The 230,686-nt window shown below is 42.8% G+C and carries 219 protein-coding genes, 7 tRNA genes, 1 other RNA gene and 1 riboswitch (1 of these 228 running past the window's edge); of the genes, 193 read left to right on the forward strand and 34 right to left on the reverse strand.

Annotated features, from left to right (window positions below; all coding sequences use genetic code 11):
* Positions 1 to 205 precede the first annotated feature (205 nt).
* Both WC676_02405 and WC676_02410 read right to left on the reverse strand, forming a co-directional pair.
* Positions 206 to 2,779 carry a hypothetical protein gene (locus WC676_02405; GenBank protein ID MFA5059459.1) on the reverse strand — a complete coding sequence of 858 codons (2,574 nt, stop codon included), beginning with the start codon at positions 2,777 to 2,779 and terminating at the stop codon, positions 206 to 208.
* 33 nt (positions 2,780 to 2,812) lie between these two features.
* Positions 2,813 to 4,801 carry a hypothetical protein gene (locus WC676_02410; GenBank protein ID MFA5059460.1) on the reverse strand — a complete coding sequence of 663 codons (1,989 nt, stop codon included), beginning with the start codon at positions 4,799 to 4,801 and terminating at the stop codon, positions 2,813 to 2,815.
* A gap of 105 nt (positions 4,802 to 4,906) precedes the next feature.
* A riboswitch (cyclic di-GMP riboswitch) is annotated at positions 4,907 to 4,985 on the reverse strand.
* Positions 4,986 to 5,177: 192 nt separating this feature from the next.
* Between WC676_02410 and WC676_02415 the strand changes: the two genes are divergently transcribed.
* From WC676_02415 to mnmE, 10 genes are all read left to right on the forward strand, one after another.
* A complete protein-coding gene (locus tag WC676_02415; GenBank protein MFA5059461.1) occupies positions 5,178 to 6,191 on the forward strand; it encodes a PAC2 family protein in 1,014 nt (337 codons plus the stop codon).
* A complete protein-coding gene (locus tag WC676_02420) occupies positions 6,181 to 6,861 on the forward strand; it encodes an NAD(P)H-hydrate epimerase (GenBank protein ID MFA5059462.1) in 681 nt (226 codons plus the stop codon). The genes WC676_02415 and WC676_02420 overlap by 11 nt, the downstream gene beginning before the upstream one ends.
* A 12-nt stretch (positions 6,862 to 6,873) precedes the next feature.
* Complete coding sequence (nth, locus tag WC676_02425) at positions 6,874 to 7,533, forward strand: endonuclease III (protein MFA5059463.1); 660 nt, start codon at positions 6,874 to 6,876, stop codon at positions 7,531 to 7,533.
* Positions 7,534 to 7,782: 249 nt separating this feature from the next.
* Positions 7,783 to 8,808, forward strand: a complete 1,026-nt coding sequence (locus tag WC676_02430) for an ATP-grasp domain-containing protein (protein MFA5059464.1) — start codon at positions 7,783 to 7,785, stop codon at positions 8,806 to 8,808.
* Positions 8,805 to 10,025 (forward strand): KamA family radical SAM protein, encoded by a 1,221-nt coding sequence (locus tag WC676_02435; GenBank protein ID MFA5059465.1) that lies wholly within the window; start codon positions 8,805 to 8,807, stop codon positions 10,023 to 10,025. The genes WC676_02430 and WC676_02435 overlap by 4 nt, the downstream gene beginning before the upstream one ends.
* Positions 10,026 to 10,192: 167 nt before the next feature.
* On the forward strand, positions 10,193 to 10,357 hold the full coding sequence (rpsU, locus tag WC676_02440; GenBank protein ID MFA5059466.1) for a 30S ribosomal protein S21: 165 nt from the start codon (positions 10,193 to 10,195) through the stop codon (positions 10,355 to 10,357).
* Between the two features lie 107 nt (positions 10,358 to 10,464).
* Complete coding sequence (locus WC676_02445; GenBank protein MFA5059467.1) at positions 10,465 to 10,995, forward strand: type 1 glutamine amidotransferase domain-containing protein; 531 nt, start codon at positions 10,465 to 10,467, stop codon at positions 10,993 to 10,995.
* A gap of 24 nt (positions 10,996 to 11,019) precedes the next feature.
* The gene (purH, locus tag WC676_02450) at positions 11,020 to 12,576 is read left to right on the forward strand and encodes a bifunctional phosphoribosylaminoimidazolecarboxamide formyltransferase/IMP cyclohydrolase (GenBank protein MFA5059468.1); all 1,557 of its coding nucleotides are present in this window, start codon (positions 11,020 to 11,022) and stop codon (positions 12,574 to 12,576) included.
* Between the two features lie 3 nt (positions 12,577 to 12,579).
* Complete coding sequence (locus WC676_02455) at positions 12,580 to 13,935, forward strand: folylpolyglutamate synthase/dihydrofolate synthase family protein (GenBank protein MFA5059469.1); 1,356 nt, start codon at positions 12,580 to 12,582, stop codon at positions 13,933 to 13,935.
* The gene (gene mnmE / locus WC676_02460) at positions 13,917 to 15,362 is read left to right on the forward strand and encodes a tRNA uridine-5-carboxymethylaminomethyl(34) synthesis GTPase MnmE (GenBank protein ID MFA5059470.1); all 1,446 of its coding nucleotides are present in this window, start codon (positions 13,917 to 13,919) and stop codon (positions 15,360 to 15,362) included. The genes WC676_02455 and mnmE overlap by 19 nt, the downstream gene beginning before the upstream one ends.
* Before the next feature lie 3 nt (positions 15,363 to 15,365).
* On the opposite strand, the gene WC676_02465 is transcribed toward mnmE, so the two are convergent.
* Genes WC676_02465 through WC676_02475 form a run of 3 tightly spaced genes read right to left on the reverse strand, consistent with a single transcriptional unit; the run spans position 15,366 to position 18,238 of the window.
* Positions 15,366 to 16,130: a CvpA family protein gene (locus WC676_02465; GenBank protein ID MFA5059471.1), complete on the reverse strand. Its 765-nt coding sequence runs from the start codon at positions 16,128 to 16,130 to the stop codon at positions 15,366 to 15,368.
* Between the two features lie 24 nt (positions 16,131 to 16,154).
* The gene (locus WC676_02470; protein ID MFA5059472.1) at positions 16,155 to 16,499 is read right to left on the reverse strand and encodes a PilZ domain-containing protein; all 345 of its coding nucleotides are present in this window, start codon (positions 16,497 to 16,499) and stop codon (positions 16,155 to 16,157) included.
* 56 nt (positions 16,500 to 16,555) lie between these two features.
* Positions 16,556 to 18,238 carry a glycosyltransferase family 39 protein gene (locus WC676_02475; protein ID MFA5059473.1) on the reverse strand — a complete coding sequence of 561 codons (1,683 nt, stop codon included), beginning with the start codon at positions 18,236 to 18,238 and terminating at the stop codon, positions 16,556 to 16,558.
* A gap of 197 nt (positions 18,239 to 18,435) precedes the next feature.
* Here WC676_02475 and WC676_02480 point away from each other — a divergent pair, with 197 nt between their 5' ends.
* Positions 18,436 to 18,747 (forward strand): tetratricopeptide repeat protein, encoded by a 312-nt coding sequence (locus WC676_02480; GenBank protein MFA5059474.1) that lies wholly within the window; start codon positions 18,436 to 18,438, stop codon positions 18,745 to 18,747.
* A gap of 171 nt (positions 18,748 to 18,918) precedes the next feature.
* Here the strand turns inward: WC676_02480 and WC676_02485 are convergent, their stop codons facing one another.
* Entirely contained in the window at positions 18,919 to 19,149 is a 231-nt protein-coding gene (locus tag WC676_02485) for a hypothetical protein (GenBank protein MFA5059475.1), read from the reverse strand.
* Positions 19,150 to 19,342: 193 nt separating this feature from the next.
* Between WC676_02485 and WC676_02490 the strand changes: the two genes are divergently transcribed.
* The 8 genes from WC676_02490 to WC676_02525 all read left to right on the forward strand — a co-directional run bounded on the left by WC676_02490 (position 19,343) and on the right by WC676_02525 (position 27,009).
* On the forward strand, positions 19,343 to 19,906 hold the full coding sequence (locus WC676_02490; GenBank protein ID MFA5059476.1) for a PsbP-related protein: 564 nt from the start codon (positions 19,343 to 19,345) through the stop codon (positions 19,904 to 19,906).
* 27 nt (positions 19,907 to 19,933) lie between these two features.
* Entirely contained in the window at positions 19,934 to 21,517 is a 1,584-nt protein-coding gene (locus WC676_02495) for a hypothetical protein (GenBank protein ID MFA5059477.1), read from the forward strand.
* Between the two features lie 205 nt (positions 21,518 to 21,722).
* A complete protein-coding gene (gene rfbF, locus WC676_02500; protein ID MFA5059478.1) occupies positions 21,723 to 22,508 on the forward strand; it encodes a glucose-1-phosphate cytidylyltransferase in 786 nt (261 codons plus the stop codon).
* A gap of 11 nt (positions 22,509 to 22,519) precedes the next feature.
* The gene (locus WC676_02505) at positions 22,520 to 23,494 is read left to right on the forward strand and encodes a GDP-mannose 4,6-dehydratase (GenBank protein ID MFA5059479.1); all 975 of its coding nucleotides are present in this window, start codon (positions 22,520 to 22,522) and stop codon (positions 23,492 to 23,494) included.
* Entirely contained in the window at positions 23,487 to 24,842 is a 1,356-nt protein-coding gene (gene rfbH / locus WC676_02510; GenBank protein MFA5059480.1) for a lipopolysaccharide biosynthesis protein RfbH, read from the forward strand. The genes WC676_02505 and rfbH overlap by 8 nt, the downstream gene beginning before the upstream one ends.
* Positions 24,843 to 24,845: 3 nt before the next feature.
* Entirely contained in the window at positions 24,846 to 25,757 is a 912-nt protein-coding gene (locus WC676_02515) for an NAD(P)-dependent oxidoreductase (protein MFA5059481.1), read from the forward strand.
* Positions 25,757 to 26,206 carry a dTDP-4-dehydrorhamnose 3,5-epimerase family protein gene (locus tag WC676_02520; GenBank protein MFA5059482.1) on the forward strand — a complete coding sequence of 150 codons (450 nt, stop codon included), beginning with the start codon at positions 25,757 to 25,759 and terminating at the stop codon, positions 26,204 to 26,206. The genes WC676_02515 and WC676_02520 overlap by 1 nt, the downstream gene beginning before the upstream one ends.
* Before the next feature lie 2 nt (positions 26,207 to 26,208).
* Positions 26,209 to 27,009, forward strand: a complete 801-nt coding sequence (locus WC676_02525) for a glycosyltransferase family 2 protein (GenBank protein ID MFA5059483.1) — start codon at positions 26,209 to 26,211, stop codon at positions 27,007 to 27,009.
* Between the two features lie 4 nt (positions 27,010 to 27,013).
* Here the strand turns inward: WC676_02525 and WC676_02530 are convergent, their stop codons facing one another.
* Positions 27,014 to 28,546, reverse strand: a complete 1,533-nt coding sequence (locus tag WC676_02530) for a YifB family Mg chelatase-like AAA ATPase (protein ID MFA5059484.1) — start codon at positions 28,544 to 28,546, stop codon at positions 27,014 to 27,016.
* Between the two features lie 139 nt (positions 28,547 to 28,685).
* Here WC676_02530 and WC676_02535 point away from each other — a divergent pair, with 139 nt between their 5' ends.
* Genes WC676_02535 through WC676_02560 form a run of 6 tightly spaced genes read left to right on the forward strand, consistent with a single transcriptional unit; the run spans position 28,686 to position 33,140 of the window.
* Positions 28,686 to 29,138 (forward strand): divergent PAP2 family protein, encoded by a 453-nt coding sequence (locus WC676_02535; protein ID MFA5059485.1) that lies wholly within the window; start codon positions 28,686 to 28,688, stop codon positions 29,136 to 29,138.
* Positions 29,139 to 29,161: 23 nt separating this feature from the next.
* Entirely contained in the window at positions 29,162 to 29,962 is an 801-nt protein-coding gene (locus WC676_02540) for a L,D-transpeptidase family protein (protein MFA5059486.1), read from the forward strand.
* Positions 29,963 to 29,986: 24 nt separating this feature from the next.
* Positions 29,987 to 30,940, forward strand: coding sequence for an acetyl-CoA carboxylase carboxyltransferase subunit alpha (locus tag WC676_02545; protein ID MFA5059487.1), 954 nt, complete (start codon positions 29,987 to 29,989; stop codon positions 30,938 to 30,940).
* Between the two features lie 34 nt (positions 30,941 to 30,974).
* The gene (locus WC676_02550) at positions 30,975 to 31,409 is read left to right on the forward strand and encodes a VOC family protein (GenBank protein ID MFA5059488.1); all 435 of its coding nucleotides are present in this window, start codon (positions 30,975 to 30,977) and stop codon (positions 31,407 to 31,409) included.
* Positions 31,375 to 32,415 carry a 23S rRNA (adenine(2503)-C(2))-methyltransferase RlmN gene (gene rlmN, locus WC676_02555; protein ID MFA5059489.1) on the forward strand — a complete coding sequence of 347 codons (1,041 nt, stop codon included), beginning with the start codon at positions 31,375 to 31,377 and terminating at the stop codon, positions 32,413 to 32,415. Before WC676_02550 ends, rlmN begins: the two co-directional genes overlap by 35 nt.
* Positions 32,416 to 32,465: 50 nt before the next feature.
* On the forward strand, positions 32,466 to 33,140 hold the full coding sequence (locus WC676_02560) for an isochorismatase family protein (protein MFA5059490.1): 675 nt from the start codon (positions 32,466 to 32,468) through the stop codon (positions 33,138 to 33,140).
* Between the two features lie 73 nt (positions 33,141 to 33,213).
* Here the strand turns inward: WC676_02560 and WC676_02565 are convergent, their stop codons facing one another.
* From WC676_02565 to WC676_02580, 4 genes are all read right to left on the reverse strand, one after another.
* Positions 33,214 to 33,576: an exosortase system-associated protein, TIGR04073 family gene (locus WC676_02565; GenBank protein MFA5059491.1), complete on the reverse strand. Its 363-nt coding sequence runs from the start codon at positions 33,574 to 33,576 to the stop codon at positions 33,214 to 33,216.
* Positions 33,577 to 33,679: 103 nt separating this feature from the next.
* Positions 33,680 to 33,762: transfer RNA gene (locus tag WC676_02570), tRNA-Leu, on the reverse strand.
* 129 nt (positions 33,763 to 33,891) lie between these two features.
* A complete protein-coding gene (locus WC676_02575) occupies positions 33,892 to 34,281 on the reverse strand; it encodes a hypothetical protein (GenBank protein MFA5059492.1) in 390 nt (129 codons plus the stop codon).
* 37 nt (positions 34,282 to 34,318) lie between these two features.
* Positions 34,319 to 34,394 (reverse strand) — tRNA-Ala (locus tag WC676_02580).
* Between the two features lie 323 nt (positions 34,395 to 34,717).
* On the opposite strand from WC676_02580, the gene leuS reads away from it, so the two are divergent.
* Genes leuS through WC676_02610 form a run of 6 tightly spaced genes read left to right on the forward strand, consistent with a single transcriptional unit; the run spans position 34,718 to position 42,075 of the window.
* Positions 34,718 to 37,198 carry a leucine--tRNA ligase gene (leuS, locus tag WC676_02585; GenBank protein ID MFA5059493.1) on the forward strand — a complete coding sequence of 827 codons (2,481 nt, stop codon included), beginning with the start codon at positions 34,718 to 34,720 and terminating at the stop codon, positions 37,196 to 37,198.
* A gap of 4 nt (positions 37,199 to 37,202) precedes the next feature.
* Complete coding sequence (locus WC676_02590) at positions 37,203 to 38,021, forward strand: HD-GYP domain-containing protein (GenBank protein ID MFA5059494.1); 819 nt, start codon at positions 37,203 to 37,205, stop codon at positions 38,019 to 38,021.
* Positions 38,014 to 38,355, forward strand: a complete 342-nt coding sequence (locus tag WC676_02595) for a helix-hairpin-helix domain-containing protein (protein ID MFA5059495.1) — start codon at positions 38,014 to 38,016, stop codon at positions 38,353 to 38,355. The genes WC676_02590 and WC676_02595 overlap by 8 nt, the downstream gene beginning before the upstream one ends.
* Before the next feature lie 20 nt (positions 38,356 to 38,375).
* Positions 38,376 to 40,892 (forward strand): ComEC/Rec2 family competence protein, encoded by a 2,517-nt coding sequence (locus tag WC676_02600; GenBank protein ID MFA5059496.1) that lies wholly within the window; start codon positions 38,376 to 38,378, stop codon positions 40,890 to 40,892.
* 4 nt (positions 40,893 to 40,896) lie between these two features.
* Positions 40,897 to 41,427 carry an LptE family protein gene (locus tag WC676_02605; protein MFA5059497.1) on the forward strand — a complete coding sequence of 177 codons (531 nt, stop codon included), beginning with the start codon at positions 40,897 to 40,899 and terminating at the stop codon, positions 41,425 to 41,427.
* Between the two features lie 6 nt (positions 41,428 to 41,433).
* Positions 41,434 to 42,075, forward strand: a complete 642-nt coding sequence (locus tag WC676_02610) for a hypothetical protein (GenBank protein MFA5059498.1) — start codon at positions 41,434 to 41,436, stop codon at positions 42,073 to 42,075.
* On the opposite strand, the gene rpsT is transcribed toward WC676_02610, so the two are convergent.
* On the reverse strand, positions 42,059 to 42,322 hold the full coding sequence (rpsT, locus tag WC676_02615; protein MFA5059499.1) for a 30S ribosomal protein S20: 264 nt from the start codon (positions 42,320 to 42,322) through the stop codon (positions 42,059 to 42,061). The genes WC676_02610 and rpsT overlap by 17 nt on opposite strands.
* A 57-nt stretch (positions 42,323 to 42,379) precedes the next feature.
* Between rpsT and murJ the strand changes: the two genes are divergently transcribed.
* The 20 genes from murJ (at position 42,380) to purN (ending at position 63,443) form a co-directional block, all read left to right on the forward strand.
* Entirely contained in the window at positions 42,380 to 43,951 is a 1,572-nt protein-coding gene (gene murJ / locus WC676_02620) for a murein biosynthesis integral membrane protein MurJ (GenBank protein ID MFA5059500.1), read from the forward strand.
* A gap of 32 nt (positions 43,952 to 43,983) precedes the next feature.
* On the forward strand, positions 43,984 to 45,201 hold the full coding sequence (locus tag WC676_02625; protein ID MFA5059501.1) for an excinuclease ABC subunit UvrC: 1,218 nt from the start codon (positions 43,984 to 43,986) through the stop codon (positions 45,199 to 45,201).
* The gene (locus WC676_02630) at positions 45,188 to 45,478 is read left to right on the forward strand and encodes an MGMT family protein (GenBank protein ID MFA5059502.1); all 291 of its coding nucleotides are present in this window, start codon (positions 45,188 to 45,190) and stop codon (positions 45,476 to 45,478) included. Before WC676_02625 ends, WC676_02630 begins: the two co-directional genes overlap by 14 nt.
* Positions 45,479 to 45,568: 90 nt before the next feature.
* Positions 45,569 to 46,657, forward strand: a complete 1,089-nt coding sequence (locus tag WC676_02635) for a PilT/PilU family type 4a pilus ATPase (GenBank protein MFA5059503.1) — start codon at positions 45,569 to 45,571, stop codon at positions 46,655 to 46,657.
* A 131-nt stretch (positions 46,658 to 46,788) separates the two neighbouring features.
* Positions 46,789 to 47,887, forward strand: a protein-coding gene (gene prfB, locus WC676_02640) for a peptide chain release factor 2 (GenBank protein MFA5059504.1) whose coding sequence is annotated in 2 segments (ribosomal slippage) — positions 46,789 to 46,845 and positions 46,847 to 47,887 — 1,098 coding nt in all. Because the reading frame shifts where the segments join, the coding sequence is not laid out codon by codon here.
* 1 nt (position 47,888) lies between these two features.
* Entirely contained in the window at positions 47,889 to 50,867 is a 2,979-nt protein-coding gene (secA, locus tag WC676_02645) for a preprotein translocase subunit SecA (GenBank protein ID MFA5059505.1), read from the forward strand.
* 30 nt (positions 50,868 to 50,897) lie between these two features.
* Complete coding sequence (gene lnt / locus WC676_02650) at positions 50,898 to 52,460, forward strand: apolipoprotein N-acyltransferase (protein MFA5059506.1); 1,563 nt, start codon at positions 50,898 to 50,900, stop codon at positions 52,458 to 52,460.
* Positions 52,461 to 52,473: 13 nt separating this feature from the next.
* Positions 52,474 to 53,193 (forward strand): response regulator, encoded by a 720-nt coding sequence (locus WC676_02655; protein MFA5059507.1) that lies wholly within the window; start codon positions 52,474 to 52,476, stop codon positions 53,191 to 53,193.
* Positions 53,194 to 53,212: 19 nt separating this feature from the next.
* Entirely contained in the window at positions 53,213 to 53,695 is a 483-nt protein-coding gene (locus WC676_02660) for an adenosine-specific kinase (GenBank protein ID MFA5059508.1), read from the forward strand.
* A 45-nt stretch (positions 53,696 to 53,740) separates the two neighbouring features.
* On the forward strand, positions 53,741 to 54,697 hold the full coding sequence (locus WC676_02665; GenBank protein MFA5059509.1) for a lysophospholipid acyltransferase family protein: 957 nt from the start codon (positions 53,741 to 53,743) through the stop codon (positions 54,695 to 54,697).
* Positions 54,698 to 54,868 (forward strand): hypothetical protein, encoded by a 171-nt coding sequence (locus WC676_02670; GenBank protein MFA5059510.1) that lies wholly within the window; start codon positions 54,698 to 54,700, stop codon positions 54,866 to 54,868.
* Positions 54,869 to 54,891: 23 nt separating this feature from the next.
* Positions 54,892 to 55,488, forward strand: coding sequence for a DUF502 domain-containing protein (locus WC676_02675; GenBank protein MFA5059511.1), 597 nt, complete (start codon positions 54,892 to 54,894; stop codon positions 55,486 to 55,488).
* A 4-nt stretch (positions 55,489 to 55,492) separates the two neighbouring features.
* Positions 55,493 to 56,149 carry an HAD family hydrolase gene (locus WC676_02680; protein MFA5059512.1) on the forward strand — a complete coding sequence of 219 codons (657 nt, stop codon included), beginning with the start codon at positions 55,493 to 55,495 and terminating at the stop codon, positions 56,147 to 56,149.
* Positions 56,150 to 56,337: 188 nt separating this feature from the next.
* Positions 56,338 to 58,749, forward strand: a complete 2,412-nt coding sequence (locus WC676_02685; protein MFA5059513.1) for a sodium-translocating pyrophosphatase — start codon at positions 56,338 to 56,340, stop codon at positions 58,747 to 58,749.
* A 107-nt stretch (positions 58,750 to 58,856) separates the two neighbouring features.
* Positions 58,857 to 59,282, forward strand: coding sequence for a DUF3568 family protein (locus tag WC676_02690; GenBank protein MFA5059514.1), 426 nt, complete (start codon positions 58,857 to 58,859; stop codon positions 59,280 to 59,282).
* A gap of 90 nt (positions 59,283 to 59,372) precedes the next feature.
* Positions 59,373 to 59,445, forward strand: a tRNA-Phe gene (locus WC676_02695).
* A gap of 48 nt (positions 59,446 to 59,493) precedes the next feature.
* Positions 59,494 to 59,566: transfer RNA gene (locus tag WC676_02700), tRNA-Thr, on the forward strand.
* A gap of 37 nt (positions 59,567 to 59,603) precedes the next feature.
* Positions 59,604 to 61,514, forward strand: a complete 1,911-nt coding sequence (locus tag WC676_02705; GenBank protein ID MFA5059515.1) for a tetratricopeptide repeat protein — start codon at positions 59,604 to 59,606, stop codon at positions 61,512 to 61,514.
* A gap of 51 nt (positions 61,515 to 61,565) precedes the next feature.
* Positions 61,566 to 62,837 (forward strand): MFS transporter, encoded by a 1,272-nt coding sequence (locus WC676_02710; protein ID MFA5059516.1) that lies wholly within the window; start codon positions 61,566 to 61,568, stop codon positions 62,835 to 62,837.
* Positions 62,838 to 63,443, forward strand: coding sequence for a phosphoribosylglycinamide formyltransferase (gene purN / locus WC676_02715; protein MFA5059517.1), 606 nt, complete (start codon positions 62,838 to 62,840; stop codon positions 63,441 to 63,443). It begins immediately after the preceding gene.
* 4 nt (positions 63,444 to 63,447) lie between these two features.
* Here the strand turns inward: purN and WC676_02720 are convergent, their stop codons facing one another.
* Together WC676_02720 and WC676_02725 are read right to left on the reverse strand one after the other, a co-directional pair.
* Positions 63,448 to 64,326 (reverse strand): hypothetical protein, encoded by an 879-nt coding sequence (locus tag WC676_02720; GenBank protein ID MFA5059518.1) that lies wholly within the window; start codon positions 64,324 to 64,326, stop codon positions 63,448 to 63,450.
* A gap of 3 nt (positions 64,327 to 64,329) precedes the next feature.
* Positions 64,330 to 66,003 (reverse strand): AAA family ATPase, encoded by a 1,674-nt coding sequence (locus WC676_02725; protein MFA5059519.1) that lies wholly within the window; start codon positions 66,001 to 66,003, stop codon positions 64,330 to 64,332.
* A gap of 250 nt (positions 66,004 to 66,253) precedes the next feature.
* Here WC676_02725 and eno point away from each other — a divergent pair, with 250 nt between their 5' ends.
* The 37 genes from eno to WC676_02910 all read left to right on the forward strand — a co-directional run bounded on the left by eno (position 66,254) and on the right by WC676_02910 (position 105,266).
* Positions 66,254 to 67,525: a phosphopyruvate hydratase gene (gene eno, locus WC676_02730; protein ID MFA5059520.1), complete on the forward strand. Its 1,272-nt coding sequence runs from the start codon at positions 66,254 to 66,256 to the stop codon at positions 67,523 to 67,525.
* 69 nt (positions 67,526 to 67,594) lie between these two features.
* Positions 67,595 to 67,891, forward strand: coding sequence for a septum formation initiator family protein (locus tag WC676_02735; protein MFA5059521.1), 297 nt, complete (start codon positions 67,595 to 67,597; stop codon positions 67,889 to 67,891).
* 20 nt (positions 67,892 to 67,911) lie between these two features.
* Positions 67,912 to 67,988: transfer RNA gene (locus tag WC676_02740), tRNA-Met, on the forward strand.
* Between the two features lie 206 nt (positions 67,989 to 68,194).
* Complete coding sequence (locus WC676_02745; GenBank protein ID MFA5059522.1) at positions 68,195 to 68,887, forward strand: hypothetical protein; 693 nt, start codon at positions 68,195 to 68,197, stop codon at positions 68,885 to 68,887.
* Between the two features lie 96 nt (positions 68,888 to 68,983).
* Positions 68,984 to 69,301: a hypothetical protein gene (locus tag WC676_02750; GenBank protein ID MFA5059523.1), complete on the forward strand. Its 318-nt coding sequence runs from the start codon at positions 68,984 to 68,986 to the stop codon at positions 69,299 to 69,301.
* Complete coding sequence (locus WC676_02755; protein MFA5059524.1) at positions 69,276 to 71,651, forward strand: hypothetical protein; 2,376 nt, start codon at positions 69,276 to 69,278, stop codon at positions 71,649 to 71,651. Before WC676_02750 ends, WC676_02755 begins: the two co-directional genes overlap by 26 nt.
* Positions 71,652 to 72,045: 394 nt before the next feature.
* Positions 72,046 to 72,282, forward strand: a complete 237-nt coding sequence (locus WC676_02760) for a helix-turn-helix domain-containing protein (protein ID MFA5059525.1) — start codon at positions 72,046 to 72,048, stop codon at positions 72,280 to 72,282.
* Positions 72,283 to 72,371: 89 nt separating this feature from the next.
* The gene (locus WC676_02765) at positions 72,372 to 73,562 is read left to right on the forward strand and encodes a site-specific integrase (GenBank protein ID MFA5059526.1); all 1,191 of its coding nucleotides are present in this window, start codon (positions 72,372 to 72,374) and stop codon (positions 73,560 to 73,562) included.
* A gap of 135 nt (positions 73,563 to 73,697) precedes the next feature.
* Positions 73,698 to 73,883, forward strand: coding sequence for a helix-turn-helix transcriptional regulator (locus tag WC676_02770; protein MFA5059527.1), 186 nt, complete (start codon positions 73,698 to 73,700; stop codon positions 73,881 to 73,883).
* Positions 73,884 to 74,040: 157 nt separating this feature from the next.
* Positions 74,041 to 74,742 (forward strand): DNA repair protein RadC, encoded by a 702-nt coding sequence (gene radC, locus WC676_02775; protein MFA5059528.1) that lies wholly within the window; start codon positions 74,041 to 74,043, stop codon positions 74,740 to 74,742.
* Positions 74,736 to 77,618, forward strand: coding sequence for an SNF2-related protein (locus WC676_02780; GenBank protein MFA5059529.1), 2,883 nt, complete (start codon positions 74,736 to 74,738; stop codon positions 77,616 to 77,618). The genes radC and WC676_02780 overlap by 7 nt, the downstream gene beginning before the upstream one ends.
* A gap of 18 nt (positions 77,619 to 77,636) precedes the next feature.
* Positions 77,637 to 79,640, forward strand: a complete 2,004-nt coding sequence (locus WC676_02785; GenBank protein ID MFA5059530.1) for a site-specific DNA-methyltransferase — start codon at positions 77,637 to 77,639, stop codon at positions 79,638 to 79,640.
* Positions 79,641 to 79,642: 2 nt separating this feature from the next.
* The gene (locus tag WC676_02790; protein MFA5059531.1) at positions 79,643 to 82,543 is read left to right on the forward strand and encodes a DEAD/DEAH box helicase family protein; all 2,901 of its coding nucleotides are present in this window, start codon (positions 79,643 to 79,645) and stop codon (positions 82,541 to 82,543) included.
* A gap of 362 nt (positions 82,544 to 82,905) precedes the next feature.
* Positions 82,906 to 83,280, forward strand: coding sequence for a hypothetical protein (locus WC676_02795; protein ID MFA5059532.1), 375 nt, complete (start codon positions 82,906 to 82,908; stop codon positions 83,278 to 83,280).
* A 190-nt stretch (positions 83,281 to 83,470) separates the two neighbouring features.
* Positions 83,471 to 83,956, forward strand: coding sequence for a hypothetical protein (locus WC676_02800; GenBank protein ID MFA5059533.1), 486 nt, complete (start codon positions 83,471 to 83,473; stop codon positions 83,954 to 83,956).
* A gap of 20 nt (positions 83,957 to 83,976) precedes the next feature.
* On the forward strand, positions 83,977 to 85,059 hold the full coding sequence (locus WC676_02805) for an MBL fold metallo-hydrolase (GenBank protein ID MFA5059534.1): 1,083 nt from the start codon (positions 83,977 to 83,979) through the stop codon (positions 85,057 to 85,059).
* 4 nt (positions 85,060 to 85,063) lie between these two features.
* On the forward strand, positions 85,064 to 86,770 hold the full coding sequence (locus WC676_02810) for a ThiF family adenylyltransferase (GenBank protein ID MFA5059535.1): 1,707 nt from the start codon (positions 85,064 to 85,066) through the stop codon (positions 86,768 to 86,770).
* The gene (locus tag WC676_02815) at positions 86,767 to 87,273 is read left to right on the forward strand and encodes a Mov34/MPN/PAD-1 family protein (protein MFA5059536.1); all 507 of its coding nucleotides are present in this window, start codon (positions 86,767 to 86,769) and stop codon (positions 87,271 to 87,273) included. The genes WC676_02810 and WC676_02815 overlap by 4 nt, the downstream gene beginning before the upstream one ends.
* 16 nt (positions 87,274 to 87,289) lie before the next feature.
* Positions 87,290 to 87,718 (forward strand): hypothetical protein, encoded by a 429-nt coding sequence (locus WC676_02820; GenBank protein MFA5059537.1) that lies wholly within the window; start codon positions 87,290 to 87,292, stop codon positions 87,716 to 87,718.
* A 201-nt stretch (positions 87,719 to 87,919) separates the two neighbouring features.
* On the forward strand, positions 87,920 to 89,065 hold the full coding sequence (locus tag WC676_02825; protein ID MFA5059538.1) for a Fic family protein: 1,146 nt from the start codon (positions 87,920 to 87,922) through the stop codon (positions 89,063 to 89,065).
* Positions 89,066 to 89,419: 354 nt separating this feature from the next.
* Complete coding sequence (locus WC676_02830; GenBank protein ID MFA5059539.1) at positions 89,420 to 89,857, forward strand: nucleoside deaminase; 438 nt, start codon at positions 89,420 to 89,422, stop codon at positions 89,855 to 89,857.
* Between the two features lie 105 nt (positions 89,858 to 89,962).
* Entirely contained in the window at positions 89,963 to 91,585 is a 1,623-nt protein-coding gene (locus tag WC676_02835; GenBank protein ID MFA5059540.1) for a hypothetical protein, read from the forward strand.
* 269 nt (positions 91,586 to 91,854) lie between these two features.
* A complete protein-coding gene (locus WC676_02840; protein ID MFA5059541.1) occupies positions 91,855 to 92,385 on the forward strand; it encodes a lipocalin family protein in 531 nt (176 codons plus the stop codon).
* Positions 92,386 to 92,686: 301 nt separating this feature from the next.
* Positions 92,687 to 93,046 (forward strand): NADH-quinone oxidoreductase subunit A, encoded by a 360-nt coding sequence (gene ndhC, locus WC676_02845; protein ID MFA5059542.1) that lies wholly within the window; start codon positions 92,687 to 92,689, stop codon positions 93,044 to 93,046.
* A gap of 35 nt (positions 93,047 to 93,081) precedes the next feature.
* Positions 93,082 to 93,648 (forward strand): NADH-quinone oxidoreductase subunit B family protein, encoded by a 567-nt coding sequence (locus tag WC676_02850; GenBank protein ID MFA5059543.1) that lies wholly within the window; start codon positions 93,082 to 93,084, stop codon positions 93,646 to 93,648.
* A 3-nt stretch (positions 93,649 to 93,651) separates the two neighbouring features.
* Positions 93,652 to 94,119: an NADH-quinone oxidoreductase subunit C gene (locus WC676_02855; GenBank protein MFA5059544.1), complete on the forward strand. Its 468-nt coding sequence runs from the start codon at positions 93,652 to 93,654 to the stop codon at positions 94,117 to 94,119.
* Between the two features lie 17 nt (positions 94,120 to 94,136).
* Complete coding sequence (locus tag WC676_02860; protein MFA5059545.1) at positions 94,137 to 95,264, forward strand: NADH-quinone oxidoreductase subunit D; 1,128 nt, start codon at positions 94,137 to 94,139, stop codon at positions 95,262 to 95,264.
* Complete coding sequence (nuoH, locus tag WC676_02865; GenBank protein MFA5059546.1) at positions 95,261 to 96,226, forward strand: NADH-quinone oxidoreductase subunit NuoH; 966 nt, start codon at positions 95,261 to 95,263, stop codon at positions 96,224 to 96,226. The genes WC676_02860 and nuoH overlap by 4 nt, the downstream gene beginning before the upstream one ends.
* A 21-nt stretch (positions 96,227 to 96,247) precedes the next feature.
* The gene (locus WC676_02870) at positions 96,248 to 96,721 is read left to right on the forward strand and encodes a 4Fe-4S binding protein (GenBank protein ID MFA5059547.1); all 474 of its coding nucleotides are present in this window, start codon (positions 96,248 to 96,250) and stop codon (positions 96,719 to 96,721) included.
* Between the two features lie 8 nt (positions 96,722 to 96,729).
* Positions 96,730 to 97,218 (forward strand): NADH-quinone oxidoreductase subunit J, encoded by a 489-nt coding sequence (locus WC676_02875; protein MFA5059548.1) that lies wholly within the window; start codon positions 96,730 to 96,732, stop codon positions 97,216 to 97,218.
* A gap of 9 nt (positions 97,219 to 97,227) precedes the next feature.
* A complete protein-coding gene (gene nuoK, locus WC676_02880) occupies positions 97,228 to 97,548 on the forward strand; it encodes an NADH-quinone oxidoreductase subunit NuoK (protein MFA5059549.1) in 321 nt (106 codons plus the stop codon).
* A complete protein-coding gene (nuoL, locus tag WC676_02885; GenBank protein ID MFA5059550.1) occupies positions 97,548 to 99,389 on the forward strand; it encodes an NADH-quinone oxidoreductase subunit L in 1,842 nt (613 codons plus the stop codon). The genes nuoK and nuoL overlap by 1 nt, the downstream gene beginning before the upstream one ends.
* A 41-nt stretch (positions 99,390 to 99,430) precedes the next feature.
* On the forward strand, positions 99,431 to 100,987 hold the full coding sequence (locus WC676_02890; GenBank protein MFA5059551.1) for an NADH-quinone oxidoreductase subunit M: 1,557 nt from the start codon (positions 99,431 to 99,433) through the stop codon (positions 100,985 to 100,987).
* Positions 100,984 to 102,417: an NADH-quinone oxidoreductase subunit N gene (locus WC676_02895; GenBank protein MFA5059552.1), complete on the forward strand. Its 1,434-nt coding sequence runs from the start codon at positions 100,984 to 100,986 to the stop codon at positions 102,415 to 102,417. The genes WC676_02890 and WC676_02895 overlap by 4 nt, the downstream gene beginning before the upstream one ends.
* A gap of 43 nt (positions 102,418 to 102,460) precedes the next feature.
* Positions 102,461 to 103,402, forward strand: coding sequence for a lysophospholipid acyltransferase family protein (locus WC676_02900; protein ID MFA5059553.1), 942 nt, complete (start codon positions 102,461 to 102,463; stop codon positions 103,400 to 103,402).
* A gap of 121 nt (positions 103,403 to 103,523) precedes the next feature.
* The gene (locus WC676_02905; protein ID MFA5059554.1) at positions 103,524 to 104,996 is read left to right on the forward strand and encodes an RNB domain-containing ribonuclease; all 1,473 of its coding nucleotides are present in this window, start codon (positions 103,524 to 103,526) and stop codon (positions 104,994 to 104,996) included.
* A 9-nt stretch (positions 104,997 to 105,005) separates the two neighbouring features.
* Entirely contained in the window at positions 105,006 to 105,266 is a 261-nt protein-coding gene (locus WC676_02910; protein MFA5059555.1) for a PCP reductase family protein, read from the forward strand.
* Between the two features lie 10 nt (positions 105,267 to 105,276).
* Here the strand turns inward: WC676_02910 and WC676_02915 are convergent, their stop codons facing one another.
* Positions 105,277 to 106,530: an MFS transporter gene (locus WC676_02915; GenBank protein ID MFA5059556.1), complete on the reverse strand. Its 1,254-nt coding sequence runs from the start codon at positions 106,528 to 106,530 to the stop codon at positions 105,277 to 105,279.
* A 175-nt stretch (positions 106,531 to 106,705) separates the two neighbouring features.
* On the opposite strand from WC676_02915, the gene WC676_02920 reads away from it, so the two are divergent.
* Complete coding sequence (locus WC676_02920) at positions 106,706 to 107,962, forward strand: TolC family protein (protein ID MFA5059557.1); 1,257 nt, start codon at positions 106,706 to 106,708, stop codon at positions 107,960 to 107,962.
* Entirely contained in the window at positions 107,949 to 111,056 is a 3,108-nt protein-coding gene (locus WC676_02925) for an efflux RND transporter permease subunit (protein MFA5059558.1), read from the forward strand. The genes WC676_02920 and WC676_02925 overlap by 14 nt, the downstream gene beginning before the upstream one ends.
* A 21-nt stretch (positions 111,057 to 111,077) precedes the next feature.
* On the opposite strand, the gene WC676_02930 is transcribed toward WC676_02925, so the two are convergent.
* The gene (locus tag WC676_02930; protein MFA5059559.1) at positions 111,078 to 111,314 is read right to left on the reverse strand and encodes a hypothetical protein; all 237 of its coding nucleotides are present in this window, start codon (positions 111,312 to 111,314) and stop codon (positions 111,078 to 111,080) included.
* A gap of 215 nt (positions 111,315 to 111,529) precedes the next feature.
* On the opposite strand from WC676_02930, the gene WC676_02935 reads away from it, so the two are divergent.
* Together WC676_02935 and WC676_02940 are read left to right on the forward strand one after the other, a co-directional pair.
* On the forward strand, positions 111,530 to 112,861 hold the full coding sequence (locus WC676_02935) for an NADH-ubiquinone oxidoreductase-F iron-sulfur binding region domain-containing protein (GenBank protein ID MFA5059560.1): 1,332 nt from the start codon (positions 111,530 to 111,532) through the stop codon (positions 112,859 to 112,861).
* A gap of 204 nt (positions 112,862 to 113,065) precedes the next feature.
* Positions 113,066 to 113,434 carry a response regulator gene (locus WC676_02940; GenBank protein MFA5059561.1) on the forward strand — a complete coding sequence of 123 codons (369 nt, stop codon included), beginning with the start codon at positions 113,066 to 113,068 and terminating at the stop codon, positions 113,432 to 113,434.
* Between the two features lie 88 nt (positions 113,435 to 113,522).
* Here WC676_02940 and WC676_02945 read toward each other — a convergent pair whose 3' ends face one another.
* On the reverse strand, positions 113,523 to 113,945 hold the full coding sequence (locus tag WC676_02945) for a nuclear transport factor 2 family protein (protein MFA5059562.1): 423 nt from the start codon (positions 113,943 to 113,945) through the stop codon (positions 113,523 to 113,525).
* Between the two features lie 121 nt (positions 113,946 to 114,066).
* On the opposite strand from WC676_02945, the gene WC676_02950 reads away from it, so the two are divergent.
* The 4 genes from WC676_02950 (at position 114,067) to WC676_02965 (ending at position 116,404) form a co-directional block, all read left to right on the forward strand.
* On the forward strand, positions 114,067 to 115,020 hold the full coding sequence (locus WC676_02950) for an RsmB/NOP family class I SAM-dependent RNA methyltransferase (protein MFA5059563.1): 954 nt from the start codon (positions 114,067 to 114,069) through the stop codon (positions 115,018 to 115,020).
* A 124-nt stretch (positions 115,021 to 115,144) separates the two neighbouring features.
* Positions 115,145 to 115,336, forward strand: coding sequence for a twin-arginine translocase TatA/TatE family subunit (tatA, locus tag WC676_02955; GenBank protein MFA5059564.1), 192 nt, complete (start codon positions 115,145 to 115,147; stop codon positions 115,334 to 115,336).
* Positions 115,311 to 116,057 carry a twin-arginine translocase subunit TatC gene (gene tatC / locus WC676_02960; GenBank protein ID MFA5059565.1) on the forward strand — a complete coding sequence of 249 codons (747 nt, stop codon included), beginning with the start codon at positions 115,311 to 115,313 and terminating at the stop codon, positions 116,055 to 116,057. The genes tatA and tatC overlap by 26 nt, the downstream gene beginning before the upstream one ends.
* A 140-nt stretch (positions 116,058 to 116,197) precedes the next feature.
* Complete coding sequence (locus WC676_02965; protein ID MFA5059566.1) at positions 116,198 to 116,404, forward strand: hypothetical protein; 207 nt, start codon at positions 116,198 to 116,200, stop codon at positions 116,402 to 116,404.
* A gap of 74 nt (positions 116,405 to 116,478) precedes the next feature.
* Here WC676_02965 and WC676_02970 read toward each other — a convergent pair whose 3' ends face one another.
* The 3 genes from WC676_02970 to WC676_02980 are packed head-to-tail and all read right to left on the reverse strand — an operon-like array spanning position 116,479 to position 120,627.
* Positions 116,479 to 118,854, reverse strand: coding sequence for a YfhO family protein (locus tag WC676_02970; protein ID MFA5059567.1), 2,376 nt, complete (start codon positions 118,852 to 118,854; stop codon positions 116,479 to 116,481).
* A complete protein-coding gene (locus WC676_02975) occupies positions 118,841 to 120,205 on the reverse strand; it encodes a glycosyltransferase family 39 protein (protein ID MFA5059568.1) in 1,365 nt (454 codons plus the stop codon). Before WC676_02975 ends, WC676_02970 begins: the two co-directional genes overlap by 14 nt.
* Complete coding sequence (locus WC676_02980; protein MFA5059569.1) at positions 120,202 to 120,627, reverse strand: hypothetical protein; 426 nt, start codon at positions 120,625 to 120,627, stop codon at positions 120,202 to 120,204. The genes WC676_02975 and WC676_02980 overlap by 4 nt, the downstream gene beginning before the upstream one ends.
* Positions 120,628 to 120,704: 77 nt before the next feature.
* Between WC676_02980 and hemW the strand changes: the two genes are divergently transcribed.
* Entirely contained in the window at positions 120,705 to 121,808 is a 1,104-nt protein-coding gene (gene hemW, locus WC676_02985; protein MFA5059570.1) for a radical SAM family heme chaperone HemW, read from the forward strand.
* A 12-nt stretch (positions 121,809 to 121,820) separates the two neighbouring features.
* On the opposite strand, the gene WC676_02990 is transcribed toward hemW, so the two are convergent.
* Positions 121,821 to 122,300 (reverse strand): hypothetical protein, encoded by a 480-nt coding sequence (locus tag WC676_02990; protein MFA5059571.1) that lies wholly within the window; start codon positions 122,298 to 122,300, stop codon positions 121,821 to 121,823.
* A 17-nt stretch (positions 122,301 to 122,317) separates the two neighbouring features.
* A complete protein-coding gene (locus WC676_02995; protein MFA5059572.1) occupies positions 122,318 to 123,412 on the reverse strand; it encodes a polyprenyl synthetase family protein in 1,095 nt (364 codons plus the stop codon).
* A gap of 175 nt (positions 123,413 to 123,587) precedes the next feature.
* Here WC676_02995 and WC676_03000 point away from each other — a divergent pair, with 175 nt between their 5' ends.
* The 27 genes from WC676_03000 (at position 123,588) to WC676_03130 (ending at position 151,660) form a co-directional block, all read left to right on the forward strand.
* A complete protein-coding gene (locus tag WC676_03000; GenBank protein ID MFA5059573.1) occupies positions 123,588 to 124,169 on the forward strand; it encodes a DUF2059 domain-containing protein in 582 nt (193 codons plus the stop codon).
* Positions 124,170 to 124,197: 28 nt separating this feature from the next.
* Entirely contained in the window at positions 124,198 to 125,430 is a 1,233-nt protein-coding gene (locus WC676_03005) for a diguanylate cyclase (protein ID MFA5059574.1), read from the forward strand.
* Between the two features lie 154 nt (positions 125,431 to 125,584).
* A complete protein-coding gene (gene purB / locus WC676_03010; protein MFA5059575.1) occupies positions 125,585 to 126,877 on the forward strand; it encodes an adenylosuccinate lyase in 1,293 nt (430 codons plus the stop codon).
* Positions 126,878 to 126,907: 30 nt separating this feature from the next.
* Positions 126,908 to 127,612, forward strand: a complete 705-nt coding sequence (purC, locus tag WC676_03015) for a phosphoribosylaminoimidazolesuccinocarboxamide synthase (GenBank protein MFA5059576.1) — start codon at positions 126,908 to 126,910, stop codon at positions 127,610 to 127,612.
* Between the two features lie 57 nt (positions 127,613 to 127,669).
* The gene (purL, locus tag WC676_03020; GenBank protein MFA5059577.1) at positions 127,670 to 130,603 is read left to right on the forward strand and encodes a phosphoribosylformylglycinamidine synthase subunit PurL; all 2,934 of its coding nucleotides are present in this window, start codon (positions 127,670 to 127,672) and stop codon (positions 130,601 to 130,603) included.
* 12 nt (positions 130,604 to 130,615) lie between these two features.
* Positions 130,616 to 131,299 (forward strand): TIGR00730 family Rossman fold protein, encoded by a 684-nt coding sequence (locus WC676_03025; GenBank protein ID MFA5059578.1) that lies wholly within the window; start codon positions 130,616 to 130,618, stop codon positions 131,297 to 131,299.
* Positions 131,277 to 132,071: a phosphoribosylformylglycinamidine synthase I gene (gene purQ / locus WC676_03030; protein ID MFA5059579.1), complete on the forward strand. Its 795-nt coding sequence runs from the start codon at positions 131,277 to 131,279 to the stop codon at positions 132,069 to 132,071. The genes WC676_03025 and purQ overlap by 23 nt, the downstream gene beginning before the upstream one ends.
* A 10-nt stretch (positions 132,072 to 132,081) precedes the next feature.
* Positions 132,082 to 133,083, forward strand: a complete 1,002-nt coding sequence (purM, locus tag WC676_03035; GenBank protein MFA5059580.1) for a phosphoribosylformylglycinamidine cyclo-ligase — start codon at positions 132,082 to 132,084, stop codon at positions 133,081 to 133,083.
* Complete coding sequence (purD, locus tag WC676_03040) at positions 133,080 to 134,336, forward strand: phosphoribosylamine--glycine ligase (GenBank protein MFA5059581.1); 1,257 nt, start codon at positions 133,080 to 133,082, stop codon at positions 134,334 to 134,336. The genes purM and purD overlap by 4 nt, the downstream gene beginning before the upstream one ends.
* A 71-nt stretch (positions 134,337 to 134,407) precedes the next feature.
* Positions 134,408 to 134,896 carry a 5-(carboxyamino)imidazole ribonucleotide mutase gene (purE, locus tag WC676_03045; GenBank protein ID MFA5059582.1) on the forward strand — a complete coding sequence of 163 codons (489 nt, stop codon included), beginning with the start codon at positions 134,408 to 134,410 and terminating at the stop codon, positions 134,894 to 134,896.
* Positions 134,893 to 135,954: an L-threonylcarbamoyladenylate synthase gene (locus tag WC676_03050; GenBank protein MFA5059583.1), complete on the forward strand. Its 1,062-nt coding sequence runs from the start codon at positions 134,893 to 134,895 to the stop codon at positions 135,952 to 135,954. Before purE ends, WC676_03050 begins: the two co-directional genes overlap by 4 nt.
* Positions 135,951 to 136,400 carry a ribose 5-phosphate isomerase B gene (gene rpiB / locus WC676_03055; protein MFA5059584.1) on the forward strand — a complete coding sequence of 150 codons (450 nt, stop codon included), beginning with the start codon at positions 135,951 to 135,953 and terminating at the stop codon, positions 136,398 to 136,400. Before WC676_03050 ends, rpiB begins: the two co-directional genes overlap by 4 nt.
* A gap of 27 nt (positions 136,401 to 136,427) precedes the next feature.
* Positions 136,428 to 137,681, forward strand: a complete 1,254-nt coding sequence (gene glyA / locus WC676_03060) for a serine hydroxymethyltransferase (protein MFA5059585.1) — start codon at positions 136,428 to 136,430, stop codon at positions 137,679 to 137,681.
* Positions 137,678 to 138,151, forward strand: coding sequence for a transcriptional regulator NrdR (gene nrdR, locus WC676_03065; GenBank protein ID MFA5059586.1), 474 nt, complete (start codon positions 137,678 to 137,680; stop codon positions 138,149 to 138,151). Before glyA ends, nrdR begins: the two co-directional genes overlap by 4 nt.
* A 4-nt stretch (positions 138,152 to 138,155) precedes the next feature.
* Positions 138,156 to 138,560 (forward strand): bifunctional nuclease family protein, encoded by a 405-nt coding sequence (locus WC676_03070; protein MFA5059587.1) that lies wholly within the window; start codon positions 138,156 to 138,158, stop codon positions 138,558 to 138,560.
* A gap of 19 nt (positions 138,561 to 138,579) precedes the next feature.
* A complete protein-coding gene (locus WC676_03075; GenBank protein MFA5059588.1) occupies positions 138,580 to 140,040 on the forward strand; it encodes an HD domain-containing protein in 1,461 nt (486 codons plus the stop codon).
* A complete protein-coding gene (locus tag WC676_03080) occupies positions 140,040 to 140,996 on the forward strand; it encodes a macro domain-containing protein (GenBank protein MFA5059589.1) in 957 nt (318 codons plus the stop codon). Before WC676_03075 ends, WC676_03080 begins: the two co-directional genes overlap by 1 nt.
* 5 nt (positions 140,997 to 141,001) lie before the next feature.
* On the forward strand, positions 141,002 to 141,673 hold the full coding sequence (locus WC676_03085; GenBank protein MFA5059590.1) for a hypothetical protein: 672 nt from the start codon (positions 141,002 to 141,004) through the stop codon (positions 141,671 to 141,673).
* The gene (locus WC676_03090; GenBank protein ID MFA5059591.1) at positions 141,673 to 142,092 is read left to right on the forward strand and encodes a response regulator; all 420 of its coding nucleotides are present in this window, start codon (positions 141,673 to 141,675) and stop codon (positions 142,090 to 142,092) included. Before WC676_03085 ends, WC676_03090 begins: the two co-directional genes overlap by 1 nt.
* Before the next feature lie 6 nt (positions 142,093 to 142,098).
* Positions 142,099 to 142,908 carry an alpha/beta hydrolase gene (locus WC676_03095; GenBank protein ID MFA5059592.1) on the forward strand — a complete coding sequence of 270 codons (810 nt, stop codon included), beginning with the start codon at positions 142,099 to 142,101 and terminating at the stop codon, positions 142,906 to 142,908.
* Positions 142,909 to 142,912: 4 nt separating this feature from the next.
* Positions 142,913 to 144,115: a glycoside hydrolase family 5 protein gene (locus WC676_03100; GenBank protein MFA5059593.1), complete on the forward strand. Its 1,203-nt coding sequence runs from the start codon at positions 142,913 to 142,915 to the stop codon at positions 144,113 to 144,115.
* Positions 144,105 to 144,920, forward strand: a complete 816-nt coding sequence (locus WC676_03105; protein MFA5059594.1) for an RNA methyltransferase — start codon at positions 144,105 to 144,107, stop codon at positions 144,918 to 144,920. Before WC676_03100 ends, WC676_03105 begins: the two co-directional genes overlap by 11 nt.
* Positions 144,889 to 145,620 (forward strand): pseudouridine synthase, encoded by a 732-nt coding sequence (locus WC676_03110; GenBank protein ID MFA5059595.1) that lies wholly within the window; start codon positions 144,889 to 144,891, stop codon positions 145,618 to 145,620. Before WC676_03105 ends, WC676_03110 begins: the two co-directional genes overlap by 32 nt.
* 3 nt (positions 145,621 to 145,623) lie before the next feature.
* Complete coding sequence (locus WC676_03115; GenBank protein ID MFA5059596.1) at positions 145,624 to 147,567, forward strand: ABC-F family ATP-binding cassette domain-containing protein; 1,944 nt, start codon at positions 145,624 to 145,626, stop codon at positions 147,565 to 147,567.
* 35 nt (positions 147,568 to 147,602) lie between these two features.
* The gene (locus WC676_03120) at positions 147,603 to 147,998 is read left to right on the forward strand and encodes a hypothetical protein (protein MFA5059597.1); all 396 of its coding nucleotides are present in this window, start codon (positions 147,603 to 147,605) and stop codon (positions 147,996 to 147,998) included.
* 21 nt (positions 147,999 to 148,019) lie between these two features.
* Positions 148,020 to 148,952, forward strand: coding sequence for a hypothetical protein (locus WC676_03125; protein ID MFA5059598.1), 933 nt, complete (start codon positions 148,020 to 148,022; stop codon positions 148,950 to 148,952).
* A 14-nt stretch (positions 148,953 to 148,966) separates the two neighbouring features.
* Positions 148,967 to 151,660, forward strand: coding sequence for an AMP-binding protein (locus WC676_03130; protein ID MFA5059599.1), 2,694 nt, complete (start codon positions 148,967 to 148,969; stop codon positions 151,658 to 151,660).
* On the opposite strand, the gene WC676_03135 is transcribed toward WC676_03130, so the two are convergent.
* Positions 151,657 to 152,193: a PilZ domain-containing protein gene (locus tag WC676_03135; GenBank protein ID MFA5059600.1), complete on the reverse strand. Its 537-nt coding sequence runs from the start codon at positions 152,191 to 152,193 to the stop codon at positions 151,657 to 151,659. The genes WC676_03130 and WC676_03135 overlap by 4 nt on opposite strands.
* Positions 152,194 to 152,462: 269 nt before the next feature.
* Here WC676_03135 and WC676_03140 point away from each other — a divergent pair, with 269 nt between their 5' ends.
* Entirely contained in the window at positions 152,463 to 152,630 is a 168-nt protein-coding gene (locus WC676_03140) for a hypothetical protein (protein MFA5059601.1), read from the forward strand.
* A 95-nt stretch (positions 152,631 to 152,725) separates the two neighbouring features.
* Positions 152,726 to 153,889, forward strand: a complete 1,164-nt coding sequence (locus WC676_03145) for a DNA polymerase IV (GenBank protein ID MFA5059602.1) — start codon at positions 152,726 to 152,728, stop codon at positions 153,887 to 153,889.
* 119 nt (positions 153,890 to 154,008) lie between these two features.
* Here the strand turns inward: WC676_03145 and WC676_03150 are convergent, their stop codons facing one another.
* Positions 154,009 to 155,571: a sodium-dependent transporter gene (locus WC676_03150; GenBank protein ID MFA5059603.1), complete on the reverse strand. Its 1,563-nt coding sequence runs from the start codon at positions 155,569 to 155,571 to the stop codon at positions 154,009 to 154,011.
* A 170-nt stretch (positions 155,572 to 155,741) separates the two neighbouring features.
* Between WC676_03150 and WC676_03155 the strand changes: the two genes are divergently transcribed.
* The 6 genes from WC676_03155 to WC676_03180 all read left to right on the forward strand — a co-directional run bounded on the left by WC676_03155 (position 155,742) and on the right by WC676_03180 (position 159,614).
* Positions 155,742 to 156,122, forward strand: a complete 381-nt coding sequence (locus tag WC676_03155) for a cyclophilin-like fold protein (GenBank protein MFA5059604.1) — start codon at positions 155,742 to 155,744, stop codon at positions 156,120 to 156,122.
* An 18-nt stretch (positions 156,123 to 156,140) separates the two neighbouring features.
* A complete protein-coding gene (locus WC676_03160; GenBank protein MFA5059605.1) occupies positions 156,141 to 157,307 on the forward strand; it encodes a DNA recombination protein RmuC in 1,167 nt (388 codons plus the stop codon).
* 17 nt (positions 157,308 to 157,324) lie between these two features.
* Positions 157,325 to 158,068 (forward strand): peptidoglycan editing factor PgeF, encoded by a 744-nt coding sequence (gene pgeF, locus WC676_03165; GenBank protein MFA5059606.1) that lies wholly within the window; start codon positions 157,325 to 157,327, stop codon positions 158,066 to 158,068.
* A 58-nt stretch (positions 158,069 to 158,126) separates the two neighbouring features.
* Entirely contained in the window at positions 158,127 to 158,438 is a 312-nt protein-coding gene (gene cutA, locus WC676_03170; protein ID MFA5059607.1) for a divalent-cation tolerance protein CutA, read from the forward strand.
* Positions 158,422 to 159,096 carry a cytochrome c biogenesis protein CcdA gene (locus WC676_03175; protein MFA5059608.1) on the forward strand — a complete coding sequence of 225 codons (675 nt, stop codon included), beginning with the start codon at positions 158,422 to 158,424 and terminating at the stop codon, positions 159,094 to 159,096. The genes cutA and WC676_03175 overlap by 17 nt, the downstream gene beginning before the upstream one ends.
* An 83-nt stretch (positions 159,097 to 159,179) precedes the next feature.
* Positions 159,180 to 159,614, forward strand: a complete 435-nt coding sequence (locus tag WC676_03180) for a TlpA disulfide reductase family protein (GenBank protein ID MFA5059609.1) — start codon at positions 159,180 to 159,182, stop codon at positions 159,612 to 159,614.
* Positions 159,615 to 159,711: 97 nt separating this feature from the next.
* On the opposite strand, the gene WC676_03185 is transcribed toward WC676_03180, so the two are convergent.
* Positions 159,712 to 161,205: a SurA N-terminal domain-containing protein gene (locus tag WC676_03185; GenBank protein ID MFA5059610.1), complete on the reverse strand. Its 1,494-nt coding sequence runs from the start codon at positions 161,203 to 161,205 to the stop codon at positions 159,712 to 159,714.
* Between the two features lie 74 nt (positions 161,206 to 161,279).
* On the opposite strand from WC676_03185, the gene WC676_03190 reads away from it, so the two are divergent.
* The 48 genes from WC676_03190 (at position 161,280) to alr (ending at position 205,444) form a co-directional block, all read left to right on the forward strand.
* Positions 161,280 to 162,179: a DUF3473 domain-containing protein gene (locus tag WC676_03190; GenBank protein MFA5059611.1), complete on the forward strand. Its 900-nt coding sequence runs from the start codon at positions 161,280 to 161,282 to the stop codon at positions 162,177 to 162,179.
* 166 nt (positions 162,180 to 162,345) lie between these two features.
* Positions 162,346 to 163,221 (forward strand): ATP phosphoribosyltransferase, encoded by an 876-nt coding sequence (gene hisG, locus WC676_03195; GenBank protein ID MFA5059612.1) that lies wholly within the window; start codon positions 162,346 to 162,348, stop codon positions 163,219 to 163,221.
* 135 nt (positions 163,222 to 163,356) lie between these two features.
* The gene (locus WC676_03200; protein MFA5059613.1) at positions 163,357 to 164,358 is read left to right on the forward strand and encodes a tetratricopeptide repeat protein; all 1,002 of its coding nucleotides are present in this window, start codon (positions 163,357 to 163,359) and stop codon (positions 164,356 to 164,358) included.
* 68 nt (positions 164,359 to 164,426) lie between these two features.
* The gene (ispE, locus tag WC676_03205; protein MFA5059614.1) at positions 164,427 to 165,296 is read left to right on the forward strand and encodes a 4-(cytidine 5'-diphospho)-2-C-methyl-D-erythritol kinase; all 870 of its coding nucleotides are present in this window, start codon (positions 164,427 to 164,429) and stop codon (positions 165,294 to 165,296) included.
* An 18-nt stretch (positions 165,297 to 165,314) separates the two neighbouring features.
* Positions 165,315 to 165,740, forward strand: coding sequence for a septation protein SpoVG family protein (locus WC676_03210; GenBank protein ID MFA5059615.1), 426 nt, complete (start codon positions 165,315 to 165,317; stop codon positions 165,738 to 165,740).
* 8 nt (positions 165,741 to 165,748) lie between these two features.
* Positions 165,749 to 165,819, forward strand: a tRNA-Gln gene (locus WC676_03215).
* Between the two features lie 17 nt (positions 165,820 to 165,836).
* Positions 165,837 to 167,096: an NTP transferase domain-containing protein gene (locus WC676_03220; GenBank protein MFA5059616.1), complete on the forward strand. Its 1,260-nt coding sequence runs from the start codon at positions 165,837 to 165,839 to the stop codon at positions 167,094 to 167,096.
* Between the two features lie 12 nt (positions 167,097 to 167,108).
* The gene (locus WC676_03225; protein ID MFA5059617.1) at positions 167,109 to 168,059 is read left to right on the forward strand and encodes a ribose-phosphate pyrophosphokinase; all 951 of its coding nucleotides are present in this window, start codon (positions 167,109 to 167,111) and stop codon (positions 168,057 to 168,059) included.
* A gap of 9 nt (positions 168,060 to 168,068) precedes the next feature.
* Positions 168,069 to 168,803 (forward strand): 50S ribosomal protein L25, encoded by a 735-nt coding sequence (locus WC676_03230; protein MFA5059618.1) that lies wholly within the window; start codon positions 168,069 to 168,071, stop codon positions 168,801 to 168,803.
* Positions 168,804 to 168,808: 5 nt separating this feature from the next.
* Positions 168,809 to 169,390, forward strand: a complete 582-nt coding sequence (gene pth / locus WC676_03235) for an aminoacyl-tRNA hydrolase (GenBank protein ID MFA5059619.1) — start codon at positions 168,809 to 168,811, stop codon at positions 169,388 to 169,390.
* Positions 169,387 to 169,671: a 30S ribosomal protein S6 gene (gene rpsF / locus WC676_03240; GenBank protein MFA5059620.1), complete on the forward strand. Its 285-nt coding sequence runs from the start codon at positions 169,387 to 169,389 to the stop codon at positions 169,669 to 169,671. The genes pth and rpsF overlap by 4 nt, the downstream gene beginning before the upstream one ends.
* 21 nt (positions 169,672 to 169,692) lie before the next feature.
* Positions 169,693 to 170,136, forward strand: coding sequence for a single-stranded DNA-binding protein (locus WC676_03245; GenBank protein ID MFA5059621.1), 444 nt, complete (start codon positions 169,693 to 169,695; stop codon positions 170,134 to 170,136).
* A 67-nt stretch (positions 170,137 to 170,203) separates the two neighbouring features.
* Positions 170,204 to 170,518, forward strand: a complete 315-nt coding sequence (rpsR, locus tag WC676_03250) for a 30S ribosomal protein S18 (GenBank protein ID MFA5059622.1) — start codon at positions 170,204 to 170,206, stop codon at positions 170,516 to 170,518.
* Positions 170,515 to 170,958 carry a 50S ribosomal protein L9 gene (rplI, locus tag WC676_03255; protein ID MFA5059623.1) on the forward strand — a complete coding sequence of 148 codons (444 nt, stop codon included), beginning with the start codon at positions 170,515 to 170,517 and terminating at the stop codon, positions 170,956 to 170,958. Before rpsR ends, rplI begins: the two co-directional genes overlap by 4 nt.
* Before the next feature lie 22 nt (positions 170,959 to 170,980).
* Positions 170,981 to 172,315, forward strand: coding sequence for a replicative DNA helicase (dnaB, locus tag WC676_03260; protein ID MFA5059624.1), 1,335 nt, complete (start codon positions 170,981 to 170,983; stop codon positions 172,313 to 172,315).
* Positions 172,316 to 172,377: 62 nt separating this feature from the next.
* Positions 172,378 to 174,813, forward strand: a complete 2,436-nt coding sequence (gene bamA, locus WC676_03265; protein MFA5059625.1) for an outer membrane protein assembly factor BamA — start codon at positions 172,378 to 172,380, stop codon at positions 174,811 to 174,813.
* Positions 174,814 to 174,843: 30 nt separating this feature from the next.
* Complete coding sequence (locus WC676_03270; protein ID MFA5059626.1) at positions 174,844 to 175,365, forward strand: OmpH family outer membrane protein; 522 nt, start codon at positions 174,844 to 174,846, stop codon at positions 175,363 to 175,365.
* A 19-nt stretch (positions 175,366 to 175,384) separates the two neighbouring features.
* Entirely contained in the window at positions 175,385 to 176,428 is a 1,044-nt protein-coding gene (gene lpxD, locus WC676_03275) for a UDP-3-O-(3-hydroxymyristoyl)glucosamine N-acyltransferase (GenBank protein MFA5059627.1), read from the forward strand.
* An 18-nt stretch (positions 176,429 to 176,446) separates the two neighbouring features.
* The gene (locus WC676_03280) at positions 176,447 to 177,784 is read left to right on the forward strand and encodes a bifunctional UDP-3-O-[3-hydroxymyristoyl] N-acetylglucosamine deacetylase/3-hydroxyacyl-ACP dehydratase (GenBank protein MFA5059628.1); all 1,338 of its coding nucleotides are present in this window, start codon (positions 176,447 to 176,449) and stop codon (positions 177,782 to 177,784) included.
* A gap of 5 nt (positions 177,785 to 177,789) precedes the next feature.
* Positions 177,790 to 178,563: an acyl-ACP--UDP-N-acetylglucosamine O-acyltransferase gene (gene lpxA, locus WC676_03285; GenBank protein MFA5059629.1), complete on the forward strand. Its 774-nt coding sequence runs from the start codon at positions 177,790 to 177,792 to the stop codon at positions 178,561 to 178,563.
* Between the two features lie 30 nt (positions 178,564 to 178,593).
* On the forward strand, positions 178,594 to 179,406 hold the full coding sequence (lpxI, locus tag WC676_03290) for a UDP-2,3-diacylglucosamine diphosphatase LpxI (GenBank protein MFA5059630.1): 813 nt from the start codon (positions 178,594 to 178,596) through the stop codon (positions 179,404 to 179,406).
* Positions 179,407 to 179,412: 6 nt separating this feature from the next.
* The gene (locus tag WC676_03295) at positions 179,413 to 179,826 is read left to right on the forward strand and encodes an OsmC family protein (protein MFA5059631.1); all 414 of its coding nucleotides are present in this window, start codon (positions 179,413 to 179,415) and stop codon (positions 179,824 to 179,826) included.
* 146 nt (positions 179,827 to 179,972) lie between these two features.
* Positions 179,973 to 181,421 carry a lysine--tRNA ligase gene (lysS, locus tag WC676_03300; GenBank protein MFA5059632.1) on the forward strand — a complete coding sequence of 483 codons (1,449 nt, stop codon included), beginning with the start codon at positions 179,973 to 179,975 and terminating at the stop codon, positions 181,419 to 181,421.
* A 7-nt stretch (positions 181,422 to 181,428) separates the two neighbouring features.
* Positions 181,429 to 182,628, forward strand: a complete 1,200-nt coding sequence (locus WC676_03305) for an ABC transporter permease (GenBank protein ID MFA5059633.1) — start codon at positions 181,429 to 181,431, stop codon at positions 182,626 to 182,628.
* Positions 182,628 to 183,299 (forward strand): ABC transporter ATP-binding protein, encoded by a 672-nt coding sequence (locus WC676_03310; GenBank protein MFA5059634.1) that lies wholly within the window; start codon positions 182,628 to 182,630, stop codon positions 183,297 to 183,299. Before WC676_03305 ends, WC676_03310 begins: the two co-directional genes overlap by 1 nt.
* 28 nt (positions 183,300 to 183,327) lie before the next feature.
* Positions 183,328 to 184,191 (forward strand): branched-chain-amino-acid transaminase, encoded by an 864-nt coding sequence (gene ilvE, locus WC676_03315; GenBank protein ID MFA5059635.1) that lies wholly within the window; start codon positions 183,328 to 183,330, stop codon positions 184,189 to 184,191.
* Between the two features lie 89 nt (positions 184,192 to 184,280).
* Positions 184,281 to 184,796: a UvrB/UvrC motif-containing protein gene (locus WC676_03320; protein MFA5059636.1), complete on the forward strand. Its 516-nt coding sequence runs from the start codon at positions 184,281 to 184,283 to the stop codon at positions 184,794 to 184,796.
* Positions 184,793 to 185,845 (forward strand): protein arginine kinase, encoded by a 1,053-nt coding sequence (locus WC676_03325; GenBank protein ID MFA5059637.1) that lies wholly within the window; start codon positions 184,793 to 184,795, stop codon positions 185,843 to 185,845. Before WC676_03320 ends, WC676_03325 begins: the two co-directional genes overlap by 4 nt.
* Positions 185,846 to 185,847: 2 nt before the next feature.
* Positions 185,848 to 188,265 carry an ATP-dependent Clp protease ATP-binding subunit gene (locus WC676_03330; GenBank protein ID MFA5059638.1) on the forward strand — a complete coding sequence of 806 codons (2,418 nt, stop codon included), beginning with the start codon at positions 185,848 to 185,850 and terminating at the stop codon, positions 188,263 to 188,265.
* 16 nt (positions 188,266 to 188,281) lie between these two features.
* Positions 188,282 to 189,253 (forward strand): hypothetical protein, encoded by a 972-nt coding sequence (locus WC676_03335; protein MFA5059639.1) that lies wholly within the window; start codon positions 188,282 to 188,284, stop codon positions 189,251 to 189,253.
* Between the two features lie 31 nt (positions 189,254 to 189,284).
* Positions 189,285 to 190,646 carry a DNA repair protein RadA gene (gene radA / locus WC676_03340; GenBank protein ID MFA5059640.1) on the forward strand — a complete coding sequence of 454 codons (1,362 nt, stop codon included), beginning with the start codon at positions 189,285 to 189,287 and terminating at the stop codon, positions 190,644 to 190,646.
* Positions 190,647 to 190,715: 69 nt separating this feature from the next.
* Positions 190,716 to 191,693 (forward strand): PIN domain-containing protein, encoded by a 978-nt coding sequence (locus tag WC676_03345; protein MFA5059641.1) that lies wholly within the window; start codon positions 190,716 to 190,718, stop codon positions 191,691 to 191,693.
* Positions 191,694 to 191,697: 4 nt separating this feature from the next.
* A complete protein-coding gene (gene ispD / locus WC676_03350; protein ID MFA5059642.1) occupies positions 191,698 to 192,384 on the forward strand; it encodes a 2-C-methyl-D-erythritol 4-phosphate cytidylyltransferase in 687 nt (228 codons plus the stop codon).
* Between the two features lies 1 nt (position 192,385).
* Positions 192,386 to 192,859 carry a 2-C-methyl-D-erythritol 2,4-cyclodiphosphate synthase gene (gene ispF, locus WC676_03355; GenBank protein MFA5059643.1) on the forward strand — a complete coding sequence of 158 codons (474 nt, stop codon included), beginning with the start codon at positions 192,386 to 192,388 and terminating at the stop codon, positions 192,857 to 192,859.
* A gap of 100 nt (positions 192,860 to 192,959) precedes the next feature.
* Positions 192,960 to 193,574: a serine O-acetyltransferase EpsC gene (epsC, locus tag WC676_03360; protein ID MFA5059644.1), complete on the forward strand. Its 615-nt coding sequence runs from the start codon at positions 192,960 to 192,962 to the stop codon at positions 193,572 to 193,574.
* A 20-nt stretch (positions 193,575 to 193,594) separates the two neighbouring features.
* Positions 193,595 to 195,001 carry a cysteine--tRNA ligase gene (cysS, locus tag WC676_03365; GenBank protein MFA5059645.1) on the forward strand — a complete coding sequence of 469 codons (1,407 nt, stop codon included), beginning with the start codon at positions 193,595 to 193,597 and terminating at the stop codon, positions 194,999 to 195,001.
* The gene (tmk, locus tag WC676_03370) at positions 194,992 to 195,618 is read left to right on the forward strand and encodes a dTMP kinase (GenBank protein ID MFA5059646.1); all 627 of its coding nucleotides are present in this window, start codon (positions 194,992 to 194,994) and stop codon (positions 195,616 to 195,618) included. The genes cysS and tmk overlap by 10 nt, the downstream gene beginning before the upstream one ends.
* Positions 195,615 to 196,586 (forward strand): DNA polymerase III subunit delta', encoded by a 972-nt coding sequence (gene holB, locus WC676_03375; GenBank protein MFA5059647.1) that lies wholly within the window; start codon positions 195,615 to 195,617, stop codon positions 196,584 to 196,586. The genes tmk and holB overlap by 4 nt, the downstream gene beginning before the upstream one ends.
* Positions 196,571 to 197,368 carry a regulatory iron-sulfur-containing complex subunit RicT gene (ricT, locus tag WC676_03380; protein ID MFA5059648.1) on the forward strand — a complete coding sequence of 266 codons (798 nt, stop codon included), beginning with the start codon at positions 196,571 to 196,573 and terminating at the stop codon, positions 197,366 to 197,368. Before holB ends, ricT begins: the two co-directional genes overlap by 16 nt.
* Entirely contained in the window at positions 197,358 to 198,881 is a 1,524-nt protein-coding gene (gene metG, locus WC676_03385; protein ID MFA5059649.1) for a methionine--tRNA ligase, read from the forward strand. The genes ricT and metG overlap by 11 nt, the downstream gene beginning before the upstream one ends.
* Positions 198,882 to 199,036: 155 nt before the next feature.
* Positions 199,037 to 199,600, forward strand: a complete 564-nt coding sequence (locus WC676_03390; protein MFA5059650.1) for a CxxC-x17-CxxC domain-containing protein — start codon at positions 199,037 to 199,039, stop codon at positions 199,598 to 199,600.
* A gap of 36 nt (positions 199,601 to 199,636) precedes the next feature.
* Positions 199,637 to 199,966 (forward strand): hypothetical protein, encoded by a 330-nt coding sequence (locus WC676_03395; GenBank protein ID MFA5059651.1) that lies wholly within the window; start codon positions 199,637 to 199,639, stop codon positions 199,964 to 199,966.
* Between the two features lie 108 nt (positions 199,967 to 200,074).
* On the forward strand, positions 200,075 to 200,890 hold the full coding sequence (locus tag WC676_03400) for a hypothetical protein (protein MFA5059652.1): 816 nt from the start codon (positions 200,075 to 200,077) through the stop codon (positions 200,888 to 200,890).
* A 309-nt stretch (positions 200,891 to 201,199) separates the two neighbouring features.
* Positions 201,200 to 202,234 (forward strand): S-methyl-5-thioribose-1-phosphate isomerase, encoded by a 1,035-nt coding sequence (gene mtnA, locus WC676_03405; protein ID MFA5059653.1) that lies wholly within the window; start codon positions 201,200 to 201,202, stop codon positions 202,232 to 202,234.
* 1 nt (position 202,235) lies between these two features.
* Entirely contained in the window at positions 202,236 to 203,159 is a 924-nt protein-coding gene (thiL, locus tag WC676_03410) for a thiamine-phosphate kinase (GenBank protein MFA5059654.1), read from the forward strand.
* A gap of 1 nt (position 203,160) precedes the next feature.
* Complete coding sequence (gene tsaE, locus WC676_03415) at positions 203,161 to 203,625, forward strand: tRNA (adenosine(37)-N6)-threonylcarbamoyltransferase complex ATPase subunit type 1 TsaE (GenBank protein MFA5059655.1); 465 nt, start codon at positions 203,161 to 203,163, stop codon at positions 203,623 to 203,625.
* Positions 203,622 to 204,302: a tRNA (adenosine(37)-N6)-threonylcarbamoyltransferase complex dimerization subunit type 1 TsaB gene (tsaB, locus tag WC676_03420; GenBank protein MFA5059656.1), complete on the forward strand. Its 681-nt coding sequence runs from the start codon at positions 203,622 to 203,624 to the stop codon at positions 204,300 to 204,302. The genes tsaE and tsaB overlap by 4 nt, the downstream gene beginning before the upstream one ends.
* Complete coding sequence (alr, locus tag WC676_03425; GenBank protein MFA5059657.1) at positions 204,299 to 205,444, forward strand: alanine racemase; 1,146 nt, start codon at positions 204,299 to 204,301, stop codon at positions 205,442 to 205,444. Before tsaB ends, alr begins: the two co-directional genes overlap by 4 nt.
* A 5-nt stretch (positions 205,445 to 205,449) precedes the next feature.
* On the opposite strand, the gene WC676_03430 is transcribed toward alr, so the two are convergent.
* Genes WC676_03430 through WC676_03440 form a run of 3 tightly spaced genes read right to left on the reverse strand, consistent with a single transcriptional unit; the run spans position 205,450 to position 208,413 of the window.
* A complete protein-coding gene (locus WC676_03430; GenBank protein ID MFA5059658.1) occupies positions 205,450 to 206,556 on the reverse strand; it encodes an LptF/LptG family permease in 1,107 nt (368 codons plus the stop codon).
* The gene (locus WC676_03435) at positions 206,544 to 207,635 is read right to left on the reverse strand and encodes an LptF/LptG family permease (GenBank protein MFA5059659.1); all 1,092 of its coding nucleotides are present in this window, start codon (positions 207,633 to 207,635) and stop codon (positions 206,544 to 206,546) included. Before WC676_03435 ends, WC676_03430 begins: the two co-directional genes overlap by 13 nt.
* A gap of 13 nt (positions 207,636 to 207,648) precedes the next feature.
* The gene (locus WC676_03440; GenBank protein ID MFA5059660.1) at positions 207,649 to 208,413 is read right to left on the reverse strand and encodes a ComF family protein; all 765 of its coding nucleotides are present in this window, start codon (positions 208,411 to 208,413) and stop codon (positions 207,649 to 207,651) included.
* 154 nt (positions 208,414 to 208,567) lie between these two features.
* Between WC676_03440 and WC676_03445 the strand changes: the two genes are divergently transcribed.
* The 6 genes from WC676_03445 to WC676_03470 all read left to right on the forward strand — a co-directional run bounded on the left by WC676_03445 (position 208,568) and on the right by WC676_03470 (position 213,264).
* Positions 208,568 to 208,861, forward strand: coding sequence for a hypothetical protein (locus WC676_03445; protein ID MFA5059661.1), 294 nt, complete (start codon positions 208,568 to 208,570; stop codon positions 208,859 to 208,861).
* Between the two features lie 16 nt (positions 208,862 to 208,877).
* Positions 208,878 to 209,432 (forward strand): orotate phosphoribosyltransferase, encoded by a 555-nt coding sequence (gene pyrE / locus WC676_03450; protein MFA5059662.1) that lies wholly within the window; start codon positions 208,878 to 208,880, stop codon positions 209,430 to 209,432.
* A gap of 31 nt (positions 209,433 to 209,463) precedes the next feature.
* Positions 209,464 to 210,801, forward strand: a complete 1,338-nt coding sequence (locus tag WC676_03455; GenBank protein MFA5059663.1) for a Maf family nucleotide pyrophosphatase — start codon at positions 209,464 to 209,466, stop codon at positions 210,799 to 210,801.
* Positions 210,802 to 210,841: 40 nt separating this feature from the next.
* A complete protein-coding gene (locus WC676_03460; GenBank protein MFA5059664.1) occupies positions 210,842 to 211,267 on the forward strand; it encodes a DUF192 domain-containing protein in 426 nt (141 codons plus the stop codon).
* A 55-nt stretch (positions 211,268 to 211,322) separates the two neighbouring features.
* A complete protein-coding gene (locus WC676_03465; protein MFA5059665.1) occupies positions 211,323 to 212,816 on the forward strand; it encodes an ATP-binding protein in 1,494 nt (497 codons plus the stop codon).
* A 73-nt stretch (positions 212,817 to 212,889) separates the two neighbouring features.
* Complete coding sequence (locus WC676_03470; GenBank protein MFA5059666.1) at positions 212,890 to 213,264, forward strand: response regulator; 375 nt, start codon at positions 212,890 to 212,892, stop codon at positions 213,262 to 213,264.
* A 66-nt stretch (positions 213,265 to 213,330) separates the two neighbouring features.
* On the opposite strand, the gene lpdA is transcribed toward WC676_03470, so the two are convergent.
* Genes lpdA through aceE form a run of 3 tightly spaced genes read right to left on the reverse strand, consistent with a single transcriptional unit; the run spans position 213,331 to position 218,768 of the window.
* Positions 213,331 to 214,758 (reverse strand): dihydrolipoyl dehydrogenase, encoded by a 1,428-nt coding sequence (gene lpdA, locus WC676_03475; GenBank protein MFA5059667.1) that lies wholly within the window; start codon positions 214,756 to 214,758, stop codon positions 213,331 to 213,333.
* A gap of 5 nt (positions 214,759 to 214,763) precedes the next feature.
* On the reverse strand, positions 214,764 to 216,068 hold the full coding sequence (locus WC676_03480) for a 2-oxo acid dehydrogenase subunit E2 (GenBank protein MFA5059668.1): 1,305 nt from the start codon (positions 216,066 to 216,068) through the stop codon (positions 214,764 to 214,766).
* Positions 216,069 to 216,083: 15 nt separating this feature from the next.
* Positions 216,084 to 218,768 (reverse strand): pyruvate dehydrogenase (acetyl-transferring), homodimeric type, encoded by a 2,685-nt coding sequence (aceE, locus tag WC676_03485; protein MFA5059669.1) that lies wholly within the window; start codon positions 218,766 to 218,768, stop codon positions 216,084 to 216,086.
* A gap of 339 nt (positions 218,769 to 219,107) precedes the next feature.
* Between aceE and WC676_03490 the strand changes: the two genes are divergently transcribed.
* The 5 genes from WC676_03490 (at position 219,108) to smpB (ending at position 223,343) form a co-directional block, all read left to right on the forward strand.
* Positions 219,108 to 219,818: a polyprenol monophosphomannose synthase gene (locus WC676_03490; protein ID MFA5059670.1), complete on the forward strand. Its 711-nt coding sequence runs from the start codon at positions 219,108 to 219,110 to the stop codon at positions 219,816 to 219,818.
* Positions 219,803 to 221,572: a tetratricopeptide repeat protein gene (locus tag WC676_03495; GenBank protein ID MFA5059671.1), complete on the forward strand. Its 1,770-nt coding sequence runs from the start codon at positions 219,803 to 219,805 to the stop codon at positions 221,570 to 221,572. The genes WC676_03490 and WC676_03495 overlap by 16 nt, the downstream gene beginning before the upstream one ends.
* Before the next feature lie 249 nt (positions 221,573 to 221,821).
* A tRNA-Leu gene (locus WC676_03500) sits at positions 221,822 to 221,906 on the forward strand.
* Between the two features lie 20 nt (positions 221,907 to 221,926).
* A complete protein-coding gene (locus WC676_03505; GenBank protein MFA5059672.1) occupies positions 221,927 to 222,886 on the forward strand; it encodes an AEC family transporter in 960 nt (319 codons plus the stop codon).
* A gap of 1 nt (position 222,887) precedes the next feature.
* Positions 222,888 to 223,343: an SsrA-binding protein SmpB gene (smpB, locus tag WC676_03510; GenBank protein ID MFA5059673.1), complete on the forward strand. Its 456-nt coding sequence runs from the start codon at positions 222,888 to 222,890 to the stop codon at positions 223,341 to 223,343.
* 7 nt (positions 223,344 to 223,350) lie between these two features.
* On the opposite strand, the gene WC676_03515 is transcribed toward smpB, so the two are convergent.
* The 3 genes from WC676_03515 to WC676_03525 all read right to left on the reverse strand — a co-directional run bounded on the left by WC676_03515 (position 223,351) and on the right by WC676_03525 (position 227,924).
* Positions 223,351 to 225,300 carry an FAD-binding protein gene (locus tag WC676_03515; protein ID MFA5059674.1) on the reverse strand — a complete coding sequence of 650 codons (1,950 nt, stop codon included), beginning with the start codon at positions 225,298 to 225,300 and terminating at the stop codon, positions 223,351 to 223,353.
* Between the two features lie 7 nt (positions 225,301 to 225,307).
* Positions 225,308 to 227,005: an electron-transfer flavoprotein:ubiquinone oxidoreductase gene (locus WC676_03520; GenBank protein MFA5059675.1), complete on the reverse strand. Its 1,698-nt coding sequence runs from the start codon at positions 227,003 to 227,005 to the stop codon at positions 225,308 to 225,310.
* A 112-nt stretch (positions 227,006 to 227,117) separates the two neighbouring features.
* On the reverse strand, positions 227,118 to 227,924 hold the full coding sequence (locus WC676_03525; protein MFA5059676.1) for a hypothetical protein: 807 nt from the start codon (positions 227,922 to 227,924) through the stop codon (positions 227,118 to 227,120).
* Between the two features lie 193 nt (positions 227,925 to 228,117).
* Here WC676_03525 and ssrA point away from each other — a divergent pair.
* Both ssrA and WC676_03535 read left to right on the forward strand, forming a co-directional pair.
* Positions 228,118 to 228,510: a transfer-messenger RNA gene (gene ssrA / locus WC676_03530) on the forward strand.
* 431 nt (positions 228,511 to 228,941) lie between these two features.
* On the forward strand, positions 228,942 to 230,686 hold the 5' portion of the coding sequence (locus WC676_03535; protein ID MFA5059677.1) for a diguanylate cyclase. Its footprint extends 571 nt past the window's final position; only the first 1,745 of its 2,316 coding nucleotides appear in the window; it begins with the start codon at positions 228,942 to 228,944; the stop codon falls past the right edge of the window.

Here is a 230,686-nt window from a genome sequence, read left to right on the forward strand (position 1 = left end):
GTATAGCAGGTAAAAAACAAAATTCAATTGATGATGGGTGAAAAACAAGAAATGAGGATAGCGTTTTCTTTGCTTTTCAAAGGCAGTATATATATTTTCCTTAACATGCTATTGTGAAACGGGTTATAAAGAATTAAATCGAGAAAGGTTGGGAGCGGAAAAATAGAAACGCCACATCTTTTTAAATCTTTTTAGATTTTTTCGCTTAACTCAATCCTTGGTAGTGGTGAGTCCAATTTTGCTCTGTGAAGGGTATTTCCAAAAGCGCCGCCTGGTAAAGCCCCATATAATCTCCGGGAGGACGAATGGTATCGGTGCGGTAGCGTTCTTGGTAAATCCTTGTTGGTGAGCTTGCCCAGCTCAATGAATCCGATTGAGGGTAAGTGCTACGGCAATACGAGGGCGGTGTAATTCTTTGGCTAGCTGAGTATCCTGATTGATCACATTCTCGCCAATTGGTACCGTCCACTGGGCCGCTTGCCGGGAATTCATTGCTTAGCTCGATATTAGCGCCGATAATGGTTGCGTAAACGCGCGACCACTGGCTTGGTGCCGTATTAATATCTCCAACATTAGCATGAAAGCCCCATTGTTCGAGATGGTCAATACTTCGAACATATTTTCCAACTAATGAAATGTCATAATAGATCGTCTCACCGTTTACCATGGGCTGCAGCTCTCCGTTGACAAGTTTTTTAACACGGTTAGGCATTCGTTGGGCCGCCGGGACAGAGCTGTTTCCGTCGAAATCATGGTCATAAACCCAGTTATATTGTCCCGCAACAAAACCGATGTTATTAGCTGGGACCGTAACACTGCCATATGTGCGTGAATAAGGATATTCCGGATGCCTTTGTGGATAGGGCAAGCTTGTGGGATAGTTAAATCCATCGGAAGCGAGATAAATCTTATTGGAAACAATAGACGCGCTTGGCGCCCAATCGGCCTCATCATCAGGGTGATTATAAGTTCCTTTTAAAATAAGGTTTCCTTCGACGATGGAAGTAAGCCCTCCAACAGGAATTTTCTTGGCATTGGCCAAGGCGATACTTTCCTCGGAGTAAAGAAGTCCATTGCTGGGAAGCCACTTCCCGATATTACCCGCAATTTGTTCACAGCGCATAAGATTGCCAATATCAATTTCAACAGCGGTATTCATCTTCCCACTCTTGTGGTTTACGAACATTTTGGGCGTGAAAATAGTAAAGTTTCCGTCGTCTTCGCAAGCGGCTGTGGTTCCTCCTGGGTTTTCCGGATCTTCAAGGTACGACAAAGTAGCGCGCTGAACGCCGTTCACGGTAACAATGATCTGTCCCAGATCATTGGACTCGATGGACATTCCTTCGTTAGAATCTTTAGCAATAGCAATGAGAGCGTCTGTATCAATGTTCGGAGGAGTGATCATGGGAGATTCAAACTGAACGATAGGACGGCTGGAATCTTCATCATAAAGTCCGGTGATCACGCCTTCTTCTAGGTTGATATCAGCGGGAAAAGATTCGATATAGTTGTTCCAAGCGTCAGTTTGTTCTTTAGCATTCGTAAGATCGATAGCCATTTTAGTATCGCCCTCATTGTACTTACGGTAATACCTAAATTCATCGTAGGTGTGGCCTACAAAACGAGGCGGAATTTTTATCCCATTAATTTTAATGGCTGAGTCATAAAAAGATGCTTGATTATCCGGATTTAAATGTGAGGCGCAATTGGAACCCACCAAACAATTAACATTTTTTTGCATATAAACATAACTTTGGTCTCCGTCATCAATGTTCCATGGACCGGCTTGCGGAGCAGTCGCAGGATTTCCCCACGGATAAATAGGTTCGCGAGTTCCGTCAGGGTCTAAAGGTGTCGCGTCCCAAGGAACAAATTTACATGACGATGAACCGGCCGTAGGAGTGTTGCAAGTCGGCGAGGAACCGTCATAATTTCCTCCGTCTTCCACAAGATTGGACATCAAAAGCCCAGCACGAGCACCTTCGTAATAGCCGTGAATACCGTTACGATAGTCTTTTGCAATGGCGGAATATGCGGGGTCTTCAGGATTGTACGGACTTGGAAAATTATTGGGCCTTTTAAACGGCCAGAACATCCAAGGGTAGCGCCCCACAATGGCTAGATCGTTGGGATGGATCTCGCGCCATTCATAGTTCATTCTGACATTGCCGGAAGCGCTAAGTTCGTTAACGTTGTTCATGACCGCGCTGGCGCGAAATTCGATATTGCCATTAGCATGGATCTTTCCCCCTCGAGCATCCCAGAGGGTTCCGCTAAAAAGAACATTGCCCGGATAGAATCCAAGATAATTATAAAGCGAAGTTCCGGCGATCTTATTGATAAATAATTTTGTTTGGCTTCCCAAAGTGCCTTGTGACAGCATATAAACTTCGTCACCGTAACGGTACACTTTAACTTGGAAACCGTCAGAAGCATTCCCTAGGACATAATTGCCGTTCTCAATGCGCGCGCCGGTAACTTGCGCTTCAGGCGGTGTCGCCAACGTACTTAAAGCGAAACTGCCGTCGTTTGCGACAGCGTGAGTGAGGAAAGATTGAGTTGTTCCCCAATTTTGTTTTTTGATCTCCAGTGACGCGTATTCAATACCTTTGATGGCATTATATTCGGCACGAGTTTCATTGTATAAAGCGCGGGCTTGGCTACTGGAATTAGTTGAGCGAATGAAGACAGCAACGCTTAATCCCACCAAAAGAGTAAAGACAGGGTAGGCGATAAGCGATAGAAAAATGCCTTTTTGTGATCGAAGTCTTTTAAGCATAACGAACTCTCCTAAAGCAAAACCCTGGAAATTCTATTTCGGGCATGCTCCGCAGTCAGCAGAACAGCTGTGACAATCTTCTGTTTTGCTGTCGCATGTTTTATCGCCGCAATTTGCGGGAGGACATACTCCGCAATCCGCGGGACAGCTGGTACAATCTTCTCCCGCAGCGCCTTTGCATACTCCGTCGCCGCATGGATCAGGCGGTGCGCAACAATCATTGGCACAGTTAGCGCAAGTTTCGCCTTCTTCACAGCTTCCATTGTTATTACACGCTGGCGGCGGCGCGTCGCAATCCGCCGGACAAGAAACATAGGTTTCATTGGCGTCACAGGTTTCGTCACCGCAACAAGGAGAACAATCGGCGCATCCGCAAGCCTCATTGCCGTTACATTCTCCGTCGCCACATTGACATTGGCCGCAATCACCGGAACAATCCGTGCAGGTTTCTCCGGCATCACATGTTCCGTTGCCGCAAACAGCCGGCTCCAAACAATCTTGAGGACAATTATTTTGATCTTCACTGCCTCCGCAAAGATAATCTCCGCAGGCATCAATCGTGGTGTAATTATAGCCCGGGTTTTTGAGTGAGACTTTTGTTTTTAGCTTATATGTCCGTCCTCTTTGAATGCCGGCCTGAGGTTGGGATGAGGTCAGGTCAATAGCTACCGTGCGGCTTCCCTTATTGAGGGTAAAATCAAGGCTGCCCATTTTTTCCGCGATGACTGTTTCGCCGGCTGAAGCGATGGACGGTGTTTCTTGCGCGAAAACTAAACCAGAATTTTGTGAAAATAAGGAATCCCACACATCCATTAGAACTTGTTCCTCTGGAACTTGTTCCTCTTCGTCAGCTTGGATCTCATCTTCGGGTGTCGTCGGATTATCCTCTCCTCCTAAACATTTTCCGCAGTCGGCTTCGCATTCTTCGGAATTTGGGTCCACAGGAGGAACTTCGGGCGGAGTTTCCTCCAAGTCTGCTTTGCATCGATCAGCATCTTGATAGCAAGCCGTTAGGTCGTCCAAACAGTCCATGGTGTAAGGACAATTTTGTTCAAAGCCGTCATAGCATTTTTCAACTTGCAATTCGCAATTGGTAGGATCTCCTTTACAAGTCTCTAAATGTGCCTTGCATTCTTCCGGAACGGTTTTGGCAAGTTCTCCGCAATTAGCAGGGTCGCCGTAGCATTGTTCAAGATATTCCAAGCAGGGCATGGGATAGGAACAACCCTCGACAGAAGTACATTTATTCTCAATATTCGATTTACATTGATTAAGATTAACAATGCAAGAAAGTAGGAAATTGCGGCAGGCGGTCGTTCCTGAAGTGTTGCCAGGCGAGTCTCCGGTAAGATCGTCGCCCTTACCATCTCCATCGACATCAGGAGGCGGCACTTCTACTGTGTCAATCATGCAACGCTCTGTGCTACTGCAGACAGCATCGCCGCAGTAATTGCAATCATCAAAGCAATTATCTAAAGTTTCTCCCCAACTGCATTGCCCATCGAAAAATGGCGTTGCTTGGAGGCAGGATGAGCAATCTTTTCCGCAATTAACGACTGTGTCGGTTCCGTTACATTCGCCGTCGCCGCAGTCATTAGCAGGGTTACGCAGAACATTTTTAACGAGTTGTCCTTGAGGATTGACTTTAATTTCATAAATAGCGTCCTGTCTGTGCGCGTTGCCGACTAAAGCGCCGAATTTTAATTTTCCATCCGGATCGTAATAACTATTGGCTTTTGGAGTTAAGCCTGCTACAGGAACTTTGTAAAGGATTTTTTCTCCCTGACATTCACTTTCGGCGCAAGGAGAGACGACCGCGATAAGATTTTCATTGGACAGAGAAATTTCCTGGGAAAGTCGTGTGAGGGCGTTGCGGCTGCTGGCAACGATCTCCGCGCCGCTACTGCCGGACAAAGCCGCGTCGATACCGGCGTGATTAGCAATAGCGATTGCGCCAAAAACAGCCGTTGCTAAGGCTACGGTGACTAAAAGTTCAGTAAGGGATAAGCCTTTGATCTTCATCGCTATTTCTCCTTTTAGGATTATTCTAGTACGTTTTTTCGTTTTCACAAAAAAAATCTCATCTGTTTTAAGAGATGAGACGGCCAAACAAAAATAGCTTGTCTTGTTGGCGGCTAGGCTGTCCTAAATGCTGGACCCTATAGCTTTGCGTCCCATCCTTACGGCCTCTTTGCTCATCACACGAGGTTCCCTGGGAAAACTTTCAGCAGGAAAATGGTTTGCCTTTTTCAACGTTTTACTGTTCTTCTTTGTACTTGCGTAAAGTATAACATACAAAAACAGTTTTTCAATTGACAGAAGGCTTAAAATTGCACAGAATAATAGCGTTTTCTTTATTGTTTTTTAACCGATTAGAAAATATTGTAGATAGATGGCGATGAAAAAGTGCAATCAACATAAAACCTCCATGATCACCGTCGAGAAGAAGGTCAGGCTCAATAATCCTGTCTTCATCGCGGCGTGGCCTGGCATGGGCAATGTGGCCGTGAAAGCCGCTGTTTACTTAAAAAATCAACTTAAGGCGCAATGCTTTGCCAAGTTTTCCAGTGAAAAGATTTTCTATCAGACTGATGTGGTGGTTGAAAAAGGAGTTATTGAATTAGAACAGCTCACAGAAGGAAAATTTTTCTATTGGAAAAACCCTGATGGCGGCCGTGACCTGATCATTTTTATCAGCGACCTTCAACCTTCGCCAGAAAAAGCACTAGCCTATGGCGCCAAGATCCTGGATTTTGCCCGCGGTTTTAAGATCGACACATTTTTAACATTCGCGGCGATGATCACCCCTTTTGATTATACGGCAACCCCAAAGGTCTGGTGCGCCGCTACCCATGAAAAATTGATCACGCAATTTGAACAGTTCGGCATTAAGCCCATTGCCTCTGGAAATATCAGCGGGCTTAACGGGCTTTTTCTAGGATTAGCAAAGAAAAGAAAACTTTCCGGCGCATGCCTTTTGGGAGAGATCCCATTTTACTCGACCCAGATCGAAAATCCTTATGCGTCTTTGGCTATTCTGGAAACTTTAGCCAAGTTCCTTAAGTTTCGGATAGATTTAAATGAATTACGTATAGCCGGCAAAGCTTTAGAAGAAGAAATGGAACGCTTGATGGATCTGGTCAAAAGGCCTTTTCCCGACGAGGAGAACGAACTTCCTATTAGCTCGGAAGACATTGATATGATCAAAAATGTTTTAGATATGCGCAGTCACTTACCGTCTTCTGCCAAAGCTCAGATCGAAGAACTTTTTGTAAAATCCCAAAAGGATATTTCTTACGCCTTGGAGCTCAAAAAGAAACTAGATGAATGGCATATTTACAAAGACTATGAAGACAGATTCTTAGAGCTCTTTAAGCGTTCCGACCAAGAGCAAAGTTTTCATGAGAAGTAAGCAATTCTTAACATCCGCCCAAGCCCAACGCATCGACCGTATCGCCATCACAAAAATAGGAATTCCGTCCATTGTTTTAATGGAGAACGCGGGGCGTGCCGCCGCCAAAGAAATCATCCGAACGCTTAAAAGCAAAAGGTCTTCTTTAAAGAAAAATCTTGTTTTAGTATTTTGTGGTTTAGGCAATAATGGCGGTGATGGATTTGTCATCGCGCGTTATTTAAGCGGCGCCGGAATTAAAGTCAAAGTTTTTATTCTTGGCTCGCCGCATCGATTAAAAGAAGACGCCGTCCTAAATTATCGAATTTTGCGCCTTTTGAAAATCCCTGTTGTCAGATCAACAGCTACTCCATCTTTGGTTCGACGTGATATCTTGCGGTCGCAACTGATCGTTGATGCTATTTTTGGTGTTGGGCTAAATCGAGCTATTAACGAACCATTTTTTAATATGATAAAAACGATCAATCAATATGCTCAATGTGTCTTCGCTATAGATATCCCGTCCGGACTGGACGCAACAACCGGGAAAATTCACGGAATTTGCGTAAATGCTTCTCGGACAATAACTTTCAATCTTCCTAAAAAGGGATTTTTCTATAACGACGGCCCGAAATATACGGGCCAGATAAAAACTTTAAGCATAGGCATTCCAAAACGATTGTTCAAGTGAAAGTTTGATGGTATGGCTCATAATCCCAATATTGAAAAAATTATTCGAACACTGCGCCGGGAAGTCAAAAATTTAAAAACACCTTCCGTCACCATGGTTGGAAGAAAATGGAAAAGCCCGTTTTTAGTTTTAATATCCTGCCTTTTAAGCTTGCGCACAAAAGACGAAGTGACCTTGCCGGCTTCTGAGCGATTGTTTGCTTTGGCGGCCAGTCCTCAAGGGATGTTCAGGCTCAGTATTCCCACTATCGAAAAGACGATTTACCCGGTCGGTTTTTACAAAACGAAAGCACGCAATATAAAGTTAATTTGTCAGACTTTGATCAAAAAATTTGCGAGCCAAGTTCCAGCTGATATTGATACATTATTAACATTGCGCGGGGTGGGGCGTAAAACAGCCAACCTGGTGATGACAGAAGGGTTTGGAAAGTTAGGAATATGCGTTGATACTCATGTTCATCGCATCTCAAATCGTTTTGGCTATATTGCAACAAAAACACCGGAAGAAACAGAGTGGGCCTTGCGCGCCAAATTGCCTAAAAAATTTTGGATCGAATATAATGCTTTATTGGTCATGTGGGGACAGAATATTTGTAAACCCGTATCACCGTTTTGCTCTCGCTGTGCTGTTAAGGATCTTTGTCAACGAAAAGAAGTCGAATTAAGCCGTTAATGATAAAAAAATATTGACAATCAACAGTGTGTATGTTAAAAATTTAGTATTGTTAAAATTTATTGATGTGAATTTTATTTCAAAAAAAATTGTTAGTTTTTCCGTCGGAGAAAATAAAAAGTATTTTTAGAAATCAACAGCAGAAAAAAATAGCAACATCTCTAAGGAGCATACTTCAAACATACCAAGAATTTTGTTAAGGGACTCGCCGTTAGCGGTCCCTTCTTTTTTTGAAACAAATTGAAAACAATGAAAAAGATAATCGGCCTTACCTATGATCTAAAGCAAGATTGGACACCTGATGCAGGCGATCCGCCGGATGCGAATGCGGAACACGATTCATCCGCGACTGTCGATAGCATTACTCAGGCGTTTGAATCGGCAGGGCATACGGTTAGAAAAATCGGAAATATCTTTAATCTTTTAAAAACGATCGATCAGTTGAACGTTGACATTGTTTTTAATATTGCAGAAGGCCGTTTTGGACGTAACCGCGAATCACAAGTTCCGGTTCTTTTAGAAACAAAACGAATTCCTTTTGTCGGGTCTGATGGATTAGCCCTAGGGATCACCTTAGACAAAGTGATGGCGAAACGCGTTTTTATCGCTGAGGGAATTCCGACGCCGAAATTTTTTGAAGCGCGCAATTGTGAAAATCTGAAGAAACAAAACAGGATCGGTTTTCCCTTGATCGTGAAACCTTCTTGCGAAGGAACATCAAAAGGATTAACCGAGAATGCGAAAGTCCATGATTTTAAAGGGCTTAAACGCCAGGTAGAACTAGTTACAACGCAATACAAACAACCGGCCTTGGTTGAAGAATTTATCCGTGGTTCGGAATATACCGTGGCGGTTTTGGGCAATGAACATCCTCAGGCGATGCCGGTCGTTCAGATCAATATTGACGGAAAAAAAGATCTGGGAGATGTGTTTTTTACCTCCGATCGTGTTTCACTGCGCAAAGATACGGTGGAGTATATTTGTCCGGCTCAAATTTCAAAGAAGCTAAGTTCGCAAATGCAGGAATTAGCCGTTAGGGCTTTTAAAGCTTTAGGATGTTATGATTTTGCCAGGATCGATTTTCGCGTCGACAAAAAAGGAAAACCTTTTATGCTGGAAGTTAATCCTTTGCCGTCTTTATCTCAAGAAGATGCTTTCTTTTTTATCGCGCAGGCACGCGGGATCACTTACAATGATATTGTCAATGAGATACTTGGTTTTGGGTTAAGCCGTCACGGTTTAACCAATGGCAAATACAAGGAGGCCAAACGATGAACGAAATCAATCCGTCGACAGCCGTAGAAATACAGCACGATGGTATTATAGTTGATCAAGCACCGGCAACATCTGTCTCGGATAAGCCGAAGATCCCTTTGACGGCCGCGGAAAACCGCATCTTAAGTTTTTTTAAAGGAGCGACGCCGGTTGATTGGGAAGATTGGCGTTGGCAGATCAGAAATAGAATTCGCACCAAAGACGTTTTATCTAAGATCATCAAAATGACTCCCGAAGAGGAAAAGGGCGTTGATGGGTGCAAGGATAAACTGACGATGTCTATTCCTCCTTATTTTGCCAGCCTTATCGATCCGGAAGATCCTAGCTGTCCTATTCGTTTACAATCAGTTCCTTTGGCCGCCGAAATGAAAAAATCAGCGCACGAGTTAACCGATCCTTGCGGAGAAGATAAAAATTCTCCCGTCCATGGATTAGTCCACCGCTATCCGGACAGAGTTTTATTTTTAGTCAATGAAATGTGCGCGATGTATTGCCGTTATTGTACGCGTTCACGCATGGTGGGCGACGGGCAAAGAACATTGAATCCAGCGACGTATGAAGCGGCCTATGATTATATCCGTTCCAATAAAAAGATCCGCGATGTTCTTATTTCCGGCGGAGATCCTTTGACGTTGGGAGACGGGATGCTGGAAAGTATTATTCAAAACATTAAAGCTATTCCGCATGTTGAATTTGTGCGTATTGGGACAAGGATTCCGGTGACATTGCCACAACGCGTTACGCCGGAATTAGTCGCGATGCTTAAAAAATACAGTCCGATTTGGATGAGTGTTCATTTTAACCATCCTCGGGAAGTGACAAAACGAGTCAAGCAGGCTTGCGATATGTTGGCGGATAGCGGAATTCCGATGGGCAGTCAGACAGTTCTTTTAAAAGGCATTAATGACCGTCCGCATATTATGCGCAAATTGTTCCATGAACTTTTAAAGATCAGGGTGAGGCCGTATTATATTTATCAATGCGACCCGATCTTAGGATCCGATCATTTTAGAACACCGGTTTCGGTGGGAATTAATATTATCGAGAAGCTGCGCGGGCATACCACCGGTTATTCGATCCCGACATTTGTTATTGACGGGCCCGGCGGCGGGGGCAAGATCCCCGTTGGCCCGAATTACGTTATTTCCTATAATAAAGGCAAATGTGTTTTAAGGAATTTTGCCGGTAAGAAGTTTACATACTACGATCCGCAGTAAACGAAAGTTTGGAAAGCGGGCCCATAACAGCTGCTTGCAAGCAACTGTCATGGGCCCGCTTCTTTTTCCGCTTTCCGCAGACTTTCTTTTTATTGACGGTTAATAGACTCTATGTTATTATAGCGCCGAATGTTAGGGGAAAAATTATAAAAAGGTGAGTGGAATCAATGGTTGAAGTCAAAGTTACCGATAAAGATGGTTTTGAAAAAGCCATGAAGATCTTCAAAAAGCAATGTCAAAAAGAAGGTTTTCTTATGGAGGCCAAAGAACGGCGCTATTATTCAAAACCTTCAGAACGAAAAAGACGTAAGGGCAGCGGTCAACGAAGATAGTTTTGGAGGAATTCTAGCGTATAAGTTTTATCCTGCTGGTATTCTGCCGTTCGTTATTTCTGCTTAAAGTAATCAATATCTCCGGATCGTTTTCAAAAATAAAAACAATGGCTGATCGTCAGAAAAAAATTGCCATCCTTGCCGAAGACCTTTATCAGGTTTTAGAGATTTGGTACCCTTTGCTTCGCCTTAAAGAAGAAGGCGTGGATGTCGTTGTCATTGGGACCGGCACCAAGGAAACCTATGGAAGTAAAGAAGGTTATCCGGTCAAAGTTCATTGTTCTGTTGACCAGGCCGATGCGAATGATTTTGACGGTGTCATTATTCCCGGCGGTTACGCGCCGGATATGTTACGCCGTTTTCCGAAAGTTATTGATTTTATAAAACATCTTCATGTCAAGAATCGCATTGTAGCGGCTATTTGTCACGGTGGATGGCTTTTGGTTTCAGCAGATATTTTAAAGAAACGAAAAGTAACTTGTTTCTTTGCGATCAAAGATGATCTGATCGCCGCTGGCGCTCAATATATAGACAAAGAAGTTGTGGTAGACGGAAATTTGATCACGTCACGAAAGCCGGAAGATCTTCCGGCGTTTACTAAAGAGATCATTAACGCCTTAAACAAGAAAACATCGTAAGTATCTTTATTTTTAGGAACATCTATGATTAAAGTTAAGCGTGCCCTGATCAGCGTTTCGGATAAAACGGGTTTAAACGAATTTGCTAAAGGGCTTCATGCAAAAGGCATTGAGATCATTTCCACCGGAGGAACGGCGCGCACACTTAAAGACTTTGGCATTCCGGTTATCGAAGTTTCGGATTATACCGGGTTTCCCGAAATGCTCGACGGAAGAGTAAAAACGCTACATCCTTCTATTCACGGCGGGCTTTTAGCGGTCCGTGATAATCCCGAACATATGAAGCAGCTTAAAGAGCATCATATCGGCCTTATCGATATGGTTGTTATTAATCTTTATCCGTTCGAGCGCGTCATCCAAAAAAAGAATGTTGCCTTAGAAGAGGTCATCGAAAATATTGATATTGGTGGGCCCTCCATGCTTCGCTCGGCGGCTAAGAATTTTAAAAGTGTTGCCGTTGTTTGCAATCCTTCCCGCTACAAAGAAATTTTAAAAGAATTAGACACTAATACCGGCATTCTTTCCGATGCTGTTTTGATCAATTTAGCTTTAGAGGCATTTCAAACCACGTCACGCTATGATAGTATTATTTACGACTATCTAACCAATCGTTTACGCAGCGGAGATTTTTCCGGGCTTCCCAAAGAATTATCCTTACGATTTTCTAAAGTTCAGGATCTACGTTACGGAGAAAATCCGCATCAAGCGGCCGCGTTTTATCGTGATAGTGATAGTCAAACTGGTTTAGCCAAAATCAAACAACTGCACGGCAAAGAACTTTCTTTCAATAATATTTTGGACCTTAACGCGACCGTTGCCATTATCCGGGAATTTGACGGGCCGGCGGCAACGATCATTAAACATAATAATCCGACCGGTGTCTGCGAGGGTAAATCATTAGCAAAGGCTTATCAAAATGCGCACGCGTGCGATCCTTTGTCAGCATTTGGTGGGATCATAGGCCTTAACCGCGATGTGGATACGGCGACGGCAAAACTGATCGCTAAAAGCGGTTTTATGGAATGTATTATTGCGCCGGGATTTGATAAAGAGGCTTTAGCGATCTTAACTCAAAAGAAAAACGTCCGCATCATCGAAGTGGATCTGAAAAATTTTAAACCCAAGGAATTTGATTTTAAGAAAGTATCCGGCGGACTTTTACTGCAGGATCAAGACAGCAGAAAGCTTAATATTTCCGAATTAAAAGTTGTCAGTAAATTAAAGCCTACGGCGGATCAGTTGGAATCAATGCATTTTGCTTGGAAAGTTGTTAAGAATGTCAAATCCAACGCGATCGTTCTCGCCAAAGGAAAAAATATCGTCGGTGTTGGTTGCGGCCAGACCAGTCGCGTGGAAAGCGCGGCAACAGCGATAAAGAAGGCCGGAAAAAATGTGCGTGGTGCTGTTTTAGCCTCTGATGCTTTTATCCCTAAGGTTGACACGGTAACGCTTGCCAAAAAAGCCGGGATCAAGGCGATCATCCAAACCGGCGGTTCTATCGAAGATGCCAATGTCATCAAAGCGGCGGATAAGTCAAAGATCATTATGGTTGTAACCGGCGTTCGGCATTTTAAGCATTGAGCCATGACCTCATCTGAGGCAAGAACATATCTCGATTCTTTTGCTAATTACGAATTAAAATCCCTTCCTGATGCGCAACATTTTGATCTGCGCCGTGTTCATCAACTTCTTAGCTTTCTCGGAAATCCTCAAAAAAAAATAAAATTTCTTCACATCGCCGGAACAAAAGGCAAAGGGTCCACCTGTGTTTTTGTGGCCTATATTTTGCGCGCGGCCGGTTATCGCGTCGGATTATATACATCGCCGCATTTTTATAATTTTGCGGAAAGAATTCGTATTCTCAATCCCTGGAAAAAATTCCCTATTCAAAATTATTTTTCCGGAACAATCAGCGAAACACATTTATTGCACGTGGTCAAAGACATAAAAAGCGCAGTTGAGAAGGTTAAGAAGAATAAAAAATGGGGGACATTGACCTTCTTTGAAGTTTATACGGTTTTAGCGATCTATTATTTTGCGAAGCAAAGAGTTGATTTTGCGGTTCTGGAAACCGGTTTAGGCGGCAGGCTTGACGCGACGAATTGCGTGGACGCGATCGTCTGCGCTATTACGTCGATTAGCCTGGAGCATACGGATTTTTTGGGAACAACCATCAAGAGCATCGCTCGGGAAAAATCAGGAATTATAAAAAAGAAAGATCAAATTGTTATTATTGCTCCTCAAAAAAAAGATGCTTTAACGGTTATCAAAAATTTTTCCGGCAAGATTGGTTCTAGAAATTATTTTCTTGGGAAAGATATACGATTTCAAAGAGAGAAACAAGATCTTAGAGAACAAGTTTTTCATCTTAAGGGATTGAGAAATTCTTACCGGGATTTAAAAACAAGTCTTTTAGGGCGTCATCAAATTGTTAATGCCGCGACGGCCATTGGCATGGTAGAATCGCTTTCTAGTAAAGGGTTTTTTATTGATGCATCAAGTATTCGCCAGGGAATTAGGGAAGCGTTGTGGCCTGGACGATTTGAGATCATTAAAAAAAATCCGTACATTGTTTTAGACGGAGCTCATAACAAGGCTTCTGCTGCTATTTTAGCGCGAACTGTCAAAGAGATTTTCAAAACAAGAAAAGTTATTCTTATTTTGGGAATTTCTAATGATAAAGATATTTCCGGGATCTGTCGGGAACTCGGTAAAATAGCAAAGAAGATTATTTTGACGAAAGCCGCTCATCCTCGGGCGTTTGAATTTTCGGACAAGGATAAAAAAAGATTCCCTCGTAAAGAAGTGATCATGGCAAACGATGTAAAACAGGCTATGGATGAAGCATTAGCTTCGTCGGAGAGAAATGATATCATCTTAGTTGCGGGTTCGCTTTTTATCGCCGCAGAGGCAAGGAAATTATGCGTTCAATTCCAATAGACGATACGATCGTTGCTATTTCAACAGCCGCCGGACAAGGCGGTATTGGGATCATCCGTTTAAGCGGTAAAGGATCTTTGAAGATCGCTGATCAGATATTTATATCAAAGAATAAAATGAAACCATCTGATTTTAAAAGTTACACAGTTCATTACGGATGGATCATTAATAAGATCAAAAACCAGAAATCCAAAATCAAAAATAAGGGCAATCTATCGGCGGATACGGACGCAGACACAATCGATGAAGTTCTTTTGACCGTTATGCGCGCGCCCAAAAGTTACACCAGAGAAGATATCGTTGAAATCAGCTGTCATGGCAGCAGCGTTTCTTTAAAAGCTATTTTAAGCGTGATTGTTTCTTGCGGCGCTAGATTAGCCGAACCGGGTGAGTTTACTAAACGCGCCTTTCTTAACGGGCGTATTGATCTGGCACAAGCGGAAGCCGTTTTAGATATTATCCAAGCAAAAACGGATGCCTTTCTGAAGGTAAGCCTTCATCAATTAAAAGGGGAATTGACCGTTGAGCTTGAAGCGATCAGGGAAATCCTGATGGATATTTATACGGAAATAGAAGCCATTGTTAATTTTCCGGAAGATGATATTGATGCTTCCAATGTAAAGGGTATTTCCAAGAAAATTGACGCAGCTTGCAGGCGGGTTGAGGAACTTCTTAAAACCAGTGAACACGGAAAAGTTTTAAAAGACGGGATCAAGGTGGTTTTGTGCGGTAAGCCTAATGTCGGGAAATCTTCACTGCTCAATGTTTTCTTAAAGCAGTCGCGCGCTATTGTGACGGATATCGCCGGAACAACCCGCGACACCATTGAAGAAACGGCGCAGATCAAAGGAATTCCGCTCCAGCTCATTGATACAGCCGGGATCTTGGTTCCGCGTGACCTCATAGAAGAAGAAGCGGTCAAGCGAAGCCGGATGTCCATCGAAAGCGCGGATTTGGTGCTTTTGATCCTAGACGGAAATCGGACATTGGATGAAGAAGACGTAAAGCTTTTCACGCAAGTAAAAGACCGCAATGTTTTTTTGGTCGTCAACAAATGTGATCTGCCTCAGAAATTAGAAAAAGAAGAAATGGCAAGTAAGATGAACCATAAAAAGATCTTTTTTGTTTCCGCGCTTGAGAAAAAAGGAATTTCTGAACTAGAAAATGAGATCGTTAAAAATGTTTGGCATGAAGAAGCCGTTAATACCAGAGGCATTCTTATCAGCAATGTCCGCCATATTCATTCTCTTCAAGAATGTGTGGCGGGTTTAAAAAAAGCAAGAAAATCATTAACAGAACGTATATCGCTGGAGTTTATATCAGAAGAAATAAGATCAGCCGTGAATTGCTTAGATCAAATTACCGGGCGAGATATTGATTCAGATCTTCTGGATAAGATCTTCTCTAGTTTTTGTATCGGAAAATAGCTCTTAAGGATTTTCCGGTTGGCTTGACGGTTGCGAGGTTTGTGTTTCAGTGAGGCTGGGCGTCTGCGTTAAAATAGCCGCATTTAAATCCATGATCTTTTTAACCACATCTTTATCCTGCATTAATTGGGCAATCTTTGGATTCGACAATAGTTTTGTCAGGTCTTTTTTCTCAATTTGCTGAACTATCTCCGGGTCGGCTAAGACTTCTTTCACTTTTTCATTTTGAGAAAATTCCTGGAACTGCGGCAACTGCCGGACAGCTTCTAGTTGTTCGGGATGCTGAGTAATGGTGGCAACGTTTTTCATCTGATCGGCAAACCCAACGCGTCCTTGTGTTAATTGATTTAAGCACTGGTAACTTTTCGACGCAAGGACAGTATCTTGGATCCCAAAAATATTTCCGATCATAGGTGGTAAAGTAGCAATGCAGGTGAAAAGGATGAACACAACCGCAATGCTCCAGCCAAAGTTAAAAAACCCTCCTAATAGCCGGCTTAAAAGTGTTGGCGGCATTCCACCATCTACGGACCTGTTCCACCAATTGACCAATAATGTTAGGAAAATATTCAAAACGATGGGCCCGAGGCAGATCAAAAGAAATGATTTGAAGATATCGGATGTTTGATGGAAGTAATAATATCCTGCTCCGACGCCAATGGCAAGTGACAAAGGGCCGATCAGGATGCGGACAATGCCTTTCGAATAACCGTTCAAGACAAAAAAAGCCAAGATGCCCAGAACAATGATATCAATAATGAACGACAATGGTTAACCTTTAAGTTTTGGAAGTTATGGTGTTTTAGACTGCCTGGAGAGATGATCGATGGAGTTTTTAGCTCCGGCGCTCAAATCAAAAAATGCCGCGCGTGTTTTAAAATTTCCATCCTCAGCTCTTATTGACTCGATGACTCGGCCAAACAGTTCCGCCTTTTCTTTAAAATCCGGAGGTACGCGTAATGTAATACGGATGACATCATCTTTGGCGATTTCACGATCGGCGAGAAAACAAATGCCAACGTGGCTAATGTCTAAGACTTTAGACGGGTTTCCTTCCGCGGAGACCTTGCGGTAAACCTGACAGAGGATGCTGAAATCTTCTTTGATCCGGGGATCTTTGCGGCGTTCTTCGCTCATAGGAATATCCTTATAATAACTGCTTTCATTGTAGCCGATTTACTTTCTTATGACCATTATTTTAAGAGATTTTTCTTAGAAAACCATTCGTCATGAAGTTTTTTCCCATCCAATATCCAGGCAAAACCTTTTTGACGGTCCGCGTCACGTATGTCCTTAACAATAAGATCGCGATAAGTGCAGATCTCTTCTTCTTGAGTCCACATAGGACTGGATGATAAAGACGGAAATGTGGCAACAACATAATCATAAAAATGCCCCGATTCAAAAAGTTCTGTCAAATAGGGATCGGCTTTAAAATCTTCTTCTCGGCATTCACACCAGATCGTTTTTCCGGTGATCGGGGGGATCAGGATATAACCTTTGGTGACCTGGGCGATCGTGTCTATCCACTGAAAATAGACCTTATTTTCATGTTTAGGATTATTAAGATACATGACGATATTTTTGTAACGGGGATGAGCCAAATATGTGTAGACTTCATTGGTGCGTTTATTCATCAGCCAATCATAAATGCGGGTTGTGACCATGCGAGAAGGAAAGACATCGGATAAAAATACCCGCGCGTTAAAAATAATATGGCTTGCTAGAAGCAAGAAAACAACGCTCGTAAAAATTATTTTATATTTTCTTGAAAGAGCCCAGATCTGCGTTCTTATTTCGTGAAAAACGAGGCTTAAGGTGAAAATAATTCCCGCAAACCAAGAGAAGTAATTTCGTCCGAATTGAGCCACCTGAATGATCTCAACTAAGATCGGCGTGGAAAGGCTTAAAAGGACGATCCAAATCAAGCGGCGATTCTTAAAACAGGCGATCGTTATGAGCGCCAGAGAGACAAGATATGCCCAAAACATAATGGGCATGACAAGAAAGAAATATCTGAAGATCCATTCCCATCCGTCTCCGCGCATGGATAAGGGAACCGGGAAAAACTGAGCCAAGTAATTTTTATAGATGATGAAATTATTGCTGTGTTGGCTCATGCGGATAAATTTGAAAAAGTATTCCATATTTTGAATGGGGCGAGGAATGGTGAACAACAGAAAGATGCTCAATGCTCCGGTGAAGATCAAGGCGGCGGGGATAAAGGCTTTGTAAAGATTTTCCTTGGATAAATTTGGTTTTATGATCGCGTAATAGATAAAGACAGCCAGACAGTAAGGGAAATAGACAGAAGATGTTGGTGACGAAAAGAACATCAGCCCTAGGAATATTCCGGATAAAAAATAAGCGCCCTTATATTTTTCTGATCGCTGGATGAAAAAGACAGCCGCCAGAAAATTCATCAGCACTAAAGGCGGATGCGCTCCTTGCAAAATATACAAATAAGGCCAAAAAGAGGCGGTAAAAAGCGTGCACGCGAATAAACCGGCATGCTCATCGAAGAATTCTTTAATGATAAAGTAGATCAGTAAAGAAGAAATAGCGACGGCTAAGATAAGAAGCAAAACATTGGGATAAAGGCTATCGTAGTCGTTCAAGAGTTTTTGCATGATGGCGATGCCTAGAATAAGAGTTTCCTTGGCGCGCATCGTTAATTTGAAAGAACTGAAGCTAAAAAGGTCATGGATCTGGGATATGTAGGGAAGTTCAAAAAGTTTTCGAGCGGCAGGAAGGTAAGGATTTTCGGAATCCGTCGGCCAATAATTGATGTGATAAGTTGCTATCGATAAAGCGATAGCGATCAAAACGACCACAAGGACAATAAAACGTAAATAATGTTTATTCCATGAGCTCATAGAATATCTTTTAAATCCGGGGATTTGCTTTCCTAAAAGTTGTTGATCTTCGAATATGCCATGGCCGTGAGGCTGTGGAATTTCACTATATCCTAAAATTTTTAGATAATCAAGGCGGGAGGTATTTGTTATTTATTCGTATTATGTTGGTTACTTTATTCGTCTTCGGTAGTAAAATAAAATACGAGGTGAAAACCATGAGAAAGTATTCCCGGATCATTTTTGTCGTTGTTGCGTGTTTTTTTCTTTGTTCGTGCGAAAGAATAAAGACATCCATGATGTATCTGGAGGCGAGCACAGCCTATAATCAGGGCAATATGGGCAAAGCCATTGACATATACAAAAAACTGCTCGAAGTAAAGCCCGATGATCCTCAGTTGCATTGGAGTTTGGGGGCGGCCTACTTTACCAAAGGAGATCTGTATAATACCCGTAAACAAATTGTTGTTTTAAGAAAGCTTAATCGTCAAGATCTGGCGGAAGATTTAGAACAATTGCTTGAGGAGTAATGGATCGTAAGTGTAGGCGGCGTTTCCTTTTTCCTGCTTTTCTTTTTTCTCTCCTTTGAAAGCATCATCCTCCCTGAACCAAGCGTCTGAATTCAAAGACTATTCAGCCATCGCCGAGCGTATCTATCGGTATATGGCTGTGTTTTGCGAGAGGCCAGTGATAAAAAATTATTATTTCTTACCGGTATCGCTTTGGGAAGACATCGCTCCGGAAATAGCCAGATAAGGAATGTAGAGGATGGCAAAAAGAGCGAGGATAAAAAATGGTATCAAAAGGATTATTTTGACCACTTTAGGGATCTTGATCTTGAAACGGTTAGCTTCTTTTTCTTGTAAAGCGCGGTATTCTTTGACGGTCAGTTGTTTTTTTGAAGGATCAATTTTCTTATTTGTTTCTGCCATGAGATTCTCCTTTGGGTTTGTGAACAACCATCTTGCCTTGTATGCTATCAGAAAAACAAAAAACACGCCTCTATTTTCTTGCTAAAGAAAATCAGCCGTGATACAGTAAAAAGCAATAAAGATGAAATGAGGTTATTTCTTAAAAGCGCTAACGATCCTTAAGTTGGCGTATAATTTCCCAAAAAGGATATCTATGAACAAGAACTTAAAGCTATTTCTTGCATTGGCCGTATGCCTTATTCTGTCCGGGGCCATGATCTTAGGCGGGTGTTCCAAGTTTTCCAGCCTTTTCCCGGAAAAAATGCGCCGGTATTACAATGCAGATCAGAAATTCTCTATTCAATTGCCGGATAGCTGGGAAAAGCAAGACGGGGCGGAGGGAATTGTCTTTGTCGGGGTAAGCCCTGTTGAGGACAGTTCGGATGTTTTCCAGGAAAATATCAATGTTGTTTCTCAAATGTTGCCGCAGAAAATTGAACTCGAGAAACTTTTTACAGATAATATTGAACAGTTGCGTTCTATTGCCAAGAATTTCTTCGAAGAAGAGCGGGGACAGACGTCGATCGCCGGATCGGATGCGCGTTGGATCATCTTTTCTAGCGGGGAAGGCCAGATCCAAGTTAGGATCTTGATGTATATGTTTTTGCAGGAAAACAGGGCTTTTGCGATCAACTGCGTTGCCATTTCTGACAAATTCCCTAAATATAAATATACTTTTCAACGCATTGCCAAAAGTTTAAGATTTGAAAAGTTTTAACTCTTAAACCTCTTGCCTTCGGTTCTCATGAACGTAATAAAAATTTATTTTCTAAAAACAAAAAGTTATCTTTCTAAAAGAAAAATACCCGTCCTGCTTTTATTGTCTTATCTCGCCGTCATTACTCTTTTATCTTGCAACCATATTGTTTGGAGAGATGAGGTTCGCGCACTCAGTCTTGGCATAGAGAGCCGTTCCCTATCGGAATTATCTCAAAAACTACACAATGAAGGAACTCCCATTGTGTGGTATGCCATTCTTTATGCAGGATTTTTCTTAACACAGAGCACGCTCATTTTGAAGATAGCCAGCATTGCCATCGCGGCTTGTTTTGCCTACGTCTTTTTTTTTAAAGCACCTTTTTCTTGGCCGCAAAAAGCCTTGTTTCTTTTTGGGTTCTATCCGGTTTATCAATATTCCGTTATTTGCCGGAATTATGGCATCGGCGTATTATTGCTTTTTTTATTTTGCGCTCTTTATCCTAAGCGATTTGAAAAAATAATTTTGACAAGCATTGTGCTTGCCTTGTTCGCTAATACCAGCGCCCATTCTTTGATTATTGCTTTTGCTATTTTTTTGTCTATGCTTGCCGAATGGATTTTCTTAAAAGAAGAAAAATACAAACAAGTTAAAGTTTTTATCGGTTTTTTGATCATAGCGGTAGGAATCGCGTTTTCCGCTTTCCAAATTTATCCGGACAAAACAACCGTTGCCTCGCAAGTATTTCAGTTAACACCGCTGTTAGTTGCAAAAGCCGGATTTAATGCTTTGGTTTTTCCTGGAGAATATTTCTTCGCGGCTTTAGGGTTTCAAAACATTTTCTTTGGCAATAACGTGCTTAGCGCGCTTCTTACCTCAATTGTTATTTGGCTGATGTATGTTTTATTATTTCGTAAGCCTTTTGTTCTTAGCTTCTTTTTTATGAGTATAACGGCTTTGGGAATGTTTTCCCAGTTAGTGTACAAATTTCATATGCATCATCAGGGGTTTTTATTGATCTTACTCGTTGCTGTCCTTTGGCTGGATCATCCGCGGGGTAAGGAAGTAAACGCGCCTACAAATACGAAATGGCTGGGTCTTTTTATTGAATTTCTTTCTAAATATAAAAGTATTTTACTTTATATCCTGCTTATCTTGCAAGTCGTGATGGCCGGTCAAGCCGTGTACAGCGAATATCAATCGCCGTTTTCATCCAGCAAAAAACTATCCGAATTGTTGCGGCAAGACCTGAGCCTTAAAGATGCCATTGTTATCGGTGAGCCGGACTATGCGATGGATTCGCTGCCGTATTATGTTAATAACCAAATTTTTATTCCCAGGGAAAGGCGGTTTGGAAAGGCAGTTCAATTCACCAAGGAAAATGAGCAGGCGTTTTCTTTGGGCGGACTGCTAGAAACGGCTCAGGAAATAAAGAATAAGCTCCAAAGGCCGGTGATCATTGCCTTGGGGCATGATTTAAAGAAAGATACGCCGTATCGATTCTTCGGCTATAACAAAGTTTTTGTTTATTCTCCGGAGCAATTGCGGCGGCTTAGTGAACAAACAAGGCAAATTGCTAGTTTTCGCGGCGCGCTAACCGATGAAAATTACGATATTTTTATCGTCAAATAAATTAAAAGCCTTTCAAGTCAGTAAAGAACCTGAAGCAGAATTGTCATTTTTGTCATAAGCGATTGACTGCCAATGCCTTTAATCCTTGACAAAAATAGGGTCTTTTGTATACTGACTTTCACTGCGCAAATAAGTAGAGTAAAGCCTCAAACAATAATGCGCGTATATGAGATTCCTTCCTCAAAATCAAATCTAAGGAGAAACGATGAAAGTTGTAATTCTCTGCGGTGGTCAAGGTTCCAGGATCAAAGATGTTTCTGACATTATCCCTAAGCCGATGCTCCCCATCGGAGACAAGCCGATGCTTTGGCATATTATGAAAATGTATGCGCATTATGGACTTAAAGATTTTATTCTTTGCCTAGGTTACAAAGGATGGATTATTAAAGAATTTTTTCTGAATTATTACGCCAAAACATCCGATCTTAGCCTGACATTGGGAACCCAAAATTCTCTTATCTATCACAGTAAAAACGAAGAAACCGATTGGCATGTGACCTTAGCCGAAACAGGAGAAGAAGCCAATACCGGCCAGCGGGTTTGGGCTATTCGCAATTATCTCAAAGACTGTGAACACTTTTGTTTTACTTATGGCGATGGCGTGGCCAACGTTGATATCAATGATCTGGTCAAAGCGCACAAAAGATCCGGCCTTTTGATGACGGTTACGGGTGTTCATCCGTCTGGGCGCTTTGGAGAGATCAAAATGAAGGGAAATCGTATTTGTGGATTTAATGAAAAACCTAATGTCAGCGCTGGTTTGATCAACGGCGGTTTTATGGTGATCAGCCGCAAGGCCATTGAAAAGTATTTTGGCAACGGAAAACAAGACCTCATCTTGGAAAGCGAGATCATCCCAAGAATCGTCAAAGACGGACAGGTGGGAATTTATAAACATGGCGGATTTTGGCAATGTGTGGATACAGCCCGAGAGTATCATCAGCTTAATCAGCTTTGGGCAAAACAAAAAGCACCTTGGAAGATCTGGTAGAGTGAAAACGAATGTCATTCTGGAGAAATAAAAAAGTCCTTATTACCGGCCATGAAGGTTTTTTGGGGTCTTGGCTTACGAAGACTTTGATAGAAAGAAAAGCGAATATCGTCGGGCTTGATCAAGCTATTGGTCGGCCCGTTTCTGTTTTAAACGGTTTTCGAGACCGCTTAACGGCTATTAAAGGTGATGTATCCGACTATGAACTTGTTCACCGGATCATTAAACAGCATAAGCCTCAGGTGATCTTTCATTTGGCGGCACAGGCAACAGTTGAATCTTCTTTAAAAAATCCACGTAGGGCTTTAAAAACGAATATTGAAGGAGCTTGGAACATCTTAGAGGCTTGTCGCGCGCAGAGATCGGTTAAGGCTGTTGTTTTTTCTTCCAGCGACAAAGCCTATGGTTCTCAGAAAAAACTTCCCTATACCGAAGATATGCCTTTACAGGGAAAACATCCGTATGATGTTTCGAAAAGTTGCGCGGACCTTATTTGTCAAACCTATGCACACACATTTCAAGTTCCTGTGTGCATAACACGTTGCGGAAATATTTACGGGCCGGGAGATTTTCATGATTCTCGCATTGTTCCCGACGCGGTAAAAAGCGTGCTTAAAGGAAAACGTCTTATTATTCGCAGCAACGGGCGTTATACACGCGATTATATTTATGTCGAGGATATTGTTCGCGGGTATATTGTTTTGGCGGAAAAAATCCAATCGTTAAAACTCTTAGGACAAGCGTTTAATTTTAGCAATGAAAAACCATTAAGCGTCTTAAGCCTCTTCTCTGAGATCGTTTCTTCGGCGAAAAAGATAACCAAACTTAAGAAAATAGAACCAAAAATATTAAATCGAGCGCAATTTGAAATTCAACATCAATATCTTTCTTCACGAAAAGCGAACCGTGTTTTAGGATGGAAAGCCCATTACGATCTAAAGCAAGGTTTAGATAAAACTATTCGCTGGTACCAATTACATGGATAAAGCACAAAAAATAAAACAGCTGATCAGTGAGCAGGTCAAAGAATTTTATCAAGCCCGCCATATGGTTAAGAAATTTATTCCCGGCGAGACGTGGATTTCCTATGCCGGCAGGGTTTTTGATGAAAAAGAAATTCAAGCGCTGGTCGATAGTTCTTTAGATTTTTGGTTAACACTAGGGCCTCATGGAAAAGAATTTGAACAAAGACTAGCGCAATATATCAAAGCGCGTTTTTGTATCCTAGCAAATTCCGGCTCATCGGCTAATCTTTTGGCCTTAACGGGTTTGACGTCGCATTTGATAGAAAAACCTATTTTACCTGGAAGCGAAATTATTACACTGGCGGCTGGTTTTCCGACGACAGTTGCGCCAATTTTCCAATGCAATTGTATCCCGGTTTTTGTCGACATTCTAGGCAATACAAAAAATATCGATCCGTCAAAGCTAGAAGAAGCCTTAAGTCCTAAAACGCGCGCGGTCATGATCGCGCACACGCTTGGAAATCCTTTTGATATTGACGCGGTCAGCGCTTTTTGCAAAAAACATGATCTGTATTTAATTGAAGACAATTGCGATGCCTTAGGAAGCGAATATCGCGGAAAGAAAACCGGGAATTTTGGCCATGTGGCAACCCAAAGTTTTTATCCGGCCCATCATATTACGCTTGGTGAAGGCGGTGCCGTTTTAACCAATGATGCGAAACTTAAAAGAGCTATCTTAAGTTTTCGAGATTGGGGCAGGGATTGTTGGTGCGATCCCGGGAAAGATAATACCTGCGGGACAAGGTTCGCAGGAATGCATGGCGAACTTCCAACTGGCTATGATCATAAATATGTTTACGCGCATTTAGGATATAACCTTAAACCATTGGATCTTCAAGCGGCTATCGGATGCGCGCAGTTAGAAAAACTTCCTCAATTCACCCAGGCACGCCGGAAGAATTTTGAAACATTTCATAATGCGTTTAAGAAATACGAAGACTATTTTATCCTGCCCGAGGCGACACAAAACTCAAGCCCTAGCTGGTTCGGGTTTATGCTGACGGTTCGAGACGGCGCTGATTTCACCAGAAAAGAGATTATCGATCATCTTGAATCGAGAAAAATACAAACCCGAATGCTTTTTGGCGGAAACTTAATAAAACAGCCGGCTTTGATCGAAGCAAAAAAACGCGGATTTTCTTATCGTATTTCCGGGGATTTGATACATACTGATAAAGTGGCTCAAGACGCATTTTGGTTCGGTGTTTATCCGGGGTTAACTCAAGAAGAGATCGAATATATGATCAACACTATAGATGATTTTATGGCAACCAAACATTCAAAGAAGGTTTTAATAAAACAAAAATAATCTATGCGTATTCTCATGACCGGAAGCACAGGATTTATCGGATCGCATTTGGCCAAAGCCTTGTATTTTTCCGGGCAACATGACCTTGTTTTAGTCAAGAGAGCTCATTCCGATCTTTCCTTGATCAAACAGCTGAATAGCAAAGTCCGCATGTATTCCTTAAGCGAGTCCGCCGATAATATTTACGATATTATGGAAAAAGAAAAACCGGATATCGTTATCCATTTAGCGTCTCTTTTCTTAAGCAAACATAACCCTTCGCAGATCGACGGACTGATCCAATCGAACATCACCTTTCCGGTGAAGCTCTTAGACGCCATGGCATCTGCCGGCGTTAAGAAAATCATCAATACCGGAACTTCTTGGGAGCATTTTAACGGCAGTAAAGATTACGATCCCGTTTGCCTTTATGCGGCGACAAAAAAAGCCTTGGAAGATATCCTACTTTATTATGTGAACGCAAAGAAATTTTCGGCGTTAACTTTAAAATTGTTTGATACTTATGGGCCAGGCGACCCTCGTCCGAAATTATTTGCACTGCTTAAAAAACACCTTCGGGAGAGCTCAACTTTTGTTCTTTCACCGGGAAAACAGCTTCTAGATCTTCTCTATATTGAAGATGTGGTCGGCGCTTATCTTAGCGCGGTTAATTATCTGAGCAAAAAAAAGACCGTGATGCATGAAGCTTTCTCGATCGGCTCAGGCCGCCCTAGAACTTTAAAAGAAGTTGTTTCTACATTTGAGAAAGTTGTTGGGAAAAAGATGAACATTGAATGGGGCGGACAACCATATCGGGAACGCGAAGTGATGTTCTCAAAAGCAGACATTGCGAAAGCAAAAGAAAAATTAAGGTGGAAACCGAAATATTCCCTGGAACAAGGTATCGCAAAAATGATCTCTGAGGAGGTAATTTAATGATCGAAGGTGTTGAAGTCATAGCGTTAAAGCAGATTTCCGATGAGCGTGGCAAGATCATGCATATGCTCAAATCGACCGATAAGCATTTTAAGAAATTCGGTGAGATCTATTTTTCCTGTGTTCATCCCGGCGCTATTAAGGGATGGCACCGGCACAAAAAGATGACTTTAAATTATGCCGTGCCGTTTGGAAAGATCAAGCTTGTTTTGTTTGATGACAGAGCGAAATCAAAGACAAAAGGTGAACTAACAGAGATGTTTTTAAGCCCCGAGCATTATCAGCTTGTTATTATCCCGCCTTTGGTTTGGAACGGATTCAAAGGATTAGGTGTTGAGACGTCCATTGTCACTAATTGCGCGACATTAGCTCATGACCCCCAAGAGATCGAACGGTTAAGCCCGTTTGACCCCAGCATTCCCTATGATTGGTCTTGCAAACACGGATAAATATGATACAGCTTAGCAAAAGAATTCTCATCTATATTCCGTGTTATAACTGCGAGCAGAAAATCGTTCAAGTTCTTAAAGAAATTCCTGTCGAATTTTACGGTCAAAGTGAATGTTTGGTGATCGACAATCAAAGTACCGACAAAACCGCGCAAGTTGTTTTAGATGAAATAAAACGATCCGCAATTCCTCTAAAGATCCATCTGATCCGCACAAACGAAAATTTAGGTTATGCCGGCTCGCAAAAATTGGCCTATCAAATTGCCGTTGACGCGCCATCGGTCGAATATATTCTAATGCTGCACGGTGACGGACAATATCCTCCGGAACAAACGAAACAATTCTTGCCGTATATCGGCCAAGACTATGCTTTAGTGAATGGTTTTCGCGATAAGAAAACATATCCTTCTCTAGAAGAAACTCCCTTCCTGACATATATCATTATTAAATTCTTAAGCTGGCTGGAAAGTCTTTTGACGGGACTTAAACACAAAGAATGGCATACCGGCTTTGTGATGTATCGCAAGGATTTTTTAGCGGCGGTGGCGTTTGCGCGTTTTTCTGCGTATCGCCATATCGACGGGGAATTCTTGATGTGCGCTGGGATTTTAAGGAAGAAAACGGCTTCCGTTCCTATTTATAAAAAATATAAAGATTGTGATTATTTTCGTGGAGCGGAGCGGGTGAAATATATCAGCCATGTTTTTAAGATCATTCTAAGATTCTTGTCCGGTTACTATCACAGGATCTTAAGCGAAAAACCTTTTCCAAAAGTTGCCAGCACTTTCGATCTTCTCACTTAAAAGCCTACGCCCATAAGTTCCTATCCAAACTTCGATATTGAATAGCTTCGGCAATATGTTCGGGCAAAATTTGCTCTGCGCCTGCCAAGTCGCCGATCGTCCGGGATATCTTCAAGATTTTGTCGTAAGCCCTGGCGGAAAGCCCCAGTTCTTCTAAGGCCATCTTTAAAAGATTTCGCCCTTCCTCATCAATGGGGCAATGTTTCTTAATATCCGCATGGCTCATCTGTGCATTACAAAAAACACCGGGTTCTTTGAATCTCTCTTTTTGGATCTTTCGCGCGTTAAGGGTTCTGGATTTGATCTGTTGAGAAGTTTCGTTAGAAATATTGGAAATAAGGTCGCGGTATTTGACGGAAGGCACGTCTAAATGAATATCGATCCTGTCTAAAAGAGGGCCGGAGATCTTAGATAAATATTTCTGAATTTTTTGCGGAGTACAGTAACATTCTTTTTTTAGATCCGTATGCCAGCCGCACGGACAAGGGTTCATGGCGGCTACTAGCATAAATTTTGATGGAAATCGGGATGATTTACTGGCCCTGGATACGGTTACGCAATGGTCTTCTAAAGGCTGGCGCAAAGATTCTAAGACGTCTCGATGAAATTCCGGAAGCTCATCAAGAAAAAGGATCCCGTTATGCGCTAAGCTCACCTCGCCAGGTTTTGGGATGGAGCCTCCGCCGACCAAGGCCACATCGGAGGTTGTGTGGTGCGGCGAGCGAAACGGCCTGGTTGTGATAATACCGAGTTCCGGCCTGATCATGCCGACGACAGAGTGAATGCGGGTTGTTTCTAAAGCTTCTTCCAAAGTGATATCGGGTAAAATAGTAGGAAGCCGTTTGGCAAGCATGGTTTTCCCGCTACCGGGCGGCCCGATCAAAAGGCAATTATGTCCTCCGGCCGCGGCTACTTCCAGCCCTCTTTTGACATGAGTTTGGCCTTTTACGTCAGCGAAATCTATTTCATAATGGTTGGCGTTTTTAAAAAGATCCGGGATATTTATTTTGAACGGGTCAACAGAACTGGGTTCTTTGAGAAGCTGAATAACTTGTGTTAATGTTTTAACCGGATAAACAGGGATTTTTTTAGCCATCGCGGCTTCGGCGGCGTTGCGGTAAGGCAGGATCAATCCGCGGAATTTATTGGAGAAAGCAGACATGGCAACTGATAAAGCCCCTGTTACCGGACGTATCTGCCCGTCTAAGGCAAGTTCGCCTAAGATGATGTATTCGCCAAGTGATGAGCTGTCGATTTGATTGGTCGCGGCCAGTATTCCCAGAGAAATAGCCAGGTCGAAAGAAGGGCCTTCCTTTTTGATATCAGCTGGGGCCAGGTTGACGGTAATGCGTTCAGCGGGAAATTTGTATCCGCTATTTTTGATAGCTGAGCGGACGCGTTCCTTGCTTTCTTTGACGGCATTATCCGGAAGTCCGACAACAGTTACGCTGGGAAGTCCATGAGCGACATCAACTTCGATCGTTAATGGATAAGCGTCAAGGCCGCAAACACCAAAACTCTGTATTTTTGATAACATAACCTGTGAAAAATTTTGGAATTTTTGAGGCGGGCGGGGAGAAAAGGGAAAATGCCTTGCTTTTTTAATAGTGCCTACTTATAATGTACACTAACATAATTCGAAGTTTACGTCAAGTAAGTCAAAAGAGGCTAAATTAATGGTAGCGCAGGATTTTCTAAGCGATATTGTTCGCAATAAGATACTGATCATTACCTTTGCGGCATGGATTTTCGCGCAATGTATTAAGGTTTTTCTGGGCGTTATTAGAGAAAAAAGGTTTAATTTTCGCTGGTTCATCGGAACCGGCGGCATGCCGTCTAGCCATGCGGCCGGGGCAACAGCCTTAGCAACAACCTGTGGATTAACGCTGGGATTTGCTTCTCCCGTATTTGCCCTAGCAACAGTCTTTGCGTTGGTTACCATGTTTGATGCTCAAGGCGTTCGCCGGGAAACCGGACAACAAGCGACCATCCTTAATAAAATCCTGGAAGATATTTACTGGAAGGGAAAAATCGAGTCTGATCGGCTGAAGGAGCTGATCGGGCATACGCCGGTTCAGGTTTTTGTCGGGTCTTTATTCGGGCTTTTTGTCGCGCTTATTATGTATTGAACAATAAATAGGGAGGCAATGCAGTGAAAAAAAATTTGATCCTTGTTATTGTGGTCGTTCTTGTTATCGGAGCCTTAGGGTTCTTTCTAGCTTCTGGAAAAGGCGGATCAAGCTCTGACCGTCCGACACCCGCCAATCAGCTGTATCAAAAAGCCTGCGAACTTGAATCTCAAAATGAAATATTAGAAGCTATCGATATCTGCAAGAATATCATTGCTGACTTCCCTAATTTTTCCGATATCAACACTGTCCAAAAGAAATTAGAAGATCTTAACTTAAGGCTCATCCTTTCCGCGACCGAAACTCCTAAAACAGCCTCCTATGAAGTAAAACCCGGAGATTCTTTAGCTAAAATCTCTAAAGAGTTCAACGTGACCGTAGACCTGATCAAAAAAAGTAATAATTTGACTAGCGATACGATTCGAATTGGGCAAAAACTGCGTATTTGGAAAGGTGTTTTTAGCGTTTTTGTTGATAAGTCTCAAAATATCCTTATGCTTAAAAGCGATGATGATGTTGTGAAGGTCTATACGGTTTCAACCGGAAAAAACAATAATACGCCGGTGGGAACATTTACCATTGTCAGCAAGCTGGTCAATCCTGTGTGGTATAAAAGCGGGGCGGTTATTCCTCCTCAAAGCCCGGAAAATGCTTTGGGAAGCCGCTGGATGGGATTTGACATTGCCGGTTATGGTATTCACGGAACGATCGAACCTCAAACTCTCGGCCAGATCACGGCCGGATGTGTCCGCATGCTCAACGCAGAAGTTGAAGAGCTCTATAGCCTTCTTCCTAACGGAACAAAAGTTACCGTTGTCGATTAAACATTTTAACCCAAAGAAAATCCTATGGCCGCATTAGATTTTGAAAAACCGATTATTGAACTTGAAGCTAAGATCGCTGAATTAGGAAAATTCAGCACAGAAAAAAAGATCAATTTGTCTTCCGAGATCGAAAAACTCGAAAGCAAATTAGAAAAGATGAAAAAGGATATTTATAGCAATCTGACTTCTTGGCAAAGGGTCCAGATCGCTCGACATCCGGAACGGCCATACACTTTAGATTATATCCGTATGATCACAACTGATTTCCTAGAGCTGCACGGCGATAGGCTTTTTGCCGATGATCTTGCGATGATCGCCGGTTTTGCTAAGATCGATGACAGAAAAGTCCTGGTGATAGGCCATCAAAAGGGGCGAAATACCAAAGAAAATGTGATGCGAAATTTTGGTTGCGCTCATCCGGAAGGATATCGAAAGGCCATACGGTTGATGTTATTGGCTGAAAAACTTAAGATTCCCGTTGTTATTTTTATTGATACGCCCGGAGCTTATCCTGGTGTTGGCGCCGAAGAGCGCGGGCAAGCGCAAGCGATCGCGTGCAATTTACGCGATATGGTCAAGATCTCCACGCCGATCGTGGCTACTGTTATCGGTGAAGGGGGAAGCGGCGGTGCTTTGGGAATAGGTATTGCCGATAGAGTTTGTATTTTACAAAATGCTTATTATTCGGTTATCTCGCCGGAAGGCTGTGCGTCCATTCTTTGGCGTAGCAGCACCAAGGCTGCGGAGGCGGCCGAAGCGCTTCGCTTAACGGGAGAAAATTTAGTTAAATTTGGCGTTGCTGATGAAATTATTCCGGAACCTCCCGGCGGTGCCCACCGCGATCCACAATTAGTGGCAGCTATAGTGAAAAAAGTTATTATAAAATATTTAAAGCAACTTTCCGGCTTGTCCAAAGAAGAGCTCTTAGACGCTCGCTACGAAAAATTCCGTAAATTAGGCGAATTTACGACGGTATAATCTTGCCCTAAAAATCATTTTAAGAATTTCAAACATGACGAGAGAGCGTTGTCATCATATCGGCCTTTTTGTTCGCGACCTTAAGAAAATGGACCGGTTTTATACGCGGCATCTTGGTTTCAAATTAGAACGAAGCCGGATGATCGATCAAAAAAATATCCGGGAAATCTTTGGGATCAATTCATCTTGCGAGATGCGTTATTATGCCTTAGACGATTTGCGGGTGGAGATCTTTTGTTTTTATGATATTAAACTGCGTAAATATCATCCTGAAACACAAGGCTATAATCATTGGACGCTTTTGGTAGATGATAAAGATAAATTTTGTAACCGTCTTCGCAGGAAAAGAATAAAAGTCCTTAAGCTCATTCGGCCGCAAGGTTTCACGTATTTTATTAAAGATCCGGAAGACAATTTAATTGAGATCAAAGAATATGCCGACACCGTCCCTTTCCAAAAGAAACATTAAAGGGTTTTCGTATGAAGAGCTGGTAGATTATTTTGGATCTATCAAAGAAAAGCCTTTTCGCGCAACGCAGGTGTTTGAATGGATCTATCAAAAAGGCGCGTCTGGTTTTGAAGCGATGAGCAGTCTTCCCATTTCTTTGCGCAACAGACTGCAGGAAGATCTTGTGTTCAATTCCATTGTTTTAGAAAAACAAAACGGCTCAGCGGACCAAACCAATAAATTTTTATTTTCTTTAAACGATAAAGAGAAAATTGAAACTGTTTTGATCCCCGCGCAAGAACGGACTACGGTTTGCGTGTCTACTCAAGCGGGATGTAAATTTAAGTGCGGGTTTTGCGCCAGCGGTTTGGGAGGGTTGCGGAGAAATTTAGATTGCGGCGAGATCATCGATCAGATCTTATACGTGAAGCAGCATTCTGAAAATCGTCCCTTATCTCACGTTGTTTTTATGGGAGTAGGCGAGCCGCTGGATAATTATGATAATGTCGTTAAAGCCATTCGCATCATTAATTCTCCGCAAGGTGATCCTATCGCTGCCCGACGGATCACGATCTCAACGTGTGGGTTGATCCCTCAGATCCAAAAACTTTCCCAAGAAAAGATCCAGGTTGAATTAGCCGTTTCTTTGCACGGCTCCAATAATGATATTCGCGGGCAACTGATGCCGGTCAATCGAAAGTATCCGTTAGCGGATCTTGTCGCGGCTTGCAGAAGCTATATTCAAAAAACCAACCGACAGGTGACCTTTGAATATATCTTGATCAAGAATTTGACATGCACAGAAAAATCTGCCGAAGAGCTGGGAAAACTTTTCAAGGGGATGATCTGTAAAATAAATTTAATTCCGTATAACAAAGTGGAAGAATTTCCTCATGAACCGCCTACAAAGATGGAAATGCTTCTTTTTAAGCAAAGGCTAGCGCAGCTGGGCGTTCACGCCACGATCCGTATGCCGCGCGGTAAAGATGTCAACGCGGCCTGCGGGCAGTTGAGGCATTCATCGTGAATGCAAGAAGTATCAATCATTATTCAGCAAAAAAGAAACGAGAAAATAGCATGAAAATTCTTCCTACTGTCTTCTTCTTGCTGTTCGTGTCTTCTCAACATGTTTTTGCTGACGCTTCTAATCTAGCGGTGGTCAAGCTGCGTATGAGAGAAGAAGTTTATAATGCTGAGCGAGATATGCAGGCCAGTCATCTCGTGTATTTTCTTCATGTCCTCGATCTTTCGAAGACGGCATTGGTTTTAATCGATGTATGGGAACACAACCCGCTCAATGTCGAAATTCAAGTAAAACCGGCCCGTGATAATATTGTCCGGCTTTTGCAATTTGCCCGCGCAAATCATATACGCATTATCCATGCGGCCTCGGGAAAATCTATTCATCCTGACTGCAGGCCGTTGCCGGGGGAATTGATTGTCCAAAAGGGAAAAAATTCTGTTATGGAGAAAAATTTTCTCAAATATCTAAGGGGGATCGATACGGTAATTTATACCGGATTTCAGCTCAATTATTGTGTTATGTTCAATTCTTCCGGCATTTTAACGGCATGGCATAATAACAAAAATGTTATTATTGTGCGCGATGCCACCTCAGCTTTGGAAACAGTGGAAACACTATCCAATAGATGGTGTTTTTTTGCTACCCTTAGTATGATTGAGGGTCAATTTGGCAGCTCTATGGCAACAGACGACCTGCTTTATGCTTCTTTTGAGCCGAAAGAAAATTAATATAAAATATATCGAGAAATAAGGGAGCCACGCTGCTGATATCAGCAGCGTGGCCTGCCTATTTAAAATAAATTTATTTTTCTGTCTTTTGTGCTGAGTCTTTATCGAGAACAAAATCCGGCTTCATCAGCGGCTCATAGTTGCCGGGAGTTTTAAGCGGACATGTCACAACATCCCAAATGCCTGATCCTGTCCGCCCGATCGTGTAAGCAACGCCCTTCCAGAAACCATTAAAAACTCCGACGCTTTTGTTTTCTTTAGCTTCGGCGCTTTTTTTCCACTGAGCATCAACTTGTTTGGCGATCTCAAGAGGAGCGGTCACGATATTGACAATACCGCGGTTAAATTTTTGAAGAGGATTATCGGCGGCAAAGGCAGGTTGAGCAAGAAATGTCAGGAAGAGAACACTGATGAAGAGAAGCATTCGTTTTCGCATAAAAAATCTTTCTATCAGTTTGAGTAAAATTTTTTTCTAAAAAAATATTAACACCGGAATTTTAGGAAGTCAACGGCTTATTTCCTAAAATAAAAAAAGTTAATGCCGAAGGTGGGAGTTGAACCCACACGCCCGTGAAGGCAACGGTTTTTGAGACCGCCGCGTATGCCATTCCGCCACTTCGGCAATATTTCTTACCGTGGAAGCCACGTTGTTAATTCGGTTTTTCCCTCGCGTGACCGCTCGGGACTACGCGCGCTAAAGCTCGCTTCGTGAGACCGCCGCGTATGCCATTCCGCCACTTCGGCAAGAAAACTATTTTATAAAAATCTTTTGGACGCGATTATTGGCCAGATAAATGACAATAAACCCGTGATAAAGAACAGAGATGATATTTTTAAAATGCACCGGAACGGTTGTTTCTAGTGTTCCGTTCAGATAAATAATCCCAAAAAAGAGTAAGAGTTTTGTCAGCAAAACAACGGATGAAAAATAGATCAGCAATCGGTAAGCTGTAATATTAAGACGTAAAATCCCAATTCCTAAAGAAAACGACAACAGAGAAGTGATAATAACGAAGACAAGAACGTTGAGCGTTTTTGTGTTTGTCGCAAGGGCCAGAGAAGCCATAACGGCACAAAATGTTATAGCCCCTATCAAAATTTCAATGAACGCGATACCTAAAAGTATTTTGGGGCGTGTCATGACCCGTCGTGCTGCATAACTTTAAATTTTTTGAAAATGGTGGAGCTGGAGGGGATCGAACCCTCGACCTCTTGCATGCCATGCAAGCACTCTCCCAGCTGAGCTACAGCCCCGCACCAATCACTTTTCAAAGGACATAAACACAGCACTCTCTCCCGACTTTTCTAATAAATTTTTTGTTGTCGGGACTCCGACTTCTCCTAAAACAATGAAAAGGAAACGTCGGAGCCAGCTGAGCTACAGCCCCAATCCCTCGAGAAATAAAAAACACGGCATTTAACTTGCGTCAATATAGCATTTCGGAATATCTTTGTCAACGCTATATAAAAGTGAAACAGCCTCTTTTTTCCTCAAAAGCAGGTGTTGACGCTCGATTTACGGTTGTGTTAGAATGAGCTCTCTTTATTCTTAAAACTCATCAGGAAAATATCAATATATGCCCTATACGGTTGAAGAAATACGAAAAATTGAAGAATATTGGCAAAAGGCCTGGGATGATCAAAAGGCCTTTCAGGCTGTTTTTGACCCCAAGAAGCCAAAGTATTACGTTCTTGAAATGTTCCCGTATCCGTCGGGGAAGATCCATATGGGGCATGTGCGCAATTATACCATTGCGGATGTACTGGCACGTTTTAAGCTGATGCAAGGACACAACGTCTTACATCCTATCGGCTACGATGCTTTTGGCCAGCCCGCGGAAAATGCCGCTATCAAAAACAAGATTGATCCTGCCCAGTGGACTCGCCGATGCATCAGCCAAATGCACGATGAATTAAAACGTATGGGATTTTCTTACGATTGGGAAAGAGAATTGTCCACCTGTGACGCTGAATACTATCGGTGGAACCAGTGGATCTTTCTAAAGATGCTGGAAAAAGGTTTAGCATACAAAAAAGCTTCCGCGGTCAATTGGTGTCCGAGCTGTGAAACAACATTAGCTAACGAAGAAGTTATTAATGAAGCTTGCTGGCGTTGCAAAACTCCGGTCATTCAAAAAGATTTGGAACAGTGGTATCTAAAGATCACTCAATACTGTGAACCGCTTTTGGAAGATCTTAAAAAACTGCACGATTGGCCTGCCAGAGTTGTGGCGATGCAAAGCAATTGGATCGGAAAAAGCTTCGGCGTTGAGATCTATTTCAAAATCTCCGCCCTCGACGGAAAAACACAAGAAACATTACCGGTTTTTACTACTCGTCCTGATACGATTTTTGGGGCAACTTATGTTGTCTTGGCCCCGGAACATCCTCTTGTTAAGAAATTGATCAGCGGTTCTTCTCAGGAAAAGAAAATCTTAGCGTTCATCGATAAAGTTACTAAAGAAAGCAAAACCGACCGCGTTGCCGCCGGGCTTAAAAAGCAAGGAATTTTTACCGGCGCCTATGCGGTTAATCCAGTGAACAATGAAGAAATCCCTATTTGGATCGCCGATTATGTTTTGATGGAATACGGCACGGGCGCGATCATGGCGGTGCCTACTCACGACCAACGTGATTTTCTTTTTGCCAAAGAAAATAAATTACCGATGCGTATTGTTATTCAAGATCCTAAAAATCCGGATCAAAAGGCGGAAGAATTAAAAGAAGCTTATGAGGGCGAGGGGGCTCAGGTTAATTCCGCGCAATTTGATGGTTTACCTAATGAAGAAGCAAAAAAGAAGATCGCCGAATGGATGACAAAAGCAAATATCGGAAAAATCACCACTCATTGGCGTTTGCGCGATTGGCTTATTTCCCGCCAGCGTTATTGGGGAACACCTATCCCGATCATCTATTGTAAGCATTGTGGTGTTGTCCCTGTTCCCCAAAAAGATCTTCCTGTCAAACTGCCCGAAAATATTAAGATCACCGGCCAAGGCGGAAGCCCTCTTTCTCATGTTAAAGAATTTGTGGATGTTAAATGTCCCACCTGCGGGCATCTGGCTCGTCGGGAAACCGACACGATGGCCACATTCTTTGATTCTTCCTGGTATTTCTTGCGCTTTTGCTCGGCGCGCGATCAAGAGGAAGTTTTCAAAAAAGAAGAAGCCGCTTACTGGATGCCGGTGGATCAATATATCGGCGGCATTGAACATGCCATTTTGCATCTTTTGTATTCGAGATTTTTTACAAAATTCTTTAAGGATTTAGGATTAATCAAGTTTGATGAGCCGTTCATTCGTCTTTTAACACAAGGGATGGTTTTAAAAGACGGAGAAGTGATGTCGAAGTCCAAAGGCAATACCGTTGATCCTGATTCGGTGATTACTAAGTATGGAGCCGACACGTTAAGGCTTTTTATTTTGTTCGCCGCGCCGCCCGAAGATCAGTTGGAATGGAATGACAGCGCCATGGAAGGGTCTTTTCGATTTTTATCCAGGGTTTGGAGATTGGTCGAAGATCGATACGGCGAAGACAAAGGGAAAATCGACAGTTTAGAATGGGACGAAGAAGATAAAGAACTTGAGCGAGAAAGAAATATTGCCATCAAAAAGGTCACGGAAGATTTTCAAAATTATAAGTTTAATACGGCCATCAGCAGTTTGATGACTTTGTGCAATAAAATAGAGAAATATAAATGCACGAATCCAAATAAGGCGATCATTCAATCCGCTTTAAAAACTTTAGCTTTGCTTTTAACGCCGCTCGTTCCGCATATTTGTGAAGAATTATGGAAAAAAATGGGCGGAAAAAAAATAGTTGCTCATAGCGATTGGCCACGCTATGATGAAAAAGGTATTCAGCAAGATACAGTTTGGATCATTGCCCAGGTAAACGGAAAATTGCGCGGGAAATTTAGTGTTGCTCTAAATACGGCAGAAGAGGAATTAAAGAGCGTGATTTTATCGGATGCGAAGATTAAAGAGCATCTCCTAGGAAAAACGATCAAGCGGTTTATTGTTGTGCCCAATAAGTTAGTTAATATCGCGGTGGAATAAACGTATGCCTCAAGGCGACCTCAAGGAATTTCTCTTCAAGCAAAGAAACTTCTTTAAGCTTAGCACGCTTATCATTCTATTTCTCTTGATTATTATTCAATTTTTTGGCCTTATTCTCCAATCTCGAATTTTTCCCGAAGCTTTGTCGGTGGTCATTGCGTTTATTTGCATTATCTATCTTTGGTTGGCCGAACAAAAAGATATTGAGCGGTTGCAGCGTTCTAATATCGGGCTTCTTGCCGCCCAAGAAGAATTAAAAACAAGCCATATTGATACAGTGATGGCACTTGTCTTAAGCCAGGAAGCTAAGGACCATTATACGTATGGCCATTCGGAAAGAGTTCGCCAGTATTCAGTGATCATCGCTCAGGAATTAAAGCTGCCGGAACATCAGGTCATGACGATTGCTCGGGGAGCAAAGTTGCATGATATCGGAAAGATCGGTATCAAAGACGAGATTCTATTTTCTGATGGGAAATTAACTTCCGAACAATATGATGTTATCAAAACACACCCTTTAAAAGGCGTGGCCATTCTTGAGCCGCTTAAATTTTTAGAGCGGGAAAAACTGATCGTTCGCCATCATCATGAGCGTTATGACGGCGCCGGTTATCCGGACAAGCTAAAGGGTGAAGAAATTCCCCTAGAGGCTCGTATTGTTGGCGTTGCTGATGCGTTTGATGCGATGCGTTCTCGCCGCCGTTACCGCAGCGATCTCTCCAAGGAAGAAATTATTATGCAACTGGTGAGTAATTCCGGTACGCAGTTTGATCCCAAAGTTGTGGATGTTTTTGTACGCAATATCGACCGTTTTTATGTGTGATCTGACCAAGCAAGAACGCCTTGTTCTTGTTCTTTTTATTTTTATCCTCCTTTTAGGAAGCCTCCTAAGTTATCTTTTTAAAACCAATCCTCGCTTTGCTTGTGCGGTTGAGATCTTAGATACGGATCGTATCTATTACAAAACGGATATCAATCAAGCGGCGCATGATGAACTGATTGCCATTCCTGGTATTGGGCCGGCAACGGCTAAACGCATCCTGTCTTATCGTCAAGAACACGGGCCTTTCCGATCGCTGGAAGAATTAAGATCGATCAAAGGTATCAGCCTCCAGAACTATCAAAAAATAGTTCAATTCCTAAAAGTTAAAAATTAATTTCTAAAACATCATCATCCGTGAGAACACATCGGCCTCTTATCGGCGTAACTTTGTGCTTTGCCGCTGGAATTGCTTTAAACTCTTGGCTAGCTTATTTTTTTATTGTTGCGTGGATTGCGGCATTTTTGTCAGGGTTGGCGAGCTTGATCTTGATCCGACGAAAAATCCTTTCAGAAATCCTTCTTCTGATCTCTTTTGTTTTCCTTGGTTCCTTATTTTCTCATCTCCAGCAAAAACTCCCCAATCATCATATTTATCTTGTAAGCCGGTATACCCGTAATATTCCGGTAGAGATCAAGGGAATTATTTGTTCGGATGTCCAGGACCGCGCTTTTTCCAGGACCAAGAAGCTAATGTTTACACTGGACACCAAATTGATTAAAACGGACGGCAAATGGAAAAAGACGACCGGGAAAATACTTGTCCATAGTTTTAGCCGGACCGAAGTTTCTTACGGAGATTATGTGCGCCTTGAGGGAAAACTTTTTAAGCCTTTTAATTTTAAGACGGAACACGGGAGCGAGTTTTCTTACCGTGATTATCTTTCTCGCCGGGGCATAAAGTTATTATTCAGTGTTAAAAAAACCGCTTTGGTCGATGTTATTCAAAAAGGGATGGGGAGCTCTGTCGGGGCCGCCTCGGTGCAATTAAAGAATAATTTTAAGAAACTATTTCGAGAACATCTTTCGTTTTCCGAGGCGGCCCTGATGGAAGGAATTATCCTGGGGGACCGCTATCATATTCCTCGCCCCGTAACGGATCTGTTCGCGCAAACCGGGACAGCTCATATTTTAGCGATCAGCGGACAAAATATCGTGATTGTCGCGTTCTTTCTCTATCTAGTGCTTCTGACGGTTCCGATCCATAGAAAATGGCGGTATATCCTTATTATTGTTCTGCTTGCATTTTATGCGTTTTTGACTGGTTCACAGCCGTCCGTTGTGCGGGCGACTATCATGGTCTCGGTTTTTATCGCTAGTTTTTTAACAGAACGGGAAACAGACGGCATTAATTCTCTTTGCCTGGCAGCATTAACGATCCTTCTTATCAATCCCTCCAATCTTTTTGATATTGGGTTTCAATTGTCGTTTATCAGTGTTTTTGCGATCTTCGACTTTTTTCCTAAGATTATGCGGTTTTTTTCGAACCATTTTCCATGCTTTACCCGTCCGCCGCTTTTCTTCGTTGCAGAAGCTTTTGCTGTTTCTTTGGCGGCGTGGATGGGGGTAGCGGGGCTTATTGCCTACTATTTCCACATTATTACGCCGATCACAATTCTAGCCAATTTACCGATCGTTCCTTGCATGACGGCCATTATTCCTTTGGGTTTGGGGCTTTTATTAGTTGGATGGATGTCTCCTTGGTTCATGTCAGCCTTTGCCGCCTGCTTAAAAATGATCCTTAACGCGATGGTTTTTTGTGTTTATTTTTTTAGCCAATGTCCGGGATCTTATTTCTACATAAAAAACGTATCTCTTTGGCAGGTGATGATTTACTATTGTTTGATTTTCTTATTTTTCCATTTTCCGCAGGCTGTCAAGTTGACAAAGTTAGGGAAGTGTGATAAAGTGAGCGCCATGAAAAATAAATTTATTTTGTGTTTGTGTGCGGCTTTTCTCTTGGCTTTTACAACACCTTGCCTGGCTTTCTGGATCTGGACACCGGAAACCAATAAATGGGTCAATCCTAAATATTCCGTAAAAGAAACACCCGCCGAACAGCTTGAGTACGCCAAGGGCATTCAAGCGGCTAAAGATTATAAAGTCGCCGTTAATGAATTTGAGAAACTCATTAAATATTATCCGCGTTCCCGCGAAGCCGCCGAGGCTCAGTATTTTATCGGGCTATGCTGGGAAGAGCAAGGCAGAGCCTTTGATGCCTATAAGGCCTATCAAAAAACAATCGAAAAATACCCTTTTAATGACCGTTCCGCGGAGATCATTGAGCGCCAGTACAAAATCGGTGAGCAAGTGCTGGAAGGTGACGTTAAGAAATCAGGGATCTTAAACGCTGTTGTCGGCGGAGATTATAATGTGGTCGATGTCTTTCGCACTGTTATTAAAAACGCGCCTTATGGAGTTTATGCCGCTGTATCTCAATATAAGATCGGCCTATATCTTCAAGAAAAAGGGTTGTATCAGGAAGCCAGAGATGAATTCGAGAAAGTGGTCAACGATTATCCGGAAAGCGAATGGGTCAAAGCCGCAAAATATCAGATTGCTTTGGTAGATGCCAAACGTTCTACCCAAGCGCAGTATGATCAGCGTGTTACTCAAGCGGCTGTTAAAGAATTCGAAGAATTTACCGCGGCTTATCCGGATGCGGAATTATCCGAAAAGGCTAAGAAAGAGATCCAGAAATTGCGCTCCAAAGAGGCTGAAAATAATTTTCTCATCGGACGTTTTTATGAAAAACAAAAACAGGATGATGCGGCGCGTATTTATTATGAGGTTATTATCAATGATTATCATGAGACAACCTGGGCCGTAAAAGCACAAGAACGGCTGCGCTTAATAGACCTTAGGAAAAAATAGCCTGATGAAGACTTTTGTTCGGTCGTTTACACTTTTTTTGATGTTATCCATCTTAGCCGGTTGCGGATATTCAACGCGCTCGAATCTTGCCGGCAATTTCCGCAGTATCAGTATAGAACCATTTAAGAACACGGTCTCTTACAGCGCTGAGCAGGCCACAAAAAACCTGTATATCCCTCTCTTGGAAGTTAAAATTACCAATGCCGTTACCGATCGATTTCTCTTTGACGGAAATTTAAAAATCGCGGATAAGGGAAAAGCTGACCTTGCCCTGGAAGGAAGTTTGCTTAATTACGAACGCAATGCCTTGCGCTATACGGATGATGAAGATGTTCAGGAATATCGCATTAGCATCGTGGTTTCTATGACACTGTTTGACAAGTCGGGGGAAGTTGTTTGGTCAGAGCCTAGTTTTGCCGGTGAAGCGACTTATTTTGTGACGGGGCCTTTGGCAAGATCTGAGAATGCGGCTATTGAAGACGCGTTAACCGACTTGGCCCGCCGTATTGTGGAAAGAACAGTAGAAAATTGGTAATGAAAAATGACCTACCTGTTTTTAGGGGAGGATACCGCTGCTAAAGATGTTAAGCTCCGCGAAATAAAGCAAAAAGCTTTCCCTAATTCTGATGCCCTGCAGTTTGACTTCGAAGTTTTACACGCCTATAAATTAGAACCTGAAATTCTCAAAAAAAGTTTAATGGCCTTGCCGGCTGTTGCGCCTCAAAGACTGGTGATGATCCGGGAAGGCCAGAAACTAACGGCCCATCATAAGGAAATTCTTCTAGAATTTATTCAAGGCTCTAGCCAGCATTGCATTTTGGTCATTGATGTGGAGACCTCCAAGGAAGAGGACGCGTTCGTTAAGAAGATCTCAACAACCGCTCAGGTTATTCGTTTTCAACAACAGGTTTCCTCCAATGCTTTTGATCTGGCGCGGGCTGTGACTAGCGGGCAAACAACACAAGCTTTAGAAATTCTTTCGCAGATCTTGACAAGCGGAGATCACCCACTGCAGATCATGGGCGCCTTGGTATGGCAGTGGCAAAAATCACGACGGCAAATTCCCACGGAAAGATTTAAAAAAGGCCTCTTAGCGTTGCAAGAGGCCGATTTTAATATTAAGCGCAGTCGCTTAAAAGCGGAACATGCGATGGAAATATTGATCGTTAAGCTATCGACTTAAGAAGCTGGCTGAAATGAGATTTACGACGGGCAGCGGTATTTTTATGGAGGAGATTACGTTTCGCGGCCTTATCGATCTTTTTGAAAACAACTTTTAAGGCAGCTTTGGCTTCTTCGAGCTTTTTCTCGCTGACTAAAGCCTGAAATTTCTTCAAAGTTTTCTTAAGTTCGGTTTTTATCGTTAAGTTACGCGTATGTCTTTTTTTGTTGATGCGTAAGGCTTTAACACCTGATCTACGTTGTGGCAAGAGAACCGCTCCTTTCAATTTTTAAGTTGCGGGTCAATATAGCAAAGACAAATTGTTATGTCAACTAATAAATATATGCCGTCTGATTCTAACCGCGGGATCATCAAATCCACATCCATTATTTCTTTGGGGACGCTTTTTTCTCGTCTTTTAGGATTTATCCGGGATATTATCTTAGCGAAGCTATTCGGGACCGGGCAAAGCGCCGATGCTTTCTTTGTGGCGTTTAGGATCCCCAATATGTTTCGCGATGTTTTAGGGGAAGGGGCTACTAATTCTACGGTCGTTCCTGTTTTTGCCGAATATGTTGTTCAAAAAGATAAGGTTCGGATATGGAATTTCTTCAGCGTTATCCTCACTTTACTGCTTATGGTGCTTAGTGTTGTAACGATCTTAGGGATTGTTTTTTCTCCTTGGATCGTACGGGTGATCGCTCCCGGATTTGGCGCTCAGACGCCGAAATTATTACTAACGATCCAGCTAACACAGCTTATGTTCCCGTATCTTGTGTTTATCGGGCTGACGGCGTATTTTATGGGGATCCTTTTTACGCTAAGGTCTTTTGCTTCATCGGCTTTTGGCCCGTGTTTACTAAATATTGCCATGATTGTTAGCGCCTTGATCGCGTCGCGCACGATGGCAGAACCGGTTTTTGGTTTGGCGATCGGAGTTCTTGTCGGAGGCGTTCTGCAGTTATTGGTTCAGGTCAGATCACTATCGAAAAATGATATCCGTTTTCAGAAACCAAAAACATTAGCGCATCCCGGAGCTCAAAAAGTTGGCCGGCTTCTTTTTCCGCGCTTATTAGGGACGGCTGTTTATCAACTCAATGTTTTTGTGGATACGTTTTGTGCTTCCTTATCGTCGATAGTAGGATTAGGAGGTGTTTCGGCTCTTTATTATGCGACGCGAATTATCCAATTTCCCTTGGGAGTGGTAAGTGTTGCTTTGGCCTCGGCTATTTTGCCGGTGATGGCAGGGTTTGCCAGCCAACAGAATATGGATGACTTCAAGCGAACACTGGTTTTCTCTTTGAAGAATATCTTTCTGGTCATGGTACCGACCAGTGTTTTCTTGGTTTTGTTCTCGATCCCGATTATTAAAATCCTTTTTGAACGCGGAGAATTTGGCCAATATTCGACGGCCATTACTTCTTCGGCGCTTTTGTTTTCCGCGATCGGCTTAGTAAGTTTTGCCGGAGCCCGCATTATGGTAACGGCCTTTCATTCTCTGCAGGATACAAAAACTCCGGTTAAAGTAGCCGGGATATGCCTGATGGTCAATCTCGTTTTGAATTTTGCTTTGATGCATCCGCTAAAGATCGGCGGCATCGCTTTGGCAAGTTCCATATCGGGGACGATCAATTTTCTAGCGCTATTTTCGATCATGGATAAAAGGATCAAAGGCCTCAGCGAACAGCTGGGAGAATATCTGTTAAGAATTATTCTCATTTCGGTAGTGATGGGCTTGGCGGCCGTTCTCATCTGGCCTTGGCTTATCGTTTTTGATCTGACAACGCGTTTTGTGATGATCGGCATCCTTTCTTTTATCATCTTCGCGGCCATGAGCCTCGCGCTAAGAATAGAACAAGTGGTCACCATATTCCGATGGATCTTAAATCAAAAATAGACAAACTTCCCTTAACAAGCGGAGTTTATTTGATGAAGGGAGCCGACAACGCTGTTATTTATGTCGGAAAGGCTGTTTCTCTGCGTAAGCGCGTCCAATCGTATTTTCATTTATCCAAAAAGGAATTGTCTAAAACGAGCCGATTAGTAAAAGAAATTTGCGATATCGACTATTTGCCTACGGCCAGCGAAGCGGAAGCCCTTATTTTAGAAGCAAGCCTCATCAAAGAGTATCAGCCAAAGTACAATGTGGATCTGCGTGATGATAAGAGCTATCCCTTTATTGAGATCACAAAAGAAAAATTTCCTAAAATATCCGTTGTTCGCCCGAATACCAAGAAAAAAGCTTTAGAAAGTTTTGGCCCCCGAAAACCGGGTCGTTATTTTGGCCCGTACGTGGATGCGAGTTTGATCCGTCAGGCCTTAACGATCATCCGCAGGATCTTTCATTTTCGCACCTGTGAACCTTTTCCCAAAAAAGCATGCCTGGATTACCATATCGGGCTTTGCGATGCTCCGTGTATCAAGAATATCAGCGAGCAAGATTATGCGAAAAATATCCATAAGGTTTCTCTTGTTTTAGAAGGAAAGAAAGATGAATTATCCCGCCAGCTGCGCGCGGAGATGGAGGCGTTAGCGAAAGAAAAAGAATTTGAAGCGGCGGCGGTTGTGCGCGACCAGATCCGTTCCATTGGCGCGCTTTATTCGGGGACTAAAGACGTTAATTATTATAAGGAAATTGATCAGCTTCAGCGGGTACTTCAGTTGTCACGACGGCCGGAACGTATTGAGGCGTTTGATATTTCTAATACCATGGGGCGTCAAGCCGTCGGCAGCATGGTGTCGTTTCTAGACGGAAAACCAGACAAGAGGAACTATCGGCGTTTTAAGATCCGCGAGGTCAAAGGCATTGATGATTTTAAAATGATAGCCGAGATCGTCCGTCGACGGTATCGTCGGTTAAAAGAAGAACGGCTTAAATTTCCGGATCTCATTTTGATCGATGGGGGAAAAGGTCAGCTTTTTGCCGCTCTAGAAGAGTTGCATAAGTTGAGTATCAATATTCCGCTTGCATCCATCGCCAAGCGCGAAGAAGAACTTTTTCTTCCGGGGAAAAGAGAATCTATTAAGCTTCCCAAAGATTCTTTGGCACTTCAACTCATACAACGCATCCGCGATGAAGCTCATCGCTTTGCGATCAATTATCATCGCCTGTTGCGGGCGAGAAAGGCGTTAAATGAAGAACGCTAAATTAACAAAGTTTGAGTGGGCTGTTTTGAAAGCCACCACCCAAATTCCTATTGGCCAAACACGTTCTTACGCTTGGGTGGCAAAGAAAATCGGCAAGCCTAAAGCCATGCGCGCCGTCGGGCAAGCCCTCAATAAGAATCCTTTTCCGCTCATTATTCCTTGTCATCGGGTTATTCGAAAGAATGGTTTGACCGGCGGTTTCGCGAAGGGAAGTGCTACGAAAGTAGATCTTTTGAATATGGAAAAAAATATCGTGAAGGCTTTTTCATCAAAATAGTAAAAACGCGGGATATCCCGTGAACTTTTCTGAATTCTGATGTAGAATAGATCAAAGTTTCAATCTCTCCAAAGAAACGAAAGGTATTTTATGAGACTCGATAAAGTCTTGCGAATGATGGTCGACAAGGAAGCTTCAGATCTATTTTTGCGGGTCAATGCCCCCGTGCGGGCTCGAATTCACGGGAAAATTCAAGTATTAGATGCTCAAGTTCTCTCTAAAGAAGAGATGATGACTTTAACAGATTTCATTTTAGCCAATGATGAACGGCGGGCGACATTCGCGCGAAATTTAGATATTGATTTTATCCATCATACTCCGGATATTGGACGGTTTCGTATCAATGTTTTTACGCAGCGCGGAACGCCTTCTATTGTGGCGCGTTATGTTACGGATAAAGTACAATCCTTTGAAGACTTGAATTTGCCTGTTGAACTGTGCCGGCAATTCTGTAATGAACCTCGCGGCTTGATCTTGGTTTGCGGTCCGGCGGGAAGCGGAAAATCAACGGCCATTGCCAGCATGATCGAAAATATCAATGCTACCGATGAACGGCATATCATTACCATCGAAGACCCGATCGAATTTCTTTTCAAAGATAAAAAAAGTACTATTAACCAAAGAGAATTAGGCATTGATGTCCATTCCTATCCGCTGGCCCTACGTTTTATTACTCAGCAAAGCCCTGACCTTATTTTTATCGGAACGATCCGTGATACCGAAACAATGGCAGCAGCCATATCGGCGGCGGAACTTGGCGCTTTAGTGATGTCGACATTCCACACGATCAACGCCATTCAAACTATTGAACGAATTATTAATTTCTTCCCGCCTTACTTGCACGCTGAAGTCAGGATGCAACTGTCTTTGCTTTTGAAGGGGATTGTTTCTTTGCGCCTTATTCCGCGTAAAGACGGCAAGGGAAGAATTCCTGCTTATGAAACGATGGTGGTGACTCCGACGATCGCCCGTTTGATCAGAGAAGGAAATATTACACAAATCCAGTCTTTCATCGACGAAGGCCAGTTGCTTGGGATGCAGTCGTTCAAACAATCCTTGGTGCGCTTGGTGAGGGAAGGCTTTGTGGAGGAAGAAGATGCCCGCAGGCTCGCCGATAGTAAAGATGAATTTAATCTGGAATTACGCGGAATAAAAAGGTTTTCTTCGAATAATCTTTGAGGGAATCAGGGAAGTTTAAAGCGGGCCCCGACGCTATTCGTCGGGGCCCGCTTAATTAATTGTGTTTCTTTAAAGCTGTGTTATAATACCGCGTTATTTTTTCTAAGAAAGTACTCTACAGTGATATTGTTATGATTGACGACATTCGAAAAAAAATAGAATCTCTGGAATCCAAGCTGTCTTACCTTCGGGGGTTTCTTTGACCTGCCGCGTAAAATAGAGACGATGTCCGCTATTCAGGCCAAGATGTCCGAACCTGCCTTTTGGGATGACAATTCAAAAGCAAATAAATTGATGCGCGAATTAAAGGTTCTTAAATCTGAAGTTGAACCGTTCCAGGATCAGGTCAAAAAAATAGGGGATTTAAAGGAATTTCTGGAGATCTCCAAAAATGATCAGGATTTTCTCCTTCAGATCAAATCCGACGTTGATACAATAGAAAAAGATATTAATGCGACGGAATTGCGTGCTTTTTTATCAGGAGAATTTGACCATAATAATGCTATTCTAAGCATCAATGCCGGGGCCGGCGGGACCGAATCCTGCGATTGGGCCAATATGCTTCTTCGTATGTATTTGCGCTGGGCGGATAATAAGAATTATAAAGTAAAAACTTTGGATATTTTGCCCGGGGAAGAAGCCGGCATAAAAAACGTGACTATTTCGATAGAAGGTGAAGCGGCGTACGGATTTTTGAAAGCGGAAAAAGGCGTTCATCGTTTGGTCCGAATTTCTCCTTTTGATTCTAATAAACGCCGTCACACCTCGTTTGCTTCTGTTGATGTTATTCCGGAGATCGAGGATGACATTGAAATTGAGATCGATACAGATGATCTGCGTATTGATATTTTCCGTTCCTCCGGGCCCGGCGGGCAAAGCGTTAATACCACCGATTCAGCGGTGCGCTTAACACATCTTCCGACGGGTGTTGTGGTCCAGTGCCAAAACGAACGCTCGCAGCTGCAGAACCGGCAAACAGCCATGAAGATCTTACGCGCGCGGCTTTATGAAATCAGACAAAAAGAAAAAGATGATAAAATGTCTGTTGAGTACGGCGAGAAACAAAAGATCGAATGGGGAAGCCAGATCCGTTCTTACGTCATGCAGCCGTATACTTTAGTTAAAGATCATCGCAGTGATGTCGAAACCGGCAATGTCCTGAAAGTCTTAGACGGGGATATTGACTTTTTCATTGAATCCTTTTTAAAAATAAAATCAAAGAAAAGCTAATATGTTCGATTTTTTTATCCGTAGTTCTATCGTCAATTCCGCTCAACGGTTTATTGACCGCTTAACCCCTGAGGTTAATGTCCATATCCCTAAGGATCTGCCTTTGCCTTCCATCGGTATTATTAAAAGAATGAGCGCTGTCGTTTCTCAAGTAAATGGGTTGGAAGAAAAGGTGCGAAAATTATCCGACGAACAATTGAGACTAGCCACCGAACAATTCAAACAAAAGATAAGAGAATCTATCAAATCTAACGAAGAAGAAGTTAAGAAAATAAATTCTCTTTATATCGCTTCTTTTTCGCAGGATGAAAAAGAATCATTAAGCTTAGATCTTAATCGCGCCAAAGAAGACCTGCGCCGTGTGAGAGAAAATACCTTGCGAGAGATTCTGCCGGAAGCCTTTGCCGTTGTCCGTGAAGCCGGGCGGCGTAAATTAAATATGCGCCATTTCGACATTCAACTTATCGGTGGTATGGTTTTACACGAGGGAAAAATTACCGAAATGGCGACCGGTGAAGGAAAAACATTAGTAGCAACCTTAGCGGCATATCTTAATGCCTTAGCCGGAAAAGGTGTTCATGTGGTGACCGTTAACGATTATTTAGCCAAGCGCGACCGGGAATGGATGGGGCCTCTTTATGAAATGTTGGGTCTTACCGTTGGCGTCATTCAACATGATATGGACAGCCGTCAACGTCAACAAGCTTACGGTTGTGACATTACGTACGGAACGAACAATGAATTTGGTTTTGATTATCTGCGCGACAATATGGTCAATTACAAAGAAGAGATGGTCCAGCCCGGCCATCACTTCGCTATTGTTGACGAAGTGGACAGTATTTTAGTTGATGAAGCCAGAACGCCTTTGATCATTTCCGGCCCGGCGGAAGAATCGACCGATAAATACTATCGCGCCAATGAGATCATTCAAAAACTCAAAGGGCGCCGTGTTACCGAAAAAGAAGAAATCGACGCCAAGCACCGCGGTGAAGATCTTTCTAAGGGATTTGATTATGTGGCCGAGGAAAAAGCAAAATCAATTTCTTTGACCGAAGACGGCGAATTAAAATCAGCCAAGCTTTTTGGTGTTGCGACATTGCATGATATTGAAACGACCGAATACCGCCACCATATTTTACAGGCCTTAAGAGCCAGAGAATTTTTCCGCCTGGACGTTGATTATGTTGTGCGCGACGGAAAAGTCGTGATCGTCGATGAATTTACCGGGCGTATGATGCCGGGACGCCGCTGGTCGGACGGCCTTCATCAAGCGGTTGAAGCGAAAGAAGGCATTAAGATCGAGCGGGAAAATCAAACATTGGCCACCATCACGTTCCAAAATTATTTCCGTATGTATGAAAAACTTTCAGGGATGACCGGTACGGCTTATACGGAAGCCAATGAATTTAAGCAGATCTATAAACTTGATTGTATCGTGATGCCGACCAACCGAGTTTTAAGCCGGACAAATCATCCGGATTCGATTTATAAGACCGAGCAGGAAAAATTTAATGCTGTTGTTGAGGAGATCAATACATTGCATATCAAAGGTCGTCCGGTTTTAGTCGGGACGATCTCCATTGAAAGATCCGAATATTTATCTAGCCTCTTAAAGCGCCGCGGCATCGCGCATCAAGTTCTTAACGCGAAGTATCATGAGTTAGAAGCGCATATCGTTGCGCAAGCCGGACGCTATAAAGCGGTCACTATCGCCACCAACATGGCCGGACGCGGAACAGATATTGTTTTGGGCGGAAACGCGGAATATCTCGCCAGGAGTTTAGCCGAAGAAAAAAGCAAAGAAGCCGCAGAGCAGCCTGCTCAGGAAGATTCGTATCAAAAATTTCTTGTACAATTTAAAACACAAACCAAAGAAGAGCATGAAAAGGTCATTGTGGCCGGCGGCCTACATGTTTTAGGGACCGAGCGCCATGAATCGCGGCGCATTGATAATCAGTTGCGCGGGCGTTCCGGACGTCAGGGCGATCCGGGCTCATCAAGATTTTATGTTTCTTTGGAAGATGATCTGATGCGCCTTTTTGGTTCTGACCGGATCATGAATATCATGAATACTTTAGGGATGGAAGAAGGCCAAGTGATCGAGCACCCCTTAGTGACGCGCGCCATTGAGATCGCTCAAAAGAGAGTGGAAACGCATAACTTTGAAATTCGTAAGCAGCTTTTGGAATATGACAATGTGATGAATAAACAGCGTGAGGTTATTTATCGCATGCGCCGTTCTATTCTCGATGGAGAAAATATCAAAGAACGTATCCTGCAGGCCATCGACGATGCCGGGTATAATTTGACACTGCAATATTTATCCAATGAGCCGCAAGATATTGAAGGCATGATATCAGCGCTTAAATCACAATTTGGTTTTAATCTGCAAGCTTCCTTGGACGAATTATCAACAATGACCAAAGAGCAACTGACAGATTTTATCATTGAACAATTAAAAAACGCCTATCACGAGAAAGAAAAAGAAGTTGCGCCGGAACATCTGCGCGGCCTCGAGCGGATCATTTTGCTTCAGACGATCGATTCTAAGTGGAAAGATCATCTTTACGCGATGGATCAATTAAAAGAGGGAATTCATTACCGCGCGTTTGCCCAGCGTGATCCATTGGTGGAATATCAGCGGGAAGGTTTCTTGATGTTTGAACAGATGTATGCTTCCATCAGTGAAGAAGTCGCGCAGACGATGTTTAAGGTGCAAGCCGTTGCGCCTAAAGAACAGTTCAAGGGTGTTTTTAGCTCCCTGCCGCAACAATTTGTGCATAGCGATTTTTCAAGTCTTTCGCAACAAGCCGGGCAACGTAAAGCTCAGCAGCAACCAGATCAGCCACAACCACAAGAACGCCAAAAACCTGCAGCGCCTCAAACATATCATAGAGCCGGTCCCGACGTGGGGCGTAACGATCCGTGCCCTTGCGGCAGCGGGAAAAAATATAAAAAATGTTGTGGCCGCAATTCCTAATATCATGACACAAAAATATCTTCGATACGCATGACAAATTCACGATCTGTATTCTCCTACGATTTTTTTAAACATCCTCTTTTTTTGTGCCTTTTAAGCGCCAGCTTTCTTGTTTTATCTTTTCCTCAATTTGATATCTGGATTTTTGCTTGGGTTGCTCTTATTCCGCTCATGGCGGCTTTAGACGGAAAAAAGATCCTCGCGTCATTTTTCTTAAGTTATTTCACGGGTGTATTATTTTTTGCCGGAACCCTTTTCTGGTTTATTCATGTGACTCTTTTAGGGATGATCTTGCTTATTTTATACTTTGCCGTTTATTTTGGATTATTTGGGCTCGGGTATTATTTCTTCTCTAAACAAGCGGTTCTTTCCAAAATCTTTGTTTTGCCGTCGCTTTGGGTTATTTTAGAATTAGCAAGGTCGCGTTTATTAAGCGGTTTTGGCTGGGTGAGCATGGGGCATTCTCAATATAAAAATCTGCCGCTCATTCAAGTTGCCGATATCGCGGGGATGTTCGTTATTTCTTTTGTTGTGGTGATGGCTAATGTTCTTTTCAAGGAAGTGATGACAAAAAAACTTAGCCGCGCGTATATCAAGAAAGAAATCTTAATTCCGGCTGTTTTAGTTATTTTTGTTTTAACGTCTTTTTTGGTTTACGGATCTTATCGGTTGAACCAGCCAAGAACGCCGGCGCAATTTAACATAGCGGTCATCCAGGCCAATATCGCGCAGGAGATGAAATGGAATGAGGAATTCTGGCCGGCGATCTTAAAGAAACATTTAGACTTAACGCAAGAAGCGGCTCAGCAAAAACCGGATCTGATCATCTGGCCGGAAACAGCTTTTCCGGGATTTGTGTGGGAGTCGCCGGAACTTTTCTCTAGCTTAAGAGAAGTCGTGGCGAAAAATAAGATCCCTCTTCTTTTAGGCCTGGTGATACAAAATGACGGCGCGTATTATAATTCAGCCATCCTTATCAATAAAGACGGGAAAATCATCAAGCAGCATGACAAGTTACATCTGGTTCCCTTTGGAGAATATGTTCCCTTAAGGGATGTTTTTCCTTTTTTGGCGGATTTGGCTCCCATCGGGGATTTTACTCCGGGGATGGAATATACGCTTTTTCCTGCCATGGTCGAGGCAAAACCGAAAGATAGGTCTATCGGAGATTTTTCTGTCCTCATCTGTTTTGAAGACACTGTTCCTGAGATTTCCGCGAAATTTACGCAAGCGAAAACAAATCTTTTGATCAATATGACCAATGATGCCTGGTTTAAAGACACTAAAGCTCCGTTTTTGCATTTACAGGCGGCGGTTTTTCGTACCATTGAAAATCGTAAAAACTTAGTGCGCGCCGCCAATACGGGAGTGAGTTGTTTTATCGATGAGTTTGGAAAAATAACGAATTATGTTCAAAATAAAAATGGCAAGAAGACTTATGTGGCCGGTTACGCCACCGGCGATGTCGCTCTTAATACGACACAAACGTTTTACACAAAACATCCAGATCTTTTTACATATTTTTGTTTTGGCGGTATACTAATGGGGATCGCGTTAAAGAAATTAAAAATTTCAGCATGGACCAAATCTTAAGCGGAGCTTGGCAATGAAGAAACCTCCTATCAGTATTGTTATTTTATCCTGCGGGCTTTTCTTGGCCTATGGGAAAATTATTTTGCAATATCAAGGGCTTAATCCTTGGCTGACGGCTGTTTCCTGGGTTTTTGTGATCAGTAGCGTCGGACTTTTATTCTTGCAAGAATGGGCCCGGAAGATCTTATTTTTCTTAAGCTTTTTTTTGATCGTATTTTACGCGTACGCGTTTAACTTCATCGCGCTGCTGAATCAGCACATTACGCCACTTTCATTTATCGCGATCGTTATGCCATTGGTCTTAACGGTTTTCTTCCTTAATCTTTCCGGCGTAAAGAAATATTTCCAGAAAATGCTGATCCAGCCCAAAGGGACCATTCTTGCAATCGATGATGACCGTGGCTTGCTCAAACTGCTGAAAGTAAATCTTACTTCAAAGGGATTTGATGTTGTAACCGCTTTAACAGGCGAGCAAGGATTAGAATTAGCGAGAAAAAGGCATCCCAATTTGATCCTGCTGGATGTTATTTTGCCGGGGAAAAAGGGGCGGCAGGTTTGCAAAGAATTAAAGGAAGACCCAAAAACGAAAGATATTCCGGTTGTTTTCCTAACGGCCAAAGATTCTCCCGACGATGTTCAAGCCGAGAAGGAAGCCGGGGCGGTGGCGCATATCACCAAGCCGATCGATTCCAAGAAACTTTTTGCTGACATTAGCAGGATACTTGGAATTTAAATCAACAGGGAGCAAGGTCATGGACATCAAATCCGTTAAGATCAATAAACCTGAAGATGTGAATGTTATTATCGGGCAAGCCCATTTTATTAAAACCGTGGAAGATCTCTATGAAGCGATCGTTTCGGCGGCCGGGCAAATAAAATTTGGGTTGGCGTTTTGCGAGGCTTCGGGAGATTGCAAGATCCGCGCGGAAGGCAATGATGAGGCGCTTAAGAAACTAGCTGTCGATAATGCCATGAATTTATCCGCCGGGCATAGTTTTGTGATTATGCTGTCGAACGGATTTCCGATCAATATCTTAAATCAGATCAAGAGTGTTGTTGAGGTATGCACGATCTTTGCGGCCACGGCGAATCCATTGGAGGTGATCATTGCCGATAACGGTTTTGGCCGAGGGATCCTAGGTGTCATTGACGGGTCAAAACCTAAAGGCATTGAAGATGAAAAGGATATCAAATGGCGTAAAGATCTTTTGCGCAAATTTGGGTATAAGCGTTAATTTTTAGCTTTACACCTTCCTAAAAATCGCTATTATTCTCCTATTATGATGAGCATTAATGACCGAATAAAAACATTTAAAAGGGACTTTGCGCGAAATAGCCTCTATGTTTCCTCGGCGGTCCTCAATCGCCTGCCGTATCCCTTCGTAAGGCTCTTAACACATCTTTTTATTGCCATCGGTTTTCGTTGTGCAGTACGTCAGCGCCGGATCGCCGCCGAAAGCCTTCAGATCGCCTTTGGCCGGCAAAAGACCCAAGCTGAAATAAAGAAAATTACCCGTGATTGTTTTGAGAATTTTGGAAGAGGGATGATCGAGCTTATTTATTTTATGGGCCATCCTAAGATGATCAAGCAGCGTGTTCAATTTGAAGGAAAAGAATATTTAGACGCGGCGCTGCGCCAAGGTAACGGTGTTATTGCCGTCAGCGCTCATTTTGGGAATTTTCCTCTCATGCTTTTGCGTTTTGCCCAGGAAGGGTATAAAACGAACGCGATCATTCGTCCGGCTCGCGATCAAAAGATCGAGGAATACTTTTTTGCTTTACGTACCAAGTTGGGGCTTAATACGATCTACAGTCATCCCAGAAAAGATTGCGTGAATAATTCTTTGAAAGTGTTGCGCAATAATGAATTTCTGTTCATTCCGTTGGACCAAAATTTTGGCAGTGCGGGTGGAGTTTTTGTTGATTTCTTCGGACAAAAAGCAGCCACCGCGACAGGGCCGGTCATTTTCGCGATGCGGGCGGGCGCTCCGCTTTTGCCGATCTTTGTGATCCGTCAAAAAGATGATACGCATAAGATCATCATTGATCCGCCGCTTTATCTACAAGAAGGAAAAGACAGTGCGGATACGATCTTCATCAATACGGCGCGCATTACTCAAGTGATCGAACGCTACATCACGGCATATCCTCAAGAGTGGGGATGGATGCATCGAAGGTGGAAGAGCCGCCCGGCGTCTGAGGCGCAAAATCCAACCTCAACGGAGGTAATGGTATAAATGAATGTTAAGAAGAATATTCTATTTTTTGTGGGAGGCTTCACGGTATTTGTGATCGGGATCGGGCTCGTCTTGACATTTTGGCAAGATGTTGTTAGCGTGTTTCGTGGCATGGTGGGAATTGTCCTGGCATTGGCGGGAATTTTGATCCTTGTGTTGGTTAAAGATTAACCCTTATTTAAGGTAGGCCATCTATGAAAAAACAATTAAAGCGTTATTTTATATACGGTTTAACGATCTTTTTACCGATTATGCTGACCGTTTATCTTATCATTCTCACCTTTAATTTTATTGATGGGTTTTTGGGAAAAGCCATCAAGCCGATCTTCATCAATATTTTTGGATTTTATTTTAACGGAACAAGCATTCTTATTTTTATTCTTCTGATATTTTCGATCGGGTTTGTAACTACGCATTTTTTGGGAAAAAAGCTTTATCCTTGGTTCGAAAAACAACTTTTAAAATTACCGTTTTTTAGGCAGGTATACCCTGCGATGAAGGAAATTGCTTTGTTTCTTTTTTCCCATGAAAGGCCGGCGTTTAAACAGGTTGTCTTGGTCGAATATCCGCGCAAAGGCGCCTATTCACTGGGGTTTTTGATGAATGATTCCGCTAAAAGCATTTGCCAAAAAATCGGAAAAGAAACTTGCAATGTCCTCATTCCCACTTCGCCAAGCCCGTTTTCCGGGTTTGTGGTCATTATCCCCAAGGATGAAGTTATTCTGACGGATATGACGGTTGAACAGGCAGTTAAATTCTTTGTTTCCGATGGTGTTGTTAATCCTGAATGAGCGCATGCTAAAAGATATTAAGCTGGTGATCTTTGACTTGGATGGAACATTGGTAGACGCTTATCCGGCGATCGTGCGCAGTTTTAACTTGACGATGCGCAAGTTGAATTTACCAACGCAAAAAAGCACGGTTATCCATCGTGCGGTCGGCTGGGGCGATAAGAATTTATTAAAACCATTTGTCGGCGATAAAAATATTTCTATGGCTTTACGGATCTACCGCAAGGACCATAAGACTTCTTTACGCCAAAAGACGAAATTTTTGCCTCACGCGAAAGACTTGTTGGCGTATCTTAAAAAGAAAAAATATCGTTTAGCGATCGCCAGTAATCGCCCGACCAAGTTCACGCACATTATCTTGGAACATCTTAAAGTTAAAGATTGGTTTGACTATATTCTTTGTGGCGATAAAATGAAAAGGTCAAAACCGCATCCGGATATTTTGCTAAAGACCTTAAATAGGTTCTCTCTTCGCCCTCAAGAAGCGGTTTATGTGGGCGATATGACGGTTGATGTCTTAGCCGGGAAAAGAGCCAAGATCAAAACGATCGCGGTTGCGACCGGATCAAACACAAAAAAAGAATTACAAAAATTAAAGCCGTTTCGTCTGATCGATCACGTCGGCGAATTAAAAAAGATCTTAGACGGCGCGGCCGGTTAAAAACTTTTTGATTATCAATCTTGAAAGGAGAATGTAATGGGAAAAAGAAAAAGAAGAGGAAAACTCAAGTGGCGTTCTAAAAGAGCACGGCATGGCAAAAGCCCGACAAAAGGGCATTAAACGCGCCGTTTTAAATAAAAGTGACAATCAGCTTAGAACTATTTTCTAAAAAAAGAGGAAGGTTACTAATGAACAGCAAAAAAATTAAATGGGGTATATCCGCTTTCATTTTTTTCATTGTTTGCGCCGCCCTTTTGACGATTGCTCCGTCTGTTTTTGCCAGTGAAGCCGATATGATCGTTCCTGATCTAAGCACGGCGACATTTTTGAATACCGATGGGCGCACCATGTTGACGTGGGGGATAGGGATCTGTATTTTTGGGTTTATTTTTGGTATGGTGCAGTATGTCCAGATCAAGAAGATGCCTGTCCATAAGTCGATGCATGAGATCTCCGAGCTTATTTTTGAAACATGCAAAACGTATTTGATCACGCAGGGAAAATTTATTTTGATCTTGGAGGCCTTGATCGGCATTGTGATCGTGGCTTATTTTGGTTGGTTGCGGCATTTTGAAGCCAACAAAGTCGTTATTATCCTTATCTGCAGTTTGGTTGGTATTGCCGGAAGTTATTTTGTGGCGTGGTTCGGGATGCGCATTAATACCTTTGCCAATTCGCGCTCGGCCTTTGCCAGCTTATCCGGTAAACCGTTTCCGGTCAGTGCCATTCCTTTAAAAGCCGGGATGAGCATCGGTATGCTTCTTATTTCAACCGAACTTTTTGTTATGTTGTGTATTTTGCTTTTCATTAATCCCGAATACGCGGGCCCGTGTTTTATCGGTTTCGCCATCGGTGAATCATTGGGTGCTTCGGTTTTAAGATTGGCGGGCGGTATTTTTACTAAGATCGCCGATATCGGTTCTGATCTGATGAAGATCGTTTTCAATATTAAAGAAGACGATGCCAGAAATCCTGGCGTTATTGCCGATTGTACGGGAGATAATGCCGGTGATTCTGTCGGGCCGACGGCTGACGGTTTTGAAACATATGGTGTTACGGGCGTTGCGCTGATCACCTTTATTTTATTGGCCGTTCACGGGCCGCTTTTACAGGCGCAGCTTTTGGCGTGGATCTTTGTCATGCGCTTAGTGATGATCATCGCTAGCGGCCTTTCTTATTGGATCAATGACATGATCTCTAAGGCGCGATACAGCCAGGCAACAGAAATGAATTTCGAAGTACCTTTGACCTCTCTTGTTTGGATCACCTCTTTGGTATCGGTTGCTTTGACATACGGCGTTTCGTATCTTTTGATCGCGCCTTTAGGTGACGGGACGATCTGGTGGAAATTAGCGTCGATCATTACCTGCGGGACAATGGCGGGCGCGATCATCCCTGAAGCGGTCAAGATCTTTACGTCGACCGATTCAGCCTATGTGAGAAATATCCTCAATTCTTCTCGTAAGGGCGGAGCTTCCCTGAACATCCTAGCAGGTTTAACGACGGGAAACTTCAGCGCTTACTGGATGGGATTTGCGATTTTATTTTTAATGTGGATCTCATATCAGGTAAGTATGTTAGGGTTAGATCAATTGATGTTAGCACCTTCCGTATTCGCTTTCGGTTTGGTGGCGTTCGGATTTTTAGGGATGGGGCCGGTCACCATTGCCGTAGATTCTTACGGGCCGGTGGCGGATAATGCCCAATCGATCTATGAGCTTTCTTTGATCGAAACAATTCCCAATATCAAAGAAGAGATCAAAAGGGATTTTGGGTTTGAACCGCAATTTGAAAAATCCAAATATCTTCTAGAGGCCAATGACGGGGCAGGTAATACGTTTAAGGCGACCACCAAGCCGGTTTTGATTGGCACAGCGGTTGTGGGCGCTACAACGATGATCTTTTCCATTATTGTTCTTCTGACAAATGGTTTAGTTGATAATATTGATAAACTCTCTATTCTATATCCGCCGTTTCTTTTAGGGCTGATGGCGGGTGGGGCTGTTATTTATTGGTTTACCGGAGCCACCATTCACGCGGTTACGTCCGGCGCTTATCACGCGGTTGCGTTTATCAAGGGAAATATAAAACTTGAAGGCGTTCAAAGAGCCTCAACGGAAGATAGTAAAAAGGTTGTTGAAATTTGCACAAAGTTCGCTCAAAAAGGAATGGTCAATCTTTTCTTGGCGGCCTTGTTCAGCACCTTGGCATTTGCTTGTTTTGATTCGTACTTTTTTATCGGATATTTGATTTCCATCGCGCTTTTTGGGCTTTTCCAAGCTATCTTTATGGCGAATGCCGGCGGAGCTTGGGATAATGCCAAAAAGGTTGTTGAAGTTGAACTGCGTGAAAAGGGAACGGAACTTCATGCCGCGACGGTTATCGGCGATACGGTCGGTGATCCTTTTAAAGATACATCGGCGGTGGCGATTAATCCGATCATCAAGTTCACGACTCTCTTTGGGCTTTTAGCCATTGAAATTGCTATTCAATTAAGCCGGACGATGAATTCGGTTTTAGCAGGTGTGTTTTTTGCTATTTCCGTTTTCTTTGTGCTTCGCTCATTTTACGATATGCGCATTGCGACCTCAAAGGATTAAAGAGGGAAATCTTATCAGTGATGTTGTCGCGGTTGGTTTGTCTAAAATTTCTCGACAGGGTTATAGGCTCCTGTTAGAATATTTTTACGATTTTAGAAAAGATCATTTTGTCATTTAACGAAAGGCAGATAGGAAAAGTGTTTTTAAGGCGCTGTCGTTTAGGAATTGCGGTATTAATTGTATCGTTGAGCTTGTCGCTGAGCGGTTGCGCCACCTTAATTATAGGAAGCATCGCTGCGGCCGGTGGTTATGCGATTAGTCAAGATACAATTCAGGGTGAGACAGAAAAGGATTTTGAAACCGTTTGGCAGTCGGCGGTTGACATTGTTTCTATTATGGGAACGATCAGTTCGCAAAGTCAGGAACTGGGAAGGATCTCCGGTATTGTCAACGGCGCGAAAATCACAGTTCATGTTACCCAGCTTACTTCCTCAACCATCAGAGTCAAAGTAAAAGCCCGCAAGGCCCTTTTCCCTAGCATCGCGAATGCCCAGAATATCTTTATCAAGATCGTTAACCGAGCCAATGAATAGGTTGGCAGGGGTGTGACAATCCTTAAAGATAACATAATTGACATCTGCATAAAGTTTGCTAGAATTGGTACGCCTAAAAAAAGATTTATTGCCGAGATAGCTCAGGTAGTAGAGCGCAGGCCTGAAAAGCCTGGCGTCCCCAGTGCAAGTCTGGGTCTCGGCACTTCTTTTGATCATCCCCTCGTTGAACTTTTCCTTAAAAGTATAAAATGCTGGCGTAGCTCAGTTGGTAGAGCAGCGGTTTCGTAAACCGCAGGCCGGAGGTTCAATTCCTCTCGCCAGCTTAAAATTTCATCGTTAAAAAGTAATAGAAAGGCTGTCGTGGATTTCTTCCGAAAAGATTCTTTTAAAACCGGATGGCTGATCGCGATCGTTATTGCTTTAACTTTTACGGCGTATTCTTTTATTTTGGGCGCTTCCTTCCGGCAGATCGACGATCGCGGATGTATCGTCGACAATGCGGATATCCGAAGCTTCTCTAATATCGGGAAGATCTTTAAAAAAGGATTTTTTGAGATCGACCATTCGTATTACCGCCCCTTGGTCCATTTAAGTTTCATGACGGAATACCATTTCTTTGGACTCAATCCTTTACCGTATTATTTAAACAATATTTTCCTGCACATAGCGAATGCGCTAATCGTCTTTTTTCTTTTTCGGTATTTCTTCAAAGATCTTGTGATAGCTTTTTTCGTTTCTCTGCTTTTTGCGATCCATCCTATCCAGTGGGAAAGCGTATCTAACGTTGCCGGACGATCTTCCTTGTTATGTTCCTTTTTTTATTTGAGCGCTTTTTTCAGTTTTTGCCTATTTCTCGACAGGAAGAAAATAGCGCTTTATGTTCTTTCTTTGCTGTTGTTCGCGCTGGCTTTATTGTGCAAAGAAATAGCCGCCGTATTGCCGTTTTTGGTCGTTTCCTATATTTTCTTTTTGGCCGACAGATCAAAAAAGACATTTCGTGAATTATTGCAATGGGCTTTACCGTTTTTTATCATCTTAGCTTTGTACTTTCTTTTGCGGCAGATGTTGGGGATCACCGAAATATTTCGCGTGCCCAAAGGTCAGGAAGTTTTTGCATTTACGACATTTTTAAGAAGCGTCATTACCCATTTAAGATTATTCTTATTTCCGGTCGATCTTTATTTCTTAAGATCCAAAGAGCTTTTTACCGATTTTGTTAACATAGAGTTTCTTCTGACCTTAGCGTTCTTTTTTGTGGTGGGCTTTGTTGTATTTCGATATTGGCGAAGGATGCCCAACTACTTTAAATTCTTTTTATGTTGGTTTTGGATAGAGTTATTGCCTGTCTCGCAAATTATCGGCGGTGTTGGCCCTCAGCCCGGTTACATTGCCACCTTTGAACATTTTCTTTATGTCCCTTCGATCGCTATTTTTGCCTCCCTCGTGTTTCTTTTTAAAAACATCATTCCCAAGACCGTAGATCTTAAGATCATTTCAAAGTCTTCCTGGATCGTTATCATTTCAGGACTGCTGATGTTTTTTTTCTTGATAACTATCAAACAAAACATTTATGTCAAAGATGAGATCCGGATGCTTAAGGAAAGTATTCGCTACAATCCAAATAGTTTCCAGATCCAGCAAAATTTAGGGATCATCCACGCGCGAAAAGGGTTATTCAAAGACGCGGGAGATTATTTTAAGAACTCTTTGGAGATAAATCCTGATAGCGTCGTTAGCCGCATTGCGCTCGGCAAAGCTCTTTGCGACCAGGGGCTTTACTGGGATGGTATCGGGGAATATGAGAAGATCCAAAATGCGGGGCCTGAGGCCGATCTATTGAAAAAAAACCTTCGCGCAACTTATGAATTTCTCGCCCGTCGATATAAGCAGGATATAGAAAAAGATCCCGAAAATCCCAAACTTTATTACAGTCTTGGTGTTGTGTATTCAAAGACCGAAAAGATGCCGGAGGCTATTGAGGAATACAAAAGATCTGTCGCTCTTGACCCGAATTTTAAGAATGCTCTTTTTAATTTGGGAACCGGCTACGCTATTTTAGGGAAATTTGACGATGCCGCTTTTTGGCTAGAAAAAGCTGTCAGCCTCAAAACGGAACCGAAAGAAGATCTGGATTATCAGGCCTTTTCGTATTTGTCTTTGATCTATGAAAAATTAGGGCAGCCTCAGAAGTCTGAGGCTGCCCTCAAAGAAAGCATCCGCCCCGGCTTGGCTCTGCCAGAAACTCAAAATGGCCGTAGTCAGGAAAAGTAAGAAAGTGATATAATAAGTTTCAATTTTCAAACATCAATAAGCGGTAATGCAATGGACAAATTTTTTGAAAACCTGAAAAATAAAGATTTCTTTTGCCTTTGGCTGGCGCAGATCATTTCGCAATTTGGCGATCGCGTCAACCAAATGGCCTTGATCGGCTTGGTGGCTGGACTTAAGCCCGGTTCGGCAATACACTTGGCGAAAATCTTATCATTTACCATCATCCCTGTTTTTATCGTCGGGCCTATCGCCGGTGTTTATGTGGACCGCTGGGACAGAAGGACCACTCTTTTTATCTGTGATTTTTTGCGCGGGCTTTTTATTTTGAGCATTCCGCTTGTTTTTATGATGAAGGGATCGATGATCCCTATTTATATTGTTGTTTTTCTCGCGTTTTGCCTGAGCCGCTTTTATGTCCCTGCCAAGATGTCTATTATTCCTGACTTGGTGGAAGAGAAAAATTTGCTTATCGCCAATTCCTTAATCAACACGACCGGCATGATCGCTTTTGTATTAGGTTGCGCGGTGGGCGGATTTATCGTTGAGAAAATCGGCGCTGACGGAGGATTTGTCACGGGGGCGGTAACGTTTTTCATTTCAGGGCTTCTTGTTTTTAAAATGAACGGAAAGCCGAAGCTAAGAATTAACCGGGACGAATTATTGGGGCTGGGAAAAGAAGTCGTCGGTGTTATTCAAAAATCTGTTATCGGAGAGATCAAAGAAGGAGTTTTGTACTTTCTGCAGCATAAAGAGATCCGTTTTATTGCCAGTATGATGTTTCTTCTTTTCGCGGCGGCCGGGGCTATTTATATCGTTATTATTGTTTTCGTTCAAAATGCGTTTAATACGGTCACCAAAGATCTGGGGATCTTGGCGGTATTTTTAGGGATCGGGCTTTTTGTCGGGTCGCTTCTTTACGGGCGCTGGGGAGAAAAGAGTTCGCAATTCAAGACCATCTTCTTTTGTCTTATTTTGGGCGGCTTAGCGCTTTTAGCTTTCTCTATCGCGGTGGAACATTTTACAAACCGTATTTTAGCGATCGCCTTAGCATTTATTCTGGGCCTGGTGGTCGGGCCTATCGTCATTGCGGCTAATACGATCGTGCATCAAGTTGGTGATGCAAAAATGCTAGGAAAGGTTTTTAGTTCTCTGGAAATTGTTATGCATTTAGCGTTTCTTTTGACGATGCTTCTAAGCGCGGCGGCCAGTGAATATATTGATGCCTTTTGGATCTTAGTTGCGTCAGGTTCGGTTTTTGTTATGATCGGTTTTGTCGGGATCTTACGGCATCGGGAAAACCAGAAAATTCCGGGAGTAGCATAAATGTTAAAAAACTTTGCGGTTTTTGCGTCCGGTCATGGAAGCAATTTAGAAGCGATCATTCGTGCTGTTAAAAAGGGAAGTATTAAAGCGCGTTTAGCCTTGGTTGTGTCGGACAAAAGCAACGCTTACGCGCTTACGCGCGCCAAGAAAGCGAATATCAAAACTCTTGTTGTGTCTTCAGAAAATTTTCCGGACCGCGAAAGTTTTGACCGGGAAGTTATTAAACATTTGAAAGATGAAAAGATCGACTTTATTGTTTTAGCCGGATTTATGCGCATTTTAAGCGCGGTTTTTATCAATGAATACCGCGATCGCATCCTTAATGTGCATCCCGCGCTTTTACCCAGCTTTAAAGGCGCGCACGCCATCAAAGACGCTTTTGATCATGGAGTGAAAGTGACAGGGGTAACGGTGCATTTCGTTGATGAAAAAGTTGATAACGGAGCTATTATTCTGCAGCAAGAAGTGAAAGTCTCGCCCAAAGATACCCTTGAAACTTTAGAAGAAAAGATCCATCGCGTGGAACACAAGCTCTATCCTCAGGCGATCAGTCTTTTTGTCAGAGACAAGATATCTGCATCGGGGCGAAAAGTAAAAACCGCTTAAAATCCTATTCCTTGATCTCGTTTATCAAAGACTTTCCGAACGAATAACTTTTTTCTTGGCGTAAGTCGCGAAGCTCAACCGTTAGAAAATCTTCGAATTGGTAGGTTTGAATAACGTGGGCGGCTATCTTGATGATCTCATCCGAAGGGGCATTTTGCGGCTTAAAGTCGCTTTGCGTATATTTGAATTTGATACGGTTAACGATTTGTTGTGCTAGAAAATTCGGCCAGATGATATCTTGCGGCCCCAGATGATCGCCCTGTTTATCATCTTTGATCAGCGGATTTCCGGAAGATTCGGTTAAAACTCTTTGAATATATTCCTCGTATGGTAATATCTGCGTCTGATATTTCTTAAAATCTTCCAAAAGAAAAGTATTCTTAACTTCCAATCCATTCCTTATATCGGCGATGACCAAGACGATAAAATCCGGCGGTTGTTGCGTATTAAAATAAACGCGGCCAATGGTGCTTAGGATATTTTGATAACTTTTAGTGAATTCTTCCGTGTAAACGGTGGTGATGCTGCTATTATTCGCGGAAGATCTTGTCACTGGAATAATGTCATATTCGAATAGAAAGTTCTTATCATCCAGCTTTCCGTTGATATATTGAACAGAAAACTGTGCGACGGAGGCAGAATTTGTCGATTGATTTTGGCCGGCTTTAATGGAGAGGATCTCTTGATCTAAAGGCAAATAGACCCAAAGAGTTTTTCCGGCTGTTTTTAAGACAGGGGAAAGATTGTATTCTTCGCTTGAGATTTTCAAGAATTGTTGCTGAGCTTGCGAGGGAAGGTAATTGGCTTCTTTGGTACTGCAACCGGCGCAAACAACAAATAAGAAAAAGAATCCAATGGGGATGAATTTTCTAAAAATAGCCATAAATTATATTTTGCCGCGAGAAAGCGGCTTAAGGTCGAATTTATTGAAAATAGATTCGATCTCGTCGTATTCTAATTCTTCTTTTTTGATAAGTTCTTGAGCGAAATATTCCAAAAGCTCTCTTTTTTCGCTTAAGATACCGGTAACTTCCTTAAGACAGCTGTTGAGGATTTCCTGGACATCGTTATTGAGAGTTGTCTTCATTTCCTCGGAAAGAAAAGAGGACGTTGAGGAATTTGAGAAAGCGTAGAAATCTCCGATTTTCCCTGAGCGGCCCATGCCAAAACGCCAAACCATATCATGAGCGCAATGCATGGCGGTCTGGAAGTCTCCAGCCACACCGCTGCCGGTTGTCCCAAATTTGATTTGTTCGGCGGCATAACTTGCCAAGCAAACCTTGATCGTTGCCAGCCAATATTCCTTGCTGTGAATATTGATCTCCTCGGCGGGGTGATGGGCTACAAATCCTAAAGAACCGCGGTGTGGGATAATAGTTGCCTTAATGACATCATCTGTTGGATGTGTTAAATAGCTGATAATGGCATGGCCGGCTTCATGATAGGCTACCCAAATTTTTTCTTTCTCGCTCAACTGCACGTTAGATCTTAATCCAAAAATAACGCGGTCATAGGATTCCGAGAGGTCTTTCATGGATACGGTCTCTCTTTTGTTGCGCAAGGCAACAATGGCGGCTTCCCGAACCATATTTTCAATGTCCGACGGAGAAAACCACAAAGCTTTCTGAGATAAGATCTTCGTATTAATGGCGGTATCGGCCTTGATCTTGGAGAGATAGAACTCAAAGAGGTCTTTGCGTTCTTTGAGGTTGGGCCGGCCGACATAAAGTTTTCTGTCGAAACGGCCGGCCCGCATAATCGCCGGGTCAAGTTCTTCTTCGGGAACATTGGTGGCGGCAATGACGACAATGTTATTTTCTTTCTGCCGCAAACCGTCTAATTCTGTAAGAAATTGATTGATGGTCGCGTTATGATCCATCGTTCCGCCGCCAAAACCTTTATCGGCCATACGCGGCCGGGCAAAAGAATCAATTTCATCAATGAAAATAATACATCCGCCTTCAATGTCAGCTAAAGCACGGGCTTCTTTAAAGAGAGTTCTAATTCTTTGAGATCCGACACCGATAAAAATCCCCACAAATTCACTTCCCACCGCCGATAAAAAGGGAAGTCCGGCTTCGGTGGCAATGGCTTTGGCAAGGTAAGTTTTCCCGCATCCCGGCGGGCCTACCAGCATTGTCCCTTTAATGATCTTTCCGCCGATAGCTTTTAGCATACGGCGGTCTTTTAAAAGCTCGACAAGTTCCCAAGCTTCTTTTTTGACTTGGTCCATCCCGATGACTTCGTTCCACTTGACGTTGACTTTGGCGGTTTTAATTCTTTCTTGGCCGATTTTGGCAAATCCGCCTCCGGCCACAAAATACATATTAACGAAAGCAAAGATAAAGGCCTGTACAACGCCGCCCAGCATAAAGATCACCAAATAAATGGACATTTGGGCCATCAATTGATTTTTGCTGAAAGACTCCATCCCTAAAAAGCTTTTGCTCCCAAAATAGATCATTAGGATCAGGATAAGAAGAATAGAGGATAGCCCGGCAATGATGGCGATTTTTACCCAGTAGAGCTTAAAGAGGACGGACAATTTATTCTTTTTCATGCGGTTAAGTCCTTTCGCCGGTTTTTTGGCGTTTTAAAGGGATCGATATTTTTTGGCGTGTATGTTGTTTATTTCGTTGGTTTTAAGAGTATCATATTGCGCTTACGAAGTCAATTGTCCGACGAAAGAAATTACCGCTTTTATCGTTTTCAAGGCTCAATAAACCTTGACTTTCAAAACAAACTGTGATATTTTGTCATAATATTTTACTGGAAAAATTAATAACGTTTGCAAAAAAGGAAATTGAAACATGTCAAAAATAAGCAAGATCCAAGGCCGCGAGATCCTTGATTCGCGCGGTAATCCGACGGTTGAAGTAGACGTTCTCTTAGAGTCTGGCGTTTTAGGCCGAGCGGCTGTTCCTTCCGGCGCTTCCACGGGTGAACATGAAGCCATCGAACTGCGCGACAAAGACAAATCCCGTTATTTAGGAAAAGGCGTCTCAAAAGCCGTCAGTAATGTCAATACGATCATGGCTGAAGCGGTTATTAAAAAAGAACCCGACTATAAAGCGATTGACAAAATCCTCATTGATTTAGACGGAACCGAAAACAAAGGGCGTTTAGGCGCCAATGCTATTTTGGGTGTTTCTTTGGCGGTGGCTAAAGCCGCGGCTATCGAGCACAAACAACCCCTCTATCGTTATTTAGGCGGAAACGATGCTAAAATCCTTCCCGTTCCTTTAATGAATATCTTAAACGGCGGGCTTCACGCGGACAACAATCTTGACATCCAAGAATTTATGATCGCTCCTTTGGGCGCTAAAAGTTTTAAAGAAGCGCTGCGCATGGCTACCGAGGTTTTCCACAACTTAAAATCGATCTTAAAATCGAAAAAACTTTCCACATCCGTCGGTGATGAAGGCGGATTTGCCCCGAATCTGACTAGCAATGAACAAGCCATTCAGCTGATTTTGGAAGCCATTTCAAAGGCGGGTTATAAGCCCGAGCAGGATGTTTTTATCGCCTTAGATGTCGCCTCTTGCTCTATTCTTGAAAACGGAAAATATAATTATGACGGCAAAAAGCTTTCGGCGCAGGAATTGGTGGATGTTTATGCTCAGATGGTCAAAAAATATCCGGTCATTTCCATTGAAGACGGCTTAGAAGAAAATGATTGGGACGGCTGGCAAGAGATGACCCAAAAAATCGGCAATGACCTTCAGCTGGTTGGCGACGACCTTTTCGTGACCAATGTTAAGCGGCTGGCGGATGGCATTAAAAGGAAGGTAGCGAATTCCATCTTAATCAAAGTTAATCAGATCGGAAGCCTCTCTGAAACATTAGATGCCATCAAGCTTGCTAAAGATAATAAATACACATCGATCATTTCTCACCGTTCCGGCGAAACGGAAGATACGACCATCGCGCATTTGGCGGTGGCGACTGGCGTCGGACAGATCAAGACAGGATCGCTATCGCGAACTGATCGCATCGCTAAATATAACGAACTTTTGCGTATTGAAGAAGAATTAGGCCCTAAAGCCGTGTACGCTGGCCCGTTATGGGGAAAAATTTATTAGAGCTATCAGTCGTCAGTCCTCAGCCATCAGCCTTTGCTGAAGACTGAAAGCTGAAAGCTGAAAGCTAAGATGTTAAAAAATGCTTTCTGGCTTTTTACGGTTGCGGCGATCTTACTTGTGGTCTTTTTGCCGTCGTATACAAAGATGCAAGACTTGCGGCAAAGAAACGCTGATTACGCCCAGCAGATGCAACATTTAAAAGAAGAAAACAAATACTTAACGGAAGAAAAGCGGCGCTTAGAAAAAGACCCTGTTTATTTAGAGAAGGTTGCGCGCGAAAAGATGGGGATTGTCCGCGACGGCGAAGTGGTTTATAAGATAACGCCGGTTCAGCAAAATAAAGTTGTAACGCCGAAACAAAGATAAAATTTATTCAGCACCCATATCGCGGGGTGGAGCAGTCCGGTAGCTCGTCAGGCTCATAACCTGAAGGTCACAGGTTCAAATCCTGTCCCCGCAACCAACTTAACCCTTTGTAGGCCTAGCGCTTGCAAAGGGTTTCGTTTTTGTGCCTTCCGTCAAAATCCCGCCGTGCTAGCACTGTGCTAGCAAAATAAATTTTCCTTCGGAATCAGTGGAGCCAATTACCCATTGTTTGATAATGGTGTATTATGTTTGAGGATTTTGGTATCATTGAATAAACCGCATTAACGAAAATGTGAGGACGATTTGATCAGGGCAGGAGTTTTAACCAAAAGAGAGAAGCTTTGTTTAAAGTATCGCTGGGAGTTCTTGAGAAGAAACAGGGAATACCAGAAAGACTACCGCTACATCACTATAAATCTTAAAGTCACAGATATTATCCGCAATCAATATCCGAAACACCTTGTTGATGAGGCCTTAAGTATCCTTTCAAAATGGGATTTATTAAATCTTATCCCTCCCGGGTTGTCATTCAATGCTCTTCTTGAAAGTGACAAAAAGCTAAAGAGTTTTCACATGGATTCCTTGTTTGTGAATGATTTTGCCATTGATATGTATGACTCTCCGGATTCCTTGAGCCCAAAGGATCTCTACATTAAAGGTTCGCTGGTGAGGATATACGTTAATATGAGATTTCCTAAAGAGAAAATACTCGACGAGTTTGAGCTGTTAGTCGATAAGTGGCAGAAGCCATTGAAAAAGATGATGAAGAAAGTTTTTCATGATAAGCCGGAAAAAAGATTGCAGATCAGTCAATATGAAAAGTACTTAAAAGTGTATGATTCTCATAGAAAAGGAATGTCCATGGCCCAATTGGCCAAGAAATTTTATCCCGGCTATATCGAATCATCAGGGAAAGACTATGCTGAGCGAAAAGTTTTAAGAGACATTAACGGCTGTCTGCGTTTGATTCACGGAGGGTACAAACAAATAAGGTAACCACCTTGTTTGTCAATGACACACGTTGTTTGGTCAAGTAAAGTGATCCTGTAACCACAAGTTGCAGGATTTTTTTATTTTATCGAGGAGGAAGTGATGATCAAGCTAACAGAAATTGAGATTGTGCCAGTAAGACCCAATAAGGGGTTGGTTGCATTCGCGTCGTTTATTCTCAATGATTCGTTTTTTATCGGCGATGTGGCCATTTACACGCGCATCGATCAGCCCGGATACAGGCTGGTTTATCCGGTGAGATATTTAGTCACCGGATTAAGAGTCCATTGTTTTAAACCGATTCATAAATCGGCGGCGGATGATATTGAAAACCAAGTCAGCCGTTACTATGAAAACTTGATTGAGAAAGCGAAGAAGACGGAAGGAACACCTCATGATCGATTATCAGAAATTGATTAAGAATGTGCCCGATGAATTAAAGAAGTTGCCCAATTGGGTCGGGTGCAAGATTGTGCCCAGCAAAGACCGGCCGGGTAAGACCGATAAAATCCCCATGAATGCCTTGACCGGCGCCCACGCTAAGTCCAACGACCCCTCCACGTGGACAGATTTTGAATCCGCATTAGATTTATCCATTCAACGTAAATACGATGCCATTGGTTTTGTGTTTCGACCACCGTATGTCGGTGTTGATTGTGATGAATGCCGCAAGGATGGAAAAATTTCTGATAAGGCGCAAGGCATTTTAAAACGGATTAACTGCTATACAGAAATTTCTCCAAGCGGCACAGGCGTTCATTCGATTTGTAAAGGAGAAATTAGCCGGGCCCTCAATCAGTCAAAGAAGGGTCTGGAAATTTATACTAACGGCCGGTTTTTTACCGTCACTGGCGATCGATTAGAAGAGTACCCAGCAGTAATAGAAGATCACACAGCATTCTTAAATCAGTTAATCGAGGAATATTCACCCGCCAAGTCAAAGACAAAAAAATCGTCAAAGAAAAGTCATCGAAATACGGAAGAAGTTTTAAAAGCGATTGCCCAAAGCAAAGACGCGGATAAGTTCAGTCAGCTTTTTAACGGAGAATGGAAAGACAATTATGGATCGCAGAGCGAAGCAGATTTGGCGCTGTGCGGCAAATTGGCGTTTTGGACGGCGCGGGATCCGGCGCTCATAGATTCCATCTTCCGGCAATCGAAATTGTTTCGAGAGAAGTGGGATACAAAACACTATGCCGATGGCCGGACCTATGGCCAAGGTGTGATTGATGAGGCGATTAGTGGTTGTGATGAAGTTTTCACCTCAGCAAGACCAAAAATTTCTCAAGGCGAGATCATCACAAAAGAATGCGAAGAGCTCATCAAAGATTGCTTTCGCGATCAACAAGGGAGTTTCTATGTGGTGTTACCGATTAATCAGCATTTGGAAGTTTGCCAAACCAAAAGCACAAGATTCCGCAACTGGATAGCGAAAGGTTATCGCGCCAGACACAAAACCCCGCCTAATAGCGAATCCATTAATCAGGCCATTATTCAGTTGGAAGCCAAATGCGAAGACTCACGGCAAATCGAGCTTTTTAACCGTGTGGGTCATTACGGTGGAGCGATTTATTTCGACTTAACGACTCCGGATTGGCGGGGTGTACGCATTACGCCAAGCGGATGGGAGATCATTTATCTGCCGCCTATTTTCCGTCGTTATAGTCATCAAAATGAACAAGTCATGCCGGTATTAGGCGGCGATCCGAAAGACATCCTCCGGTTTTGTAATCTCAACGAGGATGACCAATGTCTTTTTATCGTGACTACGGCCACCTATTTTATTCCCAACATTCCTCATGTGATCATCAGCCAAAACGGTGAACAGGGGAGTGGAAAATCCTACAACAGCCGCGCGATCAAAAGGCTGGTTGATCCTTCCAAAGTTGAATTAATCTCTTCGCCCAAGGACCTCGAACAAGCACAAATGACTGCGGACAAACATTGGGTGAGCGCGTTCGACAATCTTTCCAAAATTATCGAGTGGTTCAGCGATTTTCTCTGCCGAGGTGTCACCGGCGAAGGCGACATGAAACGCAGCCTTTATACCAATGATGATGAATTTATCCGGTCCTATCGCCGCTGTTTCGTCATCAATGGCATCGGTAGTTTGATGTGGCGGCCGGATTTACTGGATCGTTCCATCCTCTTCGATATTCCGATTTTAAAAGATGGTCGCTCCGAGGAGCAGATTAACGAGGAATGGAGAAATGCTCTGCCGGGTATTTTAGGGGGTTTCTTCACCGCTATCTCAAAAGCCATGAATCATGTGAACAGTGTCACTGGTCATGAAAAATTCCGGATGGCCGACTATGTGCGCTGGGGCATGACGCTTGCGGATGAACTTGGATTTTCTCGTCAGGAATTCTTAAATAATTATAAGGAATCGGTTGACCATAAATGGGAAAACACGGCTGAGGAGAGTTCGTTAGTTAAGAGGTTGATGACTTTAGTCATGACCAATAACGGCGAGTGGTCAGGATCAACAGCAGAGTTGTTGGAGAGGATCACCCCGGAGGGAATAAAGGACAAAACCCTTCCTAGCACGGCCCGCTGGTTATCGAGCGAGTTGATGCGCATTGCCCCGGTTATGCGTAGCACAGGGATTGATATTATTCGTTTACCTAAACGGGAGCCCGGGACAGGGCGGCGCCTTTTTGTTTTGCGTAAAATTGACAAAAAAGTCTGTGAGATGGGCTGTGAGCAGGGTGTGAGTAGCAATGATCAAAACGAGTCAGCTCACAGCCTTTTTGATAAAAGACCGTTTTAAAGTGTGAGTACAAAAATCTGCTCACGCTCAACTCACAGCATTGTTCACAGGGTTAAATGTTTAAAACACAACTGGTTAAATGAAAGTGTGAGCTGTGTGAGGCTAATTTTCTTTAGGAATAAAAAATAAGAGAAAAGAGGCTCACACGACGGGCAAAAAGGAGCGGAAGGGCGGGGTGTAAGGATGGGATTCTTAGCTTCACAACGTTCACAAATAAAATGGGTCCTTCCAGGGGGGTGTGGGGATGAGGGTCGGGCGAGGCGCATGTTGTCAGTGATACAAAATTTTAAAAAAGTGATGTCATGTCCATGAAATTGGCAAAATCGTTGTTGATGGTTGTTGTTCGTCGCTGTTGGTGCTTATTGTTTCATATTGTTGATGACGGATTCGGACATTGAGTGACATCAAAAATGTCCGAATGTCCTATTCAAAGAAAGGAGATGTCGCAATGCAGACAGATGAGTTGATCACGGTACAAGACTTGGCCAAGCGGTTAAACGTTCCGGTCAGCTGGATTTACCAGCGGACAAGGCGCGGACAGCACAGCATTCCGCATATCAAGCTGGGCAAATATGTGCGCTTTAACTGGCTTCAGGTTGTTCAATTTTTGCAGGAAAATAACCAGCGTTAAAGTCGACGAATGCCTTGAAAAGGGCGCAACTTATGGCACAATACGCCCCCTATTGGATGTGGTTTAATGTTGGTTAAGGATGTTCAACTATGGCTCAAGGTAGTATTGTAAAACGATGTAAGGTTTGCCGACGGGAAGGCAGGAATCAATTTGAGGCCTGCGCTCACGCTGAGCGGGTCTATGCCATTTCTTACCGCGTTGGCAGTAAATCGATTTTTAAAACCGTCGGTCCCAACAAAAAAGAAGCCGAAGCGGTCCTTGCCAAGACGCTTTCTGAGGTCAATAACGGAACGTTCTATCAAGCAGAGGAAATTTCGCTAAACGACTTTGTCGACAAATGGCTCGATGAATACGCCGCGCCCCGGATCAAAGCCAATACGCTTTACAAATATAAAAATGCCCTTCAAACGCACGTGCGTCCAGCTTTGGGCCATCACTATCTTTCCAAAATAAATCAGAACGATATCCGGGCGCTTATGTCGAAGCTGATTAAAATAAAATCAGCCAAGACGTGTAACAACCTTTTGACGATGTTAAAGACGATCTTTAAATACGCCCGCCGTTGGGGCTATATTCGGATCAGTCCGACCGAGGATGTTGATAAATATCGTGTTGAACGGGAAGAAATGGATTTCTTGCGTCCGGAGGAGATAACGTTGTTACTCAAGCATTGCCGCGAACCGTTTAAAACATTTGTGTTAACCGCCGTCTTGACCGGCATGCGTAAGGCTGAGCTTTTAGGATTGCAGTGGGGTGACATCGATTGGAACAGTAGCACGATCTTTGTCAAAAGAAGTTTGAAATATCGGTATGAAAGTAAAATTAACGGCGAGAAGAGTTGGTATTTCGACACGCCTAAAACGAAATATTCTGTTCGGCCAATATCGATGTCACCGCGGCTCAAGGAAGCTTTGGAGATTCACCGTATTACCGCACCCATCAATGAATCTGATTTAATTTTCGTAAATAGCGCAGGCAGTCCGTTAGATCCGGATAATACGATCAAAAGAGAATTTCAACCCGCACTTCGAATGGCCGGTCTACGCATCGTTCGCTTCCACGACTTACGTCACACCTACACATCCCTTCTCATCGCCCAAGGGGAGAACATCAAATTCATCCAATCCCAACTCGGCCATGCCTCAATCCAAACCACCATGGATCGTTACGGTCATATCCTGCCGAATACCAACAAAGGAGTTGGGGAACGGTTGGATCGATTGGTGTTTGGAGAGGTTCCCCAGGCACCCATATCCCAAACATCTTCGGTCATTGAATAAATACAATGTTCTATATTATGGAACAGTTGTCTTATTTTTTGGGACGGACAACTCGATTGACCAACGGGCCATTTTGTGCTATAAGGTGCTATACTCCTAATCGTGAAAAAATAAACATTTCAAGGAGTTCTATCTATGGAAATTGTTAAGAAATTAGAGTTGTATCGTTTAGAAAACAAAATCACCCAAGAGGAACTAGCAGAGGAGCTGGGTGTGGCCTTTTCCACCGTCAACCGCTGGTTTAACAGCAGGACAGTTCCCAGTCAGATCCAGCAGTATCATATTGAAAAATATTTGAATAAAAAGGTTCGAAGAAAATAAAAGTATTGCAGGTTTTTATTTATAGGATAGCCAGAGTCACAGCTAGAGTGACAGCCAGAGTCCAGTACCAGTTCAGTACTAGAGCAGTACTAGTGTAAAAATTGATCAGCACCGACCCAGTTGGGACTAAGTCCCGTGAAGAAGTGAAGAAAACGTGATGATAGAAAAGAGAAAATCAAAAGGTATTGTAAGTTGGCCGGAAGACGACAGGCCCAGAGAGAAGTTGCTTAAAAAGGGCGCGGGCGCTTTGAGCAATTCAGAACTTTTGGCCATTTTGTTGCGTACCGGAACAAACGGTACCAGCGCCATTGATCTTGCTCGGAATGTGTTGAAGAAATTTGGTACGTTTCGGGAGATGGCGCACACGGACACCCGAGACTGGAAAGAATTCAAAGGTTTAGGCGGCGCTAAGATTGCCCACATTCAGGCCGCGCTTGAGATCGGGAGGCGCTATCAACAGGATGTTGTGTCCACCGGGAAGCAGAAGATCGCTTCCGCCAAAGACGTTGTTGCTTTAGTCCTGCCCCACATGCGCGACCTTAAGACCGAGGTCTTTAAGGTCGTCTATCTCGATAATAATAATCGAATCATTGATATTTCCGATGCCGCGATAGGAACGGTAGACCATGCCTTTCCCATCATCCGCGAAATAATCCATTCTGCTTTACAAAAATTCGCCAAGTCGATTGTTTGTGTGCATAACCATCCAAGCGGTGAAACTGCGCCAAGCATGCAGGATAAGAAATTTACCAAAGATTTATGCGATGCCGCGCGCCTCATGGAAATCAAGGTGCTGGATCATGTCATTATCGCTGGTGATAAACATTTTAGTTTTGCTGATGAAGGGCTTATATGCTGACAGATTATCACGCCAAATATTTTGCATATGAGCTCACTAAACGATGCGCTTCAGACAGTTTAGAGAAATTATCCGCAACCCTTTCTAATGCCCAAGTTGATTTAAATCCCCATCAAATTGAAGCCGCGCTTTTTGCTTTTCGATCACCGCTTTCCAAAGGCGCGATTCTCGCCGATGAAGTTGGTCTTGGTAAAACAATTGAGGCAGGCATTGTTATTTCCCAGAAGTGGGCGGAGCGGCAGAGAAAAATTCTTATTATTGTTCCAGCGAATTTAAGAAAACAATGGAACGAAGAGTTGTTAGATAAATTTTTCATACCTTCGATTATTCTCGAGAAAAAATCATTTAACGAAGAAATAAAAAAAGGAAATCTGAATCCTTTGAATCAGAAGGATTTAGTTGTTATTTGTTCTTACCATTTTGCCAGATCCAAAGACGTTTATATCAAACAAGCTGGTTTTGATTTAGTAATTATTGATGAAGCTCATCGCCTACGGAATGTTTACAAAGAGTCAAATAAGATTGCCAATGCGATTAAGAACTCATTAAAAGATTTCCCCAAAATACTTTTAACAGCTACTCCGCTTCAAAATTCACTTATTGAACTTTACGGACTAGTCAGTGTTGTTGACGAACAAGTTTTTGGTGATTTGGAAAGCTTTAAAGCTCAATACTGCCACAGTGATCCCCCAAATTATGCGGAATTAAAAGAACGGATTAAACCTGTTTGTCTCCGAACACTAAGAAGGCAGGTTTTGGAATATATCAAATATACCAACCGCATGGCGATCACTCAGGAGTTTTATCCCCGCCAAGAAGAGCAAGACCTCTACAACTTGGTCACTGAATACCTTCAACGGGATAGGCTTTATGCACTTCCAAAAGCTCAAAGGCACTTGATGACGCTGATTTTAAGAAAACTTTTAGCATCGTCCACATATGCCATTGCTGGAACATTGCTGGGGTTAGCTCGTAAACTGGAATTTTTACTTAAAAATCAAGACAAGCCGGAAGTGGTTGAAGATGTTTTATCTCAAGATTATGAGGCGTATGAGGAAACAAAGGATGAGTGGATTGATGATGAAGAAGGCGACGGGGAGGAAAAAGATGAGCCGCCGCAAACAAAATTAACTGCGGAAGATGTTGAGAATATAAATGAGGAAATTGATTTATTGAAGCAAATGCATGAATTGGCAAAGTCTATCGTTAAGAACTCCAAAGGAGAGGTTTTGTTGACTGCCCTTCAGAAAGGATTTGAGGAAGCTCAAAAAAAGGGCGCATTGAAGAAAGCGATTATCTTTACTGAATCCACTCGTACGCAGAGTTATATTCTTGAAATTTTAAATCAAACGGAATACGCAAACAGAATTGTACTTTTTAATGGAAATAACAATAGTCCACAGGCTAGAGAGATTCTTAAAAAGTGGGTTGAGAAAAATAAAGACACAGATCGAATCACAGATTCTTCGACGGCCAATATGAGAGCAGCGTTGGTTGATTTTTTCCGCAATGAAGCCGTGATTATGATTGCAACCGAAGCCGCGGCTGAGGGCATTAATCTTCAGTTTTGTTCTTTGATTGTTAATTATGATCTCCCTTGGAATCCGCAACGCATTGAACAACGTATAGGTCGGTGTCATCGTTATGGTCAAAAACATGATGTGGTGGTTGTTAATTTTTTGAATAAAAAGAATGCTGCGGATGTCAGGGTCTATGAATTGCTTGAGAAGAAGTTTCAGCTTTTTAGCGGGGTGTTTGGGGCTAGTGATGAAATCTTGGGAGCATTGGAATCTGGGGTGGATTTTGAGCGCCGCATCGCACAAATTTATCAAAATTGCCGTACTGAGGAGCAGATTCAAATCTCATTCGACCAGCTACAAAAAGATTTAGAAGAAAACATCTCAGAGAAAATCACCCAAACAAAACAGCGCCTTCTGGAAAGTTTTGACGAAGAAGTGGCCGAGAAATTGAAAATGAATTCTATTCAGAGTAAAGAATATTTGGGCAAGTATGAGGCTTGGTTGTGGGACTTAACGCGGTATTTTCTTGAGCCCTATGCCCGATTTGATCAGGGGGATCACTCCTTCACTTTAGTTAAAAACCCATTTCCTACAGAAAGCATTGACCCCGGTCCTTACAGGATTGGAAAACATATTGATGATGCGCATATTTATAGAGTAGGACACCCGTTAGCCCAAAAAGTCATTAGCCAGTTTAAGAGTAAAAATCTATCAACGGTGGAAGTGCAGTTTGACTACGAGAAATCCGGAAAGAAAATTTCAATATTGGAAGGCTTGGTTAACCGGACGGGGTGGCTTTCCGTCTATAACTTCACTATTCAGTCTTTTGAAGAAGAAGATCATGTTGTTTTATGCGGTTTAACTGAGGATGGTCAAGAGCTTAACGCGGATCAATGCCGAAGGCTTTTTTCACTTCCCGGAAGCGTTATGAATGAGACGGTGCTGGCAGAAAATACAAAAATTAGAATCAAGGAGATCATTGGCAAACGGCAGGCCATGATTTTAGATGCCAATATGCAGCGTAATTCCGGCTTCTTCGATAAAGAAATCGATAAGTTAGACAAGTGGGCTGAAGACAAGCGCAATTCGCTGAAATTATCTTTAAAAGACTTAGACGATGAGATTAAAGAACTCAAAAAGACGGCAAAACAGGCCCAGAGCCTGCCTGATAAATTAGCCGCACAGAAAAAGGTTAAGGCGCTGGAGAAGAAGCGTGACGAAGCTTGGCGAGAATACGATGTCACTGGCCGCAAAGTTGAAGAGGACAAAGATAATCTTATTGAATCAATTGAAAAAAAGCTTACTGCCAAAGAAACGTTGGCAGAAGTTTTTACCATACGCTGGAAAGTTGTTTGATTTTAATTAAAGGAGACCATGATGGGTGAACCAAAGAAAATGGATTTACGCTCGATGGATATGACCGAAGAGCATAAAGCAAAATTGAAGCAGATTTTTCCGCATGTGTTTAATGAGGACAAGATTGATTTTGAACGCCTTAAGCAAACGCTAGGTGAAGATATTGACGCTGGATTGGAACGTTTCGGCTTAACCTGGCCGGGGAAAGCCGAATGCATGAAGATCATTCAACAGCCAAGCATTGGTACCTTAAAACCCTGTAAGGAAGAATCCGTAAACTTTGACACAACTGAGAATCTTTTTATTGAGGGTGATAATCTGGAAGTTTTGAAGCTTTTGCAAAAGTCATATTATGGTAAGGTCAAAATGATCTACATCGACCCACCTTATAACACGGGTAGGGAATTTATTTATCCTGATAAATATTCTGAGACCTTGGAAACCTATTTGGCTTATACCGGTCAGGTTGATGAAGAAGGGAAAAAATTTTCGACAAATACAGAGGCCGATGGGCGGTTTCATTCAAAATGGATAAATATGATGTATCCACGTCTCTTCCTTGCGAGAAATTTATTGAAAGACGATGGGGTGATTTTTATTAGTATTGATGATAATGAAGCAAATAATTTGAGAAAAATATGCGATGAGATTTTTGGAGAAGAGAATTTTCGTGGAGAAATAATAAGGGCGACGGGTACAACAACCGGGCAAGACGGGAGAAAAATCGGGAGTTCTTATGATCTCTGTTTATGCTATTCCAAAAGTCAAGCTTATAAGCTTATAGGGTTGCCTTTGGTCGGTAAAGATTTGAATAGATTTAACAATGATGACAATAATGGTAAGGGGAAGTACGCATTATTGCAATTAAGGAAGACTGGCAATGCTGACAGAAAAGAGGATAGGGAGAAGATGTTTTATCCGATAGTAGCACCGGATGGCACCAAGGTGTTCCCTGTTGGCCCATCTGATTATTTGAGTCGCTGGAGAGTGGGGCCTAAAACTTACGACGAATTCTTAAAAAACGATCTTGTTGTATGGAAGAAATCCAGCGATGAAGAAAATGATGAAGATGATGAGCTTGATGATCAAATAGAAGATGTTGAGCAAGAAGAATCGATCGAGGCGACAGAGAACATTGATATATCTGGATATAAATCTGATTGGAGGCCTTATGTAAAATATTATCTGTCAGGAAGAACAAAACAAGTGTCTAATTTGTGGACAGATATCGACGGGAATAAAAAGGGTAGTTTAGAATTAAAAGAAATATTCAGTAAGAAGAAAGTTTTTGATAACCCAAAGCCGACGGATTTTATCAGTAGACTAATCCGAATTAGTTGTGAAAAATCTGATATTGCGCTCGATTTCTTTGCGGGGAGTAGTACTACCGCCCATGCGATACTTGAACTGAACAAACAAGACAACGGTAACCGTAAATTTATCCTCATTCAGCTTCCCGAATCTTGCACGGAAAAGAGTGAAGCTTTTAAAGCCGGATATAAAACTATTGCCGATATTGGTAAAGAGCGTATTCGTCGAGTTATTAAAAAAATTCAAGATGAAACCAAGGATGAATTAGATTTTCAGAATAATAAAATGGACTTGGGTTTTAAGGTCTTTAAGCTTGATCAATCCAATTTCAAGATTTGGGACGGCGCAGTTGAGCAAACTTCGGATGGAAAAAAGATTGAGAAACAGCTAATGTTGCAAATTGAGCATATTAATCCAAAGGCTACTGAAGACGATGTTTTGTATGAATTGTTACTTAAATCCGGGTTCCCACTAACGACGAAAGTTGGATCTTTACAATTAGCTGGTAAGAAAGTTTATTCGATTGAGGGTGGTGCGTTATTGGTTTGTTTGGATAAAGCATTAACCAAGGAAGTCATAACAGAAATGGCCCGCAAAGAGCCAGCCCGCGTTATTTGCCTTGATGCTGGCTTTAGTGGGAACGATCAATTGAAAACAAATGCGGTTCAAATTATGAAGTCGCATAAAGTGGAAGATTTTAGGACAGTTTAAAAATGAAATTCAAATTTGATGCCAATCAGCAATATCAGTTAGACGCTGTAACCGCGGTGGTTGAGCTCTTTAAAGGGCAGCGTGAAAACCGTGGAGCTTACGAGATCAGCTTTCGCAAAGATACCCAATTTATGGGTCAATCGATGACGCAAACAACTCTTGGCTTGGGGAACAATTTGGATATTGATGACAATATTCTGCAAGATAACCTCGTTTTAACTCAAAAAAATAACAGCATTTTTCAAGAAACCTCTGTTCATTCTCGAGGGCGTAATTTTTCTGTAGAAATGGAAACAGGAACGGGCAAGACTTACGTTTATTTAAGAACGCTTTTTGAGTTGAACAAGGTTTATGGTTTTAAGAAATTTATTATCGTTGTGCCGTCGGTGGCGATTCGAGAGGGAGTTGTAACATCAATTAAGCAAATGGAAACTCATTTCAAGGAATTATATAACAATGTGTCATTTGACAGATTTCTTTACGATTCCAAAGATGTGGCCAAGCTTCGCGGATTTGCTACGAGCAATGAAATGCAGCTGATGATTATCAACATCGATTCATTTAACAAAAAATCTATCAACATCATTTATGACTATCGCGACCAGATGAGCGGCTATAAGCCGATTGAATTTGTGCAGGCAACGAATCCGATTGTTGTGATGGATGAGCCGCAGAATATGGAAAGCGATAAGGCTAAGGAAGCCATTGCCTCTTTGAATCCGTTATGTACTTTGCGTTATTCAGCGACCCACAGAGATAAGTACAATTTGATTTATCAACTCGATCCGATTAAAGCCTTTCAAATGAGATTGGTTAAAAAGATTTCGGTTAATTCAGTAACAGCGGAGAGTGACCCCACGCAGACGTACGTGAAGGTGGAGGAAATCAAGAATCAAAGCGGTACGTTTAAGGTAAAACTTTCTTATTTTGAACAGACCAAAGAAGGTGTTCAAAAGAAAAATAAACAATTCAAACAGCACGACGATCTTTTTGTTGTTTCCAAAGAATATGAGCCGTACCGCAATGGGTTTGTCATTGATGAGATTAACGCGCGGCCGGGAATGGAATTTGTGCGCTTTGCCAATGGTATTCGTTTAGGTCTTGGAGAAGAACAGGGCGGCAATCGAGATGATGTTGTAAAGAAACAAATCAAGGAGACGATTAAAACCCATTTTGAAAAGGAATATCAAGTCAGGGATACGGGTATTAAGGTTTTGTCTTTATTCTTTTTGGATCGGGTTGAGAATTATCGTGTTCATAAAAAGGATGGATACGAACTTGGAAAATATGCTCAATGGTTTGAAGAAATTTATACCAAGTTGGCACAAGAATATCGGACGTTGTTTAAGCAGGACGTTGTAGCCGCCGATAAAGTTCACAACGGTTATTTTGCCAAGGATAAGAAGGGTGATTACAAGAACACTTCGGGTGACACAAAGGACGACGAAGATACTTATTCGTTGATCATGCAGGATAAGGAAAAGCTTTTGGATTTATCTAATCCGCTTAAATTTATATTCTCGCATTCGGCACTTCGGGAAGGCTGGGATAACCCCAATGTGTTTCAGATCTGTAATTTAAGGGAGATGGGGACCGTTACCGAACGCAGGCAAACAATAGGACGAGGACTGCGGCTGCCGGTTTCTGCGTTAACCGGTGAAAGAGTCCGTGATGAATATGTGAACAATTTGGTTGTTATCTGTACAGAATCGTTCAAGGACTTTGTGGAAGGCTTACAGAAAGAATTGGAGGATGATTGCGGCGTTGTCTTTGGACGGTTGCCCATTGAGGCTTTTGTTGGGATTGATTTTCAGCAGTATGGCCTCGATAAGATTGATAAGGCATCTTCTGAGGAGATTTGGCGCCATCTTAAAAAGGATAAAGTGATCGCGGATGATGGATTAATTTTGTCAACTTTTAGAGAAAAGGTAGATGCGCACATTTTTTCAGTCCCGGAGAAATACAAAGAAGTCACGAATGATATTATTCGGGCAATTGAGCGGCATCAAATGGATAAACATATTGAGGATCATAATAAAAGAGTAAAGGTGAAGGTTAATGAAGAAGTTCTTTTAGATCCTGAATTTGAGAAGTTTTGGCGGGCGATCAATACAAAAACAATTTATTCCGTAAAATACTCGACCGATGAGCTTATTGAAAAAGTTGTGCAGGCAATCTCCAAAATGCCGCGTATTGAGCCGCTGAAATTAAGATCGATATTAGTTGGGCTTGATATTGCTCAAAGCGGGATAAAAGCTGTGATGGAGAAAACTCCGGATATTGAGTACGCCAGCAGGGGAGTTTATTTGCCAGATATTTTATCCTATGTGCAAAGTAAGGTTGAACTAACGCGCAGTACAATTTTTCAAATATTAAAGAAGTCCGGCCGTTTAGATGAGTTTACTATCAATCCTCAGCAATTCATGGATTGTGTTGTTAAAGAAATCCGGGATGTTCTTCATCGAATGATCATTGAAGGGATTCAGTATGAAAAACTAGATGAAATATCTTATGAGATGTCTTTATTCCGGGTTGACGAACACAAGATGATGTTTGCGCAGGACAAAATTGTCCCTACGCGCAAATCTGTTTATGACTATATTTTATGGGAATCTGGAGTTGAAAAACGATTTGCTGAAGGGTTAGAGGGTTTAAAGAACATCAAATATTTTATTAAATTGCCCGGGTGGTTTAAGATTGAAACCCCTATTGGCACTTATAATCCAGATTGGGCCATTCTTAAGGAAAACGGAAAAATTGTTTATATGATTCGAGAGACAAAGGCGACGAAGGAACAACTGAAATTGCGTCTCCCTGAAGTCGATAAAATTGAATGCGGCCGCCAGCACTTTCTTGCAATCGGGGTGGACTACGCTGTGGCGACGAGTGTGGAAGAATTATGATAAGAATGTCGGGACGATAAGACCGTTAATCCTATTTTAAAAGCGAGTTAATAAATATCATGAGCGATAAATATAAGGAATTATTTGATTTATCTTTGAGAATTTTGGAGGAAGAACAGCAACGAACGAATAGGCTTGATGAAAAAGCTTCCAAATATTTTAGCGTCCTATCTTTTTTGATTGGCATTTACGGTGTTTTTTGTTCACGGATTATTAGCGATTGCATTCCATTCAAAGGTTGGATGGATATCAGTTTAATAAGTTTGGGGTTTCTTAATCTTGCAGGATTAATTGTCTCTTGGTTCTTATGTTTTGCTGTCTTCAGACAACACGTTATTGTTAAGATTCCCTTGAACGATGAAATGATCAAGTTCTTTAATGACAATGAAGTGGTTGATATTCACTACACATTGTCAAAGGCCAATAAAGATGCGCTTGTGGAGAATCGGCTTATTACCGACAAGAAATCTTATCTATTAGTGTGGACGTATAAAATACTTTCATGGGTATTTGTTTTAATGGTCGTTATGATGTTTGTTTTTGGGCTTAAAATATGGGCTACAAAAAATCACTATAAGAGTGGAGGTGTTGTAATGACTGAGGGAAATAAACCTAAAGAGGAACCCAAGGAAGATCTTAAGCCGCCGATGTATGACCGTATTACAGAAGGTTATGATCCATCGAAGACAAGAAAGATCGAAAAAGGGGTTGTCGAAAAAGATAAGGAAAAGAAGTAGAGGGCTATTCTCTCCAGAGAAATATGCCGGATGACTTATTCGATGAGTTCATGGAATATGATTTCACGATGGGTGCGGACGTCGTGAAATGCCCGCATTGCGGGGCCGATGTGCTGTGCAGTTTGTTTTTCGATAACGAAGTCGAATGCCCGGAGTGTGGGAAGAAGTTTCGAAAGGAGGGGAAAGATTCATGAAAGATCTACTCGACAAGCTATCAACCTATAACCTGTTTAACTACCTTTTTCCCGGTGTTGTTTTTGTTGTTCTGGGCGAAGCGATAACTGATTACTCTTTTGCTCAGCAGGATGTTGTTTTAGGGTTCTTTTTGTACTATTTCATTGGACTTGTGGTCAGCAGGGTTGGATCTCTTGTTGTCGAGCCACTGCTGAAATGGATATCATTTCTTAAATTTGTGGATTATAAAGATTATGTCGCCGCCACTAAGAAAGATGAAAGAGTCGAGCTTTTATCAGAAGTGAATAATACGTATCGTACATTATGTGCATGTTTTGGTTTGCTTGCTCTGCTTAAAGTGGTCGAAGTTTTGGGAAGGAAGTTTTCAATCCCTCAAGGATGGGAGCTTTTTATCCTCGTGTTTGCTTTGCTGGTTATTTTCTTGTTTTCGTACAAGAAGCAATCCGCCTATGTTAAGAAACGAGTAGAGGCTAACAAATAGGATCAAATAGCGAGGTTATTATGGCAAATAAAGCGAAATTCACTTTTTTCAATGTCGGTCAGGGCGATGCAACCTTGTTGGAGTTGCCATCGGGACAATATATGCTCATTGACAACAAGGGAGGAGGAAAAGTTGATGTACGAAAGTATTTAAAGACTATTCTCCCCAAAAAGGACGATAAATATTTTTTGAATTATTTTATGCTAACGCATGCCCATGTGGATCATGTGGGGTCTGTTAATGAATTGTTTGATGATTTTGAAATAGGGGAAATTTGGTATACAGGGTTTGAATTTAAGAAGAAGGAAGAAAAAGATTTGCCCGAGCAGTATAAGCAGTTTTTAAAGAAAATTAAGGAGCGCGAGAAAAAGTATTCGGATAAGGATATCGCCGTAGAGAATGATTTGATTAATTTGCAGATAGGTGATGTCAAATTTGAATTCATGGCGCCTCCAACGCGTGAGGTATGGGATAAGCTTAAAGAGTCAAAAGAAATTAAATCTTATTTGCAGAGGTTAGAAGAAAGTGTTGAAGAGAGTGCCAAAAAATCACTATCTGATCTTATTCATGTGGGTTCAATTATTTGTCGAATAACCTACATGAATTCAAGTGTTTTGATTACGGGGGACGGGGAGTTATTGACGTGGAAGTATTGGATTATGCCGAAGTTTTCGCGCAGTTGCTTTTCGAAATTGCTCCATGCGTCCCATCATGGTTCAAAAGGATTTTTTATCTCTCAGTTTGATTGTGCTAAAGATGAAACTTTTGATGAAAATACCGATGGGTGCTATACCGATGGCTTGCTGTCAATCTCCCCATCAATTGTTGTTGTGACAAATAAGACTAAACCCGGAGATAAAGATCACGAGAGCCCGCCCAATGAATATGCATTGAAACTTTATGCATCGTTCAAGAATGTGAACAGAACTCTTAAGTTTACGAGTGACGGTTCTATCCAATATGTTATTCCGGATGAGCAGATTAGTGCATTAAATATTGATTCTGATAAAAGGTTTGCGGTGGACTCTTCGTCGGAAAAAGCTTCTACAACTTTTGAGAAACCGAGAAGCCCGGCCGTACTATTCCCCAATCGATTCGGATAGAAATATGTTTAGCAAAGAGGAACAAGATGCGATTGAAGAATTTTTTAAAGGGACTCAGAATATTGCAGAAAATACTATTTCTGGAATGTTTCATCTCCGTTCAGTTCCTGCCAGTCCGATCCAAGAGATAACCAGCGGTCAAGTGAATATCAAAATTGTAACGCCCGCGGCTTATCCGCAATATGAAAGCCCTCAGGCTTTCTTTGTAGACGAGCCGTTGTGGATATTTCCACATGTGCGGATGGATGACGGGAAAATATGTCCTCCAGATAGTCGTAGATGGTTTGAGAATCCGACTTTAAGAGGATTTTTGGAATATCTAAGCGAATTTTTAACAAAGGCCGCTGAGAATAATTTAGAAGCAAAAGAAGATTATTATGAATTGCCGCAGTTCCCGGTTGCTAAGCCATTTCATTTGGTTTTTGTTGAGAGAGATCCGCAAAGTTGGATTTCTCGGACAGAATCTGTGATCGGTTTCTTCTCTTATGCTGTTGAGAACCAGTTAATTCAAATACGTAGGTTTAACATTGACCCAAAGGCCTTAAATTCTGATGAGAGATGCGGGATATATATTTGGTATAAGAAAGAGCCCGTGCTTAGATATAAAAGGCCGCCAATTTATTTTCGAGAACTGGCCGAGCTTTTGGAAAGCGAAGGGTTATCCTTCGAAAATTTGGTTAGGGAGGGGATAAAACTATTACCAGAGAAGAAATTCATTGTTATCTTGGGGTTCCCGATTAAGGAAACCAATGGTGGCCCGTTTAATGATATACACTGGCAATCTTTTTTGTTAGATATCTCTGCTTACTATCAAATTTCGAGAAAGCAGAGGAAGAAAAATAAGAAAAAGAAGGTCGATTATAACCTTGCAGTGAGTGATTATAGAAAAGAAGTTGAGAATACAAAGGTCGAATATTTTAAATCACACGATTGTTCCCTTAGGTTTTTATACAGTAGAATTGGAGGGCAGTCCTCGGTAAATAATTGTGCTGTTTTTGGTTGCGGTGCAATTGGCAGTCATCTTTTAGTATTTTTGGCTAAATCTGGTATCGCAAGAATGATCGTATGTGATCATGAAACAATCGAAGCTGGCAATTTATGCAGGCATGCCTTACATTTCAGCAGTGTTGGAAAACTTAAGGCATCTGAAATGGGCAAGGTGTTAAAAGATATTAATCCGTGGGGAGATTTCTCGGTTGCCTTGACAGATATTCTTAATCTGACATCAGATTCAAAAGAAATGCAACAGCTTTTGGAGTATGACCTGTGGATTGATGCCGGATTGCCGGTAAAAGCATCCCTGTATTTGGTGGATCTTGCCAAAAAACATTCGAAACGGATGGTTTCGGCTTTTATTACAAATAAAGCAAAATATTTAATTATTGCGATATCGGGAAAGAATTCTTCACCTGATATTAATGAAATATTGACGCAGATGCGGATTTATATGAGCAATAGCGATGATAGCGATCTCAAAGGGTGTCTTGCTTTGCTCGAATCCCCTGAAAAAGATATAGGAATTAGGCCGAATACAGGATGTTATTTTATGACATTTGAGGCTTCGGAAGCAAGAATGTCCGCGACAACATCCATATTGTATTCTTGTTTAAATGAGTTGTGTGGGGATACTTTTGAGAAGGGTCGGTATTTAATCTATGGTTATGATGATAAGCATTTTACTTATAAGATAATTTTGGATTCCGTAGTATGAAAAATTGGATTGATCATAAATATGATTTATCGGTGATTATGCCGGATTCGATTTGGCAGAAGATGGCACGCTTATGTGAAGAATCTTATCCAAATGAATGCGGTGGGATATTGATTGGTGAGTATTCCGATGATTTGAAGAAGGCTAAGGTTAAAGATATCATGATCTCAAAGGGTAATTCTGGGAAAAGAATGAGTTTCTTGAGAGAGGCGAAAGAGGCGAATAGTTTTTTGAAGAAACTGTGGCGTATAGCATCAGGCACTAAGTATTTTATCGGTGAATGGCATTCACACCCTAATGGTGCCGGATATCCTAGCATTACTGATGATGCCGCTATGTTTCAGGTTGCAAAAAGAGATCAATGCGCTTGTAAGCGACCTGTGTTGATAATATTAAACGGTGGGCCTAAAGTTTGGAAATCGGAAAAATGTTGGGTATATCTTATGGAAGATGAAAGGATTGAATTAATTGCGATTACAGAAGGCATTTCAGGAATAGTTTGATTATGAGATCCGAGATATGGTTCTCGACACAATCATGGATAATCCGCATGGTTCGGGAAGTTCGGAAATAAAACGAAATTTTTTGCTTATGATCCACGAAGTATTCAAGCCAAAACAATTATTCCGCGGCGGGCCAGAAAGTGCAATGCTCAAAGGCCTAACCGCTCTAGATGTCTTGAAATATGAGCAAGAGGAATTAGGCAATAAAGATGTTGTACCTGAACCCGGGATTGATTTGACAAAGATAAAATCTGAAAATTTGGCATGGTTAACCGAGACGGAAGATCAGGCTAGAGAATATGGGGAGGCTTCTAAATCGGATTTAAAAGATTATCGGGTTATCGCTCGTGATTCTGAGGGCGGAGTATTGGTTGAGAAATTGAATGCGGAGAATAAGCCCGTTATTCTCCGCAAGATGAAAGCGGGTAGGGTAAGGTTTTCATAAATAGATTTAAGTCTTAGTGAATAAACAACTTGTATAAAATAATCTGGTTAGTCTTGTCACAAAAATGCACGCTTTTTGTGACAATATCATCTGGAAATTTATAAATTGAGACTTGTGTATGCGGAGAATATGTGTTATATTCTACGCATAGTATGCGGAGATTAAGGCGTCTATTCTCCGCATAGCATAAAGGAAAATTAAATGAAATATATCCACCAATTAGATAACTGGCCAGCTTTCATATGGGATCATAAAGAGATTGCATCCATACTAGGGACTGTGCGCAATCGACAGGGACGTTTGATCGGCCGTATGGAAGCATTGGGTTTTTCTTTGCGTTCAGAGGCAATTTTACAGACACTTACTCTTGATGTTTTAAAAAGCAGTGAAATCGAAGGGGAGATCCTTGATCCTGCCAAAGTGCGATCATCCATTGCGCGAAGATTGGGCATGGATATTGGCGGACTTGTGCCTTCCGATCGTCATGTGGATGGTGTGGTGGAAATGATGCTCGATGCCACACAGAATTTTGATAAGCCCCTTACTCAAGATCGAATGTTTGGCTGGCATGCCAGTTTGTTCCCGACCGGACGTAGCGGAATGCATAAAATTACTGTTGGCGCTTGGCGCGACGATAGCCATGGCCCCATGAGAGTTGTATCCGGTCCTGTTGGCCGTGAGAAGGTGCATTATGAAGCGCCGGAAGCCAGTCGTCTCAAAAGTGAAATGAAGGATTTTTTGAGCTGGTTTAATGGTTCGGCTTCGCTCACCACAGGTGGAACGAAGGATTTAGATCCTGTGCTCAAAGCAGGTATTGCACATTTGTGGTTCGTGACGCTTCATCCCTTTGATGATGGCAATGGGCGTATCGCCCGGGCGATTGCTGATATGCAGCTGGCGCGTGCCGACGGTAGTCGGGAACGTTTTTACAGCATGTCGAATCAGATTCGTCATGAAAGAAATGAATATTATGATGTCCTTGAAAAGACACAGAAAAGTATCCATATCACAAAAGAGGGGATTGATATCACGGCGTGGCTGGTGTGGTTTCTGAACTGTTTGAGTCGGGCGCTGGATACAACTGAAAGTACATTGTCCGGTGTGTTCAAGAAAGCCCGTTTTTGGGATTCTCTTCCTGTCGAATCCATTAACGAACGGCAGAAAATGATCATCAACAAGTTGTTTGACGGCTTTGAAGGTAAACTCACCACTTCAAAATGGGCGAAGATCACAAAGTGTTCGCAGGACACCGCTCATCGGGACATTCTTGATCTTGTTGAGAGAGGTATTCTCGTTAAGGATCCCGCTGGTGGACGCAGTACGAGCTATTCGTTGAAAGAGGCGTGATCAATTCAGGATTGGCCCGTGCTAACACTGTGCTAACAAAATAGCCCGCACCTAGGGCAATCAGGCAGAAACACCATCAAGGCACAAATCGCGCAACTGATAACACCCCTAACAGTTATCAAAAACCAGCAAAAACCAGCAACAGCGTCGGAGCCTCTCATAACCTGAAGGTCTCGGGTTCAAATCCCGACCCCGCAACCAGTTTTCCTCATCAAAAAAACCTTTGCCTTCGGGCAAGGGTTTTTTGGTTTTAAGAGGAAACTGGTTGCGCCCCTGTCCTTGGAAAAGGACAAGGGGCAAGGTACATTATCCCTCACCGCTTTTTTGATTTTATGTTAAAATAAAAAAATGAAAATGGATCACTTCATAGAAGAAGCAATAAAAGAAGCGCAGATCGGTTTATCCGAAGGTGGTATTCCGATCGGAGCTGTGCTTGTCCATCAGGATAAGATCATTGGGCGGGGCCATAATCGCCGGATACAAAAAAATAGCGCTATTCTTCATGGCGAAACAGATGCCCTTGAGAATGCGGGCCGTCAGAAAGCAAGTATTTATCGAGACTGCGTTATGTACACAACTCTTTCTCCGTGCATTATGTGTTCGGGGACAATTCTTCTGTACGGTATCCGTCAAGTTGTTGTTGGGGAAAATAGGAATTTCCTTGGGGCTGAAGACTTATTGAGGCAAAACGGAGTTATGGTTGATGTTTTGCAAAATGATAGATGTATTAAGATGATGGAATCGTTCATCAAAGAAAAGCCGATGCTTTGGAATGAAGATATCGGTAAATAAGATAATCTGCAAGAATAAGTTTAAAAGCCAATATAGATCTTTTGATGATTGGGCTCAATTACAGCGTATGAGTTTTATCGGCTTTAGTCCAATATGAATTCTGGGTTGAAAATCCTTCTTGTCGTCGGCTATTTGTGCATTTTTGGTATTTTACTTAATTATGAAAATGCCTGGATGCATAATGAAGTAGCTGTGACAACGCAAAAATTCTTCGACGGACATCCCTCTTTTCTTGAGCGCGTTTCTCAATGTTTGAATTGGCAGATCTTTGAAGGGGAATATGGCGGAGTTCCCAATAGCCGTGCGCGCATCTTCTCTAATATATTCCAGACATTCAATATTCTATTTAGAAACTGGATCTTTCAATTTATCCCCGTACATCCAAGTCTTTCTTTAACATGGATTGTTGTTTTGGTCCTATGCCCGTATTTTCTATACAAATTTATCAAAAATATTACCGACGATAAGGCGATCGCGCTGATCACGGCATTTCTTTATATCATCAGCCCCGGCGCGCTCATATCGGTCATCATGTTGTTTCTTCCGGGCAAAGCTATTACCAACTTTTTTTGTATCTTTTGCCTTTATCTTGGATCAGTGATCGCAAGAAATATAGAAAAAGCCTCCTGCACATCTTTCAGGCGAGATTTTCTTTTTCTTGTCCTGATGATCATCGCTTCCTTATTCTTTGATGAATATTCACTGTTTATTTTTGTTCTCGTCCCTATTTTCTTCCCGGGGATTTTCCGGCAGCGCCAACAACGTGTTTTTACAACAATTTTATACTTACTGATCCCGGCTGTTTACTATTTTTCGCTCACGTTTTTCTTACCCCAACTTTATGCCTTCGCCGGTTATCCGGGATTTAATTTCTTTGCTTTTTCTGATCATATGGGGATCAGCCAGCGTCTGCCAAACATCGATGTATGGGCGATGATCGTTAACTTTATTCTTCTTTTGCATGATAATCTCTTGGCAGGTTTTAACGCGTATCTTAAGGATCCTTCTGTCAGTGTTCGCGTAACGCAGTTTTATTCTACGGCGAATGAGTTAATTCATGGCGATAATATTCAACTGGGCTGGGATTTTATCAAAGATAAACACATCACTTTCTTTCAAATTCTTCACGGCATTTTTTCTTTTGCAATTCTTGCTGTCGGGGCGTGGGCCTTAGCGGGGAAATGGCGTGATAATCAAAATAAGAAATTACGGACATATTTCTTAAAATCCTTAATGGCTTTGGTTGGGTTTGTGATATTTTTTAGCCTGCTTCATATGACGAGTAATATTTTAGCCGGCTGCGGATATTATGGGTCGTGTTTCAGCGTATTTTTTGCGATCACCGTTGGGTTGGGCTTAAAGTTTATGATGGATAAAACACCGTGGAAAAATGTCCTTATTTGCATTTTTCTGGCCAGCCTAATGGTCAATTCGTTTTATAATATCCGGATGCTGAATTATTCCTGGATAGCGCTGCATTACCGCCAGCGTTATTGGGAGCTATCGATGTGGCTTAATCAGTATCCGCTCCGGGAAATTTACGAAAAGCATTTTGTAAAGGCAAATTCTTCCAACTTAGAATATCCTTATAATTTAAAGAATAATTTTAAGATTACCTATGAGGCGTGGAGAAATCGGAAGGATCCCGGTATTTGCAAAATGATCATTTCCGCCGCGCCGCCGGAATTAAGAGGTTTTTTATTAGCCGAACTGCCCTATATTAAATAGTTTAAATACCAAAGGTTTTATTTTCTTTCTGTGACCGGAAAAACTAGATTCAGCGCATATTCATCATCATCTTTTTTACTCTATGTTAAAATGCGAATGGGATGAAGGGTAAAAAGATACGTGTCCCCGGAAAATATAACTTTTAATTAACAATTTAATCCGGCGCTTGACAGGCCTGGCAATTTGAATGGATGCTGACGTATTATTTACCGATATATTTTTTAAATAAAAAAAGTAATTAAAACATTTAGAAAGGGATTGAGATAATTATGAGGAAATTGCTAGTGTTGCTATTTTTATTGTTTATATTTGGTTGTGCTCAACCACTGCCTCGTTTAAAGACTGTGGATCACGTTGATATCAAGCGCTATATGGGGCCTTGGTATGTTATTGCGTGTATCCCGACTTTTATTGAAACAAAAGCCTATAATGCAATTGAAGAGTATCAAATCAACGCTGATGGCACCATCAACACGATTTTTACATTTCACCAAGGTGGATTTGATGGACCGCTTAAGAAATACAATCCCCGTGGATTCATTGTTGATAAAGTCAACAACTCAACCTGGGGCATGCAGTTTGTCTGGCCGTTTAAAGCTGAGTTTCTGATAACATATCTAACGCCGGATTATAGCCAGACCGTGATCGGGCGCAATAAGCGCGATTATGTTTGGATCCAGGCGCGAGCGCCTCAAATTCCGGAACAAGATTATCAGCGCTTACTGAGCATTCTAAAAGAGCAAGGATATGATATTACCAAAATTCGCAAAGTACCTCAACGCTGGGGCGATAAGGAATGAAAAGGATTTTAAACTCCGGGGATATGTTCTAATTTTTTTTCTCTACATCTAAAGTGCTAAAGCTGTTCCGATTTGCCTTGTGCGTCTGCGGTCGAAAAGCTGCAGACGCACAAGGTGAATTAACTGTTGATTTTCCTCTTAAATACGCTATAATTCAGCCGATATATAGCCTTTGTTCTTCTGCGAAGAGGTGTGCCAAAATCGCATCTTTTCTAAGAAATAACCACAAGGCCTATTAAAATCAAACGAACTTAATCTGGACACAATTAAAAAAATCTGTTAGGATTGGAAAAATTTCCGTATGCTTCCAGACTACATTTACATCATATTTTACCTTATCCTCGGCGTTGTCTTCATCGCCGCGGCCTTTGTGGCGTCTTGGTTTCTGCGCCCCAGGCTTGGGGTTGAGGCGGTCAAGAATTCTCCTTATGAATGCGGAGAGATCGTTAAAGGCAACTCCCGGATCCAATTCAATGTCCGCTATTACCTGTTCGCTTTGATTTTCGTGATTTTTGACGTGGAAGTCTTATTTGTTATTCCCTGGGCGGTTGTTTTTAAGCAATTAGGAATGATCGCCTACGTTGAGATGATGATCTTTATTTTGATCCTGACCCTAGGATTAGTGTACGCCTGGAAGAAAGGAGCCCTCGAATGGCAATAAATGATAAAGCAGCCGCGTTATCGGGAGAAAAGTTCATGGAAAAATTTCCCGGTGGAGAAGTTATAATGACGAAAACCGAAGACCTTTTTAAATGGGCCAGAGGGTCTTCGATTTGGCCGCTCACCTTTGGGCTTTCTTGCTGTGCGATTGAAATGATGGCTACGGGTGCCTCTCGTTTTGACATTGATCGCTTAGGCTCAGGTGTGTTTCGCGCAAGTCCCCGTCAGTGCGACGTGATGATCGTTGCCGGAACCATTTGCGTTAAAATGGGCGATTGTATGAAAAAGCTCTACGCCCAAATGCCCGAGCCCAAATACGTGATCGCCATGGGCAACTGCGCCGTCGGAGGAGGGATTTTTTATCACGATACGTATTCCGTGGTGCAGGGAACCGAACGATTAGGGATTCCGGTGGATGTGCACGTGATCGGTTGTCCGCCGCGCCCCGAAAACCTCTTAAACAGCATTTTATTACTTAAACAAAAGATTGAAAGTCCCGAAGGATATAAACATCCTCCTTTAAATCCTGCTAATCCGAATATTGGCGGAGGATTGTTAAATAAGGAAAATCCTTCCGATAAAAAAGAAGAGAAGGCCTCTTAAATTATGGATCTTGCGCCATTAACTCAAATTGTCCGCGGAAAATTTCCCGATTCAATCGTTGAAGAACAATCCACAGCCCTTGTCATCAAAAAGGAATTTTTGCTGAAAATTGCCGAATTCCTTAAAGGGGAAGAACTGTTATTTGAAAATATGCATTGCATTTCCGGCGTTGACCGCAAAGACAAAATTGAAGTTGTTTATCATCTGTATTCCTTTAAAAATCGATTTATGCTTACACTCAAGGTTTTTCTTCCGCGGGAAAACCCCGAAGTAGAAACTTTAACAAAGTTTTGGCGCTCAGCCGATTGGTTGGAGCGGGAAGTTTTTGATCTATTCGGTGTGAAATTCTTAAATCATCCGGATCCGCGCCGCATTCTTAATCCGGATGAATGGACGTATTATCCTTTAAGAAAAGATTTTACGCATCCCGAATTTTTTCCAAAGGCAGAAACACAAGGGCTTAAAGGGTAACGCTTAAATATTTTAAAATGAACGAACATTCTTTTGATCCTAAAGAACTTAAAGACGAAGAACTCATCGTTAACATGGGGCCTCAGCACCCCTCCACGCATGGGGTTCTTTATCTGGAGTTAAAACTTAACGGTGAGATTGTTTTAGATTGCCGTCCGCATATTGGTTATCTTCATCGCAGCTGCGAAAAGGTGGCCGAAAACCGCATGTATACGGCGTTTATTCCGTTTACCGACCGCCTTGATTATTTAGCGTCGATGAATAATAATTTGGGATATGTGATGGCGGTGGAAAAAAGCCTTAACCTTACGGTTAATCCGCGCGCGCAATATCTTCGCGTGATCATCGCGGAATTAAACCGTATCGGAAGTCATTTGGTTTCGACCGGAACTTTTGCTCAAGATCTTGGCGCCTACGCAACGGCGCTTTTTTATTGCTTCCGCGACCGCGAAAAGATCGTGGAATTATTCGATACCATTTGCGGAAGCCGTCTTACCTATAATTATATGCGCATTGGCGGCGTTCAAAATGATCTGCCTGCCGGCGGAGATAAGATCATCAAGGATTTTATTAAATATGAACGCAAAAAGTTGGATGAATATGATCAGCTTTTAACTTATAACGCGATTTTCTTAGCTCGGGCGAAAAAGGTTGGCGTTCTTTCAAAAGAAATGGCTATTAACTATAGCGTTTCCGGGCCTATTTTGCGCGCGGCGGGTGTTAAGTGGGACATTAGAAAAGAAGAACCGTACCTTGTTTATGATAAATTTGATTTTGATATTCCCACCGGACAAAACGGCGATTCGTGGGATCGATATAAGGTAAGAATTGAAGAAATGCGCCAAAGTTTAAAGATCGTTGAGCAGGCTATTGGTGCTTTGCCCGAAGGAAATCCTGTGGCTAAGGTCAATAAGGTTCATAAACCGGCCGCCGGAGAAACATATTTGCGAACAGAAAATCCCAAAGGCGAATTAGGTTTCTATATTGTGAGCGACGGATCGGAAAAGCCTTATCGGCTTAAAATACGCTCTCCATCTTTTTCTAATTTGGCGGTACTTCCTGAGCTTATTCGCGGGCTCAATGTTTCGGATGCGATTTGCGTTTTGGGAAGCATGGACTTTGTCATGGGGGAAATTGACCGATGATCGATCAAACATCAGCGCTTTTTACGATGATTTTAGGCGGGTCGGTTATTTTAGGCTTCGTGGCGATTTCCGCGATGTTTTTGGTTTGGTGGGAAAGAAAAGTTTCAGCCGTTATTCAAAACCGTTTGGGGCCGATGGTGGTTGGCTGGCACGGGTCGCTTCAAACTGCCGCCGATATGCTCAAACTTTTGTTAAAAGAGAATATTGTTCCGTCGGGAGTTGACAAATTTTCCTGGTGGCTGGCGCCGTTTTTTGTGACGGTTCCGCCCATTATGGCTTTGGTCACGGTTCCGTTTAGCGATGTGCTGATCGCGCGCGATCTTAACGTCGGAGTTTTATTCTTAACATCCGTGACTTCTGTTTGCGTTTTAGGAATTTTCATGGCCGGATGGGGCTCAAATAATAAATATTCGCTTTTAGGCGGCATGCGTTCGGCGGCGCAAATTATCAGCTATGAAGTTCCACTGCTTCTTTCAATTGTGGTGGTGGTGATGGAAACCGGAACGCTTTCCATGCAGGAAATCGTCCGCGCTCAAGAACATTCCTGGCTTATTTTAAAACCTAATATGGCCATCGCTGCCCTGATCTATTTTATTTCTTCCACGGCGGAAGTGAACCGTGTGCCTTTCGATATTCCGGAAGCGGAATCGGAATTGGGAGCAGGGTATCACACCGAATATACAGGAATGAAATTCGCCATGTTCTTCTTGGCGGAATACACCAATCTTTTTATTATCTCGGCGGTGTTGGCTGTTCTATTTTTAGGCGGCTGGCAAGGCCCGGTATTGCCGCCTTTGGCATGGTTTCTCATCAAAACATACGGCATTATTTTTGTTTCGATGTGGGTTCGATGGACTTTACCGCGAGTGCGGATGGACCAAATGATGGCGTTTGCCTGGAAATTCTTAACGCCGATCGCATTAGCGAATATTGTGGTGAGCGGTTGGCTCATGTTAAAGTAAGCGATGAAGGGATAGATAGTTATGTTTTTGCGTCTTAAATTTTTTGTTTTAAGTTTTGTCAGCATCTTGATCGGGCTTAAAGTTACGATGCGTAATATTTTTGCTCCGGCGGTGACTTTGCAGTATCCGAAAGAAAAAAGGCCGATGGCGGAAAATTTCCGCGGCATGGTTGACCTTATTCCGGAAGATTGCGTTGTTTGTTATATGTGTATTAAGATCTGCCCGGTGGCCGCGCTTGATCTTACGCACAAACAAAGCTTAACGGCGGATAATAAAAAGAAATTGGATATTACCAAATTTACGTTTAACGGAGAACTTTGCTGTTTTTGCGGGCTGTGCGAAGAGATTTGCCCGACGGACGCGATCTATTTAAATAAGATGTATGAGGTTTCTGTTTTCTCACATGATGATGTTAATAATATTGACTTGATGAACGCGGAAAAATATAAGCATCTAGACAAGTACGATCTTACTAAATATACAAAGAAGGGTTAATTAAGCCTGTGGCTGATTTTATTTTTTATTTTATTGCGCTTTGCGGCTGTGTTTCCGCTTTTATGACGGTGACCGCGCGGGATATTTTCCATAGCGCCGTTTGGCTGGCGCTGACACTTTTGAGTGTCAGTGGATTTTATTTTTATATCGGAGCCGAATTCTTAGGCGCTGTTCAAATTTTGGTCTATGTCGGTGGGATTGTGACTTTATTTATCTACGCCATTAAATTAACGGCGGATATCGGCGATAAAACGATCAAGCAGACCAATGAACAAAAGGGAATTTCTTTTTTTATCAGCGCTTTGATTTTCGCGGTCCTTGTTTTCAGCATTATGAAAACACCGTTTTTAAACATTGCGCTGTCAGTCGTTGTGAGCACCGCGCAAATCGGACGAGTACTTTTAACGGATTATGTTTTAGCTTTTGAAATACTATCTTTTGTTTTGTTGATCGCTTTGATGGGCGCGATCATTATAGCCAGAAAAGAAGTTAAATAACAAATACTTATGGTCCATATTAAAGAAATTTTAATTTTTTCCAGCATCTTGTTCGTCATCGGTATTTATGGCGCCTTAACACGGCGAAATACGTTCGGTATTTTGATGTCTATTGAACTTATCTTAAATAGCTGTTGTTTGAATTTTGTGGCGTTTATGCGCTATCATCAGTCGCCTTATTTTGCGTCTCCTTTATCGGGAGAAGTTTTTGTCCTTTTTATTATCGCCATCGCGGCGGCGGAAGTGGCGGTGGGTTTGGCGCTTCTTTTAGGTATTTATCGTCATTGTAAAAGCATTGCCAGTGATCATATCAATCTGATGAAAGGGTAATGATGTTAGTTTTAGCAGGCTTAGTTTTATTATTTCCTCTTTTGGCATTTCTGCTGATCGCCTTAGTGACCAGAAAATCTCCCAGGATTTCTGCCGGTATTTCCATTCTGGCCATGCTCTTTTCTCTTATATCATCCATTATTATCTTTGGGCTGGTGGCGGCGGTTCCGGGGAATACGGAATACACATTTCCATGGATGAAGATATTAACTAATCTAAATATCGAAATAGGGATTTTGCTTAATCCAATCTCATCGGTGATGCTTTTGGTGGTATGCGCGGTGAGCTTTTTGGTTCAGGTTTACTCGGTCGGTTATATGAAAGGCGACAGCGGCTATTCGAAATATTATGCTTTCTTGTCTTTGTTTAGTTTTTCCATGCTGGGATTGGTCATCGCCAATAACTTTTTGCAGATGTATATTTTCTGGGAAATGGTGGGCTTGTCTTCGTATCTGTTGATCGGGCATTGGTATTTCAAGCCGGAAGCGGCCAACGCGGCTAAAAAGGCATTTGTGGTGACGCGTTTTGGAGATTTTGGATTTCTGATCGCCATTCTTATCCTTTCGGTGAAAACCGGAACGTTTAATTTTCTTACGCTCGAACGAATGCTGCCCACCGGTATCATTGATCCGATGACAATTACGGTGATCGCGCTTCTTTTATTCGCGGGCGCGGCCGGTAAAAGCGCTCAATTTCCTCTCCACGTTTGGCTTCCCGATGCCATGGAAGGCCCCACGCCGGTTTCGGCTCTTATCCATGCGGCCACCATGGTGGCCGCCGGAGTATATTTGGTCGCGCGGGCGTATTTTCTTTTTTCTCTGTCGGCAACAGCCCTTTTTGTTATTGCGATCATCGGTTGTTTTACCGCATTTTTAGCGGGAAGCATTGCTTTAGTTCAAGACGATATCAAAAAGGTTTTAGCCTATTCAACCGTCAGCCAGCTTGGCTATATGATGTTGGGGCTTGGCGTCGGTGGATTTACAGCCGGATTTTTCCATTTGATCACCCATGCGTCGTTTAAAGCGCTTTTGTTCTTAGGGGCGGGCAGCGTTATTCACGCGGTTGGAACCAACAATATTTGGGAAATGGGCGGACTTTATAAAAAGATGAAAGTAACGACGCTGACATTTTTAGCGGGTGGCTTAGCGCTTTGCGGAATATTTCCGACCAGCGGTTATTTCAGCAAAGACGCTATTTTATTGGAGACGTTTCATAGCGGGCATTACATCCTTTTTTCCGTGGCACTTTTAACCGCCGGATTTACGGCCTTTTATATGGCGCGGCTATTTTTTGTCGTATTTTTCTCAACCGAAAAATCTCACGGAAAACATCCTCACGAATCACCGTGGGTGATGTGCGTTCCTCTTATTGTTCTCGCGGCATTTGCCTTAGGGTTAGGATACGCGGCTGAACATTTTAGGCATTTTGTTTTCTTTGGTAGTGTTGCGGCCGAAGAAGGGCACGATATGATTATTCCGGTTGTCTCTAATATCGTGGCTATTGGCGCTATTATTTTTGCTTGGGCCATCTATCAAAAACAAATGATCTCAGCACAAGCTTTAGCTCAAAGGTTTTCCGGAATTTACAGAATCCTAAAAAATAAATATTATGTGGATGAATTTTATACGTTTTGTGTCGATCGGATCCTTTTTGTCATTTCGGATATGGCTCACTGGTTTGACCGACATATTGTCGACGGAGCGGTGAATGGTTTCTCGCACATCATCCAATTGTCGGCCGGTTCGCTAAGGCGGATCCAAACCGGTTTTGTGCAGAATTATGCTTTAGGGATATTCGGCGGCGTTGTTGCTTTGTGTTTACTCATGTCGATAGGAAAATAAGAGCAGGCTAAAGAAGAAAGAGTAGAAAGGCATTTGAAATTATGAGTTCGCAGTTTCCGTTCATATCGGTTATTTTATCGACGGTTTTTTTAGGCGGCCTTGTGGTCATGGCGCTTCCTGAAAGAAATCATCGCGCCATTAAATGGGCGGCGGGCATTTCAAGTTTTATCGCCATGGTTTTTTCTTGCGCGGCGTTTTTATGCTTTGACCGTTCACAGGGCGGATTTCAATTTATGGAGAAAATGCTCTGGTTGCCGCAGCTGGGAATTACCTATCAAGTTGGCGTGGACGGAATCGGGATCTCCATGGTGCTTTTAACCGGTATTATTATTTTTACCGGAGTTTTGATCTCTTCGCATGAATTTCTTCCTGCCGGTTTATTAGGCGGTGTGGGCCGGCCCAAAGAATATTTCGCGCTTTTACTTTTCTTAGTCACAGGTGTCTTTGGCGTTTTTGTTTCTCTGGATCTTTTCTTTCTGTTCCTCTTTTATGAATTAGCTGTTTTGCCGATGTATCTTTTGATCGGTATTTGGGGAACCGGGAAAAAAGAATATTCGGCTATGAAATTAACGCTTTATCTTTTATTAGGAAGTGCCTTTATTTTAGTTGGGATCTTGGTGATGTATTTCGCGTCGGGCTTAAGAACTTTTGATTGGATCGCTTTAAGTAATTACAGTTTTGATAAAAATATTCAGGTGATCCTTTTTCCGCTCATTTTTGTTGGGTTTGGTATTTTGGCGGGTTTATGGCCGTTTCATACTTGGTCTCCCGATGGACACGCGTCGGCTCCGTCCGCGGTGAGTATGCTGCACGCAGGGGTATTGATGAAATTGGGAGCTTTTGGCATTATCCGAGTGGCATTGCAGCTGCTTCCATACGGCGCAAAAGTATGGTGTCCGTTTTTCGCGTTTTTGACGGTTGTGAATATCGTCTACGGCGCTTTAGTTGCTATGTCACAAAAAGATTTGAAATACGTTGTGGCTTATTCATCCGTAAGCCATATGGGCATTGTTCTTTTTGGGATTTGCAGTCTTAATCTTATCGGCTTGGATGGCGCGGTTTTTCAAATGTTCTCTCACGGAGTTATGACCGGGCTTTTCTTCGCTTTAGTGGGGTGTATTTACGGAAGAACGCATACCAGAATTCTTGCGGAAATGGGCGGGCTGGCTAAGCTGACACCATTTTTAGCGGTTGCATTTACCATCGGTGGACTTGCCTCATTAGGATTACCCGGTACCAGCGGTTTTATCGCTGAATTTTTGGTTTTAGTCGGAGCCTTCCGCAGTTATCCGTTGCTTACGATCGTGGCCGCAACAGGAGTTGTCATAACCGCCATTTATGTCTTGCGAGTTTTGCAGAAAATATTCTTGTCTCAATTAGGCGTTCAATTTTCATCCGCGCATAGCGGGGAAAAAGCACCTTCGGCGGGGCATGCGGGTCATTCCATTGTAGTGTCAGATGCGGTTTTGGCCGAGAAAATCCCTCTTTCAATTCTTATCTTTTTTCTTATTTTATTGGGTGTTTGGCCGGCTATTCTGACCGATGTTATTAATCCGGCTGTTGCCGCTGTTGTCATCAAAATAGGGGGAATGTTTTGATCGATCTAGGGCTTTTAAAAATTGAATTTTTATTGTGCGCTCTTATCGGCATCCTTTTTATCGTCGATCTATTGACCGAACAAAAGGATATCTTAAAACGCTTAGCCGCTGTCGGAAGCTTTGTTGTTTTGGCCTATTCATTTTTCGGACAGCCGGCCGGAACAACATTTTTTGATATGTATGTCGCGGATGGATTTAGCGCGCTTTTAAAAACATTATTCCTTTTGACCGTTTTCATCACCATCCTTGTTTCTTTCGATTTTCTTAAAAAGAATCCGCGATTTACGGGCGAATATTTCATTCTGTTGCTGTCAGCGACGCTGGGAATGATCCTGATGGTGTCCAGCCAAGAGATGATCACTTTTTATGTTTCCTTAGAATTATTATCCATTAGTTCTTATATTTTAAGCGCTTATCAGAAACCCAATCCTAAATCGACAGAAGCCGGCATCAAGTATTTTCTTTTAGGCGCTATGGCGTCGGGAATTCTTTTATTCGGGATCAGCTTGGTTTATGGGGCGACGGGAACGCTTTATTTCTCGGAAATCGCGGCGGCGACAACAAATCCTTCCTCAGCCATTCTTTATGTTGGTGTCGCGCTTATTTTGATCGCTTTAAGTTTTAAGATCGCGGTCGTTCCATTTCATATGTGGGTTCCGGATGTTTATGAAGGCGCGCCAACTCCCGTCGTTGCCTTTTTCTCTGTGGGAACGAAGATGGCCGGCTTCGCTGTCTTAATGAGATTGTTCTTAATGGCCTTTGGAAATTTAAAAGCCGAGTGGGGCATGATCATGGCTGTTTTAAGTGCTGTCACGATCGTTTTAGGAAATATCCTGGCTATTCCGCAAACGAACATCAAAAGATTCATGGGATATTCCAGTATCGCTCAGGCCGGTTATATTTTGATGGGTTTAGCCGTCGCGTCTTTTAGCGGAATAAGTGCGTGCCTTTTTTATCTGGTGGCTTACTTATTCTCAAATCTTTGCGCCTTTGTCGTTATTATTATTTTTAGCGGAAAAATAGAAAGTGATGATATTGAAGCTTATCGCGGGCTTTCCAAACGTTCGCCTCTTTTAGCATTGTCTTTGCTCATTGCTTTAATGTCTTTGGGCGGCGTTCCTCCGCTGGTCGGATTTTTGGGAAAGCTGTATCTTTTTTCTAGCGCCGTGGAAAGCGGATTTACCTGGCTTGTCGTGATCGGCGTTTTGATGAGCGTTGTGTCTATCTATTATTATTTAATGATCCTCAAAAGAGTTTATATCGAGCCTTTGGAGGGAAGTTTGCCGATCGTTTTATCTCCTGTGGAAAAGTTTGTCCTTCTCATCTGTATTTCCGGAACCGTTATTCTTGGAATTGTCCCATATCCGGTCTTTGAACATATTCTACCCATCACCCAGTCATTCTTTAGCACTCTCGCGCTTCCTTTATAAGGTTTCGCGCGCTGTATCATAAATTAATAAGAAATTATCCAAATTGACCTCTGACCTTAAAACCAAGCTGTCCCGTTTTCTCGGACGAAACGCCCTTTTTGTCGCCCGCTGGCTTATTAGCCGCCTGCCGTATTCTGTTTTCAAGTTTTTCCTATCCTGCTTTATCATTGTTGGCCGTCCGCTTCTGATGAATAAGAAAGGTTTAGTGATGGAAAATCTTCATATTGCTTTTTCAGGAGAAAAAAGCGAGCAGGAGATTAAGAAAATCGCCGAAGATTATTTTAAGAATTTTGGCTTGGGAATGATCGAGCTTATCTATTTTATTGACCGCCCTGGGGAAGTTTTTAAAAAAGTTTCTATTCAGGGAAAAGACAATCTCGATAAAGTATTAAGCCAGGGCAAAGGCGCTATTCTTTTGAGCGCGCATATGGGCAATTTTATTTTAATGTATTTGCGCATGGCCATGGAAGGTTATAAAACCAATTGTATTATGCGCCGCGTGCGCGACAGCCAGTTCGAAGAATACATTTCCAAATTTCGCGACGAAAACGGGATCCAGACGATTTATTCTCTGCCGCCTCGTCAGTGCGTGGTCAAATCCTTAAAATGCCTGCGGGATAATCAGATCCTTTTTATCATGCTTGACCAGAATTATGGGGATGATGGGCGGGTTTTTGTTGATTTCTTTGGGAAACCGGCAGCGACAGCCACAGGCCCGGTTGTTTTTTCACAGCGCTCTCAAGCACCGATCTTGCCTGTTTTTATCGTTCGTGATGGAATCGACGGCTATAAGATCATGATCGACCCACCTGTTGAACTAGAAACTGTTTCGCCGCAAGAAGCAGAGCAAGGCGCGCAACAAGTTCTCGTGCGTAATGTTTCCTTGCTAACAAAAGTTATCCAAAAATATATTTGTCTTTATCCGCAAGAATGGGGCGGATGGATGCATCGGCGCTGGAAGAGCAAGCGCACGGCCGGTGAATAGTTTTTAGGGCTAAGGCGGAATAAAAAAAGACTTTCCGCTGGGAACTTGCCTTAAAGTATGCAAAAATAAGATGAAAGTTTTTCAGAAATCCCCTATAAAAATCCATGGAACATAAAAAACGATGAATAATCCTATGCGCACCATTAGCCTTCCTTCCATTGCCCGCCAGGCGATGATCAAATACGGTTTTGAACCCGGGTTTTCCAAAGCGGTTAATAAAGAAGTTGAAAGGCTCAAAGATCAATTAAAGACCTTGCCGGTGGACAAATCTGTAGAAGATATGCGCTCTTCTCTGTGGTCTTCCATTGATAATTCGGATTCTTTAGATCTAGATCAGCTAGAATATTGTGAGCGTTCTTTGCGCGATGAGATCCATGTTTTTGTGGCTATTGCCGATGTGGATACGTATATCCCTAAAAGTTCTGCGATGGACAAGCGCGCCCGTCAGAACGGAACTTCCGTGTACGCGGAAGTAGAAACTTTTCCGATGATCCCCGAAAAACTTTGCAACGATCTATCGTCGCTACGCGAAGGAGAAGACCGCCAGGCTGTTGTTGTCGATTTTTTTGTGACCCGCGACGGGCAATTTCGCGCTGGAGATGTCCGCCGAGCCCTTGTTCATAATAAAGCAAAATTAGTTTATGAACCCTTAGGGGCGTGGTTGGAAGATCAAGGGCCTATTCCGGAAAAAGTTGAGAGCATTGAAGGACTGAAAGACCAAATTCTCTTGCAAAATGAAGCCTCACAAAGGCTGAGGAATTTTCGCTTGAGCCAAGGCGCTTTGGAACTAGATACGCTCGAGGCAAAAGTCTTAATGGAAAATCATGAGGTCAAAGACATTGCTGTAAAGCATTCTAATGCGGCGCGATTTATTATTGAGAATTTTATGATCTCGGCTAATGGGACCATGACGAACTTTTTAGAGAAAAATAATTTTCCTTATATTCAAAGAATTTTACGTACGCCAGAACATTGGATCAAAATCGTTGCTTTAGCTTATGATCTAAGCGATCAATTACCCGAAGAGGCTGATGCTAAGGCATTGTCTGATTTTCTTATTCGCCAGCGAAACCGTAACCCGGACCGTTTTCCTGATTTGTCGCTCGCTGTTGTTAAATTGCTAGGCCATGCCGAATATGACCTAATCGAGCCGGGAAAAAGAAAAGTAGGGCATTTTGGTTTGGCGGTTAGAAGTTATACGCATTCTACAGCTCCTAATCGGCGCTATGTGGATATTGTTTTACAAAGGCTTATCAAGGCCGTTTTAGATAAGAAAAACACACCATATACTAAACTTGAATTGCAAAATATCGCGGATTGGTGCACGGACCGTGATCAATCAGCGAAAAAAGTAGAGCGCTTTATGATCAAGGTGGCCGGCGCCATTCTTTTGCGCGGGCGCATCGGAGAAGTTTTTGAAGGTATGATCACCGGCGCTTCGGAAAAAGGAACTTATGTCAGGCTTTTTCATCCGCCCGTGGAAGGGCGCGTGATGCGCAATTTTGTCCACATGAATGTCGGTAGTAAAGTGCGCGTGCGGTTGACCGGCCTTGACCCTTTAGAAGGACACGTCGATTTTGAAGGCGCTAATTAATTTAAGTCTATGAATTGGGATCCGGATACCGATACAAAATTCAAACAGTTGATCGAAAAAATTCCGATTTTTTTACGAGCGGTGGCGCAAGAAAAAGTATCTAATAGAGCAGAGAACATTGCTGCTAAAGAAAATCATCTAGAAGTTACCGAAAAAGACCTGGTGGACGCATTTTTTGCTGAGACGCCGTTTGGTTTCCAGGGCCCGCTCAAATGTGATATGGAAGCGTTAGGAATTGATTATACGAAATACGGATACAGTAATAAATAGTTCCTTACCCTTATCCTATCCGATTTAAATTCTGCGGATCAAATTTTAATTGTCGAAGTTTTGGTGCAAGACTTGTCGCCAGCATAACAACACCCAACGTTGCCAGTCCTCCCGCCCAAACACAGGGAATAACTCCTATCCAGTGAGCTACAAGCCCGCTTTCAAAAGCGCCGATCTCATTCGATGCTCCGATAAAGATCCAGCTGACTGAGGCGATGCGCCCGCGCATATGTTCAGGCGAAAGAAGCCGGACGATAGACCGTCGAATGATCATGCTGACTCCGTCGAATATACCGCTCAAGAAAAGGCACACCAGAGATAAGTAAAAATCTTTTGAGAATGCGAAAACGATCATGGTGATCCCGAAACCTGTTACGCAAAAGATCAGGTTGCGTCCCGCGTGGCGAATGGGAGGATGCTTGGTGGAGATAACCATAATGATCAATGCTCCGGCGGCGGTAGCGGCGTTTAAAAGCCCCAAGCCTTTGGCTCCGACGTGTAAAATATCGGTGGCAAAAATGGGCAAAAGCGCGATCTGTCCGCCAAAAAGTACGGCAAATAAATCTAGTGACATTGAGCCGACCAGAGCCTGTTCCTTAAAAACAAACTTTAGTCCTAAGCTGATGCTTTGGAAAAGAGATTCATTTTTAGGTATTACCGGCCTTGGCTTAGGAGCAATAAATACCATACAGATCCAAGAAAGAATAAAGAGTATTCCTATAATGAAGTAGGTATTAACGATCCCGAAGCCGTCGTATAAAAATCCTACGCCGGCCGGCCCGATAATCGAACAAGAAAGCCAGGTGCTGGCGATCCAGGATGCGGCATTGACAGTTAGTTCTTTGGGAACAACTTGTGCCTCCATAGCGGTGGAGGCTGGGTCGGAAAAACCGCGCGCGATTCCCGCTAAAAATATAACGCTATAAAGTCCCATCAAACTTGTTTGCCCTGGATCAGAAGAAATAAATGCCAAAAGAAACGCGCAAAGAGTTGAAACTCCTCGGGTAATAAGAAGAATTTTTCTCCGGTCAACGCGGTCGGCAACATGTCCGCCAAAAAGTGCCAAAGAAATGGCCGGAATTGCTTCAACTAATCCTAAGATGCCAAGAGCCAAAGCGCTATGCGTTAATTGGTAAATTTGTAAACCAATGATAACAACGAGGGCGCGGTTGGCTAATGTAAAAAATCCCACGGTACCGATAAAAAAACGGATTTCAGGGATCTTAAAAATGACAAAACTTTGTGTGTTCTGGGGATTGTTCATAGGTTTTTCTAGATTGTGGGACCTAAATGAAACTCTACGACCTTATGGCCGTAGATTTATAAGGCGAATAATTGTTAGCAATTTAATATAGGAATAAAGGTTTGTCAATCATTCTCACAAAAGTGACGACGATTTATATTTGTATTTATCTTTTTTTCAAGTAGAATAAGCCATTATGAAACGTATTAATTCCTTTATTTTTATTCTTTTCTTTGTTTTAATTCCGACGGTCGTCTCGTCCCAGCCGGAAGATTCTCCCACTCTTACGGATTGTTATCAATTAGCTCTTAAACAAAGCGAAACGGTTGCCATCAACCAAGAGGCCATTCGTGAAGCGCAGGCGCGTTTTGGGCAGGCGCTAAGCACTATTTTGCCGCGTGCCTCGTATTCCTATTCTCAAAAATGGGAAGACGCGGGAGGTTCGTCTTCCCGGGAAACTCCCGAAGGGAAATTTACTTTCAGTCAGCCGCTTTTTACCGGATTTAAAGAATTTGCCGCGATCGCTGCGGGGCGTTCAGAGAAAAAGCAACGCCAACACGAGCTTAAGCGCGCCAAACAACTTCTCTTTAAAGACGTAGCGGACGCGTTTTATTTCTATTTAAATTATCAACAGGATATTGAAACGCTGGAAAGCATTCGCGCGGTTCTTGCCGATCGCCGCGTTGAATTGGTCAAGCGCGAAGAATTGGGACGGTCGCGGTTAAGTGAAATTGCCAGCGTTGACGCGCGCATTAGCCGCGTGGAAGCGGATATTGAAGAAGTAAAAGGCGAAAAGGATGTTGCCGCGCAACTGCTGGCGTTTTTAACCGGAAGTACTTTTGAAGTAGTGAATGATGATCGCGGCGTTATTCAAGAATTAAAACCTTTAAGCGAGTATGAATCATATACTGAAAATCGTCCCGATGTTTTAGCGGAGCATGAAGCTTTTATCCAAGCTAAAAAAAATATTACGATCGAGCGTTCAAAATATTGGCCGACGGTGGAAGCGAAGGGAAATCAATACACCAAGCGTGTCGGAAGTTCTAAAGATATTGATTGGGACGCGACACTTAGTGTGGATGTCCCGCTTTTTGAAGGCGGCGAAACAGCCGGGGCCGTGCGCGAGGCCCGCTCGCAGGCAAAACAAGAGCAGCTTAAGTTTGAGCAGGTCAAACGTAGCGCTCTTTTGGATATCCAAAATTCTTATAGTCAGCTTCAATCTTCTATTCGGCGTTACCAGGCGATCAGTAAAGCTTTAGATGCGGCACAGAAAAATTATGATCTTCAGTTGGAAGATTTTCGTGTTAACTTAGTCAGCAATTTGGATATTTTGCAAGTTTTAGAAGATCTGCAAGACAGCCGGCGGGATCATATTGCCATTCAAAATGAAATGAAACGGCGTTATTGGCAATTTCAAGTTTCTTTAGGGAAGGCCTTTGATGATACTTTCTGATATCTCTATTCGTCGCCCTGTATTTGCCTGGATGCTTATGCTGGGATTGATGTTTTTTGGTTATATTTCCTTCGGGCGTTTAGGTGTCGGCCGTATGCCGGATGTTGATTTTCCTGTTGCTAACATTCGTGTTTCTTGGGAAGGGGCCGCGCCCGAAGTCATGGAAACGGATGTTGTCGATGTTGTCGAAGATGCGGTTACAGGCATTCAAGGAATAAGAGAAATTAATTCTAGCGTTCGCCAAGGGCAAGCCTCGGTGACAGTCGAATTTGATATTGACCGCAATATTGATGTCGCTATTCAGGAAATTCAAACAAAACTTTCCCAAGCGCAGCGCCAGCTTCCGCGCGATATGGATCCGCCAACGGTTTCAAAAAGTAACCCCGAAGATCAGCCGATCATGTGGATCACGGTTACCGCCGATGGCATGCCCCTGCGGGCTCTTATGGATTATGTCCAAAATTATCTAGAAGACCGATTTACGACGATCAAAGGCGTGGGCGAAGTTTTCTTAGGCGGATTTTCAGATCGAAATCTACGTGTTTGGATCGATGCCGAAAAACTTACCGCTTATGAAATGACCGTTCAGGATGTGATCGGTGCCATCGAGCGCGGCCATAGTGAAGTTCCGGCGGGACGCCTGGAAACATCATCTCAAGAATTTAGTGTTCGGGCGATGGGAGAAGCGCTTAATACGGAAGAATTTGGCAACATCATTATCCTGCAGCGCGGCGGACGGCCGGTCTACAAGCCCATTTATTTAAAAGATGTTACCACTATTGAAGACGGGTTGGCGGATGTGCGGCGCATTTCCCGACGAGACGGTGTTCAAACCGTTGGGATCGGTATTCGTAAACAACGCGGGTCTAATGAAGTTGATGTGGGGCGAAGGGTCTTAGAGCGTTTAGCGGAAGTTCAAAAAGAATCTCCTGAAGGGATCAAGGTCGAGCTTAACGTTAATCGGGTGAGATTTGTTGAACAATCCATGCATGAGCTAACGTTCACCCTTATTTTGTCGGCGATCATCACCTCTCTTATCTGTTGGCTCTTCTTAGGGTCAATATCGGCAACGCTCAATATTCTTTTGGCTATTCCTACGTCGATCTTAGGAACGTTTATTGTTATTAATTTCTTCGGGTTTACGCTTAATACCTTTACCATGCTGGCTCTTTCTTTGGCGATCGGTATTGTGGTGGATGATGCCATTATGGTTCTGGAAAATATTGTGCGTTACCGTGAGAAAGGGCATAATCCGACGGAAGCTGCTAGTCTGGGTGCCAGGCAAATCACCTTTGCGGCCATGGCGACGACGTTTGCCGTCATTGCTATTTTCCTTCCCGTGGCCTTTATGAAAGGGATCATCGGAAAATTCTTTTATCAGTTCGGCGTTACGCTATCTGTTGCTGTTGCTATTTCGCTTTTAGAGGCCCTCACTTTTACGCCGATGCGATGCGCGCAATTCTTGCAGATCAAGGAACACCAAAGTTTTGTCGGTAAAGCTGTTGAAACAGGTTTTCGGCGTTTGGCTGAGCTTTACCGTAAGCAGCTTGCCTGGTCTTTATCGCATCGCGCTATTGTTATCATTGTTTCGTTCAGTTTATTTCTTGCCTCGCTTGGAATAGCGAAGATCTTACGAAAAGAATTTATTCCATCCCAAGACCAGAGCATGTTTTTCTGCCGCCTGCAAGCGCCGGTGGGATCTTCCATTGAGTTTACAGATCAGAAGTTTCGTGAAGCAGAAAAGATCATTACAGCTCGCCCCGAGGTTTTGCGGTATTTCACGGCCGTGGGCGGTTTTGGCGGAGGAGAGGTGAACAGCGGGCAGATCTTTGTAACGCTAAAAGATCCTAAAGATCGTCCGGTACTTGATCCTTTTAAAAGGCGTCCAACACATCAGGATATGATGGATTATTTTCGAAAAGAACTGAAAAAAATATCTGATGTAAAGGTAAGCATCCAGGATCCGTCTTTGGGCGGCCTGGCGTCTTCGCGGGGATATCCGGTGGATATGACGTTGGTTGGCCGCAGTTGGAATAAATTAACCGAATTAAGCGAAGCGATCGAGACCAAAATGAAAGAAAACCCGCTACTTACGGATGTTGATACGAATTACGAAGAGGGCGCAACAGAAGTCCGTATTTTTCCTGATCGCCAAAAAGCCAGCGAACGCGGGGTCAGCATTGATGAGATCGGACAGACGATCAATGCGTTAATTGCCGGAGAACGTGTGGCGAAGTATACACAAGGCGGACGCCGTTATGATGTGCGGGTGCGCCTTATCCCTTCGCAACGTACGCAAATAGAGGATATTGAGAATTTATGGCTTTGGAACAATCATGGAGAATTAGTTCAGCTAAAAGATGTGATCACAGTTTCATCGAAAAAAACCACCACCACGATTACGCGCAAAGACCGGGAGCGTGCTATTGCGCTTCGGGCCAACGTGAAACAAGGCGCTTCTCAGTCCGACGCTATTGCGGCGGCGCATAAGATCGCGAAAGATATTCTGCCGGAAGGATACCGTATTGAAGCGGGTGGTAGCACGCAAACTTACCGCGAGTCCTTTGAAAGCCTCTATCTTGTTTTGTGGTTAGGAATTATTATTGCCTATATGGTTTTAGCGTCGCAATTTAACAGTTATATCGATCCCGTTACGATTCTATTGGCTCTGCCTTTCAGCATTTCAGGCGCGTTTTTAGGATTATGGATCGCTAATCAATCGATCAATATCTACAGTTTTATTGGGATCGTGCTCTTGATGGGGATCGTGAAGAAAAATTCTATTTTGATCGTGGAATTCACTAATCAATTGCGCGCGCAAGGCCGTTCTGTTACGGAAGCGCTTTTGGAAGCGGGAAGTGTGCGGTTGCGCCCGATCTTCATGACTTCGTTCGCGACCATTGCCGCGGCTTTGGCTCCGGCTTTGTCTTTGGGGCCCGGCTCAGAAGTATTGCGCCCGATGGCGGTAACTGTTATTGGAGGAGTTATTGTTTCAACAGCGTTAACAGTTTTTGTTATTCCTTGTGTGTATTCTTTGTTTGCCAGATTTGAGCACAAGAAACTTAAGGCAACTGCCGAGGAACTTCCGGTTTAAAATTTTCTAGCGGGCAATGATCTATTGTTCAGTGATGAAAGCGCGGATACGTTTACCGTTATGATGGGCATTGCCTAAAACACAAATATCGCGGCATTGGACTGACAGCTCAGCGCCCAGTGTTTCAACTAGATCAACTTCTTTCCATTTTCCCGTTGCTTCGATCAAAGACAGGGCGGTTTTTTGAATATCTTTCTCAGAAGCAGAAGGTAAGTTTTTCTTGAGGATGTCTTCTATTTCCGTCAGGGTTAATACCATAGGTGCTCCTCTCTTTTGAATAAATGATCAGCATTTTTTATTGATTTATTTTATCATAAAATCTTTAAAGTTATTTGAAATCTTGACTTCAAACCTGGTTGGAACAAAAAGATTTTGTTGTCACCTAAAAACAAAGATAATATAATAAAACGCTATTTAACAAAGAAGAATCCTTTTGAACTATATAAAAATGACACATCAATTTATCTAAAATAATGTCAAAACCTTTACCTCAAGAACTGCGCATTTTACTTCCGGAAGATCTTAAGCCCGTTGGATCCTTGAAAGAATACGAAAATTTAGGCGGATTATCCGGCTTAAAGAAAGCTCGCGCGATGAAGCCATTGGATGTGATCGCCGAGGTCAAGGCTTCTAAACTGCGCGGACGCGGCGGCGCCGGATTTCCGGCGGCTTTAAAATGGGAAACCACCGTTCATGATCCAAGTCCTAATAAATATCTTGTCTGCAACGGATCCGAGGGCGAGCCGGGGACGTTTAAAGACCGATATTTGTTGAGAAAAAATCCTTACAAACTTTTAGAAGGACTTTTGATTGCCGCTCATGCGATTGGCGCCAAAGAAGTTTTTATCGGTTTAAAAGAGAAATTTACTCTTGAGGTCGAACGTGTTCGGAGCGCTCTTAAGGAAATGGAGCAGGCAGGAATTGCGCCGGCCGGATATATTAATATTGTCTTAGGCCCCGATGAATACCTTTTTGGGGAAGAAAAAGCTCTTCTGGAAGTGATTGACGGGCGAGGCGCTTTGCCGAGAATTTTCCCGCCGTATATGCAAGGCGTACGTTTCACGCCGACCGACTATAATCCGACGGTCGTTAATAATGTTGAGACCATGAGCCACTTGCCGAATATTTTATCTAAGGGCGCGGATTGGTTTAAGACGATTGGAAGCGCGGACACGCCGGGAACGATGATCTTTACCTTATGCGGTGATGTGAAAAATCCCGGCATGTATGAACTTCCACTAGGAACACCTTTAAAAGTTTTGTTAGAAGATATCGGCGGCGGGCCTAAAGATAAAAAATATCCCATCAAGGCTGTTTATTCGGGCGTGGCTAATCGTGTTATCACATCGGAACAATTCGCAACGCCACTTGATTTTGGATCCATGCGTTCTGCCGGAAGCGGACTGGGTTCAGCCGGATTTTTTGTTTATGATGAAAGTGTTTGTATTGTGCATGCGCTGTTACGTTTATCGGAGTTTTTAGCGAAAGAATCTTGCGGCCAATGCCAACCTTGCAATATGGGTTGCCGGATCATTACCAATCATTTACGCCGCATTGAGGAAGGCTATGGCACCAAAGATGATCTGGACGCTATTTCTCATGAATGCGGAAAGATCACCAATCAAACACGCTGTTTTCTTCCCGTGGAAGAAGCTGCTTTAGTTTCCAGCACTATTCAAAAATTTTCTAAGGAATTTGAATCCCATTTAGGAAAAACTTGCCCACACTCCCGCGTTCCATTCTTGCCCAAAATCATCGATTTTGATGAGTATTCAAAAGTTTTTAAATTTGATGATAAAGGTTAGATAAAACAATTATTTAATCTCGATTCAATAGCGTTGACTTTATGATGCAGCGCCTTCATCTTTTATTCTCGTCGCTAAAGGAAGATAGAAAACAAAGGCCGCATCTTATTTTAAATTTGTAAAAAAAATACTTTCTGCTACAATAGCAGCAGAAAATGTATTTTGAGATGTTTTGATAAGGAATAAGTGAAGGAGCGTGAAGAGATGGTTAAAAGACTTATATTTATTGTTGATGATGAAAAAGAATTACGAAAAAAGTATAAGAAGCTTTTAATCAAAGAAGGATTTAAGGTCGTGGAGGCTTCCAATGCTTTGGAAGTGGCCAATATCTTGATGCGCGAGAAAAGCAAGCTTGACCTTATCTTATTGGATATCAATATTAGCGAGGTTGATGGACGGGATATTTTTGATATTATCGAAGAATATGTTCCGGGATTGCCGGTCATTGTAACAAGCGTTTATCCGGTGAGTGAACAAAAGCTCAGGATCCCCAAGGCTGTCGATTATTATCATAAACTGCAAAAAGAAGAGAGCTTGATCAAAAAGATCAAGAATGCTTTAGGGTTAGAATAGCAGGCTAGAATTTAGGGAAGTAAAAGAAGGCGCCCGTCATGTTTCATGACGGGCGCCTCTGTATTTCTTAAAGTATTCCTTTAAAAACCTAAACGGTATCGTTAATGACGTTATTATGGCTGGCGATGACTTGCCACTTATCGTTTTCTTTCATCCATGTCATCGTGTAGCGGCGTACCGAACGGCGTCCGCCTTCCAAGTTCTTTTCGATCGTAAAAAGATAATACTGTAAAACCGCCGTATTTCCGAAAACACCGCAGCTGATAGGGCTGATGTAGTAAATCGGAAATTTGGTATTTTCACACCAGAAACCGACCCATTTGGTCAACCAGCGCTTGTCCAGCATTAAAGGGCTTTCGTGGCCGAAACCGCGGAAATCGGGATGAATGTATTCTAAAAATTCTTTTACCTTGCCTTGCGTGAGGATTTCCCAGTGACGCTCAAGATGCTGCCAGATCTCTTTTTGTTCTTTGGACCATTCTTCTGTGTTCGGAGAAACAGATTGTTTCATAAATATCCTTTCCTGTGGTGTTCTCTTGCTGCGCAAACTTAAAATCCTCATTAATTTAGCGTAGCGTCAAAAAATAGTCAAGATATGTTTTGAGTGGAAAATGCCCATAAAACATCATACAATGAAACATTATTTTATGAATACCTGCAACCTCCCTGAAATATTCTTACAGCGCTTACGCGAAATTATTCCTCCGGAAGAATTTGAGTATCGCTATCAACTTTTTTCACAGCGCCGAGCTTTAAGCCTGAGGGTTAACACGCTAAAAAGTAATGCGGATGAAGTTGGTCAGATATTGTGCGAGAATGGTTTTAGGTTTGAGCCTGTTTCTTGGTATAAACATGTCTTGATCCTTCAAGATACGTTGCCCAAAGATTTGGATACAACACAGATCTTACAAAAAGGGTTAGCGTATATTCAGAGTTTGTCTAGCATGCTTCCGGTGCTTGCCTTGAATCCTCAACCCTCTGAAAATGTCCTAGATATGTGCGCGGCACCGGGAAGTAAAACAACGCAAATAGCATCTCACATGAATAACCAAGGGTCTATCGTGGCGCTTGATGCCGTGCGAGACAGATGTTATAAGTTGAGATCCGTTATTTCTCTTCTGGGCGTTTCTATCGCGGATGTCAAATTCCTAGATGCCCGAAAATTTAAGACGAATATGCTTTTTGATAAGATCTTGGTGGATGCGTCTTGTAGTGCGGAAGGGCGTTTTTCTACTCTGGAGCCTAAGACATTGGCTTATTGGAGCCCCAGGAAGATAAAAGAAATGGTTCACAAACAAAGAGGGATTCTCTTAGCCGCAAGCCGCTTATTAAAATCGGGAGGAAGCTTGGTCTATTCAACGTGCACTTTTTCTCCGGAAGAAAATGAAGGCGTTATCGATTGGTTCTTACGTAAGACAAAAGAGAATTTTAAGGTTGAAGAGATCCAAATGGACTTTGTCCCACGCTATCCGTCTTTGCTTTCCTGGGGGCAAAAGGATTTTCGTAAAGAAGTTAAGAATTGTTTGCGGGTTTTACCGACCAAGGACATGGAGGGATTTTTTATTACAAAACTTGTTAAAGAATAGTTGCCTTGCGCCGTTAGATTTTTTGGCTTGTTTCCTTCATAGAATAGGGGTAGAATACGCCCAATGTTAGAGTACGATTCAGTATTATTTTAAGAAAACTTTCAGAAAGCGAGGTAGGAAAAGGATGTCTAATATCGGATTTAGCGAACTGATCATTATCCTTTTGATCGTCCTTCTTTTCTTTGGGGCGAAAAGGCTTCCGGAAATAGGCCAGGCCTTAGGAAAAGCCGTTAAAGAATTTCGTAATGCCAGCAAGGAAATGGGAAATAGTATTAAAGATGCCACCAAAGATGATGGAAACGAAAAAAAGTCATAATCAGCTTACCTTCCTTGAACATCTTGATGAATTAAGAAGCTGCCTCATTAGATCCATTCTTGCTATTATTGTGGCGGCTTGTTTTTTTTATCAATATATTCATCAAGCCATGGATTTTCTGATCCGCCCTGTTGGCAGTGTTGTTTTTACTTCTCCGGCGGAAGCATTGATGGCGCATATTACGCTAACGATGCTAGGGGCTGTTTTATTAGCATCGCCGTATATTCTTTACCAGATCTGGAATTTTATTTCTGCGGGGCTTAAAGCTCAGGAACAAAAGCTGCTGTCTATTTTCCTTCCCGCCTCGCTTTTTCTTTTTATCTTAGGAGCCTTGTTCGCCTATTTTATTATTTTACCGATCGCGCTAAAATTCTTTTTAAGTTTCTCAAGCTCGATGCTGCGACCGATGATCACAATCGGAAAATATGTGTCATTTGTTGTGACACTGGTTTTATCATTCGCCGTTGTTTTTGAATTACCGGTTGTCATTGCCATATTGACGACGATGGGGATCGTTACGCCGGATTTCTTAAGACAAAAACGGCGTTTGGCGATCGTTATTATCTTAATTGTTAGCGCGATCTTAACTCCGCCGGATTGTGTGTCACAGCTTTTAATGGCTATTCCGATCATCGTGCTTTACGAGATCAGCATTGGGTTAGCTGCTTTGATCAATCCGTCGATTCATCAAAAGTGCCAATCTTGCGCCAGGGAGAGTTGACGTTGTATTAATTTTTAGCTTGTATTTTTATATTTTTTTAATAAAATAACTTTCAAATCGTTTGTGTTATTTTAAAATCGCGATAGAATCTAAAGTGTAGGCAGACAAAAAGAACACAAGGTTAAGGAGGAAAAGAGCAAATGAAGATCAACGATGTTAAAGAGTTGCTAAAGGACAAAAGAGTTACCGAAGAGATCAATAAGCATCTGTGGATCGAAAGCCAGAAATCCGGTTATAGCATCGGGATTGAGCGGGCGACCGATGAATGGCTAAGGCTTTACTCGGAAGGCTGGATGAAGTACCATATGCCGGATAAGTATAAGCAGTTAAAATCTAAGAAAGCTTAAGACAGTTTAGAAAAAGCAAGCGGGCTGCCCCGGTAATAACCGGGGCAGCCCGCTCTTTATTTTCTACGAATAATTTATTCTTTCTTAGCCCTAAAGATCAACAATATTACCAGCAGAAAAGACAAGATGCTCACGATGCAACCGATGTAAAAAGAAGGCGGTTCAAAAGAGAATCTCACCGTATGTTTTCCGGCGGGCGCAAAAACCGAACGGATAAGATAATTGGTCGCATAAAGTTTGGAGGGTTTGTTATCCACAAAAACCTTCCAATCCGGGTGAAAGGCATCGCTTAAGACAACTAGCCCGGCGTTTTCTAAATCCGCTTCAATAATAACTTCATTAGCTGTGTATCGGGTAATTTCCGCTTTTGAGTTGTCGCGCACCGGAATTTGAGAGAGTTGTTTCTCCATCTCGCGGTCAGAAGCCCCTTCCAAAACCACAGCCTCATTTAAATTCTGGCTGATAAACTTTATCGCGTTAAAAGGGACATCGCTGGTATTATCAAAAATAGCGCGGTGGACAATAAAGGCCCGCGGAAAAGCCTTCGTGCGCTCATAGATCACTACTTCCTTGGAATAAGCAGCTTTGGTCGTGTCGGCCAACGTTGCCTTTAAGTACATTGGTTTTGTATACGATCCGCTGAGCAATATTTCCGGAGATCCGCCTCTGTTTATAGGAGCAACAATATATTTAAGGTTAAGCATATCTAAAAGCGGATTATCGTCGGGAAGAGAAACCGTGCGCAAAGCCGGCGGACGCAGGTCTTGCCTAAAATGATTTCTTATCACGAGTTGATTGAAGAAATTAACGAACCGGTTAGGCAGAAAATCTTGAAAGATCCCAAAATCATCAACGCCATAGCCGGTGGCCGTGTTCGGATAAAATTGCCAGAATACCCCGTAGGCTCTTTGCGGTTGTGGAGTATCTTTTAAGAATTCAATGTAGGGAATTTTGGCAAACGATTGAAAACGCTTGGGATGTTCTCGGTGAATATAGAGAAATAATTCGAAAATGAGCAAAAAGACGATTGCTAGAATAGCATGCTGTTTTTTTAAGATATTTTTATCTTTCAGAAAAAGGATCAGCCCAAAGAAGATAAGAACGCAGAAAGCAAAAATACTCGCATGAAGCGATTGCGCGAGATGCCCGGAATCTCTAAAGTAAAGTAAATAACCGGAAATAATGGCTACGAAAGTTGCGCTAAACACTAAATTTTTCTTAAAAAGATGGCCGGCACAAAGGATCGTCCGTAATCCCATCCCGGCGGCAATAGCCGTGCACAGCGCGACAACGTGAGGTGTATGGATCGCAAAACGGCAAATATCAAAGATCGGTAAGTATCCTATCCAGTTAATTAAAGGAAAACTGTAAGATTTTGCAACGGCTATAAAAGCTATTGCGGCAAAGAAATAATTTAATCCGCATCGTTGTTTGTTGAACAAGCTTAAAACAACCAATGCCAGGGGAATAATGCCTAAATATCCTCCCCACCATCCGGCGAACGTAAAATCGTAGGTTAAATTTTCTTTCTGAAAAAAATGCGGAACAGCCAAGGTGATGATGCGATGAATAACTTCTCCGGAAGATAATCCCACATTTTGGGGATGCGCGTGCCAAAATTCGGAATTAAGATTACGCAAAAATGGAAAAAGGACAATAGCAGATAAAGCAAATCCCAAAATGTAAGAAAGGCTAAGCTGTCCGGCAGCGGTCTTAAAGTTTGGTTTTGGCTTGATGGTGAGTGTGCGGAAAATAAAAAATAAAAATCCCAACCCGTTTACAAAAAAGATATGCTCGGCATGTCCGCCAAAAAATGTCAATGCGGTGGCTATGGCGACAAGCCCGATGGCTCGCGCTGTTTTTTCACGAATGAGTTTTTCTAAAGACAAAAGAAGTAGTGGCGCGATGATTTCAACATTGGCGATCCAATACTGCAAAAGGGTCATGGGGCCGGTGAACATAAAAATGATCGCCGCGCCCAAAGAAGGTATTCTGGGAAATCGTAAAACCCGCATGAACCAATATAAAAATAATCCGCCGAATAAAAATCTTGCCAGCATCAAAATGTCCCAGGAATATAATTCCGGCAGAAGATAAAGGATGAGATGAAGCGGGAAAAACATCCCCACCTGGATCATCCCGATCAAAGGATAGCCGCAGGCCTGATGAGGATTCCATAGAGGAATAATGCCTTGTTGAAAATTATTCTTGATGAATTGATAGATAGGTTCTTCCAAAACGGACGCGTCAGTTCCGTTGACGGGAATATAAGCGGGGCGGTTATGTTCTTGCCCGTAAACACCATAATGAAAAGCCTGGGCGTTGGCGGTTGCGACCTTAAAGGTGCGTCCTAAAAAGACAATGTCATAGAAAAATACGGCGATTAGAGCCGATAAGATCCCGATGATCAAAAGGTTTTCTTTGAGGAAATTCTTTTTAGGGTTTTTCATTAGGGGTGTTGGCTTTCTCTTTATTCCAGCAACAATAAAATACCAGAAAAACCAAAGAAGGCAATAAACAAAAAAGGATCCGTTGCAGTGTTCGGGATAGTCGCCACATCAGGTCAAAATTCGCCGTTGTGAGGTAAACAAAGAAAACACACAACGCGTAACATAAAAAGAATAGAGTTAAAACTCCGGATTCCTTTTTTATAAAGCGCGGCGCCCGCCAAACGATGAGAATCGCTAAAGCGATCCAAAGGTAGTTCCAAACCGCGGAGGATATTTCCTGAAAGAAACTGGTTGTAACGAGATAGCAGCCTTCCCAATTAAGAAACTTTAGTGAACTTGGCGAATTCTTTAAAGTGATGTCGCGGTTAGCAGGAGAAAGAAAGAATTTGAATATCAAGGGAGCCGGTAAAGTAAAAATAAGCCCCTGAACAACGGGTAGCAAAGACGATAGGTTTGTCCAAATCTTTTTAAAAGGCCGGCAACGGTAAAAGAAGATAAGAATAAAAAACAGCAGAAACGCCACAAATCCTTCGTTCTTTGAGAATGATAAAAAGCCTAAGAATAATCCTAGGAGAATGCCAAAACCGTTTTCTTTTTCTCGGGTGAAAAGAACAAAACAGACACAAACAGCCAACAAATAGTAAGCAAAAACAATGTCCGCGTATTGTGTTGTTCCCAGGTAAATATAAGCAGGCAGAAATAAGATCAGACATGAGCCAAGAAGAGCTGTCCTGTTTTCTGCGTATTGCTTTAATCCGGAAAATACAAGCGCGGGGCAGGCGACGGTAAAAATGATCCCGGTCCAGAAAGGCACTTGGGGCGAATATTTCTGAATCATCGTTGATCCCCAGACATTGATCATCGGTAATAGTAAAGGATAGTCGGGTTGCGTGTGCCAATGAAGTTCTTGAAAAAGATCTTTCCAATTGCTTGTGCTTGCGATCAGGAACTTTGCCTTCATATTCCAAACAGCCCAACCGTCCCATTCGCCAAAAGGATGGCTGCAAGCGAGAATGTAAACAACGTAAGATGCTGCCGCAAAGAGAATAATGTAAACCCATGATGAAAATATTTGATTGGCATTGAATTTAATATGTCGATAGCGGCCAGCAAATAAGATCATAGCCAAGGCCAGCGTGAGCCCTGCGTGCAAAAGAATGATGATGGGGATATTAAATCCGCCGCAAAGAAGAAAAGAAAAAAAGATGAGTGTCGAGGAGGCCCCTAGCCCAATTCCCACGGATAGCAAACAAAAAAGAAATGATCCGATGTTTTGACTTTTGCGTAAAGCTACCGAAGTGATCAAAAGGCCCAGGAGAAATGAATACAAAAAAGGCAGTAAAGGCGTCATGGATTTTTTTCGGCTAAAATCTTTTCATGTTCATTGACGTGAAGCGGGTTCAAATTTAATTTTTTGGTCATTTCAGAAGCGTTCACGAGATTTGTAGCGTCGATAATAAAAAATTGATGAGATAAGCCGTTAAGGTCAAGGACGGTGGGCGCTAAGGCAAATTGCGCGGATAGAAATTGTCCGTCATTACGCTCTGACGACATGTCTTTATCGGTGAGAAAGCCAATGATCCGCTCGTTTTTCAGATATTTCTTAAAGCGAGCAAATTCAAAACCCGGTTCAGTGAATTGTATAATGCCTTTGGTCTGAGCGGATTTCTGGTAGTTTTTGAAAAGAGAAAGGGCATTGCCGGCTATGATAAGAATAAGGAAAGCCAGGATCATGTTTTCAATGCGGCAATATTTAGAAATGATTTCTTTCATGGGATCAGAGCTTATGAGTATTTTACTATAAGTTTTATCATTTTTGATTCTTTTAACATAATGTTACAATAACCGCCATGAACTCGCTTTACGTCCATATTCCGTTTTGCCAAAGCAAATGCCTTTTTTGCTCCTTTGTGATCGCGGTGGGCCAAACGCATAAAATGGACGCGTATCTTGACGCGCTTTCCAAAGAAGCCGACTTTTATAAAGGTGAGAACTTAAAAACAGTTTACATCGGAGGAGGAACACCCAGCCTTCTTTCTGCGGATGGATTAAAGAAGCTATTTTCTATTATTAAGCAAAAGTTTGTACTTTCTGCGGATTGCGAAGTAACACTGGAAGCTAATCCGGAAAGCCTTGATGTCGAAAAGGCAAAATTGTTATATGACCTGGGTGTTAATCGCGTAAGCTTAGGCGTTCAATCACTGGAGGAAAAGTATCTTAAATTTCTAGGGCGCAATCACGGACGTGATTGCGCCCTAGGAGCTTTTCGTATTTTACGGAAAACGGGGTTTCAGAACATCAGTCTTGATCTGATGTTCTCTTTTCCGCAACAAACCTCTTTCGAGATCGAAGGTGATGTGCGCGCGATGGCTAGCTTAAACAGCGAGCACATTTCTCTTTATGCTTTAACGGTCGAAGAAAAAAGTAAATTTTTCTCCCGTCGTGTTCAACTGAGCGACGATACATTACGTGCTGAGCAATACAGCTTGGTTATCCAGTTTCTAAACGATCTAGGATTTCCACAGTATGAAGTAAGTAATTTTTCGAAACCCAAAAAAGAATCGCGGCACAATCTTGCCTATTGGCAGGGAGAAAATTATATCGGGCTTGGCGTCGGAGCACATTCGCACAAAGACGGAACAAGATCTTGGAATACCTCAAATCTTAGTGATTATCTTTCCAAAACGAATCAAAATGTAAGCCCGGTTGAAGGAGAAGAGCGGCTTGATCCTGCACAGCGCTTTATGGAGACTTTGCTTTTCGGTTTAAGGATGAATCGCGGTGTTGATGTGCCGGCTTTGGAGAAAAGATTTTCATGTGCCTTGCCGGAAGGCCAGGTAGAAGCGGTGAACCAATTTCTTCGAGATGGATTTTTAACACAGGAAAATAATATTCTGAAAGTGACCGATTGCGGAAGGCTTATTTTAGATGAGCTGTGCTCGCGGCTTATCTAAAATATCAAAAAGCTATTTCGGAATAAAAACTTCATTGCAATCACGGCAGAAATATTGCTTATCCCAAACAGTTCGCAGACGACGGTAGCGAATAATATCTTTATGAAAATCCCGGATAACCAACCGCAGGATAAGATAAAACGGGATCCCCACAATAAACGCGGTGATCAGCGTCATGAGAAAATAATCTTTTTGCCCGAGCCGTCCGAGCATGAGCGCGCTGGTCGCTAAATACGAGATCAAAAACGCCATAAACGCGATACGTCCGGCCGGAAGGGTTTTTCTGGGTTCTTTAGGGGGCGTGAGCCGATGCAACAACCTTTCTTTCTGACGCGCGGTCATATTTTGCGTGTAGGTCCCAACGCGCTTATCCAGAAAAAGATCGAATTTTCTTGCGAGATTTTTTGATCTTAAAGAATAATAGACCGAAGAGACGATCTCAACATTTTCGCTTTTGCATTTTGGGCAAGTGATCTCTTTTTCGAATGCCATAGGGTAGCAAGAGAAAGTTATTTAAAAAAGCGGATGGGGATACGATTGTCCCGGCCGATGGTTTCGCTTTCTTGGAACAACTGCAAAAATGACTGCAAAATGATCGCGCGGTATTGATCTCTGATGCGCAGCTTGGAAATAATGATCTTTGATTTTTCCAAAAGGGAATTTATTTTTAATAAACTGTAACGCAGGCTTTTTGATTCCATCAGGATCTTTCTGATCGCGATGAGGTCTCGATAGGATTTCTTTTCTTTCGTGAAATGCTGCATAAATTCCTTTTTCTGACGGCGGTTCATTTTCCGGTAAGCATGGCAGACGAGAATTGTTTTCTTCGACTCGGCGATGTCGCTTAGAATAGATTTGCCGATATTTTTCTGAGATCCGAAGATCCCTAAAATATCATCTTGGATCTGGAATGCCTGTCCGATCATCAGGCCAAGCTGGGAAAGTTTCCGGATGTCGTTACGGCCGGCGCCGGCAAGAATAGCGCCGACAACCATCGGGCATTCAAAAGTATAGCGGGCCGTCTTAAGGGAATAATTCAAAAATACATCTTTTTCCGATATCTTTTTGATGTGATTGACTCCATGCAAGATGTCGATGAATTCTCCCATGGCCGTAAAGGCGGCTGTTTTAATAAAATATTTTAAGGCTTCTTCTTTGCGGTAAGGTTTTTCGTTAATGGATAAAAAGGCATCGATCGCCAAAGCGTACAAAATATCGCCGGCGACAATGCTAAGATCGTAGCCCAGTTTTTCCCTGTCTTGTGTTTTGGCTGCTTTGCTGAGAAGTTTATGCATGGTGGGTTTGCCGCGCCTTAGATCTGAGCGGTCAATAATATCATCGTGAATGAGCATGAAGTTGTGCAAAAGTTCCATGCAGGTGGAGGCATTGTAAAGGCTTTGCGGGGGATTGGTATTTTTCTTGCTGTAGCCTTTGTAACTTAAAATGAGAAGCAATGGCCGTATCCTTTTTCCTTTGCGCAAAGTGAAGTCTTTGAGGCTTTCAAAAAGGATGGGGTGGACTAAGTGGAGCTTGTATTCTTGGCGAATTTCCTTAAGGAAATTCGCCAAGCTTTTGTCGATTTGTTTTTTTAATGCCGTAATCATGGCTCCTATGGTAACACACGGTCTTTCGGCGTTCAACCGAAAGATTTTATGCCTTGGCGCGCAAAGCTGTTTCGTCGGGAAAAGGAAAACCAAGGCTTTAAAACTTTTCCATTTTGTTTGACCGCTTTTAAGAAAAAGACTACAATAAGGCAGTCTTGTAAAAGGAACTAACCCTATGCTTAAAAAAACCAGTTTGATCTTATTTTTTTCCTTTCTTATTTGCCTGCCTTCTTTTGCCGAAACGATCTATCTTAAAAACGGCAAAACGATCAACGGAAAGATCACCGAGAAAACAAATACTCAAGTTAAAATCAATGTTAATGGCATTGGCATTACATATTACGCGGATGAGATTGAACGCATTGACGGCGGTGTTAGCTTTGCTCCGCTAGTAAAGCCTGTACCTTCTTCTTCGCCATCGCCGGCGAATAAAAGAGGCCTTATTTTAAGCCTGATCGATTCCAGCGGCGCCAGAGAAAATATGAATACCCTGTACGCAAAGATGTTGTCGCAAGGCTCCGCGCAAGAAACACAAAAACTACGCGAGGCGATTAAGGTTGACGATATTATTGAGCGCTTGGTCCCCGTTTATGATAAGTATTTTACCGAAGATGAACTAAAGGGGTTGATCGCTTTTTATCAAAGCCCGCTCGGTAAAAAATTGTTAAGAACAACTCCCATGATCATGCAAGACGGCATGGCTGCTATGGGGGCGTACTTGCAAGAGAACTTATCTATGCCGGACGTTCAACAATGATCTTGGCTCATGATCAGAGGATTTTATTTTGACGCGCATTATTCGTAAAAGGAAAATTGTTCTCGCCGAAGGCGAACTTGTGATCGCCGAGATCCTGCCGCAGCTTTTAAAACCCATAGGCTATGAAGTGATCACTGCCTCCGACGGAGAATCCGCGCTTGTAACGATCAAGCGGGAGCTTCCCGATCTCATTATTATTGATAGCGACCTGGACAAAATAGATGGGTTTGCTTTATGCAAGATATTGAAAAGCGATTTTATCACCTCTTATGTGCCCATCATTATCCTTATTGAAAAAAGGCAGATCCGTAAAAGGCTTTTAGAGATCCAAGAAGGCGTTGACGATTACATTATTAAACCGCCTGATCCCATCGACCTTCAGGTCCGCTTAGAAATGGCGCTACGGCGTACCGCGCATCAAGTTCACGCGAATTCTTTGACGCGTTTGCCCGGTAATCGCGCTATTGAAAGCGCCAGCCGAAATCGCATTGACAAAGAAGAACCATTTTCTTTTCTCTATTTAGATATTGACCAATTCAAATCGTTCAATGATACCTACGGGTATTTACGCGGTGACGGCGTTATTATGCAAACCGCGCGGATCTTAACGGATAGCGTTCGCAAACACGGCAACAAAGATGATTTTGTGGGGCACGTGGGCGGAGATGATTTTGTGATCATCACAACGCCGCAAAAAGAAAGTATTTTAGCGAAAGATATTATCCGCCAATTTGACCGGCTGATCCCGCTTCATTACAGTACGGAAGATAGAACAATAGGTTATTTATCCGTTAAAGACCGTCAGGACAAAGATATTAAAGCGCCCCTGATGGGAATTTCCATCGCGGTGGTTAACAATAAATTGCGGAAAATAAAGAATGTATTAGAGTTAACAGAAATAGCTTTTGAGATCAAAAAACATATTAAAACAATTAAGGGAAGCAAATTCCTTGTTAATCGCAGAGCCAGCGGGTCGGAAAATCTATCTAAAAATTACGGTTCCGATGAAGAAGGTTCTCACGTTCGCGCCCTGCAAGACAGCAAGGAAGCTCTTCCTATCGGGCAACTTTTGCTTAAGGCAAAACTGATCACGGAAGAGCAGCTTACAGAAGCTTTATTTGAACATTGGTCCTCGCGCGAGCTTCTCGGGCAGACACTGATCAAGATGGGGCTCATCAGCGACGAGGATTTGGAGCCGTTTCTTCGCGAGTATCGAAAAAATATGCAAGCAGCTTACCCGAGCGATCCTTCCGCAAAATAATCCGTAAAATATTTGGTATCAATAGGTTATGTTCTTTCTCGTCGAGAACAGTAAATTTATTTTTTATTTTTATTTGACCTTCCTAAGTGTTTCTGCTATAGTATCTGAGTTTTCAAACCAACCAAATTGAAGAGAATAAAGGAGTGAAGGGCATATGATCGAGCGCTATACGTTATCCAAAATGGGTAATATTTGGTCCGACAAGCATAAAATGGATATTATGCTTAAAATTGAAATACTTACTTGCGAAGCAATGACAAAATTAGGAGTTATTCCGAAGGCCGCCATGGAGAAGATCAGAAAAAAGGCGGCCTTTGATGTTGAAGAGGTTAAAAGGATCGAAGAGAAGACAAAACACGACGTTGTCGCGTTTATCGTGAGCATTGGCAACAACTTAGGGCCCGAATCAAAATATCTTCACATGGGCTTAACTTCCTCAGATCTCCTCGATACAGCGCTTTCCGTTCAATGCGTTGACGCTAGCGATATTCTGATCGCTGATGTCAAAAGATTATTAGTCGTTCTGAAAGAAAAAGCCAAGAAATATAAAGATACCGTTTGTATTGCCCGTACCCACGGCGTTCACGCCGAACCGACAACATTCGGTTTGAAATTAGCAGTCTGGTACGATGAAATGCAGCGTAATCTTATACGTCTTGAACAGGCTCGGGAGAATATGCGCATCGGAAAACTTTCCGGCGCGGTCGGTACTTATGCCAACATTGATCCCTTTGTGGAAGAATATGTTTGCGAAAAATTAGGGCTTAAGCCAGCTAATGTTGCCACGCAAGTTATTCAGCGTGATCATCATTGTCAGTTTCTTGTCACGCTAGCTTTAGTGGGTTCTTCTCTTAATAAGTTCGCTACCGAAATACGGCTTTTGCAAAAGACAGAAGTTTTGGAAGTTGAAGAACCATTTTTTAAAGGACAGATCGGTTCTTCTGCCATGCCTCATAAACGTAATCCGGTGACGTGCGAACGGATCTCCGGCTTATCCAGGCTTTTACGCGCCAATGCTCAAGCGGCTTTTGAAAATATCAGCCTTTGGCATGAACGTGATATCAGTCATTCTTCCGCCGAGCGCGTGATTCTCCCCGATAGCACCATCACCTTAGATTATATGCTCAATAAATTTATTCCTATTCTGGAAGGTTTATTGGTTTATCCGAAAAATATGATTGCGAGCCTCGCCAAAACACGCGGCCTTATTTATTCCCAGCGTATTTTGCTGGAGTTGATGAAAAAAGGCCTCACACGTGATGAAGCGTATAACATTATTCAACAATGCGCTATGCAGGTGTGGCAGGAAACTTCGGATTTTCGTGATGTTCTCTATCGCGACCGAAAGGTGAGAAAATATTTAACAACCGGCGATATCGATAAGTGTTTCGATATTAAATACTATATTCGTCATCGTGATCTGATCTTTAAAAGGGCAGGACTATAATAATAACAATCATATCTTGAGGGATTGATTATGGATAAAAAAGCAAAGATTTACGAAGGGAAAGCCAAGATCCTTTATGAAACAGATGCTCCCGATCAACTCATTCAGTATTTTAAGGATGATGCCACCGCGTTTAACGCGGCTAAAAAAGGGACCATCCAAGATAAAGGAATTGTAAATAATAAGATCTCAACAAAAATCTTTGAATATCTGCAATCAAACGGCATCCCGACGCACTTTATTAAGTTCTTAAACGATCGGGAAATGCTGGTTAAAAGAGTCAAGATCGTTCCTCTGGAGGTTATTGTCCGTAATGTTGCGGCGGGGTCTTTATCTCGGTTATTGAATATTAAAGAAGGGACCGTCCTTAAATGTCCGGTTTTGGAATTCTGTTATAAAGAAGACAGCCTGGGCGATCCGCTCATTAATGAATATCATGTTTTAGCCTTAGGGTACGCTACACAAGAAGAAGTGGACGCCATTAAGAATTATACGTTTAAGATCAATGAGCTGATGAAGAAATTTTTTGATTCCATGGGCATTGATCTGGTGGATTTTAAACTGGAATTCGGCCGATATCAGGGGAACATTATCCTCGCCGATGAAATTTCACCCGACACCTGCCGGCTTTGGGAAAAAGGCACGGGACGCAAGATGGACAAAGACCGTTTCCGTCGGGATCTAGGCAATATTGAAGAAGCCTACCAGGAAGTTTTAAGCCGAGTAACAAAATAATTTCTAGAAGGCAAGCAGTCCGCAAGTCTCTCGAATAATCTTTAACATTTCTATCCTATGATTTGGCGTGTTGAGATCAAAGATAAAAAGGGTATTTTTGACGCTATCGGTGACGGCACGCAAAAAGATATCCTCGATTTAGGCATTCGTTCGGTTAAAAAAGTTTCCTTTGTCCAGGTGTATCTGATCGAAGGCAACTGTTCTGAAAGCAACGCTAAAACAATTTGTGAAGAACTGCTGGTTGACCGCATCATCCAAGATTATTCTCTCCAAGATTCTGCAAAAACGACTACCTTACGCAATAGTAAAGATCTTAAAGTTATTGAGATCGCGCATAACGTGGGTGTTATGGATCCCGTGGAAGCTTCAACGCTAAAAGGTATTGCGGATTTAGGGATTGCAGGTATTGCCTCCGTTCGTACGGCTAAAAAATATATTCTTACCGGAAAAGTTTCTTCTAAAGAATCAGATGTTATTGTTAATAAAATTTTATGCAATAAACTGATCCAACATGTTGTTAAAGATCAACATTTTAAAGGTGGCTCCCCACCCAAAGCCGCTATTTTAGGCCAATCGTTTAAGTTGATCGTTGTTGACATTCTTGGTGCCGACGATAAAAAGCTTCTCGCTTTAAGTCAACAGGGGCAACTTTTCCTTAATTTAAACGAGATGAAAACGATCCAGGATTATTTTAAGAATTTGGGAAGAAATCCAACGGATTGTGAGCTGGAAACCATTGCCCAAACCTGGAGCGAGCACTGCGGCCATAAAACTTTTCGCGGCAATATTGAATACACTTGTCAGGAAGACGGTAAAACGCAAAAAACCTTGATCCAAAGCCTTTTAAAAACAACCATTGTTAAAGCCACCAAAGAGATCAATAAATCCTGGTGTGTTTCGGTCTTTCACGACAATGCCGGGGTTATTAAATTTGACGATGAGGATTGTGTGTGTTTTAAGGTAGAAACGCATAACCATCCTTCGGCGCTTGAACCTTTCGGCGGAGCCAATACGGGCGTGGGCGGCGTCATCCGGGACATTTTAGGGACAGGTTTAGGCGCAAAACCTATTTGTAACACTGATGTCTTTTGTTTTGCGCCTCCGGATCTCCCCTTTAATAGACTTCCCGAAGGAACGCTTCATCCGAAACGGATCATGAAAGGGGTTGTTAGCGGTGTTCGCGACTACGGAAACAAAATGGGAATTCCGACGGTCAACGGCGCTATTTTGTTTGACGAACATTTTGTTGGTAATCCGCTTGTTTATTGCGGAACGGTCGGCATTATGCCAAACGATAAAGTTAAAAAACAAACTCTTGTAGGCGATCTGGTCGTGGTGGCTGGTGGGCGTACCGGGCGCGACGGAATCCACGGCGCGACATTTTCTTCCGGTGAACTTACGCATGAATCGGAAGTTGTTTCGTCGGGGGCTGTCCAGATCGGCAATCCTATTGAAGAAAAGAAAGTTTTAGACGCTCTTTTAAAAGCGCGCGACAAAAACCTCTATTCCGCTATTACCGATTGCGGAGCCGGCGGGTTATCAAGCGCGGGCGGAGAAATGGGAAAAGATTTAGGATGTCGCATTGATCTCGAAAAAGTTCCGCTTAAATACGAAGGGCTTTCTTATACCGAAATTTGGATCTCAGAATCGCAAGAACGCATGGTTTTATCTGTCCCCAAAGAAAATATCGAAGAGCTTTTAAAAACATTTGAAGATGAGAACGCTCAGGCAACGGTGATCGGCGAATTTACCGACACCAAACGTTTGGAATTATTTTATAACAGTTGCCAAGTCTGTTCTTTGGATATGGAATTCCTGCATGATGGCTTGCCCAATATTACCAAGAAAGCTCATTGGGCTAAGCCGAAGATCAAAGAACCGGATTTTAAATGCCCAAAAAGCTTGACCGATAAACTCGTCGAAGTTATTTCTCACTATAATGTTTGTTCGAAAGAGTGGGTCATTCGCCAATACGATCATGAGGTTCAGGGAATGAGCATTATCAAGCCTTTGGTGGGTGTTTGTGATGACGGCCCGTCGGATGCGAGTGTTCTTCGCCCCAAACTTCATTCGCAAAAAGGTATCGCGGTCTCCAACGGTATTAATGTTCGTTTTGGCGCAATTGACCCGTTTTGGATGGCAGCGTCTTGCATTGATGAAGCTGTGCGGCAGATCATTTCCGTCGGAGGTTCTTTAGAAAAAATCGCTATTTTGGATAATTTCTGTTGGGGAAATCCCGACAAACCTGACCGGTTAGGCGGCTTGGTGCGCGCGGCGCAGGGCTGCTATTTTGCTTCTGTCGGTTACAAGGTTCCATTTATTTCCGGAAAAGACAGCCTTTATAATGAATACACCGACAAAGGAAAACCGTTAGCCATTCCGGGCACCATCCTTATTTCAGCCATCGGGATCGTGGAGGATGTTTCTAGAACCGTTACCATGGACTTCAAGGATTCCGGAAACCTTATTTATGTTTTAGGCGAAACGTATGATGAGCTGGGTGGCTCTATTTATTTAGACACATTTGATTCTCTAGGAAGCAGTGTTCCGAAAGTTGATACGCAAAAGGGAACAAAAGTTTTTGAAGCACTTTCTCGAGCGATCCAAAAGGGACTGGTAAGATCGTCGCACGATTGTTCCGAAGGCGGGCTTGGCGTTGCTATTTCGGAAATGGCGTTTGCCGGTGGGCTTGGTGCGAGCATATTTCTAAAGGACGTTCCTTTTAAGGCCAGAGACCAAAGACTAAAGACTAAAGGCAATATGAGAAATGATTTTATTTTGTTCTCCGAATCTAACTCGCGTTTTGTCGTTGAGGTTGCCAAAAACGATCAGAAAGATTTTGAAAAATGCTTAAAAGAAATTCCGTTCGGCCTGATCGGCTGCACCGATAATAAAAAGGTCTTAACGGTTTATGGGCTTAATAATGATATTTGTGTCAAAGTAGACGTTGATTTTCTTAAACAATCCTGGCAGAAGAAGCTAAAGTGGTAGAAAGGACGCCTTATGCAAAATCGTAGAAAAGCGAAAAATGAATTGAGCAACATGGAAGACCCCTGGAGAGTGTTTCGCATTATGGCGGAATTTGTGGACGGATTTGACATGCTTTCTACCGTCGGGCCGGCGGTCACTTTATTCGGTTCCGCGCGCCTTAAGCCGGAAAACCCTATGTATAAATTAGCCGAAAAAACAGCCTATCTTTTGGCCAAAGAAGGTTACGCCGTGATTACCGGCGGCGGGCCGGGCATCATGGAAGCCGGAAACCGCGGCGCCAGCCGAGCCAACGGCAATTCTGTGGGCTTAAACATCGAACTTCCGTTTGAGCAAGTTCCTAACCCATTTATCAAAACCTTGGTCAGTTTTCATTATTTCTTTTGCCGAAAAGTTATGTTTTTAAAATATGCTTCAGCGTTCGTTATTTTTCCAGGAGGTTACGGAACCTTAGATGAATTTACCGAAAGCATTACGTTGATCCAAACCAAGCGCATGGAAGGTTTTCCGGTCATTGTCGTCGGAAAGAAATACTGGAAAGGCCTTTTAGATTGGTTGGAAGATACGGTCGTCAAAGAGGGTTGCATCAATAAGGAAGACTTGGATATTTTTCAGGTTGCGGATAAACCGGAAGAGATCGTTGATATCATAAAGAAGTTCTATAAAAATAAGAAAAATGCCCACCTTAAAAAAATCTAAAGTCCTCATTTTGCGAAGCGCCGGGACGAACTGCGATCAGGAAACCGGTTTTGCCTTTAAAAGTGTCGGAGCCGATGTAGAATTTGTCCACATCAATAAGCTTTCTTCCGGCGATCGAAGCCTAAATGATTATCACATTTTGGCTTTACCTGGCGGATTTTCCTACGGTGATGATATCGCGGCGGGAAGGATCTTCGCCAATGAATTACGTTTAAAGCTTGGAGACGATCTGCGCCGTTTTATCTCTGATGGCAAGCTGATCATCGGAATCTGTAACGGCTTTCAGATCTTAGTCAAAGCCGGGCTTTTGCCTGGCGAAAGCAATTTCAAGCAAACGGCAACGTTGATGCTTAATACGTCGGCGAAATTTGAAGACCGCTGGGTTTGTTTAAAACCGGAAGGCAAATCGGTTTGGACTAAGGGGATGAACGGAGTAATTGAACTTCCTGTTGCGCACGGCGAAGGAAAATTTATTGTGCAAAATGACTCCCTGTTAAAAACTTTAAAGAAAAATCATCAGATCATTTTTCGCTATTGCGATGAATCAGGAAAAAAGCCAAAATATCCGCAAAATCCTAATGGTTCCTTGGAAGACATTGCCGGCATTACCGATATAACGGGACGGATCTTAGGATTGATGCCGCATCCCGAGAGACATTTTTTTGTAACCCAACATCCTAACTGGACGCGCGAGAAAAGAAAATCTAAATTCGGAGATGGGGCGCAAATCTTCCAAAATGGGGTCGATTACGTAAAAAAGAATTTACTATAAGCGAGAAAATATGCCTAAGACCATAACTTACAAAACAAGCGGTGTGGATATTCAAAAAGCGAATGTCTTTGTGGACGCGATCAAAAAATTAGCTAAAAGCACCATGCAGCCGAGCGTTTTAAAAGATAAAGGCGGATTTGGAAGCCTTTTTGCTTTTGATACAAGAAAGTATCGCCGTCCGGTTTTAGTATCTTCTACCGATGGTGTCGGGACAAAGCTCCTCATTGCCAAAGCCGTTAATAAACATGACACCGTCGGTATTGACCTGGTGGCGATGAATGTTAATGACGTTCTTTGCGCCGGCGCGCGTCCATTGTTTTTCTTAGATTATATTGCCTGTGGTAAAGTTCAGCCCAAAGTTTTAAAAGATGTGATGAAGGGAATTGTGGAAGGCTGCCGCCAATCAGGCTGTAGTTTGATCGGCGGAGAAACGGCGGAAATGCCCGGGCTTTACAAAAAGGATGAATATGACTTGGCCGGATTTACGGTAGGCGTGGTGGATCACGATAAAATTATTGACGGTTCAAAGATGCGGGCGGGCGATGCTATTATCGGGATCGCGTCCAGCGGGCTTCATTCCAATGGTTTTTCTTTGGCCAGAAAAGTTTTTTCGCTGAGCGAGCAGAAAAAATATGCCAAAGAATTGCTGACCCCGACCAAAATTTACGTTAAACCGATCTTGAAATTATTAGAGCATTTTTCCGTTAAGGGGATGGCTCATGTTACCGGCGGCGCATTTTATGAAAAGCTAACGAAGATCATTCCTGACGGAAAATGCGCGCTCATTTGTAAGGGCAGTTGGAATATTCCGGATATTTTCCAAAAGATCCAACGTAAAGGCAATGTTCCCGAGCGGGATATGTACACCACATTTAACATGGGCATTGGTTTTGCGGTTGTTGTCGATAAAAAATTCGTTGAGTCTGTTCGCCGGTTTTTATCAAAACAAGGGCTTGTCTCTTGGAATATCGGTGAGATCATTAACGATAAGAAAAGAAAAATTATTTTATGAACGTCTTAGTGATCGGTTCCGGCGGGCGTGAGCACGCTATTTGTTGGAAAATAAAACAGAGCCCAAAGGTTAGAACGATTTATTGCGCGCCGGGTAATGGAGGTATTAGCGAGGCGGCTTCGTGCGTCGATATCAAGGCGGATGATATTGCCGGGCTTTTAAAGTTTGCTAAAGATAAAAAAATTGATTTAACGGTTGTAGGCCCCGAAGTGCCATTGGTTGCCGGCATTGTGGATGAATTTGAAAAAAACGGATTAAAAGTCTTTGGGCCCCAAAAAGGTGCCGCGCAGCTTGAAGGAAGCAAGATTTTCGCCAAAGAATTTATGAAGCGAAACAAAATTCCAACGGCTGATTTTGAGAATTTTGATTCATTGGTGCGGGCTGAACAGATCGCCGCGCAGGGAAAATTCCGTTTTCCGCTGGTCATTAAAGCGGATGGCTTGGCGGCCGGTAAAGGCGTTGTAATCTGTCAGTCTTTGGATGATGTCAAGCAAGCCTTAAAGACAGCCGTTAAGAAAAATGGCGTGATTGAAGAATATTTAGACGGCGAAGAAGCTTCTATCTTAGCCATTAGCGACGGAAAAAATTTTGTTTTGTTAGAATCTTCTCAGGACCATAAAAGGACCTTTGATAATGATCAGGGGCCTAATACCGGAGGGATGGGGGCTTATTCTCCGGCTCCGGTGGTTACGCCGGAATTAATGAAGAAAATTTCCAAAGAAGTCATCAAGCCTGTCATTGACGGCATGAGCCGGGAAGGAAATCCTTTTAAAGGCGTTTTATACGCCGGGCTAATGATCAATAAAAATGAGTTAAAGGTTCTAGAATTTAATGTTCGTTTCGGCGATCCGGAAACGCAGGCGGTTTTACCGAGATTAAAAACTGATCTAGTGGACGTGATGCTGGCTTCTTGCGATGATACTTTAGATAAGATCAACTTACAGTGGGATAAACGTGTTTGTGCTTGTGTCGTCATGGCGTCTAAAGGTTATCCGGATAACTATGAAAAAGGAAAAGAGATCAAAGGGCTAGATGCTAGCAGCGAAAAAGACGCAATTGTTTTTCATGCCGGCACTGTAGAGCAGCATGATAAAATACTTACCTCTGGAGGCCGCGTGTTGGGTGTGGTTGGCTTAGGGAAAGATATCAAAGAAGCGGTTGGGAAATCTTATAAAAAGGTAAGCCAGATCAAATTTGACGGATGTCATTTTAGAAAAGACATCGGTTTTAGGGCTTTGAAAAGGCCGTCCTGAAAATAGTTTTCAGGAGAGCCTCGTTTATTTCCTCTTAAAGGGAAATAAGGAAAAATAAACGGGAGCGTGTGATGAAAAATATTTTAGTGTCTATTGTTATGGGAAGTGAATCTGATCTATCCACCATGGAAGAAGCCGCCAAGATCTTAAAAAATTTCGGCGTTTCGTATGAAGTCAAAGTTTGGTCTGCACATCGCACCCCTGATGAAACGGCGGAATATGCCAAAGCCTTAAAATCGCGCGGAGTTCAAGTTGTTATTGCCGGCGCGGGCGGAGCGGCCGCGTTAGCGGGAGTAGTGGCAAGCTTTACCACAATTCCGGTCTTAGGCGTGCCTATTGAAACAACCGCCTTAGACGGATTAGATTCCTTGCTTTCAACAGTGCAGATGCCGGCCGGAACTCCCGTCGGGACTTTAGCCATCGGAAAACCAGGTGCCAAAAATGCGGCCTTTTTGGCGCTACGTATTCTCAGCTTATCGGATAAAACGATCGGGGCAGCTTTAGAAAAATATCGCGGTGAACAAGCGGAAAAAATAAAGAATATCAAGGTAGACGTTTGAAGACCGAAATTATTAAAATTCATCCGAATTATCCTGAATACGATAAGATTATCGAATGCGCCAAGATCATTCGTGACGGTGGGCTCGTTGTATTTCCCACCGAAACGGTTTATGGGATTGCGGCCAATGCCGAGGACAGAAAAGCGGTTGAACGTCTTTATAAAGTAAAACGTCGTTCTTTGGATAAACCGTTTTCCATTTTAGCCTGGCAAAAATTAGCCATTGATGAAATGGGTTATAAGACGGATCGTTCGGTTTATAAGTTGATCGATGAATTTTGGCCCGGCCCTTTAACTGTTATTGTTCCAACGCAAGATGCCGGAAAAACGATTGGCCTAAGGATGCCTAATAATTTGATCGCCTTAAGCTTAGCGCGCGAAGCACAATGTTTGGTGGCGGCGCCGTCGGCGAACTTTGAAGGCAATCATCCTCCGGTCACTTATGCGGAGGCCTTGCGTGATCTTGACGGGCTGGTGGATGTGGCTATTGACGGCGGTCCATCGACAGTCGGACATGAATCTGCCATCGTTGATCTAACCAACTTACCGCCGAAGATTTTACGTTCCGGCCCCATTAGCCAGGCGGATATTGACCGGATCACAAAACAAAAGATCGTTCTTTTTGTCTGCACCGGAAATAGTTGCCGGTCGGTGATGGCGGAATATTTGTTACGCAAGAAATTAGAAGATCGACGGGATGTCAAAGTTATTTCGGCGGGAACGGGTGTTTATATCAGCACCGGCGCCAGCGAGGAAACATTATGTGTCCTTCGCAAAGAAGGCATTAACGCGCTGTCGCATCGCGCTCAACCGGTGACAAAGATCTTGTTAAAGAAAGCGGACCTGATCTTCGTGATGACCTCAAGCCATCGACGGCAAGTTTTAGAATTCGCTCCGTCGGTAGAAGACCGGATCTATTTATTGCGGGAATTTGCGAAAAATGCCAAAAGTTTAGAAGAAACGGATATCTCGGACCCTATCGGAAGATCGGCGCAGGCTTATGAGGAATGTTTAGAAATGATCAAAGACAGCATACAAAAAATAGGAGAACTGGTTTGAACATTTATATCGGGGCGGATCACCGCGGATTTGTTCTTAAGGGAAAAATAAAGAAATTTCTGGCCGATCGCGGATATCATGTTGTTGATGTCGGAACGTATGAGCGTGATGTTAGCTGTGATTATCCTAAGACAGCTCTTCAGGTGGCTAAAAAAGTCGCCTGCGATAAACAAGCGCGTGGTATTATTGTGTGTATGTCAGGCATTGGTAATTCAATTGTTGCTAATAAGGTTAAGGGTATTCGAGCGGCTCTTTGTTATAACAAAACGGCCGCGCGTCTTTCCCGGGAACATAATGATGCCAATGTCTTGGCATTAGGTTCAAAGTTTGTGACTAAAAAAGAGCTGTATGCCATTATTACGATTTGGCTTAAAACGCCTTTTGAAGGTGGGCGTCATTTAAGAAGGGTGAATCAAATTCGAAGCATTGAAAGAGGACTTTGTTAATTTAATTTTTACGGTTACGGAGGAAACATGTCACGTCTTATGAAGGTTGATGGGCAGGTTTACAAGGCTATTCAAAATGAAGTTAAGCGGCAAAATGAGAACTTAGAGCTGATCGCTTCGGAAAATTTTGTTTCCGAGGCTGTTTTAGAAGCTCAGGGTTGCGTGATGACCAATAAATACGCTGAAGGTTATCCCACAGCGCGCTGGTATGGCGGCTGCGAAAATGTTGATGTCGTCGAGCAATTGGCCATTGACCGTGCGAAGAAAATATTCGGTGCGGAGCATGTGAACGTTCAACCTCATTGCGGTTCGCAGGCGAATATGGCGGTCTATCAGGCGGTTTTAAATCCGGGTGATACAGTTTTAGCGATGGACTTAGCCTGCGGCGGGCATTTAACGCATGGGCACAAATTAAATTTTTCCGGGCGGACCTACAAAATGGTTCCTTATGGAGTCAATAAAGAAACAGAAATGCTCGATTACAATGAAATTATGGATATTGCCAAAAAATGTCAGCCTAAAATGATCTTGGCCGGCGCCTCGGCATATTCACGTATCATTGATTTTAAGAAATTCCGTGAAATTTGCGACGCGGTCGGCGCGTATCTTTTTGTGGATATGGCGCATATCGCGGGATTGGTGGCGGCAGGGCTTCATCCAAATCCTGTTCCGCTAGCGGAATTTGTAACGACCACAACGCATAAAACATTGCGTGGGCCGCGCGGCGGAATGGTTTTTTGCCGTAAAGAATTTGCTAAAAGAATTGATATGACGGTTTTTCCGGGAATTCAAGGCGGGCCTCTCATGCATGTGATCGCGGCCAAAGCGGTGGCTTTAAAAGAAGCATCCAGCGGCAGTTTTAAGAAATATCAGGCGCAGATCATTAAAAATGCTAAGGCTTTATCGAATAAATTAGCCGGACGTGGTTATCGTATTGTCGCCGGAGGGACCGATAATCATCTTTTTATGGTAGACTTGCGGGAGAAGAATATTTCCGGAAAAGATGCCGCGCATCTTTTAGACCAGGTGCGTATTACGGTCAATAAAAATCTTATTCCCTATGACCCGCAGCCACCGATGGTAGCGAGCGGTATTCGTATCGGAACGCCGGCGGTGACCAGCCGCGGCATGAAAGAAGCGGAGATGAAAAAGATCGCCGAGCTTATTGACGAAGCGGTGACGTATCGCGATGATGAAGAAGTTTTGGAAGATATTCGCAAAAAAGTCGGACAGGTCACTAAAAGATTTCCTTTATACGGGTATAAAAAAATTAAAAAATGAAATGTCCCAGCTGTTTTTATAAAGAAACTAAAGTTATTGATTCGCGTTTAAGCAGTGACGGTGCTTCTATTCGCCGCCGGCGGGAATGTTTAAAATGCGAGAAGCGTTTTACAACGTATGAATATGTTGAACAAGTTCCTTTGATGGTGGTTAAAAACGACGGACGAAGACAGCCATTTGACCGTAAAAAGATCGTAGCCGGCCTTATTAAGGCTTGTGAAAAACGTCCCATTAGTATTGATAAGATGGAAGATGTGACGACGGAAATCGAACGCACGGTCCAAAAACAATTCGATAAAGAAGTGAACTCAAAGGCTATCGGCGAATTAGTGATGGAAAAATTAGCCGTTTTAGACGAAGTGGCTTATGTGCGTTTTGCTTCTGTCTATCGGCAGTTCCGTGATGTTAATCAATTTATGAGCGAGCTGCACCATATCCTTGATAAAGAGAAAGTAAAACGAAAGAAGTAGCGTGATGATCCAAGTTGAATTAAGCAAAATTATTATTGATGAAAAACGCCAAGACCAGATCATTGTCCTTCGGGAAAAAGAGGGAACAAGGCAGTTTCCGATCGTTATCGGTTTTTTGGAAGCATCTAGTATCAAGATGAAGCTTTCCGGGCTTCAAGTCCCGCGTCCGATGACCCATGACCTTCTCATAGCGCTTATTGAAGGCCTGGATGCTAAATTGGAAAAACTGGTGGTGGATAAATTAATCGATAATACCTTCCATGCAAAGCTTATCCTAAAGGTTGCCGACGGAAAATCAAAAACGGTCGATTGCCGCCCGTCCGACGGCGTTGCTTTAGCCGTTCGCGCTAATGCGCCTATTTTTGTCGAAGAAGAAGTTTTAAAGAAGGCCTCTATTTTTAAGGCATAGCCTGCGCCGCTTTTCTCCTATGAATCTTCAAAACTCATTGCATCTTAAAATACCTTTCCTGGAATTGATCCAAGGCCTAGCAAAGGAAAAGAAGCGATCGATCTTCCTTGTGGGAGGATCTTTGCGTGATTGCCTTCTTGAGCGCCACGTGATGGATTTTGATTTTGCGGTTTCCTGTGGCGCTATCAAATGTGCGCAAGAATTCTGCAAAAAAATTAAAGGAGCTTTTGTCCTTTTGGATGAAGAGCACGGCTGTGCCCGCATCGTCAAAAAAACCAAAGAGGGGATCTTAACTTTTGACTTTGCCGATTTTCGCGGAAAAACCATTTCTGACGATCTGGCTTTAAGAGATTTTACGATCAATACGCTTTGCGTTGATGTGCAGAAGATCGCTGGCAACACAATATTGCTCCAAGCCATTTTGAGCCATGACAATGCGTTAGAGGATATTCGATCAAGGAAGATTTCCATGGTTTCTGTTCGAAGTTTCAAAGATGACCCTTTAAGATTGGTGCGTGCTTTTAGTTTGCAGGCTACGTTAGACTTTTCCATTGACCGTAAGACATTGGCGCAAATCAAAAAGGACAAAGATCTTCTAGCTCAAACCGCTTATGAAAGAATTCGTGACGAGTTTTTCAAAATATTATTATCTGAGCGCGCCGCGCCAACGTTGATCCTGATGGACAAAGTTGGTTTGCTGGAGAAAATTATCCCGCAGATCGCCGTTATGTTCAATGTGAAACAAGGCGGATACCACCATTTGGATGTTTGGAAGCATTCTTTGGAAGTGGTGACACAGCTGGAAAAGGTATTTTCTGAAGTTAAACACGATCAGGATATTAAGAATTATCTTGAGGAGCCTTTGGCGGGAGTGCGAAACCGCCTGGCGCTGATGAAATTAGCAGCACTTCTCCATGATATCGGAAAGCCCGATACTCGCCGGAAAGAAAAAAAGCGCATGACTTTTCACGGCCACGAGCGTGTTGGCCGGGACATCTCTCGTCCTATAGCGCTTATGCTTAAGCTTTCCACAGATGAGCGCCACATTTTAGAAGATATGGTTTTTTGGCATCTTCGCCCGGGCTATTTATCCAATTTTAATATTCCCAGCGAGCGGGCCATGTTTAGATATTTTCGCGACACCAAAAAAGAAGCTCTAAGTATTGCGCTTTTATCATTGGCTGACCAAAGGTCTACGCGAGGGCCTTTAACGACCGCTTCAAAACAAAAGCACCATGAAAAAATCGCCTGGAAGATCATTAAACGTTATTTGGCAAAATCCAAAGAAAATCCTCTCAAGCGCCTTATTACGGGACATGATTTAATCCGACAATTAAAGTTAACACCGAGCCCAGTTTTTGCTAAAATTTTACGTGCTGTTGAGGAGCGTCAAACCTTGGGTGAGATCAATACAAAAACACAAGCGCTTGTGGCGGCTAAGGCTATGGTTAAGAAAAATAAAGGCAGAAACATTAATTAATGAAAATAGAAAATACAGAGATCAAGATCATTAAAGGCGACATTACTGATCTTACCGTTGATGCGATCGTCAGCGTTGCCAATGACCGACTTCTCATGAATGTGGATGTGGCCTCCGCCATTAAACGCAAAGGCGGCCAGGCTATTGAGGATGAGGCTGTTAAAAATTTGCCCGTGGTGATGGGCAATTGTGTTTTAACAACAGCGGGAAATCTTAAAGCCAAACATGTTATTCATTCGGTCATTATGGGGATGGATTTACGTACCGACGAAAAGAAAATACGCCAAGGTGTCGCCGGTGCTTTAAAGTTAGCGAACCAGATGAAATTAAAGTCTCTCGCCTTTCCGGCCCTTGGCCATGGCGTGGGCGGATTTCCGCTCATTGGCGTGCCGAAAGTCATGATCCAGGAAGTCCTCAAATTCCTGCGGCAGGCAAAATCTGCTCCGTCAGAAATTATTTTCTGCCTCTATGATGATGACTCGTTTAAGATCTTTGAGAAAACGATCCCGGCTTATCTGGAACATGTGCTGTATACTTTGTCGAAGGGGCCGTTTTTAACGGTAGATATCATTATTGAACTCAAAGAGGGAATTGTCGTTATTGAACGCTCTAATCCTCCTCTTGGATTAGCTTTGCCCGGCGGATTTGTTGATTACGGAGAAAGCTTGGAAGAAGCGGCTTGTCGTGAGGCTAAAGAAGAAACCAATTTAAAGCTTTTGAATTTAAAACAATTTCATACCTTTTCAGAGCCAGGGCGTGATCCGCGCTTTCATACCGTTTCAACGGTTTTTATCGCCGGGGCGAGCGGGATCCCAAAATCCGGCGATGACGCTAAGGCGCTGCGCGTTGTTCCCTTAAAAGATTTGATGAAGCTTGATTATGCTTTTGACCATAAGCAAGTTATTAAAGATTATTTGAAACAGTGCGGTATGTCGTCAGCGAAGTCTAAAAAGTGAAAATTATGAACATCCTTATTAAAAACATTCGTTTTATCATCATTGTTTTAGCCGTGTTTTTGATCTATCAATATGCGGCTAAGTATTTCCATGAAAATAAGATCTTAAAAGAAATGGTGGCGCGCCTGGAGGCTGATTCGCGCGGGGCACAAGTGCTCGTGACCAATGTATCGTTTGATGAACAGACCGGAAGGAATCTGACCACCATTAAATTCCAAGAATTTGACGCGCAACAAAAGCCTTTAGCGCCAAAGTACTTTACGTTTTCCGGAAACCTGATCCAATTCCAATCGCTGGTGATCCGCTTTGATGATATTCGTATTCGTCAGGCGGATAAATTCCGCGGAAAAAGCGCGTATCTTTTTATGAAGGTCTTTGTTCTGGACGGAAAAAATACGCAGGTATTCGACATCGCGAAAGTCAACGAAGTTCCGCTGGGTTACCAAATTGATGGGGCATCTCATTTTGAAAAACGGTTATGGGAACGTTTCTGGGGGTATGCTTTAAATGCAGATCAGGCGAAAGACATGGGCATTAAAAATGCGCAAATCGAAGCGCCTGGAACGGTTTTTGTTCCCGGAACGCTTTATACGATTAAAATCGAACACGACGGAGGTTTAAGGATCGAAGCTCAAGCTCTGCCGGAGATTCTTAAAGGGGAAAGGATAGGGGCATAATGGAACATATTACAGTTCTTATTGCTGACGATGAAGTGGATGTTCTGGAGATCATGGCCAAAAAGATCTCGGCGGTCGGATATAAAGTTCTTACGGCATCTGACGGCCAAGAGGCGTGGGAAAAGATCAAGGCAGAAATCCCGGATGTGATCTTATTGGATTTAAGAATGCCAAAACTTGACGGATTTATGGTTTTGAAGAATTTAAGGGATAATCCGCCTACTAAAAAATGGCAGCCGGTCATTATCATCTCAGCCGTCGGAGAATTAGACAGCATGAAAAGAGGCTTTGACTTGGAAGCTGATCATTATTTAACAAAGCCTTGCGACATGGAAGTTGTCCTTAAATCAATTCGCTTGATGGTTAGCCTCATCCCACAGCGCAGGTCTAATCTGGAAATGGATGAAGAAAAGAAATAGAACGCAATGATGATCAAACTTTTGATCGCTCTAATCGCGGTTTTTATTCTTCTCGTCGGGTTTGTCAGGTACTTTGAAGCCAATAGCATCTTTCATCCGACGACTGAGATGCCGGTTAATCCCAATTTGATCGGGTTTGATTACGAAGACGTTTATTTTAAAACACAAGACAATCTTCTTTTGAACGGATGGTTCATAAAATCTCCCGGAGCTCTCACAACAGTTTTATTTTTTCACGGAAATGCCGGCAATATCAGCCATCGGTTGGAAAAGATCGTTCTTTTCCGCCAGCTGGGCTTAAATACATTTATTATTGATTACCGAGGTTATGGAAAAAGCGAGGGAAAACCGACCGAAGAGGGAATTTATAAAGACGCGTCGGCTGCTTTGGATTATTTATCCACACGCGATGATATCAACCGCAATCGTTTGATTGTTTATGGCGATTCGCTGGGAGGCGTTGTGGCGGTTGATTTGGCCTCAAGAAAGAAAGTCGCTGCTTTGATCGTTGATTCTTCGTTCCCGTCGGCGGCCGATGTAAGCAAGACTATTTTTCCGTTCATTCCATCCTTTTTCTTGAGAACAAAAATGGATTCGGCAAAGAAAGTCAAGCAAGTCACAATTCCGAAGCTGTTTATTCATAGCACCAATGATGAAATTATTCCTTTCGCGTTAGGCAAAAAGTTATTTGACTTGGCCGGCAGCCCTAAAGAATTTTTATCTATTACCGGCGGGCATAATACCAATCACATCGATTCTCATGATGTTTTGATAAAGAATATAACCCAATTCCTAAAGAAGAATAATTTACTCTAAGACAATGACAAAAAAATTCTTAAAAACAAAAGGGATGAGCATCATCGGGCCTAATGGAAAGCCGATGATCTTAAAAGGCGTTAATTTAGGTGGATGGCTTTTGATGGAAGGCTATCTGATGCATGCTTTAAATAGGCCGCAACGCGAGTTTAAGCAGAATTTTGAAAAAGCCCTAGGAAAGAATGCGTTAAAAGATTTCGAGAAGTCTTTTAATAACAGCTTCATCTGCGAAAAAGATATTGCCGCGATTGCCAAAATGGGGTTTAACTGTGTGCGCGTGCCGTTTCATTTTGAACTTATTGAAGAAAAGCCGTATCAATATTCTTCCCGCGGGCTCAAATACTTAAAAGATCTTGTCCGTTGGGCGGGGCGTCATCGTATTTGGGTCATTTTAGATTTGCACGCCGCGGCCGGCGCGCAAAACCACGATTGGCATTCGGATAGTTTTGGGCCAGCACTGCTTTGGCAAAGAAAAGAATTCCAGAATCGTACCTTTGCTTTGTGGGAATTTCTGGCGGATCAATTTAAAGATGAGCCATGGATCGCCGGTTATGACCTTTTGAATGAAGCGGTTTTACAAGATGAGCGCCTGTTGAATCAATTTTACAAAACGCTTATTAAGCGTATAAGAAAAATTGACCAGAACCATATGATCTTTGTTGAGGGCAATACCTGGGCGACCAATATCAAATGCCTGGACGCTTTTGACGATGATAATATCGTTTTAAGCGTTCATTTTTATGAGCCGCTTCAGTACACATTTAATTTAACGGCCCATTTATCTTATCCGCTTCGCCATCAGGGAAAAACCTGGAATAAAAAAACCTTAAGAGATATTTTAGGCGCTCACTTTAAAGTCGCTAAGCGGTGCAACCGTCCCGTTTTCGTCGGAGAATTCGGCATCAATGACCGCCAAGGGCTTTATGGAGAAAAACTTTGGCTTAAGGATATGCTTTCCTTGTTCAGGGAATTTGGGTTTTCCTGGACGTATTGGACATATAAATCCATCAAAAATGCTTATTTGGTCGATGGGATCTTTTCGTTTCTTGAAAATCCGCCGTGGGTCAATCGCATGGGTCCTGTCCAAGGCTGGAGCACGTATCATCTTTATTGGCCCAAACAAAAACGCGAGATGATCTCATCTTGGAAAACCGAAAGTTTTCAAAAGAATAAATGGTTATTGAATACCTTGCGCCATGCCCTCTAAGAATATGCCGATCGTGATCACCAGTGCCCAAAATCCACGGATTAAATCTGTGATCGATTTAAGAGAAAAGAAAACTCGTGATAAAACGGGTTTGATGATCGTGGATGGTTTTCAGGAGATCAGGTGTGCTTTAGAAGCGAAAGCGGAGTTTGAAGAGATCTATATTTGCCGTGATTTTTGGAGTGAACAAACTAAGTCTTTATCGGAAAATTTAATAGCACGTGGCGTTGAATGTTTTGAATTGGGAAAGACGGTTTTTCCAAAAGTTTCTTTCGGCGAACGGATGGAAGGTATCGTTGCCGTTTGCAAGAAACCAAAGTGGGAACTTAGCGATCTAAAAATAACAAAACAATCGCTTTTAGTTATCGCCGAGGGCATTGAAAAGCCCGGAAATTTAGGAGCTATTTTAAGAACTTGCGACGGGGCCGGAGTTGACGGGTTGATCGTTTGTTCGGGCGTTGTCGATTGTTATAATCCCAATGTTGTCCGCGCAAGCTTGGGAACAATATTTTCGGTGAAAGTTATCGAGGCTTCCGCTCAAGAGGCACTTGATTTCTTAAAAAAGAACAATATTAGCATTTGCTCAACGTTTGTGTCGGCCGAAACGGTCTATACGGATGCTTTACTAAAAACTCCTTTGGCGGTTGTGGTAGGGGCGGAAAAAGACGGCCTAAGCAGTTTTTGGGCGAAGCACTGCGACTTGAAAATAAAGATCCCTATGAGGGGAACGGCGGATTCTTTGAATGTTTCCGCGGCCACGGCCATTGTTATTTATGAAGCCCTTAGACAAAACACCTCCCATTAGGTTGCAGGTTTTTTTATCGCATAGCGGACTATGTTCCCGCCGTGAAGCGATGAAAATTATCCAGCAAGGCCGGGTGAGCCTTAATGGGCAAATCACTACGGAGCCGTCGACGCCGGTTGATCCAGTAAAAGATAACGTTGCGGTCGATGGACAGGATATTAAAAGCTCAGCGCATGAATACATTCTACTCAATAAACCTAAGGGTTATGTAACGACGACAGCCGATCCTCACGCGCAAAAAACGGTTCTTGACCTGGTGCCGAAAGAATTTCAGCATCTTTATCCGGCCGGACGCCTTGACCAAGACACCCAAGGCTTGCTTTTATTAACTAATGACGGCGATGTCGCCTATAAGTTGACGCATCCTAAATTCAATGTTGATAAAACTTATTTAGCTAAGATCTCAGGAGTTTTAGCTCCTTTAGAAAAAGAAAAGTTAGAAAAAGGCGTTGTCATTGAGGATAAAATAACAGCTCCGTCGAAAATAACCAATGTGAGAATTTCTTTGGGGCAAACAGAGTTTTTGATCACTATTCATGAAGGACGTAAGCGTCAGATTCGCTTAATGCTTCAAGCCGTGGGACATAAAGTGGTTGACCTTACGAGGATCAAGCAGGGGCCTTTGAGCTTAGGAGATTTGAAATTGGGCTGTTGGCGCCGTTTGAGCGAACAGGAAATCCTACAATTAAAGAGTATCTAAATCATGATCACTATTACTAATCTTTCCAAGAATTTTGACCAGCGGATGCTGTTGAATAATGTCTGCATTAGCATTTACCGCAATGAAAAGATCGGTTTGACCGGACCTAACGGAACGGGAAAAACTACGCTTTTTTCCATTATTCTCGGTCAGATGGAGCCGGGATCGGGAAATGTTCAAGTTCAGAAAAATCTTAAAATAGGTTATTTACCGCAAGAAGCACATTTTGAATCGGGGCGGACCGTGATCGACGAAATTACAGCCGGCGATGAGCAGATGATCGCTTTAAAAAAAGAAAAAAAAGAATTAGAAGATTCTAACCGTGCCGGGGAAATGCGTTATGGCGATATTTTGCATGAATTGGAACAAATGGGCGTTTATGACCTTGAGCATAAAGCGGAGAAAGTTCTCTCTGGGCTTGGATTTCGCCAGCAAGATTTCACTCGCCCTATCGCTAATTTAAGCGGCGGCTGGCAGATGCGCACACTTTTAGCAAAACTTTTGGTGTATCAATTTGACCTGCTTTTATTGGACGAACCGACGAACTATTTGGATTTAGAGGCAACATTGTGGTTTAAAGATTATTTAGCGAGTTATCAGGGAACGTTCGTTATTATTTCCCACGATAAAGTTTTCTTAAATGAGGTAACAAATTACACCATTGTTTTAGAAGACGGGCGTATGTCTAAAGTTAAAGGTAACTATGAAGAGTATGAACAGGCGAAATTGCAAAGAGTAGCCTCATTAGAAAAAAGACAAAAGGTGGTTGAGAAAAAACGCGACCAGCTTGAACGGTTTGCCCAGCGTTTTCATGCCCAGCCGAATCGGGCATCCGCTGTACGCAATAAGCGAAAAATGATCGAGCGCTTGGAAACGATCGAGATTCCGGGTGAAAAACACAGCATCAAAGATTTTGATTTTCCCGTGACTCAACAAAGCGGACATTCCGTGATCACCTTAAGAAATATTTCAAAATCGTATACTGACCTTAAGGTTTATCAAGGGCTTGATTTTGAAATTACCCGCGGAGAAAAGATCTGCTTGATCGGACATAACGGCGCCGGAAAATCAACGCTTCTTAAAATGTTGGCCGGTGTCGTCAAGCCCGATAGCGGCGAACGCAAATTAGGGCACAATGTTGGTTTGGGATATTTCTCCCAGACGCGCTTAGACGTCCTTAATCAAGAGAAAACGGCGTTTGATGAAGTAGCGACGTCTGCCGCCGGCATTGTTCCGGCGCTTAAGATCAGAACACTTTTAGGTTTATTCAATTTTCGCGGTGATGATGTTTTTAAGCAGGTGAAGGTTTTATCAGGGGGAGAAAAGAGCCGGCTTATTTTAGCGAAACTTTTGATTAGTCCGCCGAATTTTATTTTGCTGGATGAGCCTACCACCCATTTGGATATTGACGGCGTGGAAGCGCTCACTAAAGCATTTAAAGCATATGAAGGGACACTTTGTTTTATCAGTCACGATTTATTTTTTGTTAAACAGATCGCCAACCATGTCGTGGAAGTTAATAACGGGGTTTTAAAAAATTATCCGGGAGGGTTAGACTATTATCTGGATAAAAAGCGCGCTCAGGATGATCTTTTAAAGCAAGGTGAATCAAAGGTAAAACAAGAGCAAAAAGAAAAAAAGAAACTTAGCTCATTCGAGCAGAAAAATGATCCCAAAACAACAGAATTGCACCATCAGCATCAGCAGGCCTTAAAAAGGCTTGCGGAAATTAAAAATGAACTAAAACGGCTCGACAATGAAAAAGGACAATTGGAAGCGGAAAGCTTTGTGAAGTCTAAGGCTATTTCGGACCCGTCGGGCCGGCGTGATTCGCAAACATTAAAAGAATATGGCCAAAGGCTTAAATTCATTCAACATCGGGTCAGAGAGATCGAAACAACCGCTGAGCAATTAACGCAAGAACGCGATCAGATCGGTAAAAAATAATCTTTAAAGCGTTTTAAAAAACGCGGAGGATCAAGATGAAGAAAGAAATTATTATTCTCTCTTTTGGGCTGATCATTTTTTGCGGATGTGCAAAACTGGCACATCTTGAAGAACTCCTAACGCTTAAAAGTTTTTCCGACAATCAAGCACAGCAAGTTAAATACGTAGAAGTTCAGGATAAAAAGTTTGCGTTGCTTTTAGAGGCTATCAAAAATGACCAGATGAAAGACCATCCGGATAAAAAAGAATTCCTTAAAACGTTCGGCCAGCCCATTTTGGCCAAACGTGTTGTTGAAAACGGCGTAGAGCTGGAAGAATATCTTTATCGCTATAGCGCAAAATTATCAGGATCAGAGAAAGTCTATGTTTATTTTGATGCGCAAGGAAAAATAAGTCGTTGGCGTTATGTGGAGCCGGAAAAAAGAAAATAATTCACGAAGTGAACAGGTGGAATGATGGGTGAACGAACAGCAAAAAATTTAGAAGAGATCTATAAACGGCTTTATGCCAAATTTGGGCCGCAGCATTGGTGGCCCGGGAAAACCAAATTTGAGATCATTGTTGGTGCTATTTTAACGCAAAATACCAGCTGGAATAATGTGGAAAAAGCCATTCGTAATTTAAAGCACCATGGTTTTCTAACGCCGCAAAGATTAAAAGAGGCTTCCGTAAGGAAGATCGCGGCGCTCATAAAACCTGCGGGGTATTTTAACGTTAAGGCGATGCGCCTTAAAAACTTTATCCATTTTCTTTTTAAAGAATACGACGGCAGTTTGGAGAAAATGTCAAAAGAATACTGGGCGAATCTACGTATGAAATTGTTGAATGTTAATGGCATCGGGCCGGAGACGGCTGATTCGATCCTTTTATATGCGTTCAACAAACCTGTTTTTGTTGTTGATGCTTATACAAAAAGAGTTTTAGCCCGGCATAATTTGATCGGGCGCCATGCGGATTATCAAAGCATTCAAAATCTCTTTACGGATAATCTTAACCAAGACGCAAAAATGTTCAACGAGTATCATGCTCTGATTGTTCGTTTGGGCAAAGAGCTGTGCAAATCCAAACCCTTGTGTGAAATTTGTCCTTTAAATAATCTCAGCTACTCCATCAATTATAAATGTTATTCCTGCAATAAATTCCTTCCTCGGCCGCAAGAACGGTATCATTTTAATCTAGAATTATATGCGGCCCCCGAGATCGTTCCGACGGAAGCCGAGCTTAAAAAAGACCCCCAGGCGGAAATAAGATCCTTGGTTGATCAAATGGGTAAGAAGAATATTTCCGAACTTCCCGAAGATAAATATATTTCTCATAAAGCGAGTTTATGTAAAAAGTGCCATGATACGTTCAGGGCGCGAGTTCAAAACAAAGAATTTGTCTAACGTTTTGAGGGGCTATGCCCACACTTAATCAAAAATTCCTCGAACAATGCCGGCAATTCCCCGACAGGGAAGCTTTTTGCCTTAAAATTCTCACCGGCTGGCGCCGTTACAAATATACAGATGTTGCGCAACATGCCCTTAAAGTGGCGTATTGGTTGCGTAACCAAGGGTTGCAAAAACAAGACAGAGTTGCTTTACTCGCGGATAATGGGCCCGAATGGGGTATTATTTATTTCGGGATCCTTTTAGCCGGAGGCGTCAGTGTTCCTCTTGACCCGCAAGCAAACCACGATGATACGGTTATCTTTATTCGCGATGCGCATGCCACTTTTATTTTCTCAGAAAATAAATTAACGCATCTTTTAAAAGAGCGTGTTGACTCGTCTATCCGGTTTGTTTCTTTACGCCGCGAAAGAAATAACCCGGTATCTTCCTTCGAGGAAATCGCTAATCTTGCCATCGCGCCTGACGCGCCCTCATTGCCGGATGTTGCCGAGGACGACACAGCTTCTATTTTGTATACGTCGGGTACGACGTCAAATCCTAAGGGCGTTGAGTTAACGCATAAGAATTTCTTATCGAATTTCAACGGGCTGAATCAATTAAAGATTTGCTCGGGTGACGATTGTTTTATTTCGGTCTTGCCTTTATTCCACGCGTATGCGTTTATGGCGACATTGATCTTTCCGCTTTTTTTAGGCGCTAAAATTATTTATCCGCGCACCATGAAAAGCGTTGAGCTGATGCAGATCATGAAGGAATCCAAGGTGAGTATTTTTGTGGGTGTTCCGGAATTATTCGCCCATATTTACAAGGGGATTGACGAAAATGTAAAAAATCTCCCGGTTTTTCTTAAAGCCCTCCTGAATCTTCTCACTAATGCCGGATGGAATTTAAAACAAAAAAAGAATATCGATATTCTAAAGTTGATCTATTTCTCCGTGCACGACCGTTTTGGCGGTAATCTGCGGTATCTGGTCAGCGGCGGGGCGCGCCTTGATCCCCAAATTGCTTTAGGGTTGAAACGATTTGGTTTTGATGTTTTGGAAGGCTATGGCCTGACCGAAACAGCACCGGTCGTCTCCCTAACTCCTGCTTTGAACCCTATTATCGGTTCTGTCGGAAAACCGTTGGATGGCGTTGAGGTCAAGATCGTTCACCCCGATGCCGAAGGCGCCGGGGAGATCATTATCCGCGGCCCCAATTTAATGAAAGGGTATTATCAAAAAAAGGATGAAACGGATAAGGTCATTCGGGATGGTTGGTTTTATTCCGGAGACTTAGGAAAAATCGATGCCCAGGGATGTCTTTATATTTGCGGCCGCCTTAAAGAAGTGATCGTTCTATCTTCTGGGAAAAATGTTTTTCCGGAAGAGGTCGAAAAATATTATGGGCAGTCTGTGTATGTTAAAGAGTTGGCGGTTTTATTAACGCGGGAAAATGGCGTTGAAAGCCTTAAAGCTATTATTGTTCCGGACTTTGAATTCTTTAGAAAAAACGGCATGATCAATATCTTAGAGAAGATCAAGTGGGATATGGACAATGCTTCTAAAAAAATCTCTGCTTATAAGCGTATTATGGGTTTTGCGATCTCCAAAGAAGAACTTCCTAAAACTCGCTTAGGAAAAATAAAAAGATATCAATTGCCGGATATTTACCATCAGCTAGAAAAGGCGGCGACTGCGCAAACATCAGCTCATCGTCCGGGAAGCATGACCATGATCTTGCAAAGCCCCGTCGGTAAGAAAGTAGCGCTTTATTTGGCGAAAGAATTATCGGTCGATCGCGACATTAAGATGGAAGATCATCTGGAGCTTGATCTTGGCGTGGATTCTTTAAAACGTATTGAACTGATGGCCGGCTTGGAAAAAATGTTCCATATTCAACTTCCCACTGAGGCTGTTTTTCAGCTGGCGACAGTGGCGGATGTCATTGCCAAGATCAATACAACCATATTTTCCGATGATTCAGCGCGCTATCTGGATGAAGATTTTCAATTTTCTTGGCGGGAGATTTTATCCCGTCCGGTCGCGGAAGACGAATTTCCACAAATCGATCTCGAACCTGATATTATCAATCGTTCTTTAAGTTATGCGGTTAAAGGATTGGCCCTTGGTTTGCTTAAAACATTTTTTCGCTTAGAGATCGTCGGCAAGGAAAATCTTCCCGAACACGGGCCGTATCTTATTTGCTGCAATCATGCGAGTTATTTAGATGCCTTTGTGGTGATGGCAGGTATCCCTAATAAAATCGTTACACAGTCTTATTTTATCGGACTAAAGGATATTTTTGAACATCCTTTGATCAGTTGGGCGATCCGGATGGCGCGCCTTATTCCCATTGACCCTTCCGCCGAGCTTATCAAAGCGATGCGGGCGGCGACGTTTACCTTGAATCAGGGAAAGATCGTTTGCATTTTTCCGGAAGGGCAACGTTCGATTGACGGGGACGTCAAAACGTTTAAAAAGGGTATCGGGATTTTGACAAAAGAATTAAATACTCGTGTTATTCCGGTGGCGATCAGTGGAACGTTTGAGGCTTGGCCCCGGACAGAAAAGTTCCCTAAAAAACATCCTATCAAAATTGTTTTTGGACCGTCGATGAATTTCCCGGAATCCTCATCTTATATTCAAATCGCGGATCGTGTCCGTGAGGAAGTTGTTAAATTACGAACGCAAGCTTACAAGAATTTTCCCGCCGGAGCTTAACCGTGAGAATAGCTTAAAAGATACGGGTTACAGCGCAAATAGTCCCTGAATTGTTCGCTCAAAGAAAGAACGATCTCATAGTCTTGGCTTGGCCGTCTTTCCTTAGCCGAAGAAACGCGTACGATACGGCTTTTAAATTGAAAGCGTGATTTGTGCATCAAGGAATCTCTGTTCTGCAGATTAATGCTGACTTCCACGGGCGCATCGTGAGGGACAAAGATAGGGATCAGGCACGAAAGCCCGATCAGATTGATATCTTTCGCGCAGCACGTCAAATGTGTTTCGGCGACCTTTAACTCGATAGGCACTTGATAGGCGAAGCGTCGATAACGTCTTTTTTCGACGAACAGATCGCTTTCAGCCGGGGGGTTGAGGCGGAATTTCTTCCAATCATTGCCGTATCTTCCAACCCAGTCACAAGCGGCAGTGGCAAAGCCTATCTCAAAACCCTGTTTTTCGCTTTCTATCCATTTATGCTTGCGTATTTCGATCAAGGCAAGCTCATCGCTCAGAAAAGAATATTTCTTATTCATATGATTCTCCTTTTGTTTTTAAAGTACAGTGATTATAACAAAGCGTTTTTGCAAATCAAGGATTAAAGGGAATAAATTAGTGATTATTTTGTTTTCTTGTCGACGAGAATATGAAAATCGATCCTTTGATGCCTAAAAAAGACTTAATTCAATGAAAGTGTTGCTCTTTTTGTCTTTTTTGGTGTTAACAATGGTGCTATTTACACGGGAGAATGAAAAAGATATAATAAACAAAGTTAAAAACGGATCAATCATACAAGGAGGGGAAGATGATGTGTCCTTTAACATCAAAGATGGCGTGCCCAATGGGAGGCGATTTTGAAATGATGGTTTGTATCGGAGTAAAGATATTCTTATTGGTTTGGGTTATCTTTGTCCCGATCGTGATGACCAATCGTTTGGAAAGAATTATTAAATTGTTACAAGATAAGAAATAAGTGGTTTGATGATCGGCAAGATAGATGAATGAAAAGGCGCCCTTGGCGTTCTGCTTCACAGAACGCCAAGGGCGCCTCTATTTTTTAAAAACATCATGAAACCTAAGATTATTCTTCATATCGATATGGATGCCTTCTTTGCTTCTATCGAGCAAAGAGACAATCCTAAATTACGCGGCCGGCCGGTCATTGTCGGCGCCGATCCTCGTCAGGGGCAAGGGCGAGGTGTTGTCTCCACGTGTTCTTATGAAGCCAGAGTATTTGGTGTTCATTCCGCTATGCCGATCTCTATGGCTTATCGTAAATGCCCTGGGGGAGTTTATCTTGCTGTTGATATGAAAAAGTATCAGCGTGTTTCCAAAGAGATCTTTGATATTCTCTATGATTTTACGCCGGATATTGAACCCATTAGCGTGGATGAAGCTTTTTTGGATATTTCCGGAAGTTATCATTTTTATAAAACTCCCTACGCAACAGCGCTGGCCATTAAAGAGCGCATCAAAAAAGAGATGAACTTAATTGCCTCGATCGGCATAGCGCCGATCAAGATGGCGGCAAAGATCGCCTCGGATCTTTCTAAGCCGGGTGGATTATTAGAAGTATCTCAGGAAAAATTATTCGATTTCCTTTGGCCGCTGGCGGTGGAAAAACTTTGGGGCGTAGGCGAGAAAAGTAAGCAAGCGCTTCATGCGATGAATATCAAAACCATCGGCGATCTAGCGCATACCCCTATGGATGCTTTATACAATCGCTTTGGCGAAAATGGCCGTCATCTTTTTGAGTTGGCCAATGGCATTGATGAGCGGGAAGTTTCTGTCGGCGAAGACGTCAAATCCGTAAGCCACGAGCACACTTTTGAGGAAGATACGCGCGACGTAGAAGGCCTTCACAAAACCCTTCTTTACTTAAGCGAAAAGGTTTCTCACCGTCTGCGCCGCTATCATCTCAAGGGAAAGACGCTGACGGTTAAAATTCGCGCCAAAGGATTTCAAACCTACACGCGTTCCTTTACATTTGCGCAGCGCACCAACTTTGTTGATACGATCTACAAAAAATCCAGAGAACTTTTTGATGATTTTGATATGACGGGGACAAAGATCCGTTTATTGGGCGTAAAAATATCCAACTTTTATGATGAGTATGTGCAAGAAAGCCTTTTTCAAGATCGATCATCCGAGCAAAAAGAAAAGATCCATAAAGCGGTAGATAAAATTAAGGGGAAATTCGGCGAACAGGCTATTACGCGGGGAAGTTTGTAAGTACCAAAGAGCAGATCGTTATTTTAACTCTTTTTTGACAAGGGTTTTCTTAAAGCAGAATGAAGCCATTCCTAAGATCAAGACCCACGAAAAAATAATCAGCAGCCATCCCGATAGTGTCATAGCGGTTTATTTCCTTCCTTTTTCTTCCAGGCGATCTTAACTAAAACGATCAAAACAGCTATGAGTGCTAAAAGCCCGATGCGCGTTGCCAAAACATATATTTTGTCGGCGGGAGCGACATTTTTCATGAAGATGACCGGAAGCCACTCTTGCCAAAACCACATTCCTAAAATAAAGAACAGAAATAACGGTGTAACGTATTTGATGATGAACTTGTAAACACGCGGAATGCGCATATCGGCGCCTCTATGGATCTCATCCCAGGCATTTTCCATGCCGAAAACCCAGGCAAATAAAATGACCTCGATCGTCGCGAACAATACTAAAAAGAACGTTCCTCCCCAGAAGTCCAGTTCATCGACGACACCATTCCTTAAGAAAAAGATCGCCGGCTGACAAAGAATAAAAGACACAACGCCAAAAATAGTTACGGCTTTTTTGCGGTTGATATTGAATTCATCTTCCAGAAAAGCAACGGCTGGCTGTGCCAGCGATACAGAAGAAGTGATTCCCGCCAAAAACAACAAGAAAAACCAGGCGAACCCGAATAGAAACGCGAAAGGTAATTGATTTAAAATAAGCGGCATGGTGACAAATCCTAAATTAAAAACACCGGATGTGGCGATAGATTGGATTTCTGTCGGCCCGAAAAAGATGAACGCCGCCGGGATAATAATGCTGGCGCCCAAAACGACTTCGGCAGTTTCATTGACGCTGGCCGCGGTAAGCCCTGAAAGAACAACATCGTCACCTTTTGACAGGTAACTTGCGTAGGTTAGGATAACGCCGATCCCAACACTTAAAGTAAAAAATATTTGCCCGGCGGCTTCCAGCCAAACTTTAGCTGACTTAAGCGCCGAGAAATCCGGATTCCACAAAAACCCAAAACCATTCATCAAATTCCAATCAGGCTTAGCAGGATCTGGCGTTCCCAGCGTTAGCACTCTGATCATTAAAATAAGCGCGCAGACAAATAAAAGCGGCATCGCCCATTTACAAAGCTTCTCAATGCCACCTTTGATCCCATGATAAATAACGACGGTGTTAAGGATGAAGGTGATAACAAAAAAAGAATAAGCCCATCCTAAGCCGTTAAAAAATTGATTATGCTCGATTCCTTGGTAACCGCGCAAAAAACTCTGCATGGCGGCTTGATCATGCAAGGGGCCGTATTTTCCGGTAAGAGCAAAAAAGCTGTAAGCTAAGCTCCATGATTCAATATAGGTATAATAGATGAAGATGACCAGCGGGCCAAAAATACCAATAACCCCGAAATATTTAATAAATCGGTTTTTTCTCCAAACATTGTGGAAAATTCCCGGCGCTGTTCCGTGTTCAAATCCGCCGCCGTAACGCCCTAAAGTCCATTCGATCCACATCAAGGGAATGCCAAGCAAGAAAAGCGAAACAAGATAGGGGATCATGAATGCGCCGCCGCCGTTAGCGGCAACTTTGGCAGGAAATCTTAAGAAATTACCTAAGCCGATGGCTGAGCCGGCAACCGCCATGATAATTCCTAGACGGGAACCCCAGCTGTCTCGTTTTGGTTTCTGGTTCATAATCGAGGTTATTGTAGCAAACGCTTCTTTCCGACGCAATATTATGGGAAAAAATTTTATAACGTGACATCTTTACATTAGGGAAGCCAACTGACAGGTAAATATATTGATTAAAGAATCGATTTTAGGTAATATGATGAGGCAAAATAGACAACTTAAAGGCCATCGCGATGAAAAGTATTGCCATTACAATGGGTTCGTTGACGGTTTATGCCAAGTTAAATGGTTCAGCTACGGCCGGAAAAATTTGGGATGCCTTGCCGTTTAAGTCTTTTACCAGCCTTTGGGGTGATGAAATTTATTTTCAAATTCCCGTCAAGACAAAGCTGGAAGACGGTTTTTCGAAGGGCACAGTTGAGATCGGAGACATTGCTTTTTGGCCGGAAGAAAGTTGTTTTTGCATATTTTTTGGGATGACACCGGTCAGCAAACCCGGGCAAATTAAACCGGCCAGCAAGGTCAATGTGATCGGAAAAATCGAAGGCGATTGGACGAAACTTAAAGATGTTAAGCAAGATGAAACGGTTATTGTCGAAGAGAGAAAAGATTAATAAAAAGGTAACTAACCTATGACTTTACCTAGTTGGATGATTTTGGCGGGAATGACGATCGTGTTGTCCGGGCTTTTTATTTTCTTTAAAAAGCAAATCGAAAGCCAGATGCAAATTAAGTTTTCTCAGTTATCGCAAGAGGCGCTTAAATCCAGCACCGAGCAATTTCTGGTCTTGGCCAAAGAAAAATTAGACTCAGAACGCAGTCAAGCCCAGTCTGACTTAGATATGCGTAAGCAAGCTGTTGAAACCTCCGTTAAAGGATTAAGAGACGAATTGGAGAAATATAAAGTTCTTATCCGTGAGCTGGAGCAAGACCGCGCGCAAAAATACGGAAGCCTCAAAAACGAGCTTGAAAAAACATCTTTAGCAACGACAAAGCTTCAGGAAACAACCAATCGTCTCAGTAATGTTTTAGGCAATGTTAAATTGCGCGGCCAATGGGGCGAGCGGATGGCCGAAGACATTATCAAAAGCTGCGGATTGATGGAGGGCATCAACTATAAAAAACAAACCAAATTAGATTCTGCAGCAACCAAACCTGATTATATCTTTCTTCTCCCCGACAAGCATACGATCAATATGGATGTTAAGTTTCCGCTAGATAATTATTTAGGGATGGTCAATACGGAAGACGTTAATCAAAAAGAAGTTCATAAAAAAGAATTCTTAAAAAACGTCACCATGCGCATTAAAGAAATCCAAGACCGTTCCTATATTAATCCGTCGGAAGGGACACTGGATTTTGTCTTACTTTTTATTCCTAATGAACAGGTCTTTGGGTTTATTCAGGAAAATATGCCGGGTCTTATCGATCAGGCCTTAAAACAAAAGGTTGTTTTATGTTCACCTTTTACGTTATATGCCATGTTAAGCGTTATTCGTCAGGCGTATGAGAATTTTCATTATGAAAAAGCGACGAAAGAAATCGTCAAGATGATAGACCTTTTCTCAAAAACGTACGATATTTTTAAGAAGCGGTTTGAGGAAATCGGAAAATCGATTGGAAAACTAGAAGATCAATACCGCGATGTCGCGCAGACAAGCTTTAACAGCCTGGATGTTAAAATAAAAAGGATCAATGATTATAAAAAGGGGAACATTTCTTCATCCCCGGATAAAAATAACATTATCGAATTATCTCCACAGGATATTGAAGACGACGAGATGACCGGTAATCCATAGAGCTTTGCTGATCAATCATGCCATCCGTTAGAAAATCCAATAATTTCTTTAATCACGCGCTTAATTATAAGAGTTTTTTTCCCAACCAGGTGATCGCTTTTACTAGCGACGATTCCGTCGATTTTAAGCGTAAGCGTGGGCGATTTACTTTAAGCGTGCATCAAAAGAGTTTTCTTTTAAGTCATTCGGGCCATGACATCAAAGAACTGCCTAATACGCGTCAAATTCATGGCGAACGGGTTACTATTATCAGTAAGAAAGATTTTGGTAAAGCCAACCAACTTAAATTAACCGACGGGCTAGCGACCAAAGAGCCTTTCATTCCTTTGGCGGTGCGCACGGCTGATTGTTTGGCTATTTTTATCTTTGATCCGAAAAGCAAAGTAATCGCCTTGGTTCATGCCGGCTGGCGGGGAACAAAAAAGAAAATCGCACAAAAAGCTGTAGAACTTTTAAAGAAGAAATGGAAAGCTGATCCGAAGAATTTAAGAATTGCTTTTAGCCCGTCGATCCGCAGTTGTTGCTATAAAGTTGGCGACAAACTTCAAGGATATTTTCCGAAGGAGACCGAATATACGGCCGACGGATTTTATCTGGACTTGCCGCTTGTTAACAAGCATCAGTTACTCGCGGTGGGCGTGAACGAAAAAAATATCTTTGACTGCCAAATTTGCACGTCCTGCGATAAGCGGTTTTTTTCTTATCGGCGCCAGGGCGATGAATCCGGACGCATGGTTTCAGTTATGATGCTTAAAAAATAAATTTTTGGAAAAAAGAAAAATTTCTATATAATAAAAACCCTTAACCTGACTTAATCCTATGCTAATCGTTATTTTGATCACAGCCAAAGATATTAAGGAAGCTAAAAAGATTTCTGCCGCGCTTTTAAATAAGAAATTAGTCGCCTGCGTTAATATCGTCAAAGGGATCCAATCGTTATTTTGGTGGGATAAAAGAATTGATTCGGCAAAAGAGGTTCTGCTGGTCGTTAAGACAAAGCGCAGTTGTTTTAAGAAAATTGTGGAAACAGTTAAGGCTGTTCACAGTTATAGTTGTCCGGAAATTATTGCCTTGCCGATCGTAGATGGCAGCAAAGATTATTTAAGGTGGCTGAATGAATCTGTCCGGTAGTCCGTTCGACTATGTTATTGCGTTTTTCGCCGGGGTTGTGGTGAGTTTTTCGCCTTGCGTCTATCCGGTGATCCCGTTAACGGCGAGTTTTATCGGCGCGGCCAATACCAAAGGTACCAAACTTCAGGGTTTTTTGATTTCTCTAGTGTATGTCTTAGGCTTGGCGGTGACCTATTGCACGCTGGGAGCGTTTGCGGCATTAACAGGAAAAGTATTTGGGCAGTTTCAAAATAGTCCGATCGTTGCCGGTATTATCGCGACCATTCTTTTATTATTCGCCTTGATATTGCTGGATATTATCCCTTTGCCTTTATTGGGCGGCGGACTTCAGGGAAAGATCAAGGCCAAGAATTTATGGACGGTGTTCTTGCTTGGATTGGTCTCGGGATTTATCATCGGGCCTTGCACGGCGCCTATTTTGGGGGCAATTTTACTTTTTGTAGCCGGCAGGGAAAATATTTTTTATGGGATAAGCCTCTTATTTGTATTTTCCTATGGCGTTGGAACACTTTTGATTTTGATCGGAACTTTTAGCGGGCTGTTAAGCAGTTTACCGAAATCCGGAACGTGGCTTTTAATTGTGAAACGCGTTTGCGCAGCCATTTTATTAATCGCAGCAGGATATTTTATGATAAAAGCGGGGAGGCTAATTTCATGAAGGTTTTTGTACGTTTATTCATACTTGTGTCTTTTTTTATGTTGTTGACCTTTGCTCCATCGCAAGCCATGGGGCAGATTCCTATGTCATTTTTAAAATTCTTGCAAAATAAAATTGTCGATAAGCCTGCTGTGGATTTCACTTTAGAAACTCTTTCCAGCGGGAAAGTGAATATGACGGCATTTCGTGAAGGAAAAAATTCCATTATCTTTTTCTGGGCGACATGGTGTCCGCATTGCCGCGAAGCGTTAGCGGAGCTAAGCGCACAAAAAGCAGAAATCGAACAAAAAGGTATTAAAGTTATTTTAGTGGATATGGGTGAAGAAAAAGAAGTCGTGCAGGAGTATGCCGCTCGAAATAAAGTTAATTATGAGATCTTTCTTGATGTTGACTCTTCTCTTTCCGATTCTTATAGTATTGTCGGTGTTCCTACCTTTATTTTTGTCAACCAGGCCGGTATTGTCCGCGCTATTGAACACGGGCTTTCCGAAGGTTACGAAAATCTTTTTACGCAGTAATTTTTGTGGATTAAAAAGGCGGCTATTTTGCTCTCGCGCAAAATAGCCGCCTTTTTTGAATATCCTTGCCACAATCTTTCCACCTAAGAAATACCGCTTAGAGCTGCTGCTCTCCCATTTCTTTTAAAGCCTTGATATTGTCCTGAAGATTCGCTTTGATGCGCAGCCGTTCGATGAATTCATCGACGGCAGAGTTCTTTTTTTGAGCCAGGACCGCTTTAGAAAAGTCTTCTTTTTCCTTTTTGAATTTTTCTTCATCAATGGGAACAAAGTTATCGACGGATATTATGCAGAATCCTTTGGAAATTTCAACTACAGGGCTGACCCTGTTTGTGCCGATCAAGGCGAAGGCCGCATCCTGGAATTCTTGCACAACGCCCAAGTTGTCTAAATATTGCCCCCGGGTAAACGGTTTTGTCTGACTGACCGAAAGATTAAGTGTCTTTGCGATCGCAGAGAATTTTTGTTCCGGATTTTGCTCGATCGTTTGATTGATATTCTTCAAAGCTTCTTCGGCCTTGCTTCGTGAGATATCGCGCGCTTTTTCTAATCCTAAAGCTTCTTTAACCTTCTCTTCAACTTCCGCATATTCAGGAATGTAAGAATCTTTTTTCTCCTTAAGGCGCACGAAGTAATATCCTTTTGCTGTTTCGACAGGGCCGCTAACCTCGTTATCTTCAAGGCTGAAGATCTTCTGCAATAGTTCAAACGGCCAGCCAAGCTTTAAAGGTGGTTGCTCGTGGCTAAAAAATCCGCTTTCTCCGGTTTCGACTTTATGTTTCTCGGCAATGGAAGGTAAATTAGGATCTCTTGTAAGATCTTCGGTTATAGCGGTAACTTTTGCCGCAATGTCATTTTTATCTTTTTCGGGTAATTCCGGTGCGACAGGTAAATAAAGATATTCAACATTAACGCTGGGCGGCATAAAGAAATCTTGCTTATTATCTTGGTAATATTTCAAAGCCTCTTCGGGGGTCAGGACGATTTGCTTCGCGTCGTCTTTCGGCGCAAAAAGAACGTAGCTTACCTGAATTTGTTCATTTTTGTTTTTATATTCTTTTAAAAGGTCTTCCTCGGAAACAGAGATGCCGGTGGTCACGCTTTCGGAGAGTTTTTGCAATATTAACGATTGGCGGATGCCTTCTTCAAAATCTCTGGGTTTAGTACGGAAGTAATAGTTGACGATCTTTTCATAAATGGCTGGATCAAAAGACCCATTGTTTTTAAAAAGGTTTAAATTCTGAACTGCCGCGACAACTTCCGTGTCAGAAACTTTAATGTTCTTTCGTCGAGCTTCTTCCAACATGATCAATCGATCCCAGGCCACAGATTCTAGGTCCAGAAGCTGGCTAACCTTATTAAAATTATCGCCGTAGGCCATGATGGCTTGGATGCGCGCTTGAAATAAGCTCTTTTGAAATTGATCGAAAGAAATTTTTCGTCCGAACATTTCGCCGGCGTAGGTGATATTGCCGTTACCGCGGTCGTAGTAATTTGCCGTTCCAAAGAAACCGAACGAAAGAATGATAATAACGGCAACGACCCATAAGATCTTTTTAGCAACGCCTTTTTTGCGTAATACTTTAAGCATACTATCTCCTTAAAAATGACCCGGTTATAAATGAGGGAAACGAAACTTTTTGATTATAACCGTGAAGTTGCCCTTTGACAAGAAAATTTGCCCGTGTTAGACTAACCGCAATTTATAGAAAGAAAACGCATCATAAATCAAAAGGAACGCAAGTCGTGGTTAATGCTTTAGGAATTGAAATTACCGAATGGTACCATTTGAACGGTTTGGATCTTTCCGGTGAAATCAGCCGCGAATATGAAAGCCGGGTTGTTGCCAATACCTTAAACGTTCTTGAGCTATTAAGCGTTATGGAAACAAAGGCGACATTTTTTGTTTTGGGCATTATTGCCGAGAAATTTCCTGACTTGGTGGTCCGCATCGAAGACGCCGGCCACGAGATCGCTAGCCATGGTTATCTTTTTAAAGAACTGCGCGCGCATACGATCGACTCTTTCCGGGAAGATCTAAAAAAATCGATCGCCATTTTGCAAGGCATCTCCAAGAAGCCGGTTGTTGGTTACCGCGCTCCCGGTTTTTCAATGAACAGCGATTGTCTTTGGGCGATGGACATCTTAAAACAAGAAGGTATTTCTTATGACAGCAGCATTGCTCCGGTTCGTCATCGGCTTTATGGAATTCCTTCCGCGCCGCGAATTCCATATCACATTCGGGAAGACCTAGTGGAATTTCCTCCTTCCACGGTCCGTATTTTATTCGATCATGTTCTTTTCTCCGGAGGCGCCGCTTTAAGGGACTTTCCGTATTCCTTAATAAAGCGAACAGTAGAAAACCTGAACGACCAAGGCATTGTTGTTAATTTCTTTTTAAGGGCTTGGGAGCTGAATCCCTTTTTCTCGAAAGCAAAGATCCCTCTTTCATTTCGTTCGGAATACCTAAACGGATTAGAAAAAACCAAAAAGCGCTTCGAACAAATTCTAACCGATTTTCAATGCGCGCCTCTTTCAAAGATCATTCAGGATAAGAAGCTTTGAGGAAGATATTTTCTCTAAAGCCCTCTTTAGGAAATTTCTTTACAATATTTGCGCCTAAGGGGTATAATGCACACCTGTGAAAAGAAGTTGATTTCCGGTGGTTTCTAGTGTATTTTTAATTGCTTTTGTAGTCCAACACTAACCGATAACAGAAGATAGGGAAGAAATGAAAAAACTCAAGCTTGGTTTACCAAAGGGAAGTTTACAAGCCGCGACCATCAAGGTTTTTGAACGGGCGGGCTTTAAGATCTATGTTTCCGAACGTTCCTATTTCCCGCACATTGATGATACCGAGATCGATCCGGTTTTATTGCGCGCGCAAGAAATGTCGCGTTATGTCGAAGACGGTGTCTTAGATTGCGGCATTACCGGCGAAGATTGGATCTTAGAAAACGGCTCCAAGGTAACTCGTTTAGCCGATCTCATTTATGCCAAGCAAAGTTCGGTCAAGGTGCGCTGGGTTTTGGCCGTTCCGGAAGATTCCTCCATCAAATCCGTTAAGGACCTGCAAGGTAAGAAAATAGCGACGGAACTCGTCAATGTCACAAAGAATTATCTGACAAAAAACAAGGTTAGCGCTGATGTGGAATTTAGCTGGGGTGCGACAGAAGCGAAAGTCGCCTCCGGTTTAGTTGATGCCGTCGTGGAATTGACCGAAACAGGAAGCAGTTTACGTGCCAATAAGCTGCGCATTGTCACAACTTTGTGCGAATCCACAACGCAGTTTATTGCTAATTCAAAAGCCATTCAAGACCCCTGGAAGAAAAAGAAGATGGATCAGCTGATCCTGCTTTTAACAGGGGCGATCGCTGCCGATCATATGGTGGGCTTAAAGATGAATATTGAAGAAAAAAATCTTAAAAAGGTTTTAGCCCTATTGACATCGCTAAAAAATCCTACCATTTCTCATTTGAGCCAGAAAAATTGGCTGGCGGTTGAAACCGTTATTGATGAAGGAATAGTGCGCGGCCTTATTCTAAAGTTAAAGGAAGCCGGCGCTCAAGGGATCATCGAGTATCCTCTTAATAAGCTGATCTATTAACAAAAAAGGAGTTAAACCTCATGCCTTGCGGAAGAAAAAGAAAGCTTCGTAAAATTCGTACGCATAAACGTAAGAAGCTTCGTAAAGCTCTTCGCCATTTGAAGAAGCGGGATCATTAATAAATAAGTAAAATTTATGATGAAACCTTTTCGTCATCAATTGCTTATGGCGTTTGCCGTAAGCATGGTTGTCTTACTATTGCCTTTAGCTGTTGCTTTGGCACAAGCCAATGCGGATGTCCAATCTCGGGCTTTAAGTATCTCTCATTATATAAAAGGCCTGATGGAAGATTGGGTGGGAACGGCGCAAGACGCGGTCGACCATTACAAGAAATCGGCCGAGTTTGACGGAGATAATTATTCCGTCCATTTAAGGCTCGGCGCTGATTATGTCCGCCTGGAAAAATTCGACGATGCGATCAAAGAATTTCAGCTTGCCCTTAAGATCAAGCCGGATGATTTTCAATCCCGTTATTTTCTGGCATTTGTTTATTCCGCGCGCCAAGAATTTGACAAGGCCGCGACCGAATATGAATTGATCTTAAAAAATCTCGCCAAGGCTGATCCTCAAAATGCGGAAGTCTTAACTTATCTTGGGCAACTCTACTATTCCCAGAAGAAATATGACGAAGCGATCGCTCAATACGAAATGATCCTTGCCATGGAGCCTAAAGACGTGGAAACGATCTTTATCTTAGGTTCTTTGAACATGGATAGAGGAAAGCGCGTGGAGGCGAAAGAACTTTTCTTAAAAGCCTTAACCATTGACCCCGAACACGCCAACACCTTAAATTCTCTCGGCTATTTATATGCGGAAGAAGGGACCAATTTAGATGAGGCGTTGGGATTGATCAAAAAGGCCCTGGAGGCTGATTCGGATAATGGTGCCTATTTGGATAGCTTGGGATGGGTTTATTTTAAGAAAGGGATGTATACGGAAGCTTTGGATTTCTTGAATAAAGCCGTTGTCCGCATCAAAGACCCGGTGGTTTACGAGCATTTAGGCGATGTTTATTTCCAGCTGAACGATAAGACAAAAGCCGAAGAGAATTGGAAACAGGCTTTGGCGCTTTCGCCGGAGCAGGTGAGCATTACAAAAAAACTGAACGAGATCAAAGGCGAAACTACCAGTCAGTAATTTTAATAAGATTGTCGCGCGCAGGCTGTTTTTATGTTAATTTTAATTCTACTCATTTCCCGCCTTCCATGAAAAAAATTTCCTTGAAATCTCCCGCCAAGTTAAATCTTTTGCTAAAGGTCGTCAATAAAAGACTCGACGGATATCACGATCTTTTAACGGTTTTTGAGCGCATTGATCTATGCGATGAGATTGTTTTTGCCGAAAATAAAAGCGGAGCTATCCGTTTGTTTTGCTCTCATCCTGATATTCCCAAAGATGAGAAGAATTTGATCATCCAAGTCGCGCAAATCCTTAAAAAAGACTTTTCTGTTCCAAGCGGAGTTAATATTACGCTGAAGAAGAAAATTCCGGTGGCTGCCGGCTTGGGCGGAGGTTCAAGTAATGCCGCGACAGCCTTGCTGGGGCTTAATAAGCTATGGAAGCTTTCCTTAAAGCCGAAAAAACTTTTAGAATACGCGAAGAAAGTTGGAAGTGATGTTGCCTTTTTCTTAGCGGAGCAAACTTGGGCTTTGGGAACCGAGCGCGGAGATAAGATAAAACCGCTGAAATTAAGGGCAAAATTGTGGCATATTTTGATTGTTCCAGAGCTTAAAGTGTATTCAGGGGAAGTATTTAAAGCGCTTCAGCCGCCTAAGATGAATATATTGACAAAGAAAGATGATGATGTTAATATTCTAACTCGCGCTTTACGGGATAATGACTTGCCTAGAATAGAAGGCCTACTCTCGAATGATTTGGAGACAGCGATCGTGCAACTCCATCCTAATTTAGTTCCAATGCGGGAAAAAATAAGAGAGTTAACGAAGTCGCGCATCATTTTTTCGGGAAGCGGTCCGGCCCTTTTTGGGTTGGCTCGTTCTCGTCGGGATGCGGAAAACTTTAAATTTATTCTAAGTAAGTATTTTAAGCGGGTTTTTGCCGTGCGTTCATTCTGAAAAAGAGGGGGCGGGCTTATGGAGATCACGGAGATCAGGGTATTCTTAAAAGAAGGCCAGGATAAGAAACTCAAAGCCTACGCGACGGTCACCTTCGACAGTGTTTTTGTTGTGCGCAACATCAAGGTTATTCAGGGAGCCGCGAACCTTTTTATCGCGATGCCGTCGAGGAAAACGAAAAATCCGTGTCCCAAATGCGGTTTTAAAAATGAAGCCGGAAGCAGGTTTTGCAGTCATTGTGCGGCCTCATTACCTGCGCATGAAAAACCTCCGGTAAGCGCCGTTGATATCGATTCAAAATCTGAACATCGGGATATTGCTCATCCCGTGACGCAGCAATTTCGCGAATATTTGCAAAACAAGATATTAGAAGCTTATAAGAAAGAAATCGGCAAATCTGTCAGCAAGCCGGCAACTTCGTCATCCGATATCGAAGACGAGTAAAGCACTGCTGCCCGGTGGTGTAATGGTAACACACGAGAATTTGGATCTCGTTTTCCAGGTTCGAGTCCTGGCTGGGCAACTTTAGCGCTAAAATTTATGAACGACTTGAAAGTTATAATCCTGGCCGCCGGAAAAGGTGTGCGGATGAATTCCGACACTCCCAAGGTCCTTCATAAAGTTTGCGGCAAAACGATCATTGAGCATGTTTTAGATTTAGCAGTTTCGGTAGGTTCTTTGAAAACGTATGTTGTGGTTGGTCATCAGGCAAGCCAAGTGAAGGATTTTTTAGGGAAAAACATCGCTGTTGTGGTCCAGAAAAAGCTTTTAGGAACGGCCGATGCCGTTAAGGCAGCGTCAAAAGGGTTAAAGAATTTTAACGGCGATTGTTTGATCGTTTGCGGTGACACGCCGCTTCTTCGCAAAGAAACCGTGCTCAAACTCATTAAGCGCCATAAAGTTTCAAAGGCGGCCTGCACGGTTTTAACAGCGATCGTTAAGGACCCCAAAGGTTACGGCAGGATCGTTCGTGACGGGAATAATAATATCGTCGGGATACGCGAAGAAAAGGATGCCACGGTTTCCGAACAAAATATCAAAGAGATCAATGTCGGCACGTATTGTTTTAAGTCATCGGAATTGCTGAGTGGTTTATCGGCCATTAAGATGAACACGAAGAAAAAAGAATTTTATTTAACGGACATCGTTGCTTTGTTAAGTCAAAAAAGTAAGCGAGTTGATTTTGTGACGACAGATGACGCGTCAGAGGGTTTTGGCATTAATGATCGTGAAGATCTAGCGGCAGCGCAGGATTGTTTGCGCCAAAGGATTTTAAAGGAATTCATGCGGCAAGGCGTTACCATCGTTGACCCCGCGACGACATTTATCGATCAGGATGTTAAGATCGGCCGCGATACAACGATCAAACCTTTTACCGTCATTGAAAGCCATGTGCGCATTGGCAAGAATTGCATCATTGGGCCGTTTTGCCATCTTCGGCCGGATACAACGATCGCTGATCATACGGAAGTGGGGAATTTCACAGAAGTGTCCCGTTCTCGTATCGGAAAAGATTGCTTTATGAAACATTTTAGCTTTTTAGGTGATGCGATGGTGGGAAATCGGGTGAATATTGGCGCCGGTGTTGTGACGGCCAATTTTGACGGAAAGAATAAAAATGCGACACATATTCACGACGACGCTTTTATCGGTTCAGATTCTATTTTAGTCGCTCCGGTTGTTATCGGAAAGAAAAGTGCTACGGGAGCGGGCTGTGTTTTAACCAAGGGAAAGAAAGTTCCCGCTGGCTATGTTGCCGCCGGAGTTCCGGCGAGAATAACATCGAAAAGAAAATTTTAACGGAGAGTCCTCATGAACAATTTGGCTGTTTTTTCAGGAAATTCTAATCCGCAGTTAGCGCAAGAGATCTGTCATGAGCTTAGCATTCCCTTGACGGAGGTCTTTGTCTCGCGCTTTAGTGAAGGCGAAATTAGAGTCCAGATCAAAGAGAACATTCGCGGTAAAGACGTTTTCATCGTGCAGCCGACTTGTCCGCCAGTCAATGAAAGCTTGATGGAGCTTTTGATCTTGATCGACGCTGCTAAACGCGCTTCGGCCCAAAGAATTACCGCTGTTTTGCCTTATTATGGTTATGCCCGGCAAGACAGAAAAGATCAACCGCGCGTTCCGATCACGGCAAAACTCGTTGCCAATTTAATTGTTGCCGCCGGCGTTGACAGAGTTCTAACGATGGACTTGCACGCCAGCCAGATCCAAGGATTTTTTGATATTCCCGTCGATCATTTATATGCTATTAATACTTTGTGCGATTATTTTGCCAAAAAGAAATTGGATAATTTGATTGTTGTCTCTCCTGATGTCGGCGGAATTAAAATGGCGCGCGCCTATGCCAAATGGTTAGGTTGCGGGCTTGCCATCGTTGATAAACGCCGCGACAGCCCGGAAAAAGTGGAAGCCATGCACATTTTGGGAAAAGTAAAAGGCAAACGTGTTATTATCGTTGATGATATTATCGCAACCGCAAATTCTATGATCGAGGCCATTGAAACCTTGGATAAAAAAGGCGTTATAGAAGTGTACGCGGCCGTAAGCCATGGTATTCTTTCCGGAAGCGCGCTTCCGCGTATTCATCAGTGCAAACCTTTAAAAGAAGTTGTGATCACTAATAGTATTCCGTTCAAGGAAGTAAAGAAGTATCCGAAGATCAAGGCGCTTTCGGTCGCACCGCTTTTGGCCGAAGCTATTAAACGTATTCACAGCGAGGAATCCGTTAGTTCATTATTCGACTCAATCAGAAAGTAGGAAGGGGCTATGCAAGAAATCACACTAGAGGCACATGTACGAACTGCGATCGGGACAAGAAAAACAAAACAACTTCGTCGGGAAGATTTTATTCCGGCGGTTGTGTATGGTGAACGGAAGAAAACCGTTGCCATTCAGCTAGACCGAAAAACCTTTGAACGCATCGAGCGGCTTCATCATGGGGAAAACATCATCTTGAGCTTAAACGTTATTGATGATGATAAAAAGGTCAAAGATTATTCGGCGATCGTTAAAGATACCCAGCGCGATCCTGTTTCGGGGCGCATTTTACATCTCGATCTGCATCACATTTCCTTGACCAAAGAAATTGAGGTTAAGGTCCCTATCGTTGCCAAGGGCGAGCCGGTCGGTGTCAAACAAGACGGCGGTTCTTTGGACCATCTTTTGTGGGAATTAGGCGTTATCTGTTTACCCACCAAGATCCCTCATCACATCGAAGTCGATGTCAGTAGTTTAAAGATTAAAGATGTTATTCATGTTAAAGATATTGCGTTACCGGAAGGGGTCAAAACAAAACAAGATCCCGATACGATCGTGTTTGCGGTTGTTCCTCCGATGAAAGAAGTGACACCTGAAGAAGCTGCTGCGGCCGCGACACAAGCTGAGCCGGAAGTTCTTAAAGAGAAGAAAGAAGATCCAGCCGCTGCGAAAACAGCTGCCGGTGATAAAGAGAAAAAGCCCGCGGAAGAAAAGCCTAAGGCCGAAAAATCAGAAGGTAAATAAAATTAGTGTCCGCTCGTCTTGTTATTGGTTTAGGCAATCCCGGCAAAGAATATGAAGATACGCGGCATAATTTAGGTTTTCGCGTTGTTACAAAATTAGCCGAGAAATACGAAGCACGGTTCGCGAAAAGCGTTCTTTTAAAAGGTTCTCTGGCTAAAGGTGAAACACAGCAAGGCAAAGCTTATTTTTTTATGCCGTTGACGTATATGAACAATTCAGGTATTGCTGTTACCAAAGCTGTTCATTGGCGCAATGTTGCTCTTGAAGATATTTTGGTTGTTTGCGATGATCTTAATCTTGATTTTGGAAAAATTCGCCTACGCCTTCAAGGCAGTGACGGCGGACACAATGGCCTGCGTTCTATCAAGGAGCATCTTAAGACGAATGAATTTGCTCGTCTGCGTTTAGGGATCGGCGGGCCGTCAAACAAGGGCGAGACAGCCGAATTTGTTCTTTCCAAATTTACCAGCGAAGAAAAAAAAGGGTTGAAAGATTTTGTCGACCAAGCCGTCGACTGTTGTAGTTTGTGGCTAGAAGGACATGTTAATCAAGCGATGAATCAATTTAACAAAAAGGGAGAGCGATGAATAAGTACGAATTGGTAGTGATTGTTAAAGCGCAAATGCCGCAAGAGGCCAAAGAGGCAATAGCGAAATATGCCTGCGATGCTATTTCTAAAAACGGCGGTAAGGTGATCAATAGCCAGGTTTGGCTGGAAAAACACAAGCTGGCGTTTAGCATCAAGAAATGTTTAGAAGCTACATTTTATCTTATTAAGTTTGACGCACCTACAGCGGCCATCATAAAAGCAAAACAACTTCTGCGCATGAACGAAGAAATTTTGCGGTTTATGTTCACCAAAATATAATTTTGTTACGGAGGGATCCCCATGGCTAGTTTAAATAAAGTTCTTCTCATCGGTAATCTGACCCGCGACCCGGAATTGCGCTATACGCCGTCGGGTGTTGCGGTCGTTAATTTGCGTTTAGCGATCAATCGGAAATATAAGGATAAAACGGGAGAAATGAAAGAAGAAGTTTGTTTTATCACCGCGACCGCCTGGGACAGACAGGCTGAAGTCTGTAACCAATATTTGCAAAAGGGCCGTCCTGTTTTCATTGAAGGAAGGTTGCAATCGCGTTCATGGGAAGGAACGGATGGACAAAAAAAATCCGTTATTGAGGTTCGTGCCGAACGAATTCAGTTTTTGGGTGGTAAAGATACCGGCGCTCCTGCGGCCGGCGCAGATGAAGAAGCTCCAGCCGATCATTCTTCTCCGGCGGACAGCAAAACAGAGAGCGCTTCGTGGAATGAAGAAGAAGGCGCTGGATAAAGTTTTTTACTTGAAAGCACCATAACGCATTATCATCGAAAAGATATTTAAGAAAGGTTGGAGGAACGTGGAAAGAAAAAAGGTTGAAAAGTCAGAAAAGGCAGAACGCGCAGAACGCGCAGAACGCACAGAAAGAAATCAACAAGACAGAGAGCGGCGCCAGGTGAAATTCCAGATCGCTAAAGGCACCAGCATTGATTATAAACAATTTAATGTTATCCAAAAATATGTTTCCGGACGTGGAAAAATATTTTCTCGGCGTGTTACGGGTGTTTCCGCTAAACAACAAAGAGAAATTGTCCGCGCGATCAAAAAGGCAAGATTTTTAGGAGTGTTGTCCGGAAGCGCATATGCACCGCATACGCAAGGGAGCAGAGCATGAACGTTATTTTATCTCAAGATGTCCCCAAATTAGGGAAAGCCGGTGATGTTGTTAAGGTTAAAGATGGTTTTGCCCGCAACTTTCTTATTCCGGGAAAGCTTGGCATGATCGCTACCGCTGGGAATTTGAAAAGAGTTGAGCAGGATAAAAGCCGAAGGATTTTGTTGGAATCCAAACAAGAGCAAGAAGCTCAGGAATTAGCTAAAAAATTAGCTAATGTGTCCTGCACGATCATGGTGGAAGTTAATGACCTTGATAGGCTTTATGGTTCCGTTACCGAGGTTGATATTGCAAAAACTTTGGAAGCTGAAGGTTATACGGTTGATAAAAAAGCGATCGTGATCGAAAAGCCCATTGAAGAATTAGGGATTTACGAGATCGGCGTTACGCTTCATCCCAAAGTGACCGGCAAAATAAGGCTTTGGGTTACAAAAAAATAAGTATCAGTAAGCTTGTTGCTCTATGATCACAAATCAGGATATTAAAGTCCCTCCGCAAAATCTCGAGGCTGAAAAGTCTGTGTTAGGCGCTATGCTCATTGACGCTGAGGCCATCGGCGTTTCCGTCGAGATCATCGATCAATCCTGCTTTTATGAAGAAGCCCACCGCCAGATCTTTGAGGTTATGATCAAGCTTTATAATGAACATAAGAATGTTGATCTGATCACTTTAACCGATGAATTAAAAAGCGAAGGCGCTTTAGATTCCGTCGGGGGCGCCAGCTATATTGCCCAATTGATCGATTTTGTCCCTACCTCAGCGAACATTGAATATTACGCACACATTGTTAAAGAAAAAAGCGTACAGCGTATGCTTATTAAAAACGCGACCCAGATCGTTACGGAAGGTTATGAAGTAACCAGCGATATCGATGAGTTGGTAGACCGTGCCGAAAAACTTATTTTTGAGATCGCCGATCTTAAACAGCGCCAGAAAGCCATTCACATCAAGGATCTTATCAAGGAAAGCATTGAAACTATTGATCGGCTTTATCAGCGCAAAGAACACGTGACCGGAATTTCAACGGGATTTAGGGAATTTGATGATAAAACATCCGGGCTTCAAAGATCGGACTTGATCATTATTGCGGGCCGGCCTTCTATGGGAAAAAGCGCCTTAGCTGTTTCGATGGCTGAATATGCCGCGCTTGAGAAAAATGTTCCGGTGGCGTTTTTCAGCTTGGAAATGTCTAAAGAACAGCTGGTCCAAAGACTTTTATGTTCGCACGCGCGAGTAGATGCCCACAAAGTGCGTTCAGGATTTTTGTCTCCGTCCGACTGGCCGAAATTAACGGCTGCCGCCGGAAAATTATCGGCCGCGCCGATCTTTATTGATGATACGCCGGCCATATCCGCTTTGGAATTGCGCGCCAAGGCCCGGAGACTTAAGATGAATTATGATATCAAGATGATCGTTTTGGATTATCTTCAGTTGATGCGCAGTTCGCAAAGGGTAGAAAGCCGCCAGCAGGAAATTTCTGAAATTTCCCGCTCTATTAAGGCCTTGGCGCGCGAGTTAGATATCCCTATTATTGCTATCAGTCAGTTATCGCGCGCGGTGGAAAGCCGCCAAGACCATCGGCCGCAGCTTTCCGATTTACGCGAGTCCGGCGCCATTGAGCAAGATGCTGATTTGGTCGTTCTTCTCATGCGCGAAGAATACTATAATCCTACCGATGAGAACAAAGGTGTTGCCGATTGTATCATCGCCAAGCAAAGAAACGGCCCCGTAGGAACCGTTAAGCTATCGTTCATTAAAGAGTATATGCGTTTTGAAAATTTAGCTCGAAGTGAATAAAATCAGAAAATTTCGTTTAAGAACGTGTTGACAGCCGCTGGTCTTACATTTATAATCAAACAATGCTAAATAAAATATTTTCCTTATTATGTGTGTTTTTGGCAGGTGTTTTAGTCCTCCCGATTTCCGCACAACCAGTTGAAGATGAAGCGCAAGTTCAAGAAGAGCAAGCCATTGCGCCGCTTTCCGATGGCTTAAAGCAAGAAGTTTCCCTGAACACAAAGCTTTCGCTGTCTCCTGAAGAGGCGCCGGCCGCGCAAGAACCCGTCGTCCCGGCAGAAAATAAGATCGTTAAAGTCATTGAGATCAAGGGCAATAAGACTATCAGTCTCTCTATTATCCTTTCCAAGGTTAAAACGCGCGTTGGGCAAGAATACCTTCAGAATGTAGTGAGCGATGATCTAAAGAGGCTTTATAATTCCGGGTATTTTTCTGATGTTAGCGTTGACCATCAGGATTATGAAGACGGTTTTAGGGTCGTTTTTTATGTTACTGAAAAGCCGATCATCGAGAAGATCACGTTTTCTAAAACCCGCCAATTTAATTCAAAAGCATTCCTCCCGAAGATCAAAACTAAGGAAGGGAAATTCCTTGATAATAAGATCTTAAAAGACGATATCGATACCATCAAAGATCTCTATATTAAAAAAGGCCTTACCAATGTTTCTGTTGAAGCTGAGACTTCTGTTGACGAAACGACGCATAAAGCCAAGTTGCATTTCATCATTCAAGAAGGTGACCGTGTTAAGATCGCCAAGATCAATGTAATCGGCAATAGCGCGTTTACTTCAAAGCGGATCATTAAGCTTATCAAAACCCGGTCCGCATGGTTGTTTAATTCCGGCTACTTAAAAGATGAGATCCTTGATGAAGATATGGACCGCATTAAAAGTTTTTATGAACGGGAAGGTTTTATCGATATCAAAGCAGATTACGCCCTCGATTATCAAGAAAAAGGGCGCCTGATCGTCAATATTAACGTTGAAGAGGGCAATCGTTATTATACGGGTAAAATCCTTGTTAAGGGCGCGACGATTCTATCCCAAGAAGAGATCTTGGCTAAAATGAAAGAGATCAAGGTGGGGCATATTTTTAGCCGTGAAAAACTTGATCTTGATGTTGATGAAATTCGTTCCGCCTATTTCGATAAAGGGTATATTTTTGCCAATATCGAGAAAACAACTTCGCTTAATCCCGAAACCGGCAAGGTAGAAATTGCTTTAGATGTCCATGAAGGCGAACTGGCGTACGTGAACAGAGTAAAAGTTCAAGGCAATACGCGCACGCGCGATATCGTTGTTCGCCGAGAATTAAGAATGAATCCGGGCGACAGATTTGACGGAGAGAAATTGCGCCGCAGTAAAGAGCGCCTGCGCAATCTAGGGTATTTTGAGGATATTAATTACGACATTGAAGACACCGATGTCGCGAACAAAAAAGACTTGGTGGTTCAAGTCCAGGAAGCCAAGACGGGAAATTTAAGTTTTGGCGGCGGATATAGCACCATTGACCAATTGGTCGGTTTTGTTGAGATCGAACAGAAGAATTTTGATTTTACCAATTGGCCTACCTTTACCGGCGGTGGACAGAATTTGGTCATTCATGCCGAAACGGGTTCCGTGCGCAATAATCAACGCTTAAGTTTTACCGAACCGTGGCTTTTCGATTATCCTATTTCCGGCGGTTTTGATCTTTACCGTATGCAACACTCGCGAGAACGTGATGTTGGCTATGCCTATGATGAGCGTACCGTCGGAGGCGATATTCGTTTTGGCAAGCAATTATCGGAATATTTAAGCGCTTCCACAAGCTATAAATTGGAAAATATCAAGATCAGCAATCTTGAAGAAGGCGTGAGTTCTGAGCTGGCGCGTGAAGTCGGAGAAAATACGATCAGTACGATGAGTTTTGGATTGGCGCATGACGGACGTGATAATGTTTTTAATCCGAGCAAGGGCCTGTACACCAGCGGTACGGTTGATGTCGCCGGTGGGTTATTTGCCGGAGATAAAGATTTCGTCCGGTTTCAAACGAAGACAAGCTATGATATTCCGATGATGTACGGCTCGGTTCTGGAGTTTCGATTAAGGACCGGATTTGCGGACGCGTACGGAGATTCAGATTTCGTTCCGATCTATGAGCGATTTTTCGCCGGCGGCGCTTATTCGATCCGCGGATACAATGAACGCAAAGTCGGCCCCTTGGATTCCGCAACGAATGACCCTATCGGCGGTGAGAGCATGTTCATCGGTAACATCGAATATACGATTCCTCTGGTTGATTTTATCCGGGTCGCTGGATTTTTTGACACCGGTAATGTATGGTCCAAGATCGATGATTTTGCGTCGGGCGACCTTAAATCTGGCGCTGGGTTAGGCTTGAGAGTTAAAACGCCCATTGGCCCCATCAATCTTGATTATGGTTATCCTTTAAGTGATGAACCGGGAGAAGAAAGCCGTTCCGGGAAATTTTATTTTAGCGTGAGCCGCGGGTTTTAGCGGCTAAAAGAACAAGAAAGGGAGAATTTTATGAAACGGTTAATGAGTGTTGTGGTCATGGGATGTTTGATATTGTCTTTTGCGTCGGGTGTTTATGCCCAAGAAGCCGCTCAGGTTAAAATGGGCTATGTGGACCTAGGGCGGATCTTTGATGAATACGGCAAAACTAAAGAATATGATGAGAGCTTAGCGAAAAAGCAGACCGAATTCCAAAACGAGTATAATAAAAGAGCGCAAAAAGTTACCGAGGAAACGGGAAAGCTCAATGTTTTGAAAGAGGATGAAAAAAATAAACTGCAAACTCAAATTGATAAGGAAACAGCGGACTTAAGAGAATATGGACGTCTTAATTCCACGGATCTTAAAAAAGAACGTGATGAAAGAATAAAAGAGATTCTTATGGATATCGAAAAAGTTGTTAAGGGTTACGCCGAAAAAGAAGGCTATACTGTCATTCTTAATGACCGGGTTCTTATTTACGGTAACCAGAGCTTAGATGTGACGGATCAAGTCATCAAGCTTCTCAACGAAAAATATCCAGCCAAGAAATAATCGATCTTAAGGTATTTTCATGCGTAAAACCCTGGGAGAGATAGCTAAGCTCGTTAAGGGTGAGGTTGTCGGCGATAAGAATATTGTTGTGACCGGGCTTTGCGGAATTAAAGAAGCCCAAGAGGGAGACCTCACATTTATTGCTAATCCAAAGTATTTTTCTCTGATTGGCACGACAAAAGCATCGGCAATTCTTGCGCCCCGCTCGACAGAAAAAACTTCCAAACCGCTTATCCTGGTTGATAATCCGTCCTTAGCGTTTACAAAAATTCTTTCTGCATGTGTTGATCTGCCCAAAAGTCAAAAAGCAGGGATCCATAAAACGGCCATTATCGATAAAACGGCAAAGATTGGTAAAGGGGTTTTTATCGGGCCGCATGTGATCGTGGAAGCAAAAGCAAAGATCGGTGATCATGCCGCTATCCACGCGGGATGTTTTATCGGTTATGATGCGGCTGTTGGAAAAGATTGCCTTATTTATCCGCGTGTAACGATCAGGGAGCGAGTGACTATCGGTAACCGTGTCATTATTCATAGCGGAACGGTTGTAGGCTCTGATGGATTTGGATTTATTGATGTTGAAGGTATCCATGAAAAAATTCCTCAAATCGGAACAGTGATTATTGAGGATGACGTGGAAATTGGCGCTAATGCTGCTATCGACCGCGCCCGTTTTGACAAGACATTGATCGGCCGCGGGACCAAGGTTGATAACCTTGTCCACATTGCCCACAATGTGATCATTGGAGAACATTGTCTTATCTTGGCACAAGTTGGGATATCGGGTAGTGTTACCGTCGAGAAAAAAGCTATTTTAGCCGGTCAAGCCGGGTTGGCCGGGCACCTAACGATCGGTGAGGGTGCTATTGTTGCCGCGCAAGCGGGTGTCACAAAATCGGTGGCGGCCCATACCATGGTATCGGGTTATCCGGCTAAACCGCATGATGAGGCAAAAAAAGTCAACGCCCATCTCCAAAGATTGCCCCATTATGTGGAAACGATCAATGAATTGAAGAAACACATTCAAGCTTTAGAAGCAAAGATCGATCAATCCGGAAAATAATTTTTTTATAAATAATCTATGGACGAAAAACAAAAAACGATTCAAAGCGAAGTTACCTTAGAAGGCGTGGGCCTTCATACGGGGCACAAAACAAAGGTCTGCCTTAAGCCCGCTGAAGTTGGTGCCGGTATTTGTTTTATTCGCACTGATCTACCCGGCTCTCCTAAGGTGAAGGCTGATTTTTCCAGTGTTGACCTAGCCGCGAAAGTTTCGCGATGCACGTCGATCGGCGCCGGAGAAGAAACCATCTATACGATAGAACATTTGATGTCGGTTCTATGCGGGCTCGGTATTGATAATTTAACGATAGAGATCAACGGCAATGAAGTTCCGGGAATGGACGGCAGCGCGACTTTCTTTTTGAACGCGGTTAAGAAATCCGGTGTTGTCGAGCAAGCTGTTTCTCGAAAATATTGCGAAATAAAGGAACCGCTTTGGGTCGAGCGTAACGGCTGTTCTCTTTTGGCTATTCCGGCCTCAGATTTTAAAATATCGTACACGTTAGATTACAGTGATTTTAGAGTGCCGCCTCAATTTTTTAGCCTTGACGTTAATCAACAAACCTTTGAGCAAGAGATCGCGCCTTGCCGTACGTTTTGCATGGAAAAAGAAGTGGAACAGCTTAAAGCGCTGGGCTTAGGCAAGGGCGCTAATTACGAAAATACGCTTGTCGTCGGAGAAAAAGGAGTTGTGAATAATAAACTTCGTTTTGAAAATGAATTTGCCCGCCACAAAGTCCTTGATCTGATCGGAGACCTGTATTTATTAGGCCAGCCGATCAAAGGGCATATCTTTGCCGTAAAAAGCGGGCACACGCTGAACCTGCAGCTTTTAAAAAAGATATTTGATCAAAGTAAAAAAACGCAAGAGTCAGCACCGGATCACCATTTTCCGAGCGAATTGGTTAATGCCACGCAGTTTAATATTGATGGCATCATGAAAATCCTTCCGCATCGTTATCCGTTTCTTTTGGTGGATAGGGTTTTGCAAGTTGAACCGGGAAAACGCGCGGTGGCGGTTAAAAATGTTACGTTCAATGAAAATTTCTTTCAGGGACATTTTCCGGCAAGGCCTATTATGCCGGGAGTTTTAATGGTGGAAGCCATGGCTCAAGTTGGTGGCATTGCAGTTTTAACCGATAAACAAAATCACGGAAAATTAGCGTTCTTTTTGTCAGCCGACAAAGTTAAATTCCGTAAAATCGTCAGTCCCGGCGATCAGCTGGTCATGGAAGTTGATGTGATCCGCAATAAGGCTAAATTTGCCCAGGTGCGCGGCGTTGGCAAGGTTAACGGAGAAATTGTGGTGGAGGCAGATCTTGTTTTTTCTTTTACCGACGGGACATATTTAGGTTAAATAGAATGAATATCCATCCAACAGCCATTGTTCACTCTAAAGCCCAATTAGGAAAGAATGTTATCGTTGGCCCGTATTCTATCATTGAGGAAAATGTTGTTTTGGGCGATGATTGCATTGTTGGGAACAATTGCCTTATTCGCGGTTACACAACTATCGGGAAGGGTTGCCAATTTTTTAGCGGAGCGGTTGTGGGGAGTATCCCTCAAGACAAAAAATTTAAAATAGATCAGAAAGTTTTCTTAGAGATCGGGCAAAATAACGTTTTTCGTGAATATATTACCGTTAATCCCGGAACAGGCGAAAACGGAAAAACGATCATTGGCAGTGATAATTTATTTATGGCCTATTGCCATATCGCGCATGATTGCTGTGTAGGAAATAATTGCGTTTTAGCCAATAATGCTACGTTAGCCGGCCATGTGACCATTGAAGACGCGGCGGTTGTCGGAGGATTGGCGGCTATTCATCAGTTCGTTCGCGTCGGAAAACTCGCTATTATCGGCGGTTGCTCGAAAGTCGTTCAAGATATTCCTCCGTTTTCGATGTGCGACGGCCATCCGGCTAAGGTTTATGGCTTAAATAGCATTGGTTTAAAGCGCGCAAAGATCTCTTCCGAAACTCTTAGGGCATTGCACAAGGCGTTTAAGATCTTATTTCATTCCGGATTGATCAAGGTCCATGCCTTAGAAAAGATAGCGCAAGACATTAGATCTTGTCCGGAGATAGATTATCTAGTCGATTTTACCAAGGCCTCTGCCCGGGGCTTGTGCAGTTAACGGTGGTTCATTCTTAACAGAAATATCCTTATGGAACAACCGCAAATCTTAGGTTTGATCGCCGGAAACGGCAAATTTCCTCTCCTTTTTGTCCACGAAGCGAAAAAAAGAAAAATAAAGGTCATCGCGGTCGGCATTAAAGGGGACACTTCCTTTTTTTTGCGTTTCTTTGTCGACCAATTCCTTTTAGTCAGCGCCGGGGAACTTAAAAAGCTCTTTGATTTTCTTAAAGATCAAAATGTCAAGCAAGTGATCATGGCTGGCCAAGTTAATCCGGAAAATTTATTTGATGAAACGGTTGCCCTAGATCATGAATTTCAGAAATTGTTTTCCGCGCTTAAAGACCGCAAAGCCGACACGATCTTTTCGGCAGTTGCCGCGAAGTTAAAAGAAAATGGCATGGAACTTTTAGACTCAACATTTTTACTGGCCGAATATTTGGCGCCCAAAGGAACGCTGACTAAGCGCGCGCCGACATTGCAAGAACTAGAGGATATCAGTTTTGGAAAAGATATTGCTAAAAATATGGGGCTTTTGGATGTGGGGCAAACCGTGGCTGTGAAGGATAAAGCCATTGTTGCTATCGAGGCCATGGAGGGAACTGATCAAACGATCTTGCGCGCCGGACGTATTTCTCGACGGGGAGCGGTGATCGTTAAAATGGCTAAACCTCAACAAGATAATCGTTTTGATATTCCGGTGATCGGCCCTCGCACCATTGAATCTATGATCAAAGTAAAAGCCGGTTGTTTGGCTATCGAAGCCGGAAAGACACTCATTATTGACCGGGAAAAAACCGTTCGCTTAGCGAATGCTCACCAGATCTGCCTCGTGTCCGGATAATCCTTTATGAAACAGTATATTTACAAAACAGCTATTCAGTGGTCGGCCGAAAAAAAAGGAATTGCCTCGGTTCCCGGCAAGCCAGATCTAGAAATAGCCGCGCCGCCGGAATTTAAAGGGCATCCCGGCATTTGGTCACCGGAAGATCTTTTGGTGGCGGCGGTCAATAGCTGTTTTATGTTGACATTCCTTCATTTTGCGCCGCGCGAAGGTTTTAAAATTACCAGTTATGAGGCGCAAGCCGAAGGCGTTTTAGAAATCAAAGATGGCATTATGATGGTTTCTTCGGTTAAGATCATGCCCAAAATATCGCTGCAACCTGCCGCGAGCAGTGAGCAAATTCACAAGCTTTGCGCACTTTCAAAAGAAAACTGCTTTATCTCGAATTCCGTAAGATCAAAAATAGAAGTTATCTTATAACTTTAATGAGAGCAATAAGTTACGGATAATTTCCTTCCTAGTCTTTAATTGACACTCCCATAGTTTTTCTATATAATACCACTAATATTTATATTAGTTTATGGCGCAAAATAGCGAGTTTTTGTGCCCATTTCAAGGAGAATATTTTGGAACCGCATGAAACTAAAAGTGTTCGATTAGGAAAACTAAGTGACCTCAAAGCCAAAGGTATTACAAATCCTTATGGCGGTAAATTTGATCATACCGATTCTATCGCCGTGATCTTAAGTCAATTTCTCGACGGGAAAGTCGTTTCTGTCGCCGGCCGTATCGTGGCTAACCGTAAACACGGTAAGGTTTTCTTTGTCGACCTTCAAGATCAATCCGGGAAAATCCAGCTTTATATAAAAGCTGATCACGCGGGTGAAAAGACACTGGATATTGTCCATGACCTTGACATCGGCGACATTATCGGCGTTAAGGGCGAACTTTTTAAAACACATATGGGCCAAGAAAGTATCCGCGTTAAAGAATTGACCGTTCTTTCAAAATCTTTGATGACTTTACCGGAAAAATGGCACGGCTTAAAAGACGTGGAGATCCGCTACCGTCAACGCTATGTCGACCTGATCGCTAATCCGGAAGTGCGCCAGCTTTTTATCAAGCGCACAAAAATTGTTTCGGCGATCCGTGCTTTCTTAGATGCAAAAGGTTTTTTAGAAGTGGAAACACCGATGCTGCAACCCATTGCCGGCGGCGCGCGCGGTAAACCGTTTAAAAGTGTTCACAATGCTTACGATATGGAAGTTTTTTTACGTATTGCGCCTGAGCTTTATTTAAAACGCCTTTTGGTCGGCGGTTTGGAAAAAGTGTATGAAATGAACCGCAACTTTCGCAATGAAGGCATTTCTACTCGTCATAACCCTGAGTTTACCATGATGGAAGTCTATCAGGCTTACGCCGATTATGAAGATATGATGAAACTCACTGAAGAATTGATCTGTGAGTTGGTGAACAAGCTTAACGGTTCTTACAAAATGAATTATCAAGGCAAAGAAATTGACTTTACGCCGCCGTGGCAGCGACGGTCATTCGCCAAAACCATCAAAGAAAAGTTTGACATTGATTCTACCGATGACGCGGCAACGATGCTCAAGAAAGTTAAAGCGAAGAAAAATGTCGCCCTTACGGATAAATTAACGCGTTCGGCGGTGATGAAAATTGTCGAGGAACTCTTAGAAGAAGATGCGACGGTTAATCCGATCTTTTTTGTCGATTACTTTACGTTCCTTTCGCCTTTGGCAAAAACAAAAAAAGATGACCCGTCTATTGCCGAGCGTTTTGAGCTTTTTATCGGCGGAATGGAAGTCGGCAATGCCTATTCCGAGCTTAATGATCCCGAAGAGCAAAGAAAACGCCTTTTGGATGACTTGGCTGATGATGTGGAAACGGGCAACCGCGCCATTGACGAAGATTTTGTCCACGCGCTCGAATATGGGATGCCGCCCGCCGGAGGATTAGGGATCGGCATTGACCGATTGGTGATGCTGTTAACAGACGCTGCGTCTATCCGTGATGTTATCTTATTTCCTTTATTGAAACCGGCACAAAAATAACTCCTCTATGCAGTACGAAAATTGGATCAGCTTTCGGTATTTGTCGGCGAAAAAGGCCGGATTTTTGTCGGCCATTAATCTTATTTCCATTATCGGAATTGCCATTGGCGTGATGGCTCTTATTGTGGTGATCGGCGTTATGACCGGTTTTGATACTGATCTGCGTAATAAGATCATCGGTACCAACGCGCACATTGTGATCGAAAAAGAAAGTGGAATTCGCAGTTTTGAAGCGGTTCGTGAAAAAATAAAAGATGTTCCCGGAATTACCGCAACCACCGCCTATATCCACGGCAGTATTTTTCTGGAATCCGATGGCCGAGCGATGGGCTTAGGGATTCGCGGGGTTAATCCGGCCAGCGAGAAAAATGTCACCAAGATCAGTCAATATTTGGTAAAGGGAAAAATTGAAGATTTAACTGGCGATGGCGTTATCGTCGGAAGCGAATTAGCGGATTATTTTGGATTTACGTTAGGCGATACGATCACGCTCATTGCGCCGGCATCGGGCATTTCCGGCCAATCATGGCGTTATAAACTTAGCATCGTGGGCATTTTTACGTCGGGGATGTATGACTACGATATGAACTTGATTTTAGTGAATTTGAAAAAAGCCCAAGAGATCTTCAATTTACCCGCGGATACGGCGACCGGAATTGCTGTTAATGTCAGCAATGTTTACCGCGTCGGTGAGGCAAAAGAATCCATTCATGAGATCCTCGGATATGGATTTTTAGTGCGAACTTGGGTTGAAGCGAACCGAAATTTCTTTGCCGCGCTTCGTTTAGAAAAATTAGCGATGTTCATTATCCTGGCGCTCATTGTTTTGGTAGCTTCCTTTAATATTTTCAGCACGCTGATGGTGACGGTTAAAAGCAAGGTGAAAGACATCGGTATTTTAAAATCGATCGGTGTCCCGAAAAATGCCATTAGAAGGATCTTTACTTTAACCGGGATTTCTATCGGTATCATCGGAACTTTTTGGGGGACTGTATGCGGGGTCACGGCGTGCATCGTTTTAAAGAAATATCAATTCATTAAATTGCCTCAAGAGATTTATTATATTGACCGGTTACCGGTTATTTTACAGCTTAGCGACATTTTGATCATTATAACATCGGCAATTCTTATCAGTTATTTGGCAACGGTTTATCCGGCTCATCAGGCGGCGAATTTAGAGCCGGTTGAGGCCTTGAGGTACGAATAATGTTGGAAGCCACAGGCCTTCATAAAACCTATGATCATTTAAGCGCTCCGTTACATGTTTTAAAAGGAGTTGATTTCAAAATTAATCGCGGTGAAACCGTTGCGGTGGTCGGGCCTTCAGGGGCGGGCAAATCAACACTGCTTCATATTTTAGGAGGACTAGACCGTCCGAGTGAAGGAAAAGTTCTTTTTGAAGGCCGGGAAATTTATAGCTTAAGCGATCGGCAGCGCGCGGATATTAGAAACAACCAAGCCGGATTTGTTTTTCAATTCTATCATCTATTGCCGGAATTTACGGCGTTAGAAAATGTGATTTTACCGGCTCTGATCAAAAACGATATGCGCCAAAAAAAAGAGGCGCAACAAAAAGGATTAGAGCTTTTGGAAAAAGTTGGGCTAGGCAAAAGAGTTTCACACCGGCCTAATGAGCTTTCCGGCGGAGAGCAGCAAAGGGTCGCCATTGCGCGGGCTTTAATGAATGACCCAAAAATTATTTTTTGCGATGAACCGACCGGAAACCTGGATTCACAAAGCGGGCAGGAAGTCGTCGATCTTTTGTTGAAGCTCAATAAAGAAAACCAGCAGGCCTTGATCATCGTAACGCATGACGAAGCGATCGCGAAACGTACACAGAAAATTTTACATATTCGGGACGGAAAGATTTTAAGTTAAATGGTAAGCTCATCAAAGGAGAAGTAATATGAAAATATATCTTAATGGAAAATTTGTGGAAAAAAGTGAAGCCAAGATCTCCGTGTTCGACCACGGATTTCTGTATGGCGACGGAGCCTTTGAGGGAATTCGTTCTTACGGCGGATTAGTGTTTCGCTTAAAAGACCACATTACTCGTCTTTATGAAACAGCGCATACCATGATGCTAAAGATCCCCTTGACCAAAGAACAGATGATCAAGGCGATCACTGGAACACTTAAGGCCAACGGCCTTAAAGATGCGTATATCCGCGTGGTGGTGAGCCGAGGCGAAGGCGATCTTGGCCTGGATCCAAGAAAATGCAAGGGACTGCCTAATATCGTGATCATCGCTGATAAGATCACTCTTTATCCTCAGGAGCTTTATCAAAGAGGAATGGAGATCATTACAGTTCCGACGGTGCGCAATCTTCCGGAAGCGCTTAACCCGCAGCTAAAATCGCTCAATTATCTTAATAACATCATGGCAAAAATTGAGGCGACCAATTGCGGATACAATGAAGCCATTATGTTGGACGCGCAAGGATTTGTGGCGGAATGCACGGGTGATAATATTTTTATCGTCAAAGAAGGACGGCTTTTAACACCGTGGCAGGGACGTTTAAAAGGGATCACCCGCCAAGTGGTGTTGGATCTGGCCGCCAAAAATAATGTCAAAACAAAAGAATGCGCGATCACTCGCCACGAAGTGTTTACGGCGGATGAGTGTTTCTTGACCGGAACAGCCGCCGAGATCATTCCGGTGGTCAAAGTGGACGGACGGACCATTGGCAGCGGCAAACCGGGTGCGGTGACATTAAAATTGATCAAACTTTTTCATGCGTTAACTAAAACAGATGGTGTGAAGTATTAATAAATTGTGACTTGTGATTTGGAACATGTTGCCCGGGTTGCACGTTACAAGTTACATGCCGCAAAACTTTCTGAAAATGAGGAATAATTATGCAATGTGATATTTGCGCAAAGAAAAAAGCCACTGTTCATTTAACGGAAATTGTTGATGAACAAATGTCGGAGTTGCATCTGTGTGAAGACTGCGCGCGTGAAAAAAGTGTTCAGATGGAACAACAGTTTGGGCTCGCTGACCTTTTAGCCGGCCTGTCGGATTTTAGCGGCAATCAACCGACAAAAGATTCTGCCGAGAAAGTAAAAGTCAAATGCGCTAACTGCGGTTTAAGCTATGATGATTTTCGAAAAATGGGGCGTTTAGGTTGCAGCGATTGTTATGTGTCATTTCGTGAATATTTAGGCGCGCTTTTAAAAAAGATCCACGGAGCCGCGCAGCATCGGGGAAAAATCCCGGCCAGGGCGCTGTCGGGCGTTAAAACAAAAACGCTTAACTTGAAAGAATTAAAAGATCAACTGCAGCTGGCTATTCAAAATGAGAATTTTGAAGAGGCGGCCTATTTGCGCGATAAGATCCGTGAGTTTGAGAAAAAAGGAAATCAAGACAAATGAAACTAGATAATCTCATCCATCATACCGGCGAGTGGCTTAAAGGCACGGGTCCGCACGCCAACATTGTGATGTCTTCGCGTATTCGTTTGGCGCGTAATTTAAGTAAGCTTTCCTTTCCCAACAAGGCGAGCAAAAAAACATTGACCGATGTTGTTGATTCGGTCCAAGGGGCTATCGGAGAAATCGACCTGTTCAAAGCCTCCAGTGTTTTTAAGATCAACGAATTGGATAATGTGGATAAACAATTTTTGATCGAACGGCATTTGATGAGCCATGAACACGCGGCTCAAGGTGAAGGCAAAGCGCTTATTATTTCTAAAGAAGAAGTTTTGTCGGTCATGGTCAATGAAGAAGATCATCTGCGTATTCAGGTTTTACAATCCGGATTTAATCTTTTTGAAACGTGGAAGATCATTGACGCCATTGATAGCGCTTTATCGGCAAAATTAGAATTTGCCTTTTTACCGGATTGGGGATATTTAACAGCGTGTCCGACAAATACCGGAACCGGGATGAGGGGTTCTGTCATGCTCCATTTGCCGGCGTTAGTGATGACAAAGCAAATTAATAAAGTCTTGGCGGCTATTTCAAAGTTGAGTTTTACGTCGCGCGGATTTTACGGAGAAGGGACGCAGGCCAGCGGAAATTTCTTTCAGATCTCAAATCAGGTGTCGCTGGGCCATAGCGAAGATGAAATTATCCAAAATATTAACGGACTTATTCGGCAGGTCATTGAGCAAGAAGAGCAGGCACGTCAGGCGCTTTTAGTCCAAAACCGGCCGATGCTGGAAGATAAAATTTGCCGTTCGTTCGGGATTTTACGAAACGCGCATATTATTTCCAGTCAAGAAACGGCAGAGCTATTATCGATGGTCAGGTTAGGGATCGACGTCGGGATCATTAAAGATGTGGATCGGGTTTCTATCAATGAATTATTCTTGATGATCCAGCCGGCGCATTTACAAAAGATCGAAGGGAAAAAATTAACCACACCCGAACGGGATGTGAAAAGAGCTCATCTTATTCGAAGTAAATTAGGAGGGAAATAGAAATGTTCAATCGTTTTACGGAAAGAGCACGCAAGGTTATTGTTTTCGCCAAAGAAGAAGCTAGGCGTTTTAATCACGATTATATCGGCACCGAACATATTTTGTTAGGCCTTATTCGCGAAGGCGAAGGGGTGGCAGCCGCTGTTTTACAAAAATTGGGGCTTGACCTTGAAACCATTCGCATTGAAGTTGAAAAATTAGTTCAACCCGGTCCGCAAACGCAGGTGTTGGGCGATATTCCGTTTACGCCGCGTTCTAAAAAAGCTTTGGAGCTTTCGGCGGAAGAAGCGCGCGCTTTAGGCCATAACTACATCGGCACCGAACATCTTTTGTTAGGCTTGATCAAAGAAGGCGAAGGTATGGCCTATCGGGTTTTGCTTAATTTGGGATTAGACCTAGGAAAAGTGCGCAATGAAGTTATGTCGCTATTGGGTTCTGGAATTCCGGGTTTTAACGCGCAAGAACCCGTGCGCGGTGGCAAAACACCGGCTATTGACGCTTATGGGCGTAATTTAAATAAATTAGCCAAAGACGGCAAACTTGATCCTGTGATCGGACGGCAAAATGAGATCGAGCGCATTGTTCAGATCTTAAGCCGGCGCACAAAAAATAATCCGGTTTTACTCGGTGAAGCAGGTGTTGGAAAAACAGCTATTGTAGAAGGTCTGGCGCAGTTGATCGTACATGGCGATGTTCCGGAGCTTTTGCGCGATAAGAATATCATTGTCCTAGACCTGGCTTTAATGATCGCCGGAACAAAATACCGCGGCCAATTTGAAGAACGCATCAAAGCCATTATGGATGAAATTAAACGGTCAGGAAAGATCATTCTTTTTGTCGATGAGCTGCATACGCTCGTTGGCGCCGGCGCGGCCGAGGGTGCTATTGACGCGGCTAATATTTTAAAGCCGGCTTTAGCGCGCGGAGAGATCCAGTGCATTGGCGCTACAACGTTAGATGAATATCGTAAACACATCGAAAAAGACGCGGCTTTAGAGCGCCGTTTTCAAACCATTGTTGTTGAGCCTCCGTCGGTAGATGAAACGATCCAGATCTTAAAAGGACTTCGCGACAGATATGAGGCACATCATCGAGTTAAATTTTCCGATGAAGCCTTAGAGGCGGCGGCTAAATTATCAGATCGTTATATATCGGGGAGGTTTTTACCGGATAAAGCGGTGGATATTTTAGACGAGGCCGGATCAAGGTCGCGTTTACAGGCGATGGTTGTTCCGCAGGATGTTAAAGATTTAGAAGGCAAGATCGAACAGCTCAAAGAAGAGAAAGAATCCTACATTAAATCTCAGGATTTTGAACGGGCGGCTAAGATGCGCGATCAGGAACGGGAAGCTCGGGAACAATTAGAGCGGGTGCGCAATGAATGGAACCAAAAACGTGATGTGATCATTCCAACGCTTGGCGAAGAAGATATCGCGAAAGTTGTTTCGCAATGGACGAAAATTCCGCTCTTTCGCTTGGAGCAAAAAGACAGCGAAAAACTTCTGAAAATGGAAGAGCGCATACGCAATGCGGTTATCGGCCAGGAAGAGGCTATCAGCGCTATCGCCCGATCTGTCCGTCGGTCACGGGCGGGAATAAAAAATCCCCGACGGCCTATCGGCTCTTTTATTTTCTTAGGGCCCACTGGTGTCGGTAAAACTCTGTTAGCGAGAGTTCTGTCGGAATTTATGTTTGGCGATGAAAATGCACTTATTCAGATCGATATGTCGGAGTATATGGATAAATTCAATGTCTCTCGTTTGATCGGAGCTCCCCCGGGATATGTTGGTTATGAAGAAGGCGGACAATTAACCGAGCGTGTGCGCCGAAGGCCGTATTCGGTCATTTTGTTGGATGAAATTGAAAAAGCCCACCCGGATGTTTTTAATCTTCTTTTGCAGGTTTTAGAAGAAGGACGTCTGACGGACAGTTTTGGACGCAAGATCGATTTTCGTAATACCATTATTATTATGACATCGAACGTTGGCGCGGATATTTTACGCAAGCGCGGTTCTCTAGGATTTATTTCGCAAACAGAAGAGGTCAATTATCAGGAAATGAAAGACCGTCTTTTGGAAGAAGTTAAAAAAACCTTTAAGCCGGAATTCTTGAATCGTATTGATGATACGATCGTCTTTCAGTCTCTGACAAGAGAGAATTTGATCAAGATCGTCGATCTGGAAGTCAAAGAAGTTGCCCAGCGGTTAAAGGAACAACAAATGACTTTTGATCTTTCTAAAGAGGCTTTGGAGCTTTTGATCGAGAAAGGCTTTGACCCTATTTTTGGCGCGCGGCCGCTTAAGCGCACGATCCAGCGCTTCTTAGAAGACCCGTTGGCAGAAGAAATTATCTCGGGCCGTTTTAAAGAAGGCAGCCACGTTAAAATTACGCGTCATAATGACACGTTGGCTTTTGAATAACGGTTAAATTTAAGGTATGGCTAAAAAAGGCCTCGTATTTTTCTTGTGGTTGATTTTTTTTCCGGTGTCTTTGGCCCACGGGGAGAATGTATTTAATTTTAACGGCGTTGTGGATTTTTCCGCGCGGAAAATCAATATGACGTTAAGTTTTGAGAACGGAAGTTCCATTGCGTTTGAGGGAAAATTTCTTGCGCAAGAAAACTTTGAGTTCCAAACCAAGATCAATCATTTCAAAACGCCGCTGTTCGACATTTCCACGGAATTGGGAAGTTCTTTTGAAGTTGTACGCGAGGCTTCCGGGTCTTTTATCCGCGGTGCGCTGGCTAGCCAGTATTCTCTTTTTGATTACAAGCCCGTCGATGAGCTCTCGGGCCACTTCATCATTAAAAAAGGCCGGCTTTATTTATATTCATTATCCTGGGGCGGGATCATCTGTGATGGGTACATTGGCTTGTTCGCTCCGTATGAGATAAGCCTGTCTTTACGTTTTTCTGACGCTCAGCTTGCGGAATTATTGATGTGGCTCGGATGTCCTGTTGAAGACCGTATTTTCGGGCAAGCGTCGGGATTTATTGAGGTTTCCGGGATGACGGATAAGCCTATTCTCAAAGGAAAGATCCTGGCCTATGACGGGTCGATCCAGGGATTAGAGTTCGATCAACTGCAAATCAACTTTTTTGGCTCTTATCCTGTTGTGCAGTTGGACAATTCATTAATTGCACAAAGCGATGGATTAAGTTTTAACATCAGTGGTGATTTTGATCTGTCGCGGCAATGTGATTTCGCGGGAGCGATGGCTGCTGTTAAGATCTCACCGTTAGTTGCGGAAAGCGATATTCACCGGGAGTGGACCATCAAAAAGAAGACAGAAGGAAGCTCCTCTAGTTCGACGGAATTTAAATATCGTTTACGTAAACAAAGCGAGGGGCTGGATTCTTTTGATCGGGAGGCCGATCTTCTAGGTGTGGAACGAAGTATCAAATTCTGAAGTTTCTTTAGTGAAGGATCGTTTGCTAGAAATGAAAATAAAGACACTTTTTATTTGTCAAAATTGCGGCGCCCAATTTCCGGCATGGATGGGCAAGTGTTCTAGCTGCGAAAGTTGGAACACAATTGTTGAAGAAAATGCCGAGGAATTACCGCAAGGAATTCATGTCCCGCTTTCCGTCCGAGATGAACCGGTTTTACTCGGCGATGTTTTGACGAAAGATGAAGACCGGATCAAAACCGGCATTGACGAGTTTGACCAGGTTTTAGGCGGCGGTATTGTGGCGGGATCGGTAACGCTCATTGGCGGTGATCCGGGCATTGGAAAATCGACATTGTCATTACAGGTGGGCTGTGTTTTAAGCGAAAAAAAGCATACGGTTCTTTATGTGAGCGGGGAGGAATCGGTTAAACAATCCAAGATGCGTGCTGACCGTTTAGACAGCCACGGAAAAAGCCATATTTATATCGTTAATCAGATCGATCTTAATATTATCATCGAACATATTCAAAAGCTGAAACCGGAAGTTGTTATCATTGATTCGATCCAGGTTATTTTTCACCCCTCAATTTCATCAAGCCCGGGAAGTGTGAGTCAAGTTCGCGAATGTTCGGCGGTGTTAACACAGCTGGCCAAAACCCAAGGAATAGCACTTTTCATTATTGGCCATGTGACAAAAGAAGGAATGTTGGCCGGCCCTCGGGTGTTAGAGCATGTGGTCGATACGGTTTTATATTTTGAAGGGGAGCGTTATTCGTCTTATCGGGTTTTGCGGGCAACTAAAAACCGTTTTGGCTCGACCAATGAAATTGGTGTTTTTGAGATGTCGGCCAACGGATTAATGGAAGTGAGCAATCCGTCCGAGATCTTTTTATCAGAAAGGCCCAAGGGGTCTTCGGGGTCGGTGGTTGTTCCTATCTTAGAGGGAACACGTCCATTCTTAGTAGAGATCCAAGGCCTGGTCAGCCGGGCAAGTTTTGGCATGGTTCGCCAAAAGGCGCAAGGGTTTGATCAAAATAGGCTTGCATTATTAGCGGCAGTTTTAGAAAAAAAGATCGGCCTTAATTTACAGGATAAAGATATTTTTCTTAATGTCGTCGGAGGAGTAAAAGTCAATGACCCGGCGGCAGATCTGGGTGTTGTGGTCGCTATTGCCACAGCCCTTTTAGATAAGGCTGTTTCTGCGGACATGGTTGTTCTAGGGGAAGTGGGCTTAGCGTCAGAAATACGCAGCGTGAGCCAGATCAGCTCGCGCATTAATGAAGCCCAAAAGCTTGGTTTTAAGAGGTGTATTATCCCTAAAAATAATCTTAAAGGAAAAAACGATTTGAAGAATATTAAGATTGATATTATTTCCGCGGAAACAGTAAAAGAAGTGCTGGACCATTTATAAATTTTATAAGGCTTTAAGGTCAGAATATTATTCCCTCTGGCCTTAGAGCAAAGAAAGGAAGTGTGGGTTATGACCCTTTTATTCGTAAGGTTTTTCTTCTTGCTGATCAGCGGGATCGTTGGGTATCAAATTGGAATGATGAGCGACAAGCCGTTGATCGGAATTATCTTGGGAGCCGTTTGCGGTATTGTCTTGATCGTTTTGGAAGCCAATATGCGCCGGGTTTCTGTCCGGGGACTGTCCAGCATGGTTTTCGGTTTGGTCCTGGGGATCATTATGGCTAAATTGATCACGGATATTCTATCACTTCTTCCCCTAGGCGAATTTATTAATTCTATTTTAAAGGTCATTTTAACGCTGGTTTTTTCTTATTTGGGAGCTGTTATGGCACTGCGCGGTAAAGATGAATTCAATATCATTATTCCGTATGTGCGTTTCAGCCGCCAGGATGTTAAGCAGGATGTTTTGGTCTTAGACACCAGTTCCATTATAGATGGAAGAATAGCCGATATTTATAAAACAAAGTTTTTAGAAGCACGCCTGGTTATTCCGCGATTTGTTCTGCAAGAATTACAGCATATCGCGGATTCCGAGGATAATTTAAAACGGCAACGCGGACGGCGCGGGATGGAAATGTTGCGTACCATGCAAAAGGATTCTAGCATTGATGTCCATATCCACGAAGATGATGTTACCGGCGGAACGGATGTCGACGGTAAGCTCATCCGTCTTGCAAAGATACTGGATGCGAAAATATGCACGACAGATTTTAATCTTAACCGTGTTGCCGCGATCCAGGGAGTTTCAACGCTTAACGTCAATGAATTAGCCAACGCGGTTAAAACCGTGGTGTTTCCCGGAGAAGCGATTGAAGTGCGGCTTATTAAAGAAGGTAAAGAGGCAACCCAAGCTGTTGGGTATATGGATGACGGTACGATGATCGTGGTGACCGATGCTAGAAAGTTTATCGGCCAGAAGATAAAGGCTGAAGTAACATCCGTGCTGCAAACACAAGCCGGCCGAATGGTTTTTGCCAAGGTGAAATGAATTGATGAAAACAGAAGCCATCATTGTGGCAGCCGGACGGGGAGCGCGTTTAAAAAGTTCCGTTCTTAAGCCGTTTATTCGCCTTGATCAAAAGCCGCTTTATGCTTATTGTTTGAAAGTTTTTGAGGCGTGTCCGCTCATTGATAAAATTATCATCGTTGTTCATCGAGAAAGCTTCAAGGATTTTGCGCGCATTATTGAGAAATTCCGTTGGAAAAAAGTAAAAGCGGTTGTCATCGGCGGTGCGACACGCAGAGATTCGGTAAGGCACGGGTTAAACGTACTTGATAAGGATACCCAATTAGTCGCTATTCATGATGTGGCGCGTCCGTTCATTAATTCGGAAATTATTTCTTCTGCTGTGCGGACAGCAAAAACAAAAGGAGCATGTGTTGTTGGAGTTCCGGTGAAATCAACGATAAAGCTAGTTGACCCCAAGAAAGGCATCGTGCAAAGAACAATTCCTCGGGATCTATTATGGGAAATCCAAACACCGCAAGTTTTTAAAAAAGATATTATTCTTAAAGCGCATAAAAGAAATTTAACATTAAAAGCAACGGACGACGCGATGCTGGTTGAGCGCTTGGGAATTAAAGTGAGTGTTGTCAAAGGCGATTATCGCAATATCAAGATCACAACACAGGAAGATCTAAGTTTAGCTAAGATGCTGTTGGTATCTAAGGAAAAATAAAATGCAACACGTCGGTATTGGTTATGACATTCATCGCTTGGTTAAAGGACGCAAGCTTATATTAGGCGGCGTGCATATTCCTTATGCGAAAGGATTGTTGGGCCATTCTGACGCGGATGTTTTGCTTCATGCGATCTGTGACGCGCTTTTGGGCGCAATGGGCTTAGGCGATATCGGTGAACATTTTCCTAACACCGATAAACGTTATAAAGGAATATCCAGTGTAGTTCTTTTATCTCAGGTTAAGAAACTCGTTCAAAAAAAAGGTTTTAAGATCCATAATGTTGACTCTGTGGTGATCGCTGAAAAGCCGAATTTGAAAACATTTAAACCGAAAATGTGTTCCAAAATCGCCCAAACGCTTTCTTTAGCGGAAAGTAAGATTAATATTAAAGCGACAACGCAGGAAGGCTTAGGATTTGGCGGCGTTAAAGAAGCCATGGCCGCTTATGCGGTCGTTATTGTTTCAAGATAATGTGAATTTATGAATTAAGGAGAATCTCATGACAGACATTTTTTATACTATTCTTTTTGTGATCGCCGGGTTATATGTTTTTGCTTTTCTGATCTCCGTTATTTTCTCCGGTGAGGTCAGGTCGGCCAAAGAAAAAGACCCCGCGGCTAAAGGGACTTTGCAGATCGTTTTGCTTTATCCGGGCTTGCACGCTATTATTTTTTACCGCATTGCGCATTTCTTATGGAAAATGCACATTCCTTTTTTTCCTCGGGCGATCTCACAGTTGGCGCGTTTTTTGACCGGTGTTGAAATTCATCCCGGCGCGCAAGTTGGTAAAGGGTTTTTTATTGATCACGGTATGGGAGTTGTGATCGGGGAAACAGCTATTGTGGGCGATGAAGTAACACTTTTTCAGGGCGTGACCTTAGGCGGGACGGGAAAAGAAAAAGGAAAACGCCATCCTACTCTGGGGAGCAATATTGTCGTCGGAACCGGAGCCAAAGTCTTAGGTAATATTACGATTGGCGATAATTCCTATATCGGGGCCAATGCGGTGGTGTTAAGAGATGTCCCATCTAATTCCACCGTGGTGGGCGTTCCCGGACGGGTTACCAAACAAGACGGAAAGAAAATAGATACGGCTATGGACCATATTCACGTTTTAGACCCCGTGATGCAACAAATCGAAGAACTCAGCAAAAAGATCAATTCTCTCGAAGATAAAATGAAATAACAGAAAGTGCTTTTTATTTTATGGCCGTCCATATTTATAATTCACTGACCAAGCGAAAAGAAGAATTCATCCCCTTGAAGGGAAGAACCGTCAACATGTATACGTGCGGGGTGACGGTTTATGATGTTTGTCATATTGGTCACGCGCGCAGTCTGTATGTGTTTGATATGATACGCCGTTATTTAAAATACCGCGGATTTAAGGTTAATTTTGTCCGCAATATTACGGATGTCGACGATAAAATTATCAATAAGGCCAATGAATTAAATAAGAAAAGCGAAGAAGTCTCGCAGGCTAACATTGAAGCGTATTATCAGGATTTAAAGGCTCTTCATATTGATACCGCGGACCAAGAACCTCAAGCGACAAGAAATATTCCCGAGATGATCGAACATATCCAGGGGCTTATCGATAAAGGTTACGCGTATGCGGCCGGCGGAGATGTTTATTTTAGCGTTCGTAAATTTCCCGAATACGGAAAATTATCCGGCCAGTCAATTGAAAAAATGATCGATGCGGTCAGGATCGAAAAAGATTTAAGCAAAAAAGACCCGCTTGATTTTGCCCTTTGGAAAAAATCTAAAGACAATGAACCTTTTTGGGATAGTCCCTGGGGACGTGGGCGTCCGGGTTGGCATATTGAATGTTCGGTGATGAGCCTTAAACACTTACATTGTGAAACCTTGGATATTCACGCCGGGGGCAGGGATCTCATTTTTCCTCATCACGAAAATGAGATCGCTCAAAGTGAGGCGCTCTCGCAAAAACCGTTCGCCAAATATTGGATCCATCACGGGCTTTTGACCATTAACGGGCAAAAGATGGCAAAGTCCTTGGGAAATTTTATTACGGTGAGCGATATTTTGAAGAAATATACGCCGGATGAGCTAAAATTATTCTTTTTGTCTTCGCATTATGCCAGCCCCGTTGATTTTACAGAGCAAAAAATGGAAGAATCCCGAAAAGCCTTACAGAAATTCGATATTTTATTCTGGAAAACAGCAGAAGTTCTCAAGGATCAGAACATCAAGAGCTCTTCCGTCGTTAATTTTGTGGAAGAAGCAAAAAATAATTTTCTTGCCGCGATGGACGATGATTTTAATACGCCGCAAGGATTAGCCGCTCTTTTTGACCTCATTAATGAAACGAATAAACTTTTGAGCAAAGATAAAAAAACTGCTTCTGATATCGCTGCTATTGATCAGGCTGTCAGCCTCGTAGAAGAATTGGCAAAGAATATTTTCGGGCTTTTTACCGCAGAAACCGAGAAGATATTATCCGAAGAATTAGAGGATATTTTAAATGACCGTAAAAAATCACGGCAAAACAAGGATTTCAAACGTTCCGATGAATTGCGAGACGTCTTAAAGAAAAAAGGCGTGATCGTCGAAGATACTAAAGAAGGGCAGGTTTGGAGATGGGCGTAAGAAAGGGAATATTCATTACTTTTGAAGGCTTTGAGGGTTCTGGAAAAAGCACACAGGCAAAACTATTGTGCCGTTATCTGCGCCGGAAGAAAATGGATGTTTTGCACGTTCGTGAACCCGGTGGAGTTAATATTAGCGAAAAAGTGCGCCAAATCCTTCTTGATGTCAAAAATAAAAAAATGACCAAGGTCTGCGAAACACTTCTTTATATGGCGGCGCGCGCCCAGCTCGTCGAAGAAGTGATCTTGCCGGCGCTGCGTAAAGGAAAAGTGGTTGTCTGCGACCGATTTCTAGATTCCACGCTTGCCTATCAAGGCTACGGTTGCGGAGTGAATATTGAATTGATCAAAATGATCGGGCGTTTCGCGACACAGGATGTTAGCCCTCATTTAACGCTTCTTTTTGATATTGATGTCAAAAAAGGATTAGCCAGAGCAGGGCGGGTGAAAGATAGGATCGAAAGCCGTTCTTTGGATTACCATAACCGTGTGCGGCAGGGGTATTTAAAAATTGCCAAACAAAATCCAAAACGTATACGCGTTATTGATTCTTTAGCGAGCAAAGAAGAGATACAAAAAAGTGTGTGTGCCATTATCAATAGATTTTTAAAAATATGATCACCGAAACAAATATTGCGTATAGTCCGGTCGTAAAACGTTTTGCTGAATTTATAAAAAATAAACGTTTAGCGCACGCCTATCTTTTTATCGGGCCGGCATCATCCGGGAAAACCATTACAGCTTTTACGATCGCGAAATTAGTCAATTGCGAGAACCCTAAAGCAGGCGCGCCATGCGAGGCGTGCGCGTCGTGCGTTAAGATCGCAAACGGCAATCATCCCGATGTGCATTTTGTCAGCTCCGAAGATAATACATCGATAAAAATAGAACAAATTCGCGATATGATCAATAAGATCCAGCTTAGGCCCTTTGAAGCTGAGAAGAAAGTATTTATTATTAAGAATGCCGAACAATTAACGCTGGAAGCGGCCAACGCGCTTTTAAAAACTTTAGAGGAACCGTCAGCAAATAGCCTTATTATTTTGACGACCGCGTCTTCGGAAAAGAATTTAGACACCATTAAATCCCGATGCCAGATCATCCATTTTTCGCTCTCTACGCCTAAGGACCTAGAAGAGCATTTGTGCAAACGCGCCGGCTTAGATAAACAAAGCGCGCACTTTTTAGCGTATTTCACGGAAGGGTCTTTGGGGAAGGCAAATCGTATGGACAGCCAAATGATCTTAAAACAAAAAAATGCCATTATTGATTTCTTCTTAGATCCGGAAAGCTCGCCTAATGATTTGCGCCTTATCCTAAGCGATAAAGAAAAGACCAAAGAAGCATTAAAAGTTGTTTTAACCTGGTTTCGTGATATCCTTTTCATCAAAATGGGGATCGCTCAGATCCGTCTCATTAACACAGATCGCCTTGATGACCTTAAGCGCTTAGTCTCTGTCTATTCCGTCGAAGAACTTAACATCATCTTGCAGGAATTCTCAAAAATGATCGAGCTTTCGGAAGATAATTTCAATATTAAAATCGCTTTAGCCATTACAAAGGAGCGGCTATGTCCAAGATCATAGAGGTTAAGATCGGTGAATTTCGTCCCGTTGTTTTCTTTGAGTGCGGGGAGGTATCTGTTCGTTATGGGGATTATGTAATCGTGGAAGTTGACCGCGGTATGGAATATGGGCAGATGGTCAGCGAAGATCTCATCAAGGCAGAAATTAAGCCGGAAAATATCGAAGGAAAGATTTTGCGCATTGCCACCGTGCAAGACTTGTTGCAGGTCGAGGATAATCGCAAAAAAGCCAAAGAGGCGCTTAAAACCTGTACGGCTAAGATCGAAGAAAGCAAAGTGGAGATGCAAATAACCCAATGCGAATATTCTTTTGACGGCAGTAAGATCATTTTCTTTTTTACGGCCGAAGGCAGAGTGGATTTTCGCGAACTAGTCAAAGATCTCGCTAAGATATTTCGCGTACGTATCGAATTAAAACAAATTGGTGTGCGCGATAAAGCAAGGATCGTCGGAGGATACGGGATTTGCGGGCGGGAATTCTGCTGTTCATCGTATATGAAAGATTTTCACCCCCTAACGATCAAGATGTCAAAAGATCAAAATCTTCCTTTAAATCCATCCAGAATTTCGGGCGTTTGCGGGCGTATCAAATGCTGTATGGCGTATGAATTTTCCGTTTACCGCGAATATGCTAAAGACCTGCCTCGAGTGGGAGAAAAAATAACCACACCGCAAGGCAAGGGGAGAGTCATTGATATTAATATTTTAAAACGATACGCTTTGGTGGATGTGGGCGAAGGCCAAGTCTCTAAGATATTTTTCAATAAACATAATGACAACTAAAAAGTTCTACGTTTCAACACCGATCTACTATGTCAATGATCAGCCGCATATCGGCCATGCCTATACGACGATTCTCGCGGATTGTCTGTCGCGCTATCATAAGGCGGCGGGCGATGAGGTTTTTTTCTTAACGGGGCTTGATGAGCACGGCCAAAAAGTGCAATCGGCCGCCGAGAAAAAAGGATTATTGCCGCAAGCCCACGTCGATGAAATGGCGCCGCGCTTTCTCGAATTATGGGAAAGGCTCGGCATACAATATTCTGATTTTATCCGCACCACCCAAAGCCGCCACAAGCAAGTTGTCCAGGACTGCTTAAAACAAATTTATGACAAAGGCGATATTTATACGGACGAATACGAAGGATGGTATTCGGTCGCCGAAGAACGTTTTATAACGGAAGAAGAAAATAGGTCAGGCAAGTTTCGGGAAGTCAAAAAGCTTAAAGAAAAGAATTATTTCTTTAAGATGAGTAAATATCAAAAACAGCTTCAGGAACATATCGAAAAAAATCCCGGATTTATAGCACCCGATCATCGGCGTAATGAAATTTTAGGTTTTTTGCGCCAGCCTTTAGGGGATTTGTGTATTTCGCGTCCCAAATCACGCCTTAACTGGGGCATTGAAATTCCCTTCGATCAAGATTATGTCACTTACGTTTGGTTTGACGCTTTGGTCAATTATATCTCGGCAATTGGTTTTGGCAGTGATGATAAAAAGTTTCAAAAATGGTGGCCGGTGGATGTGCATTTAATAGGTAAGGATATTCTTACCACCCATTCGGTGTATTGGTCGACGATGTTATTGTCGCTGGGCGTTGCTCTTCCCAAAAAGATATTCGCTCATGGTTGGTGGATGACGGGGGAAGCGAAGATGAGCAAATCCTTAGGTAATGTGGTCAGCCCCTTAGATTTGATCGAACAGCATGGCGTTGACGCGGTGCGTTATTATTTAATGAAAGAAATGATTTTAGGAAATGACGCTAATTTTACGCCGGAAAGTTTTATCAAATGTTACAATTCGGACCTTGCGAATGATTTTGGCAATCTGTTGAACCGAGTGAGTGGGCTTATTAATAAACTTTTTGAAGGGAAAATTCCGGATCAGGGAAAAATAGGGGCGGCCGACGAAGAAATAAAGAAAGCCGCCCAATCATTATTTCCTGAAACTCAAAAACTTATTGATGAATTAAAAGTGCAGGAAGCCATTGAAGCAACATTGCAGTTGGTGCGAATGGTCAATAAATACGTGGAGTCTCAAGCCCCTTGGAAAGTTGCTAAAACTGACCTTACGCGCGCCGGAACCATTCTTTATACGGCAACCGAAGCTTTAAGAATTAGCGCGGTTTTGCTTACGCCCGTCATGCCTTCAAAGTGCAAAATCGTTTTAGAAGTGTTGGGCGCCCCCGACGAATCAACTCAATGGGGCGCCCTCGTTCCCGGTACAAAATTAAAACTTCATGAAGCACTGTTTCCGAGACTGGAAACAAAGAATAATGAAAATCCTAAATCCTAATATCGAAACCTTAAACAAATTCAAAATCAGAAATCCGAATGTTCAAAACACTAGTTTTGGATTTATGTCATTTGAATTTTGATATTGTTTAGAATTTAGAGTTTAGTGTTTAGGATTTTTTCGAACTTAACATTTAATCTAACATAAGGAACAATATGAAGAAAACCGTTAAGCGTAAAGTTGCTGTTCGTAAAGCCCCTGAAACTGCCGCGCCAAAAGCCGCTCCCAAGGTCGCGCCGGATGTCGCGGATCTGATGTATAAGATAGAACAGCATTTGACCTTTTTAGAAAAAAAGATCGATACTCTCATCAATCAATCTTCGCAAAGGCCGGCTGAAGTAAAGAGTTTTCCAAAGCCCTTCTTGCCTTTTAACCGTCCTTCTCATAGCGAGTCTTTTAGCCGCCCTTCTCATGGGGAGCATTTTGACCGCCCTCGCCATGGAGGAGGCAGAGAAGAGAATAGCTTTAGAGAAAGAAGTATGACCCGGGCGATTTGCGCGGATTGCAAACAAGAATGCGAAGTGCCTTTTAAGCCCACCGGTGAGCGCCCTGTTTACTGCAAGGAATGTTTTTCAAAGCGTAAAGACGCCGGAACGTTTTCAGGCCGCCGCGATCATGAGCATAAAGGGCATCGACGAGAAGATTTTTCTCACACAACGCATTCCCATAAACACGAAGGTGGCCCCGTCCGTAAACACGGAAAAAGAGGGAAGTATTAAAAAGGTACGTGTCTTTGGAAGCTGAAAGGAGAACGAATGAGATTATTCGTAATTTTACCGGTATTGATATTATCTGGCTGTGCTACGGCAAACGTCGCAAATATCCCCGGCAATACCCAAGCAAACAATCGCCTTAAAGCTGATATTGTTAATATGATTAACATGGTTGAACGTGCTCAAGCTCCCCATTGCCGCTATCAGATTATAGATACAAAAGTTACAGGCGTTGTTGGCGACACAGTGACCGAAGAGTGGACTGTTGAAAGTTGTGGGAAAAATATTATTTATCCGGTTGAATTAACTCCTGATCCAAAGGGCGGAACATTTTTCGGCATTCAAACTCCGGATAAAAAGGACAGGGAGTAAGGAAAAGTTTAGTAAAAAGGTACGTGTCCCCGGGAGCTCTGCGGGGCGGGTGTCCCCGGAATTCTGGGATTACACCGGAAAGATTAATTTTACAAAAAGGCGTGCTTAATGTTTGATATAACAAAAATTATTCCAGAAGTAATTTTGGGTACAATAATTGGTTCACTAATTACATTATTGGGTGTTTGGCTCAATAATAGCGGTGCTCTTAAGCGGCTTAAGGTCCAGCTAGATAATGAAACTGTGCAAAGGATACGAGAGCGTGAGTACAATATTAAAAAGGAGATATATTTAAGAGCTGTTGAAGAATTGGCTATGGTAAAAAATTTTATTCTAAAACTACCTAACTTAGATCTAAATGTTTTTAATGACCAAAATTTTCAAAATATTTCTTCTGGTATTTCTAAAATCCCCGTTGTTGCAAACATAGATACAATCAAAGTTATTACTAACCTAAATATGTATATTTCAAAATCAATTTTTAGCCTATTTCCTGACAAATTACCTATTGAAGATTTAAGAATAAGAATCAATATTTTGTCAACACAAATGGATAATTGTTCAAAAAAAAGAGACATTTTTATTAATGAAATGACTATTGCAAATTTGAAGGGAAATTATGACCAGGCATACTGGGAGAAATTGAAAAGTAACAATGATTTTTATACCCAAGAATTCGATAAATTATTCTTAGAGCGAACAAAAAATTACCATGAATTAAATTCTCTTATTAAGCGTTTCTCAAGCAAATGTTTTGCTGCAATAGTCGGCATGGTGGATTTAGAAACAGAGGCCATTTCTTGTATAAGAAGCGAACTAAGCATGGATTGTGATATTGATGACTATAAGAGTTCCATCAAGCGATCTATGCAGGAAGCTGAAGCAGAATTAAATAAGTTTCTTATAAGCATGCCAACGGAATAGGGAGCTCCAAGGGCCAAAAATTTAATTAGACGAATTAAGCAATGTATTGCCGGAATTTAATAAGGAGGCGACATGATTAAACGAGTGTGGGCAGTCTTAGTTCGAATTTCTGCAATGCAATGGTTTAAGAATTTTATTAATTATGGTTTGCCAATTTTGCTGTGTTTAATTGGATTTGTTGAGTATACACATATACGACCGATAAATATTGTTTCTGAAGATCTTGGAGTAATTGGGATTTATAGTACTGATTTTGGCTTAAGGATAGCAAATTAAGAAAAGAATAATTTAGACCGCTTCTAAATAATTATGCCTATCCAAACAATCAAATGGAAAAATAATTCCATTCGAATTATCGACCAACGAAAGCTTCCGCTTGAATATAAAGTGATGACGTGCCGCAACATAAAAGATGTTTGTCGGGCGATTAAAACCTTAAGCGTGCGCGGCGCACCGGCTATTGGCGTTGCGGCGGCTTTCGGCGTTTTTTTAGGCGTTAAAGATCTTAACGCCAAAAGCCGCCGGGAGTTTGAAAAGAAATTCTCTAAAGTTTGTGATTATATCGGCAGTTCGCGCCCCACCGCGGTAAATTTATTTAATGCTTTAGAAAGAATGAAAAAAGTTTTGGCTCTGCATCCGCAAGTCGATACAGAGCAACTAAAGAAACTTTTGCTTAAAGAAGCGTTCGCTATTTTTAACGAAGATAAGATTTCCTGCCGGAAAATGGGTGATTTTGGCGCGCGGCTTATTAAAAATAATAGCCGCCTTCTAACCATCTGTAACGCCGGCGCTTTGGCAACGGTTGATTATGGAACAGCTTTGGGTGTTATGTACAGCGCGAAAAAAGCGGGAAAAAAATTTAGCGTTTATGCCTGCGAAACCAGACCGCTATTGCAAGGAGCGCGATTAACCGCCTGGGAATTAACCAAAGCGAAGATCCCGACGACTCTTATCTGTGACAATATGGCGGCAACAGTTATCAAGCAAAAAAGAATTGATGCGATATTTACCGGAGCCGATCGCATTGCCGCTAACGGAGATACGGCCAACAAGATCGGAACATATAATTTAGCTATTTTAGCAAAATATCATAAAGTTCCTTTTTATGTGGTGGCGCCTTTCTCGACATTCGATCTTTCTATTGCAAGCGGCCGGCAAATCCCAATCGAAGAGCGCCACGAAGATGAAGTCACGCATATTGCCGGGCGGCGTGTGGCTGCTTTCGGCGTTAAAGTTTTTAATCCCGCTTTTGATGTGACCGATCATAATCTTATCACGGCCATTATTACTGAGCGTGGCATTATCCGTCCTTCGTTTAAGAAAAATATAAAAAAACTCTCATAAAATGATCCGCCTTAAGAAAACAAGATTAAAAGATGTCGGCGAATTTGGATTTATTGAATTGGCCGCCAAAATACTTTCCTCTCCGGTCAAAAATGTCATTAAAGGAATAGGTGATGACGCGGCCGTTTTGGATATTGGACGCAAAGAACTTCTTTTGCTAACGACTGATATGTTGGTGGAAGGAGTTCACTTTACTCGCTCGATGAACGCGCGATCGATCGGACATAAATCTTTGGCGTGCAATATCAGCGATATCGCGGCGATGGGAGGAATTCCAAGCTGCGCGGTTATTTCTCTTGGTGTGCCGCCGAATTTAAATTTGCGGTTTGTCCAAGAACTTTATCAAGGTATCAATCGCTTGGCGAAAAAATTTTCCGTTTCCATTGTCGGCGGCGATACGGTGAAAAGCGCAAAAATAGTCATCAACATTGCACTTTTAGGAAATGTTTTTAAAGAAAACCTTTTGTTGCGCTGTGGCGCCAAAAAGGGGAACCGAATTTTTGTCAGTGGGCCTTTAGGAAAATCATTCGTAACAAAAAAACATTTACGTTTTACGCCTAAAGTTGACGCGGCGCAGTATCTGGCTCGTGAGTTTAAACCGACATCTATGATCGATATTTCCGACGGGCTTTGCGGAGACTTGGGCCATATTTTAAAGGAAAGTAGTGTTGGGGCGGTCATTTATGAAAAACTTATTCCGAAAACAAAAGGTGCTACTTTAAATAATGCTTTATACGATGGGGAAGATTTCGAGCTCCTTTTTACTTTATCATCCCAAGAGGCCAATCAGCTTATTCGAATGAAGAAAAACAGATTTCCTTTTTGGTATATTGGGGATATTGTTGACGAAAAAGAAAAGTTAACGATTGTGAGCGGATCCGGGAAGCGAATCGCATTAAAGCCAAAAAGTTTCTCTCACTTCTAATATGAGAACTACCAAAATCATTTCAGAAAACGCGAAGCAAACAGTTGAGCTGGGCAAGCGCTTAGCCAGATGCCTTAAGAAAGGCGATATTATTTGTCTTTTTGGAGACTTGGGAAGCGGAAAAACAACTTTCACTAAAGGGATTGCGCAGGGCCTTTGCGTTTCTAAAAATTCTGTGAACAGCCCGACATTTGTTCTGCTAAATATTCATAAAGGCCGATTGCCTTTATTCCATTTTGATCTTTATCGCTTGGATAATATTGATGAGATTTTGATGATCGGTTACGAAGAATTCTTTTACGGCGAAGGAGTTTCTATCGTCGAATGGGCCGAAAAGTTAAAGAAATTGCTACCGGAAAATCATTTAAGCGTTAAAATCTCTTTAAAAAAGAACAATCAAAGGCTTATTCAAATATCCGCGCGGGGAAGCCGTTACCAAGAATTGTTGAAAGAATTTATCAAATGAATATCTTAAGCCTCGAAACATCAACCAAGAATTTCAGTATAGCGGTTTTAAAAGATCAGAAAATCATTTTTGAGCGAAACATGAAGCTTAAAGATGTTTTATCTTCATCTATTCTGCCGGCAATTATCCAGGTTTTGACAAAATCGAAAATGAGTTTAGCGCGCCTTGATGGTTTTGCCGTGGGCTTAGGCCCGGGGTCGTTCACCAGTTTACGGGTTGGCCTATCGACTGTTAAAGGCTTAGCATTCGCGACCAAAAAGCCGATCGCGGGCATTTCCAGCTTAGATATTTTGGCGATGAATGTTCCGGAAAAATATACACAGCAGATCTGTACGTTATGCGATGCGAAGCGTAATTTATTCTATTGTTGTTTTTATGAAAAGCAAAACGGCCTTTTGAAGCGAAAAACCGATTATCTTCTGCTTGACCGGGAAAGTATTCAGCAAAAAATTAACAAAAGGACCGTTCTTTTAGGAGATGGTGTTAAAATATGGCAAGAAGAACCCGAAGCAGGCGACAGGGACAATTTTCAGTATTTAGACGAGAAATATTGGCATCCCAAGGCAAGCCATTTGGCTTATTTAGCCGCTGAACGATTTAAAAAGAAAAAGTATGATTTGGCTTCAAAAATAGTTCCCATTTATCTTTATGCGGATGATTGCCAGGTACAAAAATGATGGATAGTTTTAAAAAAGAACAGATCAAAAAGCTTAATCACCCCGTGTGGGCCGAAGTTGATCTTGGCGCGGTCGGCCATAATTTTCGCGCGGTCCAAAAATGCCTTAAACCGGCAACAAAAGTACTTTGCGTTGTTAAGGCGCAAGCCTATGGACATGGCATGATCGAGGCAGCTAAGCTTCTTGATAAAAAGGGAACGCATCTTTTTGGGGTCGCGGATATTGACGAAGGAATTCTTTTAAGGAAAGCGGGAACAAAGAAGCCAATTTTGGTTTTTGAAAACATCTTGCCGCAAGCCGCCGCAACGCTTATTAAAGCGAATTTAACCGCGACCATTTGCAATATCGAGACAGCGCAAGCTCTCAATAGTGCTGCGCGAAACTTAAGAAAGAAAATATCCGTTCATATTAAAATTGATACCGGTATGGGGCGTTTAGGCGTTTGGCATGAAAAGGCCGTGGATTTTATTTTAAAGGTTCGGAAATTGGAATCATTAAACTTGGAAGGAATTTATACCCATTTTCCATCGGCAGATACTGATAAAGCATTTACACAAAAACAGATCAAAATATTTTCAGCTCTGGTTGAAAAAATGAGTAGCTTAGGCATTCGTTTTCAATATGTTCACGCGGCCAATAGCGCCGGGATTATCGGTTATCCGGCTGGGCATTTTAATTTAGTCCGTGCGGGGCTGATGCTTTACGGAATGTACCCCGATAAGCAATTCTACAGAAAAGTTTCCTTAAGGCCGGCTTTAGCCGTAAAATCAAAGGTCATTTTTGTAAAAGAAATAAAGCAGGGCATGAGTATTAGCTACGGCCGTAGTTTTATCGCCAAGACAAAAATGAAAACAGCAACGCTTCCTATCGGTTATAGCGACGGGTATTTTCGCCTTTTTTCCAACGCGGCTTTTGTTCTTATCAATGGAAAACGTTGTCCGGTTTTAGGGCGAGTGACGATGGACCAGATCGTGGTTGATGTTACCAGACTTAAAAGTGTTAAAGTCGGCGATGAGGTTGTTTTGCTGGGCCGACAAGGAAAATATGAGATTACCGCGGACAATTTAGCTTCGTTTGCCCAAACAATTAACTACGAGATCACCTGTAGTTTAGGTTCCCGCCTCAGACGCTTCTATAAATAATCAGCTTAGAATTTTGTGCGGATAAGATAAGCGGCAATGATCAAGAAAATGATAGGCGACAACCACGCCGAAAGCACAGGGAAAAGAACTCCACCTTTTCCTAAGGCAAGGCCCACAGCGTTGACCACATAAAATATAAATCCAATCCCGATCCCGATCCCCAAAGAAGTAAATGTCAGAGCTTTTCTTCTGCCGGTTGTCAGCGACAAGGGCAAGCCCACCAACAGAATAACGATATTATAAAAAGGAAAAGCGATCTTTTGATGCATATCGACGCGCAAATTATGCAACGCCTTGGAGGCGCCGCTGTGAGAAAAACGTTTGATGTATTCATCAAGTTGGCGGATGTTCATCGATGAAACATCCAGCCTTTGCCGGACAAAATCCTGAGGAGTTTCTTTAATATCCATCAATTTATCTTCAAAGTATTTTGTTTCTTCCACGATATTCATCCCCGAAGCGTCAAAAGTTGTTAATTGGCATTTATAAAACTTCCACGCGATACCTGTCCACTTGCCTTTTAAGGCAACGACTTTTTCGCGCATTCTCTGGTCATTGTCATGGCCGATAATGGTAATGCCTTCTAAAGTCCAATCATTCGGATCAAAGGTGTCGATAAAATAGAGGCGATTCTTTAATCCATAAAAGGTCAAATTCTTTATTTTGGCTTTTTTTCTTTGTTCGCTATCAACTTTTAAAATGATATTTTCGTTGCGGATGGCCTCTGAGCTGGCGGTCGCGGTAGGGACAAATCGCTCATTCAAGACAAAAATACCGGCAGAAACAATGAGAGCAAAATAAATAGCCGGCTTGGTGATCTGCCAGAAACTTAAGCCTCCGGTCCGTAAAACGATGATCTCATTATTGTTATTTAAGTGGCTAAAGGTGAGAATGCTGGCGATCAAACAGGCGATGGGAGATGTTTGAACTAAGATGATCGGTAAAAAAGAAAGATAATATTGAAGTAAGATCTCAAAAGGGACTTTTCGGTCGATGATTTCATTTAAGTTACTGGCGACGTCGATCAGGATATAGAGAAAACAGAAAATGAAAATGGTGGCAAAAAAGATCCTGATGACAGAATGAATGATATAGCGGTCTAAGATACGCATAGTTTGTAATTAAGATAAGAGGCCGCCAGGAATCCAAGGATATTGGGCGCCCACATGGTGATGGCCGGAGGCGTAATGTTTTGTACGCTTAAAGCCTCACAGCCTAACGATAATAAATAGTAAACTGCCGCGCACAAAACGGCTAAAACGAGATTTGCTGTTTTCTCCCGACGGTGCGTGATGACGGCGATAGGAAAACCCAAGAGGATGAAGATCAGCGCCGAAAATGACCAAGTGATCTTACGATGATATTCTGTGACCAAGGGGGAGATGTCAACAGAGGCCGCTTTAAGTTCCTTGATCTTCTCGCCCAGTTCTTTAAGCGACATGCTTTTGGGTTTCTTTTCTACATTTTTGCTCTCGCCGCTCGACAGATCGAGGGTCATAAAATAATTCTTAAAGTTAAGTTTATAAAAACTATTTGGGCTATCCAAATTTGGTTCGTCGGAGGTTCCGTTCATCAGCTTTAATTTGATCTTGGTCTCTCCGGGAACGGGCGTAAATTCTCCCTCATTGGCGATGATGGTGCGGGTAGGCCGGTCGGGTTGAGGCTGGTAAATGCGGACATTGTAAAGTTTATTATCCTCTATCCGATAAATAAAAAGGATCTGATCTTTAAAGGCGTGGATAAATGTTCCGGCTTCCAGAAATGCGGCCGGATTTTTTGCTCCGACATCTTTTAAGATCTTACGTTGTTCATGGTGCGCGTAAGGAATAATGCGCTCGTTTAGAATAACGGAAAAAAGGCTTAACATAATTCCGATAACAAACAAAGGAAAGAGAAGTTTGTGTAAGCGAATACCGCTGGCGCGCATGGCTAGGATCTCATTATCGGCGGAAAACCTTCCAAACGTCAAAATAATGGCTGTCAGACACGCGATGGGAAGCGTGTAGCCTAATAAAAGAGGGACGTATAATACGAAAACCTTGGCAACGGCGGTAACGCTAACACCTTTATTAATGACCAGATTGGCGAGTTGGATGAGGTTCCCTAAAAGGAAAACACATGTCAAAACCCCCAGGGCGATAAAAAAGGGGAGGATACATTCAAGCAAAATATAATTTCGTAGGATCCGCATAAGTTCTTAAATGTTATTCGGTGATGGCTAGGGTTAAGGCTTCAACGTGTTTCGCGCCGGATTCCTTTAAGACGCGCGCGGCTTCCGAAACCGTTGCTCCCGTCGTAAAGAGGTCGTCAATGATCAATATTGATCTTTGATGGAACTCTTCAGGATTTTCTATTTTAAAGGCGCCGGAAATATTTGTCCAGCGCTGTTGCTTCTTTAGCAAGGCCTGATTTTGCGTGTGCCGAACGCGCGTAAGATTTCCCAGCGATTGAGGGCGGCAGAATTTTTGCGCTAGGCCTTCGCTTAACAACTGCGTTTGATTGTATCCTCGTTCTCTCAGCCGGGCACGAGACAGCGGGATAGGGACAATCATATCAAAACGAGACATATCTAGCGAATAATTTTCAATAAATGAACACAAGAACTCCAAGAGGTGTTTTTTAAGAGAAGTTTTATTTTTGTACTTGAACAAATGAATAAGCTCTTTAGCGGCATCGTTATACGATATGGCGGCCCAAGCGCGGTCAAAATCATATTTGAATTGGCGGCAATTTGGGCAGAAAAACTCATCATGTTGCTGTACCAAAGGGTGCGGGCACTGAGGGCAAAATGGCGGCCGGTTGACCTTAAGGGCCGCAAGACATTTGGAACAAAGGTTTTGCGTTTGATGATCTGCTCCCAGGAAAGTTTTGCAGACAAGGCAGTTGCTAGGATATAAAAGCCCCCAAAGCCCTTCTAAAAATTGTTTTAACACAGCGGTTATTTTAACATGAGGGTTAGGACGTGTCAAACACAAGGAGCTTTTGGGGGTGTATTTTTGTGCGCTACTTTAATAAAAGAGCAATTTATCCCATTGATATTATCGGTGTGCCGATATAAAATAAAGAACACTTGAGCGATCTTCCGTAGGGCCAATAAGGGCTCTTGCAAAAAAGGAGTGTTGGATGAAAAAGACGATTTTCTTGCTTTTTGTATTCTTTTTAGCCGTGTCTTATGCCGCCGCTTATCAGCTAGAGGTGAAGGTTTTAAATGAGGAAGCTATTACGGCATTGTCCGATAAGGAATTGACCAACGCCTATATTGATACCGTTGTTGAATTAGAAGCATCCAAGGCATTTTATACGACATCCGGATTTATGCCGGAAGAATACAAAGATTATAAAGGTGTTGTGCGCTATCGTATTTTACTTTTAAACGAACTAACCAGGCGTAAGCTGGAAGTTCCCAAAACGGAATAACAAAGGATATCAACCGATGACAACCGCCAGCAATGACCGTAAGGCCTTATTTGAGTTAATTAAAAGTGAAGCATTCTTTAAAGAGAAGATCATTCTTTCTTCCGGAAAAGAAAGCAATTACTATATCGACGCCCGCCGGGTAACACTTAAAGCCCAGGGCGCGTATTTGTGCGCTAAGATCATTTTGGATATTATCCGTGATGAAAAAATTGACGCGATCGGAGGCCCAACGCTGGGAGCCGATCCCTTGGTGGGCGCTATCGGAGTTTTGAGCTTCGAAGCCAACCGGCCGGTTAACACTTTTATTATCCGCAAAGCTCCCAAGCCACACGGGAAACAGCAGCAAATAGAAGGCCCTATTTTATCCAAGAATGCTAAGATCATTCTGATCGATGATGTTGCCACGACGGGAAAGGCCTTTATGGAGTCATTAGATGTCTTAGCTAAAGAAGGTCTGACGGCCCATAAGGCCATCTGCATTGTGGACAGAAATGAAGGCGCGCGGGAGGCCTTAGCCAAAAGAAATTGCGAACTCGTCTCTATTTTTACCGCTGCGGATTTTCTTTCGTAAATGATCGGCCGGGCTTTAAAAAATATCAAATATGGTTAATCGTAAGCGTATCGTCTTAGCTTCCAATTCTGCTCAAAGAAAAAGGCTGCTCAAACTGCTTGGCCTAAAATTCATTGTCTCTCCAAGTGCCATCAAGGAATCAAATCGCATCAAAACAACCTGCGCGTCTTTAGTGAAAGATAATGCGCTACGAAAGGCCAGGGATGTTGCCCGGAAATTTCCTGAGTCTATCGTGATCGGCGCGGATACGCTTGTTTATTCGGGAGATAAAAAGATATTAGGAAAGCCTAAAGACCTTATTCATGCAAAAAGAATGCTCAAAACCCTTTCGCGTAAACCGCAATGGGTTTATACAGGACTGGCGGTTATGGACACAACGACAAAAAAGATCATTTTAGGATGCGAAAAAACGAAGGTTTTTATGAACTCATTATCGGATAAGCAGATCGATTCATACCATCGCTTTATTTCTCCTCTGGATAAAGCGGGAGGGTTTGACATTGAGCATAAGGGTGGGTTATTTATCCGCAGGATCGAAGGCTGTTATTTTAATGTGGTGGGCCTTCCGGTCGCCAGGCTTTGCGCGATGCTAAGGAAAGTTGGTGTTCATGTTTTCTCTCTGGCTGTTATTTTTATGTTCAGCGGATGTGCCACCGAATATAATTTAGCCACGCAACAACAAGAAACGCTTTTATACGGAACGGACAAAGAGGTCAGTATCGGAGAATCGATCGCCCGGGAATTTGATAAACAGTTCAAGATCAATACCGATATCGACCTTAACGAGCGAGTTTCGAATATTGCCCGAAAGATCGTTGAGGTTTGCGACCGCCAGGAATTGGTTTATACGGTGAAGATCATTGACGACGACAAAGTTAACGCGGTGAGCCTTCCCGGAGGATTCATTTATATTTTTCGCGGCATTCTTGACAAGGCTGAAAGCGATGATGAGCTTGCTTGCGTTATTGCCCATGAGGTGGGGCATATCACGGCCAAACACGCCATGAAAAAGATCGAAGCCATGTATGGGTACACATTTTTGAAGCTTCTCGCGGTCCAATCCGGCAGTGCTAATTTAGCCCAAGGAGTTGACGCGGCGTTCGCGACCATGTTCACCGCGTATTCACAAGAAGATGAGTTTATGTCAGACAGGCTTGGCATTAAATACGCCCAGAAGGCAGGGTACGATCCAAATGGAATGGCTAATTTCTTAAAACGGCTAAAAAAGTTAGAAGAAAAAGATACCTCCAGAGAATTAAATTATTGGCGGACGCATCCCTATACCAGCAAGAGAATATCGGCGGCCAATCAGGAGATTTCCGGTGGATTGGAATTTAGAGATTATTTGAATTTAACGGGAGAGAAATAATTTGGCGGCTTTTTTTTTAAGAATAATTCGAAAGTGTTTTTTGTTCAGTTTCTTATTTTTAACCGCATGCGCATCCGATCGTGATCTTGCCGCCGGGCAAAACCAAGTTTGCTTTCAAGAACAATGCCTCAATGTTGAGTTAGCGCAAACCAAAGGTGAGTTAACAAAGGGGCTGCAGTTCAGGGAGAATATGGATCGCAATGCGGGGATGCTTTTTATTTTTCCGCAAAATGATACGTATGATTTTTGGATGAAAGATACTTTAATGCCCTTGGATATTATTTGGATCAGCGAGGATAAAAAAGTTATTTATATTTCAGAAAATACGCCGCCTTGCCGGCAGGAACAATGCCCCGTCTATGGCCCGGGCCAAGAATTATCTCGTTATGTCCTTGAAGTCAATGCGGGTGCCGCAAACCGTTTGGGTATAAAAATAGGTGATGAAGCTCATTTTATTTTGGAATAAAGTTTCGCCGATACTTTCATAGGAGCATTTTCATTTTAGTGCTAAAATACTACCGATGATAGATATTGCTAATATTATTACGGCCCACCACTATGACTTCAATCCTTATTCTGTTCCTCCGATCATTGTTGCCAGCCTTGTTTTTTTATTGGGATTTTTCGCTTTTAGCCTAGAGAGAGAAACGCAATTCAATCGTTCTCTTTTGTATATGTGCGCCAGTTCGACGATCTGGCTTTTTGGCTATAGTTTTGTGCTTAATGCCCAAATAGAACAGGTAGCATTTTTCTGGACGCGCATTATGTATTCGGGGCTGGTTGTTTTTCCGGCGACACTTCTGCATATTTCTTTAGCGTATACTAATCGTTACGAATCAGAACAGCGCTTTATTAAGGGAGCGTATATTGTTTCGGTATTATTCATAGGACTGGTGTGGGCCGGAGGTTTTTTAAGCGGTGTTAGAAATTATCCGTGGGGTTTTCACCCTGAGGCGGGGACATGGCAGCCGCTTTTTCTTATTTTTATTTTATTTTGCCCCATCCTAGGGCTGCTTAATCTCATAAAATATTATTTTAGCCTCACCGAGAAACTTGATAAGAAAAGAACGGAATATCTCATCATTGCTTTTATTTTTGTTTCCTTGAGCGCGTTCGATATTTTAGCGAGCTACGGCATTAAAACATATCCCTTCGGGTATATCGCGACGCTCATCTTTGTTGTGGTCATGACGTTTTCGATCATCAAGTACCGGAATTTGATGGTCGAAAGTTATGCCAGGGAATTGGAGCGTAAGGTTGCTGAGAAAACACAAGAGATGTCAAAAATAGTAGAGGAATTACGTAAAACCCAGGTAAAGCTTATTGAAACCGGAAAAATTTCTGCCTTGGCTAGTTTAAGCGCGGGAATTCTGCATCAAGTCAGCCAGCCCGTTACAGCCATTCACGGTTTCGCCCGGTTTGTCAAAAAAGAAATGAAAGAAGACAATGCTTTTTATAAGCCGATCAAGATCATTGAAGAGCAAGCGGTGTATCTTAAAGATATGTTAGAAGATCTTATGGAGCTTATCCGCCATCGGGAGATCAAAAAAGAGAATATTAATGTGAACGCCAGCATCAAAAGAGCGACGGACCTTTTAACCGATGAATTGCGCATTAAGCGTGTTAACTGGAGCCTGAATTTTGCGGAAAATCTTCCCTTGGTCTATGCCGATGCGGTCCATATCCAACAGATATCCATGAATATTTTGGTCAATGCGATGCAGGCATTGTCGGTAGCGGCAAAAGGGGAAGACCGGATCATTAAAATTACGACAAGATTCGACGCGGTTATGAACAAGGTCGTTATTACGTTCCAGGATAACGGCCCCGGTATTCCCGAGGAAGACCAGCATCAGATCTTTGAACCATTTTTCTCAACGAAGACAAAAGGTTCCGGGATCGGTTTAGCGCTTTGCAAGGACCTGGTGGCGGAGCACGGCGGAGAAATTAAATTTGAAAGCCATCCGGGCCAAGGAACAGCTTTTATCATTATGCTTCCGCCGGTTTCAAAGTAGCGGATCAGAAGGATTTTGCTACTTAACTTTTTTATTTCGTAGTATAATGCGGCTGATTTTAAAAGGAAAAATAATGAATGAGAAATTGAAAATACTTGTCGTAGACGACAAAAAAGTTATTGGTGACCTTTTTGATTTTACCTTAGGTTATAGCGGGCACAAGATCTGTGTTATGGATTCAGCCAATGCGGCTTTAGAGATCTTGCGAAGCGAGAGTTTTGATGTTGTCTTTTTGGATATTGTGATGCCGGAGCAAGACGGCATCGACACGCTAAAAAACATTAAGGCGATCGCGCCGAATCTTCCTATTGTCATGATGAGCGGTTATTCGGTCGATGAGAAGCGACGCAAAGCCGAAGAACTGGGAGCGATCGCGTGTTTAAAAAAACCGTTTGAAATGGATGATATTAAAAAGGTAGTGAAGCTAGCGACAGGAAAAGAAATATAAGTTTTAATGAAAAGAAGGTAAATTTTGAGCCGCGTTTTTCTAAAGAAAAACGCGGCTCAACTATTTTTAAGATGTTTTTGGCGGGCGATACAAATGCGTGCTTTGTCCGAAGAATACCTCGGCTGATTCCATGAATGTTTCTGAGAGTGTAGGATGAGGATGGATGCTTAATTTGATATCACTTGCCAAGGCTCCCATTTCAACGGCTAAGACCCCTTCCGAAATTAATTCTCCGGCGCCAACACCGGCGATTCCGACACCTAAAACATGTTGTGTCTCCGGGTCAAGGATAAGCTTGGTTATTCCTTCCGGCCGGTTGAGCGTTGTGGCTCGTCCGGAAGCACCCCAGGGGAATTTAGTGACTTTAATGGGGCGATTTTGTTTTTGCGCTTCATTTTCAGTGAGTCCGCACCAGGCAATTTCAGGATCTGTAAAAACGACAGCCGGAATGGCTTTAGGTTCAAAAGCAACCTTGTGCCCTAAGATCGCTTCGACCGCTACGCGTCCTTCGTGGGAAGCTTTGTGCGCCAGCATAGGCTCTCCGGCAACATCTCCAATGGCATAAATGGATGGATCATCGGTTCGGCGTTGGGCATTAATAAGGATGAAGCCCTTTTTATCAATCTTTACTTTTGTATTTTCTAAGCCCAGTCCGCTGGAATTCGGTTTTCGGCCGATAGCAATAAGGACTTTATCGAATTCCTGTTGTGTTTGTTTTTTATCGGACGCTTCAAAAGAAACCTTAAGGCCGTTATTTGCTTCTTCGATTTTTGTGACTTTAGTTTCCAACAAAATATCTTGAAAGACCTTTTGTAAACGTTTTGCCAAGATATTTGTCAGGTCTTTGTCTCCTCCGGGTAAAAGCCCAGGTGTCATTTCCACAACGGAAACCTTTGTTCCTAAGGCGGCATAAACGGTTCCTAATTCCAGTCCGATGTAGCCTCCGCCGACCACAAGAAGTGTTTTGGGAATGTCCGCTAATTCTAAGGCGGTTGTTGAATTGAGGATCCTTTTGGAATCCGGCAGGTCCGGCAAAGTGATCGGACGTGAACCTGTCGCTAGGATCGCGTGATCGAATGTCAGATTTTCTTGCGCGCCATTGGCACGGTCTATTTTAAGTGTTTTTGAGTCCACAAATGTCGCGCGGCCCTGAATGTAATTTATTTTTCGCAGTTTGCATAGCTGTCCTAAATTGCTAGTCATCTTTGAGATCATGTTTTGCTTCCAGTCGCGTATCTTTGAGGCGCTGATCGTTGGTTCGGAAAATTCAACGCCGCAGTTCTTTAATTCCCGTGCTTCGTCAAGGACTTTAGCGATATGCAAGAAAGCTTTTGAGGGAATACAGCCGCGATAAAGGCATACTCCGCCCGGATTAGATTCGGCGTCAATTAACGTGACCTCTACGCCCAGATCGGCCGCTAAAAATGCCGCGACATAACCGCCCGGCCCGGCGCCGATGACTACTAATTTTGTATGTTTGGAAATTTCGGGCATATTTTTTATTCCTCTAATTGCATCATAAGGGGTTGTTCGATGGCTTCAACGATGAACCGTAAAAACCGCGCGCCGTCAGCTCCGTCAATGACGCGGTGATCATAAGACAAAGATAACGGAAGCATCAGCCGTGGCGCGCAAACAGCGCCGCTGGCATAACAAGGTTCCAAAGCGGCGCGGGAAATGCCTAAGATCGCGACCTCCGGCGAATTAACGATCGGCGTAAAATATGTTCCGCCGATACTTCCTAAATTGGTGATGGTGAACGTTCCGCCTTGCATTTCTTCGATGGAAGTTTTCTTATTGCGGGCACGCTCGGCCATTTGCGTTAATTCAATAGATATCTCAATGAGGCTTTTCTTATCGATATCACGGATCACCGGTACTAAAAGCCCGCGGTCTGTATCAACGGCAATGCCGACGGAATAATATTTTTTCTGAATGATCTCGTTGCGTGCCATATCAATGCTGGAATTAAACTTCGGAAATGTTTTAAGGGCCGAGGCAATGACTTTTAGAATAAAAGGCGTGATGGTTAATTTTCCGCCCTTTTCCTCGACTTTTTTAGCGTAGCGTTTACGCAAAGATTCCAGATCCGTAATATCCGCTTTATCGAATTGCGTGACATGAGGAATAGTGCGCCAGGCATAGCTTAAATGTTCGGCGGCTTTGCGGCGCAGCATGCTGGTGGAAACTCGCTCGACAGATCCCCATTTAGAAAAATCAGGCAAGCTGACGGATTCAATTCCGGGGCCGCTTTGCAATTCTGTATTGATCCGCTTGGAAAACGCTTTGACATCATCCAGTGAAATGCGTCCGCCGGGCCCGCTTCCGGGAACGCGGGCAATATCAATGCCGATCTCCCGGGCAAATCGGCGTACGGATGGGGCAGCCGCGACATCTTTAGGTTTTTCAGTTGCTGGCTCTACCTTGTGAGCGGATGGCTGAGGTGTTGATATCTTTTCTTCGCGAGCAGCAAGAAAAGGCTCAGGAATTTTTACGGTTTCTTTTTTTGCTTCCGAAACAGGGGCTGCTGTTTTAACCGGAGCAGGAGATTCTTTTAAGGCAGCTGCGCCGGCTTCAATTTTCAAAATCAACTGGCCGATCTTAACTTCCTGTCCTTGTTTAACAAGGATCTCTTTAACGACTCCGCCAATGGAAGCCGGGATTTCTAAAACCGCTTTATCAGTTTCTAATTCCAAAACAGGCTGATCGGCACCAATGGAGTCGCCGACTTTGACCATGATTTTGGTGGCAATGCCGGATTTAATGTTTTCGCCTAAGCCGGGAAGTTTGAATTCGGTTAACACGCCAAGATCCTTTCTTTATGCCGTATGCGGATTAAGTTTCTCGGGATCGATCTTCATATCTTTGATAGCTTTTTCAATGATGTCGGATTTGATCAGCTTTTCTTTGGCTAAACCAACCAGGGTTGCCAAAACGATATAGCGGGCATCAACTTCAAAGAAGTCGCGTAAAGATTTTCGGCTTTCACTGCGGCCAAATCCGTCGGTCCCAAGCGCTAAGAATTGCCCGGGGATCCATCGCGCGATCGCGTTGGGAAGCGCTTTTAAATAATCAGATGCCGCCACAAAAACTCCGGTTTCTTTAGAAAGGCACTGTGCGATATAGGAAGTTCTTTGTTTCTCTTGAGGATGAAGCATGTTCCAACGTTCTGTCTCAACGGCATCTTGATGGAGTTCTTTATAGCTTGTGACGCTCCAAACATTAGCCGAGACGTTGTATTGTTCTTCCAAAATAACCTGAGCTTTAATAACCTCGTTCATAATAGCGCCGCTGCCAAAAAGATTAGCGTGTAATTTTCCGCTCTTCTTCTGGGACGATTTAAATTGATACATTCCTTTCAAAATGCCTTCTTTAATACCGTCTCCTTGCGGCATAGCCGGCATGGAATAATTTTCGTTTCCGACGGTTAAGTAATAGAAAATATCTTCTTGATTTTCATACATGCGCCGGATCCCGTCGCGGATAATGACAGCTAATTCATACGCGAAAGCCGGATCGTAAGCTTTGAGATTTGGGATAACCAGAGCCGTTAAATGGCTATGGCCGTCTTGATGTTGAAGCCCTTCGCCGGCCAAAGTGGTGCGTCCGGCGGTCGCTCCGATTAAAAATCCTCGGCAACGCAGATCGCCCGCCGCCCAGAACAAGTCTCCCACGCGCTGATAACCGAACATGGAATAGTAGGCAAAAAACGGGATCGTGTTGATGCCATGCGTCGAGTAAGAGGTTCCCGCGGCGATAAACGAGGAAATAGCGCCCGCTTCCGTAATGCCTTCTTCCAAGATTTGGCCGTTTTTTGCCTCTTTGTAATAAATAAAACTATCGGCATCAACCGGTTCATAAAGCTGTCCGACGTGAGAATAGATTCCGCATTGACGAAAGAGGGCTTCCATCCCGAATGTTCTGGCTTCATCGGGAATGATGGGAACGATGAATTTTCCAATATTTTCATCGCGCAATAATTTGGTTAAAATGCGCACATAAACCATGGTGGTGGACACCTCGCGTCCCTCGGTGCCCTTATAAAATTCTTCAAAAGTTTCTTCGGGCGGCGTTTGAATGGGCGTACTTTTTGCTCTTCGCGAGGGAAGATATCCGCCGAGTTTTTGACGGCATTCGTGAAGGTATTTCATTTCCGCCGAATCCTCCGCCGGTTTATAGAACGGCGCTTGAGCGACTTCATCATCCGAAATAGGGATACCGAACCGCGCTCTAAATTCGCGCAGTTCATCTTCGTTCATTTTCTTTTGTTGATGAGTGATATTTTTACCTTCGCCGCTTTCGCCAAGCCCGTAACCCTTGATGGTTTTGGCGATGATAACGGTTGGTGAACCGCGATGGTCAATGGCGGCTTTAAAAGCGGCGTAGACTTTTTCGGGGTCGTGGCCGCCGCGTTTCATTCTTCGAATTTGTTCATCGGATAAACCTTTAACCAGCTCCAATAATCGTGGGTCTTTGCCGAAGAAATGCTCGCGGATGTATTTCCCGCTTTCAACGACATATTTTTGATATTGGCCGTCCACAACCTCACCCATGCGTTTAACCAATAATCCTTCTGAATCTTTTGCTAAAAGCGGGTCCCAGTCATTGCCCCAGACAACTTTGATAACATTCCATCCGGCGCCGCGAAAGGCAGCTTCCAGTTCCTGGATAATTTTTCCGTTGCCGCGTACCGGTCCGTCAAGTCGCTGTAAGTTACAGTTGACAACAAAGACAAGATTGTCTAATTTTTCTCGGGAGGCCATGGTGAGGGCGCCTAATGATTCCGGTTCGTCAGATTCACCGTCACCCATAAAAACCCAAACTTTTGCATCCGAACGTGATTTCAATCCGCGGTCTTCCAAGTAACGGTTAAATCGCGCTTGGTAAATGGACATAATAGGCCCCAGGCCCATGGAAACGGTTGGAAATTGCCAGAAATCAGGCATCAGCCACGGATGCGGATAAGAACATAATCCGCCGCCTGGCTTTAATTCCCGTCGGAAATTCTCTAATTGTTCGGCGCTTAGGCGTCCTTCTAGAAAGGCACGGGCATAGATCCCGGGAGACGCATGCCCTTGAAAATAGACCAAATCGCCTTCTTGATTCTCGTTTCTTCCGCGGAAAAAATGATTAAATCCGATCTCAAAAAGGGTAGCCGCCGAAGCGTAGGTGGAAATATGCCCGCCAATACCGTTTTCAACACGGTTGGCCCGCACGACCATGGCCATGGCATTCCAACGGACAATACTTTTGATGCGGCGTTCAATATCTCTATTGCCTGGGAAAGGAGGCTGTTTTTCAGCCGGAATGGTGTTGATATAGGGTGTGTTAACGCCAAAAGGGACCTGAATTCCGGCTTGTTGGGCGCGAATTTTTAACTGTTGTAGAATGTATTGAGCTTTTTGGGGCGGCTCATGCTCCAAAAGGTAATCTAAGGAGCTAAGCCATTCTTTGATCTCAACATCATCTATACTGTGGTAATCGTGATTTACCGCATCATCCATCTTGATTTCCTCTTTATTGGTTGAAAAAGACATCGGGTAATTTCGGGACCTTCCATGACAGGGAGAAGACAAGGTCAAAAGCAGGGTTATTGTATTATGGAATTTCTGTTCGTGCAAGGATAATTTGGTTAAAAAGAGCCTTACTTAAAGTGCTTTTTGAGTTCTTGGCAGAAAATTTGGAAGAACAAAGTCAAATATTGCCTTTCTCCCATTGGTTTTAAGGCCGTCATAAGCTATGCGTAAGTCAATAAAGAGGTTTTTTAAGTTGAACGAAACCCATAAGTTAACTAAAATGATAAACAATATATAGGAAACGTTCAAAGAAAACGGGTCTATCGCATGCGAGCTATTGTTGTTATTCCTACTTACAATGAAAAAGGCAATATTGATCGCCTTATCGGTGATATTTTGCTTGCGGATCCCTTGATCTGCGTTGTCATTGTCGATGATTCTTCTCCGGACGGAACCGGGCAAATAGTAGAAAACTTACGCAAAGGTAACTCCAGGGTTCACTTGATCACAAGGCCGCAGAAATCCGGCCGAGCAAAATCTGACTTAGAAGGTTATCGATATGCTTTAGACCGTGGATTTGATGTTATTTTCTCAATGGATGCCGATTTTTCTCACCAGCCGAAGGATATCCCTAGGTTTTTGGAAAAAATAAAAAGTTCTGATATTGTTATCGGGTCCAGGCTTATAGCTGGAGGCCAGATCCAGGGACGAGGTTTTTTAAGAAATATCTTAACTCGATTGGCCAATTTCTATGTTCGGATATTTTTAGGATTTGAAATTCATGATTGGACATCCGGATTTCGATGTTATCGGCGCGAGGTTTTAGCAGCGCTTCCTTTGGATAAAATGATCTCGCGGGGGCCATCACTTTTAGAAGAGATCCTATTTTTATGCCGCCAAAAAGGCGCCAAGGCCGTTGAAATCCCCGTTGTTTTTGTTGACCGCGAACAAGGAATATCAAAATTAAAATTAGAAGAGCTCATCGAAGTCTTTGGATTAGTTCTAACATTAAGGTTTAGAAAATGCCTAACTTCTTAGGAAGCCTTTTTCCAAATAAAACATCCCGGCATGTGGTTATTCTTATCGCGCTTATCGTCGCTGTTTATGCCAATTCTTTAGGCAATGGCTTTGTTTGGGACGACTTTTTAGTGATCGCCGGAAATAATTTTGTCAAATCTTGGAGCAATTTTCCTCTGATTTTTAGCCGCGATTATTTAACTTCGCCGGATGAGGTTTCGTATTTGGGCCAATGTTTTTCAGGAGCGGGGGAAGCGACGTATCGGCCGGTCGTGACCATTTCTTATTTTGTGGATTATTTTCTTTTTGGGCGAAATCCGTTCGGATATCATTTGGTGAATTTGCTTTTTCATATTTTTAATAGCGTGCTGGCCTATTTCTTGGCGAGAATGATCTTAAAAGACGCGCGCGGCGCATTCTTTGCGGCTTTATTTTTTGGGCTGCATCCGATCCAGACGGAGGCGGTTAATAATATTTCTTTCCGGGAAGATCTGTTCGTTTTCTTTTTTGGCATCTCGGCTTTTATTTTGTTCATAAAAGCTAAAGCGTGTTCTTTGGATCGAAAAAGGTTAATGCTTTTGTTTTCCAACCTATTATTTTTCTTAGCGCTTTTTTCTAAAGAAATGGCTGTTACTTTTCCTATTTTATTTTTACTTTATGACTATTGTTTCTGCCGCGAAGAGATAAAAGGCGGTTTTTGGAGGCACATCAAGTCTTATTACTTGGCTTATGGAGTGGTGCTGCTTTTCTTTCTATGGATATGGGCTTTTGTGATGCCTTCAGAAAATAAGCCGCTCATATATTTTGGGCAAACGGCATGGAGTAATTTCTTAACGATGGCAAAGGTTTTCGGGATTTATGTCTTTTGGATGTTTATTCCGGTCAATATTCACGGAACAGTTCCGGATTTTTCTATCGCAGAATTTTCTTTATGGTCCATTGAAGTTATTGCGGCGATAATGGCCTTACTATTCTTGATGTATTGTGTTGCAAGATTCTGGCAAAGGCATAGAGTTGTTTCATTCGGCATTCTCTGGTTTTTCATAGCATTGTTTCCGGTTGCTAATATATTTCCAATCCAGAATATTATCGCTTGCCGGTATCTTTATTTTCCGTCTTTTGGGTTTTTCCTTATCTTCGCTTATGGTTTACGGCAGTTAACTTCTCTGAAAGTAAGATACATCACTGTTGGCTTCCCGCGGCGAATCGAAATTCTTATTCTTGTGGGCGTAATGATAGTTTACGGGATAGTGACTCCTTTAAGAAATTCGGCCTGGCGTAACAACGATACGTTTTATGAGGACATTTATTCTTATTATCCTCAAAAAGAATGGATCCATCGAAGCCTGGCTGGTTCTTTTATCAGAAAAGGGATGATAGAAGAAGCTATCTTGGAATTTAAGATCGCAGGAATATTAGATCCCAAGAATAGCGAAACTTCAGGTTTCCTGGCGCGGCTATATTTGCGACAAGGGAAGATCAATGAAGCTATTCATGAACTTAGGAAAACCATTGCTTTGGATGAAAGCAATGTTTTTGCCCGTAACGCATTGTGCGGCTTGCATGGGGCGGAAGGTGATTGTCGGAAAGCAATAGCATGCTTTGAGGATTTGATCGTAAAAAGCCCGGAATTTCTAGATGGGCATTATAATTTAGGGATCGCCTATCAACATTGCGGGGAAGATCAAAAGGCGAAAAAGGCTTTTGAAGAATTGCTGCGCCGCGATCCCAAATATCCAAACATTTGGCAGAAATTACGCGAACTAGAACACTAGCTTTTTGGAAGGGTTTGACAGTCAAATCGTTTGTGGCTATACTGGTGGCGCTGTAAATTTATAAGTTGCGCCACGCCTTGGTGGGGCGCTGTAAATTTATAAGTTGCGCCACGCCTTGGTGGGGCGCTGCAGAGTTTTCGCGCCCTCTGTCGAGGGCGCTTGAATCTTTCTCAGGGTAGCATGCAAATGTTTTGCGCCCCTACCGGGGCGCTCGAACCTTTTCTTAGAAAAATATTAGGGTAGGTTTTTGCGGAAGTGGCGGAATTGGTATACGCGTACGTCTCAGAAGCGTATGGGGAAACCCGTGAGAGTTCAAGTCTCTCCTTCCGCACCAATTTTATCGGTAATACCATTATGGATTTTCTAACAAATTTCAAAACAACACTTTGGGCGACGGCTCAAATTTTTTTAATGGCTGGTTGCGGATACTTTCTGGTCAAACGCAAAACCATCGACCATGCCGGGCTTGTTTTATTAAGCAAACTGATGATCAGCCTCTTTTTTCCGCTGTTCACTTTTCATCAACTCATCACGCATTTTAGTTTTACGGCTTATCAAAATTGGTGGATCTTTCCGTTGATCAGTTTTTCTGTGACTGCGGCAGGATTTCTTTTAGGGTGGTTTGTGGCAAGGGTAGCAAAAGTTTCTCCTAAAAAAGATTTTATTGCTCTTGTTGGATTTCAGAATTCCGGCTTTATCCCTTTGATGTTGGTAATGAATTTACTTTCAGGTGAACCGGCTCAAAGGCTATACATTTATATTTTCTTATTTCTGATCGGATTTGATCTGGTGATGTGGTCTTTTGGCGTATGGTTTTTGACAAGACATAAGGCTGGAAAATTTGAATTAAAGAATCTCATAGCGTCGCCGTTTACAGCGATCGTTCTTTCTTTGATCCTTATTGCCTTAGGCTTGAACCGTTTTATTCCGGAAGTTATTTTAAAGCCCGTTAAGATGTTCGGTGATTGCGCTCTTCCTTTAGCGGTGATGATCGTTGGAGGGAATTTAGCCATGATCGATATTTTCTCTGTCGATAAAAGAAAAGCGGCGCTGGTAACGCTGACAAAATTAGTTTTGCTTCCGCTTCTTGCTTTTAGTTTCATTCTAGCTTTTAAAACCTATGGGCTGATCGGTTTTCTGATCTTGCTTCAGGCGTGTGTCCCTAGCGCTAATTCTTTGTCGGTCATTTCCCGCCGCCATGAACTGGAAGATAAATTCCTCAACCAAGGTATTTTCTTCACCAATGCTTTAAGTATTTTTACACTGCCGTTTTTTTTAACATTCTACCGGCAATTGGGATTGCTCAATTATTGATATGGAACCAAAATATTTAGCCAGCAATAAGAAAGCCTTTCACAATTTTTCTCTTTTAGAAAAATGGGAATGCGGAATTATTTTAAAGGGAAGTGAAGTGAAATCATTGCGCGCGAGTGAAGTGAACTTTGCGGATAGTTTTGCTCGCATGGAAGATGGCGTGATCGTTCTTTTTAATTTGCATATCGCGCCTTACGCGCAATCAAGCGAAATGGCTTTAGAGCCCGATCGGCCGCGTAAACTTTTGTTGCATAAAAAGGAAATTGAGAAAATCTCTGCTGTTGTCTCTCAAAAAGGCTTAACGCTTATCCCGACCAGGATCTATTTTAATAAACGCGGGCTTGCTAAAGTTGAATTGGCTTTAGGCCGGCCTAAGAAACTTTTTGACAAGCGTGATGACATTAAGAAACGCGATGTTGATCGTGAATTAAAACGTGCGACGCGCCGCGGGAAATAGGGAAGTTTTAAACGAGTGCGGGATTTTTTGTTTCGGCTGTTGTTAATCCAAACGTAAAGCCTTGCTTGACCTGTTCGATCAGAATAGGAAGAACTTTCAAATAGTCACCGACAATTCCATAATCTGCCGCATTAAAGATATTTGAATGCGCGTCAATATTGACCGCAAGGATCTTTCCTGATTCTTTCATCCCACTGATGTGTTGGATAGCACCGGAGATGGCAACGGCGACGTAAACTTTAGGGCGTACCGTTTTTCCGGTTTGCCCGACCTGACGGCTGTAAGGCGCGTAACCATGATCGACGGCTTGCCGGCTGGCGCCCCAGTCAGCTTTGATGCCTTTGTCTTGCAAGGCTTTGACAAGATCTTTGATGAGCTTGAATTCATCTAATTCTCCGCAAGGACGTCCGCCGGAGATGATGATCTCGGCGTTAAAAAGGCTTTGTCCGCCGCTTTCTTTTCGTTCTGTTTCTAAAATCTCCACAAGAAAATCTTCTTTGCTTAAAACGGGGTGGAATTCAGAAACCTTTCCTTGTCGTTCCGGATCTGGTTTTAGCGCTTCGAAAGTTCCCGGGCGGGCGGTGGCCATTTGCGGGCACCAAAATCCGATAATGGTCGCTAATTTACTTTCACCGTAAGTGGGGCGAATGGCTTCCAAACAAGGGGCAAAAATAGATTTTAAACGTTTATTGACAAAATCTCCGATACGTAAAATTGTGCAATCTGCCGTAACACCCGCGCGAAGGCGGCTGGCCAAACGCGGAGCGAGTTCTCGGCCGGATGTTGTTGCGCCAAATAAAGCGATTTCCGGACGGCGCTGTTTAGAAACCTGCGTAATAACGGAAGCAAAAGGCAAAATAGAATATTCTTTAAGCCGAGGATCATTAACAACAATCACTTCATCGGCTCCGTGCGCGATAACTTGTTGCGCTAAGGAAGTAACATTATCTCCGATAATAACGGAGGTAACGGTTGTTTTTAATTCATCGGCGAGTTTTCTAGCCGGATTTAAAATTTCTAAAGAAGAACGGGCGACCGTATTTCCGTACACTTCAACCCACGTTAAAATTCCGCTGGCGCCGTTACGAAAATCAACACGAGGAAATTTATCTTCTTTGGGCGCTTGTTCTTCTTCATTGGTTTCTTCTTTAGGCGTGTGCGATTGTTTAGACGCTTCGCTAAAAACACGGGTAAGATCGGTGTCAATTTTTTGCTCATCGATCATTTGAACCGGTGGACGATTATGGACAACGTTTACCGCCTTGGCGACAACGGTTGGAGAACCGGCGAGTCCAACGGTGTCGGGGCTTAATCCGATCTGATCGAGCGTGAATGTTTCAATGGCAATTTGTTTTGATTTGATCGCGCCGGCTAAAGACGGCCTTCGGGCGTGGACAGCTGTCGGAGCGATGGAAATAATGCAGGGAATCGGTACTTTGAGGGTTTGATGTCCACCTTCGATCATTCGCCGTACTTTTAAATGATCTCCGCAATATTCAACATGTTCTACGAAGGTGGCTTGAGGAATTCCAAGATTCTCGGCTGTTTGCGAAGGAACGTGCGCGGTATCGCCGTCGCTTGTTTGCCGTCCGGCGAAAATAATGAATTTATTATCTTTAGGAATAAGAGAACTTTTTAATAGTGTGGCGATGGCAAGGCCGGTGGCGAATGTATCGGAACCGCCTAAACGCCTATCAGAAAGAAGAACGGCGCGGTCATAACCCATAGAAATTGATTTGCGAAGAGATTGTTCAAAGCTTGGCGGCCCCATGGAAACAACAATTAATTCCGCGTCGGGAACGTGTTTTTTTATCTGCAGGCCTTGTTCTAAGCCGAAAGAACAATCCACGTTAATGATGGATTTTGCTTTTGTGCGATCCATCAAGCCGTCGGAGCCCATGCGCATTTCTGACGCGACGGGAACTTGCTTCATGAGACTAAAAACTTTTAAACTCATAACATCCTCACATATTTTCGTATTCTGGGCCATCGCCGCCATAGGGCGTTGTCCAGGTAACATTGCACATTGGGTCTACAATATCGCACGTTTTACAATGCACGCAATTTGATGAGTGAAGTTTTAATCCTTTTTTTCCTGTTTTAGCGTCGGCGGAAATTTCAAAAACCTGCGCGGGACAATATCGCTGGCAGGGAGCGTGAAAATCCTCAATACATGTTTCGCAGCTTTTGGCGCTGGGAACAACGATGTGGCTGGGTTGTTCTTCGTCGTGTTTTGTGCCAGAAAAAAAGATATCTGTTTCCTTATCAAAGGTCAGTTTTTTATCAAAGATCAGAGCCTCTTTATTTCTCTCTAAGAATGTTTTTCCCTTAAATTCTTTAACCGGCTGATAATGTTTGTAATCTTCTTCTATTTTTAGCCGTCCGCTAAACGATAGCCCGCGTCCGCCGGTTAGAATCTGTGTTCCAAATTGCAACATTCCTAAAAATAAATTAGTTTTGAAGGCTTGGCGGAAATTTCTCACCACATAAAGCTCTTTAAAGGACTGGCTTTTTTTGAATAATTCTTCGTAAAGGCTTAGTTGCCGGGAAGAGGTATCGTTTTTCTTGACGGCCTCAAAAGCGGTTTTGGCCGCCATCATTCCGGATTGAATGGCTAAATGAATTCCTTTTAAGCTCGGCATAGCCAGAAAGCCGGCCGAATCTCCGACGATCAGGGCATTGTCATGATAAAGCTTCGGCATGGAGAAAAATCCGCCTTCGGGAATTGTTTTAGCGCCGTAACGTAAAAGCTTTCCTTTTTCTATAAGCTTGGAAACAAATGGATGTTTTTTGTAAACCTGAAAAGCGTGGTGTGTGTCAAAGGTAGTGTCTTTAGAATCGAGCCCGACCACTAAGCCGATGGCCACAAGGTTTTTGCTTAAAGCGTAAATAAAACCGCCGCCGAATTGATCAAATTTTAACGGGAAACCGAGCGTGTGAGCGATGTAACCTACGGGAAGTACTCCTTCCGGGATCTCCCAGATTTCTTTGACACCTAAAGAATAAACTTGCGGATTGCGATCTTTATCTAAGTCAAATTTCTTAATTAGTGTTTTTGTTAAGCTTCCGCGCGTGCCTTCGGCGAAAATGGTAATCTTAGCCCGAATATCCGTAGCGGGCTGGTAATTTTCCATTGGCGTTCCGTGAGCATCGATACCGGAAGCTCCGGTGCGCACACCGGACACTTTGCCATTTTCATAAAGAATTTCATGTCCGTTAAAACCGGAGAAGACCTGAATACCTTTTTTCTCAGCGATCTCAGAAAGCCAGCGTACGATTTTTCCTAAAGAAGCAATATAGTTTCCCTTATTTCCCATATAAGGCGGGTGAAAAGGCAGGGCAAAAGACTTATTTTTTGTAAAAAATTGAACGTCTTCTTTAAGGACCGGGGTTTCAAACGGGATGTCTTTTTCTTGAATGTCCGGCAAAAGCTCGCGAAGCCCAACGGGGTTAATGACAGCCCCCGAAAGGGTGTGATTTCCCATAGCATTGGCTTTTTCTAAGAGAAGAATACGAGGAGAAAGCTTGGCTGGGACGGACTTTTCGTTTTCCGCGGATTCATTATGCTTTTTAACAAGATCAGCGAGGTGAATAGCCGTAGACAATCCGGCAGGCCCGCCGCCAATGATCAAAATATCAGTTTCAATAACAGGATTTTTCATAAATTTAATACAGTTAAGTTATCACAAATTTGTACTTTTACAAATAAATTTGTTAATTTTAAAAATGTCGCAGGAGTCTAGTTTTGTGCCTTTTAAAAATTCTGGGAGGCCTTTAAAAGGCTTGAAGATAGGAATTGACCCTTTTTTTCCATCCCGGAAGCCATTTTTCTTCGTTACGCTGCGCCGGAGAATTCTTGACACGTTCCTCCAATAGTCTGCCCGCGATCTGCGCAAATTCTTCCAAGGCTTTCGCGCTATCTTCTTGCATTGTCATTTCACTTAATATTTGCAGAAGGCCCCAGCCCTGGTTTTGATAGCGCTCGGAGGGCAAAACACCCAATCCTTTAAAATTGATATAATCCATAAGCGCGTAAATTCCTGATGGGGTAGAGCTCAAAAGGTAAAATTGCTTTGATATCTTAGGACGGTCTTGATCTTTAGCGAACTGTATTAGAGTAGGCAAGGCTTCGTTAAGGCGGGTAAGGAGAAAGGAATACTGATCTGATTTTGTTCTGACAAGAAGATCTTGCAGGTCTAAAATCCTGGGATCTTGGGGATCTTTAAGAAAATCTTGGCGGCTATTCCAGGGACAGGGCGGTTTAGGATTTTGGGTAAGCCAGCCGGGAGGCGTATTTCCTTTTGATTCAAGGTAGTTTAGCAGCTTGATAAAGCTTTCCTCAAAGGGTCCGCTTGTGGCGGCCGGATACCAAATAAAATGTCCGACGCCCAGCGAAAGAAAATCTTCGCCCTCATTCCAGGTTAACAAACATTTATTTTGGTCGGAGCACTCGTTTTGAAATATTCGTTCGCCGATCTTGAAAACTTGTTCATCGGACAATGTAATATCTTGGGCGCTGGCGTAAGGAAAAAAAGCCCAGAGAACAAAAAATATAGAAATGAAAAGTAGTTTCTTTGCCATGGAGGATCTCTTCAATTAAATAAAAGAAGTTTCTAGTTAACAGGAAATCTATCTTAACATTTTATAGGGTGAAAATAAAGCCCCGTGGGTTCACGAAATAACTTTGTGGGAAGCCGGAATAAATTTGCAAATCCCGCAACTTGGAATTATAATTATCACGCTTTAGATGTAGATCGTTGCTCTTTAAAAATTTGGGGGTGAAATGGTCTCGACTTGAGTTCGACGCTATTTAGGTGGCATGCCGGGGAAGCTTGGTCGGCCCCGATATCAATCCAAGCACACATAAACGCAAATAACGACGCGTTCATTGCAGAGGCCGAGGCTATCGCCAACGGCGCTGCAACAGTTGCCGTCTAATAACACGGCACCTTCTTATCTTACTTCGCCTGCGGGTGGGTAAGAAGCCGATAGCAGGATAGTGGTTGTTTACGCTTTTTAAATAACCATGAAATTCTAAGAAGCTAGTTCTGCCGACATTTGTTTGTTTGCAGGGAAGCGGAATGAAGTTTCAAAAAACAAAATAAGCATGTAGAGGCCTTTATGGTGTAATTCAAGGACCGGGGTTCGATTCCCCGCACCTCCACCATTTCTTTCCTTAAATGAAAAACCTCCCACCCCATCGGGCGGAGGTTTTTCATCCTACAGAAAAAAGAAATGGTGTCCTGACGAGGCTCCGACCGAGTCAGGACACAGGATATTTCAACGGTGAAGGCGTCAAAATTTCGAGCAACAGATACCGCAATTACTTGCTCCGGGTTAGCCCATCGGACCCTTCCAAGTGTTATGTCGGAATCACGCAAAATATCGAAAAGAGACTTGCCGAGTATAATAAAATCCTATAAACAGACCCCCAGCACCTGAAAAATATTGACAAAAAAATATTTCAGGTGTATTAAATAGGTAGTTGTTCTGGTATTTTTCAAATCCAATATTTCTGCTGTTGCTCACTTTCAGCACCACTCGCAAATACGTTTCTTAGAAAAATTATCTCAAAAGAATTTCTAGCCAAAACTTTTCATGAAAACCAGACCGTTTTTCATTCCAAAAGAATGGCTGTCAAGGACCGCAATCCTTGCTGTTGTGTACTGCATTGTGGCTTGCGCGAGCCTATCGCTGGCTCTTCCCAAAACAAATGTCTCGCCTGTTTGGCCTCCCTCGGGTATTGCTTTTGCGGCTATTTTGCTTTTTGGGTACCGCATCTGGCCCGGTATCGCGTTAGGATCGTTCCTTGCGAATGTGATCACTTTCGTTGCTAATGGAACGACGAGCGTGCCGCTGGCTATTACTGCTTCTTTTTTTATCGGGATCGGGAATGCTTTAGAAGCATTATCGGGCATGGTGCTTTTAAAGTTTTTTCTTGGTTCTCAGAATCCTCTTAGCTGCAGTAAAAATGTTCTTAAGTTTATTTTTGTCGCACTTTTGGCGCCTATTGTAAGTTGTACGATCGGGCCAACTGTTATCTGCCTTTTAAAAATAGTTCCTTGGGATATTTATTTAACGATCTGGCATACATGGTGGTCGGGCGATGCCACCGGGATCTTGATCTTTACTCCTATTTTACTTACCTGGTATAAAGATTCCGGAGAAGAGTGGACGATAACGCAGTTCGTTCAATCCATAACTTCACTGGCGCTTTTGTTTGTTGTCAGCCTCTTGATATTTGGAGGGAAACCGCAGCTAAGGGCGATCTATTCTTCTTTTACCTTTATTCTCATACCGATCATTGTATGGACGGCATTTCGATTTGGGCAAAGAGGCGTGGCGCTATCTATGCTTGTTATTCTGGGAACAGCCATCTGGAAGACAGTCCATGGATTTGGCCCTTTTGCCGTTGGGTCAATGAATGAATCGCTGGTCCTCTTGCAATCTTTCATAGGTGTTGTCGCTGTTACGGGATTAATCCTGGCTGCATTGCTTGCGGATCGCCGTAACGCGGAAGAGATCTCAAGGCAATTAGCCGCTATTGTGGATTCTTCCGATGATGCCATTATCGGCAAAACGTTAAACGGCAATATCATCAGTTGGAATAAGGGCGCTGAACAGCTTTATGGTTTTAAATCCGAAGAAGTTTTAGGCCAATTCATAGGTATTCTTACGCCGGATGGAAAATTAGATGAGGCCTCTGAGATTTTGAATCATATCAGCCGAGGAGATAAGGTAGATCATTATGTAACGCAGCGCAAGTGTAAAGATGGAAAGATCATTTATGTCTCCTTAACGATCTCGCCGGTTTTTAACGCGGCCGGAAAGCTTATTGGCGCGTCATCGATCGCGCGAGATGTTACGGATAGAATTACGGCAGACAATAATCTAAAAATCCTAAAAAATCAACTGGAGTTTGAGAAAACCAAGCTAGAAGAAGTTTTAAATATCGAAGAAGGCCTTAATACGATCATCAATTCAGAAAAATTAATTGATTTTATTGTTTTAAAAACAGCGCAAGTTTTAGACGCTGAGCGATGTTCCTTGATGCTGATTGATGAACATGCCCAAGAGTTGTGCATTAAAGGGCATAGGGACTTGGGAGAGAATATTGTTAAGAGAAATCGTTTAAAGGTTGGAATGCCTATTGCGGGCCAAGTGGCTCAAGACGGGGAACCTATCCTGGTTACTGATATTGAATCGGATAGCCGTTTTGCCAGAAAAAACAGGGCTTCCTGCAAAAGCAAATCATTTTTAATCGCTCCCATCAAGTTAGATCGTCATGTGATGGGAGTGATCAATGTGACCGATAAAAATTCCCTTGGCAAAGATGGCGTATT

Source organism: Candidatus Omnitrophota bacterium (assembly GCA_041649175.1).
GTDB lineage: Bacteria > Omnitrophota > Gorgyraeia > Zapsychrales > JBAZNR01 > JBAZNR01.

Bases quoted from the DNA above. Each gene is read 5' to 3' on its own strand.
- WC676_02420 (MFA5059462.1), top strand. From the start codon at position 6,181: ATGAGAAGTAAGCAATTCTTAACATCCGCCCAAGCCCAACGCATCGAC.
- WC676_03025 (MFA5059578.1), top strand. From the start codon at position 130,616: ATGCAAAATCGTAGAAAAGCGAAAAATGAATTGAGCAACATGGAAGAC.
- ilvE (MFA5059635.1), top strand. From the start codon at position 183,328: ATGAAAATATATCTTAATGGAAAATTTGTGGAAAAAAGTGAAGCCAAG.
- WC676_02840 (MFA5059541.1), top strand. From the start codon at position 91,855: ATGAGGAAATTGCTAGTGTTGCTATTTTTATTGTTTATATTTGGTTGT.
- WC676_03335 (MFA5059639.1), top strand. From the start codon at position 188,282: ATGGCTAAAAAAGGCCTCGTATTTTTCTTGTGGTTGATTTTTTTTCCG.
- WC676_03225 (MFA5059617.1), top strand. From the start codon at position 167,109: ATGAACAATTTGGCTGTTTTTTCAGGAAATTCTAATCCGCAGTTAGCG.
- tatC (MFA5059565.1), top strand. From the start codon at position 115,311: ATGATGGAAACGAAAAAAAGTCATAATCAGCTTACCTTCCTTGAACAT.
- WC676_02685 (MFA5059513.1), top strand. From the start codon at position 56,338: ATGAACAGCAAAAAAATTAAATGGGGTATATCCGCTTTCATTTTTTTC.
- ispE (MFA5059614.1), top strand. From the start codon at position 164,427: ATGAAAAAAATTTCCTTGAAATCTCCCGCCAAGTTAAATCTTTTGCTA.
- WC676_02590 (MFA5059494.1), top strand. From the start codon at position 37,203: ATGCCTCAAGGCGACCTCAAGGAATTTCTCTTCAAGCAAAGAAACTTC.
- WC676_03110 (MFA5059595.1), top strand. From the start codon at position 144,889: ATGAAGCCCTTAGACAAAACACCTCCCATTAGGTTGCAGGTTTTTTTA.
- ndhC (MFA5059542.1), top strand. From the start codon at position 92,687: ATGCTTCCAGACTACATTTACATCATATTTTACCTTATCCTCGGCGTT.
- WC676_03210 (MFA5059615.1), top strand. From the start codon at position 165,315: ATGGAGATCACGGAGATCAGGGTATTCTTAAAAGAAGGCCAGGATAAG.
- WC676_03180 (MFA5059609.1), top strand. From the start codon at position 159,180: ATGTCATTTTTAAAATTCTTGCAAAATAAAATTGTCGATAAGCCTGCT.
- WC676_02605 (MFA5059497.1), top strand. From the start codon at position 40,897: ATGAAGACTTTTGTTCGGTCGTTTACACTTTTTTTGATGTTATCCATC.
- eno (MFA5059520.1), top strand. From the start codon at position 66,254: ATGTCAAAAATAAGCAAGATCCAAGGCCGCGAGATCCTTGATTCGCGC.
- metG (MFA5059649.1), top strand. From the start codon at position 197,358: ATGACAACTAAAAAGTTCTACGTTTCAACACCGATCTACTATGTCAAT.
- WC676_03135 (MFA5059600.1), bottom strand. From the start codon at position 152,193: ATGAATAAGAAATATTCTTTTCTGAGCGATGAGCTTGCCTTGATCGAA.
- lpxA (MFA5059629.1), top strand. From the start codon at position 177,790: ATGAATATCCATCCAACAGCCATTGTTCACTCTAAAGCCCAATTAGGA.
- WC676_03395 (MFA5059651.1), top strand. From the start codon at position 199,637: ATGAGATTATTCGTAATTTTACCGGTATTGATATTATCTGGCTGTGCT.
- WC676_02815 (MFA5059536.1), top strand. From the start codon at position 86,767: ATGAAAAATTGGATTGATCATAAATATGATTTATCGGTGATTATGCCG.
- rlmN (MFA5059489.1), top strand. From the start codon at position 31,375: ATGCCGACACCGTCCCTTTCCAAAAGAAACATTAAAGGGTTTTCGTAT.
- WC676_02665 (MFA5059509.1), top strand. From the start codon at position 53,741: ATGATGAGCATTAATGACCGAATAAAAACATTTAAAAGGGACTTTGCG.
- WC676_02930 (MFA5059559.1), bottom strand. From the start codon at position 111,314: ATGGTATTAACCCTGACGGAAATAGAAGACATCCTCAAGAAAAACTTA.
- purM (MFA5059580.1), top strand. From the start codon at position 132,082: ATGCCTAAGACCATAACTTACAAAACAAGCGGTGTGGATATTCAAAAA.
- purB (MFA5059575.1), top strand. From the start codon at position 125,585: ATGATCGAGCGCTATACGTTATCCAAAATGGGTAATATTTGGTCCGAC.
- WC676_02720 (MFA5059518.1), bottom strand. From the start codon at position 64,326: ATGGCTATTTTTAGAAAATTCATCCCCATTGGATTCTTTTTCTTATTT.
- radA (MFA5059640.1), top strand. From the start codon at position 189,285: ATGAAAATAAAGACACTTTTTATTTGTCAAAATTGCGGCGCCCAATTT.
- purN (MFA5059517.1), top strand. From the start codon at position 62,838: ATGTTAAAAAACTTTGCGGTTTTTGCGTCCGGTCATGGAAGCAATTTA.
- WC676_02455 (MFA5059469.1), top strand. From the start codon at position 12,580: ATGACCTCATCTGAGGCAAGAACATATCTCGATTCTTTTGCTAATTAC.
- lpxD (MFA5059627.1), top strand. From the start codon at position 175,385: ATGCGTAAAACCCTGGGAGAGATAGCTAAGCTCGTTAAGGGTGAGGTT.
- nth (MFA5059463.1), top strand. From the start codon at position 6,874: ATGGCTCATAATCCCAATATTGAAAAAATTATTCGAACACTGCGCCGG.
- tsaE (MFA5059655.1), top strand. From the start codon at position 203,161: ATGAGAACTACCAAAATCATTTCAGAAAACGCGAAGCAAACAGTTGAG.
- WC676_02410 (MFA5059460.1), bottom strand. From the start codon at position 4,801: ATGAAGATCAAAGGCTTATCCCTTACTGAACTTTTAGTCACCGTAGCC.
- WC676_02785 (MFA5059530.1), top strand. From the start codon at position 77,637: ATGATGGGTGAACCAAAGAAAATGGATTTACGCTCGATGGATATGACC.
- pgeF (MFA5059606.1), top strand. From the start codon at position 157,325: ATGCCATCCGTTAGAAAATCCAATAATTTCTTTAATCACGCGCTTAAT.
- purC (MFA5059576.1), top strand. From the start codon at position 126,908: ATGGATAAAAAAGCAAAGATTTACGAAGGGAAAGCCAAGATCCTTTAT.
- WC676_02820 (MFA5059537.1), top strand. From the start codon at position 87,290: ATGGTTCTCGACACAATCATGGATAATCCGCATGGTTCGGGAAGTTCG.
- WC676_03310 (MFA5059634.1), top strand. From the start codon at position 182,628: ATGTTGGAAGCCACAGGCCTTCATAAAACCTATGATCATTTAAGCGCT.
- rfbF (MFA5059478.1), top strand. From the start codon at position 21,723: ATGAAAGTTGTAATTCTCTGCGGTGGTCAAGGTTCCAGGATCAAAGAT.
- dnaB (MFA5059624.1), top strand. From the start codon at position 170,981: ATGATCACAAATCAGGATATTAAAGTCCCTCCGCAAAATCTCGAGGCT.
- WC676_02505 (MFA5059479.1), top strand. From the start codon at position 22,520: ATGTCATTCTGGAGAAATAAAAAAGTCCTTATTACCGGCCATGAAGGT.
- radC (MFA5059528.1), top strand. From the start codon at position 74,041: ATGATAGAAAAGAGAAAATCAAAAGGTATTGTAAGTTGGCCGGAAGAC.
- WC676_02910 (MFA5059555.1), top strand. From the start codon at position 105,006: ATGAATTGGGATCCGGATACCGATACAAAATTCAAACAGTTGATCGAA.
- purQ (MFA5059579.1), top strand. From the start codon at position 131,277: ATGCCCACCTTAAAAAAATCTAAAGTCCTCATTTTGCGAAGCGCCGGG.
- WC676_03105 (MFA5059594.1), top strand. From the start codon at position 144,105: ATGCCCTCTAAGAATATGCCGATCGTGATCACCAGTGCCCAAAATCCA.
- nrdR (MFA5059586.1), top strand. From the start codon at position 137,678: ATGAAATGTCCCAGCTGTTTTTATAAAGAAACTAAAGTTATTGATTCG.
- WC676_02435 (MFA5059465.1), top strand. From the start codon at position 8,805: ATGAACGAAATCAATCCGTCGACAGCCGTAGAAATACAGCACGATGGT.
- rpsU (MFA5059466.1), top strand. From the start codon at position 10,193: ATGGTTGAAGTCAAAGTTACCGATAAAGATGGTTTTGAAAAAGCCATG.
- WC676_02495 (MFA5059477.1), top strand. From the start codon at position 19,934: ATGAACGTAATAAAAATTTATTTTCTAAAAACAAAAAGTTATCTTTCT.
- WC676_03115 (MFA5059596.1), top strand. From the start codon at position 145,624: ATGATCACTATTACTAATCTTTCCAAGAATTTTGACCAGCGGATGCTG.
- WC676_02490 (MFA5059476.1), top strand. From the start codon at position 19,343: ATGAACAAGAACTTAAAGCTATTTCTTGCATTGGCCGTATGCCTTATT.
- WC676_02750 (MFA5059523.1), top strand. From the start codon at position 68,984: ATGATCAAGCTAACAGAAATTGAGATTGTGCCAGTAAGACCCAATAAG.
- WC676_02710 (MFA5059516.1), top strand. From the start codon at position 61,566: ATGGACAAATTTTTTGAAAACCTGAAAAATAAAGATTTCTTTTGCCTT.
- rplI (MFA5059623.1), top strand. From the start codon at position 170,515: ATGAACGTTATTTTATCTCAAGATGTCCCCAAATTAGGGAAAGCCGGT.
- ricT (MFA5059648.1), top strand. From the start codon at position 196,571: ATGTCCAAGATCATAGAGGTTAAGATCGGTGAATTTCGTCCCGTTGTT.
- WC676_02950 (MFA5059563.1), top strand. From the start codon at position 114,067: ATGAAACATTATTTTATGAATACCTGCAACCTCCCTGAAATATTCTTA.
- WC676_02850 (MFA5059543.1), top strand. From the start codon at position 93,082: ATGGAAAAATTTCCCGGTGGAGAAGTTATAATGACGAAAACCGAAGAC.
- WC676_03090 (MFA5059591.1), top strand. From the start codon at position 141,673: ATGGAACATATTACAGTTCTTATTGCTGACGATGAAGTGGATGTTCTG.
- WC676_03000 (MFA5059573.1), top strand. From the start codon at position 123,588: ATGCTTAAAAAAACCAGTTTGATCTTATTTTTTTCCTTTCTTATTTGC.
- WC676_02990 (MFA5059571.1), bottom strand. From the start codon at position 122,300: ATGGCATTCGAAAAAGAGATCACTTGCCCAAAATGCAAAAGCGAAAAT.
- WC676_03455 (MFA5059663.1), top strand. From the start codon at position 209,464: ATGGTTAATCGTAAGCGTATCGTCTTAGCTTCCAATTCTGCTCAAAGA.
- WC676_02675 (MFA5059511.1), top strand. From the start codon at position 54,892: ATGAAAAAACAATTAAAGCGTTATTTTATATACGGTTTAACGATCTTT.
- WC676_03505 (MFA5059672.1), top strand. From the start codon at position 221,927: ATGGATTTTCTAACAAATTTCAAAACAACACTTTGGGCGACGGCTCAA.
- WC676_02870 (MFA5059547.1), top strand. From the start codon at position 96,248: ATGTTTTTGCGTCTTAAATTTTTTGTTTTAAGTTTTGTCAGCATCTTG.
- nuoL (MFA5059550.1), top strand. From the start codon at position 97,548: ATGATGTTAGTTTTAGCAGGCTTAGTTTTATTATTTCCTCTTTTGGCA.
- holB (MFA5059647.1), top strand. From the start codon at position 195,615: ATGATCACCGAAACAAATATTGCGTATAGTCCGGTCGTAAAACGTTTT.
- nuoK (MFA5059549.1), top strand. From the start codon at position 97,228: ATGGTCCATATTAAAGAAATTTTAATTTTTTCCAGCATCTTGTTCGTC.
- WC676_02470 (MFA5059472.1), bottom strand. From the start codon at position 16,499: ATGAGCGAAGAACGCCGCAAAGATCCCCGGATCAAAGAAGATTTCAGC.
- leuS (MFA5059493.1), top strand. From the start codon at position 34,718: ATGCCCTATACGGTTGAAGAAATACGAAAAATTGAAGAATATTGGCAA.
- WC676_03155 (MFA5059604.1), top strand. From the start codon at position 155,742: ATGAAAAGTATTGCCATTACAATGGGTTCGTTGACGGTTTATGCCAAG.
- WC676_03320 (MFA5059636.1), top strand. From the start codon at position 184,281: ATGCAATGTGATATTTGCGCAAAGAAAAAAGCCACTGTTCATTTAACG.
- WC676_02560 (MFA5059490.1), top strand. From the start codon at position 32,466: ATGAAAATTCTTCCTACTGTCTTCTTCTTGCTGTTCGTGTCTTCTCAA.
- WC676_03230 (MFA5059618.1), top strand. From the start codon at position 168,069: ATGCAAGAAATCACACTAGAGGCACATGTACGAACTGCGATCGGGACA.
- WC676_03430 (MFA5059658.1), bottom strand. From the start codon at position 206,556: ATGCGTATCTTAGACCGCTATATCATTCATTCTGTCATCAGGATCTTT.
- WC676_02485 (MFA5059475.1), bottom strand. From the start codon at position 19,149: ATGGCAGAAACAAATAAGAAAATTGATCCTTCAAAAAAACAACTGACC.
- WC676_03185 (MFA5059610.1), bottom strand. From the start codon at position 161,205: ATGCTTAAAGTATTACGCAAAAAAGGCGTTGCTAAAAAGATCTTATGG.
- aceE (MFA5059669.1), bottom strand. From the start codon at position 218,768: ATGGATGATGCGGTAAATCACGATTACCACAGTATAGATGATGTTGAG.
- WC676_03095 (MFA5059592.1), top strand. From the start codon at position 142,099: ATGATGATCAAACTTTTGATCGCTCTAATCGCGGTTTTTATTCTTCTC.
- WC676_03330 (MFA5059638.1), top strand. From the start codon at position 185,848: ATGTTCAATCGTTTTACGGAAAGAGCACGCAAGGTTATTGTTTTCGCC.
- WC676_03270 (MFA5059626.1), top strand. From the start codon at position 174,844: ATGAAACGGTTAATGAGTGTTGTGGTCATGGGATGTTTGATATTGTCT.
- WC676_03465 (MFA5059665.1), top strand. From the start codon at position 211,323: ATGATAGATATTGCTAATATTATTACGGCCCACCACTATGACTTCAAT.
- WC676_02565 (MFA5059491.1), bottom strand. From the start codon at position 33,576: ATGCGAAAACGAATGCTTCTCTTCATCAGTGTTCTCTTCCTGACATTT.
- WC676_02415 (MFA5059461.1), top strand. From the start codon at position 5,178: ATGAAAAAGTGCAATCAACATAAAACCTCCATGATCACCGTCGAGAAG.
- WC676_03325 (MFA5059637.1), top strand. From the start codon at position 184,793: ATGAAACTAGATAATCTCATCCATCATACCGGCGAGTGGCTTAAAGGC.
- thiL (MFA5059654.1), top strand. From the start codon at position 202,236: ATGATCCGCCTTAAGAAAACAAGATTAAAAGATGTCGGCGAATTTGGA.
- WC676_02660 (MFA5059508.1), top strand. From the start codon at position 53,213: ATGGACATCAAATCCGTTAAGATCAATAAACCTGAAGATGTGAATGTT.
- WC676_02830 (MFA5059539.1), top strand. From the start codon at position 89,420: ATGGATCACTTCATAGAAGAAGCAATAAAAGAAGCGCAGATCGGTTTA.
- WC676_02995 (MFA5059572.1), bottom strand. From the start codon at position 123,412: ATGATTACGGCATTAAAAAAACAAATCGACAAAAGCTTGGCGAATTTC.
- WC676_03280 (MFA5059628.1), top strand. From the start codon at position 176,447: ATGGACGAAAAACAAAAAACGATTCAAAGCGAAGTTACCTTAGAAGGC.
- hisG (MFA5059612.1), top strand. From the start codon at position 162,346: ATGAAAAAACTCAAGCTTGGTTTACCAAAGGGAAGTTTACAAGCCGCG.
- WC676_02855 (MFA5059544.1), top strand. From the start codon at position 93,652: ATGGATCTTGCGCCATTAACTCAAATTGTCCGCGGAAAATTTCCCGAT.
- tsaB (MFA5059656.1), top strand. From the start codon at position 203,622: ATGAATATCTTAAGCCTCGAAACATCAACCAAGAATTTCAGTATAGCG.
- WC676_02920 (MFA5059557.1), top strand. From the start codon at position 106,706: ATGAAACGTATTAATTCCTTTATTTTTATTCTTTTCTTTGTTTTAATT.
- mnmE (MFA5059470.1), top strand. From the start codon at position 13,917: ATGCGTTCAATTCCAATAGACGATACGATCGTTGCTATTTCAACAGCC.
- WC676_02405 (MFA5059459.1), bottom strand. From the start codon at position 2,779: ATGCTTAAAAGACTTCGATCACAAAAAGGCATTTTTCTATCGCTTATC.
- WC676_02790 (MFA5059531.1), top strand. From the start codon at position 79,643: ATGAAATTCAAATTTGATGCCAATCAGCAATATCAGTTAGACGCTGTA.
- WC676_02475 (MFA5059473.1), bottom strand. From the start codon at position 18,238: ATGAGCTCATGGAATAAACATTATTTACGTTTTATTGTCCTTGTGGTC.
- WC676_03515 (MFA5059674.1), bottom strand. From the start codon at position 225,300: ATGAGTTTAAAAGTTTTTAGTCTCATGAAGCAAGTTCCCGTCGCGTCA.
- glyA (MFA5059585.1), top strand. From the start codon at position 136,428: ATGTCACGTCTTATGAAGGTTGATGGGCAGGTTTACAAGGCTATTCAA.
- lpxI (MFA5059630.1), top strand. From the start codon at position 178,594: ATGGAACAACCGCAAATCTTAGGTTTGATCGCCGGAAACGGCAAATTT.
- WC676_02670 (MFA5059510.1), top strand. From the start codon at position 54,698: ATGAATGTTAAGAAGAATATTCTATTTTTTGTGGGAGGCTTCACGGTA.
- purE (MFA5059582.1), top strand. From the start codon at position 134,408: ATGAAAAATATTTTAGTGTCTATTGTTATGGGAAGTGAATCTGATCTA.
- WC676_02525 (MFA5059483.1), top strand. From the start codon at position 26,209: ATGATACAGCTTAGCAAAAGAATTCTCATCTATATTCCGTGTTATAAC.
- mtnA (MFA5059653.1), top strand. From the start codon at position 201,200: ATGCCTATCCAAACAATCAAATGGAAAAATAATTCCATTCGAATTATC.
- WC676_02965 (MFA5059566.1), top strand. From the start codon at position 116,198: ATGAAGATCAACGATGTTAAAGAGTTGCTAAAGGACAAAAGAGTTACC.
- WC676_03100 (MFA5059593.1), top strand. From the start codon at position 142,913: ATGACAAAAAAATTCTTAAAAACAAAAGGGATGAGCATCATCGGGCCT.
- WC676_03220 (MFA5059616.1), top strand. From the start codon at position 165,837: ATGAACGACTTGAAAGTTATAATCCTGGCCGCCGGAAAAGGTGTGCGG.
- WC676_02610 (MFA5059498.1), top strand. From the start codon at position 41,434: ATGACCTACCTGTTTTTAGGGGAGGATACCGCTGCTAAAGATGTTAAG.
- rpsF (MFA5059620.1), top strand. From the start codon at position 169,387: ATGAATAAGTACGAATTGGTAGTGATTGTTAAAGCGCAAATGCCGCAA.
- smpB (MFA5059673.1), top strand. From the start codon at position 222,888: ATGGAACCAAAATATTTAGCCAGCAATAAGAAAGCCTTTCACAATTTT.
- WC676_03435 (MFA5059659.1), bottom strand. From the start codon at position 207,635: ATGCGGATCCTACGAAATTATATTTTGCTTGAATGTATCCTCCCCTTT.
- WC676_02945 (MFA5059562.1), bottom strand. From the start codon at position 113,945: ATGAAACAATCTGTTTCTCCGAACACAGAAGAATGGTCCAAAGAACAA.
- WC676_03125 (MFA5059598.1), top strand. From the start codon at position 148,020: ATGATGGGTGAACGAACAGCAAAAAATTTAGAAGAGATCTATAAACGG.
- WC676_03470 (MFA5059666.1), top strand. From the start codon at position 212,890: ATGAATGAGAAATTGAAAATACTTGTCGTAGACGACAAAAAAGTTATT.
- WC676_02480 (MFA5059474.1), top strand. From the start codon at position 18,436: ATGAGAAAGTATTCCCGGATCATTTTTGTCGTTGTTGCGTGTTTTTTT.
- WC676_03140 (MFA5059601.1), top strand. From the start codon at position 152,463: ATGATGTGTCCTTTAACATCAAAGATGGCGTGCCCAATGGGAGGCGAT.
- purH (MFA5059468.1), top strand. From the start codon at position 11,020: ATGATTAAAGTTAAGCGTGCCCTGATCAGCGTTTCGGATAAAACGGGT.
- WC676_02765 (MFA5059526.1), top strand. From the start codon at position 72,372: ATGGCTCAAGGTAGTATTGTAAAACGATGTAAGGTTTGCCGACGGGAA.
- WC676_02970 (MFA5059567.1), bottom strand. From the start codon at position 118,854: ATGAAAAACCCTAAAAAGAATTTCCTCAAAGAAAACCTTTTGATCATC.
- WC676_02630 (MFA5059502.1), top strand. From the start codon at position 45,188: ATGAAGAACGCTAAATTAACAAAGTTTGAGTGGGCTGTTTTGAAAGCC.
- WC676_03080 (MFA5059589.1), top strand. From the start codon at position 140,040: ATGAAAATAGAAAATACAGAGATCAAGATCATTAAAGGCGACATTACT.
- WC676_03245 (MFA5059621.1), top strand. From the start codon at position 169,693: ATGGCTAGTTTAAATAAAGTTCTTCTCATCGGTAATCTGACCCGCGAC.
- WC676_03070 (MFA5059587.1), top strand. From the start codon at position 138,156: ATGATCCAAGTTGAATTAAGCAAAATTATTATTGATGAAAAACGCCAA.
- WC676_02755 (MFA5059524.1), top strand. From the start codon at position 69,276: ATGATCGATTATCAGAAATTGATTAAGAATGTGCCCGATGAATTAAAG.
- WC676_03525 (MFA5059676.1), bottom strand. From the start codon at position 227,924: ATGGCAAAGAAACTACTTTTCATTTCTATATTTTTTGTTCTCTGGGCT.
- alr (MFA5059657.1), top strand. From the start codon at position 204,299: ATGATGGATAGTTTTAAAAAAGAACAGATCAAAAAGCTTAATCACCCC.
- WC676_03075 (MFA5059588.1), top strand. From the start codon at position 138,580: ATGAATCTTCAAAACTCATTGCATCTTAAAATACCTTTCCTGGAATTG.
- WC676_02625 (MFA5059501.1), top strand. From the start codon at position 43,984: ATGAAGGGAGCCGACAACGCTGTTATTTATGTCGGAAAGGCTGTTTCT.
- tatA (MFA5059564.1), top strand. From the start codon at position 115,145: ATGTCTAATATCGGATTTAGCGAACTGATCATTATCCTTTTGATCGTC.
- murJ (MFA5059500.1), top strand. From the start codon at position 42,380: ATGTCAACTAATAAATATATGCCGTCTGATTCTAACCGCGGGATCATC.
- cutA (MFA5059607.1), top strand. From the start codon at position 158,127: ATGCTAATCGTTATTTTGATCACAGCCAAAGATATTAAGGAAGCTAAA.
- rfbH (MFA5059480.1), top strand. From the start codon at position 23,487: ATGGATAAAGCACAAAAAATAAAACAGCTGATCAGTGAGCAGGTCAAA.
- WC676_02940 (MFA5059561.1), top strand. From the start codon at position 113,066: ATGGTTAAAAGACTTATATTTATTGTTGATGATGAAAAAGAATTACGA.
- WC676_03130 (MFA5059599.1), top strand. From the start codon at position 148,967: ATGCCCACACTTAATCAAAAATTCCTCGAACAATGCCGGCAATTCCCC.
- WC676_03345 (MFA5059641.1), top strand. From the start codon at position 190,716: ATGACCCTTTTATTCGTAAGGTTTTTCTTCTTGCTGATCAGCGGGATC.
- WC676_02795 (MFA5059532.1), top strand. From the start codon at position 82,906: ATGATCAAGTTCTTTAATGACAATGAAGTGGTTGATATTCACTACACA.
- lnt (MFA5059506.1), top strand. From the start codon at position 50,898: ATGACAAATTCACGATCTGTATTCTCCTACGATTTTTTTAAACATCCT.
- pyrE (MFA5059662.1), top strand. From the start codon at position 208,878: ATGACAACCGCCAGCAATGACCGTAAGGCCTTATTTGAGTTAATTAAA.
- WC676_02915 (MFA5059556.1), bottom strand. From the start codon at position 106,530: ATGAACAATCCCCAGAACACACAAAGTTTTGTCATTTTTAAGATCCCT.
- WC676_03305 (MFA5059633.1), top strand. From the start codon at position 181,429: ATGCAGTACGAAAATTGGATCAGCTTTCGGTATTTGTCGGCGAAAAAG.
- WC676_03295 (MFA5059631.1), top strand. From the start codon at position 179,413: ATGAAACAGTATATTTACAAAACAGCTATTCAGTGGTCGGCCGAAAAA.
- WC676_03175 (MFA5059608.1), top strand. From the start codon at position 158,422: ATGAATCTGTCCGGTAGTCCGTTCGACTATGTTATTGCGTTTTTCGCC.
- cysS (MFA5059645.1), top strand. From the start codon at position 193,595: ATGGCCGTCCATATTTATAATTCACTGACCAAGCGAAAAGAAGAATTC.
- WC676_02430 (MFA5059464.1), top strand. From the start codon at position 7,783: ATGAAAAAGATAATCGGCCTTACCTATGATCTAAAGCAAGATTGGACA.
- WC676_02445 (MFA5059467.1), top strand. From the start codon at position 10,465: ATGGCTGATCGTCAGAAAAAAATTGCCATCCTTGCCGAAGACCTTTAT.
- WC676_02530 (MFA5059484.1), bottom strand. From the start codon at position 28,546: ATGTTATCAAAAATACAGAGTTTTGGTGTTTGCGGCCTTGACGCTTAT.
- WC676_02980 (MFA5059569.1), bottom strand. From the start codon at position 120,627: ATGAAAGAAATCATTTCTAAATATTGCCGCATTGAAAACATGATCCTG.
- WC676_02575 (MFA5059492.1), bottom strand. From the start codon at position 34,281: ATGACACGCCCCAAAATACTTTTAGGTATCGCGTTCATTGAAATTTTG.
- WC676_03390 (MFA5059650.1), top strand. From the start codon at position 199,037: ATGAAGAAAACCGTTAAGCGTAAAGTTGCTGTTCGTAAAGCCCCTGAA.
- WC676_03490 (MFA5059670.1), top strand. From the start codon at position 219,108: ATGCGAGCTATTGTTGTTATTCCTACTTACAATGAAAAAGGCAATATT.
- WC676_02805 (MFA5059534.1), top strand. From the start codon at position 83,977: ATGGCAAATAAAGCGAAATTCACTTTTTTCAATGTCGGTCAGGGCGAT.
- bamA (MFA5059625.1), top strand. From the start codon at position 172,378: ATGCTAAATAAAATATTTTCCTTATTATGTGTGTTTTTGGCAGGTGTT.
- WC676_02520 (MFA5059482.1), top strand. From the start codon at position 25,757: ATGATCGAAGGTGTTGAAGTCATAGCGTTAAAGCAGATTTCCGATGAG.
- WC676_02725 (MFA5059519.1), bottom strand. From the start codon at position 66,003: ATGAAAAAGAATAAATTGTCCGTCCTCTTTAAGCTCTACTGGGTAAAA.
- WC676_02635 (MFA5059503.1), top strand. From the start codon at position 45,569: ATGAGACTCGATAAAGTCTTGCGAATGATGGTCGACAAGGAAGCTTCA.
- WC676_03150 (MFA5059603.1), bottom strand. From the start codon at position 155,571: ATGAACCAGAAACCAAAACGAGACAGCTGGGGTTCCCGTCTAGGAATT.
- ispF (MFA5059643.1), top strand. From the start codon at position 192,386: ATGCAACACGTCGGTATTGGTTATGACATTCATCGCTTGGTTAAAGGA.
- WC676_02860 (MFA5059545.1), top strand. From the start codon at position 94,137: ATGAACGAACATTCTTTTGATCCTAAAGAACTTAAAGACGAAGAACTC.
- WC676_03200 (MFA5059613.1), top strand. From the start codon at position 163,357: ATGATGAAACCTTTTCGTCATCAATTGCTTATGGCGTTTGCCGTAAGC.
- lpdA (MFA5059667.1), bottom strand. From the start codon at position 214,758: ATGCCCGAAATTTCCAAACATACAAAATTAGTAGTCATCGGCGCCGGG.
- WC676_02780 (MFA5059529.1), top strand. From the start codon at position 74,736: ATGCTGACAGATTATCACGCCAAATATTTTGCATATGAGCTCACTAAA.
- WC676_02515 (MFA5059481.1), top strand. From the start codon at position 24,846: ATGCGTATTCTCATGACCGGAAGCACAGGATTTATCGGATCGCATTTG.
- WC676_02770 (MFA5059527.1), top strand. From the start codon at position 73,698: ATGGAAATTGTTAAGAAATTAGAGTTGTATCGTTTAGAAAACAAAATC.
- nuoH (MFA5059546.1), top strand. From the start codon at position 95,261: ATGATCGATCAAACATCAGCGCTTTTTACGATGATTTTAGGCGGGTCG.
- WC676_02935 (MFA5059560.1), top strand. From the start codon at position 111,530: ATGTCAAAACCTTTACCTCAAGAACTGCGCATTTTACTTCCGGAAGAT.
- WC676_03160 (MFA5059605.1), top strand. From the start codon at position 156,141: ATGACTTTACCTAGTTGGATGATTTTGGCGGGAATGACGATCGTGTTG.
- WC676_02825 (MFA5059538.1), top strand. From the start codon at position 87,920: ATGAAATATATCCACCAATTAGATAACTGGCCAGCTTTCATATGGGAT.
- WC676_02535 (MFA5059485.1), top strand. From the start codon at position 28,686: ATGGTAGCGCAGGATTTTCTAAGCGATATTGTTCGCAATAAGATACTG.
- WC676_03520 (MFA5059675.1), bottom strand. From the start codon at position 227,005: ATGAAAAATCCTGTTATTGAAACTGATATTTTGATCATTGGCGGCGGG.
- WC676_03145 (MFA5059602.1), top strand. From the start codon at position 152,726: ATGAAACCTAAGATTATTCTTCATATCGATATGGATGCCTTCTTTGCT.
- WC676_02925 (MFA5059558.1), top strand. From the start codon at position 107,949: ATGATACTTTCTGATATCTCTATTCGTCGCCCTGTATTTGCCTGGATG.
- ispD (MFA5059642.1), top strand. From the start codon at position 191,698: ATGAAAACAGAAGCCATCATTGTGGCAGCCGGACGGGGAGCGCGTTTA.
- WC676_02680 (MFA5059512.1), top strand. From the start codon at position 55,493: ATGCTAAAAGATATTAAGCTGGTGATCTTTGACTTGGATGGAACATTG.
- WC676_03495 (MFA5059671.1), top strand. From the start codon at position 219,803: ATGCCTAACTTCTTAGGAAGCCTTTTTCCAAATAAAACATCCCGGCAT.
- WC676_02810 (MFA5059535.1), top strand. From the start codon at position 85,064: ATGTTTAGCAAAGAGGAACAAGATGCGATTGAAGAATTTTTTAAAGGG.
- WC676_02595 (MFA5059495.1), top strand. From the start codon at position 38,014: ATGTGTGATCTGACCAAGCAAGAACGCCTTGTTCTTGTTCTTTTTATT.
- secA (MFA5059505.1), top strand. From the start codon at position 47,889: ATGTTCGATTTTTTTATCCGTAGTTCTATCGTCAATTCCGCTCAACGG.
- WC676_03445 (MFA5059661.1), top strand. From the start codon at position 208,568: ATGAAAAAGACGATTTTCTTGCTTTTTGTATTCTTTTTAGCCGTGTCT.
- WC676_03120 (MFA5059597.1), top strand. From the start codon at position 147,603: ATGAAGAAAGAAATTATTATTCTCTCTTTTGGGCTGATCATTTTTTGC.
- hemW (MFA5059570.1), top strand. From the start codon at position 120,705: ATGAACTCGCTTTACGTCCATATTCCGTTTTGCCAAAGCAAATGCCTT.
- purD (MFA5059581.1), top strand. From the start codon at position 133,080: ATGAACGTCTTAGTGATCGGTTCCGGCGGGCGTGAGCACGCTATTTGT.
- purL (MFA5059577.1), top strand. From the start codon at position 127,670: ATGATTTGGCGTGTTGAGATCAAAGATAAAAAGGGTATTTTTGACGCT.
- WC676_02890 (MFA5059551.1), top strand. From the start codon at position 99,431: ATGAGTTCGCAGTTTCCGTTCATATCGGTTATTTTATCGACGGTTTTT.
- WC676_02545 (MFA5059487.1), top strand. From the start codon at position 29,987: ATGGCCGCATTAGATTTTGAAAAACCGATTATTGAACTTGAAGCTAAG.
- WC676_03085 (MFA5059590.1), top strand. From the start codon at position 141,002: ATGAACATCCTTATTAAAAACATTCGTTTTATCATCATTGTTTTAGCC.
- WC676_02975 (MFA5059568.1), bottom strand. From the start codon at position 120,205: ATGACGCCTTTACTGCCTTTTTTGTATTCATTTCTCCTGGGCCTTTTG.
- WC676_03400 (MFA5059652.1), top strand. From the start codon at position 200,075: ATGTTTGATATAACAAAAATTATTCCAGAAGTAATTTTGGGTACAATA.
- WC676_02905 (MFA5059554.1), top strand. From the start codon at position 103,524: ATGAATAATCCTATGCGCACCATTAGCCTTCCTTCCATTGCCCGCCAG.
- WC676_02655 (MFA5059507.1), top strand. From the start codon at position 52,474: ATGAAGAAACCTCCTATCAGTATTGTTATTTTATCCTGCGGGCTTTTC.
- WC676_02735 (MFA5059521.1), top strand. From the start codon at position 67,595: ATGTTAAAAAATGCTTTCTGGCTTTTTACGGTTGCGGCGATCTTACTT.
- tmk (MFA5059646.1), top strand. From the start codon at position 194,992: ATGGGCGTAAGAAAGGGAATATTCATTACTTTTGAAGGCTTTGAGGGT.
- WC676_02800 (MFA5059533.1), top strand. From the start codon at position 83,471: ATGAAAGATCTACTCGACAAGCTATCAACCTATAACCTGTTTAACTAC.
- WC676_02550 (MFA5059488.1), top strand. From the start codon at position 30,975: ATGACGAGAGAGCGTTGTCATCATATCGGCCTTTTTGTTCGCGACCTT.